We start from the raw sequence: 213,038 nt of genomic DNA, 5'->3' as shown, positions 1-213,038 counted from the left end.
GGATCAAACTCTCCAATAAAGTTAGTTTGTCTAGCATCTAAAAATAAAAATTGACGTTTCACGTTGTTTGTTTCGTTCAGTTTTCAAAGAACTACTTGGTCGCTCATTTGCGACTTCCTTATGTTAACATCTTCGTTTTTCGATGTCAACTAAGTTTTTCAATTTCTTTTTTGTCGTTTTCTGCGTTTCCGCATCAGCGACGGTTATTAATATATCATGCAGTACATACAGGGTCAATACTTTTCACAAAAAAATTTCACATCCCGTTAAAACTTTAAAAACACGTTTCAAAAAATCCGTATAGTCTCTCTTCATTCCTTACCCTAATCCACATTTCATATCTTATCACTTTATCACGTTCCTTAACGAATGAAAATTCTAAATTTTATGTTATTATTATTGTTATAGGAGAGTGGTGAGAATGAGCATTAAGTATTCAAACAAAATTAATAAAATCCGGACCTTTGCATTAAGTTTAGTATTTATCGGCCTCTTCATTGCATACTTAGGAGTCTTTTTCCGTGAAAACATTATTATTATGACAACATTTATGATGGTTGGCTTCTTAGCTGTAATCGCTAGTACTGTCGTTTACTTTTGGATTGGTATGTTATCTACTAAAACTGTACAAATTATTTGTCCAAGCTGCGATAAACCTACAAAAATGCTCGGTCGTGTCGACGCATGTATGCATTGCAACCAACCTTTAACAATGGATCGAAGTTTAGAAGGAAAAGAATTTGATGAGAAATATAATAAGAAAAGCTATAAATCATAGGTATATATGTCTACAATGTAACCTTACAAAACTAAACATGAAAAGATGATTTCTTAACCAAGAAATCATCTTTTCATGTTTACCCTTAATTAAATTAGGTTCTCCACTGAACATTTTTAATTCTCCTAAACCTAACGTAATTCCCATATATAATAAAGAAAGAGGCTGACGTAAAGCCGTCAGCCTCTTTCTTTATTATATATTACGCCTTATGACACTCTGGACAAACGCCATAAATTTCTAAGCGATGACTATTGATAACGAAGCCTGTCGTTTTCGCAGCTTCCTCTTCAAGCTGTTCCAAACCTCCATAAGGAAAATCAACAATCTTACCACATTTTTCGCAAATCACATGGTAATGTTGACTTGTAACATAATCAAATCTACTTGAAGCGTCTCCATAAGTTAATTCCTTTACAAGTCCAACCTCTTTAAATACACGTAAGTTATTATAAACAGTTGCAACACTCATATTTGGAAACTTACCTTCTAATGCTTTATAAATGTCATCCGCTGTTGGGTGCGTCATAGATTCCACAAGGTACTCTAAAATAGCATGACGCTGTGGAGTAATGCGTACACCCGTATTTTTCAGCATTTCTAGCGCTTCTTTTAATTCTTCTTTGACCACCGTCATGCACCCCGATTCTATACGGATTATTATTTTATAATTCTTATAAAGAGTGTACTCCTTTTCTTATAAATCGTCAATATTTCTACTATAAGTATGTGGTTTATTTTTGTATATAGCCTTATTCTTATGTATCTTTCCCTATTTTTTATACATTTACATAGAAAAAAAGTGCGACATAATCGCACTTGGAATACTATCATCTGAGGAGGTATGCCCTACACTTCACTTTATGTGAGACGATAAAATATGTATAGACACTCGCCTTACTTCTATATATTTTATCTCCCCAATGGATTTACTTTATATAAGAAAGAACATCTTCAATATGTCCCTTCACTTTCACTTTACGCCATTCTTTTACAAGCTCACCATCTTTATTAATAAGGAATGTAGAACGCTCGATTCCCATATACTCTTTTCCAAAGTTCTTTTTCAATTTCCAAACATCGTACAATTCCGCTACCTTATGATCTTCATCTACTAAAAGTACAAATGGAAGTTCATGCTTCTCAATAAATTTCAGATGTCTGTTCGCTGAATCAGGACTTACACCAAGAATAACTGTATCTTTCTCTTGAAATAATCCATATGCATCTCGAAAATCACATGCTTCAGTAGTACACCCTGGAGTCATATCTTTCGGATAAAAATATAGAACTACGTTTTTACCACGAAAATCAGCTAAGCGAACTTGTTCCCCGTTACTTCCCTCTAATGTAAATTCTGGAGCCATTTCTCCTACTGTGATCATTGTTATCACTCCTATTCTTTTCTTTTACTATATCAAATGCTATCTTATTTTTCATTGTCTATTACAGACCTCATTACAAAAGCAAACGGTAATGTATATCCAATTAGCGCTTCTGCAATCGCAATCCATCTCCCTATTCCAATCGGAGCTATATCACCGTATCCAACGGACAACAAAGTAACTGCGCTAAAATATAAACAAATTTCTACAAGTTGAAAAGATTGGGCATGCAAGCTTTCTCCATCTTCTTTCAAAACCGCAAAACCCATTTCTTCTAATACAACATAACTTAATCCAAACGCAATTAATACCGTTGTATAAATTAGAAATAAGGAGGCTAAATTATACAGCGAAAAGAAACGTCTAGAATCTGAATATGAGCTCCATAACAATTGGACACTTCTCAAAATAGCTATTGCTGCAATTAATAGAATAAATCCCCATAACATGTCCTCCACCTCATTTTATATGTATGAGGCGGCCATTGGATTTATCCCTTATAAACAAACAGGCTTCTATAATTAATTCCCAGCACCACGGTACCTTTTTACCCCTTGATTCCAAAGAGTGATTGCAATTGTAAAACAGATAACACCAACGAATGGTGTTGCAAATGCATAGCTATTCCACTCTGTTTTTCTTAAAAAGTATGCTGCTGGATACACTCCGACAAACGCAAATGGTAAAACAAACGTTAAAATGAAACGAATCACACGGTTATAAATGTTAACAGGATAGCGACCATAGTTACCTATGTTATACATTAGCGGCATAATTGAACTTTTCGCATCCGACCAAAAACCAAGACTTGCAAGCGTAACAAATATCCCTCCGTATACAAGAGCTCCCCCTCCTACCATCAGTAAGAATAAGAAGAAATCGTACCAGTAAAAAGATAATTGCAACTCCACCGCTGCGTAGCCCATTACAATTATTCCTGTAATCGCTCCAATTAAAGATTCAAGCTCCATTCTTTCTAATATAATTTGAAACAAACTATGAATTGGTCTTGTTAATATACGATCCATTTCTCCTTTAATAATGTAACGATCATTAAAGTCCCATATGTTAAAGAAAGCTGAGAAAATGGCAAACGGCACTAAAAAGAAACCATAAATAAAGATTACTTCTTCTCTACTCCAGCCTTTTAATGCTTGTGTATGTCCAAACACAACGAGAATAAAAATTAAATTAACAGCCTGTAGTGATAAATCAGAAAGTAATCCAACGATAAAATCGCCCCGATACTCCAATTTTGTTTTTATATATTGGCTTGCATATTGCAAAAATAGGTTTATATATATCATCTCATCATCCCCCTTGTACAATTAGACGTTTTCTCGCCGTTCTCCACATGAGTACAATTGGAATAATAAGTACAATTGCCCAAATTACTTGGAATAATAATGCCTCATACAATTTACTTCCTTGTATACCTTCTGAAAAAATCATACTCGGAATATAACTAATGGCCTGAAACGGTAAAAATACCATTGCCTTTTGGGCCCATAACGGATAAAAACTAATTGGTAATAATAGACCTGAAAATAAATCAATAACAACACGTTTTGCATACATAATTCCACTATTATTAAATAGGAAGAACGTGAGCATTCCCGTCATTAAATTAATTTGTGTATTAATAATAAAACTAAATATTAAAGATAAGAAGAAATATAACCACGTTTGAAAATTCGTTGTAATTTGCAATGAAAATAATAAGGTAACGATAACCATACCTGGGATTGAAAAGAAGGCAAAACGAAATATTCCTTCACCAAGACCTTGCATCACTTTCATTCCTAAATAGTTATATGGACGAATCATTTCTACCGCTACACGTCCTTCTTGAATCTCCATCGCAATTTCCCTGTCTATATTATTAAAATAAAAAGCACGTGCCATCCACGCAATTGCGATATACGTAGTCATTTGCGAAATAGATAAACTTTCAATATTCTCTTTTCCACTATAAATTGCTTGCCATAAAAAATAATACGCACCGATATTAATTGTATAAATTAAAATCCCGCTATAATAGTTTGTACGATACGCAAGCATCATTAAAAAGCGAATCCGAATCATTTCAATGTACTTACCCATGTTTAATACCTTCTTCATAAATGTTACGAATGATTTCCTCTGTAGACACTTCGTTAATTTTTAAATCTTTAATTTGAAAGGCTTGTACTACTTTAGAAATAAGCATTGAAATGATAACTTCTTCATTCGGTATTTTTGCAACCCACGCGTTTTCCTCTTTCGCTTTCGACCAAACGACATGACTATCTGGCATAACCATTGATAAAGCCTGATAGGAAACTGGTGCAATAAATTGAAAATGTATTTCCTTCTCTGCTCCCCACTGCGTACGAAGATTATTTAAAGAACCGTCATACATAATATTTCCTTCATCCAGCATGATAACGCGCTCACATAAAGCTTCAATATCCGTAATATCATGGGTTGTTAATAAAATTGTTGTTTTATAACGTTCATTCATTTCTTTTAAAAATTCACGTATTTTCAATTTCACAAGTACATCTAGCCCAATTGTTGGCTCATCTAAAAATAATAACGGCGGATTATGAATTAATGCTGCCGCTAATTCACAACGCATTCTTTGACCAAGAGATAACTTTCGCACTGGCTTATCTAATAAAGGACCAATATCTAACGTTTCAATCACGTGCTCCATATGCTCTTTATACTGAGCGTCTGACACACCGTACACTTTTTTTAATAAACGAAATGATTCTTGTACAGCAATATCCCACCAAAGCTGTGAGCGTTGACCGAAAACAACACCAATTGTTCTTACAAATTCTTCTCTCTGCTTATGTGGGTTCATCCCATTTACTAAAATGTCTCCTGATGTCGGAGTCAAAATCCCCGTAAGCATTTTAATTGTTGTTGATTTACCAGCACCGTTCTCACCAATATACCCAACCATTTCACCTTGTTTTACAGTAAAAGATACATCATTTACTGCTGGTACTATTTTATAATTACGATTTAATAAATCGCGAAATGCACCCTTTAATCCCGGACGACTTGAATAGGCTGTAAATTCTTTACGTAACCCTTGTACCTCAATTACCGATTTCATAATCGGACCCCCTTCCTAAATGTCACAACGAATAGTTTACCCAACTGCCTTCGCTATCACAAACAATACGTCTTTTCGAAAAACATGTTAGAATAATACATAGATTTTTGTAAGGAGATGAATTGTAGTGAAATTCACAAAGTCAGAAGCATTACATAAAGAAGCTTTAGAACATATCGTTGGCGGCGTTAATAGCCCTTCTCGTTCTTTCAAAGCAGTTGGCGGCGGCGCTCCTGTTGCTATGGAACGCGGAAAAGGTGCTTATTTCTGGGATGTAGACGGAAATAAATATATCGATTATTTAGCAGCATACGGTCCTATTATTACTGGACATGCTCACCCGCATATCACAAAAGCAATTACAACAGCTGCTGAAAATGGTGTACTTTACGGCACACCAACAGCACTAGAAGTAAAATTTGCAAAAATGTTAAAAGAAGCAATGCCTGCATTAGATAAAGTCCGCTTCGTAAACTCTGGTACTGAAGCAGTAATGACAACAATTCGTGTCGCTCGTGCTTACACAGGACGCACAAAAATTATGAAATTTGCTGGTTGTTACCACGGTCATTCTGATTTAGTACTTGTTGCAGCTGGATCTGGCCCTTCTACACTAGGAACTCCTGATTCAGCCGGTGTACCACAAAGTATCGCTCAAGAAGTTATTACCGTTCCATTTAATAATGTAGAAACTTTAAAAGAAGCATTAGATAAATGGGGACATGAAGTAGCAGCTATTCTTGTAGAACCAATTGTTGGAAACTTCGGTATTGTAGAACCAAAACCTGGCTTCCTTGAAAAAGTGAATGAACTTGTACACGAAGCTGGTGCACTAGTAATTTATGATGAAGTTATTACTGCTTTCCGCTTCATGTACGGTGGTGCTCAAGACTTACTTGGCGTAACACCAGACTTAACAGCGCTTGGTAAAGTTATTGGCGGTGGACTTCCAATCGGTGCATATGGTGGTAAGAAAGAAATTATGGAACAAGTCGCTCCTCTTGGACCTGCATATCAAGCTGGTACAATGGCAGGAAATCCTGCTTCTATGGCATCAGGTATCGCTTGTCTAGAAGTCCTTCAACAAGAAGGTCTTTACGAGAAATTAGATACACTTGGTGCGATGCTTGAAAAAGGAATTTTGGAGCAAGCTGCAAAACATAATATCGATATTACATTAAACCGACTAAAAGGTGCTTTAACTGTATACTTCACAACAATTACAATTGAAGATTACGATGCAGCACAAGATACAGACGGTGAAATGTTCGGTAAATTCTTCAAGCTTATGCTTCAAGAAGGAGTGAACTTAGCACCTTCTAAATACGAGGCATGGTTCTTAACGACAGAACATACAAAAGAAGATATTGAATATACAATTGAAGCTGTAGGTAGAGCATTTGCTGCTTTAGCAGACAATAAATAATCTTGTCATTAAAAGGAAAAAAGAAAGCACACCTTTCTTTTTTCCTTTTTTCTATTTCATAAATTCCTTATTAATAGTATAATTATTCATAATTATCTGTTTAATTTTCTTTTATATCCTTACTATCTTTGTAAACAAGGCTGCTCACGCCTTAAATAGTAAGATTATTCAAACTTCAATAAGAGGGGGGATTGACGGATGCTCAATAAAACAAATACATGGACACCGTCTTTATTTCGAGATTATAAAAATGCAGAACATGATGCGTGTGGAATCGTTTCCGTTATGGAGAAACGAAAAATTCCTACAAAAGAAAACATTGACCTTTGTATACAATCACTCGTCAAAATGAATCATAGAGCTGGCTTCATTAATGGTGAAGGCGATGGAATCGGTATTCACATTGATGTACCAAAAGCACTTTGGAGTGAAAAACTAAAAAATAGCGGATATAATCCAACGATTGTGGATCATCCCCACTTTATCGTTGGACATTTTTTTCTAAACAAAAACGCAAATATCGTTAATTTAAAAAATCATATTCGTACACAACTAAACAACGAAAACTTTGCAATCCTTTTCGAAAGTGACGACGTAATAAATTCCGATGCACTTGGTCCACTTGGTAAACAAGAAGAACCTTTATTTTGGCAAGTTGCTCTTATCGCGGAAAATGAAGTTAAAAATATTGAGCAAACATTATTTTCAGTAACGATAAAAATAGAGGAAAACGAAGCAATTCATGTTGCTTCATTAAGTCGTGATCATGTTGTATATAAAGTTCTAGGTGCTGGGGATACACTTGTTGCCTATTACAATGATTTACAACATCCACTTATCGCTTCAACTATGACACTAGGACATAACCGCTATTCTACTAATACATTATCTAATTTTTTTCGTGTACAACCATTTAGCATTCTCGGACATAATGGTGAAATTAACACTATTGCAAAATTACGCGATCAAGCTGACATGATCCATGTTCCACTTACTGCTGGGGGCAGTGACTCCCAAGATTTAAACCGCACCTTAGAAACTCTACTTGTTCAATACGAATACAGTTTATTTGAAGCAATGGATATACTATTCCCACCCATTATTAATGAAATTAAACTTTATGAACCGCATTTACAAAATTTATATACGTATATACGTGAGGCATGGGGCCATTTTGCGCAAGGTCCCGCTGGTATTATTTCACGTTATAAAGATGAGGCTGTTTTCAGCGTTGATTCCCTTGGACTACGACCAGTATGGAAAGTAGAGACAGCGAGCTCTTATGTTTTCTCTTCTGAACCTGGAGTTGTATCACCAACTGAATATGTAGCAGAACCGAAACCACTCGCTCCCGGAGAAAAAGTCGGCCTAAAGTGGAATGAACAAGATGAACTTGTTCTTTATGAATATGACAAATACCAAACTCAAGTATACGACCGTTTTAAAAAGCGAGTTGATACTAAAGATTATCATTTAAACTTATCTACCCCTGAAACGAAAGAAATCCAAGGATTATGTGATTCTATGCAAGTTGAAACGAAGCAATACGTTGCTTTCGGATGGGACCGAGAACATATTCAGCTTCTTGAACAGATGGCAACAAAAGGCGTTGAGCCAATTCGCTCACTTGGTCATGACTCACCACTTGCCGCACTCGATACTGATAGACGAAATATTGCTGACTTCATTAAGGAAAGTGTAGCTGTTGTTACAAATCCAGCAATCGATCGCGATCGAGAGGTCGAACACTTCTCCACACGAACGATACTTGGGGAACGCCCAAGTTTATTAAGCGGCGCTAAACAGCCATTTGTAGTTGAGATGCTTTCCCCCATTATTTTAGAAGGAAGTGTAGCACAATCTATTGCAGAGGAATTACACACAATTACGTACGAACAACTTATACAACTATTCAATACTCATAGCTCTATCGCTACAATCTCTGCTACATTCAGTCCGGCAGAAACTCTACAATGCGCCTTAAATCGAATTAGTTCTGAAGCGATAACAGCCGTGAACGAAGGAGCTTCCCTATTATTAATAGACGATGCCAATGCTCATCTAAATGGACGGTTATGGATTGATCCGCATTTAGTTACAGCTAAAGTACATCAAGTATTAAGCGAAAATAAATTACGCCGAAACTGCTCTCTCGTTATACGTTCTGGTGCCCTTCGCTCCTTACACGATATCGTCACACTATATGGATTAGGAGCAGATAGTATTAATCCATATTTATTATTTGCAACCGTAAATGATGGGACGAAAACACCAATTACGAATTTATATCATGCACTTAATAAAGGACTAGAAAAAGTCATTTCAACAATTGGAATTCATGAATTACGTGGTTACGGTCGCCTCTATTCTTCTATCGGATTACATGAGGAAATCGCAAATATATTACAAATTACGAATTTCCTCGGTTCAAATACTTTAGCTTTTTCGCTTGAGTCACTTGCTGAAGATGCACAAATACGCGCGGATGATTATAACAATCCTAAAGTTAGAATGCGAAAATCTTTTCATATATTCCCGCGAATTTGGAAAGCAATCGGCGATGTTGCAAAAGGAAATTCTTATGATGATTACCGTGACAAATTAAGTGAGTTAGAAGAGAATAATCCAATCGCGATTAGACACCTTGTTCAAACGAAAGAAACAAAACATGTCGTTCCAGCTGAAGAAGTATCCATCCGCATTCAAAATCATGATTTACCATTTATTATTAGTTCCATGTCATTCGGTTCTCAAAATGAAATTGCCTTTCGTGCATATGCAGAAGCGGCCGATCAGCTAAATATGATTAGCTTGAACGGTGAAGGCGGCGAAATTAAAGATATGATTGGAAAATATCCACATACACGTGGACAACAAGTTGCATCTGGGCGATTTGGCGTAAACGCCGAACTACTAAATTCATCAAACTTAATTGAAATAAAAATTGGGCAAGGCGCAAAGCCTGGTGAAGGCGGACATTTGCCCGGCTCAAAAGTAACAGCAAAAATCGCTGAGGCACGTAATGCTACAATTGGCTCAGATTTAATTTCACCTTCTAACAACCATGATATTTATTCCATTGAAGATTTAGCTCAAATGATTACAGAAATTAAAACGGCTAATCAACTGGCGAAAGTAGCTGTAAAGGTCCCTGTTGTCCCTAATATTGGAACAATCGCTGTCGGTATCGCAAAAGCTGGTGCTGATTTTATTAACATTAGCGGATTTGATGGTGGTACAGGTGCCGCACGTATTCACGCATTGCAACATGTAGGCCTTCCTGTAGAAATCGGTGTGAAAGCCGCTCACAATGCTTTATTAGAAGCTAATATGAGACATAAGGTAGAAATTTGGGCTGACGGTGGTATTCGAAGTGTTAATGATGCCTTGAAAATCATGCTCCTTGGGGCAAATCGTATTGGATTTGGTACATTATCCATGATTGCAATTGGCTGTACAACTTGCCGCGGATGTCATCTAGATACTTGTCACGTTGGAATTGCAACACAAATTGAGTCTGAAGCTCAAGCGAAAGAACACGGATTACGCCGCTTCGTACCACGCGAATTAGAAAGCGCCGTTGCTGGATTATTACATTTATTCACCACTTTTGGCGTAGAACTAAAACGATTAACAGGAAATCTTGGTTATACAAATTTACAAGAAATTGTCGGGCGGTCCGATTTATTAGAACAAGTTCGAGGCGAAAATTTATTAGACTTATGTAATTTACTACAAACGATAGAACATCCATCTGTTACAAAAACGGAACAGATGCCTGAAAAACAATTTGAAACAGTTCATTCCCCTCATTCAAAAGAATTAGTAGGCGTTGGTGTAGAGCAACGCGTTATGGGTGGTCTAGAATCTTGCTATCGCGTTCGTAGTAAATTATATGAAGACACGAAACTTGAACCACTTACATTAAAGTATACGAATGGCTCTATTCCTGGAAATGGGTTAGGTGCTTACAATAGCGAAAACTTATTTATACACGTAAATGGCGGCGCACAAGATGGTATTGGTAAAACCTCCTTTGGTGGTGGTATTTATATAACGAAAGCAAAAGGAAAGGACGGCATATATTATAACGGTTCTGTCGGAAAAGGTTTTGGATACGGTGCACAAAAAGGAGCGCTATACGTTCAAGGTAACGCCGATGCTCGCGCTGGCATTCGCCTCTCTGGAGCAGACATGATAATTGGAGGGCGCATGACACAGCCACTCCGTGAAAAAGAGCAAGGGAATATAGGAGCATACTCTAATATTAAAGGTTTCGCTTTTGAATATATGACAAATGGGCGAGCGCTTGTTTTAGGGGATCCTGGCCCATGGATCTGTGCTGGCATGACTGGCGGTGTTGTTTATTTACGTCATGATGCAAGCTTAGGTTTAACAGAACAGGCCTTAAAAAGAAGAATCGCAAAAGGGGCAAATGTTACATTACAACCAATTAGTAAAAATGGTGTGCAAGATGTGACTGAGTTATTGCTAGATTATATTCGTGTATTAAATGAGCATGAGCAATACGAGGAAGTTGCTTTATTAACACCGTTACTCGATGATATGCAGCACCAGTTCTTTGAAATTATCCCGAAAAAAGAGCAGGCTGACCCATCTATCTCAACAGAGTGATATAGCTAACTTTCATTTTCAAGAATAAATTGACGAAGTACACTTCTCATAGTAATCTATAGTAACAATTTGAAACCTGCTGAAATTCAGCAGGTTTTTTTACTAAAAATTGATGTTTAAAAAGAATTAGGAAAAAGTATAAATGAATCTTAATTTCTTATTAACGTCACTAAAATATCACTTGCTAACATATTGTAATGAATGTATAGTATCATGTTGTACATTCATTATGACAAGAGAAAGGATCTTATTAAGGGTATGAAACTTGGTGCTCGCATTTTAAAAACGGGTATTGCCATCACATTAGCTTTATTTGCTTGTATTTTACTTCAATTACCGAGTCCGGTATTTGCGGGAATCTCAGCTATCTTCGCTGTTCAACCGTCTGTATACCGCTCGTATTTAACTGCTCTTGAGCAAATTCAAGCAAACGTCATTGGCGCGGTATTCGCTATCGTATTTGCTACTGCTTTTGGACATAATCCTTTTATTATTGGATTAACATGTATATTAGTAATTGCGCTTACACTGCAATTACGATTAGAAAACACAATATCAATTGCTTTAGTAACAGTTATCGCCATTATGGAGTATCAGGGCGAAGATTTCTTTAGTTTTGCCTTACTTCGCTTTGCGACGATTATGATTGGAATTATTGCGGCTTCACTTGTAAATTTAGTGTTTATGCCGCCAAAATACGAAACAAAGCTCTATCATCGTATCGTTGATAATACAGAAGAAATTGTAAAATGGATTCGAATGAATAGTAGGCAAGCTTCTGATTTTACAACGCTAAAAACTGATATTGATCGTATGAAAGAAAAAATGATTAAATTAAACCATTACTATTTGCTGTATAAAGAAGAGAGAAGCTATACGAAAAAAGTAAAGTTCGCAAAAATTCGTAAGCTCGTTTTATTCAGACAAATGTTAGCGACGACAAGCCGTGCTTTAAGTACGTTAAAATCATTACATCGTACTGAAAATGAACTGCGCTATATGCCAGAAGAATTTCAGGAATCTATTCAAAACGAACTTGATTCATTAACGCATTACCATGAACAAGTTTTATTAAAATTTATTGGTAAAGCAAAAAAACAACAATCCGTTGAAATGCTTGATGAAGTTGAAACAGGTAAACAAGAATTAATTGATATCTTTATGGATTATCAAAACAAAGAAGATGAGGAAGCGTATAAAACATGGCTACACCTCTTCCCTCTTATTTCTGCCATTATTAACTATAGTGAAGAAGTAGAGCATTTAGATTTACTTGTGGATAGCTTCTACACATACCATAAACCAGAAGCAGAACTCCAAATCGAAGATAAAAAAGAAGACGAATAAAGAAAACAGCTCCTTTTACGCTAAAGGAGCTGTTTCTGTTATATGTTGAAGTTGATATAAATTATAATAAAACCCTCTTTTTTTCATTAACTCTTCATGAGAACCTGTTTCTTTAATTTCACCATCTTCAATGTAAATAATCGTATCCACATGCGTAATCGTCGCCAATCGATGTGCGATTATGATTGTCGTTCGATCAGCAGCTAACGTCTGAAGCGCCTGCTGAATATACCGTTCATTTTCTAAATCTAAAGCGGAAGTCGCTTCATCTAATATAAGTAACGATGGATTCTTTAGAAACACTCTTGCAATCGCTACACGTTGCCTTTGCCCACCAGATAACTTCACACCGCGTTCCCCAACGACAGTATCATAACCATCAGGTAACTCTATAATAAAATCATGAATTTGCGCAGCTTTGGCAGCTGCAATCACTTCTTCCTCTGTAGCTTTCGGATTTCCGTATAAAATATTTGCCCCAATTGTATCGCTAAATAACAAATTATCTTGCAGTACAATTCCAATATGACTACGTAAATTTCTCATATCATACTTTCTGACATCTATCCCATCTACATAAACTGCACCTGAAGAAACATCATAGAAACGAGGGATTAAACTAGCAAGAGATGACTTCCCTCCTCCACTCGCTCCTACAAGTGCTACCTTCTCTCCTGGTAACATAGTTAACGAAAGGTTATGTAATATCTCTTTTTCATCTGAATTGTAACGAAAAGATACATTATCAAATATCACTTCACCATTTAATTTTTTCGTTTGTACCGCACTTGGCACATTCACAATATCGTATTTCTCATCTAACAATTCAAACACTCGATCCATCGATGCGAAAGACTGTGTTAATGTTGTAGAGGAATTAACAAGACGGCGAAGCGGACTATACAAACTATCCATATATCCAACAAAGGCAACCATAGTACCTAATGTCAACTGCCCCTGAATTACTTCGTACGCTGCAAAACCGATCACAAGTAACGGGCCTAAATCTGTTAACGTATTTACTGCCGAAAATGTTCTCGCCGTCCAACTCGTATGTGTTAATGCTTTTGTCAAAAATTCATTATTTCTTTTTTCAAACTGCTTAGCCTCATACTCTTCTAATGCAAAGCTACGTGTCACTTGCATCCCTTGAATACGTTCATGTAAATATCCTTGCATCGTTGCTAACGCTTGTGAACGCTCTTTCGTCAATTTTCGAAGGCGTCCGAAAAAATATTTTACTGCCACTACATAAATAGGTAAAATTAATAGCGCAACAAATGTTAATTTTACATTCATAGAAAACATAACAATAATAGCAATAGCAATTGTTGCCGTATCTAACCAAACATTCATCAAACCAGTAATTACAAAGTCCTTCGTTTGTTCTACATCATGAATGACCCGTGAAATAATTTCCCCTGTTTTTGTATTCGAATAATAGCGTAAACTCAACTTTTGCAAATGACCAAAAATATGTTTTCGTAAATCATATAATATTGTATTTGCGATACGTTGTGCAAAATATTGACGATAATATTCAATTGGTGGTCTTACTACTGCAAAAATAAAAAAAGCAATCCCAACAGCTGTTACTAATTGGGACGTTTTATCTTGAAGTGACCCTCCGCCTTGAATTACATCATCGATAATATATTTTAATAACCACGGCATAATAAGCGGAATGCCGAATTTAACTAGACCAATCATAATCGTAATAGCAATAAGCCAACGATATGGTTTAACAAATTGTAAATATCTTTTTATACCTTGCATATAATCCCCCCTCTAATAGGACAAACCTGCCGGGAAATCCCCTGCAGGTTTGTTTTAATTTCTGTACATTAAATATCTCTCATACCACATATCTACAAAATCTGGCGCGAATGGCCCTTTTCGTTGATGAATCCATTGTGTTAATTGTGCTACATTCCGTTTTAGAATGGTATCAATAACAGGTGGATACTGCATAATTTGACTATGTTTTTCATACTCATCTTCATCTAAAAGCGTATATGTCATATCTGGATACACTTTAATATCTAAATCATAATCGATGTACTTCAATGCTTCAGAATCATATGCAAAAGGTGAGCTTAAATTACAATAATAATATACTCCCTCTTCCCTTAACATTCCAATCACATTAAACCAATAGTTTGCATGAAAATAACAAATTGCTGGTTCACGAGTAATCCATGTTCGGCCATCTGATTCTGTCACTACTGTACGATCATTTGCTCCGATCACAAGACTCTGTGTCCCTTTTAAAATTGTTGTCTCTTCCCACATTCTATGAATGGAGCCATTATGTTTATAACTATGTATTTGTACTTTTTCTCCTTCTTTGGGAAATCCCATAAATGCTCCCTTCTTTCAACTGCAAATGCCCTTTGAGCTGCATCCACTTTTTTTCTATTATAACTTTTTTGTCGAAATTTTAAAACTAAAGCGACAAGACTCTATTTTTCACACTGAATACCATATCCCTAATCTCCTTAGGAGACAGGGTCTTTGCTGAATGATTTACAAACAAGAAGATGTGAATAGAAAAAGCCCTTCCTTATTTCTATCTAAAGAAGGACCTTTCACCGGAAGGTAACAATTTGTCTTATCCTAAATTCGAAATCATTTTTTCAGTTTCAAAAGATTGAATCACACTATTCGTTTGCTCTTCAAATTTCTCATGTAACAGTTTTAACGCTAATTCTGTTCTATATATTTCTTGGCGGATAAAATGTAATTCCTTCTTATCGCACGTATCCTTTTCGCTCATTTCAATTTGCTGATACTTCTCTAGATGAGCTTGTAACTTTAACAACTCATCCATCGTTTCCAATTGTTCTCCTACCAACTTATCAAAATCGTTCATTACTTACCCCCTTTTGGACTTATTTATCAGTTATGATTCCTCATTACATATTTCTAATCTTTAACTTCCTTCTCCTTTGACTACATTTGTTGACTTATTAGAAGTTATGTCGTTCACTTTATTTTCATTACCATGATCCAGGCACAAAGAAAACACTTCTCCCGAGTTAGAGAAGTGTTTTTCTTTCATTACTGATTTGAACTAGAAGATTGTGATTGTTTTGCAGCTGATTGTGCATTTTGTTTTTTCACAGCATGCACGTCTGTTTCAGTTGCAAATTCAGTACCATAACTAGCGTTTGCACTTTGTGCACCAGAAGCTTGTGCTTTCTTTGCTTCTGATTGTGCGTTTGCTTGTTTTACTGCTTGTACATTTGTTTCAGTCGCAAACTCTGTACCATAACTAGCATTTGTACTTTGAATGCTAGCGCCAGAAGTTGCCTTGTTATAACCTTGTTGTTTTTTACTCATCTTTCTCACCTCCACAATCAATAATGTAACCAATTTACCTAAGAGCTATCCGTAATTTTCTTTAAAAAAAATTCTGCATATATCTCTCATCACTCATTCAAACTATAGAAAATGGAGGTGGAAATATGTATATAGGACGCGATATGACTGAACTAACGATGGTTTCAAAAAGTGAATGGAAAGAAGATGAATTAGCTTATTTTCATCATTCATTACAACAGATATTGCCCTATTTAAATGCGGAAGGGCAAAGTATTTATAAAGAAATTGTAGTAGAAATTGAATCAAGAGGTGGCTTACAAGAAGGTGATGCCAGTTGGACTCATGGGACAAAAATTTCTTACGATTAAAAAAAGTGTTCCCAATCTAGGGAACACTTTTTTGTTTATTGCATTGTAATTTTCTCAACACAACTCTCATAAATCGTACGATGCGATTTAGAGAAAGGTAACTGCTCAAATACTTCTTTCGATACAAACTTTAATGTATCTGTTTCAACAATATCACCAGTTACTTTTCCGTAAAATACGAATATATCCCAGGTGCGATGCGTAAACGTATGTTGCACATTCATTGCGTACTCATCAATAGAAATCGAAAGCTCAAACTTTTCCTTCATATAATCTATAAGCTGTTCTTTCTGACTTCGAATCCCTTCGCCAAGTTCAATATTCGGAAACTCCCACATATTAGCTAATAATCCGCTACTTGGACGTTTATTAATAACGTAACGACCATCTTCAGTTTGAAGTACTCCTGCAACAAGCGGTACCATTGTAGGAGCTTTCGCTTTACTTTTTACTGGTAGTTCTTTTTGAACACCTTCAGCGTATCCTCGGCAATGCTCACGTACAGGACAAAGTAAGCAAGATGGATTTTTCGGTATACAAATTAATGCCCCTAATTCCATCAAACCTTGATTAAAATAAGACGGATTTTCAGCCGAAATAATTTCACGTACAATCTCTTCAAACACTTTTCTTGTTTTCGGTTTTGCAATGTCATCCCATACTGATAAAATGCGAGATAATACACGCATAACATTTCCGTCCACTGCTGGCTCTGGTATACCATATGCGATACTTAAAATAGCACCTTTTGTATATGGCCCGACTCCTTTTAATTTTTCGATTTTCTTTACATCACTCGGTACGATCCCGCCGTATACTTCTCTTACTTCTTTTACGGCCGCATGTAAATTTCGTGCTCTAGAATAATACCCTAAACCTTCCCATGCTTTTAACACTTCTTCATCATCCGCATTTGCCAAAGCTTCTAGAGTAGGAAACTTCCCCATAAAATTCGCGTAATATGGTTTTACAGCTTCTACCCTTGTTTGCTGCAACATAATTTCCGAAACCCAGACTCGGTATGGATCTTTATTTTTACGCCACGGTAAGTCGCGTTGCTCTTTTTCAAACCAACCAATTAAATCATTTTGAAACTGCTCTATGTTAAAACTATTTAATATTTCAAGTGTCAAACTTGATCCCCCTCATTTTTTTGCATATAAGTACTATTATAAAGATTTTAGGAAAAAATTTAAGTAAGATGACATAGGAAATAGAAGGCAAAGGACTTGAGGTATCGAATAAAAAGAGTTACATTAATAAAAAACGGAGGTGGATTTCTATGGACACAGCCACTCACCTTGTTATGGGCGTTACTCTAGGCAGTTTGGCCACGTTAGATCCAGCCATAGCACAAAGTGATATTGGGCCACAAGCAGTTATGCTTGCTACAATTGCCGGTTCCAATATTCCTGACATCGATACAGTTTTAAAATTGCGTAATAACGCTAAATATATAAGAAATCATCGCGGGATTACTCATTCCATTCCTGCAGTAATTCTTTGGTCATTCCTTATAAGTGGCATCTCTTTCGCCTTCTTTTCAGACGCTCCATATTTGCATCTACTACTTTGGTCATTTATTGCCGTCTTTCTTCATGTCTTTGTGGATATTTTCAATGCCTACGGTACACAGGCATTACGGCCCTTCACAAAAAAATGGGTAGCGCTCGGTATCATTAATACATTCGATACCGTCATTTTCTTTATTCATCTACTCGCAATTGCTTGTATGCTCGTAGGTTCCCATAAAGGGTATACTGCCTTAGCAGCGTATATATTGATGATTGTTTACTATATCGGACGGATTATGATGCATAGAAACATACGTAGCGTCGTATATAAACGTTTCAACAACGTTGAGAAGATAATTATTTCCCCTTCTTATCGATTTTATCATTATCATTTAGCAATCGTTACAACTGATTATTACTACGTTGCTAGATGGCATCGTGGTAACATCATGGTATACGATAAGTTCGACCGGGTACCGTTCCCAGACAATGCTATTATGCGCGCTGCGAAACAAGATGAAAATATCTCAGCATTTTTATCATTCTCCCCTGTGTATCGCTGGGACGTTTTCGATTATGATCATTATTACGAAGTTCGATTCATTGATTTGCGATATCGCAGTAAAGATTATTATCCATTCGTTGCAATCGTTCAACTCGATCATAATTTAAATATTATTAGTTCCTATACAGGATGGATTTTTAGTGAAGAAAAACTTCGAAAAAAGCTGGAGTTACTTCCACATTAAAAAAAGCGACTTAAGTCGCTTTTTTTAATGTTTCAAATGATCTTCTTGATTGATTAAATGGCTATATTTCGGATTATTTGTACGCATTTCATGAAGACGCGCTCCATGATTATTAATCCATGTTCTTACCACTTGTTCAGTCATTTCATCACCTTGGTAACGACCTGACTTCGCATAAGTTGTTTGAAAATCTTCCCATAGTAATTCAACCCACGCACGAGCCTGCGCGTAAGAAAGTTTGTCATTTTTGTCTAATAGTTCTTTCGTTAGTTCTTCATAAATATCATTCATTTTCTAATCTCCTTTTACCTATTTATCCCTTCATTTCTAAAGGATAGTTTCTTCTATTTTGCACATTCTATAATTGATACTTCTTAAAGAGGTATCAACTGATGATGAGGAGGGCGTTCGCAATGGGTAAACAAGCCGAATTTTGGTCTGAGTCAAAAAACAACAGCAAAATCGACGGTCAACCGAAAGCGAAATCACGCTTCGCTTCGAAACGACCTAACGGCACAATTAACACGCACCCACAAGAACGTATGCGTGCTGCAAATCAGCAGGAAGAGTAGTACAAATTAAATTAACTTCCTACACGAGGTGATAAAGATGAGCTACCGTGATCGCTTAGATAGTCGTTCTGAATTATTTAACCATACGTGGACTCGTCCGAAACATGCTAAAGCGCAAGTTAACGGACAGACGCAACAAACCCAGTCTCTCATTATATTGGCGAATGAATGTAAAAAACGCCAATTTTAGAATCTCCTATCTCCTGTAACGCCTACCAAAGATGAAAACCAGAGAGATATTCGCTCTCTGGTTTTTATTTTTCTTGCAATAAGGAAATCGGTATTCCAATCTCTTCATTATCATTTTGCTTATGTCCCCAAGCAAATACCCCATTGAAATACGTAATTTCAAATAATATACCAGGTTCTTCTACCAATTCATATGTCTCACCAATATGGAATTTGTTTATATCAGTCATATAAGCGCGAGCCATTGCCATCTTTCTCATTAATACATCGAACTCATTTACAATTCCAAGCTGCTCAGCCTTTATCGCTTGCTCTTTCAAAACCCCAATTTCTTCCCTTAGCTCATGTGGTGTCATTTCACTGTAGCGCTTTGGCATATTCATCTTATTTCCCCTCATCCCTCTTCGCGTTTCATCTGCAAAAATATCTCTATCTCATCAATAGAAAATCCTTTGCGATATAACGCTTGTTTCATCTTATTTTCGAATGTCCATCCATCATACTTTTTATATTTCTCATAATATTTATTCCCATGATAGTGTAACGCTTCTTGTTGCTGTTCGTCATCTTTTTCGTCTTTTAATTCTTCTAAACAAATTTGAATCACATCTCTAGAATATCCTTTACGAACAAGCATTTCGTCTAACTTTAGCTTCATTTGTAAAAAGGAATGCTTTTGATAGGACCTTTTCTTCTTTTCTATAAGAATGAAAGCATTCTCAATTTGCTTTTCCTTCGGATATTCTTGTAAACTATGCGTAATAATTAGATCCTGAACACCTTTATTTAACAACTCTCTTTTAATAACAGTGGGACCCTTTCGATTCACATTACTTTGCGTTCTCGTATATAAAACAGCGTACTCTTTATCATTAATATATCGGTCATGTAATAATTTCGAAACGACTTCAGAGATGATGGCCTGTCCCACTTCTTTTTTTCGTAAAAAATCTTCTATTTCTTGTTTCGTTCTCATTTGATAGGATAAATAGGAGACTGCTTGTAAATATGCTTTTTGTACCTCTTCATTGTACAAAATATTTCCTAACGCTATTTCATCAATTTCTAAGCCCTTTTGTAATCCGTGTTTTATTAAGATTACTTCATTCACACTAAATCCGTACTCTTCACCTTGACCTTTATCAATATAAATATTAAACCGTTCTTTCGATCGTTTTTGCACTTCTATTTTTGTAATGACAGCCATACTCTCACCTCTCTATTATTTTAACATAGTCAAGGAACGTTTTTGCTTTTCAAGAATATATATAATGAGGAGGAAATAATTGTGAAAATCGCAATTTCTGGTGGTACCGGCTTTATCGGTAAATACCTTTCTACTTTTTTTATTCAAAAAGGATATACGGTTTACATTCTGACTCGAAACAAAACTACTGAAACTTCCGACCCTAACCTTCAATACGTACAATGGACACCAGATTTACAAACCTTTCCCCTCTCCTCTATTGATATAGTTATTAATCTAGCTGGAGAGTCCATTAATAGTAGATGGACAAAGAAACAAAAGAAAGCCATTTTAAACAGTAGAATTCAAACGACAAAAGGACTCATTAAACAATTACAAACACTCAACATAAAACCGCACACATTTATTAATGCAAGTGCTATTGGATACTATGGAACGTCTGAAACCGAGTCTTTTACAGAACAGCACGAGACTCCTGGAGATGACTTTTTAGCACATACAGTATATTCATGGGAACAAGAAGCATCTAAAGCTCGTTCTCTCGGAATGCGAACAGTATACGCAAGATTTGGAGTCGTATTAAGTGCAGATGGAGGAGCTCTTCCAAAAATGCTAATCCCCTATCAATTCTATATCGGCGGTACAATTGGATCTGGAAACCAATGGTTATCCTGGATCCATATAGACGATGTCGTTCGCCTGATTGATTTCATCATACACAAAAAAGAAATTGATGGACCGCTTAACATTACAGCTCCCCTCCCTATAAGAATGAAGGAATTTGGAGAAACCATTGCAACTATAATGAAAAAACCTCATTGGCTACCTGTCCCTTCATTTATGCTTCATACTTTACTTGGTGAGATGAGCATACTTGTACTAGAAGGACAACATGTATTACCTAGTAAAGCAATTGAACATGGGTATGAATACACATTTCCGACAATAGACCATGCATTACAAAATATACTTTCGCATACAATGTAGTACTTCTAAAACACAGTTTTACAGGGGCCCTTTTCAAAACTTTCATTTTCTAGAATCCGGAGCATTATTACACAAATAATCTTTCAGTTACTTTCCCTTAAATTCCATTAACATTGTAAAGTAACAGAAATGAGGTACCTATGAAAATATTGCTCAAGCAAGCCATTGTCTATCCTATTACATCCCAAAAATTTCAAGGGGATGTACTCGTTATAGGAGAAAGAATTGCCGAGGTCAAGCCTTCCATTCAACCTACTCAAGATATGACTGTTATAGACGCTCGTGCTCTTCATCTTTTACCTGGATTTATCGATGTCCATACTCATCTTGGTCTCTATGATGAAGGTACTGGTTGGGCTGGCAATGATGCAAATGAAACATCTGAAGTTTCAACACCACATATCCGTTCTTTGGACGGAATCCACCCTCTTGATATTGCATTTCAAGATGCTGTACAAAATGGAATCACAACTGTTCACGTTATGCCAGGAAGTCAAAACATTATCGGTGGTACGACTTGTGTAATAAAAACAGCTGGAACTTGTATTGATCATATGATTATTCAAGAGCCTGCCGGCTTAAAGATTGCCTTTGGAGAAAATCCTAAAAAGGTCCATAGTAATGGAACAAAAGAATCCATAACACGTATGGGAATTATGGGGTTACTTCGAGAATCATTCTATGAAGCACAGCACTACGGGCATGAAGCTGATTTTCGAATGCTTCCAATCTTAAAAGCATTACGCCGCGAAATACCCGTACGTATACACGCTCATCGAGCAGATGATATTAGTTCTGCTCTACGCTTTGCAACAGAATTCAATCTCGATTTACGCATTGAACATTGTACAGAAGGACACTTTATTGTTGATGAGCTTTCGAAACACAATTTGAAGGTTTCAGTTGGCCCCACTCTTACACGCCGTTCTAAAATCGAACTTAAAAACAAAACATGGGATACTTACCATATATTATCGAAAAATGGAGTGGAAGTTTCTATAACAACAGATCACCCTTATACACCAATTCAATATTTAAATCTTTGTGCTGCTGTCGCAGTAAGAGAAGGATTAGACGAAAAAACTGCACTAGAAGGAATCACTATATTTCCAGCACGAAATTTACGTTTAGAGGATAGAATTGGGAGTATTGAAGTTGGAAAAGACGCTGATCTCGTGTTATGGACGCATCATCCTTTCCATTATTTAGCCAAGCCTGTACTAACCATGATTGATGGAAAAATAATTTACAAAAAAAATAAAAAAAACTAGTTTATTTTTTTGACTAGATAAAGTATTATACGATTATAAACTGAATGAAACCATAATCAATTTGTGTCGTGATTATCATTTTCAAATTGATGAATGGGGAAGGCAAATGGTGCGCCACCAGCGTTAGAAACTGGTTCTAGTGGGTTCGATTCCCACCCCGAAATTTTTTAAAGATTGATATAAAAATTTCGAGGGTGGGGTGTTTTTTCGTCATGCTACCCTCGTGTGAGGAGGAGTTAGTATGTTGAAAAAACGCGACTTACACGACAGCCACGTTCTATACGAGTTAATGGTGGATCCAGCTGTCTTCCCTTTTGTGCGTCAAAAGGCTTATTCTTATGAGGAATATTTATTTTTAACGAAACAAACGATTGAAGCTGAAGAGCGCGGAGAATTAATTTCACGCACAATTTTAGATGAATGGGGTAACCCTATCGGAACAATTACTTTATTTGATGTGCAAGAAAAAGCCGGATTTCTCGGCACATGGCTTGGCAAACCTTATCATGGAAAAGGCTATAATAAATTGGCAAAAGATTCATTTTTTAGCGAACTTTTCTATGAATTAGATATCGAAACAATCTTTATGCGTATTCGTAAAATAAATATTCGTTCTATTAAAGCTGCCGAAAAACTACAATATGTTAATCTAGCAAACGAAACAAGAAAAGCCGTTTATAATGAAATTAACGCAAATGAAGAAGTATATAACTTATATGAAATTCCAAAAGATCAATATACACTTGCTACAATGCGAGATACAACCTTCCAAGATACTCAACAATTAAAAGAAGCGTAATCTAAATTTTTAGAAAAAATAATTAATCATTAACATTTTGCCATATGCGTATATCACCCCATGTCTTTGGAAACGATAGATAGTGACTTTAGGACACGAGGTGATTTGTAATGGATAAAAAGAAACGTGACAAAGTAAAAAACACATTATCTGGTACACAAGAAGTTCTCTACCAACGAGAATTTCGCAAAGCAGATCGCGCAGCGGGTTATCGCTCGAAAAGTATTTAAAGTGAGAATGAATAATTAGAAGTTTTCCCCCCTAATTATTCATTCTCATTACATATTTTTTCTACGTGATAGAATAGACAAAAAGGTTCCTTATAAATAAGGAACCTTTTTTGTGTGGATAACGTTATCCACAAATTTTATAGAATTGTGAATAAATTCAACAAATCCTTCACACGTTTATATGTTGTAACGCATAGTAAATGTTAGAATTGTGGATATTTTTCTAAAAATTGTGGACAATGTGGATATAGTTGTTAATATTTCGACTTTACTGTTTAATGAAAGCGTAATCTTCATGTGGATAAGTTACTACTTTATTTTATAAAAACAATAAAAAACCCTCTTTAAACATATAAAAGAGGGTTTTTTATTAAGTAAATAGTTGTGCAAGAGCAGGTGATTTAATAGGTATATGATTCGGTTCTACATGATTTTCTGCCAAAATTGTATCCACAATATGACCAGCTGGCTCCGGACGATAAATACTTCTCATCGCTTCTTTCATTTGAAGAAGCTTCATATCATCTTGTAATAACGCCTCTGTCTGTGCAAAAACCTCACTATCATCACGAATGACAACTGCAGCTCCTTTTCTTTCAAAGTACATTGCATTTTCATTTTCTTGTCCTGGAACAGGCTTATATAAAATGACAGGTACTTGCAATGCTGCCGCTTCACTTAACGTAATACCGCCTGGCTTCGTAATCATACAAGAAGTAACACGGAATAATTCATCAATATTTTCAACATAACCAAATACTTTTAATGCATCAGGATTTTTTTCCTGTAATCCTAATAAATCCTGTTTTAACGCTTCATTTTTCCCACAAACGACAACTACTTGTAAATCAGGTACCGACATAAATGATTGGCATAGTTCTTTTACACTTCCTAATACCCCATGAGCACCTGCTACAATTAGTAAAATCTTTTTATTCTTACATAACTGATATTTATTATATATAATGTCTGGATTGATCTTTAGCTCAAAACTACTACGAATCGGAATTCCAGTTTCAACAATTTGCTCCGCAGGCACACCGATATCAACCATAACTTTTTTCACGTGATCAGTTGCTACAAAATAACGATCTACTTCCCGATGAATCCATATTTTGTGCACACAAAAATCCGTTAATACGTTATACACAGGAATTGAAATACCTGTTTGCTTTTTTAACTCTGGTACAGCTATGATCGGAAATGTATTAATAACAATATCCGGTTTCTCTGCTTGTAAAAGTAATTTCAAACGTTTTCTTCCAAAGTTCGCATACCAAGATGCTATTTTTTTATCATAAATTTTTTCTACGCCGTAATAAAACAAGCGGTATAATTCTTTTCCTATTGTATAACTTTTTAAATATAAATATTTTGTAATATCGGTTATAACTGGATGTGATTCTCCGAACAAATCGCATACAATTACATCTTCAATTCCTTTTTGGCGAAATGTTTGTTCTAATGTTTTCGCTACTTGCACATGCCCATTACCGTAATGTGCAGTTAATATTAAAACCTTGGGGTTTTTTATCAAACAAATCCACTCCTAGCTTATTGTTTCTCCATATTGCATATACGACAATAGGAAAAACATTTTCCTTAAAAATTACATAAACAGATTCTAATACTTCTCTTTCAGCTATGTACCTGTCGTGGATATGCAAAGCATATAAGATTGACCCCTTAATCCTATCTGTGCTCATATCTTTACATTATACTTTCCTATAAGAGCTTTCGCAATAACTTACAAATGTTCTCTATTCCATGATACTCACTCTTTTACTTCTTAATTCTTTTTACTATTTTGATTTCCCTTTACAATTATGTAAATTTCTCCACTTATTCCTTACAAAAATATGGATATTCTATTTTCAGTATACTCTTTTCTATATATATACTCTAGGTTTTATTGTAAAGAAAGCAAAAAGCCTAACCCAATATTTGGATTAGACTGCATGTAAAATATGTCTTGCTTGTTCTACATTTTTTTCAGTAGGTGGTTCTACATTCGCAAGTGGATACTTATGTCCAAGTGCCTCCCATTTATATACACCAAGTTTATGGTATGGTAGCACTTCAACTTTCTGAACATTAGACAGACTTTGAATAAAGCTAGATAATTTTTGTAGATCCTCTTCATTATCCGTAATACCAGGAACTAATACGTGTCGTACCCAAATTGGTTTATTTTTATCCGATAAATAACGAGCAAATTGTAAAATATGTTCATTTGGTTTTCCTGTTAATTTACGATGTTTCTTTGAATCAATATGTTTCAAATCCAATAAAACTAAATCTGTGTAATCCATTAAAATGTCTAGCTTGTTTTGGAATTCTGGTTCCTCTGAATAACAACCACCCGAAGAGTCAATTGTTGTATGAATTCCAGCTTCCTTACATTTCTTAAATAATTCAATTAAGAAATCTAGCTGTAATAATGGTTCCCCACCACTAACTGTTATACCGCCTCCGGAAGCTTCAATAAAAGGAAGGTAACATGTCACATCCTGCATTACTTCTTCGACTGTTATTTCTTTTCCTTTACCGATCTCCCACGTATCAGCATTATGACAATATTGACAACGTAATAAACACCCTTGTGTAAATATGACATAACGAATTCCTGGGCCATCAACAGTACCACAAGACTCTACAGAATGAATTCTTCCTTTTACCATGTTACTTCCTCCTTTATTGAAACAGCCTCCCTCTGCTATTTATAAAATGCAGAGGGACACTTTTTTCACTTACATGCTTTCATGCATTGTACGGTTAATTACATCAATTTGTTGTTCACGAGTTAATTTAATAAAGTTTACAGCGTAACCAGATACGCGAATTGTTAATTGTGGATATTTCTCAGGATGTTCCATTGCATCCATTAATGTTTCACGGTTAAATACGTTAATATTTAAGTGATGTCCTTCTTTTACTGCATAACCATCAAGCATTGATACTAAGTTACGTACTTGTACATCATCTTCTTTACCAAGTGCTTTTGGAATAATAGAGAATGTATTAGAAATACCATCTTGTGCATCTTCATATGGTAATTTAGCTACAGATAATAATGAAGCTAATGCACCTTTTGTATCACGTCCATGCATTGGGTTCGCACCAGGTGCGAATGGCTCTCCAGTACGGCGACCATCTGGAGTGTTACCAGTTTTCTTACCGTATACAACGTTAGATGTGATTGTTAAGATTGACATTGTATGAACAGAATTTCTATATGTTTTATGTTTACGAAGTTTATTCATAAATGTTTTCACAAGATTTACAGCAATTTCATCTACACGGTCATCGTTGTTACCGTATTTAGGGAAATCTCCTTCGATTTCAAAGTCAACTGCAATTCCGTTTTCATCGCGAATTGGTTTTACTTTTGCGTGTTTAATTGCACTTAAAGAGTCTGCTACTACAGATAGACCCGCGATACCTGTTGCCATTGTACGAAGAACATTTGTATCATGAAGTGCCATTTCAATACGTTCGTAGCTATATTTATCGTGCATGTAGTGAATAACATTTAATGTGTTTAAATATAGACCCGCTAACCATTCCATTGTCATATCAAACTTATGCATAACTTCTTCATAATCTAATACTTCAGAAGTAATTGGTGCGTACTCAGGACCAACTTGTGCTTTAGATTTTTCATCTTTACCACCGTTAATCGCATATAGTAATGCTTTTGCTAAGTTTGCACGTGCGCCGAAGAACTGCATTTGTTTACCAATTCTCATTGCAGATACACAACAAGCAATTCCGTAGTCATCACCGTAGTCAGCACGCATAATGTCATCATTTTCATATTGAATTGCTGATGTTTTAATAGACATTTTTGCACAGTAGTTTTTAAAGTTCTCTGGTAATTGTTTAGACCAAAGAACTGTTAAGTTTGGTTCTGGAGCTGGTCCTAAATTATCTAATGTATGCAAGAAACGGAATGAGTTCTTTGTTACTAATGGACGGCCATCTAATGCCATACCACCGATAGACTCAGTTACCCAAGTTGGGTCACCAGAGAATAATTCATTATAATCAGGTGTTCTTGCAAATTTCACAAGACGTAATTTCATAATGAAGTGATCCACAATTTCTTGTACTTCTTCTTCTGTTAAAGTACCATTTGCCAAATCTCTTTCAATATAAATGTCTAAGAATGTAGAAGTACGTCCAAGACTCATTGCAGCTCCATTTTGCTCTTTAATTGCCGCAAGATATGCGAAGTATAACCATTGGAATGCTTCTTGCGTGTTTGTTGCTGGCTTAGAAATATCAAAGCCATGAGAAGCGGCCATTTGTTTTAACTCTTGAAGTGCACGCATTTGCTCAGATAACTCTTCGCGTAAACGCATTGTATCTTCGCTCATTACACCGCCAGTTAAATTTAAATCTGCTTTTTTCGCTTCAATTAAATGATCAATACCATATAATGCTACGCGTCGGTAGTCACCGATAATACGTCCACGTCCGTATGCATCTGGAAGACCAGTAATTACACCTGATTTACGTGCATTTCTCATTTCTGGTGTATAAGCATCGAATACACCTTGGTTATGAGTTTTTCTCCAATCTCTAAAAATACGACTAAGTTCTTTGTCCATTTCGTATCCATAAGATTCACAAGCTTGTTCCGCCATACGAATACCACCATATGGTTGTAAAGAACGTTTAAATGGTTTTTCAGTTTGGAAACCGACTACTTTTTCAATATCTTTATTTAAATATCCTGGTCCATGTGATGTAATAGAAGAAACAATTTTTGTATCCATATCAAGAACGCCACCGTTTTCACGTTCTTTCGTTGTTAAATCCATTACTTGATCCCAAAGTTGTTTCGTTGCTTCAGTTGCTCCCGCTAAGAAAGATTCATCTCCTTCGAAAACGTTTACATTATTTAAAATGAAATCGCGAACATCAATCTCTGCTTTCCATTTTTCACCTTTAAAGTTTTCCCATGCGTTTTTAACATTTTCTAATACTTGAGTCATCCTAATCTCCTCCATTTTTGATTAGTACAGGACTAAGATTTTTTATATAACAGCTTACACACTTAGAATACTACTTTTTGGCGAAAGTGAACGAAATAGTTGTGACATGTTTGTGAAATGTTGAGCAAACTACTATATACATAGTGTTAACTTCACTTAAAAGTCTTTATAATTAACCCTTCCCTTAATTGTATTTTTTTGGTATCCTTATATACGAGTCCTATTTTGTAATATAAGAACAATACCCATTGTAGAGCTGTAATACTCTTATCTCCTAATCTGTTATAGTTTTTATAACAGAACAAAAAGTGTACATATGTTGTACACTTTTTTTGTTACTACTCTAAAACATCTCTTTTTCTATCCCCATCATAGAATCCACCACGATTGCCTTCTAATGCAATTAATTGCTCTAATCCTTCTATATGATCACCTATAATTCGCAAAACAGCTGGAGGATGACCTATTTTTGCAAAATGTTCACTGGGACGAATACGGTTCATCTTATCGACCTCTACACGACTTACACATGCAATCTCGAATCCCGACAGAATCGCTTTCACTTGTGCTACACAAGGTGAGAGTAAAGATCTATAACCAATTTCTTTCAAGCACTTACGACTGAACGCATTCGGTACAGCAATAAGAGAGCCTACTCCTAGATCTTTTCTATCACAAGCTAAATTTAATGCATATTTAAATGCAGTTACAAGATGAAGTGGTACTCTTAAATCTAAATAATGATTTAGATCATTTAAGGCGACATCCATTCCATCTGCAATAGCTTTTGCGAAAGGATATAACTCCCTTGCCGGAATAACAAAGTCGCCGTCTATAAACAGCACAATATCCCCTTTAGCAAAGTAAGTTCCAAGTGAACGCCCTACATCGTTTCCAAGTGCTTCTTTATATACAATTGTTATTGCTCCCTTTTCTTTTGCAATCGTTGCTGTTTGATCAGAAGAACCATTTACAACAACGATAATTTCAAAAGGTTCAATTTTTCGAAGTTCATCTATAACATTTCCAATTGTTTTTTCTTCATCTTGTACAGGAATAATGACCGATAATTGCTTTCCTTTATACAATTTAGATGTGACGCCCCATCCTTGATAAAGATCTTCGAAATCTAAAGTATGATACACACTATCTCTTTTCCTATTGCCATCATAATACCCTCCGCGCTCATCGCTACCTACTATTCGCTCCGCTACAGCTTCTATATGATCACCTATCATCCGTTTTTCAGATTGCGAAAGACCCGTGCCATACGCAGCATGCTCGGTCGGCCGAAATTTATTTGGCGTAATAACGTCAATTGCACAATGACGACTAATTCTCCATTTACTTTGAACTAAACGTAAATGAGCGACAATAGGATTAACAAAGCCTTCATATCCAATACTTTGAGCAACTTCTTTCGTCAACGCATGAGGTACAGATAATAAAGAATCAACTTTTAACTCTTCACGCTCTAACATTGCATTTAATATTTGGCGCCATACTGCCACAGAATGCGGTTTTTGTTTCTTTAAAAATAACGCATCCAAATTATTTAAAACGATGTCGGCCTGATCATGTAAAATGGGATTCAGGAATAATTGTAATTTTGAAGTTTGAATAGCAAAATCTCCATCTATAAATAGTAATACATCACCTATCGCATGTTTTGCGCCAACCGCACGGCCAACATCGTTCCCTAGTAACTCTGTATACTTAATTACTTTACACCCTAAACGATCAGCAACCTCTTCTGTACCATCATTACAACCGTTCGCTACTACAATAATCTCTACTGGATTTAATCCTTTTGCCGATTGAATAACGTCTGAAATCGTATCGATTTCATTACATACAGGAATAATAACTGATAACGACTTAGCCATTGTTTTCTTCACGAAACCAATTAATTGTTTCTTTTAATCCGTTTTCCCACGTTACTTTCGCCTGAAATTGAACAAGTTCTTTTAATTTCGTTACATCTGGTCTTCTATTTGGAATTTCTTCAAAGCCATGTGGATATACCTCTTCGAAAGAAACTTGAACAATCTTTGAAGAAGATTTCGTTAGTTTTTTAATTACTTCTGCTACTTCTTTTATACTCTTTTCATTCTCAGAACCTATATTAATAATCTCACCATTTGCCTTCTCATCCATTGCTCGAATCGTTGCCTCTACCGCATCACTTACATACGTAAAGCAACGTGTCTGCTTTCCATCTCCATATACGAGAATGTCTTCTCCTTGCAGGGCCGCACTGATAAAACGCGGGATTACCCCTGCATATGGGCCATCTTTCGCTCTTGGACCATAAATATTAAAATAACGCACAATCGTTACAGGTAAACCTTCTAAAGCGTATCCTAAACATAATGTCTCTTCTAATGTTTTACACACTGCATAACTCCAACGTATTTTAGAAGTTGCCCCGTATAATCGATCCCCCTCTTCAGAAAAGGGTGGTTTTGCCTTACCATATACTTCTGAAGTAGACGCAAAGACTACTTTCTTCTTTCCATTTAGCGCTGCTTGTAAAATGTTTCTCGTTCCATCAAAATTCGTTTCAATGAGCTCTATACTCTTTTCCATTGTCGTTTTCACACCTAAAATTGCTGCTAAATGAAACACTACATCATGTTGATTTACTAATTCATAAATAGAATTTTTATCTAAAACGCTTATTGGAATAACCCGAATTTCTTTCATTAACTCATCATGATATTTATTTTTCCCTTTATAGAAGTTATCAACGATCGTAACCCCATACCCTCTTTTCACCAGCTCTTCAGCTAAATGTGAACCAATAAATCCTGCTCCACCTGTAATTAAACATTTCTTACTCATACACTCACCTTCTTTATAATTCCACGTGTATCTATTACTCGCTTCATACCTTTAAAAAGCTTCCAATCGATATTAGAGTGATCAGTTAAAATTAAAATACAACCCGCTTGTTTAACGACTTGTTCATCTAAAGAAACAGATTGGTACACCTTATCTTCAAATTTTGCAGAAGAAATATATGGATCATGATATTCAATTTCATATCCTTCTTTTATTAACAATTCAATAATTGGTAAAGCCGGTGATTCTCTTAAGTCATTTACGTCTTTCTTATATGCAATCCCTACAATTAAAACCGTTGCAGGTGATTGCACCACACCTTTTACTTTCCGGACTATTTTCTCTGGCATTTCTTCATTAATCACATGTGCAGCTTCAATTAATTGACTAATTTCCCCATTCCTTTTTATTCTCCATTGGAAATATAAAGGATCTACTGGAATGCAGTGTCCCCCTATCCCTGGCCCTGGCCAATATGGGGTAAATCCAAACGGTTTTGTAGATGCTGCTTCAAGCGCCTCATAAAAATCAATTCCTAAACTTTCACATAGTGTGTTTAACTCATTTACTAATGAAATATTGACTAGACGCTGAATATTTTCAAATAACTTACACATTTCCGCTACTTTCGGAGAACTAACTGGAACAACTACATCAAATGTAGTGCTATACAACTCCTGTACTTTTTGTTTACACTTTTCTGTTTGTCCACTAATAACTTTTGGAATTGTTTGAACGGAATAGTGACTATTAGCCGGATCAATTCTCTCAGGGGAATATCCGATATAGAAATCTTCTCCTACCTTTTTACCTGTTTGAGAAATAATAGGAATGATAACTTCCTCGAGTGTACCTGGATATGTGGAGCTTTCGAAAATGAAGGTTTGTCCTTTTTGAAGGTGTTGTTGTATATAATGCGAAGCTGAAATGAGGGCACTTAAGTCTGGTTCTCTTTTTTCATTAATTGGAGTTGGAACAGTGACAATAACATAATCACTATTTTGAAAATCAGCAATACCTTGATCCGGTGTATTTACTATTAATTTTTTTTTAGTCAATAAACTTTGTAACAATTTAGAAGAAACATCTGGAATATAACTTTCTCCTTTTATAATTGATTCTATTTTTCTAGTATCTTTATCTAACCCAAGTACTGTATGCCCTCTCTCTGCAAAATGGACTGCTAAAGGAAGGCCAACATACCCTAACCCAATAATAGCTACTTTACTACTATTCATTTGTATTCTCTTCTTCCCTTCTCAATTGTTGAATGATATCCCTATCTCTATCTCCATCTGTAAAACCACCGCGTTCGTCCGTACTTTGTAATAAATACGCAATCGCCTCAATTTGATCACCGAAAATACGATCAAATGCTGAAATACGCCCATTTATAAATTCGTGTTGCTCAGGACGTACTCGATTTGTTTTTATAACATCTACTAAGTCTACTGCTATAATAGAGAATCCTTCTAAAATAGCTTTCATCTGAGCTAATGGAGGAATCACAAGAGAATCATAACCAATTTTCTCTATTACTTTTTTATGCATAGCGTATGGTACTGCTGTTAATGAGTTATTCCATAAATCTGGTCGCTTCGCTATCACATTCACAAAATATTTTCCCATGCTAATTGGATCTGCTGGATGAAACATATCTAATAAACACTGTAAATCATTTAATGCCACATCACTTCCATCTTCAATAGCGCGCAAAAATGGAATTAAATTTTTTGCTGGAATAGCAAAATCACCATCCACAAATAAGCAAATATCTGCCGTAGCATGCATGGCGCCTATCACCCGTGCTACATTATGTCCAAGCAATTCTCCAAATTCAACAACAATAACATTCTCTAGCTTTGCTTGTTTAACAGTTTCAATATGTGCTCCATGTGCAACAGCAATAATTTCATCTACACCTGCTGCTTTCACTTCTTGTATAACAGACCTTATAGTTGTTTTCTCTCCTGATATCGGGATAATGGCACTATATTTCGCTTTTTTCCTTTGTAATAAAACTGGTTTATACTTTCCTACAAATTCCCTATCCTTATTACCCTCTAAAAAACCACCGCGTTTACCGTATGTTTCGATTACGTATTGTAAAGCTCGCAAATGATCACCCATAATACGACTAGTCGCTTTCGGATAAGGAGAGCCAGGTGATGTACCCGTATGCACAGGACGAACTTTATTTGTGTAAATGACATCAACTGAAGCCATATCAGAAATATCTACTCCTCTAGACATCGCCATCGCTTGAAATAGTGCTGGATCCGCTAAATTCCACCACCCTAGTTTTTCAATTACTTCACGACTTATCGCATGTGGTATCGCAATTAAAGATCCTACAACAAACTCTTTCTTGTTCAAATAACGGTTTAACATATATTTTCCAACCGTCGTATAATGCGGTCTCATCTTCAAATAAACGGACCATGTTAAATTATTTAAAACAATCTCATGTCCTTGCTGTATTCCTTTAATAAAATTGTATAATTCTTCACTTTTCATGACGATATCGCCATCTAAAAATAAAACAATTTCTCCTTTTGCTTCTCTAGCACCAATTGCCCGTCCCACATCATTACCAAGAGAAGATCTATAATAAATCACACGGCAATTATGCTGTAATGCTATTTCTTTCGTACCATCTGTCGATCCATTATCTACTATGATAATTTCATATGGTTCCAACTTCCTTACTTCTACTAAAACTTTTGATAAAGTACTTGCTTCATTATGCACTGGAATCACAACTGACACTCTCATACTTGTATCACTCTTACCCTTCCAAGCGAACATAAGCAATAATAGGAATACGTACAACTACATCTTCTGGTGGTCCATAAGAAGGAGAAGTACGAACAATTACTGCCCCATCCGTCACAGATAAAAGAACACCTGCAATGATTTCTACAGCTGTCACAACTTGCACTAGTTCACCAACATGGTTACGTAGTTCATCAGTAAATAACATATATAACTCTCCTTTCTTACGCTTCTTTAATTGATATAATACTTGTAAATGGTAATAACACTTCTGTTCCTATTCCTTCTTGCAGTGTTAAAAAATCATCCCCAACTGCTACAATCACACCCGTTAACTGTCCAACTGTCACAGTAATTTCTACGTTTTTACCCAAATACTGCTCTGCAATTTCTTTAAAAGGTGATGTATTACATTCTTTTAAAATGTTACAAATAATAGATTGAAATCTACTTGATTCAATAACTTCTTCCGTAGCTTGCTTAGAATTTCTTTGAATAAATCTCGCGAAGTTTTGTGAAAATAAAAGTCTTTCCACAGCGGGCAATAACTTATTGTCTAAAAAATAATCTAATTGCCTATTAAACAATCTCGATAACTTTTTCCAATACTTACCGAACAGACACATATATTTCTCCTCCTATTATTTTTAAATTCTAAAAATACATCCATACATCTTAATGTATACAAAGCAGGCTTTTTTTGTGATAGGTAAGGCATACATTTTTCAAAGAAACAATCTTTTCTAAGCACATAAAAAAAGATAGATGGTATTCCATCTATCTTTATATATTTTAATTTTTAATTGTAACAATGGCAGCTACGCTATAATAAACCGCTGGTGGTAATTCTGCCTGTTCACTTATAGAAACTGTAACAAGAGAACCACCGCTTGCTGAGAAATACTTAACAGCTTCTAACGGAATACCATCTTCTTTCACATCTATATTTGTTCCATCTCGCCAATCTATTTTCTGCATTGTTGCTGAAAGGTCCCCAGTCACTTTACCAAATTCTTTACCATCCACTCCTAAAAAGATCCATTCCCACTTTGTTAAACTTAGTACTTGTTTCAATTCTCCAATTTTCTTTCCCTCTACATCGGAAAAAATATAGAAGTTGCGTACTCCCATCTTCTTTTGAACACGCAACAATCTTTCTCCCGAGTGATTACATAAATAAAATTGTTGCTTATGTAGTCCCTTAACAAAAAAAGAAAGTACAGCTTGCCATACACGTTGCATAACAAAATCATACTCTTCTTTTAAAAACCCTACTGCACTACCATCTAATCCAAAGTACGTTATTACTTGAAACACTCCTACCTCTTTGCGAACAACAAATTTTTGTTGCTCAAATAATTCAGAAGTCTCTATATTATAATTTTCTTGTTTAAGCATTTTTGATCTTCGTTTTTCCATAAAGCTATATATTAATAATCCAAATGCCAGTAGTACAACACCTATTAATTTCAGATTTTCTTTCCCCGAAGTGAATAGTGTTCCTTTTTTATATTCCATCAATAATGCAATTGCAACGATAACCCATACAATGATAGATACCAAAAAAATTCGTTTCGCATTACGTGCGTGATGCTTATGTATACTCATATCCCTCCCCCTTTTTCCATTTTTTTCATTATCTCATTGCACATCCACTTCCTCAATAAAAAAAGACTATCCAAAAGGATAGTCTCTTACACTTCAACATTTCGCAACATCGTATAAATGTCGTTATTCACTTTACCAAACGATTTAATATTGTTTTGGATATTAGATAATAAAACGACATACACACTTCCGTTTTTACTAAATCCATTTAAGCAATTCCATCCTGGCATTACACCGTGATTCGAATAACTTCCCGGGTCTACGTACCATCCAAATCCGTAATCTTTTTTTCCGCCTGTAAACATTTGATCATAGCTCTCTTTTGAAATTAACTTTCCAGAGAAGAGTGCTTCATTAAATAAATATAAATCATGCGCACTTGTATATATATCACCACAACCATATAGTTGTGACATGCTCGGAATATTAGGTGTTGTCATATTGTTATTTACTATTTTATAACCTGTCGATGGGAATCTTGTTTGCTCTAACGCTTTACCGAAACCAGAATGTTTCATACCCGCAGTAGCAAAAATATGTTGTTTAATATATTCTTCTAACGGTTGTCCACTTACCTTCTCAGCGATGTAGGCAAGTATCGAATAGTTCGAATCGGAATATTTCCATTTCTCTCCCGGACTCCCAACACGCTTTTGTTTTCCTATTCGTTTTATTAATTCCTCATGAGAAATATCCTCTGTTCCCTGTTCATACTCTGGAATCCCTGATGTATGTGTTAGTAAATGTTTTAACTGAATACCATTACCTTGAGGGAAATCTGGAATATACTTTGCAATGGTATCCTCTACGTTTAATTTATTTTGATCTTTTAATTGCATAATAGTAGTCGCTACAAACGCCTTTGAAATAGAGCCAATATAAAAAGTTGTCTCTGAATTATTCGGTACTTGTTTCTCTTTGTTCGCCATACCGTATCCTTTATTCAAAAGAACTTTTCCGTTCTTCACAATAACAGCTGTCCCGCTAAATCCTGCGTTTTGTAAATATTGATCTAATTGAGCGTTTTCATTAATTTCTTGAGGTGGTCCCTCAGCAGGCTTCTCCACAGCTTGTACTTGCTCCACTTGTTCTTCCTGCTCTTTTTGTTTTTGTGCTTCTTGCTTCTGTTTTTCTTCTTTCTTTTTTAGCTCTTCTTGTTTCTTCATTTCTGCTGCTGCTTTTAAAGTTTCTTCTTTCTTATTATGCGCAACAATTTTTGTATACATGAAATATACAACTGAAAATAGTAAGACGAGAATAATTGTTCTTTTTATGTATACAATCGGCCGATGTGCTTTCCCATTCGCATTATTTTTTTCCTGATCCATGATTGCTTTTTTCCCCTTATTTACCGATAATTTAATTCCACTACACAAGATTCATTCCGGATCTTTTTCATAGATTTTTGACATTCCGTTCGACGTCATCCCTACTTTATCACGCACTGCACATATTACCAACCTATATGCATAAAAAAGAAAAAGAAAATTTACAAAAGTAAGATTCCCGTTAAATTGTTAACAAAAAAAGAGGATATCCTCTAAAAAATTGATGTCATCAATCTTTTCGGATATCCTCTTATCTCATTATTTATACGTGTTTTTTCATATCATCGGCAACAGATTCAACATTTGTACCTACGATAACTTGGACACTCGTATTACTTAATTTCATAACACCTTTTGCACCCGCACGTTTTAATGCTGCTTCGTTTACTTGACCAGCATCTTTTACTTGTAAGCGTAAACGTGTTGCACAGTTATCAATAACTGTTAAGTTTTCTTTTCCACCTAAAGCTGCTACGTAAGTTTCACCAATTGAACCTGCAACTGGAGCTTCTTCACCTTCAGCTAGTTCCTCCTCGTCTTCACGACCAGGAGTTTTTAGGTCGAACTTCTTAATTAAGAAGTAGAATACTACAAAGTAAATTGCTGCGTAAATTAAACCGATTCCTGCTAGTAACAATGGTTTTGTTGCAATACCGAAGTTTAAGAAGTAATCGATTGCCCCGGCACTAAATGAGAAACCATCGTGAATGCCAAGTGTTGTTGTAATAAATAGAGACAGACCTGTTAATACAGCATGAATTCCATATAATACTGGTGATAAGAACATGAATGAGAATTCAATTGGTTCTGTAATACCAGTTAAGAATGAAGTTAATGCTAGACCACCTAACATACCTGTAACCATTTTACGTTTTTCTGGTTTAGCAGCTGCAATCATTGCGAAACATGCTGCTGGTAAACCGAACATCATGATTGGGAAGAAACCAGTCATAAACATACCTGCTGATGGATCTTTTGCAAAGAAGCGTGCAATATCACCATGAACGATATCGCCAGCTGCATTTGTAAAGTCACCAAGTACGAACCAGAAGTATGTGTTCATTACATGGTGTAAACCGATTGGAATTAATAAACGGTTTAATAATCCGAATAAACCAGCACCAATTGAATCTAAGTTCACGATACCATGTGCTACTGCATCAATACCACTTTGAATTGTTGGCCAAATTTGACCGAATACTAATCCTAAAAGAAGCATTACGATTGAAGTAATGATTGGTACGAAACGTTTTCCTGCAAAGAATCCTAACCATTCTGGTAGTTTAATCTTATGGAATTTGTTGTATAGTAATCCCGCAACAACCCCTGCAATAATACCACCGAGTATGGCCATATTAATTTTCGGCGTTAATGCCGCTGCTTTTGAAACTTTTGTCATTGTATCTGCTAATTTAGTTGGATCTACTGAACCAACTAAATCTTGAACACTTTTTAATTTATCATTTAACTCTGCTGCTGAATATGTCTTACTTAGAGCATTTGTTGTATTTTGTAAAACAAGATATCCGATCGCTCCGGCAAGTCCAGCTGCTCCACTGCCGTCAATAGACAAACCGATTGCAACACCAATTGCAAAAATAAGTGCTAAATTATCAAAAATTGCTGCACCGGCCTGTGCCATAACAGGAATGTTAAATACATCTTCTTGTCCTAAACGAAGCAATAATCCTGCTGCTGGTAGTACGGCGATTGGAAGCATTAACGCTTTACCAATACGTTGTAGAAACTGCAACATTTTAATTCCCCCTATCAAATTTATGAAATCGTTATCATTATAAGTACGCCTTAGAAAACGCTTTCTATTTACATAACCATAATAACATATAGTTGTATAGATGTGTAGTTTTTATTTTCGAATTTTTTATGGATAAATCTCCTATTTCCAAACTGTTATATAAAAGGAAAATTCTCCTTTTTTGATATAGGATACGGAAACGAAATACCTACTATAGACATGTAACTTTCGTTTTATCATTCCACTTTTTCATGTTATTATTTATTTCCGAGCATATCGGGAAAAGTAAACTTAGTTAATTCGAAATAGGAGCGTTGGTACTATGCAGTGCATTGAAACAAACAACTTACAACAGTTGTTAGAACAAGTAAAACCATATACGAAAAAAGGAAATCTTGCTACTTATATCCCCGAACTAGGAAATGCAAATCCAGATGATTTAGGGATTGCCATTTTCCATAAAGAAACAGAATACATCCATGCTGGCAACTCACAAACACTATTTACTCTTCAAAGTATTTCAAAAGTAATTACACTTGCACTTGCCCTTTTAGATCGTGGTGAAGAATATGTATTTTCTAAAGTTGGAATGGAGCCAACTGGTGATCCATTTAATTCTATTATTAAGTTAGAAACGACAAGTCCTTCTAAACCACTTAATCCAATGATTAATGCAGGAGCACTAGCTATTACAAGCATGTTAGCAGGAAACGATAATGAAGAAAAAATGGAGCGCATCCTTCATTTTGTACGTGAAATAACAGATAATCCTACTATTAACTATTCTTCTAAAGTTGCCAATTCAGAATTAGAGACAGCTTACTTAAACCGTTCACTTTGTTACTATATGAAACAAAACGGAATTATCGATTGTGATATTGAAGAACTTATGGATTTATACACTCGTCAATGTGCAGTTGAAGTAAACTGTATCGATTTAGCACGTATCGGCTTAATTTTTGCGATGGATGGCTATGATCCATATAAGAAAAAACAAATTATCCCTAAACATATTACAAAAATCTGTAAAACATTTATGGTTACATGCGGTATGTATAACGAGTCTGGTGAATTTGCGATTCGCGTTGGTATCCCAGCAAAAAGTGGTGTAGCTGGTGGCATTTTCGGCTGCGTAAAAGGAGAAATGGGAATTGGTATTTTCGGACCGGCCTTAGATGCAAACGGAAATAGTATCGCTGGTTTTAAAATTCTTGAACTTCTTTCTGCTCAAGAAGGTTGGAGCATTTTTTAATTCAGAGTTATCCTGCTATACTAGCAGGATTTTTTTATTCCATAAAAACCTCAACTTTATCAGCTTCAAATCCCCTTACAAAAACCGTACTGAAAGTTTCTCTATATCATGCATATTTGCTCCCCCCTCCTGAATAGTATAGTACAACCTAGCGCTATATGTGGAGGTGTGAAAGATGAAACTAATATTTCAAATGGAAAAACAGCCTGTTCTTGAAAAAACAATTCTTCTATTTATATTGAGTATTGTAGAAAGCCTGAAGTTAAAAGTAGTTTCACTCGATGAAGCTCACCGATACATATTCAATTTAGAAGTACTTGAACTATTAATGGACCGGAACATCGATGATCAAGTACTTGAACTTATTCATTTCGGAATGGGACTTGAAGACATTCATCATGTACTTCCTGAAGAACTTGAACATACTATCGAAGAATTAAAGTGGCTTTGCATTCAAGTTTTGAGTGAGTACAGTATGCATGAAGAATCAGAACAATTAATTGAAGATATACGTTAAAAAAGCACCTATGTAGGTGCTTTTAATGTTTTTTTAAACTATTTTTATACGTCTCAATATTTACTGGTAGCTCTTCCTCTTCTAAAGTATGTTCATTTACATCTTTATGAACGAATGCACCTTTAGGCGGTTGATGGTCATGCCCTTTTTTCTTATGATCAAATGCTTTTCCTCGTCCCATACGGATCCCCCTTTCTTTAAAAGAAATCCGTATTAGTATGGAGAAAAGTACGTCGATATATGCAATCCTTTGCCGTATTTCCAAGGAAATACTCGAACATTGTTTTCTGTTCTCCTTACAACAGCTGATCAATTCCAATAAGAATTAATAGCACGCCCGCAATAACAGTAGCCCATTTCCCTAAGTATTCTGCTAAAAATCGTTTTCCTACATACGCAAAACCACTAATACAAATAAAACTAAACACCCCAGAAATAGTTGCTGTAAGCCACAGATTCAAGTTCGTTACCCCAGCATCAAATCCACCCGCAATATTATTAATAGACAACGCAATCCCTAAAACAATTGCTTCTGAAAAACTAATTGTTTTAGAACCATCAAAATCTGCTTTTTCTGGATCACGTAAAATGCCTATAAGTACATTACCATCTTTAGAACCTACAGTATTTCTTTGCCCCAAGAAAGGCTGGCACAAAATAAACACACCGATTATACCTAAAACGATTGCTCCAATTAGGTTTGCAGTAAACTCTGAAATAAATAACGCTATCCAGTTCCCAAAAAAGCCAGCTAATAAAGTAAATAAAAATCCAAAAAATGCGATGATAAAATTGTTAACCCACGAAATTCGAATTTTACGAATGCCATATGCAATCCCAACACCTGCATTATCTAAATTAGAAGCAATCCCGATTAAAAAAATTGAAAATAGACCTGCCGTACTCATAAACAGCCACCCCTTTTCTCACTTTTCAATGCATATTATGAAAATGTTGAGCAACTGTGCCTGTCTGTTTCATATACATGTAATAAATGCTCAACATTTTTTCAACAATAAAAAAGGAGTGCCTTCACTATGCCTAAAGAAAATCCAAATGAGCGGCTTAGTACATTAATAAAAAAACTTTTAAAAGAGCGTGCCTTATCCATGCGCCAATTAGGAATGCATACAAATATTGATCCCGCAACAATCTCAAGAATTATGAATGGTAAACAACCGCCAAAACAAAAACATCTACAAAAATTTGCAGAATGTTTGCAAGTTCCACCCCAATTGTTATTTGATGAAATGTATCCTGATTCTCCTCACATTAATAAAGAAAAGACTGATATGTACACATCTCTTGATACAATTCAGCAAACGCTGCAATCCTCTAACTTATTCGATTTCGACTACACAACAACGCGCGTAAAACAAGAACTTGAAAACTATGAACGCTATGCTCAGACAACAGAAGGTGAAAAACGTATTCATGAAAGTTTCGCGAGTAAATTAGAACAAATTGATAGCGCTGGCCCTTTTATTGAACAATTAACAGATATGTATCAACAATTTTGCAATGAGACTATTTCAAACGAGGAACGTGCGGTTCTCGGAGGCGCATTATTGTATTTCATTTTATCAACAGACATTATCCCCGATTATCTCTTTCCAATTGGCTATTTAGATGATGCAATTGCTGTTGAATTAGCGAAAGAGAAATTAATCGAACTAAAACGAAAGACATAGAAAAACAAAGAACTATTTCAGTTGTTTCTGTTCAACTCTGAAATAGTTCACTAAAAAATCGTACAAGTATACATACCTGTATGATTTCAACATACTAATCTATTTTTTCTTATGACACCATTCATATATAAATGCTGTTATTACTTTTGTAAATTCAATTAACTGTTCTACTTCAACTTTCTCATTTATTGAATGAGCTTCTTCTAATGTACCAGGTCCGTAAATAACAGCTGGGATATGAAATTCACTAAACCAACCACCATCCGTTACCGTTGCAGACATATCTAAAATTGCATTTTTGAATAGAATTGATTCGTGTACTGAGCTAAGAGTTTTTACTGCTGCATGTTCACTATCCACTTCCAAAGAAGGGAAAATTTCGCCACGATCCACAATCATTGATTCTCCGCCCCATTTAAATTGTGGTGGATTTTCACTTAACCATGGATCAGCAGCCGCTACTTTCCCAATATATTCTTCAATTTCTTTTATTATTTGTTCATGTGTTTCATTCGGATAGAAGTGCACTGTTATCCATAACCGGCACTCATCCGCAATAAACGCTGCATGCCGTCCGCCTTCAATAACAGCTGGGTTAATTGTTGTTGTTCCAGATGGATAGCCTTCATATGTTTTCATAACTGCCCAATGACGCTCTAATTCTTGTAAACTTTGCACAATTTTCATCATTTTTTCAATCGCACTCGCTCCGAACAAACGTCCTCCAGCATGAATCATTTGCCTGCGTGTTGCATCATGAAACGTCTGGGGGCTTTTTACAGTAATCCAGCCAGTAATTACGCCGCCCTGTCCTTGCATATGTAAATCACTCGTATCCACTACGACTGCAAAATCAGCATCATAACCTCTTTTGCAACATTGAAGTGTACCTGCTTCTCCAACTTCTTCCCCAATTACAGATTGAAAGATTAAATCTCCAGGTAATTCAATGCCAGCTTCTTGTAAAAGCTGAATAGCAAATAGCGCTCCAGCCAGTCCACCTTTCATATCTGCCGCACCACGCCCAACTAACCAACCTTCTTTTATAAACGGCTCAAACGGATTAGTCTCCCACGCCTCATCTGCTGACACTTCAGCTACATCCATATGTCCATTAATAATAAGACTTTTATGTGTGTCACTTTCTATCCCTTTTCTCACCCCAATAACGTTCGGGTCATTCGGATATACGTCCCATTTATCAACACTAAAATTTCGTTTTCTTAGAAAATCTGCAACAAATTCTTGCGCCTCATTTGTGTTTCTCGCCGGTGGTGCTGGTGTTTCAAAACGAATTAAAGTCTTTGTAAGCTCTAGTAACTCATTTTTTCGTAAATCAATCTGTTCTAATAGCTGTGAAACTTCTTGATTCATCACTAATTCCCCTTTACATACGTAGTATGTTTCCAGCTTTATTGTCACAAAAAAAGAGACTGTTTACAATTTTACAGTCTCTTTTTTAGCATAAGTTTCTAATATATTTATAAACTTTCTGCTTCTGTTTTATTTGCTTTTTCAACATGTTCTATCTTACGCGCCTTATTTCTTGTCGCACGGTAAAACAGCAAACAAACAATCATAAATGGAATACCACAATACAATGCCATTCTTTGCTCTGGAATAAAGGCCATACCAACAATTACTGTCAAATTTAATACTAATGCAAGCAGTGGTACGAATGGATACAGCGGTGTTTTAAATTTCAAGTCCTTCACATCCCCGCCCTGCTTAATGTATGACCTTCTAGCTAATAAGTTAGATAGAGCAATAGATGCCCAAACTAAGATCGCCCCGAACCCGGCAATAGAAAGTAGCCATAAATAAACTGTATCTTCCGCATAAATACCTGATAGTAATGAAAGGCAACCTACAATCGTACTTACAATCAATGCATAAATAGGAACACCATTTTTAGATAACTTACCGAAAATTGGACTAATCATTCCTTGATTAGACATAGACCATAGCATACGAGAAGTTGCATATAATCCTGAATTCGCAACGGATAGAACCGCTGTAATAATAACGAAATTTATAATATCGGCTGCATAAGGAATACCAATTTTATCAAATACAACTACGAATGGACTTTCTATTACTCCCGCTTGCTGCCACGGGAATAGTCCCGCAAGAATAAAAATAGATAATACAAAGAACACAAGTATACGCCAAACTGTATTATTAATTGCCTTTGGGATCGTTTTCTCTGGATTTTCACTCTCTCCAGCTGCAATACCAACTAGTTCCGTTCCTTGGAAGGAAAAATTAACTGCAATCATCGTAATTAAAATAGCTGATAATCCATTTGGAAACAATCCACCATAATCAGTAAAGCTAGAGAACATCGGTGCTGGTTCATTTCCTTTCATATCTAGAAAACCAAACATTGCTGCCCCGCCCAAAATAATAAATGCAATGATTGTAATTACCTTAATACTTGCAAACCAAAATTCAACTTCTGCAAAACTTCTTGAAGATAACGCATTGATAGCAAAGAGAAGCACCGCAAACACTACACACCAAATCCATGACGGTACATCAGGAAACCATCGTTTCATTAAAATACTAACTGCAATCAGTTCAATACCTATCGTAGCAGACCAGTTTAGCCACGACATCCATCCGACTACATAACCCGCTGCAGGGGAAATGTGCTTTGTAGCATACGTTTGATAAGATCCTGCGTCAGGCATCGCAACAGCTAACTCCCCGAGACAGAGCATCGTTAAATACATAACAAATCCTCCAACAAGATACGCTACAATTGCTCCTCCAGGCCCAGCTTCATGAATTGTATACCCAGATCCTAAAAAAAGACCGGTACCAATAACTCCTCCAAGTGCAATCATAAATATGTGCCTACTTTTCAATTCTCTTTTTAACCCTTGGTTTTGATCCATCATATAAATCCCCCCATTTCATGTAAGCGTTTTTAAAAATGTTCATAATAAGAATAATTATTAAAAAGAGCAAAATACATAGTATTAATCACTACCTGTTATTAAAAGATCATCCCTCACTGTTATTAATAACTTTTTATCAGCGATAGCTTGTCCTTCTACTACTTCTAATGATTCGATATACCCACTGATTCCTACCTTAATTTCTACTTTCTGTTTATCTATTGTTTCAATTAGCGCTAATTTCTCCCACTCGTATACGTAAGAACTTTCCGCAACAAATAACTTCTCTACTTTCCCGTAACAAGGACTATACACGCCTTCTATGACCGTCTTCACTTTATAAACTCCTCCTTCTTATTAATTGCTACTGAAACGTTGCATATCCCTCCTTTAGAGATTTCAACTATTATTTATGCAAAATGCGTACCAATCTCCAATTCCTATTTAAAATGAAGGTTTCTCCCAAAAAAATCTTCACAACCGCAAAATTTTTCTAACATTTAAGAAGTTTTAAAAGAAAAATAGCAAAAAAATTTTGCGGTTTTATAAGAATTTTAATAAAATTATAAAAAGTCAGTCTTCATAGGGTAAAATGAGGAGAAGATAATCTATGCGTACAGAAGAAATTAATTTTAAACAGATCATTGAAATGAATATGCTATATGAAACTTTACTCAATGAGCTCGATATCGGGATTCATATTATTAATGAGGAAAGTAAAACGATTATCTACAACCGCAAAATGATGGAAATTGAATCAATGGAACGCTCAGATGTGCTATATAAAAGTCCTTTAGAAGTATTCGCATTTGAAGAAAATAAAAATAGTACTCTTATAGAGGCATTAAAATTAGGAAAAACAAACAAAAATATAAAACAAACGTATTTTAACAATAAAGGGCAAGAAATTACGACGATTAACAACACTTTCCCTATAATAGAAAACGGAAAAATTAAAGGCGCTATTGAAATTTCAACAGAGATTAGCCATTCCAAACAAACAATGAAAACAAACCTTTCTCGAAAACCAAATAATAAGTTTACCTTTGATCACATAATCGGTGATTCTAGTGCTATTCAATCCGTCATTACAGAAGCGAAGAGAGTCATTCGTACATCCTCATCCATACTTCTCGTAGGAGAAACAGGGACCGGTAAAGAACTATTTGCACAAAGCATCCATAATGAAAGTCAGCGTTCAACAAAACCATTTATTTCACAAAACTGTGCCGCTATACCTGATACACTCATGGAAAGCCTATTATTTGGTACGAACCGAGGTGCATTTACAGGAGCCATCGATAAAGCTGGTTTATTTGAAGAAGCAAACGGAGGTACTTTATTATTAGATGAGATCAATTCATTAAGTCCAGCACTTCAAGCGAAGTTACTACGAGCTATACAAGAAAAAACAATACGAAGAATCGGGGGCACACAAGAAAAAGAAATTGATGTTCGTATTATAGCAACTATTAATGAGGATCCTCTTGAAGCTATTACACACAATCGGTTACGGGAAGACTTATATTACCGATTAAGCGTCGTTACTTTATGTCTCCCTCCTTTACGCGAACGAAAAGAAGATATTCCATCTCTTGTTCAGCACTTTATCGAAAAGTACAACATTCAATTTGGACTTGGCGTAACGGATCTAGATGTACATGTAAAAGAATTCTTGTATGCATATGATTGGCCTGGAAACGTACGAGAATTGGAACATATCATTGAAGGTTCAATGAATTTAGTTGAAGACGAAAATATCATTACAGCGTTTCATCTTCCCACCCGCTTTCGCGAACGAATAAAAAAAGAATTCAATCTGCAACCTTCCCTAACTAATAACGATACTGATGCACCTAAAACGTTAAAGCACACAATAGAGGCAATGGAAAAGAACTACATCGATCAAATTCTGAAAGAGTATCACGGTAATATCTCACAAGCTGCAAAGTTTTTGGGACTAAGTAGGCAAAACTTACAATATCGAATTAAAAAATTGCATTTACACATATGAAATGAAGTGAAACTTTAATCTGCAGGGCTTTGTCCATCCTCACCAACTGGACTTTTATTTCCTGTTAATGCAGGATAAATCTGCTTCCAAGTGCAAATACGAATTGGTAAAATATGTTATAATGAACATATAACATACTAGAAAGGAACGATATATATGAGTAATGATAACAAATTAAAGTTATTACAATACTTAGCCTTCTTCCCTACCCTTGTATGTATGATGTTACTCATGGATATGAGCAGCTTCCCTTATGCAAAGCTACTAGCAACAATTAGCGGCTCCTTTGCAGCTATTATGCTTGCTACTTTTTGGAATTTGAAGATACGTATGAAGAAAGAAAAATCTACTTAACGCCTAAACATAAAAAAATCGAGCCTACACAGCTCGATTTTTTACTGATTATTAAAACTCAACATTCTCCAAATACAAACCACTCGCCTCAGCAAGGCAATTAATTTGATTGCGTTGTTTTGCCTCTAAAATGTGCGGAATTGCTTCTGCATCTAATTGTCCTAATCCAACTTCAATTAATGCTCCAACAATTTTTCGTACCATGTTATGAAGGAATCCGTTACCACTTACTCTAATTTGTACGAATCCTGCCTCTTCCATCACTTCAAGTGTATATACTTCTCGAACCATAGACTTTTTCTTTGATTTCGCATTTGAAAAAGCAGTAAAGTCATGCGAACCAACTAAATGTTTCGCAGCTTCTTTCATGCTTTTCACATTTAGTTTTTTATTCACATGCATGCTGTATTTACGCATAAATGGATTTGTATGCTCTTCATTCCAAATCTTATAAAGATATGTTTTTGCTTTAGAGTTGTAACGAGCATGGAAGCGATCTTGAACTTCTTCTACATTCGTAATGCTAATATCATTTGGTAAATATTGATTTAAATATTTTTTCACTTTATGTTCCACTAACTTCTCATCAATTTGAAAGTTAGCAACTTGATTCAAAGCATGTACACCAGCGTCTGTTCTACTACAACCGATAATTTCAATTTCTTTTCCAACCATTTCAGAGATAACACTTTCGATTTTCCCTTGGATCGTATTATCGTTATTACCGAGACGTTGCCACCCTTTAAAACGTGCACCATCGTACTGAATCGTTAATTTATAATTATTCATTTTACTCTCCTTCATAGAAAATATTCCCTCATACCGTGAGGGAATATGAATAAACTTTACTTTCTAACAAGCTTCACTACATTTTCTACATGAGCTGTATGTGGGAACATATCAACTGGTTGTACATATTCCACTTCATAGCTCTTCATTAATGCTTGTACATCACGTGCTAATGAAGAAGGGTTACAAGATACGTAAACAACTTGTTTCGGTTTCACTTTTAAAATTGTTTCCAGTAATTTATCATCGCAACCTGTACGAGGTGGATCGACCACAATTACATCTGGACGCCATCCTTCTTTTACCCATTTCGGTAACCATTGTTCAGCTTTACCTGCTTCATATTTCGTATTAGTAAATCCGTGACGCTTCGCATTTTTTCTTGCGTCTGCAATTGCTTCTGGAATTACATCCATACCACGTACTTCCGCTGCATCATTTGCAAGCCAAAGACCGATTGTACCAACGCCACAATACGCATCTACAATCTTCTCATCGCCTGTTAAAGCCGCTGCTTTTTTCGCTTCATTATATAAAACAACAGTTTGTTCTGGATTCAACTGGAAGAATGCACGTGCTGATAATTCAAATGATAAATCACCAAGTGTTTCTTGAATTACTTCTTTTCCAGCTAATTTAAATGTTTTATCACCGAAAATAACAGATGTTTTACGCCAATTCACGTTTTGCATAATTGATTTAACAGCTGGCATCTGTTTTTGTACTTCTGCGATAAACTGCTCCTTATTTGGCAACTCTTCTTTTGTCGTAATAAGTGTAACTTGTACTTCCCCTGTTTGAACTGCAGTACGTGTCACAATTGTGCGTACTAAACCTTTTTGTTTTTTCTCATTATAAATAGAAACATTTAATTTTTCTAAAATACGTCTTACAACTTTTGTCGCTTCATTCGTTGCTTTATGTTGAATCATACAATGAGCAATATCAATTAACTGATGTGAGTTTTGCTTATACAACCCTGTAATAACCTTTTCGTCTTTACGTCCCACTTGTAATTGACTCTTATTACGATAATGCCATGGATTTTCCATACCAAGCGTTGGACGGATTTTCTCTTCCAAGCTGTTGTTCATATACTTCTCAAATGCTTGTACAACGATATCACGCTTTTGATTTAATTGTTCTTTATAATCTAAATGTTGCAGCTGACAACCGCCACACTCTTCATATACCGGACATGGTGCTTTCACACGATGTGGTGAAGCCTTACGAACTTTTTTCACTTTCGCTTCAGCGAAGCCACGCTGAATTTTCGTTGTTTCTGCAACAACTTCTTCTCCTGGTAATGCCCCTGGAATGAAAACAACTTGTCTCTTAAAATAACCAACGCCTTCTCCGTTAATCCCAAGACGTTTAATTGTCACAGGAAACGTTTGACCAACTTCCAACTTACTCTCATGTTGCTTTTGTATCATTATTACACCTCTACTCTATACTTTTCCATAAATATAACGCTGCATAACTGCAGTATGGTTCACACTCTTGTTTCACTTTTTCTAAAAATACATCATCAGGTTTATCCTCTAATCGAAATATCCCTTGCACCGCACGCTGAATCCCAATGTCAGTTTTCGGAAACATATTTTTCCGTCCAAGCCCAAACATTAAAAAGTTTTGCACTGTCCATGCACCAATCCCCCTAATTGGTAACAATTGTGCCGAAACCTCTTCTTCCGCTCTGGTTTCTATACTCGCTAAGTCTAATGTACCGCTGACAATACTTTGACCTAATCCTACTATATATTCAGCCTTTCGTTGACTAAACTTCTGCCCTCTCAATTCCTCTATTGAAATATTTGCCACTATTTCCGGAGTGGGGAAAAAGAATACACCATTCTTCTCTGTTCCATATCGTTTTACAAATTGTTCTGTTAACACAGTAGCAAATTTCAAATTTATTTGTTGATGAATGATACAGCGAAGAAGACAAGCGAAATAATCAAATTCTAAAATAATTGGAGTATACGCATATGTTTCAAATAGTGGACGTAATGATGTGTTTAAAAAATGATTTTGTATATCTTGAAACGGTTCATTCCAATGAAAAATGGCTCTCATTCGTTTCATGACTTTCTCCGGATCTCCTGTTTGACTAGAAATCCAAAACTGTGGATTTTGAACAGTGCCAATCCCTTGTAAGCGAACAACAATCTGTTCCTCGTCTATACAAAGCGGGACATAAATAACTTTCTCATCTAATTGAATAACGTTAAGAGGATCAAAAGATAACCGTTTTAATACCTCTTCAAAATGATACGGATACTCTAACGTAACATGTTCGCTCCACATACGTTTCCCCATCCTTTTTAAACATCATTATAGCATGAGAAAACCGCAAGCATACATGCTTACGGTTGATTGCTTTTTACTAAGTCATCTAGACTTTTAAAATGATACCCTTTCTCGCGCAAATCATCAATGATTTTCGCAAGTGCTTCTGCATTATCTTTCGAGATTGCATGAAGTAATAAAATAGATCCTGGATGAATCATCGTCATAACATTATTATGTGCATATTGCCATCCTCTTTGTTCATCCACTTTCCAATCCAAAAATGCAAGTGACCAAAATACATTATAATAGCCCATTTCTTTCGTAAGAGCTAATGTTCTTTCACTAAACACGCCTCGCGGCGGACGTACATATTTTACTTCTTTTTGCCCAGTTACTTTTTTAATTTCTTCCGTCACACTCGTTAATTCTTCACGAAGTTTCTCATCATTTACCGTTGTAAAATCAGGATGACTCCACGAATGGTTTCCAATAATATGTCCTTCATCCTTCATTCTTAATAACAAATCTTTTTGTGTTTTAATATAATGACCCGTTACAAAGAAAGTTGCCGGTACTTTTTTCTCTTTTAATACATCTAAGATTTTCCCTGTGTATCCATTCTCGTACCCATTATCGAATGTTAAATAAATATCTTTTTTCTTTGTATCCCCTAAATAAAACCCACCATTTTTTTGTAGTAAATCTGTATATAACTTTCCTGCATCTGGTACTGTTTCATTTTTAGGGCGCGGGATTCCCCAGTTATGTGGAGTATTTGTATAAGCTAATGTTGAAACTGGAACAAGTGCCATCATAATTGAAAAAATGAGACCGATATATAACCATTTATATTTCATAAATAGTCTCCTTTCCATATATAATCGTACTTGTAGTTTCTGTTGCTACACATTCTTTCATGCTGAACATGTTTTTCTATATATGCCAAAAAATGCATCCCGAATGATTCGAGATGCATTTTTGTTTACTTAAATACTGGCTCTTTAAAGCTAGCTAATTTTTCGAGTGATGTTTTATCAACATCTGCATGTAAGCTATTACCATGAGAATCCATCGTTACAACTGCTTTAAATCCTTCGATACGTAAATGCCACATTGCCTCTGGAATACCAAATTGTAAGAAATCAACATCTTTTACTTCTTTAATACATTCAGCATAATATTGTGCTGCGCCACCAATTGCATTTAAATATACACCACCGTGTTCTTCTAAAGCCGCTAATGTTTTCGCACCCATACCGCCTTTTCCAATGACAGCACGAATACCAAATTTCTTCATAATATCGCCTTGGTACGGTTCTTCACGAATACTTGTCGTTGGACCTGCCGCTTTAATTTGCCAATTATCATTTTCATCTTTCACGACAACTGGACCACAGTGATAAATAACTTGTCCATTTAAATCTACCGGACAATCATTGTCCATTAAATGCTTATGGATTGCGTCACGACCTGTATACATCATGCCATTAATTGTTACAACATCACCAACGCGAAGTTCACGGATTTGCTCTTCTGTAATTGGAGCTTGTAATACAATCTCACGTTGCTCTGTTTTTTCTTGTGCTTCTTGCTGAAGTGTATCGTCACCTTCTTGATATAGCCAATCCATAATTTCACCTGTTTCAGGATGGATTGTTACGCCAAGGCGGCGATATGCCCAGCAATTATATGCAACAGATACGTAGAAGCTAGCTGGCAGACGGTTATAGACGCCAATTTTACACCCAAGTAAAGTTGTTTCTCCGCCAAATCCCATCGTACCAATGCCAAGCTTATTCGCATTTTCTAATACGTACTCTTCAAGTTTTTGTAACTCTGGGATTGGATTGACATCATCTAATGTACGGAATAATTGATTTTTTGCTAATTCGTAACCTGATGTGCGGTCTCCCCCGATACCAACACCAATTACACCTGCACTACATCCTTGACCTTGTGCTTGATATACTGCATGAAGAAGGCATTTACGAATCCCTTCTAAATCACGACCAGCTCGTCCAAGTCCTTCTAATTCACACGGTAAGCTATACTGAATATTTTTATTCTCACAGCCGCCGCCCTTTAGAATTAAACGTGCATCAATATAATCTTTTTCCCATTGTTCAAACTTAATAACCGGCGTACCTGGTCCTAAATTATTTCCACTATTGTCTCCAAAAAGAGAATCAACAGAATTGGGACGAAGTTTACCATCTTTTGTCGCCCGCTCAAGCGCATGATAGATAGCTTCCTTCAACTTTAATTGATTCACACCAACTGGTGTATAAATTTTAAACGTTGGCATCCCTGTATCTTGGCAAATTGGTGAAATGTTATCATCAGCCATTTTAATATTATTCGTAATTGTGCCAAGTGCCATCGCAGAACGAGTCCCTGCATTTTCTCGTTCTTTCGCTTGTTGAATCGCACGACGAACATCTTTCGGTAAGTTCGTTGACGTTTCAACAATTAGTTGATACATGCTTTCTTGAAGCTTTTCCATTGTTACTTCCCCCTCAATTGTGAACGCTACCAAAACGTTATGAGCTGAAAATTCCATTGTTATGCTCTTTAACTTTTTATTTGTTTCACGCTATTCAAGCATAAATGAAATTTTTCACAACTTGATTATACCTTTTTTTCTACCGTCCTTCTATTATCCATACAGAAAAAGGCTGCCAATTTTGCATTGGCAGCCTTTTTAATATATTATTCGTCTTTTTTAAATTGCTCACATTTTAATTCTAATTCATCTAACATTGCAAGTAGACGATCTACATCTTCTAATTCTACTTCTTCAGGTTCAATTGTATCAATTACTTCAATGAACATATTTAAACGTTCTTTTAAATATACTAATTGTGTATCTTTATCTTGAATTGCTTTTCCCATGAAGGCACTCTCCTTTTAATTCGAGTTGCTTTTATTATACCGCAAAAATGATTACTATGGATATGTAATTTCATCAATTTTGTCACAGTAATTCATTCAAATGTAAGCCTTCTCTCTTTTTTCACAAAAAAGTTTCACTTTATAAAAAGCACATATTCTTCTATTATAGAGAATGGACAAATTGTTATTTCAATAGTCAAAGGAGTATTTCATATGACGATATCACAAAAAATGAAGCCGATTACTCCTTCTTACGATCCATGGGAAGCGTATATGGACCTTGAAGAGTACGGCAAACTACTATTAACAAATGTTGAGTTTACAACGACGACGTTATGCAATATGCGCTGTGAACATTGCGCTGTTGGTTACACGTTACAGCCGAAAGACCCGAATCCGCTTCCGATGGATCTTTTATTAAAACGATTAGATGAGATTCCTCATTTACGTTCTTTAAGTATTACTGGCGGAGAACCTATGCTTTCAAAAAAATCCGTAGACAACTATGTAACACCACTCTTAAAATACGCCCATGAACGAGGCGTTCGCACTCAAATCAACTCAAACTTAACTATAGATTTAGCACGTTACGAACAAATTATTCCTTATTTAGACGTATTGCATATATCTCATAACTGGGGAACAATTGACGACTTCGTTGAAGGCGGATTTGCAATGATGGAGCGTAAACCTACGTATGAACAGCGTGCAAAATTATTTGAACGAATGATTACAAATAGTAAAGCTCTATCAGATGCCGGTGTACTCGTATCAGCCGAAACGATGCTGAATAAACGAACTCTACCACACATTGAACATATTCATCGTCAAATTGTCGAAGAGATGGGCTGTAAGCGTCATGAAGTTCACCCAATGTATCCAAGTGACTTCGCGAGCAATTTAGAAATTTTAACAAAAGCTGAAATTCGTGATGCAATTGAGCATTTACTAGAAATTCGCGATGAAAATGTATGGATGTTATTTGGAACTTTACCTTTCTATGCTTGTAGCGATGATGAGCGAGACATCGCCACATTTAAGAAATTACAAGAAAGCAAAAATGTAACAGTTCGTAACGATCCAGATGGCCGTTCTCGTTTAAACGTCAACATTTTTGACGGGAATATTATTGTAACTGATTTCGGTGACGTCCCCCTTTTAGGTAACGTACAAACAAACACACTACAAGAAGCGTATGACAAATGGAGTGCCTCAAAAACAGCAAAATCATTAAGCTGTCATTGTCCTGCAGTAAAATGTCTAGGACCAAATGTTCTTGTAAAAAATAGCTACTATCCAACAGAAGATTTCTTATCAAAAACAGCAAATATTACACTATAAAAAAACGTCAGCTTATAAGCTGACGTTTTTTTCATATTATTGCGAGTGAGAAGAAGAAATGAATTTAAAATATAAATGATCATGAATCGGAATAGCCGCTCCAATTCCTTGTGAGGTAATATTTTTTACAACAAGCCTTTTTTGATTTCCTTTTAATACAAGGTACACTTCTCCAAACGTTACTTTTCCTTTTTCATTGACTGCTGGTGTATAAGCATATAAATATCCAAGTTGACTCGGACTAATATTATACACACGCTCATGTCCTGTACCATACCCAATGGTCGTTTTAAATGAAAGTGGCAATTGTACTTTTTCAAGCGCTTTGAGAAGCATCATTTTTTTCACATCTGCAGCATCTTTCATATCTGCTGTTAAATCGCCTTCAACCGTCTTTTGTGTTTCTTGCTTATAACGTAACGGATATAAACGATCTCCTCCGCGATTATCGTACACATTGCGATTTACTTGTTTATATTCCCAATTAATCGATGTATCAACCGATTCATAATTTAAAGCCCATTGACCTAAATAAATCTTCGCTCGGTACCCTACCGCAAGCGGCGCATTCGAAATTGTCGTTTCATTAAACATTCGAATTAAGTCCGGATTTTCAATTTTAATGTTTGCTGTTTTCAATAGTTCTTGAGCAAACTTACTCGGCTGTAAACGCGGCAAATCTTGCGCATCATTTGGAAACGTATTGTCTTTAGAAATATTTAAAACAGATGAAGGCATTTTTGTTTCTACCGTTGTCTTTGCAAAACTCATGTTAGGAAATAATAGAATAAACGAGACCATAGTTGAAAGACATATGCTGTATACTCGTTTCACCTGTCTGGCTCCTTCCTACGTAAAGGTATATATACTACTTTGTTTATTGTTTTCTCTCAATACAATTGTTATGCCTATTTTTCATAATAAATAAAAACCAATTCCCATAATGACATACGCCGCTAATAACGTACCTCCTTCAAACCAGTTTGTATCTCCATCATTTGAAATCGCAATCGTTAAGAAAACGGCTGTAATCATAGAAACAAGTTCTGGTATTGTAAATACTAAAGGCATCCTTTGCGTGAAGAACATAGAGAGCAGTACTAAGACAGGAGCAACAAACATGGCAATTTGTAACGTAGAACCGACTGCAATTTCAACTGCAATATTTACTTTATTTTTATACGCCATAATAATTGCAGACGCATGTTCCGCTGCATTCCCAACAATTGCAACGATAATAACCCCTATAAATAATTCTGACCAACCAAATGATTTTGCAACTGTTTCAAACGTATGCACAAGCGCCTCTGACACATAAGCTACCGCAATTGTCGCTATCGCTAAGATGAGTAGTGCTTTACCTTTCGACCACTCTGGTTCTTCCTCATGAGCAACTTCATCACTTTTATGCTGATATACACCGCGGTGTGTAACTAACTTAAATAGCAATGCAGCAAGGTACATAATAATCATAATAATTGAAACACCAATACTTAATTGATACGTCTTTCCAGCGTCCATGTTCATTGAAAAAATCTCTGGAATAACAAAAGCTACTACTACAGCGAAGATTAATAAAGCTGAATTATGCCTTGCATCATACACATTAAAACTTTGTCTTTTGTATTTAAGCCCTCCTACAAAGAAGGATAGCCCTCCTACTAATAATAAATTTCCAAGTACAGAACCCGTTAATGAGGCTAACACCACTTCAATTAATCCCGCCTGAAGTGCAAAAATCGAAATAATCAGTTCAACAGCATTACCGAAAGTAGCATTTAATAATCCGCCTATTCTAGGACCAGATACAATTGCCAAACTTTCTGTTGCTCTCCCCATAAAACCCGCTAGTGCGATAATCGTAATGCAATACACAGCAAACATAATTGTTTGAGGCCAATGAAGTGTTTTTCCAAGTACAGAAAGTGGTACCCCAATCAGCACTACTATAAGAAATATTTTATTAAACATGCTTTTCATCCTTCCATCGTATGTATTTCTCCTCGATATTATTATTATTCTTCTCCTAACTTGTCCAATTTCATCACAATTACGTTTAAAAAATCATGTTGATGAAAAGAGTATGAAAGATACTTCATTTTTATTTAGACGAAGAAAATTACAAAGTATGAAAAGAGGCTAAAAACATGCATTTAAAAGAAAAAATTGAAACTATTATTTGTGGTCAACGAACCGGTGTATTATCTACTGTACGTGAAAATAAACCTCATAGTGCCTTTATGATGTTTTTCCACGAAGATTTTGTGTTATATATTGCAACAGATCGGAAATCAAAAAAGATAACAGATATTGAAAACAATCCAAATGTCCATGTACTACTTGGACGAGAAGGAAAAAAATTAGATGAAGATTATATTGAAGTTGAAGGCTTAGCTTCAATCGAGGAAGACTCCACATTAAAAAATAAGTTTTGGAATAATAGCTTAAAGCGCTGGTTACTTGGTCCTGAAGACCCTAATTATGTATTAATAAAAATCAATCCCGACACAATTTATTACATCGATGGTGCTGGTACGACGGAGCCCGAGTTTTTACGACTATAAAATAAAACAAGCCCCCTTTAGGTGGGCTTGTTTTGTCGAAAAGTTCTTCTGAAAAAAACAATAAAATAGGTGGAACTTTCTAAAGATTCTGTTATATAATAGCAGTAACTTAAATAAACTGTATTAAAACAGATTGAGAGGAGAAATAAAATTGATGAAAAGAGAAGAACGTAAAAACATGATTGAGTTTATTGAAAAGAAAAAAGGGATTGAGCGTGACGAATTATTATTTATGACAGACGATGAAGTAGAACATATTTATAATGTAACGTACTTTTTGTATGAGGAAATTGCAGAGTAGTATAATAATCCCCACCTTATTAACAATATAAGGTGGGGATTATTTCGTTATTTATTCCGCTATTTACGAGGCAGTAAAATCCCACTGATTAAAGTTTCGCTTTATACGTGAGAATGATTTTCATGTATAATAATGTAAGATTGGAGGAATTTTACTATGAGTTCATGGCTCTTATTCGCACTATTATCAGCAATTGCTGCTGCCCTTGTATCTATTTTCGGAAAGATTGGTTTAGATGGAATCGATGCCAATGTTGCAACAACGGTTCGTTCTATTATTATGGCATTATTTATGGTGGGCGTTATTATTATACAAGGTAAATTTCAAAATATCGGCGACGTACTACTAAATAAAAAAGCACTGCTCTTTATCACATTAAGTGGGGTTGCAGGTGCTTCGTCATGGCTATTTTATTTTCTTGCCCTCAAAACAGGGAAAGTTTCACAAGTGGCTCCTGTCGATAAATTAAGCGTCGTATTTTCTATCATTCTCGCGATGATTATACTCGGTGAAAAATTAAACTTTATGACTGGCGTTGGTGTAGTCTTTATTACAGCTGGTGTATTATTTATTGCTTTCAGCTAAAAAAACCGCTATTAGCGGTTTTTCTTTATGTAAAACCATACAATACATGTAACAACTACTGAAATGAATAAAATCCATATTCCATAATGATGTAGACTATACTCAACGAAACGCCACTTCTCTCCTAACTTCCAGCCAAGTCCAATAAAAACACTTATCCAAATAAGCGCACCACCGTAAGCATACAAACAAAAACGCCAAAGTGTTAAATTCGACATCCCAGCAAAATATGCTGTTAAATGACGTACTCCCGGGATAAAGTAACCAATCATTAAAAGAAATGGGCCATATTTTTCAAATAAAATATGTGTTTTTTCAATGTGGTGTTCTTTAATTCTAATTTTCGGCCCATATTTTTTTAAAACAGGGAGTCCCAGTTTTAACCCTAATATGTAGCTTAATGTAATGCCTAACATCGCACCAGCCATCCCGCTTAAAAAAGCAGCAGTTCCTGACATAACTCCTTTTGAAACGTTATAACCAACGAAGGTCAATAAAAACTCGTCTGGTATCGGTAATCCAACAATCCCACCGGCCAACGCTATAATAATTCCAAAATACCCATAATGCGCGATTAACTCGCCAATATGTTGTTCCATTCGGAAGACACATCCTATGCACGATCGTTATTCCACATTGTGCCCTTTCTATCTTTCAGACAAACATGGTATACATATTCACTATACATTGTTTTTATAATGAACTCTACTTCTATCCATTCCTTTAGCAGGAAGAAAGTGAACCATTAATCGTGCGCCCGAATCCCACCTACTTCCCTTGTATTCACCGCTTTTTGAAGTACTAGTCTTATTATCCGTAAATAGCTGGATTAAAAAATAAAAATTCATATGCTTGTTTTTTTGTTACAATAAAGGAAAGTTACTTTTCGCAACGGTTTAACTCTCAGGAAAAATGATATACCTAGCAAAAACATAGTTTGGTCGATATAATGCAACTTCTACCTATTAAAAGAACATGCACCCTTTACATACAACATCATTTTTCTAAATTATACAGGGGGAACGAACATGACCATTGAAAATCAATTTATCCAAAAGGTTTACTATAAAACATTTTTAACAGAAGAAACTTCTACTCCAGTATCGGAAGTACTCGGTGAAGCATATATAAATGAATCTACAAACGAATTCTCCAACATTTCTAATATACGCTTTGCTCAAGGTGAATTTTATTACCAAAATAAAGACTTTGAAGCAGCAATATTTAAATGGGAGAAAGTAAATAACGAACTTGCACTTTGGGCAACCAAAAATATTGCAGATTCTTATTTTGAACTAGGATTCTTGCCAAAAGCAGAAGAAATTTATCAATCTATCCAAACGGAAGATACAACTCTTACAATGGAAGTTTCCTTACAACTTCTTTCTCTCTACATCGAACAAGATCGTTTAGGTCTAGCATTTAAGACGATTAGTGAGGCTGTTGCATTTCAACCTGACTATCCAAATATTACTGCAATTGCTCGCTCATTCTATGAAAAACAAGAAGATTGGAATAACGCCATCGAGCTTGCCGTTCAAGAAGGAATTCGAACAAAATCATTACACTGGTTCGATACTTTAATCAATTATGTGAATCAAGGATTCACGAAACAAATCAAACCAGAATATTTCTATGAATCTTTAAAAGCTTTATATGCAATTGATCAAGTCCAATTTAAAGAACTTGTTATTGCGCTTTGGAACAGTTATCAAAATGAAAACTTGCATCTACCTTGGATTCAAACAATAAATCATTTATTCTTACACATTGAAACAGACAACAATGACGATTGGCATGAAATTGTTGAACGCTACCAAAATACGTACTTTGAATTAATTACTGGTGAGCATTTCATGCATGAAATGCAAGGACTTGTACCAGATTTATTAACAAATTGGTTTAGTTTAACGAAGGCAAAAGATGCCCTATTTGTCTCTGCTGCAGTGTTAGCATGGAATGAAGTTTCACCTACAACTTTAGAGTCATTACTCGTAAAAAGTGCGGGAGCCCTACTCTCTAATTCAACAGCTGAAACAAATGTAAATATGGAAACAGTTTCTCATTTATTCGAAACAATTGCTGTATGGGCTGAAAAAAATGACGTAGATTTAAGTCATCAATTTACGTTACTCATTCATGAACTGTGTGATTTAAATGTTACACAATTACTAATAGCGGGAACTAGTGACCATGATAAATCATCATTCATCAATTCAATATTAGGGGAGAACATCTTAACTGAGACTGTAACAACTCCTATTCTATTTAAAGATGATAGCCAAACTGAAATAACAGAATTCACTGCGTTAGATGTACACAATATACCGAACTTTGATGAATTCCATCAAATAATGGCTACACCTTCCGAGTCAGAACTTGAGAAAAAATGTATAGAAATTAAGTTACCAAGTAGATTTTTAAGAAAAAATAAATTTGCATTCCTTGTTACGCCATCTGTTCAAGGACAAGTGGATAAAAACAGCTCATACTTTGAATACTTACAAGCAGCAGATAGCCTTATTTACGTATTGAATTCTGCTTCATCATTACACGGTGAAGAGCTTGATACATTACTGTATTTACGTGAACAAGTACCAAACTTACAAATTCATTTCGTATTACACACAAATAATACGGCCAATAATGAAAAACTAATGAGTAAGATTAAAGTCCATTTCCCAAATGCAAAGTTCTTCCCATACTCTCCTTCACAAGAGAGTAGCCAGCAACTTGGAGACGTGACGGAGTCTATTCTTTCTAATCTAGCAGAACGCGACATAGAACAAGAACGTATAGAAAAACTAATATGGTTTACTCAAAAGACAATCGCATACCTTGTAAATGAACGTGTGGAATTAGAAAATACATTAGTGAAATCAGTACGCTGGAATAAACATATCTCTGTAAAACTAAACGGATTTATTAACAACCTTACTGCTCTTGAAAAAGATAAAATTCGTTCTATTACAGAATCTTATCTTTTAACGAAAGAAGAAATCACACGAGATATCCACTCTCAAATCCCTGAATTATTACAGAGCTGTTCTGACCTTGTTCAAGAAGATAGTGATTTCAAATTAGTTCATGAAGAATTAAATACTGCGATGAACGAACGAATTCAAAAACATGTACAGCAAGTGCTTCTTCCTAAATTTACTGGGTTTATTCAAGAATGGATTGAAACAGCGCATAATGAATTTATTCAAGCTCAATCTTATTTAGATGAAATGAGTGAAACGTTTAATAAATTATATAAAGAAGAACGTATGAAACTTCCTTGTGATTTCAAATTACTAGATGATTGGCATCGAGATGTTGTACGTATGACAAATCGAATTACAGTATCGAACATCAATATTTTATTACGCTTTACACCGACACAATTTTTCTTAAAGAGTGCGGGAAAACTATTTGGTAATATGCAAAAAAATCAATCTATGCTCGCAAACAAATATAAACAATACATTGAAACGGAAGATTATACGGAAATTGCTCAAATAATCTCAAAACAATTCTTCCTTCAATTTGAAGTATTTGAAGGCGCATTAGAACGGGATATCATGATGTTCTTTAAAGATCCACTTAGCATATTGAAACAAAATGTAGAAGCAGCTCAACTTGAAATACAGGAAGACGAGCAAACATTAGCAACGTTAAGAAGCAACCCAGAAACTTATCACGATCCGTTAGCATTCTTTAAACTGCAACTATTGCAGCACAAATTCGTTTTAAGTACAAACAAAAACAATGAAGACGCCTATGAATTTAATGAGTCTCCTACGATTTAACATAAAAAACCAAGCAAATTTCAGTTTGCTTGGTTTTTTACTTTAATTCATTATTTTCATATGTTCAAATGGATAATAAATTGCTGCTAATTCTCCTAATACATCTTCTCTATCAATAAGTCCTAAACCATTTCTACTATCTCTACTTATTAAACGGTTATCTCCCATAACAAAAATCTTATTTTTAGGAACTGTAATCGGTCCAAAGTCCTCTGTTAAATTCATAAGTTTTTTTTCAGCTTGCTTTCTATTACTATACAAATACGCTTCCTCTATCACTTCATGATTCACATATAATTGATCATTTCTCACCTCAATGACATCGCCAGGCAAACCAATAACCCTTTTCACATAAAAATTATCCGTCTTCACAACAATAATATCTTCTCTCCCATAACTTTCAAATTGCTTTGCCAACTTATTTACAATCACCTTATCCCCATCTTGTAACGTTGGCTTCATGGACGCTCCTTTTACAGTCGTAGGAAAAAACACGAAAATTTTCGCCAAAAACACCAACAAACATGCAATTGCAATTGTTCCAAAGAATTCACGCAAACGTTTTTTCTTTTGCATCATTCCACCATCTCATCATCTTTTTACTTTTATTATAAAGACTTCAACTGTAAAATTTCCATAAAATTCTGAATTGTATAATTGTAATATTACAAACTTTTAAATAATAATATTCAAAAATGTATTATTTTGATATACTATATCTTGCATTTGTTATTTATATTTTTATTTACTTAGGAGGACTTTTTCTATGAAAGTTATGCTTAAAAATGAAAATACCGGCCAAATTAAACAAGCAAAAATTGGTTTTAGTTGGACTGTATTTTTCTTTGGTTTCTTCCCTGCTATATTCCGTGGAGATTGGAAATGGTTTTTAATTATTTTAATTGCTAGCATGTTTACGTTCGGATTCTCTAACCTAGTCTTCTGCTTTATTTACAACAAGCTTTACATTAATGATTTATTAGCTCAAGGTTATAAAGCAGCTGATGAATATAGCCTTTCTGCTCTACAACAAAAAAACATCGTAGCATAGTAACAAAAAAAGATACTCTCAAAATAGTCTATCCACTATTTTTGAGAGTATCTTTTTATATTCCCACATATACAATACACATTTGAGCCGCTACATATGTAAGCCAAATCCAAAGTGGTTCATACTTTAATTTGCGCCCTCCAATATCTGTCACGCCTATAATAAAATCAGAAATCACAAATAGTAAACCACCAAAAGCCGGTATCCACCATATTCCTGTATTCTCATAGTATAAGGCGAATGCAAAGCAAGCCATTCCTCCAACCCACAGTCCGTAAATTAGAGCTCCTATCGTAAATAATTTATCTTGTTTATCATTTCGTATAAAAAAGAACCATCCTATAATGAGAAAGAGTCCGTATACGAGTAAACCAATCCAAAAACCATTCCATGAGATGCCTGTTTGCAAAAATGCTTTTACATAAAAACAATGTGCAAGAGCGAAAGTAATCATCCCTCCAATTAACCTGTGACCAATTGGAATCAAACCTGCCATAAATAAATCTCCTACAGTTGATAACGTCATACCTAGTGCAACCCACGTACTATACTCCACTGATGGATCTTGTAACCATATCCAAATTGCACTTGCTGTTAACGAAAAACTAAGAATAAGACGCACCGCTAACGGTAACGGCATATCCTTTCTTGTCTTTTTTGTCTGTCCTATTGCGTACATTGCACCAATTAAAAAAAGAATGATTTGTCCAATTAACACCATGTAAAGTAGATTCATAACATGTTCTCCTCAATAAATGCTTTTTGTATCCTTTTTCGTTACACCTAGTCTATTATCCTTTTTCTACATAAAAAAAGAAGAACAGTACTGTTCTTCCATTGTAATCGTTTTCTCGTTGTCTATGCTACTTGTTTTTCTTGCTCTATTTTTTGCTTAGCTGGTGTCCGATTCACCACGATAATTCCCGCAGCTACACATGCTAAACCGAATAGTACGAATGAATGAATTGCTTCTCCTAAAATCATGCTCGATAATAACACACCAAATACAGGTATAAAGAACATATACATTGATACTTTTCCAACTTTGTTGTACTTCATAATTGTATTCCAAATGCAAAATCCTGCTGCGGATAAGAAAGATAAGTACATAAGCATAAATATTGCATGTACACTAAATGTAAATGGCATAACTCCAACTTGCAAAGTCCCTATACATAATAACCCGATAGAACCAAAAATCATTTGGTATGCTGTCATATAGCCAACATCTAATGTTTTACTACCTTCTTTCGCCAATATGTTTCCATATGAATACAACATTGCTGCACTAAGAAGTAATAAACTACCGATCCCGAAATGGAATGACAAACTACCATCACTCGGTACATTTACTAAAATGACACCACAAAAACCGATAGAGACCCCAATCATTTTTCTCATGTTGAGAGCATCATCTTTATATAAAAAGTGTGCGAGTAAAATTTGAAAGAATGATGATGTTCCTGAAATGATAGCTCCTTCAATACCAGAACTATAACTCATTCCAATATAAAAACATATATATTGAAGAAATGTTTGAAATAAACCAATTTGTACTAACTGCTTCCCCGTTCCTTTTTTGAAGCTCATATCTTTTCCTAACACTTTAAAGAATAATAAGAGCATGACTCCAGATAAAAAGAAACGATAACCAGCAAATAATATTTGCTCTCCAACTTCTTGTGGCTGAATTCCAAGTTCAGCATAACTTAATTTAATAAATGGGAATGCGCTCCCCCATAAAAAAGTCGCTACTATTGCAGCAATTAGTACGCCAATCGGATGGGTAAAAAATTTCTCTGTCTTCACTTGTTGTCTTCCTTTCCGATCTTTTTATGAACAATATTCATATATACCAAAGGAATTGTGAAAACACAAGTTTTCAGTTTATACGCAAACAAAAACATATCATCTAACGAAAACATATGCTATACTATAGAATAATTACAACATAATAACTATTAAAATCAGATTCAACAGAAATGCTGCTATCCAATATGGATGGCAGCTTTCGTCGTTTTATAGGGGTTTCGATTTTGATTCTTTTTCTCAATAAGAATTCGGAAGGAGCGAGTAGTAATGAACTCAGAAGTAAAAACATTACAAGTACAAAAGTCTATTTCTCATCCCTCTTTATGGGACACATTAAAGAAACATTATGAACTTATATTTGCAATTGCATCTGGTATTTTCATTTTAGCTGGTTGGTTATTCACAAAGAACGACGCAATGAATGTAGGCATTACTAGCTATATCCTTGCTTATATAGTTGGTGGATATGCAAAAGCGAAAGAAGGTATTGAAGATACAATTGAAGAGAAAGAGCTAAATGTCGAAATGCTTATGCTCTTTGCTGCTATCGGTGCTGCACTCATTGGCTACTGGGCAGAAGGTGCAATTTTAATCTTTATCTTCGCACTAAGCGGTGCGATGGAATCTTATACATTAAGTAAAAGTCAAAAAGAAATTTCAGCGCTTCTTGATCTACAACCTGAAGAAGCATTACGTATTTCAAATGGAACTGAAGAACGTGTTCCTGTTGGACGATTACAAATTAACGACATTATTTTAATTAAGCCAGGTGAGCGTGTTCCTGCTGACGGTACGATTCATAACGGTGAAACAAATATCGATGAAGCTGCTATTACAGGGGAACCTATTCCGAATGAGAAAAAATTCGGTGATGAAGTATTTGCTGGTACTGTAAATTTACGCGGTGCTATCGAAGTTAACATTACGAAGCCGAGCGATCAAACATTATTCAAAAAAATTATCCGTCTCGTCCAAAGTGCACAAAGTGAAAAATCACCATCACAACTATTCATCGAAAAGTTTGAAGGAACATACGTAAAAGGTGTACTACTCGTTGTTGCGCTTATGATGTTCGTCCCTCATTTCTTACTTGACTGGAGCTGGAATGAAACGTTTTATCGCGCTATGATCTTACTTGTAGTCGCATCTCCTTGCGCACTCGTTGCTGCCATTACACCAGCAACATTATCTGCTATTTCTAACGGCGCAAGAAACGGAATTCTTTTTAAAGGTGGCATACATTTAGAACGCCTCGCTTCTGTAAAAGCAATTGCCTTTGATAAAACAGGAACATTAACACAGGGAAAACCTACCGTAACAGATGTATATGTTCGAGAAAATATGACAGAAAAAGAAGTACTTTCTATTACAGCAGCAATTGAAAGTCACTCTACACACCCTTTAGCTGAATCTATCGTTAAATATGCACAACATGCGTATGACATTACATTACAAAAACCAGAAAAGGTTGAAGATGTAACTGGTTTTGGGCTAAAAGGAATATTCGAAAGCAAAGCTTATAAAATAGGTAAAGCTGATTTTATCGGTGAAGAAACAAAGACATTCCATAATGGTATTTCTGCCTCACTTGAAAAAGAAGGTAAAACTGTCGTTTATATTAGTGATGAAGAAGGTATTCTTGGACTTATCGCTTTAAAAGACACACTTCGCCAAGAAACAATAGCTGCTATTCGCGAATTACAAAGCATCGGTGTCGAGGCAATTATGATTACTGGAGATAATGAAGAAACAGCAAAAGCTATTGCCTCTGAAAGTAATATAAAAGAATATTACGCATCATGCTTACCCGAAACAAAGGTTGAAACGATTAAAAAGCTAAAAGAAAAATACGGGACAGTAGCAATGGTCGGAGATGGTATAAATGATGCCCCTGCACTCGCTACTGCTAGCATTGGTGTAGCAATGGGGGAAGGAACAGACGTAGCTTTAGAAACTGCAGACGTTGTACTTATGAAGAACGAATTATCTCGACTTTCCCAAGCAATCCGTTTATCAAAACGAATGAACCGCATTGTAAAGCAAAACGTAATCTTTTCACTAGCTGTAATTGCAATGCTGATTTGTTCAAACTTCTTGCAATTTTTAGCTCTTCCATTCGGTGTTATTGGGCATGAAGGAAGTACGATTCTTGTCATTTTGAATGGCTTACGATTATTAAAAGGAAACAAATAAAGTGAAACTTTAATGAGTGGGGGGGGGTTCTTCATCCCCCACTCATTATCAGCCCTCACCAATCGGACTTTTATGGGCAGTTGATCCCCCACCTAACTTCTTTGCTTTCGCTGAATTTTGAGGTGGGGGGCTTACTGCCCATTAAAGCGGGATAAAAACGGGTCCCTCATAGAGGACCCGTTTTTATTTTAGTGATAGCTATTATGCCCGTTCGCACTACTACTCGTTTTATGCTTTGGATGCGAACTGCTCTTTTGTTTATTGTTATTTTTATTGTTGTGATTCTTTTTATTATTACTCATGAAATATCCCCCCTGTTCCCTATTATTATGGAACAAGAGGTCATTTTTCATTACGGGAATTATTGTCACCCGTTCTATAATGATGGAGTAAACCATTAATTTCACCGCCAAGTAAAATTACCCATCCAGTTAAGTAGAACCATAACATTAAAATAATGATACCACCGAGACCACCATATGTATTGGCGTAATTCGCAAACTTATCTACATAATAAGCGAATGAGTACGATACCACAATCCATCCTACAGTAGCAAATAACGCCCCTGAAATGACTTCTCTTCTTTTTAACTTTCGGTCTGGTGCAAATGTATATAAGAAACTAAACAAGGCAAATAGTACGAAAAAACTCGCTACTAATCGTGTAATGCTCCATACGAAAGAGAAACTATCTGATAAACCGAGTGCTTTAAACACCGCTGCTCCAATAACTTGTCCGAATACCGGGACAATTAAAGCAAAGACAATCATAAAAATGATAGCTAATGTAAACACAATTGATAACGCTCTTGTTGTAATAAAAGAACGTGTTTCTTTCACGTCATAGGCGCGGTTAAAAGCATTCATAACCGCATTAACACCATTTGAGGCAAACCATAACATGGATAATAAACCAAATGATAATAAACCACCATTTTGCTGATTTACAACTTTATCTACATTTACCTCAATTAAGTTCATTGCATCATCTGGTACATAAACCTCTAATAAACTAAGCACATCCTCTGTTTGAATGGGAATAAATCCAAGAAGCGTAATTAAGAAAACGAGCCCAGGAAAAATTGCAAGCAAGAAGAAATAAGCGAGCTGTGCTGCCAAGCCCGCTACATCATCGCGCATCGTTCGGTCATATAAGTCTTTACCAAACGAATAAGTACGATGTCTCCTCACCTTTTCTAAAATTTTTCTCATATATGTTTAAACGCTTTTCTTCTCTTCTTTATCTTGCTTCAACTCAATGTACGCTTCAGTTTTTTTTTCCTCTACATTGGAGTCTTTCATAAATAGTTCACGCGCTTCTTTCATACCGCCATCTTCAGCAACTACTGGCTCTTCCTCTGCTTTCAGCTCATCTACCTTTGTAGATACAGCTTGAATTTCAATCGTTTCTGGCTTCTCTGTTGGCTCAACCTTTTTCTTACTAAAAATTTCTTTCGTTTCTTTTAACGTCTCTACAACAGACGGCGTCAATTTTTTAATTTCTGCTACCTTCGCTTTTACTACATTAAAGTCAGCGAGTTCGCGTCCTTTATCTGTAACAGTTTGCACTTTTTCTTTGATTTTTGCATTCTCACCGATTTCAATCATCTTTGTTTTTGCTTTTTCCGCAGTATTTTTTACTTTTTCACGGTTTTCCTTCTTTAACATAGATACAGCTACACCTGCAGCTACGCCAATCGCAATGTTTCGAGCAATATTATTTTTCTTTGCCATATTCCTTCACCCTTTCATTTCTTATGTTAGAAAGTATTTCTTTCTAAGCTTCCTCATATTCCTTGTTCATTTCGAATGAAAGCTAATAGCTTTGCACACCCTTCTGTTACAAGGTCATATACTTCTTGGAAATTCCCTGTATAGTAAGGGTCGGGAACGTCTGTCCAGCCACCGTCTGGAACAAAATCGGACAGTCTACCAATATAGCCTCCAGCTTTACCTAAACTTTTTAAATCTGCTATATTCTTGTTGTCCATGGCAATAATATAATCAAACTTTGTTAAGTCTTCTTTTTCTACTTGCCTTGCTTTAATTCCTTCAAAAGTGACTGCATTTTCTTTTAAAATTTTTTGTGTTCCTTTATGTGGCGGATGGCCAATATGCCAATCTCCAGTTCCTGCAGAATCAATGACAATTTTCTCTTCGAGTCCCTCTTTTACGACAAGATCTCGAAAAATCGCTTCTGCCATCGGAGAACGGCAAATGTTCCCAAGACAAACAAACAATACTTGAACCATATTTTTGTTTCTTCCCTTCTTGGTGCATTTCTTTATATATACTTATAGTATAAACAACCAATTATTAAATATAAAGGAAATCCCTACTAATTTAATAGGATTGAAAAGATTCATTAACGAAAATGATAAAAAATGTTAAGATAGCCTTATGTTATTTTAAAGGGGGACACTTCGGTGGATTTATCCGTAAAGTCAGAAGAAAACGTTGAATATATGGTCGAAGCTATTAAAGAAAAATTACGTATGGTTAATGCTGGAGCGATGAGAGCTGCTAGCTTTAATGAAGAAATGTACGAAGACTTACGTGACATTTATGATCATGTTATGAAACGTGAAACATTCAGCATCAGTGAAATGCAAGCTATTACAGAAGAATTAGGTACATTAATTAAAAAGTAAAAAAAGCCTCGCTTATGGGGCTCTTTTTTATTTCCAACAAATTCATGACAACTCTTCCCTTTTCCTCACCCAACTGTAAAATACTGTACAATAGAAGTAGAACCTCACCTTAGATTTTTTCTCCATACATACTACTCACAAATAATAGCAACACTACCATTGCTAATTGTTTTTACTGGAGGTGCTTACTTATGAGCAATTGGTACAGTAAGACGAAAGATCAAACATTAATCGACCTAGAAACAAACGAACAACACGGTTTAACAGATGAAATTGTAAGTGAACGTTTAAAGCAATACGGCTCCAATGAATTAGCTACAAAACAAAAACGCACCTTATGGCAGCGTATTTTCGCCCAAATTAATGACGTCCTCGTATATGTCCTTATTATTGCTGCCCTTATTTCTGCCTTTGTAGGTGAATGGGCTGATGCAAGTATTATCGCGCTCGTTGTAGTTTTAAACGCTGTTATTGGCGTCGTCCAAGAATCAAAAGCAGAACAAGCTTTAGAAGCATTGAAAAAGATGGCGACACCTAAAGCTATCGTCAAGCGAAATGGTGAACTAAAAGAAATTCCATCTGAGCACGTCGTTCCCGGTGATATCGTTATGCTCGACGCCGGACGGTATATCCCATGCGATTTACGCCTGATCGAAACCGCAAATTTAAAAGTTGAAGAATCTGCTCTAACTGGTGAATCTGTCCCTGTTGATAAAGACGCAATCTACCATCCTTCCATGCAAAGTGATGAACAAGTACCACTAGGCGATCAAAAGAATATGGCCTTTATGTCTACTCTTGTTACATACGGACGAGGCGTCGGTGTTGCTGTTGAAACTGGAATGAGCTCACAAATTGGTAAGATTGCTACTCTTTTACATGAAGCAGACGATGATATGACACCACTTCAAAAAAGCTTAGCACAAGTCGGAAAGTATTTAGGCTTTGTCGCTGTTGCTATTTGTATCGTTATGTTTCTCATCGGTTTTTTACAAGGCCGAGATACGTTAGAAATGTTTATGACTGCTATTAGTTTAGCCGTTGCAGCTATTCCAGAAGGCTTGCCAGCTATCGTTTCCATCGTTCTTGCAATTGGTGTGCAACGTATGATTAAACAAAATGTTATCATTCGTAAACTACCAGCTGTCGAAGCTCTCGGTTCTGTCACAATTATTTGTTCCGATAAAACAGGTACGTTAACGCAAAATAAAATGACCGTTACTCACTTTTATAGTGATAACACATACGATCAATTAGAAAATTTAAATGTAAATAATGATGCCCAACGTCTATTGCTAGAAAATATGGTGCTATGTAACGATGCGTCTTACAATAACGAATCACAAACCGGAGACCCGACTGAAATTGCTCTTCTCGTTGCTGGAAGCACTTTTAACATGCAAAAAGACCATTTAGAAAAGATACATGAGCGCGTTAACGAGATGCCTTTCGATTCAGATCGTAAAATGATGTCAACCGTGCATACATACGATGAAAGCTACTATAGCATGACGAAAGGTGCTATCGATAAACTCTTACCTCGATGTACCCACATATTTAAAAACGGTAAAATCGAGGGTCTAACAGAGGCTGATAAAAATCAAATATTAGAAGCTACCGGATCAATGTCTCGAGAAGCTTTAAGGGTACTTTCATTCGCATTTAAACAATACAATTCAAGCGATGTGGATGTAAATCATCTTGAAGAAAACCTCATCTTTATTGGTCTTGTCGGTATGATTGATCCACCGCGAACTGAAGTAAAAGATTCCATTACAGAATGTAAAAAAGCCGGTATTCGCACAGTTATGATTACTGGTGACCATAAAGATACCGCTTTTGCAATCGCCAAAGAACTTGGCATTGCTACAGAAATATCTGAAATTATGATTGGAACTGAATTAGATAGCATTTCAGCTACAGAGCTAGCAAGCAAAATTAATCACTTAAATGTATTCGCCAGGGTCTCTCCAGAACATAAAGTGAAAATTGTAAAGGCATTACGAGCAAAAGGAAATATTGTTTCTATGACTGGTGATGGCGTCAATGACGCTCCATCTTTAAAACAAGCAGATGTTGGCGTAGCGATGGGCATTACAGGAACAGACGTTGCAAAAGGAGCAGCAGATGTAGTGTTAACAGATGATAATTTCTCATCTATCGTGAAAGCTGTTGAGGAAGGTAGAAATATTTATCGTAACATAAAAAAATCAATTCTATTCCTACTCTCTTGTAATTTCGGAGAAATTATCGCTTTATTTTTAGCCATTTTACTCGGATGGGCAACACCACTACGACCTATTCATATTTTGTGGGTGAATTTAATTACAGATACACTGCCTGCATTATCACTTGGGGTTGATCCTGAAGATCCAGATGTGATGAAGGAAAAACCACGACATGCGAAAGAAAGTTTATTTAGTGGTAGCGTTCCTTTTCTTATTTTCAATGGAGCTGTCATTGGACTTTTAACGCTAATAGCCTTTATCGCCGGAGCAAAATTCTATACTGGAGATACAAATTTATTCCCTCTTTTCCCAGAGCGAATTGATGAGGATGCTCTATTACATGCTCAAACGATGGCATTTGTCGTTCTTAGTTTTTCACAGCTCGTTCATTCATTTAACTTGCGTTCAAGAACGAAATCCATTTTTTCAGTTGGGATTTTTACAAATAAATATTTAGTTTTCTCCCTTCTTATCGGTGTTCTTATGCAAGTTTGTATCATCTCCATCCCACCTCTTGCAAATATATTCGGTGTGCATGCATTAACGATGCGGGATTGGGGATTTGTTCTCTTATTAAGTATCATTCCGCTTGTTGTGAATGAGATCATTAAATTAGTGAAGAGAAGCTAAAAGGCAATGAGGATTATTCCTCATTGCCTTTTCATTTATTTCACTATTTGCGTGAGATGTCCCCACTGATTAAAGTTTCACTTTATCCTTGTAATTCTTTTTTAATGTTCTCTGTTAATGTAGCCATACGTTTGCGGCCTTCTTCACGCTCACGTTTATTTTGTTCTTCAATTTGTTGTGTTTCTTGCATACCTCTTGAAATAATATTCCAAGTTTCCTCAAGTGTTTCCATCTTAATACTAGAAGAACCTGATAATCTCGCCACTTCCACACTTTGCGTTGCGATATTTTGTGCATTTTTCTTAAGTAATTCATTGGTACGGCGATCCAGTTCAGCCATAGAATCTGCAACAAGTTTTTGACGTTTCGCATTTACCGCTTGAATGATACCATTTTTAAAGATAGGAATCGTTGTAATAAATGCTGTATTGATTTTACCAATTAATTTATTATTACCACGTTGAACCATACGAATTTGTGGTGCTGTTAGTAGCGCAACCATACGTGCTTTTTCTAAATCATCAATACGCTGCTCTAAAATTTCAACAGAGTTTTTCAGTGATTCTAATTCAATACCTGCTAATTGGTCATTGTTACGCACACGCTCTTCGTACATTGGAACTAACTCTGTATTTAAACGCTCTAATAACATTTCACCTGCTACTACATACTTTTCTAAGTCTAAATAATATTTTAAATTTTGCTCATATAAACCATCTAACGTACCGATTGATTTTTTCATTTCATCTTGATACTTTGTAATTTCTACATATACTTTATCCATTTCGCGACCCATTGTTTGGTACTTACTAAAGATCTGTTCAATCATTTTATCAGCTTTTTTGAACATACGTGAGAAGAAACCACTTTTCTCTTCCGCAAAGTCTTTACTATCAAATCTATCCATAATCTTACCAAGCTGTTTTAATAATTCTCCAGAGTCTTCTATTTTTGATAAAGACATTGTATGTAAAATTTGATCAGCGAAACGTGAAATTTCCATAGATGGTTCTTTTCCAAGCTCGATTAATTCTAACTGATCTTTAATATCTACTGCATTATAAATACGTTGTACTTCTGCATCTTGTCTAAGTTGTAAACGAACATCCTGTGCCGTTTGCTCATTTAATTCTGTTTTCGAATCTAGCATGACTGGGTTATTCATATGGTATTCTCCCTTTCCTTATAAAAATGGACGAAATAGTCCTTTTATTGTTTGTGATAAATTTTTATAGGCTGATGAACCATGAAACTCAAGGTCGAAATTAACTTCTTCAAGCCAATGGGAATCAAATGCTCCTGCTTCAATATACGGTTCAATATCATTTCTCCCCGTTGGATTAAAGTGGAATACATCTACTCCAATTTGATTTAAAAATAATAATAAAACAGCATCCGAACGGCTTAATTCTCCGCTCTTCTCATTATTAAATATAACAATTTTCGGTACTTCTTGCGAGTAATCAAATTTCTCAAGTTGCTCTAAAATATTCGGCGGTATTTGAGAAAGTTGTGCGAAAACATACAGCGCTACATCTTGTTTCGTCTCTTTCCCAATGGGTTTACACATTTCACTTTCGCACGCATGAATGATCGCCTCTGCAATACCATGTTGTAATCCTTCTGGCAATCGTTTATGTGGCCACCAATGACTGTTCATAATTAAATCTGGATGTAATTTCCCCCCGCGGTCTAAAGCATCTCGGTAATGATATTGAAAATTTGCTTTTTGTTCTTTCGTAAACGGGAATGTATTAATTAATAAACTGTTATCAAATGATGTAACAGCCTTTAATCGCTGAAAATATTCTTTATCATTTTTTGAAACACCTGATATTTTCGCAAATAAAGAAGGGATATAAATGTGTTTATTCTCAACAAAGAACGTCGGACGTACAAATGCCTTTTCTTTCGTAATTAAAAAGAGTTCATCATATGTTGTTTTGAGCGTACGAGCTACAGGTGTATACGAACGAAATTGCCACGGCTTGTACAGCAGTGAATTATCGTGGTGAAGTACTTGCTCAATTTCTTTTGAAGCTTGATACGCTACTGTTGCAACACGTTCGCGGCGGCGATCTGGAAATGGCTCAAGAGAAATGCGACCTGGATGAGACACAACAAAACTTCTTCCTTCCTCATCAACATTCTCAAATCCATCTTTTCCTTCTGGATGATAATAAAGTACATCGCAGCCGAGCATAATAAGGAAGTATAAGAAATATATACGGCTTTCCTGTGCATCACCGTACCAAATAATGCGCGGCATTTGTTTCTTATAGTTAAGCGTAGAGAACCATTTCGCTACGTAATTTTCACTTAATTTAATCATGTCGATTAAGAAACGACGGAATCCTTCTGTCTTTAAAGATTGATTATGTTGTTTCTCATATAATTTCAATACAGAAATAAACGTCGTATGTATATAATGCTGTAAATCAGGATTGTCTACTTTCGGCAAAAGTTGTTTCCCAGATAAGTGCGCCACTAACCTATTTACTGTTAGACCATTTGGTGCTTCTTGATGTAATCCGAACACTTCTTGAATGTGACGAAGCTTTTCCGAATCAATCACTTTGTTTAAATTTTGTTCGTGTAAAACTTCGATCCCTTTCACTTCACTATAATCAAACAACTCATTAAAATATTCATCTACATCATTAGGAACACCCAGGATTCGACATGCTATATAACTAAATTTCATCTCATTCTCTGTCAGTTCGTATTGTGGACGTTTTTCTAAAAGTGTTTCAAATTGCTTTAAATCTGATTCATCTTTTAATGCATATGGTTGAAGTGTAAAACGTGAAAACACAACAGTTCACCTCCAAAAACATTTACTTTTTCTAAGTCTTCCTTCTATTATAAACTATTTTTGGTTATAAAAAATGGGCGCTCGTAAAACGAGCAAACCCATTTCAATTATTTATTGTCTTCTTTAGTAGCTGCAACTTCTTCTTTAGCTTGTCCAGAATTCTTCATGTAGTGAATTATAAATGTTGCTCCAAATGCTACAACTAAAATAATGAAGAACAGTGTATGACTAATATGAATATCAATTACAGATAATAACATTTTTGCTGCGATAATTAAGATTAAAATATATGCTGTCGTTTCAAGTTCTGGAATACGCTCTAGCAACTTTAAGAATACACCAGCGATACCGCGCATCATTAAAATACCGAGCATTCCACCTAATAATAGAATCCAAACTTCATTTGATACACCAAATGCAGCAAGTACGCTATCTACAGAGAACGCGATATCCATTAATTCAACCATCGCAACTGTTCCCCAGAAGACACCAAACATTCTGAAGAGAATACTATTTTGGTTCATACCATGAGCTTCCTCTTCTTCTGCATTACCTTTTCTTTTATCAATGAAGTATTTAACTGAAAGCCAAGCTAAGTAAAGGGCACCTAACACTTTTACCCACGCTAATTTAATTAAGAACATTCCAATTCCAATCGCAATAAAACGGAATACATAAGCTCCAATAAGTCCATAGAATAATGCTTTTTTACGCTTTTCTTCCGGAAGGTGTTTTACCATTACCGCTAATACAAGTGCGTTATCAGCAGATAACAACCCTTCAAGTACAACAAGTGTACCTATTAATCCCCAAGATACTGGATCTTGCAACACTTTAATCCACATGTCCAAGTCAAAAAACTGAGCATACGTATCAAGGATTCCCTGCAAAATACTCATCTTACCTTTATCCCCTATTCTTTGCTAGATTTATAGAAAGGTCAAAAAAAGGAAACGAATATCGTTTCCTTTCTATGCATCCAAGCCATACGCTCTTACAAGCGCACCTAATCCACCTTGGAAACCACTTCCTACTGCATTAAACTTCCACTGTCCATTATGACGGTATAATTCACAAAAGACAACTGCTGTTTCGATGGAGAAATCTTCCCCTAAATCAAAACGAAGAACTTCTTCATTCGTTTCTTCATTTGCTAAACGAACAAATGCGTTTCCAACCTGTCCAAAGTTTTGATTACGGCCTTCTCCATCATAAATTGTAACTGTAATAGCAATTCTGTGTACATCTGCCGGAACTTTCTTCAAGTCTACAACAAGTTGTTCATCATCGCCTTCACCTTCACCTGTGCGGTTATCTCCTGTATGCAGAACAGATCCACAAGGAGACTGTAAATTATTATAGAAAATAAAATCAGTTTCCTTCGTACATTTTCCGTTCGCATCTAATAGGAATGCTGATGCATCTAAATCGAAATCTGATCCACCATCATAAGATTTAATATCCCACCCAAGACCAATTACCGCTTTCGTTAAACCTGGGCTTGTCTTACCTAAATCAATCTTCTGTCCTTTTTGCAATTGAATAACCATTTATATTCACCTCTATAATTTAATTATTAAAAATAAATCCATCAGTAAACATACGTTTCACTGATGGATTTATTAATCTATTACTCTACATCTAAACCAAAGTTATTACATAGAGAACCTAATCCACCTTGGAAACCACTTCCGATTGCATTGAACTTCCAGTCACCTGCATGACGGTATAGTTCACCTACTACAACAGCTGTTTCAATAGAGAAATCTTCTCCTAAATCGTAACGAATTAACTCTGCATTCTTTTCTTCATCTAAAATACGTACGAAAGAGTTAGAAACTTGTCCAAAGTTTTGGCTACGACCTTCTCCATCGTAAATTGTGATTGTGAAACAAATACGTTCGATATGTGCAGGTACATTTTTCAAATCTACTTTGATCGATTCGTCATCGCCTTCACCTGCTCCAGTTCGGTTATCTCCTAAATGCTCGACAGCACCATTCGCACCTTTTGGGTTATTATAAAAGACGAAATCCTCTGCACCTGAAACTTTACCATTCGCACCTACTAAGAAAATACTAACATCTAAATCGAAATCGTTTTGTCCGTCATAACGATTCGTATCCCAACCAAGTCCTACAAGAACTTTTGAAAGACCCGGATTTGTTTTTGTTAAGTCTACCTTTTGTCCTTTTTTCAATGAAATTGATGCCATATTCAATTCCTCCTCGGTTTATTTTATTGATAACGTGATACAATCTCACTTAAGTTTTTATCTTGTGTGCCTTCTCCAACAGCTGAAAACTTCCATTCACTTCCGTGGCGATACATTTCACCTGCAATTAGAGTCGTTTTGCCAGCATAATTATCCGATAAATTATAGCGTGCTAATTCTTCACCAGTTTGCGGGTTTTGAATACGAATATACGCATTACGAATCATCCCGAAATCTTGACGACGATTTACACAGTCATAAATATTTACAACGAATACTAAACGATTAATACGGCTCGGAACTTTATGTAATTCTACGAAAATTATTTCGTCGTCACCAGCGCCTTCACCTGTTAAATTATCTCCTGAATGAATAATACTACCACAAGTAGAAAGTTTGTTTCCGAAGTAAACTAAATCGTTTTTGTTTAAAAAACGATCCCCTTCTAACATAACAACAGATGCATCACAATCTACAGTTGGTTTACTTCCAAATAATGAAGACAGAAACCCACCTGATTGCCCAATTGGATCCCAGCCTAAGCCAACCTGTAGTTTTGCTACTTTTGGTTGTCCTTTCGTTAAATCGATCTTTTGACCTTTTTCTAAAATAATAGGCATGCAGTTTCTTCCTTTCTACAAAGCATTTTCCAAGGCGGAAAATATTGTATTCTTCCCTTATATTGTAGCATTATTTACCTAGTGATAAAAAGGATAAATTCTCAGTTATATGAAAACATTCATATAATTTACTTATGATGATGTAAGAAGTGGTAAATAGCACCAATCATTCCTGCGCAATTACCGTTTTGTGCAAGTTCAATCTCACAATTACTATAAATCTCTTTATTTAAATATTTTTCTACCTCTTCTTTTACTTCTTTTAAGAACTGATTTCCTCTATCAGTAATTCCTCCACCTATAACAATAATTTCTGGATTAAAAATATAAGCAAGATTACTAATTCCAATCGCTAAATGTTTAAAGAAAACCTCAACCGCTTGCGTAACTTCTCTATCCCCTTTATCATACAGTTCGAAAATCGTTTTTCCATTCCAATCACTTTCACCTTTATATTTTCGCACAAGACGAATTAACCCTGAAATGGAAGCGATCTCTTCAAACGGCTTTCCTTCTATTAACATATTTCCCCATTCACCAGCACTAAAAGAATGCCCTCTGTATAACTCTCCATCTATAAAAATCGCCCCTCCAATACCAGTTCCAAGAGTAAGCATAATAAAATTTCTTTTTCCGTTTCCAATATCTTTCCACTTCTCACCCAAAGCTGCGCAATTCACATCGTTTTCAACGGACACAGGAACTTGTAATACCCCTTGCAATCTATCAATAATAGGAATAGTCGCGTAGTTCGGAATATGCTCCGCCCCTCCCGTTACAACTCCTTCATGAATATTAACAATTCCCGCAGTACTAATGCCAATTCCTGAAATCATATGTTCATTCATTAATTTTCGGGATAGAAGAATAAGTTTTTGAATGATTTGTTCCCCACCCAAATGAATTTCTGTTGAAACTGTTTTATGCTTTAGTACTGTTCCTGTTTCTGAAACAATTCCATATTTAATTTGTGTACCACCAATATCAAATGCAATATATTCTTTCATCTGCTGTCACTTCCTCTACTGTAATGAGTGTAAAATTCCCACCACTCTACTATTATAAAGAATTTACACTAACTCTTTTCTCTCTTCAGAAATACACCACCTTTTTCTATATATAGTTTTTTTTGCATAAAACTCTTTTTCCTAAGAAATATTACAAAGGGATGTATTTTAGATGGAATATTAATTTCTTAGGAGGAAAACAATGACGAAAATCTTCATTTTAGCATCAACACTCTCTTTATCTTTTTTTAGCGGTTTAAATATCGGTAATGCAGCAACAGAAAACTTCTCTCCAGCAACAAACGCAATTGTACAAAATAACAATCATTTAGCAGAGGGTAACTCAAAAGATAATAATAAACCACCAGGAAACGGTGGCTCTCAGGACGATAGTGGTTCTGGTGGCAATGGCTCCGGCGGCAACGGTTCTGATGGCAGTGGTTCGGGTGGCAATGGCTCCGGCGGCAACGGTTCTGATGGCAACGGTTCGGGTGGCAACGGCTCTGGTGGCAACGGTTCGGGCGGCAACGGCTCTGGTGGCAATGGCTCTGGCGGCAGTGGCTCCGGCGGCAACGGTTCTGATGGCAGTGGTTCTGGTGACAACGGTTCGGGTGGCAACGGCTCTGGTGGCAACGGCTCTGGTGGCAACGGTTCTGGCGGCAACGGCTCTGGTGGCAACGGTTCTGGTGGCAACGGTTCGGGCGGCAACGGTTCGGGTGGCAATGGCTCTGGTGGCAACGGTTCTGGTGGCAACGGTTCGGGCGGCAACGGTTCGGGTGGCAGTGGTTCTGGTGGCAGTGGCTCTGGTGACAACGGCTCTGGTGGTAGTGGCTCTGATGGCAATGGTTCTGGTGGCAATGGCTCTGGCGGTAATGGTTCTGGTGGCAATGGCTCTGGCGGTAATGGTTCTGGTGGCAATGGCTCTGGTGGCAACGGTTCGGGCGGTAACGGTTCTGGTGGCAATGGTTCTGGTGGCAATGGCTCTGGCAGTAATGGCCCTGGCGGTAATGGCTCTCAGGGCGGTAACCGTATTAAAGGCGATAGCAGTTCTCAGGGGGGCAACGGTTCTCAAGGTGGCAATGTAAAAGATAATGAGAAAAAACAAGGCGATAAGTTACCTAATACGGCAACACATTATCCTGCATCTATTTTAATGGGACTTTCAACATTCCTAATCGGTATGTTACTATTTATTCGCCGTAAAAATGCAAAATAAAACACATCCTTCCATCTAAAACATACATGAAACAAATTGTAAAACTAAAAAGGACTTTGGATTGCATTTTATTATGCAGCCCAAAGTCCTTTTCATCCTCTATCCAAAAGAGCATTAATACGCTTTTCCCCAATACACCATTTGCTTAGCTTCTTTCCCACAACAAATACATTCATCAGCTACATGCTCTTGCTCAAAAGGCATACAACGTGAAGATACTCCAACCTCTTCTTTTAGCTTCTCTTCACAAGCTAATTCTCCGCACCACATTGCCTTAATAAATCCTTGCTTTTCATCCGCTACTTTTTTCATCTCTTCGAAATTCGTCGCACTATACGTATTCTCATCGCGAAATACTTTTGCCTTATTAAATAAAGAATTATGAATTTCCTCAAGTAATGCTGGAATACGTTCTTCTAATTGATGCATTGATATAAATTCTTTTTCTTTCGTATCTCTTCTTACAAGTACGACTTGATTCTTTTCAATATCTTTAGGGCCAACTTCTAATCGAATTGGAATGCCCTTCATTTCATACTCATTAAATTTCCAGCCTGGTGTTTTATTACTAGCATCTATTTTTACTCGTGCAACCTTTTGAATATGTCCTTGTAACTCTGTTGCTTTCGCTAAAACGCCCTCTTTATGCTGCGCAATTGGTACAATAACGACTTGTACTGGTGCAACTTTAGGAGGCATTACAAGCCCATTATTATCACTATGAACCATAATAAGTCCACCTATCATTCTTGTTGATACACCCCAAGATGTTTGGTGTACATATTGCCACTTACCGTTACGATCTAAAAACTTAATATCAAATGCTTCAGAGAAATTCGTTCCAAAGTTATGAGATGTTCCTGTTTGAAGTGCTTTCCCATCATGCATTAAGCTTTCAATTGTATAAGTTGCCTTTGCGCCTGCAAATTTTTCTTTCTCTGTTTTTTGTCCTTTAATTACTGGTATCGCTAAGTAATCTTCACAGAAAGAAGCATATAGATTTAAAATATGTAGCGTTTCAGCTTGAGATTCTTCTGCTGTTTCATGAATTGTATGACCCTCTTGCCATAAGAATTCCGTTGTACGAAGGAATGGTCGCGTTGTTTTCTCCCAACGAACTACTGAACACCACTGATTATATAGCTTTGGCAAATCATTATAGGATTGCACAATTTTTGAAAAATGCTCACAGAATAAAGTTTCAGATGTAGGACGTACACAAAGTCTCTCCGCTAACTTTTCATCCCCGCCATGTGTCACCCATGCTACTTCAGGAGCAAATCCTTCTACATGATCTTTCTCTTTTTGCAATAAACTCTCTGAGATAAACATTGGCATATACACATTTTCATGACCAGTTGCTTTTAACTTCTCATCCATCACTTTCTGCATATTTTCCCATAAGGCATAACCGTATGGGCGTAGAATCATACATCCTTTTACACTTGAATAATCAACAAGTTCTGCTTTTTTCACAATATCTGTGTACCACTGTGCAAAGTCCTCTTCCATCTTCGTAATCGCTTGTACTTGTTCTTTTGCCATAGTCAGTCTTCCTCCTTTTGAAAATACAAAAAAGCCCGCGTCCCTAAATAGGGACCGAGCTTTGCCGGCGTTACCACCCTGATTCATGCACAAAAATTGCGCATGCTCTCTTTTTGATAACGGGAAATTCCCGCTGCATATGCAGAACTCAAAGGTAGGTTCCATATCATCTTTTTAAGAATCTTTCAGCCAGGCGGATTCTCTCTCTGCTAAAAAGGTTAAACATGTACTAGTCCTTTTTCATCGTTATAACGAAATAAATTTGTTGATTATCATAATACAAATTCTTTTTTAAAACAATAGCTAATTTTCTCATTTTTATATATTCTTTTCGTTTTTTGCAGTTTTATACGTAGCTTTTTCTCGTGATTTTTAAAAGTTGATGTGCAATCATACCGATAAGTGTACCAAGTAGAACGAAGAAACCAATAAATCCATATCCCATTCCTTCCCATCCACCAATCATCATCATTGTAACTGGAAAGGATGCTAAGCAAAGAAGTATTAAACTAAGTGCAAATATAATATCGAACTGTTTGTTTGGAAACCGTTTCTTTAGTAAATACGAAATAGCAAATACAAGGATAATCGTAATTCCGCCAATGATATAAAAGATACTAAATCCATCTAGCCAATCCACAGTATTCCCTCCTTCCATTCATTCCCTTATACTTAATTATATGTTTAACTTTTCTGAAAATAAATAATAAATTTTCACCTAGAAATATATTTTTATTACTAGGTATTAATAGTAATATATAAGAATAGGTTTTATATAATCAGGAGGGAACTTTATGGATAAAGCATTAACAAATCACGTCATTATTTTATCTTTCGATTGCTTATCAGCTTTAGATTTTCCTATATTACAAAAGCTTCCTAATTTCCAAACATTAATAAACAAGGGCGCGATGGCGAAAAAAGTGGAACCTATTTATCCTTCTGTAACATACCCAAGTCACTCAACAATCGTTACTGGAAACTACCCTAATAAACATGGCGTAGTTAGCAATACATTACTTCAACCTGGACGCGAGTCACCCGATTGGCATTGGTACCGAAAATCCATTAAGGGAACAACGTTATACGATGAAGCACGTAAAGCAAATTTAACGACAGCTGCCCTACTATGGCCTGTTACTGGAAGAGCAAATATTGATTACAATTTACCAGAAATCTTTCCAAATAGACCGTGGCAAAATCAAGTTTTAGTTTCATTACTTAGCGGTAGTCCGCTATATCAATTAGATTTAAATCGTCGTTTCGGCCATATACGAAATGGTTTGTCACAACCTGAGCTCGATGATTTCGTACTTGCTTCTGCTGTGCATACAATCCAAACGAAGAAGCCTAATGTAATGTTTGTACATTTCACCGATTTAGACACTCAAAGACACTATCACGGCTTTGAATCAAAAGAAACACTAGCTGCAATTCATAGACACGATGAACGGCTAGGGAAAATTATTCAAGCTTTAAAAGACAGTGACCTATACAAAGAGAGTACAATTATCGCTCTTGGTGATCATAGCGCTTTAAGCGAAAGCAAAGCCATTCAATTAAATGTACTATTTCATCAAAAAGGACTTATATCTATAAATTCCAAAGGAAAGTTCGTAGGCTGGAAGGCCTATTGTCAAAGTTGTGACGGATCTGCCTATGTATATGTGAAAGATAAGAACGATACTGATACCATTCGAGATGTACAACTACTACTTGAAGAACTACTTCAAAATAAACAAAATGGAATTGAATTTATACTTCATGATGAAGCTGCAAAAGACTGCGGTGCCGATGGTAATTGTTTATTTATGTTAGAAGCGCGAGAAGGGTATTATTTCACTGAAAACTATACAGGAGATTTTATAAAAGAGATTACTGAAAAAGACGTTACGCCTAGTAAAAAATATACATTTGGTACACATGGATACTCTCCGACAAAACCTAACTATGAAACAATTTTTATCGCCGCTGGGAAAGGGATAAAAAGCGGCGTTACCATCCCGTATATGAGACTTATTGATGAAGGTCCAACTATCGCTAGGCTACTCGGTTTACACTTAGGTGAAACAGACGGATCAATTGTAGAGGATTTACTTCAATTGTAAAGAACTGTGTATATATGTAAAAGTTATGTAAAAATCATCACTGTTTCTCTTTTTATAATTTTTATTTTTGTACACTGTTAGTAGAACAAATTTAAGGGGGAACACTATATGGGAAAAATGTCCAGACAAGAAAAAAGCTGGATATTATACGATTGGGCGAACTCCGTATATTCGCTCGTCATTACAACTGCATTATTCCCAATTTACTTTAAGGCAGCTGCAAAGGAAGCTGGACTATCTGGTGCAACTTCAACAGCATATTGGGGATATGCAAACTCGTTCGCTACACTTTTAATTTCTATACTTGCCCCTATTCTCGGCACAGTTGCTGATTATAAAGGATTTAAAAAACGATTTTTCACATTCTTCTTTGGACTCGGTATCGTATTTACAAGTATGCTAGCAGTCATCCCAACATCTCAGTGGTACTTATTACTAGGATGCTATATGCTAGCACTAGTCGGTTTTGCGGGAGCAAACATTTTTTATGATGCATTTTTAGTAGATGTTACCTCTAAAGATAGAATGGATCGAATTTCTACACGAGGCTTTGCATTAGGCTATATTGGGAGTACTATTCCTTTCATCGGTTGTATCGCTCTTATTATTCTTGCTCAAAAAGGCACTATCCCTTTATCAGTCGGCATTGCCAGTCAAATTTCATTCGCAATAACAGCTCTTTGGTGGGGATTATTTACAATTCCAATGCTAAAAAACGTAGAGCAAACGCACTATATTGAACGTCACCCTAGACCAATTGCGATGAGCTTCAAACGTCTTGCTGATACTTTTAAAAATATTAAAGAATATAAAACGGTCTTTATGTTCCTAATTGCTTACTTTTTCTATATTGATGGGGTCGATACAATTATTACTATGTCCACCGCTTACGGCACAGATCTTGGCATTAGTGCAACGAATCTATTAATCATCTTATTCGTCACACAAATTGTAGCTTGTCCATTCGCTTTATTATATGGAAAATTATCAGAAACATTTACAGGTAAAAAGATGCTATATGTCGGTATTATTATTTATATCATTATCTGCACATATGCTTATTTCTTAAAAACGACACTCGATTTCTGGATTTTAGCAATGTTAGTTGCCACTTCTCAGGGCGGGATTCAAGCACTTAGTCGTTCCTATTTTGCAAAACTAGTACCTAAAGAATCGGCAAATGAATTCTTCGGATTTTATAATATATTTGGCAAGTTCGCAGCGATTATGGGTCCAGTATTAGTCGGTGTTACAACGCAATTAACGGGAAAAACAAACGCTGGTGTCCTTAGTATTATTGTACTGTTCGTTATCGGGGGATTCTTATTAACTAGAGTTCCAGAAAACCCCACATCCGTTACACCACCTAGTCCAAAAACTAAAACGCTATAAGAAAAAGATCCTCTTCTCATGAGAAGAGGATCTTTTTCTTATAGCGATAACGTCCCACAATGAAAGACGCTACATCTTATACAAAAATAGTTTATCAACAGTTGTTCCTAATACTTCCGCTAAACGAAAGGCCAATGCTAAGCTTGGATCATATTTATTATTCTCAATTGCATTTATCGTCTGTCTTGAAACTTTACACTTATCAGCTAATGCACCTTGTGAAATATTATTTTCAGTGCGTAATTCATAAATTTGATTTTTCACATCTTTTCTCCTAACATGTAAAATCGTTTTTACAACATTAGTATATAGTCGGTACATTTCATTGTCAAAAGACTGCCACAAAAAAGGGAGCAGTTCTGCTCCCTTACAATGGTTATTTCGAGGTTAACGAATTTGTTAGTTCCTCTTTATTAGTGACATCTTCTTTATTTATTTGCATGCGTAGAACTGGCCCTATCGCAAATAAAATAAGTGCCATCGCTATACAAAATACAGCAACTAGTGAGGTAATCTCCTTCAATCCTCCAGCTAGTGAAGTTCCAATTAACATTGCCCCCATAAACAGCGGTAAAATTGTTCCATTTACTCTGCCAATCATATTTTCTGGTACAAGTTGAATCATAAGCGTACCGACAACGATATTAACACAAGCTAAACAAATACCTGTTCCAAACCTCATGAAACTAGTAATCCAAAATGATGTAGATAGCCCTTCTACTAAAAATGATATCGCTAATATGCTCATACCGAATACAAACATCTTTTTCGGATTCACTTTTGAAGCGAAAACTGCAGCAACAATACCACCAATTAACATACCTATTCCATCAGCTGCAGCTAAATATTGAACTGCTTCCTTTTCCATTCCAAGCCGTTCTATTACAAGAAACACCTCTAATGGAGTTGTTAATCCAACAGCTAAGCCTATAATGGTGAAAGTGATCGTAATCATACGTAAATTTTTCGTATGAAGAACAAATTTCCAACCTTCTTTTATATCATTTTTTAATGAATCTCTCGCCACTTGCTCTTTTTCAACCCATTTTGGTAAGAATGAAAGGGCGATAGCAGATAACAAAAATAAAATGATTAAGCTATATAGCGACGTAAATAAACCAAGTTGTGTATACACAAGCGATCCTACTACTGGTCCGAAAATTAGAAATAATGACTGTAATGTTTGGTTAAATGCAATCGCATTTGCTACCTGTTCTTCTTTTACGTAGCGCTTAAATATACGTGAAGATGATGGCTGAGAAAACTGACCTACAATCGCAGAAATGAGTGTTGCAAAAAATATAGCCTGCCAATAATCCAGCTTTAACAACAAGACAATTCCTATAATAGACAGTACGCTTAATACATCTCCAGCGACCATTGTTCTTTTCGGATTCCAGCGATCCGCTAGCGCACCACCGATAAACGAGAAAATAAAAATAGGTGCATATTCCATAACCGATAACAATGAAACGGAAACTGGATCATTATTCGTTCGCTCCATTATGAAATACAAAAGAGCCATATTTCTGATCCAAATAGCAAATTGTTGTAAAATATCAGATGCCATAACGAGCATAAATGCTCGATTTTTAAATAAAGCGTTCATTTTCATTCCCCTTTCATAAACCGACCGTTCGGTCTAATTTATTTTGTAAGAAAAGCAACTGACCTATTATTCAGCTGCCATTCCTTTTAACAATACATCTATTGCCTTTTTATAAATACGTTTCAGCTCTTTATAATCTAACTCGTAATAAAGTACTCCAAGCCCTGATAATAATCCATTCACAATATACATAAGATCGCGCGTATTATCTTCACGAAACTCTCCAGACTGTATGCCAGCTTCAATTAGTTTCTCAAACATAACATATGATTCTCTAGTTAAATCTAATAGTTCATCCAAAATCTCTTTACTTACAACTTGGCTCATAGAGAATTCCTCTATTGCATTTGAAATTGGTTGCTGTATGTCCTCTACATGATATTCCGCGAGACCATATAGTTTTTCAGTATTCGTACTATACAACTTCTCTTTTTCATTCCATTTTTCAAGCCAATCATACGTATGCTGTTTTACTACAAATAAAAATAATTCTTCTTTACTTTTAAAGTGATAATAAATGCTTCCTTTACTTCGCTCTGTAATTTCACAAATCTCTTCCATAGATGTAGCTGCATAGCCCTTCTGTGAAAACAGACTTTCTGCTTTATATGCAATTTCTTTCTTTATCTCTTCTGCGCTTCTTCTCATATTTACACCTCTTAAACCGACCGTTCAGTCTAATAATAACAAATTAAAAACCTCTATTACAAGAGGCTATATTCCTTATTTAAGAAAACGTACTTTCAAACCACGTTCGAATCATATGTATTATTCCAATTTTAAATCCTAATTTAACAAGAAATACGCCCCCCACAGCTAATAAAAATAACACTACTTTCCCCTTATTTTTCACTTTCGGTTCCCTTTTCATTTCTATTCCCCTTAGTACGTTAAAAATATTTAATCAAACGTTTGTTTAACTGTTTTTATGCATATGTAAGCCAACTAATCAAACGTTTGTTTAAAAAGAAATACGCCTATATAAGGCGTATTCTCATCAATCACCGCCGCCTCCACCACCGCAGCTACCTCCACTATCTCCACCAAAAGATCCTCCGCAATCATGTGAGCCTCCATCGTGCGAGCTATCATTATCAGATCCCGCAAAGAAAAATAATGGTGATGAGTTGTTAGATGAATTATGAATGTTATTTTGTTTTGTAAGATTTACCTTCTTTTTATTTGATCGAACTGCTGTTACGATTATTCCAACTACAACAAATAATAGTATGACAATAATAAATTCCATATAAAAACCTCCCTTAATCTTCGAATAATTGAATGGTTCTTTCTAGATTTTCAAGTGAAATAAATCGTGATTCACGAAGAATCTCTTTTCCATTATAAAATAATAAAACTGTTGGCCCTGTAAATACTGCATATCGCCCCGCAATCTCTTGCATGTCTTGTAGTAATATTTCTACTTTCTCTACGTAATCATAATTCTCTAATACGCAATTTACTTTTCTTAGCATAACATCACAAACACCACAATTTTCCGTTTTAATAAACAGCAGTACTAATCGTTGTCCTTCAATATATGTCACTAATTCTTCTATCGTTTCAAATGTATTCATCTTATCCCTCTTAGCGTAATTTATGAAATACTTTATCTTGATACATACGAAATGCCGAATTCTCTTTAATTCTTCTCTTTTCCATTACCTGCTGAAAACGCAGCGTTTTTGCCGTCAACTCTTCTTGTAACTTTATTCTCTCTACTTCATCATAACAGCAAGCAATTAAGTCTTCTATTTTTAATATATCTTTTTGTAGTTCCATTTCTGGTGGAATCATCCCCGCATTTTTTAAAACTTTATAACTCATTCTAAGTTCTGGAGGTACCATTGAAAGGTCTTCTAATTGTAGTGGTTTTCCTTTTCCCGGAATATAATCGAGATCACCATTCCGTATTGCTTGTCGAATTTTTTCTTCAGCAATGTTCAAAAACACATCCACACCATTCGCTCCTTTACATATTTTTACTATTATTTTACATGATATTTTCTCATCTTGCTACGCTATTACAAATTGACCTCATACAATTTTTTCTCAAATTTAATTCCAAGAAGCCCTTTCCTCCCTAATCAATATTTTATTTTCATGTGTAATCTGTATTAGAGCCATTTCATATTGAGAAAGTCTTTTCGAATCAAATAAAGCGTTTACACCAAATCTTACATTTGCTACGATTTAATCACCCCAGCTCCCTTGTATAGACTTCGTGATGTCTGATCATTTTTATCTAGACGTTTCATACGTCTAGATTCATGTTGGTTTATTGGCGCATGCCTTTAAATATATCTTTTATTTTGAAAGGAGAAATGACTATGAGATCCAAAAAATTCACATTGCTATTACTATCCCTACTACTCTTCTTACCTCTTTTTCTCACAAACTTTATTACTCCAAATGTTGCATTAGCAGATTCACCAAAGCAAGGCCAAAAAATTGTTGGGTATTTTCCTTCGTGGGGCATTTACGGACGTAATTATCAAGTTGCAGACATTGATGCATCAAAGCTAACTCATTTAAACTATGCTTTCGCTGATATTTGCTGGAATGGAAAACACGGAAATCCTTCTACTCACCCCGATAATCCAAATAAGCAAACGTGGAACTGTAAAGAATCTGGTGTTCCACTGCAAAATAAAGAGGTTCCTAATGGTACTCTCGTACTCGGCGAACCATGGGCTGATGTCACAAAACCTTATCCGGGATCAGGTACAACTTGGGAAGATTGTGATAAATACGCCCGTTGTGGAAATTTCGGAGAACTGAAACGATTAAAAGCTAAGTATCCTCACTTAAAAACAATTATTTCCGTTGGTGGCTGGACTTGGTCTAACCGCTTCTCTGACATGGCCGCCGATGAAAAAACAAGAAAAGTATTCGCTGAATCTACAGTAGCTTTTCTTCGCGAATATGGATTTGACGGTGTTGATTTAGATTGGGAATACCCGGGCGTTGAAACGATTCCTGGCGGTAGTTATCGTCCTGAAGATAAGCAAAACTTCACCCTACTCCTTCAAGATGTTCGAAATGCATTAACGAAAGCTGGTGCAGAAGATGGGAAACAATATTTACTAACAATCGCGTCAGGTGCAAGCCAACGTTATGCGGATCATACAGAGCTAAAGAAAATCTCTCAAATACTAGATTGGATTAATATTATGACATATGATTTCCACGGCGGATGGGAAGCTACTTCTAACCATAATGCAGCTCTATACAAAGACCCAAATGATCCAGCAGCAGATACGAAATTTTATGTAGATGGTGCGATAGACATTTATACAAATGAAGGGGTTCCAGCTGATAAACTCGTATTAGGTGTACCTTTTTACGGACGTGGATGGAAAAGTTGCGGAAAAGAAAATAACGGCCAATACCAACCTTGTAAGCCAGGTAGTGATGGAAAACTCGCTTCTAAAGGAACTTGGGATGATTATTCTACCGGTGACACAGGTGTGTACGATTATGGTGATTTAGCAGCTAATTATGTTAATAAAAATGGTTTTGTTCGCTATTGGAACGATGTAGCGAAAGTACCTTACTTATATAATGCGACTACGGGCACGTTTATTAGCTATGATGACAGCGAATCTATGAAATATAAAACAGACTATATAAAAACAAAAGGTTTAAGTGGCGCAATGTTTTGGGAACTAAGCGGAGATTGCCGTACAAGTCCAAAATATAGTTGTAGTGGACCTAAATTACTTGATACGCTAGTAAAAGAGTTACTTGGTGGACCTATTACTCAAAAAGATACTGAATCACCAACAAACGTAAAAAACGTTGCTGTTACAAATAAAAACTCAAACTCCGTTCAATTAAACTGGACTACACCTACTGATAACGTAGGAGTTACGGAATATGAAATTACTGCCGGAGAAGAGAAATGGAGTACAACTACAAATAGCATTACAATTAAAAACTTAAAATCTAATACAGAATACACATTTTCAATAATAGCAAAAGATGTTGCTGGAAATAAATCACAGCCTACTTCTATTATTGTAAAAACAGACGATGCAAGCACAACACCTCCTGATGGAAATGGGAATGCTACTTTTTCAGTCACTTCAAACTGGGGAAGTGGTTACAACTTCTCGATTGTAATTAAAAATAGTGGAACGACCCCTATTAAAAACTGGAAATTAGAATTTGATTACAACGGTAATTTAACACAAGTTTGGGATTCTAAAATTAATAGTAAAATAAATAATCATTACGTAATTACAAATGCAGGATGGAATGGTGAAATTCCTCCTGGTGGATCTGTTACAATCGGAGGGGCAGGAACAGGCAATCCTGCTGAACTTTTAAATGCATCCATTAGCGAAAGCTAAACGTAACCTCCATTAATTCACTAAAGTTTGAATTTAGGTTTGAGTGCTCTATCCTAAATTCAAACTTTTAATTTTATGAAAAATCACAAATAAATATTATAATAACTTATTATAATTATATTTAGTTTCTAATATGAAGTTCGTGTGAAGTTCATCTGAATTTTACATGAATTTCCTTTAAGTTCTATTGTCTTCCTATACTAATCACATTATCCTTTACATATAGGAATTATTTTTATTCCATTTCAAACTATCTATATATAAAGAAAGATAGTCGCCTATTAGGGAAAGGCATCTAGTATTATTATAAATATAAACATAACAAAAGAAAAAGCACGCTTATAAGCGCACCATAAGAGTGCTTCTTCATACAATTCTCATGTAAGAGTTCTCGAAAATCATGTTAATCACAAAGAAAAGGCATTAGCTTATACAAGCTAATGCCTTTTCTTTATTCATATTGTTCAGCGTTCCATTCTTCTACATTCCATACTTTTGTGATCCATGCTTCATAAAAAGACGGCTCATGTGAGACAAGTAAAACTGTTCCTGTATATTGTTGTAACGCTTCCTGCAAAGACTCCTTTGTTTCTATATCCAAATGATTAGTCGGTTCATCTAAAATTAAAACATTGCTTTTCGTTACAATAAGTTCACATAAACGCACTTTCGTTTGTTCTCCGCCGCTTAATAAACGAATGGGTCTTAATACATGTTCTTCTTTCAATCCACACTTTGCTAATGCTTGGCGTACTTCTTTCCTTGTCATATCTGGTCTTTCTGCCCAAACTTTCTCTAATGGTGTTGTTTCTGATGCAAACTCTTCCTGTGCAAAATAGGCAGGATTTACTCGTTCTCCAACAGAAATTGAACCACTTAGCGGCTTTATTTGGCCCAATAACGTTTTTAACATAGTCGTTTTTCCAATTCCATTATGACCAACAATCGCTATCTTTTCTCCCTTTTTCACTTGTAAATTCAACTCTGGACATAATGGATCACTATAACCTATCCTTAGTTTCTCAGCTTGCAATATACGACTCACTGGCTCCTCATAAACAGTAAAACCAAAGCGGGATCGATTTACATGAGTAACCTTTTCAATCCTTTGCATTTTCTCTAATACTCTCTCTCGACTTTTAGCCTGTTTCGCTTTTCGAATTTTATTTTTTTGAATAAATGTTTCTAACTGAGAGATTTCTTTTTGTTGTTTCGCATGCGCCGATTGTAATTGTTTCCTTTGCAATTGATAACTTTGCACAAATTTTTCATAATTTCCTACGTACCGCTTCACTTTCCCTCCTTCTAGATGATAAATAACATTTGTAATACTGTTCAAAAATATTTCGTCATGTGAAATGATCACATAAGCTTTTTCACACAGTCTCAAATACGATTGCAACCACTCTATATGGTCTGTATCTAAATAGTTTGTTGGCTCATCTAGCAATAAAACATCAGCTTTTTCTAAAAGGATCTTCCCAAGTAATAACTTTGTTCGCTGTCCTCCACTTAACTTTGAAACGTCCTTTTTCAAACCTATTTCAAATAAACCTAAACCGATTGCTACTTCTTCAATTTCTGTATGAATGTGATAGAAATTAGAGCTTTCCAATATAGTTTGTAATTCTCCATACTTTACTAAAAGTTTTTCTATTTCTTCTGCTCCATTCATTTCTTCAGCAATTTTTAACATTTCGCATTCAATCGCATACAAATCCGAAAATGCACTTTGTAGGTATCCTTCAATTGTGATCCCCTCTTGTAAATCCATATGCTGCTGTAAAAAACCTATCTTCACATGCGGAAACCATTCAATGCTTCCGTCATCATGTATAAGTTCTCCTGTTAAAATCTTTAACAATGTTGATTTTCCAATTCCATTTTCCCCTACTAATCCAACATGCTCACCCTTTAATAGTCGAAAACACGCATTATATAAAATGGTCTTCTCACTATACGAATGACTTAAATTTTCTACTGTTAATATACTCATTTTTTTCTCTCCTTTACTTATCGTTCATAAGCTAAATAGAGAGCGCAACAGTATAAAGCCTTATTTAATTGTGCATATAAAAAATGGGTAAGGTGAATACACCTTACCCATTACATATTATCGTAAAAAAGGATTAAGGTTCTTTACCTGCTGTCTTCAATTTAGCTTAATCGTTAAAAATGGGCAGACTTCTCCCGTATCAAGCTAAAACCATTTGAAGAACAGTTGATAAAGTCATTATATCCTTTCACTCCTTTAACATTTGTTATATTAAGAGTATAAACTACTCTGTTATATTCTATTCTCTATTTTTTCTTTTGTTCCTTCTCCACTTTTTCATTTTCCGCATAAATTTCCTTATACATCTTTTCTAATGCATATGGACTTGTAAAGATAAGCATTAACGATTTCCACATATAAATTCTTCTTTGTAATTCTATCCCATACTCTTTACTCACCATATTTTTCACTTCTGGGATATGGTCTTCCGTTTGAAATTGTTGCACCGATTTCAATTCATTCGTTTTAAAATCTGTTAAAAAGCCTATTACAGACCGTCCATGTTCCTGTGAACTTTCTTCTAAATCAAACTGAATCGAATGAACGAAACCTAAAACGTGAAAGATTTGAGCATGTAAACCGACAGCAGCACGCTGTTCCATTAAGTTGTAGCACTCTCGTTTTAACTCTTCTACCATTTCTAAAGAATTTCTATTAACTTTTCTTTTGCCAACAAACATAATTTTTACAATATGAGCGACTGCTCCCATACTTTTTAATACACTCTCTAAAATTTCTACCGCGTCTTCTACATAACCATTTGAAATTATAGAATGAATAAATTCATCTAATAGCGACTGAAACTTTTTAATTAAATGTAAATCACGTAATTCCGGAACTTCTTCTCTCAATTGATTTCGGCCTTGAACCCACTTTGAAATTTCTGTCATTTCTTCTTCTTTTAATTCGTGATGTTCCATACCATACTTCATTAATAAAATTTGATTTTTTAATAAGGACTTTCCTTCCTCAAGATTATCAGCTGTTAACGAATCAACTATTTGCTCTATAGATTTCATCTTTTTCCCCCTATACAAAAAAGCCTCTTAACAGCAATTATACCAAAAACTGTTAAAAGACTTTTTCTATTTTTTCATATACGGGACTAATACTCTCAGAATTTCTTCCTTATCCTTCTTTAACTCAAGTGATGTTAACATATCCATCGTTCTCGGCCTAGGTAATTTCACTTGTACCTCGCCAACTATTGATGCTGGCCTTTGAGATAAAATAAATACGCGATCCGAAAGTAAGATAGCTTCATCCAAGTCATGTGTAACCATAACGATTGTTTGCTTCTCTTGGTGCCAAGAGTTTAAAAGCCAGCTATGTACTTCCATTTTTGTAAAAGCGTCTAATTTTCCAAAAGGTTCATCAAGTAGCATAATTGGCTTTTCACATAAATATGTGCGCAGAAAACTAATCCTTTGGCGCATACCACCTGACAATTCATCTGGATAATGGTCTGCATACTCATCTAGTTCAAACTGCTTTAATGCTTCCATTCCTTCTGTCAGCCTTTGTTTTTTCGGCTTCCCTTCAATTTCTAACGGAAGAACGATATTTTGTAAAGCTGATCTCCACGGTAGTAATAAATCCTGTTGCGGCATATAACTTACGACATCTTGCTCTTGCATTTGCTTATCGTTATACGTTACACTTCCACTTGTTGGATTTTCAACATTTGCGATCATATTTAATAGTGTGCTTTTCCCACAACCACTCGGTCCTACAAAGGAAACGAACTCTCCCTCTCGTATAGAAGCACTAATATTTGCTAATACATTCTTTCCATCAAAAGCTTTTACAACCTCTTTTATTTGTAATCCACTCATTTTTCACTTGGAAGGAACTCATTTGTAAAGGCATCTTTCACATCAATTTTCTTCTTAATAACTTTGTTATCATATAAGAAATTCATGTAATTCGTCCAAACTTCTTCCTTCTGTACTCCCCATGCTTTTGCATCATCTTGATACTTCGTACTTAACCACTTTTGACTTTCTTGTACTAAGTCTTTATTCACATCTGGAACTGCTTTAATTAAAATATCCGCAGCTTCTTTCGGTTCTTTAATTGCAAAATTATACCCTTCTGTCGTTGCACTCATAAACTTTTTCACAAAGTCTTTATCTTGCTTCGTATGTTTTTCACTCGTAATAATAACAGGACTATAGAAATCAAGCGCGGGGTCTAAGTCTTTCACCATAATCGTATTTAACTCTTTTCCTTGGCGCTTCGCTTCAATTCCATCCCATCCGTAATAAATCCATTCAAAGTCTGCATCACGGCCGATTGATTTAAAGAAATCTGTTTGTCCTAAGATGATTTTTTCAACTTTATTAAAATCAGCTTGATGTTTCTCCATAATTGTCTTTAACGTTGCTTCTTCTGCTGGTCCTCCCCAGCCTCCGTAACGTTTACCTTCAAAATCTTTCGGTGAAGTCATGTTATCTTTCTTAAGCGATGCAAAAGCTGAAGTGTTATGCTGAATAATCGCTCCTACAGATACAACAGGAATCCCTTCCACACGAGCCAACGTTACATTTTCTTGTGCGCTTATTGCGAAGTCAGCTTTTCCTGAAGCTATCATTTGCTCCGCTGTCACATTATCACCAGGCTGAATAATTTCTACATCTAAGCCTTGCTTTTTATAATACTCTTTTGCTTGCGCTACATATAAGCCAGTATGATTCGTATTCGGAAACCAATCTAATACTACTTTTACGTTTTGATCTTTACTTGCACTTTCTTCTTTCTTCGCCGGATTACATCCAGCCACACCTACTGCTAATAAGGCAGCCAACATAACTTTTAAACCTTTTTTCATTTTCTGCCGTCCTTTCTATATATCCATGGTGCTGTTATTCTTGCCATAAACTCCACGATAAAATACAGACATAATGTCACCATAACAATAATTGCTGCCACACCAAATACCCGGGCTGTTAAAAAGGATTTTGTAGCTCTCGTAAGCATAACTCCTAATCCTTCACTGGCACCGAGCCATTCCCCAATAATCGCTCCCATTACGCTATATGTAACTGCAATTTTTAAACCTGAGAAAAAGTATGGAAGCACTGCTGGAAACTTTACTTTCTGGTAAACTTGCCATTTCGTTGCCTTCATCGTTTGCAACAACTTCAACATATTTTTATCTACCGTTTGAAAACCTTCTAAAATGCTAAGCGCAATCGGGAAGAAACAAACGAGTATGACTACCATTACTTTCGGTAACATTCCATATCCAAACCAAATAATAAATAACGGTGCAAGTACAACGATTGGAATCGTTTGCGAAATAACAAGCAACGGATTTATTAAAATACGAAATAAAGGAATAACGTCCATAATAATTGCAATACTTGTCCCAATTAAAATCGCAAAGAACAGTCCAATTATAACCTCTTGCAGCGTTTGCATCGTATTCGGTAATAGTAAATCTTTCATTCCAATTAATTCTTGAACAATGGCAGAAGGCTTTGGTAAAATCCACGGTTCAATTTTAAATAATGAAACAGATCCTTCCCATATCGCAATGAGAAGGATAAGCCAAATTGTTGTAATTATTTTAGATTGCTTCTGGTTTTGCATATTCATCACGGTACTTCCAAACTTTTTCATCTATCGTTACACCAGTGCTTGGACGATAGTGGATTTTAATAGAAGTAATTACTTCTTCTGCTCCAGCATCCACACACGCTTGTTGTGCACGTTTAATGACATCAAGAAGTACATCTAATTCTCCTTCCAGCGTTGTTTCCATTGCCCCTACTTCATAACGAACTCCCGATTGTTGTACAACTTCAATTGCTTTATCGACAACAGAATACACATCTTTGTTCTTCGCTTGTGGTACTACTGAAAATGAAATTGTAACTTGTTGTGACATAGTAAAATCCCCCTTATAAAATGAAATATTAAAACAAGAAAAGGCTTTCCTACTGCGTAGGAAAGCCTTGTATGCAAGTTATTATAGAATAACATATGCTACATCACTTTAAGTAACTCCCTACGCTGGCATTATCCAGATCAGGTTGAGGGTCGATGTTTGTTTACATCCTCTCAGCCAATTGGCTCCCCGGTCCTTAATTCGTTTTCATTGTAGCATGATTTATTTTATTGAACAAACAAAAGCACGTATAATCATTTCATTTAACTTTTGAATTCACCAATTAACTCTTGTAACTCCTGTGAAAGCCAGCTTAAAGAACTTGCTAATTCAGCAATATCTTGTACAGACATTTCCTGTTCTTTCATACTTTCTTCAATATTATTACTACTATTTGCATACGTATTTGCGATAAGTGATAGTTCATTTACAACACGAACAATATTTTGGCTATTTTGCAATATATCACTTGAATTGCTAGAAACAACTCTAACTTGATTTGTAACAGATTGTGCTGATTTTGAAATTTCACCAAAGAAAGCACCACTACTTTCAACAAGTTTCATTCCAGATTCTACTTCTTTTAAAGCATTTTGAATTGAAACAACAGCTTCTTCCGTACCAACTCGTGTTTCCCCTATTAATTTTGCTATATCTTTTGCTGATGCTTCCGTCTGCTCTGCTAATTTACGCACTTCATCCGCAACAACGACAAATCCCTTACCAGTTTCCTCAGCATATGAAGCTTCAATAGTAGTAGCATTTAGAGCTAGCGAATTCGTTTGATTTGAAATATCGGTAATTACTGTTACAATGTCACTAATTTCTTTTGATCTTTTTTCGAAAGAATAAATAATAGAAGATAAATCTTGTACTGCACTTTGTATTATGTTCATTTGATTAATCGTCTGCTCAATAATACCATTTCCTTTTACTGAATGATGGTTTGTACCTTCAGACTCTTTCGCCATTTGTTTTGCAGTATTCGTTATCTCTTCCATCCTATCTTCCATTTCATATATAATATCTAAATACTTTGGTACTGCAGTTTCTTGTAATTGAACGCCAGCCCTTAACTCAACTATAGAACTTACGATTCCTTGGACTGCCATGCTATTCTCTTTCGTACTCACTGACAATTCTTGTGAAGATGAGGAAACCTGTTCTGCTGTCTGCTTTACTTTATCTATAATCCCTTTAAACTTCTCGATAGTATTATTAAAATACGCATTAATAATACCAATATCATCTGGTCTTTCCTCTAATTTAATACTTAAGTCACCTTCACCGACTTTGCGCAATCCTTCACGTAAATCCCGCAATGGAGCAAGTGCGTTACGTACGATTAGGAATTGAATAACCGTTGCAATTAAAACAGAAATACAAATAAACATTAAACCTTGTATAATGAACTTTTCTTTTGTTATAGGTACAATAGAGGCATCTACATCGGCTGCAACAATTGCCACAATATTATTTTCCTCATCTTTAATTGGCTCTAATATCGTTACCCATGATCCTAATGCGTCTTCATATACTACTGTCATGTTTGCTTTTTTTGTGCTCATTACTTTATCATATGCTTCCATCCAAAGATCTGGTTGTTTATAATATTCTCCCGGCCTTACTTCAACAACATTTGCTAAACCTGTAGACAAATCAATGATTTGTAGCTCACCTTTTTCATTTTTTTTCGCTCCAACAATATACGTTTGTCCAACACTGTTCAATTCTTCCGTTGATTCATCTAATTTTTCTGTCAACTTCTCTCTTTTCTCTCTTTCTGCCGTTGGATCTTTTGCAACATCCCTTAATATTTCTGCGTCTAATTTATGTAATACCGTATCTCCTGTTTCAAAAGAATGCCTTTCAAATATAGACATCATGCTATTTTGAAACATGTTAAAACTTAACGCTCCCATAGTACCAACAAGCGTCAAAATAACTAGCACAGTTAACAATACATTTTTTTGAAGAAATGATATCTTATGCCAATATTTTTTCATTAACATCACCTTTCTTAATTAACTTAATATAAATTAAAACTATTAAAATATAAACCTCATTAACAATTGATAAAGGTTCTCATTTGTTTACAAATAAAAAAAAGACCAATGAAAGAGCATTGGTCAAGACCAACCCTATCCGTCCGGTAACTGGCTAGCATAGCCTTTCGGCCTTAGCTCCTGTAGTTTTGCGTCCTAATGTTTCCATCAGTTTGCCTTTCTCGCTGAACGAGTTGAACGATATGGGAGTTCTATGAGAATTAAATTATTCTCTATCAAAGATTACAACATAAAAATTAAAATGTCTACCTATTTATAGATGCAAATGTAAAGTTTTAATGCATTATTTTTTCGAAATAATTTAACAAAGTACGTGAATGTTACATTTCTTGTGTTATATAATAAAAAACGTATATAACACAAGGATTATTTTGAGTATTTATTTTAATCTTCGTTTAAATTAAATTATTCAAATATATCTTAACTAATGAATTTCGGAGGTAGTTTATCATGTTTTGGCTACAATTTCTTACGTTACTACTCTGCATCTTTATTGGCGCACGCTTAGGTGGAGTTGGTTTAGGAGTAATGGGTGGCGTTGGTATGGCAATACTTGTTTTCGTCTTCCATTTACAACCTACAGCTCCTCCTATTGATGTAATGCTTATGATTTTAGCAGTAATTACAGCTGCCGGTGCACTGCAAGCCGCTGGAGGAATGGACTACCTTGTTCATCTAGCTGAGAAAGCATTACGAAAAAATCCAAAACGCATTACATTCTTTGCTCCAATTGTTACTTATTTATTTACACTCTGCGCAGGAACTGGTCACGTTGCTTATTCTGTACTTCCTGTTATCGCAGAAGTCTCTCGCGAATCTGGGATTAGACCGGAACGACCAATGTCAATTGCCGTAATCGCTTCCCAACAAGCAATTACAGCTAGTCCTATATCAGCTGCAACAGTTGCACTTTTAGCAATGCTAGCTGACTATAAAATCACTTTATTAGATATTTTAAAAGTAAGTATCCCTTCTACTTTCATCGCTTGTATGGTAGCTGCATTTGTTGCTAGCAAAATGGGGAAAGAATTAAATGAAGACCCTGAATACTTAAAACGATTAAAAGAAGGAATGATTCCTAAGATTGAAGAGAAAAAAGAATTTGTTGGTGTAAAAGGCGCTAAATTATCCGTTATCCTTTTCTTAGTAGGAACTTTCCTTGTCGTACTTCTCGGTTCATTTGAAGCGCTTCGTCCAGGATGGATGATCGACGGGAAGCTAGTTCACCTTTCCATGCCAAACACAATTGAAATGGTTATGTTAACCATCGCAGCTCTTATTATTATTTTCTGTAAACCAAATGTAGAAAGCATCGTGTCTGGTAACGTCTTTAAAGCGGGGGCAACAGCAGTTGTTGCTATTTTCGGTATCGCTTGGATGGGAGATACTTTCTTTAACGGAAACTTAAATATGATTCAAGGTTCAATTCAGCACCTAGTAACAAGTGCACCATGGCTATTTGCCATCGCATTATTCATTCTATCTATTTTACTATATAGCCAAGCAGCAACAGTACGTGCTTTAATGCCTCTTGGATTATCACTCGGTATTCCACCAGCACTACTAATCGCGATGTTCCCTGCAGTAAATGGATACTTCTTCATTCCAAACTATGGAACAATCGTTGCTGCCATCAACTTTGATCGCACTGGTACAACTGGCATTGGTAAATATGTTTTAAATCATAGCTTTATGATTCCAGGCCTTATCGCAACATTCACTTCTATCGGAATTGGAATGCTCTTAATATCAATTATGTTTTAAAGAAAAAGCACAAACCTACATTTTTAAAGGGTTTGTGCTTTTTTAATCAAACGTTTGTTTAAATATTTTTAACTGTCCATTCTTCCATTATGTTCTTTACTGAAGTTTCTTTTTCTACAAACTCTTACTTACTTCCTCTACTAGCTTCTTCGTACTTTCATAAGCAGATTCCGCTAAACTAATCGCAGAAATAACAGAAACACCGTCCGCACCCGCTTCTATAACTGAAGTTGTATTTTCAATTGTAATGCCACCAATCCCGACGATCGGTATTGTAATTCCTTGCTCTCTAAAATGAGCTAAACCTTTCGTTCCTTGCACTGCTTTCGTATCTTTTTTCGTACTCGTAGGGAAAATAGGGCCAACACCTAAATAATCAGCTCCGTTTTGAATTGCCCAGCGTGCTTCTTCAATTGTATGGGTAGATACACCAACAATTTTATCCCCCATTTTTTCACGAACAGAAGTAATCCCTTCATCATCTTGTCCAACATGCACGCCATCTGCATCTAACTCGATAGCTAGTTCCACATCATCATTTACAATGAAAGGTACACCGTACTCCTTACAAATTACTTGTAATTCTTTTGCGAAACAAATACGTTCCTCTCCCGTTAAAGCCCCTTCTCCCTTTTCACGGAATTGAAAAATTGTTATACCGCCATTAAGTGCATCTCTCAACACTTGTAGTGGCTCCTTCGTACAATTGTTACTTCCCATAATAAAATATACTGATAATAATCTAGACATTTCTGCCTTTGTAATACGCGGCATCTAGTTCCCCTCCTTACTATATAATCTCAATCTTCCCATACTTCTCAATATCATCTGAAGTTGTATTTGCTAACTGATTTAAAAATTCAATTTGGAAACTACCAGGTCCCTTTTCTACTGTCTTAGCAGCTGCCAGTTCCGCGGCTACACTATAAAACGTTAATGCCGCTACTGCTGCCTTTACATAATCTTTTTCTACTGCTACAAATGCTCCTATTACAGAAGTTAGTAAACAACCAGTTCCCGTAACTTTCGTTAAAATAGGGTGACCATTTCGAATCAGAATCGTCCGCTCTCCATCTGTAACAACATCTTCTTTTCCAGTAATTACAGCAACCGTATTTAATTCATCAGCTGCCTGCCTTGCAATACTTACGACATTTCCATTTCCAGCACCGGCGTCTACCCCTTTAATTTCCCATCTCTCATTAATAACGTTCGCTATTTCAGCTGCATTTCCGCGGATAATCGCTAAATCAATTTCAGCCGGAATATGTCTCGCAACTTCTGTTCGATACGATGTTGCTCCTGCACCAACTGGATCAAACAGTACTGGTACATTGTTCACATTCGCTGATTTACCCGCAAGTAACATCGCTTCTACTTCTTCAGGACGAAGTGTTCCCATATTTAATACTAACGCTCCAGCAATGCTAGCCATTTCTGCCACTTCTTCTTTTGCATACGCCATTACAGGCGATGCCCCTAACGCTAACAAACCGTTAGCTGTAAAATTTGTTACAACAACATTTGTAATATTATGAACGAGCGGATTAGATTCTCTCACCAAATCCACTACTTTACTAATTTCTTTCATATTCATCCTTCTCATCCCCTAACTATAGTGATGGGAGATACACAAAAAGGCACTTTGCGCGTACGCAAAGTGCCTGAACATGTGCTTTTACACTCTCCCTACGCTGGCATTATCCAACAGGTTCAAATGGTCAATGACGGATTAGTCATACTCTCAGTTTGCATCCACAAACTCCCATGTGCTTATTATTCTTCTACTTCAAAGTCTACTCTTATTCTAGTAAAATAACAAGTTCTTTACTTTTCTATTTAATATAGAAGCAACTAATAAAACAATACGCATAATAAAGTGAAACTTTAATCAGTGGGGCTTTTGTTCATCCCCACTGATTATTAGTTGAACCAATCGGGCTTTTATGGGCAGTTGCTCCCCTACCTAACTTCTTTGCTTCCGCTGAATTTTGAGATAGGCGTCTTCCTGCCAGTTAATGCGGGATAAATAAGTATCTATTTTTCCTAGTCTCATCATCTTGCAGATTATGTTCTATCGCCATCATTTTATTTCAAACCATTTTTGTTCATAACACTAAAAAACGTTCAAACCTGGAGCGAAACTGAATCTCAAGAAGATGTATGCTATAGTTAACGTATGGAAATTTGAAAGGATGTTTTTAATATGGCAAAAAGCGTTGTAATCGCTGAAAAACCTTCCGTTGCACGAGATATTGCGCGTGTACTTAAGTGCGATAAAAAAGGAAACGGCTACCTTGAAGGTAGTAAATATATTGTAACTTGGGCTTTAGGTCACCTTGTTACATTAGCAGACCCAGAAAGCTATGATGTTAAATATAAAAAGTGGAATTTAGAAGATTTACCTATGCTACCTGAGCGTTTGAAATTAACGGTTATTAAACAAACAGGGAAACAATTTAACGCTGTGAAGAGTCAGCTACTTAGAAAAGATGTAAATGACATTATTGTAGCGACAGATGCTGGACGTGAAGGAGAATTAGTCGCTCGCTGGATTATTGATAAGGTTCGAGTTAACAAACCGATCAAACGTCTATGGATTTCATCTGTTACTGATAAAGCGATTAAAGATGGTTTCGCTAATTTAAAACCAGGTAAAGCATATGACAATTTATACGCTTCAGCAGTTGCACGTTCAGAAGCTGACTGGTATATCGGTCTTAACGCAACTCGCGCTTTAACGACTCGCTTTAATGCCCAGCTGAATTGCGGTCGTGTACAAACACCTACTGTCGCTATGATCGCTAATCGTGAAGATGAAATAAAGAACTTCAAAGCTCAAACTTACTACGGCATCGAAGCACAAACGACGAATCAGTTAAAGCTAACTTGGCAAGATGCGAACGGTAATAGCCGCAGTTTTAATAAAGAAAAAATTGATGGCATTGTAAAAGGTTTAGATAAGCATAATGCTACTGTTGTGGAAGTTGATAAAAAACAGAAGAAGTCATTCTCTCCTGGTCTTTACGATTTAACTGAATTACAACGTGATGCAAATAAAAAGTTCGGTTACTCTGCAAAAGAAACATTAAACATTATGCAGAAATTGTATGAGCAACATAAAGTGCTAACGTACCCTCGTACAGATTCGCGTTACATTTCATCTGACATCGTTGGAACACTTCCAGAACGTCTAAAGGCGTGCGGAGTCGGAGAGTATCGTCCTTTAGCACATAAAGTATTACAAAAGCCTATTAAAGCTAATAAATCATTTGTTGATGATAGTAAAGTAAGCGATCATCACGCAATTATTCCGACTGAAGGATACGTTAACTTCTCCGCCTTCACAGATAAAGAACGTAAAATTTATGATTTAGTTGTAAAACGTTTCTTAGCCGTTTTATTCCCTGCATTCGAATACGAACAACTAACGTTACGCACAAAAGTTGGCAATGAAACATTCATTGCACGAGGGAAAACTGTTCTGCATGGCGGCTGGAAAGAAGTATATGAAAATCGCTTTGAAGATGATGATGTAACGGATGACGTAAAAGAACAACTTTTACCTCGCATCGAAAAAGGCGATACATTAACTGTAAAGCTAATTATGCAAACATCAAGTCAAACGAAAGCACCTGCACGTTTTAACGAAGCGACTTTACTTTCAGCAATGGAGAATCCTACAAAATATATGGATACGCAAAATAAACAACTTGCTGATACGTTAAAATCAACTGGTGGATTAGGTACTGTAGCGACACGCGCTGATATTATCGACAAGCTATTTAATTCATTCTTAATTGAAAAACGTGGTAAAGATATTCACATTACTTCAAAAGGACGTCAATTACTTGATTTAGTGCCAGAAGAGTTAAAATCACCTACACTAACTGGTGAGTGGGAACAAAAGCTCGAAGCAATTGCAAAAGGTAAACTGAAAAAAGAAGTATTCATTTCAGAAATGAAGAACTATACGAAAGAAATTGTTTCTGAAATTAAATCGAGTGATAAAAAATATAAACATGACAACATTTCAACTAAGTCTTGTCCAGACTGCGGTAAACCGATGCTAGAAGTAAACGGCAAAAAAGGAAAGATGCTCGTTTGCCAAGATCGTGAATGTGGTCATCGTAAAAATGTATCTCGTACAACAAACGCTCGCTGTCCGCAATGTAAGAAGAAGTTAGAATTACGTGGTGAAGGTGCAGGACAAATCTTTGCATGTAAATGTGGCTATCGCGAGAAATTATCCACATTCCAAGAAAGACGTAAAAAAGAATCCGGAAACAAAGCTGATAAGCGCGATGTTCAAAAATATATGAAACAACAGAACAAAGAAGAAGAACCATTAAATAATCCGTTCGCAGAAGCTTTAAAGAAATTAAAATTTGATTAAAACAAAAAGGTTCCTACCTCTATCGGTAGGAACCTTTTATGTTAGTGAATGATTTTACTTCCTTTTGCGTTCTCAACAAACTTTTCACTCGATTTGTTAATTGGTGTTTTCAGTAATAACGCAGCAACAATCATAACTACTACGAAAGCACTTAACACAAGTAAATCTCGCGTTACGATATCCCAAAGCATTCCACCTACTGTTTCACGAATTGCACTAATTGCATATGTGAACGGTAAGAACGGATAAATCGCTTGGAAGAACGCTGGTGTCATTTGAATTGGGAATGTTCCGCCCGATCCTGCTACTTGCAGTACAAGTAAAATAATCGCCATCGATTTCCCAACGTTTCCGAAAATAGAAACAAGTGAGTATACGATACAAACGAAGACCCCACCAATAAATAAACTAAATAATACAAACCAGAACTTATCGACTACGTACGTACCGAGTAAGAATATATCTCCCATTGATACGATAAACGCTTGTGAAAGACCTATCGTTAAGAATGTTAATAAACGTCCGAAGTAAATTTCATGGCTCTTATAATTTGCGCCCTCTTCATGTACTTCTACTGTTAATAATGAAACCATTAATAATGCGCCTACCCATAATGCAAGCACTGTATAGAATGGTGACATTGCTGAACCGTAGTTCGGCATCGCAAATAATTTATTCTCTTTTAAATTTACTGGATTCGCAAAGTAGTCACTTTGCTTTTCAACATCATTTTTCAATAAGCGTATGATGTCTTTTAAATCCTCTTCAGATTCAAAATCACGAATTTTATTTGCTAATTCTTTAATCTTTTTCTCAGTTTCCGGCATTTCAGCTTTAATGTCTGCTAATTTCTTTTTACCATCTACTAAGCCTTTTGATGAATCTTCTAGTAGTTTTTTTACATCTGGAAGCTTTTTGTCTGCTTCTTTTAAAATTTGAGATGTGTTTTTAGACATACGTTTCGTACGTTCAATTGCTGTGTTAAAGTTTGGAACGATTTCTGAATCATACGTTGCTAAGAAATCGCCTAATTGAGCTGAAGCATTTTTAGTCGCTTCATTAATACTTTCTACAACCTCTTTTGTAGGCTTCTGTCCATTGTTAATTAGTGTAGTTGCTTTATTCGTTGCATCTATACCTTTTTGAACAGAATTTTGTATTTTGTTCAATTTTGCAATTCCGCCATTAAGGTTTTTTCCGCTATTTACATCTGCTAATACCTTATTTGTACTTTCTAGAACCGGAATCGCATCACCAATTAGATTGTTAGTAGCTTGTAGTTGACCATTTAAATCGTTTAAAGCTACTTTTGTACTATCTAATCCATTAACACCCCTATTATTTACGTCTGCTATAACACCTTCTAAATTACTTTTTGCCTTTTCATATTCATTTTTCACACTATCGTATGCTTCATTTGCATCAGCTTTAGCTTGATCGACTGTGCTAACTGCTTTTTTGTAATCTGCTACAAACGTTTCATTATAATCTTTTTCCGCTTGATCAATTAATCCATTTGCTGCATCTAATTTTTGATTCGCTACATCTGTTACATCTTTCTTTACTTCTTGTCCTGTACCGATAACATTTACAATATCTTTAATACCGTTATTTGCATTTTCCATACCGCTTTTCAGCTTAGTTAAGCGATCCACTCGCCCTTGGAAAAAGCTTTGACCAAAATCAGTCGTCGCCGATTTTTGAAGTTCAGTAAATACATTAATAAGGTATGCAATACTATCTGTACGACCCTGAAGATTTTCAGAAACCGCATTAAGGTCTTGTTTTGCCTTTTCTGGATCAAACTGACCATTTTGCAATCCATTCACAACACTTTTTCCATATGCTGTTCCTGCACGTGCTGAGTTTAAAACGTTATTCACTGTTTGATTAATGTTTCTTGCAATATTTTTATAACCTTCATCGTTCATCTTTGAAAGATCCGGGCGTGCTGGAAACTCCGGCAATCCCTTCATACCAGAAAGGTCTATCCCTGGATTCATTAAAAAGTTCGTAAAAGCATTAGCTTTATCCATTACATCTTTTGCTACAGTTAAATTATTTCTCATTGTTCCAGGTGCATTCTTTAATGTTTCATCATTGTTTGCAAAGAACTTATCTAAGTTCCCTAACGCTTCTTGCCCATCATTAATAACACTTTCTACAACCGGCAACTCTTTTTGCGCTACTTTTACCAGATCCTCTGCTCGAGTTGCATCATCTAACGCCTTATCCATCAATGTATTCATTTCTGGGAACTGCGCTTCTAACTTAAAGACAAGATCTTTTACTTTCTCAATACTCGGTAAGTTTGTTTCTAAATCGATTCCAAGGTCATTAAAAACTTTAAAAATCTCACCGTTTGCTGTTTTAACAAAGTTTTTACTAATTTCTTCTGTAATACCTGATGCACCTTTTGCTGTAATTTTCGGTGCAATCGCATTTACCTTTTCATTTACATAGTAATCAAGTTCTGGTTTCTGCGGATTTTCATCCAGAACAGTTGCAATCTTTTCAGAGAAATCTTTTGGAATTGTAATACTTGCATAGTAATCTCCGCGCTCAACTCCGTGAATTGCCTGTTTTTCATCTACAAATTTCCAACCAAGATTTTTGTTTTTCTTAAGAGAATCTACAATCTCTTCACCGATATTAATATCTTTCCCTCTTAAATTAGATCCTGCATCTTGGTTAGAAACTGCAATGGGAACCTCTTTTGTATTTCCGTACGGATCCCAGGAAGCTTTAATGTTAAACCATGCATATAACGATGGTAAAATCATTAATCCTAAAACAATAACAATTGCAGCCCAATGTTTAGCTACATTCCGTAAATCTGTCTTATAAATACGCCAAATTTGTTTCATAGAAGTTATCACCTAATTATATATTTTTCCTTCTTTAGAAAATGATACATACATTTTGCAATTATATCACTTTCTACATCGTGGATTAAACGAAAATACACTATTTTTCCCATTAAATATTTCACTTACTTCATTATATAACGAAGTAAAAAAAGTATGCATACAAAATGACCAAATTAGTTTTACATTCAATAATAACAAATATATAGGAAATGTCATAAAAAATACAAGTATTTTCTCTTGGAAATACTTGTATTCCTCAAAAAAATCCTCACAGCTTTTCATCATCTGTGAGGATTTCTTCTATTATATATCTACTTGTACTTCTACACCGAAATGATCTGAAATTACCTCTCGGTTTGTACCATTAAAAATGACTTTTGAAGAACGAACTTTTTCACTTTGGTTACACAATATTAGATCGATTCGTAATTTATGTTTATTTTCATCCCAACCAGCAATCTCCCCTTGGACAGTTGTTCCTTCATCCTTCTCTATTGCTAGTTCATATGTGTCATACAAACCTTTTTGCATCATATATTCATAACCCTCACCTTGCAAACGGGCATTATTATTAAAATCACCCATTAAGAAGGATAGTTCATTACTATCTACACGCTCCATTAAACGATTAACTTGACCTTTAAATGATTCTTCTTCATCATTCCACCAACCGAGGTGGCAAGAATAAAACGTGATGTTCTTACTATTATAGGCAATTGTTGCACTTACAATTTTGCGTGTTTTCCAATACGTTGTGTCCTTATTTTCTGAAATAAAGAACGTATCTTCTTTTATAACATTATGTTTCGTTACAATCGCTAATCCTTCTTCATACACATCATAACCAATATGAGAGAAATCCCAAGTAATATTGTAATCTTTTACATGTAACGCTTTTAACTCTTTTAATAGTAAAACTCCAAAATTATCTTCTTTCTTGTTACCGCATACATTTTCAGCTTGTATCGACTGACTTACTTCTTGCAATGCGATGACATCGTACTCTTCTTCTTGAATGACTTTAGCAAGATATTTTATCTTTTCCATTTGATTTTCTTCTTGCCAAGAGTGACAGTTTAAAGTTAGCAATTTCATATTATTACGCACCTAACATATCTTGAATGTCTGACTTTAATACGTCAGCTTTCGGACCATACACTGCTTGTACACCTTTATCTTTTACGATCAGTCCTAAAGCACCATTTTGTTTCCACTGTGCTTCTGGTGCAACAACATTTAAATCTTTTACTGTTACACGTAAACGTGTCATACAAGCATCTACGTCAGCAATATTTTCTTTTCCACCTAATAAATCAATAACTTTTGTTGCTAATGAACCATCTTGTACATTTCCTGTTCCTTCTGATGACTCATCTTCGTTATCAATATAGTTACCTGCACGTCCTGGTGTTGGTAAGTTGAACTTTTTAATTAAGAAGTTGAATAATGTAAAGTTCAGACCGAAGAATACTAATGAAACGATAACGAAATTGATTAAATCTCTAGTTAGTCCTGCATTAACCATCATCGGTGTACGAGTAATTAACTCAATAAATCCAAATGCGTGAACACGTAAGTTGATTAAATCTGCTAATGCGAATGCAAGTCCTGTTGTGATTGCATATACAACATATAATACAGGAGCAATAAACATGAACATAAATTCAATTGGTTCTGTTACACCTGTTAAGAATACCGCTAATGCTGCTGATAAGAACATTGGTTTATATTTTGCACGCTTTTCTTTATCAACATTACGGAACATCGCGAAAGCAATACCCATTAACGCTGCTGTCGAACCGATAACTTGTCCAGCTTTGAAACGAGCTGGTACAACATTATTTAATAGATCGTTATATGCTTTTGTATCTCCATTTGCTAATAAGTTATTTAAATCTGTAATCCATGCAAGCCATAAAGGATCTTGCCCTGCTACAACTTGTCCAATTTTTGAGCCAGTTAACATTGTATATGTTCCGCCTAGCTCTGTGTAGTTCATCGGAATTGTTAACATATGGTGTAAACCAAATGGTAATAGTAAACGCTCTAGCGTTCCATATACAAATGGTGCAACAACCGGTGCACTATCTTTTGAAGCTGCAATCCAACGACCAAATTCATTTAATCCACTTTGGATGAATGGCCATAAAAGTGATAATACAATTGCAGTGACTGTAGACCAAACAATTACAACGAATGGTACGAATCGTTTTCCGTTAAAGAATGCTAGTGCCTGTGGCAGTTTGTTATAGTTATAATATTTGTTATATAAAGTAGCTCCTAAGAAACCTGTGATAATCCCTACGAAAACTCCCATGTTTAATGCTGGTGCACCAAGTACAGAAGTAAAGTAATCTTTTACAATTAAATCTCCTGCTAATACTGAAGAAACTTTTGCTTTTGAATCCACTAACATTTCAGCGTTTACGCCAAATATAGCTCCTGTAATTCTGTTCGTTAAGACAAATGCTAATAGTGCTGCAAATGCACCACCTGCGCGATCTTTCGCCCAAGATCCCCCAATTGCTACTGCGAATAAGATGTGTAGATTTGTAATAATTGCCCAACCGATGTCTTCCATTACGCGAGCGATTGTATGAACTGCGTTAATATCCCCAGCAGACATCCCAATTAACTTACCGATAGAAATCATTAAACCAGCTGCTGGCATTACAGCTACAACAACTAATAATGCTTTCCCGAACTTTTGCCAAAAATCAAAAGACGTAATTTTCATCTGTTCTTCCTCCCCTTTATTTATAAAAACATAATGATTTAAATTATAATTTCTGTTTCCATTATGAAAACGATTCCTTATGTTACTTTTTTTATCTTTACGCAACCGTTTTCATAAATCTATTTTAATAAAAGCGTTTTCACTTTGCAATAGAAATTTATTATTTTTCATAAAAAAAGATGCTCTTAGAGCATCTTTTTTTATTATGAAATGCGATAAACCCTTGTTTCATAAGGCTTTAACGTGATTGTAGTTACTTGTTCATGTTCCGCAACTTTATAGTTATTTATAAGCAAACGTTTGCGTTCTAGTGCAAATGAACCCTCATTATATACAGCTTCCTCTTTTGAGATATTACTAATTACAATGATTTTTTCATCATTTAATGTACGAGTATATGCATAAATTTGCGGATCATCTTCTAAAAGTAAATCGTACGTACCGTAATTCAGTACATCATGCTCTTTTTTCAAGGCAATCATTTTCTTATAAAAATTGAAAATAGAGTTCTCTTCATTCTTTTGCTTTTCAACATTAATTTCTTTATAGCTTGGATTCATACCAAACCAAGGTGCACCCGTTGTGAAGCCAGCATTCATCTCATCGTTCCACTGCATAGGTGTACGTGAATTATCGCGGCAAGAAGCCCATATAATTTCCATCATATCTTGATGTGATACGCCCTCTGCAATTTTCTCGCGATATAAATTTTTAATTGCTACATCATCGTAATCTTCAATATTTGGGAATTGAACATTTGTCATCCCAATTTCTTGTCCTTGATAAATAAATGGTGTACCGTGCATAAAGAAATACATTGCTCCTAGAGCTGTTGCACTTTCACGCCAATATTGTTTATCATCTCCCCAAGTTGAAACGATACGTGGCTTATCGTGATTCTCAATATATAAAGCATTCCATCCTTTATTTTCTAATCCTTTTTGCCATTTCGTTAATACTTTTTTCAGTCCTACAACATCAAGATCTTTCTTCTTTTCTGCATCCCATAAACTTAAATGTTCGAATTGGAATACCATATTGAACTTCCCTTGCTCTTCTCCAACCCAAAGCTCAGCATCTTCAATCTTAACGCCGTTCGCTTCACCAACAGTCATAATATCGTACTTAGAAAATGTATTTTCTTTTAACTCTTCTAATAAAGGTTGAATACCATCCACATTCATATGTTTATCAAAAGATGGTACGTACTTTAATTCTTTTGGATTTGGCATGTCTTTGAAGCCATCTTCTTTTTTAATATGGCTGATTGCATCTACTCGGAAACCATCAATTCCTTTATCAAGCCACCAATTAACTGTATCGTATAACACTTCGCGAACTTCTTTATTCTCCCAGTTTAAATCTGGTTGTTTACGCGAGAATAAATGTAAATAATATTGTCCTGTTACTTCATCATATTCCCATGCCGAACCATTAAAAATACTTTCCCAGTTGTTTGGTTCCGCACCATCTTTACCATCATGCCAAATATACCAATCACGCTTCGGACTGTCTTTAGACGAACGAGACTCGATAAACCATGGATGTTCATCACTTGTATGATTAATAACTAAATCAATAATAAGCTTCATATCACGCTTATGAACTTCATCTAGTAAAGCATCAAAGTCTTCCATTGTACCAAACTCATCCATGATATCTTGATAATCACTAATGTCATAACCATTATCATCATTAGGTGACTTATACATTGGACAAATCCAAATTACATCTATACCTAAATCTTTTAAATAATCCAGTTTTGCAATAATACCTTGTAAATCTCCAATACCATCACCATTTGAATCCATAAAGCTACGTGGATAAATTTGATAAGCAACCGCTTCTTTCCACCATGTCTTATTCATAATCATTCTCTCCTTTTGCATCCCATCGGAATTTTTATGCAAACGTTTTCGTAACACTATCATAACAAAATATGAATAGTTTGCAACTGTTTTCATTGAACTCTATGTAGATTCCTTATTCTTATGCTTTATTTATTTCTCACAAAAGTAAATCTCATTCCTCACCTTCTCTTGTCCACGCACGTTACATACGCTGGGTTAAAGATTTACGAGAAAGCTTAGACCCTTATACACTAGGTGACTATGTCAATTGGCCCGATATCGACATTAAAAATTGGTAACCTAGTTATTATGGTCCTAACTTTCAAAGATTGCGTAAAGTGAAAACCATATATGACCCTTGCAATGTTTTTCGTTTTCAACAAAGTATCCCACCCTTTCATACGTAAAAAAGGAAGAACAGAATGCTGTTCTTCCTTTTTACATTGAAAATCGTTCAATTGTTTGTTTCAAATCCGCTGCTTGCTGCTCTAAATCCTTTAGTAGTTCATCGATTACTACCATATTTTTAGATTGTTGCAACGTCACACGTGCTACTTCTTGTGAACCAGCTGATGTTTCCTCAGCAATTGCTGCTACAGCCTTCGTCTGTGCTCCCGTTTGATGAATGTGACTCACTTGTTCGTTCATATAACCACTAATTTGCTTCGTTGCATCGGCAACTTCCATAATACTTGATGACATTTCTTTTAAAATTAATTCGGTAGCTGCCCCTCGTTTCGCCTCTTCTTTAGCTGTTTTCACTTGCTCTGTCATTTTCAATGCGACTTGTTGCACTTCGTCTTGCATATTCCGTAATAACTGCGATATATTTCTCGCAGAATGATCGCTTTCATCAGCAAGTTTACGTACTTCTTCAGCTACAACTGCAAAGCCCCTTCCATGCTCTCCAGCACGAGCTGCCTCAATAGAAGCATTCAGTGCTAATAAATTCGTTTGACTAGCAATCTCACTCACAACAGAAACAATATGTTCTACTTGTTTCATTCGTTCTTCTAATTTTTGTACATTTTGCATCGAATTTTCATTTTCTTTTGCCAATGTTTGAATGCCTTGAATTAAAGAAGTAAAGACTCGTGTACTTTGCCCTAAAGCTTGAACCATTTCTAAAGACAATTCGTCAGACTGTTTTGCTTTTTCTTCTACTTCACTCGCAATAGACGTTGTTGTATCAACAGCAGAAACAATTGCCTGAATGGAAGCTGCTGATTGCTCAGCACCAGAAGAAATCTCTGCAAGAGTTTCAGACACACCTCGTGCTTGCTTTGTTGCTTCCCCTGTTTGCCTTCTAATTTGCTGAACTTGATTATTTGTATACGAAAATGTAGTATCGATATTTTTTACCATACCTCTTAAGTTCCCTAGCATCATATTAAATGCAACACTTAAAGATTTAATCTCGTCATCTGTTTTTGGTAACGGGACATCTTCACGAATATCGCCATCAGCCGCCTTCCTTGCAGCCTCCTCCAATTTTCGAAGTGGTTTAATTAAAAAGATTGCTGCTCCATATGCTAAAATCCCAGACCATACTACACCTAATAACATAACGATAATATTATAAACAGTTTGACTTACATAACTTTGAAAATAATCGTATATCACGTAAATAAAAAATATACTTGTTGAATATGTAATAAAAGCTAAAACTGTAGTAAATAGCATAAGTTGTGTACGTAAACCAAAGGAAAAAGTTTTCTTCTCCTTTTCCATTTCTCATTCCTCCTCTTAAATAATATACATACTATCTATATATTATTATCCATATTTTCCTTATAGAAAGATATATTGATTTTTATTTTTTTGTTTACATATTCATTACATTACTTTTTCTGTATATAAAGTTAAAATAATTTATAATTTTATTTAGATGCCAATCATATATTCAACTAAATAATTTAAGGTTAGGTGATTCTATGTTAAAAATTTTATATCGTTTAAATGTTATAAACAGATTAATATTATTAGTAGCCGTACCGATTCTTTCCATATTAATTATTAGCGTTGTAAATTATATAAATTTACAACAAATGCACAAACAGCTTCAAACAGTATATGTTGATCGTCTACAACCTATTAAATGGCTAGGATCTATTGAGAGCAGCATGTATCAAGAGTTTAGTTATGTAAAAGAACTCCTTATTACGGAAGATGAGAATCGACGTACTACAATTTTAAATAAATTAAATGATACAAATAAAGAAACCGAAAAATTACAAGCTCAATACGAAAATACATATATAACAGGTGAAGAAAAAAAACTCCTCAATCAATATAAAGAAAAGCTAGAAAACTATAAAAAACATCGAGCTCAAATGCTTGATCTCATTAAAGAGAATAAACTTAATCAAGCATATTCATTTTACCTAACTACAGTTGACCCTAATTTATCAGCTACAGTAGATGCTTTAAAAAATCTTAGTGATTATAACGAAAAATTAGCTGAAAGTGTGTATAATGACAGCCAACACTCTTATAAGCAAGTGATAAGCGTAACAATTATTTTATTCATTGCATGTTTAGTTCTTTGCATTCTTATCTCCTTATTTACTGCTAAATCTATTATTAATCCAATTAATTCGTTACGAAGCATAATGAATACAGCCGGCAAAGGAGATTTAACTATTACAGTGCCAAAACAATATCATCATGAATTTGGTCATATGTTTAATAGTTTCGATCAAATGATATTAAATTTACAGCAAATTATTAACAATGTGATTCAAACAAGCGCAAAAGTCAAAAGCTCTACAAACCACATTGTTGAAACAGCAACTGTTTCCTCTTCTACTATGGATAACATTGCAAATACAATGAAACAGTTGTCTCATCATATTAATGATCAGTCTGCAAATATTAAAGATAGTTCTACAGCAATGGATGAAATAGCAAATGGAGTGCAAAGCATAGCTGAATCTTCTACAACAATTTCAAACTTAGCTATTTCTACTTCTGATAAGGCAAATGTAGGAACCGAAATCATTGAAAAGTCCATTTCTCAAATGACAACTATCCATACTGTCATGGATGAAATATATAAAGTAGTAGATCAATTAGTTGTTCGTACACAAGATATCGATAAAGCATTACAAACTATTACTTACATTTCTGAACAAACAAATCTATTATCTTTAAACGCGGCAATTGAATCTGCTCGCGCCGGTGAACATGGAAAAGGATTTGCAGTTGTGTCTGAAGAAGTCCGTAAACTTGCTGAACAATCAAAACAAGCAGCTACAGATATTACAAAACTAAACTTACTCGTTCAAAATGATACAAAAGATGTAGTCAATGTTATGAGGAAAGGGCAACAAGAAATTCAAGAAGGCATTCATGCTGTCCAAAATGCAAAATTAGCATTCCATACTATTGTGAATCATATTAAGGAGGTTACAGATCAAATACAAGATATAACAGCAAGTGCAGAAGAAATGTCAGCAAGCTCTGAAGAAATAAATAGTGCACTTATTAATATCTCTTCAATTTCACAAAATATAGTTTGAGAGACTAATTATACATCCCAATCTTCACAATCCCAGTCGGTATCAATACAGGATATTACAAATATGTCTCTTCAAATGCAAAAACTTGTTGAAGAATTAGAAGCATTCGCAACTCAATTTAAAATTAAAAACTTGTAAACACTGGAGAGACCACCTAATTTAGGTGGTTTTTCTATTTGAATTATACATTCAGATTTACTTATATAAGAACTGTCCCTCGAAAAAAATGAAGGATTCTGACAATTTGTGGCTAATAACAGAAATAAGGGGCAACATTTGTAAAATATATTTTTGACTGGGGGTTTTGTATGATTCAGGTTCGAAATCTAGTAAAATCATTCGGCTCACTTGATGTTTTAAAAGGAATTGATTTAGAAGTACAAGAAAAAGAAGTTGTTGTTTTAATTGGTGCCAGTGGTTCTGGTAAAAGTACATTACTTCGCTGTCTTAATTTTTTGGAAATGTACGATGAAGGTGAAATTCACTTACAAGGTGAACGAATTGATCCAAAACATTCAAATTTAAACAAAGTCCGTGAAAATGTCGGTATGGTTTTTCAGCACTTTAACCTCTTTCCCCATATGACCTCACTAGAAAACATCATAGAGGCACCTATCCATGTAAAAAAATTAGAAGCAGCAAATGCAAAGGATATCGGAAATCAGCTTTTGCAAAAAGTCGGCCTACAAGATAAAGCAGATGTAACGCCCCACCTCCTGTCAGGTGGTCAAAAACAGCGTATTGCCATTGCGCGGGCTCTTGCTATGAATCCTAAAATTATGCTATTTGATGAACCTACCTCAGCCTTAGACCCTGAACTTGTTGGAGAAGTATTGCAAGTTATGAAAGAACTTGCTGAAGAAGGAATGACCATGGTTATTGTTACTCATGAAATGAATTTCGCAAGAGATGTAGCTGATCGCGTCATTTTTATGGATGATGGAAAAATTGTAGAGGACGCTCCGCCGGCGCAATTCTTTTCAGCTCCATCACATGAACGAGCAAAACAATTTTTACGCAACGTTTTATAATGTAACTTCTGTTTCAAACGAAAAGAAATACATTCATACGGTGCACAACTAATTGTCCAAATAAAATATCTCAGTAACATACTTAAAACCATCCGTATGATCAATATATAGGAGGGGTTTTATGAAAAGAAAACTATTAACCATTGTTGCGAGTATTACATTATGTACATCCTTCATACTAGGAGCCTGTAGCAAGGAAAGCTCTACTACTTCTTCAAATGGTGAAAAAGAATTTCGTTATGCGATGAGTGGCTTATATAAACCTTTTAACTATAAAGAAAATGATGGAAAGCTTGCCGGTTTTGATGTGGAAATTGGTGAGGCACTTGCGAAAAAAATGAATATGAAACCAACTCCTATTACAAATCCGTGGGAAACGCTAATTCAAGGTCTACAATCGAAAAAATATGATGCAATATTGGGCAGTATGGCAATTACAGAAGAACGATTAAAAGCTGTTAATTTCTCCAATCCTTATTATCGTTCTGGTGCCCAAATTTTTGTAGCTAAAAAGAATACATCTATCTCTTCTCCAGAAGATTTGAAAGGTAAGAAAATTGGTGTTGTAAAAGCTAGTACCTTTAAAGACCTTGTTGCAAAACATACAGATCAAATTACAGAATATGATAGCGATATTACTGCACTTATGGACTTAGAGCCTGGACGTATTGATGCAGTAATCACTGATCAAATGGTTGGTTTACGCATGATCAAAGAAGGTAAATCAAATATAAAAGAAGCTGGAAAACCATTAAATCTTGATGAAATGGGAATTGCTATTCGGAAAGATGATAAAGAAATGGTTGAGAAAGTAAATAAAGCTTTAGATGAAATTATTAAAGATGGTACGTATGAAAAAATCAGTAAAAAATGGTTTGGGCGTAATATTCTCGGTGAAGAGGAAAAAACAAAGTAAATTTGCTAGTCAAATGTTTCATACATTATGCCCCACTTTTTATGTGGGGTATTTCATTCCCTACCAAAATCCATACAATATGAGGTGACACATATGTTTGAAATTTTCATGTCTACTTATCCCACACTCTTAAAGGCTACTATTGTCACATTACAATTAACATTAACTTCCCTAGTACTCGGTTCACTAATTGGATTACTATTCGCTTTTTTTCGAATCTCTAGCAATAAGATTTTAAATAGTATTGCTCATGTATATATCGCCATTATTCGCGGTACACCTTTAATTGTTCAAATTGCCATTCTCTATTTTGGGATTACATCCGTTGTTGTTTTCACTCCTTTTTGGGCAGGAGCAATTGCTTTAGCAATCCATAACGGTGCATATATTACTGAAATTTTCCGCGGATCCATTCAATCTGTCGACCGTGGACAATTAGAAGCCGCTCGCTCTCTAGGTATGCCTTACCCTTTAGCAATGCGCCGTATTATATTGCCGCAAGCATTTCGTCAATCTCTTCCTCCTTTAGGAAATCAGTTTATTATTGGATTAAAGGATTCTTCGCTCGTTGCATATGTAGGATTGTCCGAATTATGGGGATCAGGTTTATCAATTGCTGCAGGTAACTTCCAACAATTAGATACATACATAATCGTTGGTTTATATTACCTCGTACTTGTTCTTCTATTTACTTATTTTGTTAATCTTTTAGAGAAACGATTACAAAGAAAAGAAACAAATTCAGTTCAATTTAGCAAAAAGAATAAAAAAGAAGTCTCTTTATAAAAAAAAGCAAGCCTGAATGGCTTGCTTTTTCACTGCAAAATATATCAATTTTTACTGATTTATTTTTTTAATACTCTCTTCTTCCTCTATATGTTCCTCACGATATGAAATATTATGAGGATCTAGTCCATTTCCTAAAGAACCATAGAAATGCTCTCTATGCGGATCCACTAATTCACTTCCTTGATAATACACACGTGGTGTATTCCATAGCGCTGCCAAAGCTTTTGTCATTGGCATCTCATGATAGCGTTCCGGCCACATTTCTTTAATTTTATCTTTTACTAACGGATAGTATTTAGAGCTCATAGCAGGGAACAAATGGTGTTCCGTATGATATGAGAAATTGAAATGTAAAACGTCTACCCAACGCGGCACTGTTACTGATAAACAGTTTGCTAACGGATCATTTACTGGAACAATTGGATTTAAGCGGTGATTTGTTGCGATATATGCCATTACAATAAAGTTAGCAATTAACAACGGAATCACATATGCAAATAACCATTTTCCTGGTCCCATAATAAACAATAAACTAATCCAAACTGTCCAAGGCAAAAGAAGTTGAAGCCATACAGATTTTTGATTGGATGACTTAAATTCTTTTATAAAATGAAAGAACATTCGAGTCGAATGCAATGTAAATTGAATGGTTAATGACAGAAAACTAAAGAATGAACGTACATGAAGAGGCATACGATATACCCAGCTCAAAAACTTACTTTTCTTAAGCTTCTCAAGTGTCGGCCATGCATCTGGATCATTCTCTTCATGTTGTGTATGAACGTGATGCGTTGCATTATGCCACTTTCTCCAAAGTTTAGGACCTGTTGATAATGGCATAAATGCAATCGCGCCTAAAAAATCACGGAGCCATGCTTTTCTTACAACAGTTCCATGTAAAATTTCATGCCCTAAAAACCCAAGTGAAGCAAAACATAATCCAAGAACAATCGCAATTCCTAGATTAGCCCACACATTCAATTCAAATACACCAATCGATATTAACCCCGCCAATGCCACAAGCAAATAAGCCAGTCCACCAAATAAACGAGTAGGAACTGGTTTAAATGCTTTTTTCGGCAAATGTGGTGATACACGTGCTGCATACCACCCAAACGTATGAAGCTCCTTCATCCTTTTGCCCCTTTCTTCTGCCGCGCCTTGCGCAACTTACATCTATCAATTCTTGTTTCCAGATTGATTTTACTAGGTGATCAAAAAAGCATCTATTATAAGGAAAATATACTCACTCTATCGTCACTTATTTTTCGCTTTTATTATCAATGAAAAACATTTCTCTTTTTACTCTCTATCAACCTTTCCACATGATGAATCATATCAATAGAATTTCTATATTGTCAACAACTTTTATGACCTAGTAATAAAAGTTGGTTATATTTTTATAATTATACTTTATTTCACTAAAGAAAAAACATAGATTTTATAAGGTTTTACCCATTACACCTATACATACACTGACATACTATAGACTCTATTTTATTCAAGAACCTTCGGTATAAACAACAAATAAACTCGCCTGAATCTAGCTTTACACAACTACTCCCTCTTCATACCGACAACATTAAATAATTATATTAAAATAATTTCATCTTTCTTTTAATAAAAATAGGCTCTCTCTAAAACAGCACACATGAATTTTATATATTATGGAAATATTAAAAGGAAAATTGTTCTAAAATCGGGAGGTTTCTATAATGACAAGCGATACATTTCCACAATTCCCATTATCTTATTGGATTGAATCTACTCAAATCCCTACTTTTCCCCCTTTATCCGAAAATGTAAAAACGAAAGTTGCTGTTATCGGTGCTGGTATTACAGGTATTACTACTGCCTATTTACTTGCGAAAGAAGGCATCGATGTTGTTTTAATTGATTCTGGTCTTATTTTAAACGGAACAACTGGGCATACAACAGCAAAGGTAACAGCTCAACATGATCTAATTTATGATGAATTAATAAATCATTTCGGTTTGGAAAAAGCCGGGCTTTACTATGAAGCAAATAATCATGCTCTACAATTTATTAATAAAACTGTGCAAACATATAAAATCGACTGTAATTTCTCAAATGAAGATTCATATTTATATACAACTACTGATAATGGATTAAGAAATTTATCGAAAGAATATGAAGCCTATCAAAAATTAAATATACCTTGTGACTATGTTCAATCTCTATCGATTCCAATTCCAGTACAATCTGCACTTGTCATGAAAAATCAAGCACAATTCCATCCCCTTCTTTATTTGAAAACACTTTTAGAAAAGTTTGTGGAGATGGGCGGAAAAGTTTATGAACAAACTACAGCTATTGATGTGGAAAAGGGTGATTATCCACAAGTCATTACAAAGGGCGGACATCGCATCACTTGTGAATATGTTGTCTCTTGTTCACATTTTCCTTTTTATGATGCGAATAGCTTTTTCTTTACGCGAATGTATGCTCAACGATCTTATGCTCTAGCAATCAAAGCAAAAACGGATTATCCAGGTGGCATGTATTTAAGTATTGATGATCCAAAACGTTCCTTACGCTATACAACAAACAATGGTGAAAAATTAATTTTAATCGGCGGAGAAAGTCATAAAACAGGACAAGGAATAAACACGATGCTTCATTACGAAGCACTTTATTCTTTTGCGGAAGCAACGTTTGGAGTAGATGAAGTTCCCTATAGATGGTCAGCACAAGATTTAATCACGCTAGATAAGCTCCCTTATATTGGACATATTAACGAGAGTAATCCAAATATATTTGTTGCAACTGGATATCGTAAATGGGGAATGACAACTGGAACCGCTGCTGCTCATTTACTGAAAGACTCCATTCTAAAAGTCCACAGTCCTTATAAAGAACTGTATGCACCATCACGCTTCCATGCAAATCCAGATATAAAAACGTTCCTCTCCCAAAACATCGATGTTGCGAAACATTTAATTGAAGGAAAGATTGAAACTGCATTACGTAAACCAGAAGATCTCGAAGTTGGTGAAGGATCTGTCGTACATGTTAACGGGAAACGAGCAGGTGCTTATAAAGACAAAGATGGAAAATTACATATTGTCGATACAACTTGTACACATCTCGGCTGCGAAGTTGAATGGAATAATGGTGATTGTACTTGGGACTGTCCTTGCCACGGTTCCCGCTTTTCAATTGAGGGCAATGTTATGGAAGGTCCAGCAGATCAACCGTTAAAACGAGTTGATCTCGAGTAGACAATACAATATGACTTAGCGTAGGATTTTTACTTATCCTCCTTTGCGGGTCTTATCTCAGCTATATCTGTTTTTTATTCCGACAAAATAAAAAAGAGCACAAACTCACTTGTGCTCTTTTTCATATACTGCAAACAACATATCTCGAAACAATGTATTTAAACTCTCAATATCAATCCCTGATCTCTTTTCAATTCCTTTTACATATTGCTCATAGTACCGAATTTGTTCTTCTAAAAATTGATTCAAAACCTCAATTTTTAATCCAATATCTAATTCAGTACCTGCCTTTTTCTTTATTAATAACTGTTCAATTTCATCTAATACGCTACGTTCTAATGATAATTCTGTAATCAATCGATTGAATTCTACAGGTGGTAAAGTCTCTTTCTCCTCTAGCCACTTACAAGCTAAAATAGGACGCAATACATAAAAGTACTTTTTCAATTTTACATTCTCACCTTGCAAAAATTCACGATAATTTTTTGAAGCCATATGTAAGTAATGATATATCGTTGCTTTTGGATCAAAGTGCTTATCACTCATTTGCTGAAGCTGTTCTGGAAAATGAGTGTTTTTCGAATAAAAAATCGGTGATCGAATCCATTCAAGTAAAGCTGGGTTTGATTTTGAAAATAGTTGTAACGCCTTTTTAATATCCCATCCGCTTATATCTAAATCATCACTAATCGGATACTCAATTACATCTCGCTTATCACGAATTGATAAATACCACTCTACCGGATGCATATAAACAAATCTAACATCATAATCACTATCTTTCGATGGAAATCCCCAAGCACGGCTCCCTGATTCCACTGCAAATAAAATTTTCACTTCATTCTCTTTTTCAATTCTTGCTAACTCCGCTCTAATTTTCTCTCTCATTTTATACCCTCTCCATTTTTTGATTATTTCCTTGGAAATTCGACAAATATACAACTAAGTTTACTACATACTAAAATAGCTGTCAGAAAATTCCCGACAGCCTACCAAAATCCCTTATTTTTTACTTGTTCTTTTCTGTTACACTAACCGCAATTTGTTCAAACTCTTTTTGAATCTCCTCTTTATATGCATCTACTTTTGAAAAATCCATAGCAGCAATATAAATTCGTTCTAATTTATCACGAACTGATTTCGCTTTCGCTAAGAAAGACATCGCCTCATTCATTTTTGCTTTATATTGAATCGACACGTCGCGAATTTCTTTCGCATACTTCTCATCTGTCCCTGGTGTCACAATCAGTGCATACATATCTATAATTTCATCACCTTCGCGGCTCGGAAAATATTCATGTGGTGCGGTACTATCAAAAATTGCAAATCCTAATTCTCTGACGATAACCATATCAAGACTATTCGGATCAAATCCACAATGATATACTTCAACTTCAAAGCCTTTTTCTTCTGCTGCCTTAGCTAATTTTTTGAGCATTGTTGATTTCCCAGAGCCTGGGCGTCCTTTTATAAAATAACGATGTGCTAATCCTTCTGTTAAATTAGGAACAAAATCCACTGCTCCTTTCGGTGTAGCTGCCCCTAAAAAACGATGTTTTACAAGCGATTGTTTCCCGCCTTTATCTGTAAATAGCTTCTGAATCAGCTGATTGGTTAATTCATTGGCTTTATTAAAATCAATGTTACTGATATATATTTTCTCCCACTCATCATGTATAATTAGCGCCTCGTGAAAACAAGCGTAAGCAGTTTGAAAAGCTTTGCTTGCTTCTGAAACAAATCGTTCAATCTCTACCTTCTGTTTTCTTAATTTATCTGAGTCCCAAGCAACCCCTAAGTTGATATACTCCTCAACAACTCCTGGCATTTTCGGCTCAATAACATGCGGTGATGTTCCATCAACAATTCCTACTTTTAACTTCGTGATAATTACACCATCAACTGATTTATTATCAGAAGAACAGTGTAAAAATTCAATATCATATCCTTTTTCAACCCACTCACGACCTATTGCCTTGATTAAAGAAGATTTCCCGGTTCCAGGACCACCCTTTAAAATAAACAACCTGTTTAGCCCTTTTAAATTCTCTTCGTATAAATTATGAAATCCTCTAGCTGTATTTCCACCAGCGTAATAATTCAATACATTCCCTGTCACTGCACTCACTCCTTCGCAGCATTCTATTTACATAAGCTACAATATGCGAGTAGCTTTATTTGGGTGAATACCTATTTTGTATTGCACAAAAAAAGGAAATGAATTACAATTTAAATATAATAAATATTCAGAATTTAAAAACTTAATATATCTTTATCAAGAGAGGCAGAGGGACCGGCCCTTTGAAGCCCAGCAACCTCAGTTTATACAAACTGAATAGGTGCTAATTCCTGCAAAATGCATTGCATTTTGAAAGATAACACGTAACTATTGTGTGCAAAACTCATCTTTCTTGATTACGAAAGGTGGGTTTTTCTATTTTAAAACATATATTGGAGGTATTTAAAGTGAAAGTAATTGACCTATCGCAAACATTTGAAAACAATATGTCTCAATTCCCAGGAACACCAAAAATCAATTTAGGAGCCATTACAAGCGTTGAAGAGACAGGCTATCAAGTTACAGATTTTCATTCTGTCGTTCATGTTGGCACGCATTGTGATGCTCCTGCTCATTTCATTTCAGGCGCAACGACTATTGATCAATTACCCCTTGATCAATTTGTAGGCGAAGCCGTTCTTATCGATGTAACCCATGTTCAAGAGAGAAAGTTACGTAAGGAAGTATTAAATAATATTGATATACAAGAAGGGGATATTGTTATTTTCCATTCCAATCTATCTACTAAATGGAATACAGAAGCGTATGAGCAAGAAGCTTTTTATCTTTCTGAAGAATTAGCCGAGGAATTAGTTCAATTAAAAGTAAAATCGGTTGGTTTAGATTTCATCTCTCCTGATGAGGTAACGACAGAAACATCACCGATTCATCACATACTACTTGGGAATAATATTTATTTAATTGAAAACTTAACAAACTTAGATGCGATTAACACGAAACGTTTCTTTTTCTCAGCGGCACCTTTAAAAATTAAAGATAGCGACGGTGCTTTTGCAAGGGCATTCGCTGTAATTTTTTAAACAAACTATACAAAAAAAGCAAAGATCATCATTGACCTTTGCTTCTATTTTTTTTATTTAAACTAAGAAAGAATTGCTCAACACGAGGACGTAACCAAGCTAAATAATCTTTCTCTTTTTTCTTTGTACAAGCTATTTCTTCCCCATCTACCATTCCGACAAGCTCTAGCTCTAACAGTTGCCTCGTAAATGCTAACATATTTATTTCTTCGTCTGGATACTCTTCTTTTAATTTCTCCTCAATTTCCCCCAATAAAAAACCGTCACGCATCATTGCCAATGCATCAATCCAAAGTGGCGGCATTTCATATTTTTCTCCTGTAATTGTATCTTTTACAATATAATTCTTTTGCTCTTTTCGAAATTGAATCGTGTGTAAACATACAGTCGAATTTAATGTTAATTCCATCATACCACCTCTTTCATAATATCTGCATAGAAAAAAGGATGCGCGTGCACCCCTTCTTTTCCTAACACTACCGAACCGTTACATGAATAACAAATCTCATGTCGATATTTTCCTCCATTATAAACGAAGTATTTTATAAAAAAAACCCTTCTTGAAACATTTTATAAAATGTTTATATTTACACAACAAGAACACTTTTCTGAAAAATATTTTCTTCTAGCACATTATACTGTCGGTAAAGACATTTCCACTTTCGTTCCTATTCCCACGCTACTTTGAATTGCGATACTTCCTTGATGTTCCTTAATAATTTTATATGTAATCATTAATCCAAGTCCCGTTCCATTCTCCTTTGTTGTATAAAAAGCCTGCCCAACCTTCTCTAGCTTCTCCTTCTCTATACCAAAGCCTTGGTCTTCAGCAGACATACACAAATGCCCTTCCGTTTTTAATAATATTTAATAACACTTGTTTACTTGTTAATCATCACCATTTATAACAGGTAGTTTCCCATCTACTTGCAAATGAAATCTCACTCTATATTGCGCTGCATAACTTTCCATTAGCTGTACAACATATAAAAGGATTGCTCGTATATTACACCATTCATAATTTATTGGCTTTAGTTTCCCTAACACATCCGTTAATTTTTTTAAATACTTTTAAAGCTTCTCTTTCCTCATAAAGTAAGCTTATAACTTTGTTCATATAAATACTCTTCATGATCAATACAAAAACTCTACATATTATCTTACTTTCAGAGCAATATGTAACCTTATAATGCGAAAAGGAAGGAGATTTCTCCTTCCTTTTCGTCACAACTTATATCCATCTTACCCGATCATGTAACAATCCATCCGTGAAATCATTTTCCCCCACTACAAAATCCTTCATATATAAATTCAAATATTCTCCGTACTTGCTTTCTGTATTTAATAATAATTCCTCTACATAATAGGCACCTTGTTTAAAGTTATCGAACAGTAAACTACACAAGCCAGCATAAATTCCACATCCTACTTGGAAGTAAGTCGCATTCGTTTTATATTTATGAAAAACTTGACTGCTATTCATCACGTTATACATATATGTCTCGCTATTTTCATAAACGAGTAATACACCGACTAGATCCTCGCCCGCAATCTTTTCTTCGGCTGGATTAAATACTTTACGATTCCAGTTCCATAGATCTTCTACCTTATCTAAATTCTGTCTAATTATATTTGTTGTATACTCGTTAATTCGGTAAAGGAACCCAACTTCCATGTTAAAGTTTTTCCCTAAAATTAAAACTTCCTCATGTGGCATTAAACAACCATAAAACTCTTTCTTTCCCAACTTTACTTTATACTCTGAAGCATATACATCTTCATAAAAATAAAGAGGACGATGATGACTCATATACATCGGGTAACTCCATATCGCTTCATCTAGAAATCGCTCTACTGCCCATGAAGCATAAAGCGTATGAGGCTTTATAAGTGCTGTATCATTTAAAAATGACGTATCATGTTCTACTATATAGCATGCTTTTGGCTTTTCATTTGGACGTTCCTTCATAAGTTCAACAACCATCCATTGAACAACACCTGGGTTCATACCTGAGCCTATAATTGCTTTTGTATTTGTAAATTTCTCTTTTTCCTTCTCAAAACGCGTATATCTTTCCGTAAGCTGAAAGCCAATTAAACTATCGTCCTGATCTACTGCCTCATTTTCCAAAGCTGAATTAATGTAACAAATTCCAAGTTCATTACAACAGCTTAATACTCTGATTGTATCTGCCCCTGAAACATCAATAACAACGCTCGTACCACTTTCTTTTAAATGCTGTTTAAATGTCACTACATCTTGGAGGTCTATTTCAGATAAAAACAATTGCTCTTTTAAATTTGGAAACAACTCATCATAATAAGTCCTATCTTTTTGTTTTATATCAACCAAATGAAATGTAACATTCTTTATCGATTCATAAATCGGGTCTTTTTCATTTACTATCGCTTGATTTAAAATTGCTAAAACTGCTTTTGCTGCTCCACCAGCACTACCAAGTAATGTAATCGATAACGAATTTGGAAACTGCTCCACAAACAAAACCCCTTTAATATATTAGTTGAACAGTTCTCCCTCCAAAAAATAAATCGAATATATGAAAAATGGCTCGTACATATTTTTATAATGTTGCACAAGATTAGCCATTCATAGATAAAGCTAACATATTTATACTCAATTCATTTTTCCCCCTCATATTCAAATCGAGCTAAACAAATAGGCTCGACCTTTTCTTCTGCATATAAAAGAAAAAGCCAGCCCTTTCAACTAGTCTACGGACAATGGACAGATTTCACATGTTGAATATTCATATACATTTTTGCATCACGTGCTTTTAATATTTCAATATGCCCCTCATCAATCTTTGCCATCTTTCCGATTTTATTAGATTCCTCACCTAAATCAAATACCATGATTTTGCCAGCCATTTTAATAAGCTGTTCTTCAAATGTTCTAGCTAACGTAATATTTAGTGGATTCACGGGGAGTTCATTTTTATTGAGGGCATAAGGGACTTGATTTTCTTTATATGGAATTAACCATTTCAAATGCTTTAAAGATATATATACTGTTTTATAAACTGGACTATAAAAAACGATATAATCGTTCATTACACTTGTAACATAACCGTGTATTGGAGCATTTCCTGCTACATAAACTTCTGTAAAAATTCCTTTAGAAGTACTTAATACTTTCCTCAAAGAAATGGAAGGGGATTCCCTCTTAATTACAGAATCAACATCAGGTTTTGATATTTCTTCATCATGCGGTCTTAAAAATTTATAATATTGGACATGGTATAAAGATATATATACGTAATCTTGTCCATTGTAAAGAACAACAATATCATTTCCTACGTCTATTAATACACCTTTAAATCTTTGTTCGCCGATTAATTTAACATATATATTTTCTCCAATACTTTTGTTTAACTCATTCATCTATATCCTCCTTCCTATGAAATTACAATTTCCCTTTCTTTTATTCTAAAAATAATCAGGGGCAATGTTCTGTCTTCTAATAGTAAGAAATCCTTTTTCATATATCTAAAAATAATTACAGAGAAATATGAAATTATTCTTCACTTTCAATCATAATGCCCCTTTTATTTATTAAACATTATTCTTCTTCATTCTTTTTGTTTTTAACTATTTGACTCACACTCTTAATATGGGAATTAATCACATAAATGACCTCATCACCGTTAACTAGTGTAATATTTCCATCATGTATATCACTTAATAAACCTTCCACACACTCTGGTCCACCACGATTAATCTTTATCCATTTATACTTCAAGTCATTTAATACATCTAAAAAAGTATCTTCTTCCGCATAAAAACATGAACCATATTCTCCTTGTGCCTCTTTCACTTTTCTGACTAGACTTTTCACATGTTTCAGCTGATAATACACTAATTCTCCATGAGGTAATTGTAGTGTAAGGTAATCTTTTCCTAACAATGACAGTACACCCACTCGACTTTCCGGTCCACGAAGATTTACCTTTACATTCTCACCAACTAAACCTTTGATTTGATCACAGCATAATACATCCTTCAAATTCATACCCTCCTTTCTGTTTTATCTTCCTCTACTTGATTGTCTTAGTGCGCGAGCTCGATTTGAATTATTGCTATTTTCATTACTTTTCTCATTGCTACTCTCATCACTACTCTCATCACTCTCTCCACTTACCGTTGCATTATAATTAACACTCTTAATATGAGATAGTGCAATTAATACAACTTCTTCTTTAATAATCAATGTTACATAACCGCCAGAAACATCTTGTAAAATACCTTCAATTTTCTCTGGTCCACCACGGTTAATTTTCACCCAGCGGTATTTGAAGCTTTGAAGTAGCGTTTCAAAGTCTTCTGCAATGTCTTCTGCCACCCATTCTAAATCACCTACTCCACCATCTTTCGTATTTTGGGTAATGCTTTTTAGATGGCGAAGCTGGTAGTAATGGCTCTCTCCTTTTTCATTCTCTAATCCGAAGTAGTCCACACCTAATGATACTATTGTTCCTTTTTGAGATTCTGGACCACCTCTGTTTACTCTCACAAAAGATCCAATTAAGTCTTTCAAAAAATCCCAATGAAATAAACTCACGAGAAAACCCCTTCCATTAATTTATAAGCTTTTGCACTGATAGTATATGTATCTGTACAGGTTACGTTCTCTATGTTTGTCCTAGCTAGAAAAAAATATGCTTTTAACATGGTAGACTACTACCTATCAAAATTCGAAGAAATGCTAAGAGCTCCTTAGGCTTTTGATATCTTTAAACAAAAAAATCCCGTATGAAGATACATTTCTGCATATCTTCATACGGGATTTCCCATCGTTCAATCTTCGTCTTTAACATCCATATCTTCTGGAATTGGTTCGTTCAATATTTCTTCCACTAATTGCTTATATTTCTCCATTTGTTCTAAATGTGTATTGAATTGTTCTTTATTTAATAAATACTGCTCTCCATCAAATAGTGCACGAATTTTCTTTTGCTGGATTAGCTCTTCAATATACGACTTTGGTAAATTCAAATACTCCGCAGCTTCCTCTACTGTTATATACAACGCGTTCATTCCTTTATTATTTTTTCATATATACTGTATCTTACTTTATTTTTGTAAACAAATAAAAAAGATTTTGTAAATGCAATTTAAAAAGAAGGTGGATGCATTCCATATATTGTATAATAATATAGTAAGGATTTTTTAAATATAGAATGGTATTACCCATTTACACAAAGGAGAGTTAACATATGGCTACTCGTCACATCATTACAATGTTAGAAAAAACATTACAAGTTGAAACAGAAAACACGATTTCTCATTTAACTACATCTTTATCTGATCGTATTCTTTCTCAAAGCGCATCAATACATGAAAACAATTGTTACCATACAATTGCAGAATGGTATAAAAATCATTTTTTATTCCAACAAGATGATTTCCTTTGGGCTAAATACGCTTTCTATGACGCATATTGTGAAGCTATAAAGGAACAAGGACATCTTACAAAACGCGTCCGTCAAATATTAGAATCATTAGCTCGAATGCATGGAAAACAGTACATTGCCTCTATATTAAATATGCCGTTTCCTAACGAACGAGCTAAAGGGACAGCATAATGTAATACTGTTCTGCGTCAGCAAAACATAGATTCATTGTTTTCTAGGCAGATTTACAAATAAAACGTTCATATCACATGAACTGATGAAACCGGTGTCATTATAATGATTGAAAATATAGTAAACAGGAAAACCCCCATTTACCTCTCTCGTCACTCGAATAGAGAAGTAAATGGGGGTATACTTGTTTCTTTATTATTTCATCATCTGCTTGATCAATTCACGATTTCTCTTCTTAAATACTTCATTATGCGAAGAAACCATTCCGTACTCACTTGCATCTGGTTGAATAAATTGTTTTGCTTTATTTACAGCATTTCCAGCATCTTGGAATGCTCCCGCAATTAAGTGTAATTTCCCTTCATGCTTTAAAATATCTCCCGCAGCATATAATCCATCTACGGAAGACTCACTATTCGCATTACCTGCAATATAATAATTGTCTATAATTGCAACGTCTAACTCACTATTTTCTAATAATGTAATGTCACGTTCATATCCGTGGTTAATAATAACTTCATCAATAGACAAATGAGATACTTCACCCGTCTCATGATTCGTTAATTCTACATATTCAATCGCTTCATGGTTATCACCAGCAATGAGTTTTGTAATCGATGTATTAAAGAAACACTCCGCTGAGCTGTTCAGCAGTTGTTTTACTTGTGCTTCATGACCTGATAATTCTTCTTTTCTATATGTTACATACACTTTTTTCGCAATTGGTTCTAATTCATTTGCCCAATCAACAGCTGAATTTCCTCCACCGGAAATAATGACCATCTTACCTTTGAAACGCTTTAAAGATTTCACTGTATAATTTAAATTAGATACTTCAAATCGCTCAGCACCTTCAATTGATAACTTTTGTGGTTTCAATATACCACTTCCAGTTGCGACGATAACTGTTTTTGAAAAATGTTCTTCTCCATCGCTTGCTTTTAACGTAAAAGTGCCATCTTCGTTACGAATAATCGATTCTACTTTTGTATTTAATACCACTTCTGGCTTAAATGTTAGCCCTTGCTGTACAAGTTGTTCAATTAATTTATCACCTGTAACTGGCAATAGCCCTCCTACATCCCAAATCATCTTCTCTGGATAAACATGTATTTTTCCACCTAACTGTGGCTGAAATTCTATTATTTTCGTTTTCATCTCTCTGAGTCCGCTATAAAAAGCTGAATAAAGCCCTGCAGGCCCTCCGCCTATCACAGTTACATCAAACAATTCTTCTTGATTCATTCGTGTCACTCCTCAGCTACTAGTTATTGATTATCATTCTCAATAAAATATAACCTGTTTCCGCAAAATTTACAATCAAAATTACTATTGACAATACACCTATATAAAATTATATTATTTAAAGAATCAATAGTGATAATCATTATCAATTTGTTAATAATTAGCAAATTTGAGATTACATCTTCTTTTATTAATATGGTTAATACTATATTATAAAATCTCATATTCAAGATTTTCAATGAATATTTTGCATTACCACTACTCATTCAAAAAGATCGCAGTTAAACAAATTATTATATACACATATCATCTATGTTAAAGGAGAAAGACGATGAAAAAGTTATTTATTTCACTAACAGTTCTTTTCGTTCTTGTTATGAGTGCTTGTAGCAATGGCTCTACAGACAAAAAGAACGATGCAAAAGGTAGTAAATCAGAAACAATTACATACCAATCTGAAAATGGTAAAGTAGAAGTTCCTGCAAATCCAAAACGCGTTGTTGTTTTATCATCATTCGCTGGTAACGTAATGTCATTAGGAGTAAATCTTGTTGGGGTAGATTCATGGTCTAAACAAAACCCACGTTTTGATAGCAAACTTAAAGATGTTGCTGAAGTATCAGATGAAAATGTTGAAAAAATCGCTGAACTAAATCCAGATTTAATCATTGGATTATCAAATATTAAAAATGTTGATAAGTTAAAGAAAATCGCTCCTACTGTAACATACACTTACGGAAAAGTTGATTACTTAACACAGCATTTAGAAATCGGTAAGTTATTAAACAAAGAAAAAGAAGCAAAAACTTGGGTTGATGACTTCAAGAAACGTGCACAAGACGCTGGTAAAGAAATTAAAGCAAAAATAGGTGAAGATGCAACAGTTTCTGTTGTAGAAAACTTCAACAAACAGCTTTATGTATACGGCGAGAACTGGGGCCGTGGAACAGAAATTCTGTACCAAGAAATGAAATTAAAAATGCCTGAAAAAGTAAAAGAAAAAGCATTAAAAGAAGGTTACTACGCATTATCTACTGAGGTATTACCTGAGTTTGCTGGTGATTACTTAATCGTAAGTAAGAACAAAGATACTGATAACTCATTCCAAGAGACAGAATCATATAAAAACATCCCAGCAGTAAAAAATAATCGCGTATACGAAGCAAACATGATGGAATTCTATTTCAATGATCCACTTACATTAGATTTCCAACTAGACTTCTTCAAGAAGAGCTTTCTTGGTAAATAATACAAACATGAGGAATTCTTAATTTAAGAATTCCTCTTCCTTTATTCTATGAACAGAAAAGATGTGAAACGAATGACAAAAGATCAAGACAATCCACGTTCTATAGCTTTTACATACAAACTCATGTTGAGCATAATTGCATTCTTTCTTATTTTTATGGTGGCAATGGTATTAGGTGCTGCAGATACTTCAATAAAAGACGTATGGTTAGCACTCACATCCTCCGCTAAAGGGGACAAAATATCTATTATTCGTGAGATTCGTTTACCACGTGAAGTAGCTGCTATTTTTGTAGGAGCTGGACTTGCTGTTTCTGGAGCAATTATGCAAGGATTAACACGAAATCCACTTGCAGATCCTGGATTATTAGGATTATCTGGTGGAGCAAATGCTGCACTTGCGTTAACGCTAGCCTTCAATCCTTCCATCAGCTATCTTTACTTAACATTTGCTTGCTTTATCGGGGCTGCAATTGGCGCAATTATGGTATTTGGCATTGGCATGGTGAAAAAAGGTGGACTCTCTCCTCTTCGAATTGTATTAGCTGGTGCTGCTGTTTCAGCATTTTTGCTTGCAATTTCAGAAGGTGTCGGCATTTATTTTAAAATTTCACAAGAGGTATCACTTTGGACTGCTGGGGGCGTAATTGGAACAACTTGGGGCCAATTAAAAATTATTATTCCAGTCATTTCAATTAGTATCTTTATCGCTATCTTACTAGCAAAAAAATTGACAGTTCTTAGTTTCAGTGAAGAAGTTGCTATTGGACTAGGTCAAAAAATTATTGTTATTAAAACCATTCTATTTATCATTATTATCTTACTTGCTGGTGCGTCTGTAGCACTTGTCGGAAATATGGCATTTATCGGCTTAATGGTACCTCACATGGTACGCCCAATTGTCGGTCCAGATTACCGATTTGTTATACCGATGTCAGCAATTGCTGGGGCTTCCTTTATGCTACTTGCAGATACAATTGGACGTACGATTAACGCTCCGTACGAAACGCCAGTTGCCGCTATTGTCGCAATTGTAGGGCTACCATTCTTCCTATTCGTTGTACGTAAAGGAGGAAAAACATTCTCATGATGCAATCTATTCTAAGAAAACAACGTCTTATTATACTCGCTTTACTAATACTGACCCTCACCACCATTGTAGTTGGAATGGGACTTGGTGCAGCATCTTTATCTTATGATCGACTACTCCCAACATTAATGGGACAAGGGACTTTTAAAGAGGAGTTTGTTTTATACTCTTTAAGACTACCTAGAATTGTTATTACATTATTAGCTGGTATGGCTCTCGCTTTATCAGGGGCTATCTTTCAAGGAATTACTCGAAATGATTTAGCTGAACCTGGTATTCTCGGTATCAACTCTGGGGCCGGTGTTGCTGTCGCTATTTTCTTTTTATACTTTCCAATAGATGTAGGTTCATTTCTTTACTTACTACCTGTCGTTGGATTTATCGGGGCATTTCTGACAGCTGTTCTAATTTACGTATTTTCATATAGTAAATCAACTGGACTTCAGCCGGTGCGATTAACATTAACCGGTATCGGTTTTTCATTTGCACTATCTGGAATGATGATTGTCCTGATTTCATCCGCTGATCGTATGAAAGTAGACTTTATCGCCAAATGGATTGCCGGAAATATTTGGGGTGATGACTGGGTCTTCGTTTTAGCAATGCTCCCATGGTTAATCGTATTAATTCCGTTCGTTTTCTATAAAGCAAATCGATTAAACATTCTAGCATTAAACGAACCAGTCGCAATCGGCGTTGGAATTGAAATCGAAAAAGAACGCCGATACTTATTAGTTGCAGCCGTTGCACTTGCAGCTGCCGCTGTTTCCGTAACAGGAGGAATTAGCTTTATTGGCCTAATGGCTCCTCATATCGCGAAATCTTTAGTAGGTCCAAGACATCAAATCTTCATGCCTATCGCCGTTTTAATCGGCGGATGGCTATTGCTATTAGCAGATACAATTGGACGAAATATCGTTGAACCTAATGGCATTCCAGCAGGTATTGTCGTTGCTTTAATTGGTGCTCCTTACTTTATGTATTTGTTGCTTAAGAAAGCGTAAGAAACACCCTCAAGATTTTTTCTTGAGGGTGTTTTTATTTCATTCTACTGCTGCCCATACCCTTCAAACTTCTTCGCCAAATTCTCCATCTCATCTTCTGGCAATAGCTTCGGCTCTCCGACGCTTTTCGTTTGATAATAAATTTGCGCACAAAACTCAATTTCTTCCGCAACAGTAAATGCCATTTTTATGTTATTTGCACCTGCAATTAAACCGTGGTTCGCAAGTAAAACAGCACGACGATCAATCATTCCTTCGAAAGCAGCCTCTGCTAATTGCTTCGTACCAAATGTTTCATACGGTGCACAGCGCACATTCGGGCCTGCGAAAGCAATTAAGTACGATACAGCAGGAAGTTCCCATCCTAATGATGCAATCGTCTTCGCATAAGGAGAATGTGTATGCACAAGCGCATTTATATCTTCACGATTTCTATAATAAATAAGGTGCATATCGAGCTCGCTTGATGGTTTTCTCTCTCCTTCTACCACTTCACCATCTAAGTTTAATATAACTACATCTTCAGGTTTTGTTTCATAATACTCTAAACCACTTGGACTCATGGCAACAAGACCTTGCCCGCGATTGAAAATACTAATATTACCGCCTGTCCCCTTTGTTAAACCGCTAGAAATCATTTTCTTTCCATACGCTACAATTTCTTCTCTTTCTTTTTGTAATAACATATACATCCCCCTAAGTATGAAGCTTGTGATGACTGACTTTTTATATTTATCTACTTATTGAAATAGCTTTTTTAAGTTCTCCGTAAACGGTTCTTTTACAATCCCTTTTTCCGTAATAATTGCTGTTACATTTTCGTGTGGCGTGACATCAAATGCTGGATTATATACTTTACTTTCTTTCGGAGCAGAATATTGTCCGAAACGATTAATCACTTCAGAAGCATCTCTTTCCTCGATTGGAATTTCTTTTCCTGTCGGTGTTTTTAAGTCAATTGTCGGCGTTGGTGCCGCTACATAAAACGGAATGTTGTAGTATTTCGCTAAAATAGATACGCCTAATGTTCCAATCTTATTTGCTACATCACCGTTTGCTGCCACACGGTCACACCCAACAATTACCGCATCAATCTTCCCTTGTGACATGACCATAGCGGCCATATTATCCGTAATGACAGTAACATCAATTCCCGCTCGCTGTAGTTCTAATGCTGTTAACGTTGAACCTTGTAATCTTGGACGTGTTTCATCCGAAAAGATTTTTAAGTCCCATCCTTTTTCTTTCGCTAAGTACATTGGAGCTGTCGCAGTACCATACTTAGTCGTCGCTAAAGCACCTGCATTACAATGTGTTAATACTCCCATCCCATCATGGAATAACGTTAATGCATGTTCTCCGATTTGACGGTTAATTTCTTCATCTTCTCTATGAATCTCTTTTGCCTCTTCTAGTAATCTATCTCTCAACTGGACGATTGATAAATGCGCGTTCTCTGTCGCTATCGCTTCCATTCTTTCAAGTGCCCAGAATAAGTTTACTGCTGTCGGTCTTGATGTTGCCAAATATGCACACACCTTTTTGACTTCCTCTATAAATTCTTCCACCGTACTTTGGTTAATTTCCTTAGCGCCTAAATACACACCATAAGCTGCTGAAACACCAATCGCTGGTGCTCCTCGTACTTTCATTACTTGAATGGCATCCCACACACTTTCAGCTGTCTTAAAAGATTCATAGACAACTTCATTCGGTAATAATGTTTGATCTAATAAAACTAAAGCATCTTCTTTCCACTGAATTGGTATTAATTGCTCTTCCATCATTTTCTCCCCTTACTTCGCGTAGTGCATTGATTGTTCTTTTAATGTTTCTACAAAGCTTGTGCCTGTTTTATATTGATTCGCTCGTAAAATAAACTTCTTCGCTACTTGAAGACAAATGCGTTCCGCTCTAGCACGTGCTTCCTCATTCTCGATACAAGTCATATCTTTCACTTTCGCTAGCCCAACAATACGACGAATTAACTCAAGACCCGTCACTGCAGCTGTATCCTCTAATACAGATTGTAAATATACTTCGTTAAAGCCTTCTTCCTTCGCCATAATCTCGGTCACATGAATATTCCAAGCATCTAAAAACTTCTTCTTAAATAGATCAATTACCTCTACCATTGTCGATTGTAGCCAACCCATATACGTATCTTTCTCAGCACCAGGCGGCATCGTTGCATCTGCATTTACCCAAGCAAACATTAAATTCGCCATTACATTCCCAACGTCATATCCCATCGGTCCATAAAAGGCAAACTCAGGGTCAATAACCTTTGTTGAATCATCTTTCACAAAAACAGAACCAGTATGCAAATCACCGTGAATAAGCGCCTGTGCATTCGTCATAAAAGAAAACTTAAGTTTTGCTACTTCCATACGAAGCTCTTTATCACTATAAATATGCTCTCTAATCCATCCTTCATTTAACGGAAACAGCTCATTACGCTTATTATGATTTGTAAATGGCTCAGCGTATACGAGGTCTTCTGTAATCTCACATAATTCAGGATTTATATAATTCTTCACAAGTTCCTTCTTCTCTTTATGGTTCATTACAACATCCGATGTTAATAAGAGTGTATTTACCAAAAAGGTCGTTAAATCATCCGCAAGCTTTGGAAACATTTGATGATTTATAAGTGCTGTCCGTAATATTGTGTGATCCGATAAATCTTCCATTACACAACAATTCATCACACTATCAAACAAATACACCTTCGGAACAAGCCCAGGTGCTAACTCCTCCTCTAATCGTAAAACATCTGATTCTATACGAATACGATTCGTCGACAACTTAAACTCATCTGAAATACGAGCTGTATCCCCAGCTTGCTTTACAATAATAGAAATATTCTTCTGTTCATCCCAAACGCGGAATACATAATTTAAATTACCATCGCCTATTTCTTTACACTGTAACCCCTTTGCATCCTCAAACTTAGATAATTTCTCTTTCACATATACAATCACATCTTTAGCTTCCATTAAAAAATACTTTGTGAACTTAGACATGGTTTCCCCTCCATACTAATTGTAAGCGTTTTCTAAAGGCTATAAAAAATAATAAGGTGAAATTTTTTCATCCTATATTATATGTTCTTCTTTCTTAAAATGTATATCTAGGTTTTATTATATCTTGTTAGCCCCTCGAGTCAATGCTTCTATATCATCTCAAATATACTTCCTAATTATATTTGAGATGACAATAATTGTTCACAAAGATTCCGATACATTTTGTTTTATTTATCACACAATTCTTTGTAAAATAGAAATAAGCAATCCCTTTTCAAATCCACAACTTCTAAGAATTGTTCCCTTCCTAACAATTTATACTTACACCACGTCTCTAACATACGCACTACTCTATTACATACTCATTGAAAATCTATTACATGAAAACCACCTTTTAATTCCCTAACAATCTTAATTGAGAATAAATATTAATTAAATTGATATAAAGTTGTTTTATTCTCTTGACAAAATAACCACTTCTATATGATAATTAATATCGAATTAGAATTATTATAGTTAATTAAAAAATATATTTTATGAGCACACTATTTTTTGATGCTCAAAACCAACATTTAGGAGGAATTTTAATATGTTATTAATCGGCACAGAAGTAAAACCGTTTAAAGCTAATGCTTACCATAATGGAGAATTTATCCAAGTTACTGACGAAAGTTTAAAAGGAAAATGGAGTGTAGTTTGTTTCTACCCAGCTGATTTCACATTCGTTTGCCCAACTGAACTTGAAGACTTACAAAACCAATACGCAGCTCTTAAAGACTTAGGCGTTGAAGTATACTCTGTATCTACAGACACTCACTTCACTCACAAAGCATGGCATGATAGCTCAGAAACTATCGGCAAAATCGAATACATTATGATTGGTGACCCAACTCGCACAATCACTACAAACTTCAACGTTTTAATGGAAGAAGAAGGTCTTGCTGCTCGTGGTACATTCATCATCGATCCAGACGGCGTTATCCAATCTATGGAAATCAATGCTGACGGTATCGGCCGTGACGCAAGCATTCTTGTTAACAAAATTAAAGCAGCTCAATACGTACGTAACAACCCAGGTGAAGTTTGCCCAGCTAAATGGCAAGAGGGTTCTGCAACACTTAAACCAAGCCTTGACCTTGTAGGCAAAATCTAAGGAGTTCGATCAAAATGATACTAGATGCAGATATAAAAACACAACTATCCCAATACCTTCAGTTAATGGAGAACGATATTTTACTTAAAGTAAGCGCTGGAGACGACGACGTATCTAAAGATATGTTAGCTCTAGTAGACGAATTAGCTACTATGTCATCTAAGATTACAGTAGAAAAAGTTGAATTAGAGAGAACACCAAGCTTTAGCGTAAATCGCCCTGGTGAAGACACTGGTGTTGTATTCGCTGGTATTCCATTAGGACACGAATTTACTTCATTAGTGTTAGCTTTACTACAAGTAAGTGGACGCGCTCCAAAAGTTGAACAAAAATTAATCGATCAAATTAAAAACATCCAAGGCGAATATCATTTTGAATCTTATATCAGCCTAAGTTGTCATAACTGTCCTGATGTTGTACAAGCTCTTAACGTAATGAGCGTTCTAAACTCTGGTATTACACATACTATGATTGATGGCGCTGCATTCAAAGAGGAAGTAGAAAGCAAAGACATCATGGCAGTACCAACAGTTTTCCTAAACGGCGAATCTTTCGGAAGCGGTCGTATGACACTTGAAGAAATTTTAGCTAAAATGGGTAACGGTCCAGATGCATCAGAGCTTTCTGATAAAGATCCATACGATGTTCTTGTTGTTGGTGGCGGCCCTGCTGGTGCAAGTGCAGCGATTTATGCAGCACGTAAAGGCATCCGCACTGGTATCGTTGCTGAGCGCTTCGGTGGTCAAGTAATGGATACTATGGGTATTGAGAACTTCATCAGCGTAAAACGCACTGAAGGTCCTAAGCTAGTAGCAAGTCTTGAAGAGCACGTAAAAGAATACGACATCGATGTAATGAATCTACAACGTGCAAAACGTTTAGAGAAAAAAGAACTTATTGAAGTGGAACTTGAAAACGGCGCTATTCTGAAAAGTAAGAGCGTAATCGTTTCTACAGGTGCTCGCTGGCGTAACGTTGGCGTACCAGGTGAAGCTGAGTTCAAAAATAAAGGTGTAGCATACTGCCCACACTGTGACGGTCCATTATTCATTGGAAAAGACGTAGCAGTTATCGGTGGAGGTAACTCTGGTATTGAAGCAGCTATCGACTTAGCGGGTATTGTTAAGCACGTAACTGTTCTTGAATTCATGCCAGAATTAAAAGCTGATGCTGTATTACAAGAGCGTCTTAACAGCTTACCAAACGTAACTGTTCTGAAAAACGTTCAAACGAAAGAAATCACTGGTACTGATAAAGTAAACGGTATTTCTTACATCGATCGTGAAACTGAAGAAGTTCATCACGTTGAATTACAAGGTGTATTCGTACAAATCGGTCTTGTTCCAAATACAGACTGGTTAGGCGAAACAGTTGAACGCGCTCGCGGTGAAATCGTAACAGACAAGCACGGCGCTACAAACGTACCAGGAGTGTTTGCTGCAGGTGACTGTACAAATAATCCGTACAAACAAATCATCATCTCTATGGGTTCAGGTGCAAACGCAGCTTTAGGTGCATTTGATTACTTAATCCGTAACTAATAAAAAAGACGCGCTACCAATAGGTAGCGCGTCTTTTTTATTACATTGTATCCAAATGGTCGTCAAATTCCTTCCAGCATATTAAATCATATGGTGGTTCTATATCTAATACTACATTTACATCTTCTGCTACTACTTGTATTCTTTTTTCTGGGTTATCTCTTTTTCCTGAAGGATAAATAGCAAGCTTAATTATTTCCTGCTCTCCATCTTCATAAATCCTTTTCTTTAAGTCTAATTGGTCAATTTGTTCTTTTGAAGGAATCTCTTTCCCTTCCCAATCACATATTTCAAATAGAGGATATCGATCCCCATACCATTCTTCAATAATCTCGATGACTTTCAGAATAATATACTTCCCCGATACTAATTGGTAACTAACAGCATCACCTGCTTTTAAAGAAGTATTTGCTATAAATCTCTTCGGTACTTTTTTAGCTTGTGGCTGCGGAGAGTGTAACTGTTCCCTAAGTTTATTTAAGACTACTGCACGTTTTCTCTGCAATTTAGGTTCATACTTCCACCGGGCTAAATCTTTACCACCCTCTATTATTTGCAATGCCTCCTGTTTAACATTCTCTTGAAGCCTCCCTAACTTCCATTGTATGTAAGCAAATGCTAACCAAAAAACCAGTATTTCTTCATCATCTAGTTCAGTCTGATATTTCTCAATTACAATCCTACTTGCTTCTTCATTTGAATATTCATTTCCTAACAAATCCTTATAAATTAACTGAATATCTTTAGCAATATCATCTGACAATATCGCTACTCCCCAAGCCCCCATACATTAACACTCCAATCTATACACTAAAAACCTCTCATTCCCATTCTTCTCATAAGCCCCTGGCAACCTTACTTCTCTCTTCAATTCAAACGCAGTCTGGTTCTCTAAGAAGAAAATATAATCCTCAGAAGGATAGTATAAAATAATGTCCACTTCTCTCTCCACTTCTTCTACCGAAAGTAAAATGTTATTTACTACATTCATAAACACTTGTACAGAAAATGGATTAAAGAAATAAAACCGATTATCACGTGGATCAATTTCATATTCCTGCGCTAAACAACATTCAAAACCAATTTTATCTTTACCGTTTCTTACCTTTCTTGCATAGCGCTCTAGATTATCCATTGCTTCTTTATAAAACTCTTCATTCATTTCAATCCCAACCGCTGATGCACCACACTTATGGTGCATGTAAAAGTTTAATCGTCCTTTTCCGCATCCAAAGTCTACAACCTGGTCGCTACTTCTTATTTCATATTGATTCAATAACTCATCTAATCCGCTATATGGCGTCGGTTCATAACGGTGATAATGCATAGATTTATTAAAGCCTTTTTGCTCACCGACAGTTTTTATATGTAATACAGCATCGTAATATTGTTCGTTCATTTTTATTCTCCTATTAGAAAATGGTACTTATTATTATACACTATGTACTGGAGACTCATTTTGCATCAAGTTTATTGGTACGTGAAATTATATAAACGATTTTTTCAATATATCAACTTACCGACAAATTCCTACAAAAAAACAGGAGCTCTCTAGCCCCTGTCCTCTAATACTTTCAATACAGTGTGTTTCAATATTTCTACTCCATCCATAATACAACTATGATCGAACTTCATATATGGATGGTGTAATCCAGGTTGTAGGTTGGCACCTAGTCCAAGCATGACAGCTTTTAAATGTGGTCTCTTCACTGTGTAGTAATGGAAATCATCGCTTCCTGTCGTATACAGTGGTCCAGTGCATCCCTCTTCTCCGTAAACTTCAAGAATGCCTTTTCGCATAAAACGCTCAGCTTCTTCCGACACTTCAGCTCCTGGTGCGAGATCAATCCACTCATAAGATACTTTAGATCCCATTGATTCCGCTGATAGAATTACTCGCTCTATTTTTTGCTTCAATTCATTTAGTAATATGTTATTTTCTGCTCTTACATCTAAACTAAAATGCCCGTTACCTGGAATGATATTTAAATTATCTCCACCAGCTTGGCACCTTGTCATCTTTACTGAATATGAACTTTGCGGTGGTAGCCATATATTTTTCAAACCGATATTGATCATAGAAATGACATCAATTGCATTTATCCCTTGATGCGGGCGTGCCCCGTGTGCATCATCTCCATGAATTGTTCCTTCTAAAAATCTTGCTGCTCCGTGACGAATAGATGGGGCAGCTTGTTTCAAAGGCAATTCTTCAATTGGTCTTAAATGAACACCAAATAAGAAGTCAGCATCATCCACAGCACCTTTCTCTACCATCTTTAAAGAACCATTTCCTTTTTCCTCTGCCGGCTGAAAAATAAATCTAACCGTTCCACTGTCCCATCTCATATTTTTCAATTGTAAAATAAGCCCCATCACAATTGTCATATGAGCATCGTGACCACATGAATGATTCGCTTTAAACTCTCCGTCCACTTCTTGCCATAGTGCATCCATATCGGCACGAATTGCAACAACTGGATTTCCGCTTCCGATTTCCGCAATCACGCCTGGACAATCATCAAATATTTTATATGAAATTCCTTCTTCTTTTAAAAAGTTAGTAATATACGCTGTCGTTTCATACTCTTTCCAACTCACTTCAGGGTTTTCATGTAAATGCTGAAAAATTTCAGTTAAACGCTCTTGTAGTTCTAATGTTTTCAAAGCCACATTCTCCTTCCCAAATTCTAAAACCATTCAGGTTAATAATACTTATGAAAAACAGATGTTTTTATGAACATATTGAATTTTAAGAAAAAAGTCAATTGTTTATTTTTAAATGCGATCGACAACTTATTTTCACTCACTTTATAACGATAGAACATTCCTTATTTTCTGTTTTTTTTTATTGACGCTTATATCATTTTTTAGTTATTATAACTTAATAACGTCTATTTTGCGACAATTCTAAAAATACAAACATACATAATGAGGAGGCAGTTTATGAAAAAAGAAATACCTTTTGGCGTAGCAATGATCCCTATTATCATTACAGTTGCAGTTATGATGGTTACAATTGTTGTATTAAAACAAAGCCCTCACGTCCCACTTATTATCGGTACAACCGTTGCTTCTATCGTCGCTTGGCGTTACGGTTACAAATGGCACGACATTGAAGAAGCAATGTATAAAGGAATTCGCCTCGCATTACCCGCTATCGTTATCATTATTCTAGTAGGTTTAACGATTGGTGCTTGGATTGGCGGCGGAATCGTCGCAACAATGATTTATTACGGTTTAAATCTTTTAACTCCATCACTATTTTTAGTTTCAATTACAATTATTTGTTCTATTGTTGCATTAGCTATCGGTAGCTCTTGGTCTACAATGGGAACAATTGGTGTTGCAGGAATGGGAATTGGCCTAAGTATGGGAATCCCAGCTCCAATGGTTGCCGGTGCTATCATTTCTGGTTCTTATTTCGGCGACAAAATGTCACCGCTTTCAGACACAACAAACTTAGCCGCAGGGTTAACAAATACAGATTTATTCACACATATTCGTCATATGTTATTTACTACAATTCCAGGTTTAATTATTACTCTTATCATTTATGCATTCTTAGGAAGAAACTTTGGCGCTAACAATATTGATGCAAAAGGTATCGATCAAACGTTACAAGTATTGCAACAAAACTTTGTTATCTCCCCTTTCCTACTAATCATACCTGTAGTTGTTATGGTATTAGTCGCTAAAAAAGTTCCTGCTATACCAGCCATTCTCGTAGGTATTATTTTAGGATTTTTATCACAAGTCTTTATTCAAGGTGGTTCTGTCTCGGCATCTGTCGGTGCACTCCAAAATGGATTTGTTATAGACACTGGCAACAAACTAGTAGACGAACTCTTTAACCGCGGTGGCTTAGATTCGATGATGAATACCGTTTCTATGACAATTGTCGCTATGACTTTCGGAGGAGTACTAGAACATACTGGTATTCTTCGCTCAATTGTAAATCAAATTTTAAAATTAGCGACATCAGCAAAAGGGCTTATCGCTTCTACTATCGCATCTTGCTTTGCAACCAATCTTACTTGCTCTGAACAATATATTTCGATTGTTGTTCCTTCAAGAATGTACGCAAATGCATACACAGAAAAAGGACTACATTCTAAAAATTTATCCAGAGCATTAGAAGATGGCGGAACATTAACTTCTGTGTTCGTACCTTGGAATACATGTGGTGTATTTATACTCGCAACACTTGGGGTTGGCGCATTCGAATACGCTCCTTATGCTATATTGAATTTCATCGTACCTATTATTTCGATTATTTACGGCATAACTGGTCTCACAATTACGAAACTATCAGACATTGAAAAAGCGGAACTACTAAAAAAACAAAAGACTCAACTAGAAGCTTAAAGATACCGGTAATTTCATTTCATATATTGCGCGAGGGCGCCCTTGTTGATAGGGCATTTCCTCGCCGCAAATATGAGCATATCCATAATCGACTAGTTTCTTTAATAACCTTTCTGTTGATCGGCGAGTCACTTGTAAGTATTCAGAAAGATCTGCTGCGGTAAACTTCAATGACGGATGTGATTGACTAAATTGAATAATTTTTGATAAGTTTGCTGGACTAAGTTTCGTTTCTTTCGCTATTTTCATTAGTTCTGGGTTTTCATTCTTCAAACTTTGGACTCTCTCTTCTTTCGGGAACGGACCAAATAGTTCTTTATCACTTGTTAGTATATAAAAACAGTGGTCTATTGGATTGTTCTTCGCAAAATCTTGAGCGATTTTAGCATTTTGCTCTGCTTCTTTTACAGTTTTTCCGTAACCAAACCCAATAGCTACCGTTCCTTCTATACTCGCAAATAAATTATTTATCATATTCGTTTTTATAATCGATTCAATATCACCACGAGTCGTATACAAAATGAATGTCATTTCATCAACTTTTTTAAATGAACCATGTAGTGCTTTTGAAATAGCATCTAATTGCTCAAGCAAACCTTCTCGTAATTCTAAAGAAGAAATCATACAAGCACCAACAGTAGCTGAATGGCTTTTTGCTAACTCAGCTTTTATTTTCGCATCTTTTAACCCATTTATAATGGATTGCTTCGGATCTATCATACGCTCTGAAGGAATACCTATTTTTTGAAGTTCATCATAGACAGCGTGAATACTAGTTAAAGCTAAATGAGCTTCTCCAGATTGATATTTAGCTACATGAAAATCAATAACTCTATTTATTTCATCTTTACTCCACAGCATATTTTCATAATCAAACACTTGTGGACTTTCTTTTATGCCTATATCATGGAACACATTTGTAATAAATGAGCGATCTACTAAATCAATTGAAATTTTATGTGGTCGAATTCCTTGGTGATACATGACAGAAAGAATGGAAGATGCGACAGTTGTCTCGTCTTGCTGTAAGTACGTACTTGGAATTCGTAATTGTTCTCTTATTTCTTTTGCCATATAATAAGGTAAAGCACCTGAGAAAAAGATGAAATCACAAGGCTTTAAACGCTTTAAAAGTTCAGAAGATTCCGCCGGATGAAGATAAATATATGGATCAATCTCTATTTCTTCTAGTTTATGAGCGACAGGTAAAAGTGTCTCCATAAACTCTTTTGAACCGACAACTGCAATTTTTATCATCATTTCTCTAACTCCTTATCATTAATTAACGACTATTTAACGTCAACTATATCAAATGTACAAAACTATTGTAAACAGGAAGGGGTCTCTACCCAATGAAAATTACAGCTATTCACCTTTACGCAATTCGTTTACCGCTTCGCGATCCGTTTGTTATTAGTTATGGTTCTTACTCTGATATGCCTTCTATTATCGTCAAAATGGAAACAGATGAAGGCATTATCGGCTACGGTGAGGGCGTTGCTGATGATCACGTTACAGGCGAATCATGGGAAAGTACTTTCCATACTTTAAAACATACACTTGCTCCTACGCTCATTGGGAAAAATCCAATGAATATCGAGAAAATACACGATATGATGGATAATACAATTTACGGTGTTCCTACTGCAAAAGCCGCAATAGATATTGCTTGTTTTGATATAATGGGCAAAAAACTAAATCAACCTGTATATCAATTAATTGGTGGACGCTACCATGAAGAATTTCCTGTCACTCACGTCTTAAGTATCGCCGAACCTGAAGCCATGGCTGAAGAAGCTGCCTCTATGATTCAGAAAGGTTACGAATCATTCAAAATGAAAGTCGGTACAAATGTAAAAGAGGATGTAAAAAGAATTGAAGCGGTACGTGAACGTGTAGGAAATGATATTGCGATTCGTGTTGATGTAAACCAAGGGTGGAAAAATAGCGCCAACACATTAACAGCACTTCGTTCATTAGGTCATGTAAACATCGACTGGATTGAACAGCCTGTTATCGCAGACGATATTGACGCAATGGCTCACATTCGTTCTAAAACAGACCTTCCGCTTATGATTGATGAAGGATTAAAAGGTTCTCGTGAAATGCGCCAAATCATTAAATTAGACGCGGCTGATAAAGTAAATATAAAACTAATGAAATGCGGTGGCATATATCCCGCTGTAAAACTCGCTCACCAAGCAGAAATGGCCGGCATTGAATGCCAAGTTGGATCCATGGTCGAATCATCCGTTGCCTCTTCTGCAGGATTCCATGTCGCTTTCTCAAAAAAAATCATTACGAGCGTTGAACTTACAGGTCCATTAAAGTTCACGAAAGACATCGGAAACTTACACTATGACGTACCATTTATTCGCTTAAACGAAAAGCCAGGACTCGGCATTGAAATGAACGAAGATACATTACAAGAACTAACCGTCTTTCAAGACGTTGTACGCTAAAGGAGGACTAACGCATGACAGTTCTATACAAAGGATCATTAAAACAAAATAACGATTCATTTCACGTTACATTACTATCACTAGAGCACATCAATCAAATCTTATCACTACAAAACGTTGTAGTTGAAGCGCTAGAGGATAAAAGTCGCTTACAACCACTCTCGTTAGAAGAATTTCAATACATTCTAGAAGGAAACGGCATGATGATCGGTGCTTTTATCGAAAACGAACTTATCGCATTTCGTGCCCTACTCGTCCCTCCTATCGACGATGAACATTTAGGATTTGATATTGGCATACCAGAAAGCGAACTACATCGCGTCATCTATCAAGAAATCTCAAATGTTCATCCGAACTGCCGAGGAAATGGGATGCAAAAAATATTAGCGACAGTTATTATGAACGAATTACAAAAAGAAGATAGCAAATACGACTATGTTTGCTGCACCGTTGCCCCTTTTAACATTCCGAGTTTGAAGGATAAGTTCGCGCAAGGAATGGAGATTGCTGCATTGAAAGAGAAATATGGCGGGAGTATGCGATATGTTTTTGTGAAGGAATTGCGTGGGGATAAGGAGAACGATTGGGTTGATATTAAAACGGTTCCGATGAGTGATTTTGATGGACAAAAAAAGTTGCTTGCTGAAGGCTATCAAGGCCATAAGATGGAAAAATACAATGAAACATATTCTGTTCAATTTGCAAAATAATAATATACATTTTATTTTGTAGAAACCAAGAGGGATGAAACCTTAACAATAGTTAGGTTTCATCCCTCTTAAAAAGATATATTTTAACTTACATTTAAATTAGTTAAAAAAGTACTTAGTTCATTTTCTGATTGAAATTTAAACGTATATCCATAATGTATAAGGCTTTTCCCTTTGTTCTTTCTCTTAGGGAATTGTCTTAACGCTGTATTATGGTATTTACCACTACTTCTATTCATTAAACTATCATTATTTTCTACAGTTTTAGGATTTAACACAATGCTAATTTCGACATTATGTAACAAGTATACCACTTCTTTATTTTTGCTATTCTCAAATTCTATAGCCTTGCTAGTTTCTCTTATGAACGTATAATTATTTTCAGCAAAAGTTACTTTTAGCCCCTTCATTTCATACTCTCCCCTACTTCATTTTATATACTTGTGGTATCAATAGAAGTATCTGTCTAGCCCTTCTCTGTCACCTCTTTAAAATAATAATTACTTCACTACTAAACCGTCATCTTCCAACTAGATAACGCTAACCAATTCTCCATTTCCTTATAATCAGGCATTATTTTCCCGACAAGACGCCAAAAAGAGCGATCATGATTTAAATGAACCATATGACACATTTCATGAACAACTACGTAATCAATTACTCGCTGTGGTGCCATCGCTAGTTTCCAATTGAATGTTAGCTGTAAATTTGAATCACAAGTGCCCCATGTGCGGCTACTATCTGTAATACGAATAGAACGCGGTTTTGTTTTGAAGTTACTTTGATGCTCTTTAATACTCTTCTCTACTAATGACTTACACTGCTTATAGTAAAATCGTTTTAAAGCCTGCTGGATTTTCTCATCCTTAAGCTCTTCCACATAAATATGTAGCTTATCTCCTTCAAATACTGCACTGTCTTGCGTAATACTTGCATCTTGAGAAATCTGTATCGGATACGTATTTCCTAAATATAGAAAGCCCTCTCCTTGATCATAATCCTTTTCCTGCGGTCCAAGCGCTCGCTCTTGCATTTCCTTACGTGTTTTCTGAATCCAATCCCATTTCTCCTCTAGCAACTGGACTAGGTATTCAACAGGTGTTCCCTTTGGAGCCTGCACTTCCACATTTCCGTACGAATCTACAAAAAGACGCACCGACTTTTTCTTTTTATAAGTTATATGAAAATTAATTGTCTCACCTAAATATGTATGTACCATTTCATCACCTAACGTATTATTTTACATATAAAAAAGAGTAGGATACGAACGTCCTACTCTACCTATTATATCATTTGCTGCTTTAACATTTTATTGGAAGCATAAAAAAAAGAAAAGAGACTCTTTATACACTCCTAAATAAGAAACATGGCGTAAAAAAAGTGATTTATCCCTATTTGAATTCGCATTCAATGAAAATCCAAGTAGGGCAATATCGACAGGTAAATTGTATTTCAGAATATCGCACGGCAAGCTATCCATCTCCTACTGTTTTTGTTCATCAAAATGCGGCATATTGTCCCAGTATCGCCATCGTTGATTTTCACTTTTCCTGTCTATATATCATCAAATTATTATTATATAATACTGTTACAATGATTTTAGGAGGATCTATTTTAATGAATGTACTTAGCCAAGATATCGATAGAATAAAGGACCACCTGTTACAACAAGGTTATAATCAAAAGGAATTAAATCGAGAAGTTCAATCATTAAATTCAGTTACAAATGACGGATTGTCTACACTATCACAAAACGTCCAAAATATGGACCAAATTTTTTTTTACATCTCTTCTGATTTACAGTCTATTGAGTCTGCTACAAAGGAATTGATTGATGAAATCTATAGTTTTAATTTAGATTTACAAGAAGAATTAGGTTCAATGAACGCATCTTTAAAGGAAATACAGTACGCTCTTCAAAATCCTAACCAAACAGGGGCGGAGGAACATATTTTTATAGCTAACAGATTGATAGAATTAGATGAAAAATCCTCTGCTTTAGAGGAATACGAAAAGGCTATACAGTTAAATCCTATAAGTTTTCCTGCTTACTATGGTGCTACGTTATTATATTTTGACAGGTCACTATATAAAGAGACCTTAGTATACGCTGAAAAATCGTTAAAAAGAGCACCAGATGAAGTAATTAATGATACTGATTATAAACTGAATTTGTATAGACTAATGGCAACAACTTATCACCAATTGGGGAATAACAGCCAATCTTACTTATGTATTAACAGTGCCTTTAACAGATTTTCAAAATTAAAAGAGCAAGATTCATTAGAATCCTTTGAATTATGGATCTTAGAAGGAGAAATTTGCTACGAGCAAGCTCGTTACGCTTCCCTATCAGGAGAGAATAGCTTTGCTGCTTCTAAATTAAAAGCAGCTATGAGTTTTAGTCGCCAATATTATGAAAAGGCTTTAGTAGACTATGCTTTTATTCCTATGAAAGAAGAAGTTAATGAAATCTTAAAAGAATTTCGCATTAAAGAACAAGAACGAATTGCTGCTGATGAAGCTAATAGAGAAAGAATGAAAAAAGAAGCTATTGAGGATAATAAATTAGTAATCGAACAATATCAGATAGCACTTACAAAAATCGCCAATACCATTCAGACATTTCCGAAATCTATAGAACACGAATTCATTGCGTTTGCTAATGAATTGTGGACTTATGAAAAAAAGGAGGAAATTCTTAACGAGTATATTTACATTTTTTTAAATTATATCAAGGGGTACTCAGAGGGAAAAAGTTCCTATATCCTTAAGCAATTAGAGGAACTAAGTAAAGAAAAAGATTCTAACGAAGTCTCTTTTTATCAAGAAAAAATTAAAGCCTTGGAGTCCCTTTACAAAGATTTCATCGCCATGAGTACCAACTATAACAATTGGGTATATGAGGATTGTACTTACTCTACATCAGGATATCTTCTTTTCCAAAAACTAAAACCTTCCATTTATAGGGGTTTTTATAAAAAGGTTCCTAATTATATGGACATGCTACATTTTTATACAGTAAAGGATTATGATCAAAGTGATCATCGTCTCTTATCGGAAATATTCAAAGCTGAAATTAAGATGTTAAAAAATCAACTTAAGGTTACCTTTGGATTTGCTAAATCTTTTGAGTTGAAGAACAAAATAAGAAAACTGGAAAAAGTTTTAAAGATTATAATAGAAGCAGAAAAGGATTATGTTTCTTTTACATCTAACGTAAGGGAAACAGAAAAGGATTATGTTTCTTTTACATCTAAAGCAGACGAGTTAAGAAAGGGTCTTTCATCCTTCTTAAGTGTAAGGATTGCGAGGGCAATCCATACATGTATAGAATCAAACTCTATAAAATAGGTAACACTACAGCATTTTGTAAGGAAGTCTATATCTAATACTGGATTGTTAACACTAAACTATAAAATTTTTAAAATTATTCTAGTTTAGTGTTACACTTCACGTATGACTTATAGATTTTAACCCCTTTAAATTCCTTAGTTTCTTCCTTACCTGCTTCTTATATTCCACTGCTATTATACAGCAAAATCCGACCCACTAATCTAATATTCAAAGCTTAACCTTTACAAGATACCTTCTCCTACATTTCCTTACGTGTTTTCTGAGCCCAATCCCATTTCTCCTCTAACCTATTCGTTTATGATTATTTTTACATATAAAAAAGAATAGGACACGAACGCCCTACTCTACCTATTATATCATTTACCGCTTTAGCACACTCATTACCCTCTATACTTTACACCTAATCCCTTAATGAAATTCCTTGCGTATCTATCGCCGCACTCTTTGTAATTTTTATGGCCTTTTTTTCTTAATAGGGCTCCTAGTTCTCCCTTTGTTACCGTAACGCCTACGCTATCTAATATATCAAGTACATCTTCACTCGTTAAAGATAGTGCAATTTTCATTTTCTTTAGAAGAAGGTTATTCGCACTCTCTTTGCTTTGTACAGGTGCCGGTTGTCCTGGTTTCGGATCTTGCTTCCCTCTTTTTAAAGTAATAAATCCATTGAAAAATGCCTCTAACATCATCATATCGCATGTTAATACGTACTCATCTTCAGCTACCTCATCATTTTCAGCTTCATGCTGAGGCGCTCTCTTTATCTTTGTAAGCATATCAACTACGTCTTCTTTCGTTACTTCCATACCACCAAGTTTAAAGATTTCTACCATATCTATATCTCTTATATCTAAAGCGTACCTTACTCTTTTTAATATATCGTTGTTGCTCATTGCCATTGTTTTTCCTCCTGAAGTGTTGATTATAGTAATGCTTTTAGCATGTGTAAATGAATGTCGTCAAGTTACTACTTTAACATTTTAAAGGTAGGTTTTGTAGTCTTAGCTGGATTAATGCTTTTCGAGTCACCCTTACCTATATTATTTTTTTATAACAATACACAGATATTAATTAGTATAATAGAGTAACAGCATTTTAAGGGCTTTCAGTTGAGTGGAGAATTTCCAGCTTATATTTTCGGCGGAAGGGCAAGTAATTTGTAAACTCTTTCTATGTTACGGATAAAAAAGCATACTTTATTTTTAAGATTGGAGTTTGTTACTCATGTTAGAAAAAGGTTTAGACCGAGTAAAAAAAGTAGAATTAATGGACAAACACCTTGATTCTTATCAAGGAAAAATAACCAGTACCGAGATTTGCAACATTGTAATGTCTATTTTCAAATTTGATTTAACAACTAAACCTGTCCTATCAAAAGAGTGGATAATAGCAGGTGCGATTTCCTCAACTGAGAACATTGCTAAAATGGCCATAGATTCTACTCTTGCTCATTACGGGGAAAAAGTGACAGGAATAGAGATTCGCCAACTTATCAATCAAATTTTTGGTATTAACTTAGATGCGATATCCTCTTTAGAGGGAGCAAGAATTTCTTTATTCTCTAAAGACCAGTGGGTTGTTCAGGATAAGCAAGACTTATTTGTTGTTCATACCGGATCAGGAGATGTCGATGTGAAAATTTTTCCTACCGACTATTTCACTGAACAAACTGGATTAGAGGAATTGCCAAAGGCACTACAGCAATCTTTAACAAACTTTGGATTCTCTTGCGATGAAGGATCCAGTTATTACTATTACTCAAATCCATCTGGAGAAGCAATTCCAGATGCCCATAAAGGGCAGATCATCGGAATGATCCTTAAGGAAATTCACAATTCATATCCATCTTTATAAAAAAAAACATATAGGGATTCCCTATATGTTTTTTTTATGGTGAATAAAATACACTTATTTTCCAAAAGACGATAAAAATTTAACTCTATCTCCCATAGGAGGAGTATTATTATCGACTAAAGCTACCTCTAGTACTGCTGGCCCATTTGAATTCATTAAGCCGTCTATAACATCTTGATTGATATCTTCTAGTTCAGTGATTCTGTAACTTGGTATATTCATAGCCGCGGCCATTGCACTAATATGAATTGATTCCTGTTCAAAGGATGGATGAGTTCTACGGAACTGTAACGAATGACCGTGATATACCATCCCTAAACGGGCATTATTCATCACAACAAATAAAATTGGTAAATTATATTCCTTTGCCGTCAATATTTCCATTCCATGCATGAAGAAGCAGCCATCACCTGTAACACATACAACAGGGCGTCCCGGTTCAGCTAGTTTTGAACCAATCGCTGAACCAATCCCGCTTCCCATTGCGCCGAAATGCACATTAATATTATAAGTATCAATATCTACTACCTTCATGTGGTGGATGACATACGCCATAAATTCACCAATATCAATAGAATATCTAGTAGTTGACGGTAAACATTTTTGAAGCGTCAGGAGAACATTTTTCGTATTATATTCCTCCGTATTCTCTTCCACTTTCTTCTTTTCAGCGGTAAGCTCAGTGCTTTCCTTTTGCAAACCTAAAGCTTTTAATTCTTCTATTAACAATAATAAACTTAAATTTATATCGCCTAGTACTGGAATATCCACTGTGTACTTCCGATTAAAGACAGATTGGTCAAAATCCATTTGAACAGAGAAGCGATCTTTTATCAAGTTTCCATTATAGTTATTTGTCGCAGTTTCTCCCAAGCTGGAGCCTACAATCAATAATGCTTCTCCATCCCCCTCATTAATCAACGTGGAAGCAGCCTCATGACCAGCAAATCCAAACACTCCGACTAAAAGCGGATGTTCTTCAGGGATATATCCCTTTGCTTGTGGAGTTGTTATAATCGGCCAATTCAGCAGTTCTGCCAACTCTATTAATGATTCAACAGAATTTCTTATTCCCTGTCCTGCAAAAATATAACCCTTATCCCTTTTTACTAGTTCTCTAGCTGTTTCTTTTATTGTGCCTAGATCAGGAACAATAGGAAGTCTTTTAGGAAGTGGCGGCATTTCAACACTTCCTATATTTTCGTGTTGAATATCAATCGGGATCGCAACATGGACGGGTCCTGGTACTCCGGATAGAGCAATTTCGATAGCTAGTGCAACTTCTTTAAGTACATCCTTTACATCATTAACCGTAACGCTATATTTTGTAACAGACCTGAAGACTGGTTCTACATCTAATTCTTGTGATGCATTCAAGCCTACGGTATTCATGGGTACAGCACCTGTAATGAATAAAACGGGTAAATGCTCTCGCATAGCATTGGCAGCGCCTGTTACAAGATTTGTAGCACCTGGTCCGCTACAACCAATACATACACTTAGCCGATTTGTATATTTAGCATAAGCGGCAGCCATATAGGATGCGGCACCTTCATGCTTTGCTACAATTGGTGTTAATTCAGGAATATCATACAACTCATCGAAAAACGCATTTACAGAACCGGCTGGAATACCAAATATATGTTGAACTTCATTAGCTATTAAATATTCTAATACATTTCGAGCTGCTCTCATGTTTATTCCCCATTCATTTAAAATTGATTTCTCTATTAAAAAGTTTTTCTATGTCTTCAGCCGTTATAGGACGACTGAAAAAATACCCTTGCATCAAATAACAATTTCGTGCATATAAAAATTCGACCTGCTCTTTTGTCTCAACACCTTCAGCAATAACGTCAAGATTCAAATTTTTAGCCAGCGTAATAATAGTATTCGTAATGGCTGCATCATCTTTTGTCATATCACGCACAAAAGACTTATCAATTTTCAATGTTGAAATAGGTAAGCTTTTTAAATACCCTAAAGATGAATAACCAGTGCCAAAATCATCAATAGCGAGGTTTATCCCTAGACCTTTTAATTTCTTCATTGTTTTTAAAGTCGATTCTGTATTTTTAACAATTAAATTTTCCGTGAGTTCTAGTTGTATATACTTCGGTGATAGCTCTACTTTCTCTAAAACGTTTTTTATGACAGCAAATAAATCACTTTGTTCAAATTGACGTGCAGATAAATTCACCGACATACTAATTAATGGAAATCCTTGATCGTGCCATTTCTTTAATTGCTTGCAGGCCTCTTCCAGAACCCATTCACCTATCGGAACTATTAATCCGGTTTCTTCAGCTATTGGGATAAATTGATCAGGCGATATCATCCCATGTTCTCGATGGTTCCACCTAATTAAAGCCTCTACTCCCTCAATCTTATTCGTTTTACCATTTATTTGAGGTTGGTAATAGATTTCCAGTTCATCTTGTTCCAAAGCCTTATACAAATCATTTTCTAGCTTGACGCTTTCAAAAGTTCTGGTATCCATCCCTTCACTGAAGAAATGATAGCTACTTCCTGATATTTCTTTAGATTTGTACATAGCTGTGTCTGCATTTTTAATTAAGATTTCAGTCGTATCACCGTTATCAGGAAATATACTAATACCAATACTTGTTTTCATATAGATTTCATTGTCTACTAACTGAAAAGGCCTTGAAAAAGAATCAATGACACGATTTACTACCTTTAACACTTCTTTTTCACTTTTGATATTAGGTAAATAAATGGTAAATTCATCCCCGCCCTGCCTCGATACCGTAGCACTTTTGGAGACGCAAGCACTTAATCGGTTTGCAACTTCTCGTAGCAATAGATCACCGAAGCTATGTCCAAGTGTGTCATTCACAAATTTAAACCTGTCTAAATCCAAATACAGAACTGCTAATTTTTCAGCATTTAATTGAGCATATGTCAGCCCTTGGGTTAGCCTGTCCTTTAATAGAACTCTGTTAGGTAAATCTGTTAAACTATCAAAATAAGCATGATATTTTATTTCTTCCTCCATTTGTTTCCTTTGGGTTACATCTTTAAAGGTAATAACTTCTCCGACAATCTCGGTCCCTTCTTTTATAGAGGAAATAACATACTCCACTGGAAATCTGGATTGATCTTTTCTAAAAAATTGCTCGGTTTTATCGTACAGACTCCAATTCTCATCACAACCTGAGGCCACCTGCTTTTTCTTTCCTGTTTCAATTCCGTTGAAAACCATACTAGATGGTTTTCCTATTAATTCATTTTTCATATCATAGCCTAACATGGAGGCACCGGCTGGATTACAAAAGGTTATATTCCCTTCAAGGTCTAAACCAAAAATCCCTTCCCCGGCAGAATTGAGAATCAATTCTTTCTCACGGCTAAGCTGCTGCAATTCCGTTATTACTCGTTCCAGTTCCTTATTTTTCACGGTAATTTCTGAGGTTCTCTCTTCGATAATGACTTCCTGTTTTTCCATATATAAAAGGTTTGATAGCGTGGAGGTAGTTGCATCGACAATAGATTGTGACAGCTGTATTTGTGCTTCAGAATAATTGAAATTACTATCACCTAGATTGACTACAGATATTTGCCCTAATACCTCTCCCATTGAAACCAGTGGCAGCATCAAAAGTCCCTTCATGTCAAAATTACGACAAACATCATGGTTTGGCCGTGAATCTGTATAAACATCTGGAATCCAGATTGGTTTTTTTGTCTTAATAACCTCTTGCGTGACTCTATCATTGCTTTGATCAAATTGTATCTTATCGTGTGTCTTCATCCAGTCTTCTTCTGTCCACTCGGAATCCTTACTTAATTTCACTGGTCTAATTCTTTTCTCCGCTAAAGGCTCTAGTAAATGAACTCCGATATTATAATTACCTAAAACCTTTCCCAAATAAGAAAAACAAGTGTCAAGACTCTCCTGCATGGAGGAACACATAGATAGATCCCGTGTCACATCAAGCAAGAGCTGCTTTTCAGCAATAAGGTTTACCTTATGAGTTAAATTGTTCGCATTTTGAATGGCAACAGCCGCCATATTCACATATGCCTCAACTGTTTGAATTTCTGACTCTGTTAAATTCATAGGAATTCCGTAATCAAATAAAAAAACTAGACCAAATAACTCTTCTTCAAAAGAGATAGGAAGTACGAATAAAGATTTAATTCGAAACCCTTCCACTGCTCTCGGATCCGGCCTACTATCCTTTGATGTATCAGGTATATAGATGGCTTTTTTTGTTTCAATTACTTCTTTCGCCAGCAGATCAATATCTGTATCAATGACATGCATATCCAGTGTCCATCCATTAATAACTTCCGGTTTTCCTACATACCCCCTAAACGTCCCATCTTCCTGCGGTAAATATATACCAACAGAATCGCATTGAACAATTTCTTCAGAAATTGCTATTGTGACTTGCTCTAAAACTTCACGTAAATCCAGCTTTGTATTAATCATTTTAGTTATATTCGCAAGTCGAGAATACCTCGTTTGTTCCTTCAACATAAAAACGAACTCCATTTCATTGAAAATATCTATTTATATTCAAACTTAAATTCTTATTTAAAACCAATCAATACTATCAGTTTACTATTCAATCATTACTAATTCGACAAAATATTTCATATTTCTCACTATTATAATGTTTTTTATAGATTTAATATAGGAATTGTTTGCATAATCATTTAATATTTTTATTACTTAGTTGCGAGATACATACGTTGTCATTACTAAAGTTCATACAGCCACAAACATTCATTTACTTATGGTACAAATCAGCTTACCTAAAATAAAACAAATACCACTCCATTCAGGTAACAATGTACACATTTTAATACATTAAAACAAAAAAACAGATGGGAACCCCTACTCATCTGAGTCAAGATTCCCATCTGCCTATTCAAAATATCTCTACACGCCAGTCACAAGTTCCACATACACAGAGTATACGCAGAAATACAAAAGTGCTGGTTGGTTCAATACTTTTATAAAACTGTTTTCTTTCCATTGCAATCGACAACAGAAGTCAAAACTAAATAAATAGAATCCATTTCCCTCTACTTCAGGGAGTTACACCGTTTCACTATCTTCTACCACATTCACACTCGCCTCAAACTTATCAAGTAATGCGCGTACTTCATCAGTTGATTTTGTGCTCATCAATTGATTTCTTAGTTCAGCAGCTCCTGGGAAGCCTTTTACATAAATTTTGAAGAAGCGATGTAGTCCTGTGATAGAACGTGGTAATACTTCTGCATATTGATCTTGAAGATCAAGTTGTAGTCTTAAAAGATCTAGATGTTCTTTACTGCTATGCTCTCTTGGTTCTTTTTCGAAAGCAAATGGATTTTTAAAGATACCTCGTCCGATCATAACACCATCAATACCGTATTTTTCAGCAAGTTCCAGTCCGATTTTACGGTCAGGAATGTCTCCGTTAATACCTATATTTTGAAGAAAATTATGATTGGTTTCTAATCCATTTTTAACATTTTCACTGCCACTTCAGCACTAGAAATTTAAATATCCCCTCATAAATCCTATCTTAGCATTAATTGGATACTCTAGAATATTACTTCCTCAATCCGACTCATCTTATTTATATATTACTGACATGAATCAAAATTTTCATTTTGATACTTTCAAATTCCCCACCTAATTTTTCACTAAAATTGCCATGTAAGCCATTGTTGTTAAGTCATTTTCCTTCAGTAAAGTGAATATTTTTTTTAAATACACCGTGTTATGTTCAACAGTTTTAGCAAAAGATTGCATAAGCTTAATTACTAAATCATTCGTTAATCCTTTATGGAAACCTGCCATACCGATTAAATGGAGTTTTATCATTGAATAGTGAATGATTAACATAACATAATCATTGAAAAGCGTTTTCTGTCCGAGCGGGAACAAATTTTTAAATACATAATTGACTAAGTAGTTTTCTAAAATGTACTCATGTTCTGTCATAAATGGTTCATAAAATTGTTCATACGCCTTTTTATAGTGCTCTGTAACTTCTTCAATAGATGCTTCTTCTCTATATTGAATACCTTCTAACATCTCTTTTAAACAATCAATGTATCGTTGGCTTGTAATTGATTGGCTAACACGATACTCCACTAATTCTTTACATAGTTTCATTTGCAACGCTAGCTGGGTAGGTATTTTGTCAATTTGTTCTTTCATTCCTTGATTAGACATCCCTTTAGTAAACTGAGAAATGGTATCCGGAATTCCATGAACATCACCTTGATCAATTTGGTTTTGTATCTTTTGATAGAACATTCCTAACATAATTAGACGCTCCGCTAAAGTATAAGATCGATCTTGTATAACTTGAATAGAAAAAATACGTAATTCCCAAAAATATTTTTGTTGCATATTTTTTCCTTTCAAGTCATGTGTTCTTAAATTTTTCCCAATCAATTCACGATTACTGATTGGCTCCTCTATCTCATCAAATTCAATTCCATTGGGATTCAACAACGCTAAACGTGCGACTTCAGGACATGAAATAGTCGCTGATTTCTCAATCACACCGTTAATACTATTAATAGAACGCGGGTAGAACGTACAAGTATTACATAAGTAATCTTCTCCTAAATTTAATTGTACCTTACAAAGATTCTCTTCGGATAAGAAAGAACATCTTCCTTCTTTATCCATTTTAATTTTAGCGTAAGAACTAGTAGTAGGGTTTGAGCGTTCTCTTGTTACTTTCTTTTTAAAAAGTGGTTTTAATTCCAAATCACGTGATTTTTGGTATTTTTTATAAGTATCTTCATCAACATTGACTCTCCATCCAATACAACAAGAATCTTCACACTTTGATCCTATACAAGAAAACTGTTTCATGTATTGTGGAACGAGTAGCGTTCGAGTTTTTGTACTATTTTCCATGGTAATGATCTCCTTAATTAATATTACATAGTTAACATAGACGTCTTTATTAAAGCCACCTATGTTAACTATGTAACAGACAAAGTTTTTTATATCTGCGAAATCAAACGCAATCCAACTCAATTGTATATTAAGAAATAATGATTTTCAATAAAGTAATTTTTCTGTATCAGCTACAGACAATGATACAAAGAATATTATAATTACTTTACGGCCAGTATCCACCAAGATATCAACTAGTACCTATTCTTCAACTCATAACAAATCTAAGCTCAAGAATTGAGAACACCATTCTGTCTTTTTATACGCCTTCAGAAGATCAAATAAAAAATTTCAATTCAGTTCATTAGCTATATTCAAATACAGACAGATAAAAAATCCAAACTCCTCCTTCAGGATTTGGATTTTTTATGTGTCCGCTTATTCAAACCACCTCTACACATCAGCCACTCACTCAACATATACAGAGTATACGTGGAAGCATAAAAGTGTTGATTAGTTCAATACTTCTATAAAACTGTTTTCTTTCCATTGCAATCGACAACAGAAGTCAAAACTAAATAAATAGAATCCATTTCCCTCTACTTCAGGGAGTTACACCGTTTCACTATCTTCTACCACATTCACACTCGCCTCAAACTTATCAAGTAATGCGCGTACTTCATCAGTTGATTTTGTGCTCATCAATTGATTTCTTAGTTCAGCAGCTCCTGGGAAGCCTTTTACATAAATTTTGAAGAAGCGATGTAGTCCTGTGATAGAACGTGGTAATACTTCTGCATATTGATCTTGAAGATCAAGTTGTAGTCTTAAAAGATCTAGATGTTCTTTACTGCTATGCTCTCTTGGTTCTTTTTCGAAAGCAAATGGATTTTTAAAGATACCTCGTCCGATCATAACACCATCAATGCCGTATTTTTCAGCAAGTTCCAGTCCGATTTTACGGTCAGGAATGTCTCCGTTGATTGTTATTAGCGTATTTGGTGCGATACGGTCACGTAATTTTTTAATTTCCGGAATTAGTTCCCAGTGCGCATCCACTTGGCTCATTTCTTCTCTTGTACGTAAGTGAATAGACAGGTTTGCGATATCTTGTTTGAAAATATGCGTTAACCAATCTTCCCATTCGCTTAACTCTTTAAAGCCCAGTCGCGTTTTTACGCTGACAGGTAGTCCGCCCGCTTTTGCTGCTTGAATAAGTTCTGCCGCAACGTCTGGACGTAGAATAAGGCCACTACCTTTTCCTCTTGATGCTACGTTCGGTACAGGGCAACCCATGTTAATATCGATGCCTTTAAATCCTAACTCTGCCATACCAATACTCATTTGACGGAAATATTCAGGATTATCTCCCCAAATATGCGCCACGATCGGTTGTTCATCTTCTGTGAAAATTAAACGGCCACGTACACTTTTCATACCTTCTGGATGACAATAGCTATCCGAGTTTGTGAACTCTGTGAAGAATACGTCTGGGCGACCAGCTTCACTTACTACGTGACGAAAAACAACGTCTGTCACATCTTCCATTGGTGCAAGTACGAAAAATGGTCGTGGTAAATCACGCCAAAAATTATCTATCATTTCAAATTCAAATCCTCTCACTATGAATGCAATTTCAAACTCTCAATAAACCAAAAAGCAGATGGTATAGATTTTCCTATATCAACTGCTTTCCTATTATACCAACTTAAGCCAAGCTACACACTCCACATGAGTTGTATGCGGGAACATGTCAACAGGCTGTACTTCCTGCGTTTTATATCCGCCTTCTTCTAGTACTTTTAAGTCACGTGCTAATGTTGCTGGGTTACATGATACGTATACGACGCGTTTTGGTTTCATGTCGATGATTGTGTTAAGTAGTGCCTCATCACAACCTTTACGCGGTGGATCTACGACCATTGTGTCAGCGTTTACGCCTTCTTTGTACCATTTTGGAATGACTACTTCTGCTTCTCCTACGCCAAATTCAGCGTTTGTCATGTTGTTTAATGCTGCGTTTCGGTTTGCGTCTTCAATTGCTTCCGGGACGATTTCAACGCCGTACACTTTTTTCGCTTTTTGCGCTAGGAATAAGGAGATTGATCCAATTCCGCAATAGGCATCAATTACTGTTTCGTTGCCATCTAGTTTCGCATATTCTAACGTTTTATCGTATAACACTTTCGTTTGTTCTGGGTTTACTTGATAGAATGAACGTGCTGAAATTGCAAATTTAATGTCACCGATAAAGTCATAAATGTATTCTGATCCGTACAGTACTGTCGTTGTGTCTCCGAAAATAACGTTTGTACGTTTTGTGTTTACGTTTTGAACAATCGATTTTACTTCTGGGAATTTCGCTGCAATTTCTTCAATGATTGCTTTTTTGTTTGGTAGTTCTGCTGTACGAGTAATGAAGACAAGCATAATTTCCCCTGTTACTTGTCCGTAACGAGCCATTACGTGGCGAAGTGTTCCTTTATTACGCTCTTCGTTGTATGCCGAAATACCATGTTTTTCACAAATACGTTTTACTTCCTGGATTAATGTATCGTTTTCTTCAGCCTGAATTAAACATGATTCCATATTAATGATGTCATGTGTTCCTTGGCGATAGAAACCAGCTACAAGTCCACCTTCACGTTCTCCAATTGGTACTTGTGCTTTGTTACGGTATACCCATGGGTTCTTCATACCAAGTACAGGGTGCACAGGAACATCGCTTAATCCGCCAATACGCTGCATAACGTCACGTACTTGTTTTTCTTTCGCTTGTAATTGTCCTTCATATGTTAAGTGCTGAAGCTGACAACCGCCGCACTGATTGTACACTGGGCATTCTGCATCTTTACGATACGGACTCTCTGTATGAAGATTCATTAAACGACCGAATGCGAAGTTTTTCTTCACTTTAATAATTTTAATTTGTGCTTCTTCACCTGGTAATCCGTTTTTCACGAAAATAGGATAGCCTTTTACTTTCGCAACACCGGCACCATCATGTGTTAAATCTTCAAATACTACATCTATAAACTCGTTTTTCTCAACTGGTGGCGTCATTTTTGTACTCATTTTCCGACCTCTCTTTTTCATAACACTGCGTTACATTTTATCATACTTATATGGTCTATTTCTATCGGAAGAAAAAAAGCTATTGACGATAGTTCTCTGTTAATGTTACGCTACTACTAATTTAATACGGACGATGTTACCTCATATATACTCGATAATATGGATCGAGAGTTTCTACCCGGCAACCTTAAATTGCTGGACTATGGGGAAAACTAATGAATATTAGCCTATGTGCAAAAAAGGACTCATATTGATTAGCTTTCTCTCATAGATGAAAGTGAATCCATATGGGTCTTTTTTTATTTTTATTTTTCTAAAAGGTCAGACATCTTACGTATGACATAAAACCTCTTTGTTTTATTTTTAGTAATATAACGAGCGTTTTATGTACAAACTTTATACGAACTTCTGAAAGGGGCAACTACATGCAATATGTAATGAGCATTATCGGTATTCTTGTCGTTTTAGGTTTATGCTTTGCTTTGTCAAACAATAGAAGTAAAATCAACTTCCGTGCAATTGCTATTATGATTGGTTTTCAAATTTTAATCGGTTGGTTTATGTTTGGCACAAAGATTGGTCAACAAATCATTATTTTCATTGGTAAAGTTTTCAACAAACTAATTAAACTTGGTACGACAGGCGTCGATTTTCTCTTTAATGGAATTCAAAGAGATTTTGTCTTTTTCTTAAACGTATTATTAATTATCGTATTTTTCTCAGCACTACTTTCTATCTTTAGTTATTTAGGTGTTTTACCATTCATCGTTCGTGTTGTCGGCGGTGCAATTTCAAAAATTACTGGTTTACCACGCGTCGAGTCATTCCACGCAGTAAACTCTGTATTCTTCGGTTCAAGTGAAGCGTTAATCGTTATTAAAAATGATTTACAGCATTTTAACAAAAACCGTATGTTTATCATTTGTTGTTCTGCGATGAGCTCAGTTTCTGCTTCTGTTACAGCATCATACGTAATGATGTTAGATGCGAAATATGTACTAGCAGCTCTTCCGCTAAACTTATTCTCAAGCTTGATCGTTTGTTCGTTATTAACACCCGTTGATACGAAGAAAGAAGATGAAGTGATTCAAAAATTTGATAGAACTTTATTCGGTGACAGCTTTATCGGTGCAATGATTAACGGTGCGCTTGATGGTTTAAAAGTAGCTGGTATCGTTGCCGCATTAATGATTGCCTTCATCGGTGTAATGGAAGTTGTAAACTACGTAATTAGCGCAGCTTCAGGTGCAATAGGATATGCTGTTACGTTACAACAAATCTTCGGTTATATACTTGCTCCATTCGCATTCTTAATGGGTATTCCAACTCAAGATATTATCCCAGCTGGTGGTATCATGGGTACGAAGATTGTATTAAACGAGTTTGTAGCAATCCTTGATTTAAAAGATGTTGCAACAACATTATCTCCACGTACAGTTGGAATCGTTACAGTATTCTTAATTAGCTTCGCAAGTATTAGCCAAATTGGTGCGATTGTTGGTACAATTCGTGCCCTTTCTGAAAAACAAGGAAGCATCGTTTCTAAATTTGGTTGGAAAATGTTATTTGCATCAACACTTGCTTCTATTTTATCTGCGACAATCGCTGGATTGTTTATTTAATAAAAAACTCCACCTAATTTAAGGTGGAGTTTTTTGCTACCTTCTATATGTATTTTCATGTAAATATCACCCCAAAAAAATAAAGTATTTTTTCCGAAATATCCCAAAAATGTATTCCCCTATATATTCTATAGTGATATGATGGACAAGGGTATAAATCAAATTTTTAGAACCAAAAATTTGATTTAATGTCACTTATACGAACGATGGTTTCATGACATAAGTGATGATAATCAAATCACAATAGAAGGATGATAGAATGAAAAAATATACATATATCGCTTTACTTTCTTCTGCTATTCTCGTAGGTTGCAACACTAGTAGTACTAGTGATAAACAAATAAAAGAAGCAACGGCGAAACAAACAGTTGAACAAAAAAAAGCGAAAGCAGTTGAACTTCCTTTAACACAAGGGATTATTACATGGGATCCGTATGAATATAACGCACAAAACACCACGATTTATACAAAGGATTTAAGAGATTCATTCAAACAAGTACGTTACAATATTTGGCGTACTGCTGATGGTCCTGAAAGCAAACAAACTTTTACTTCACAAGAAAAAGAACGTGACTTTGCCCTCCCACTACATTTAAAATCATTTCATTTAAAACGTGGCGAATTCCAAATTGAAACAGTAGGAATCAAAGAAGATAATACTGAAACAAATCTAGTAACATCTAAAATTATATTCCAGCAACATGTACCCGTTTTAATGTACCATGCGATTGAAAAATACCCTGGGCCAAGTGATGGGGATTACGGCTTATATGTACCACCTGAGCAATTCGAAAAACATATGCAATATTTGAAAGATAACGGTTATACGATGCTTACGTTTGAACGTTGGAATGATATAAATCGTGTAAATAAACCTGTTTTTGTAACGATGGATGATGGTCGAAAAAATAATATGAATGCTCTTCATATTTTACAAAAATTAAAGGATGATAGATTCCAACCTACGGCTACTGAATTTCTTACTGCAAACGAGATAGACAAACCAAATCGCCTATCAACAGATGATATAAAACAAATGATGGATTCAGGCATTTTTTCTATTCAATCGCATACTGCTAATCATACGATGATGGCTTATTCCAGTAATTATGATGAGGAATTACGTGGTTCAAAAGAAAAAATTGAAGCTCTTACTGGTAAAAAGGTCATCGCTCTCGCTTATCCAGTAGGTTCTTATAATGATCCAGCTGTTGAAGAAACGAAAAAATATTATGAGTTTGCAGTAACTACTGATCACGGTAATCACATTACAAAAGGGATGCCAAACGAACAGTATTTAATTAAACGCCATTTTGTAGGGCCTAATACATCGATGGAAAAATTCATATCTCTTATAAAGTGAAACTTTAATCACCCCTCACCAATTGGTGATTTCACTAAAATATGGTAGAAATAACTCTATTAAAAGTCACTAACCTATCTCATTACTAAAATGATATGATGAACAAGGGTATGTCCCCACCTCTCTTACAGCGGTGGGGATTTTAACATATAAGTATGCAACATAATACACAATAGAAGGTGATTTTATGAGGAAATACGCAGCAATCGCTTTATGTACGTCTGCTATTCTAGCAGGTTGTAATACTAACAATGTAAGCCAAGAGCCTAAAAAAGAGAAAAAGGTTCAAGAAACTAAGAAACAAGAAGTGACCGTAGAAGAACAAGGGAAAATTTCTTATACTCCAATTACACATGAATCTACAAACACTACTATTCACATGACAGATATAAAAGATACTTTAACTGAGGTACAATATAAAATTTGGCGAACTGCTGATGGAAAAGAAACTGCTAAATCCTTGTCTTCAAAAGAAAGGGAAAAGCAATTTTCACTTCCCTTTGACATAAAAGAATTTGAAGCAAAACGCGGTGAATTCCAAATTGAAGCAATAGGAATGAAAGCAGATGGGAAAACCATTCCACTCACAAAATCTGCTATTACCTTCGAGCAAAAGGTTCCCATTCTTATGTACCATGCAATCGATGATTATTACGGACAAGGTATTAAAGATTTATTCGTATCACCCGCTAACTTTGAAGCCCAAATGCAATATTTAAAGGACAACGGCTATACATTACTAACTTTTGAACACTGGGGCGATACGAATAAAGTAAATAAGCCTATCTTTGTTACATTTGATGACGGTATGAAAAATAATATGAATGCATTTCATATTTTACAAAAACTAAAAGACAATACGTTTAAACCAACAGCAACAGAATATATGATTGTTAATAATGTTGATACCGAAGGCTCTCTTTCTACATCTGACATAAAAGAAATGGTTGAGTCCGGTATTTTCTCTATGCAATCTCATACTGCAACACATGCAGACTTGCCAAAGATTACAAACTATGAAGAAGAATTAAAGGGATCGAAAGAAAGGCTAGAAAAAATAACTGGTAAGCCCGTTATCGCAGTTGCTTATCCATTTGGTCATGTAGATGATAAAGTCGTTGCAGAAACGAAGAAATATTATCAATTTGCGACGACAACAAAATCTGGAAAGTTTATTACAAAAGGTGAACCCGATGAGTTGTTAAAAATGAAGCGTGTTCGTATACACCACACGACGACCGTAGAACAATTTGCTTCTTCAATTAAATAACGATGAGAGCTCAATATATTTTGAGCCCTCTTTTTACGCCATATTTATATATATTTTTTGAATTTTCTTGTATTATATATAGTAAGAAATCTTTCAAATTAAAGGAGATTATACATATGTCATTTGAACAAACGTTAGAGAAATATGCTGCCCTTGCAGTCAATGTTGGTGTTAACATTCAACCAGGACAAACATTATCAATTAGTGCACCTCTTGAAGCTGTACAATTTGTACGCCTCGTTACAGAAAAAGCATATAAATCTGGTGCAAAACACGTATATGTGGATTGGAATGATGAGACGTTAACACGCTTAAAATTCGATCTAGCTCCTGAAGAAGCATTTGCTGAGTTCCCATCTTGGAAAGCACACGCTCGTGAAGAATTAGCAAAAGAAGGCGCTGCATTTATGTCTATTTATGCAGAAAACCCAGATTTATTAAAAGGTGTAGAAGCAACGCGTATCGCAACAGCTCATAAAGTAGCTGGTGAAGCAATGAAAGTATACCGTGATTACGTACAAGCTGATAAAGTAAGCTGGTGTGTCATTTCTGTCCCTACGAAAGAATGGGCTGCGAAAGTATTCCCTGACGTCGTACCAGAAGAACAAGAAGCAAAACTATGGGATGCTATTTTCAAAGCTACTCGTGCTGATTTAGAAAATCCTGTAGAAGCATGGAAAGAACACGATGCAACGTTACATACAAAAGTTGATTACTTAAACGAAAAGCATTATAAAGCTCTTCACTATACAGCTCCTGGAACAGATTTAACAATCGAACTTCCAGAAAAGCATGTATGGGCTGGTGCTGGTAGCTTAAATGAAAAGAACGTACCATTTATGGCGAACATTCCAACTGAAGAAGTATTTACAATGCCACTTAAAACAGGTGTAAACGGCCAAGTATCTAGCACAAAACCGTTAGCATTTGCAGGTAACATTATCGATAACTTCACATTAACATTTGAAAACGGACGTATCGTAGACTATAAAGCAGAAACTGGTGAAGAGGCTTTAAAACATTTAGTAGAAACAGATGAAGGTTCTCACTTCTTAGGAGAAGTGGCTTTAGTACCTCATGACTCACCAATTTCAAACACAAATGTTTTATTCTACAATACGCTATTTGATGAAAACGCATCTTGCCACCTTGCAATCGGAAGTGCTTATGCATTCAACTTAGTTGGTGGAAAAACAATGTCTAAAGAAGAACTTGCTGAAAACGGAGCAAACACTAGTATTACACATAACGATTTCATGATCGGATCAGCTGATCTTGATATTGACGGTATTACAGCTGACGGAAGACATGAACCTATCTTCCGTAAAGGTAACTGGGCATTTTAATACAAATAAAAAGCTATCTTCCACACTGGAAGATAGCCTTTTATGATGCCGATGAAACCTTAAGTCCAATTACCCCTAAAACGATAAAGAGAATACAAAACGCTTGGAATAAGCTAATGTGCTCTTTAAAGAAATACACGCTAATGATTGTAATAAGTAATGTTCCTACCCCAGACCAAATCGCATAAGCGATACTTAAATGAATTTTTTTGACAACGATAGCAAATACGCTGAAACAAATTCCATAAAATACGAAAATAAGTACACTTGGAACGAGCTTTGTTAAGCCGTTTGATAATTTCATCGCAATTGTTCCAGCTACTTCAAAAATAATTGTTACGAGTAATAATAGCCAATATACCATACTAGAATCTCCTTCTCTGTTACCTTATAGAGATTCTAGTATACTACTTATAGTCCTAATGAAATATATTTAATTTCTAAATATTCCTCGATACCGAAATGGCCTCCTTCACGGCCAATACCACTCTCTTTAAAGCCACCGAACGGAGCTTGTGCAACTGATGGAAGTCCATCATTTAATCCGATAATACCGTACTCTAATGCTTCGCTAATTTGGAATGCTTGACTAATATCTTTTGTGAAAATATAAGCAGCCAAGCCATATGGTGTATGATTTGCACGTTCGATTACTTCTTCAACCGTTTTAAATTTCGCAACTGGTGCAACCGGTCCAAATGTTTCTTCATTCATACAAAGCATCGTATCGGTCGCCAATCCAATTACAGTTGGTTGAATAAAGTGACCATCTAGCTCTGCAACCTTTTGGCCACCAAATAAAACTGTTCCACCCTTCTGGATAGCATCTTCAATATGTTCCTGTACTTTTGAAACTGCATTCTCATCAATAAGTGGTCCTACAGTAGTTCCGTCACCGAAACCGTCTCCTACTTTCAACTGCCCTACTGCCATTTGGAACTTCTCTACAAATACTTCATACACTTCTTCCTGAACAAATACTCGGTTTGTACATATACACGTTTGTCCTGCGTTACGGAATTTCGAACTGATTACCGCCTCTACCGCTTTATCTAAGTCCGCATCATTCATAACAATAAACGGCGCGTGACCACCTAACTCAAGTGAAACCTTTTTCATCGTTTGTGCAGCACTGGCCATTAATTCCTTCCCAATTTCCGTGGATCCTGTGAAGGAAACCTTTCGAACACGTCCATCTTCCATCCACGTATCAGCAATTGCTTTCGCACTGCCTGTTACAATATTTATTACGCCTTTTGGAATGTCCGCTTCATGAGCTAATTCAGCTAATTTCAACGCAGTTAACGGCGTTTGACTTGCAGGTTTTACAACTGCCGTACATCCTGCTGCAAGCGCCGGGGCTACCTTTCTCGTAATCATAGCAGCCGGGAAGTTCCAAGGTGTAATAGCTGCCATAACCCCAACTGGTTGCTTCATAACTAAAATACGTTTATTTGGATGAGAAGCAGGAATCATTTCACCATATACGCGTTTTCCTTCTTCTGCGTACCATTCAACAAAGCTATTTGCATAATTCACTTCACCAAGTGCTTCTGCAAATGGCTTTCCTTGTTCTCTCGTCATAATCGCTGCAATCTCTTCTTTATTTTCATCAATAAGTGTGAACCATTTTTTTAACTTCACTGCACGGTCTGCTGCTGTTAACTTAGACCATGATTTAAAAGCTTCATGAGCAGCATCAACAGCTTGCTTTGCCTCCGTTACCCCACCCCTTGGTACTGTCGCAAATATTTCCTTCGTTGCTGGATTATTTACTTCGATTTGTTCTTGCAATGTAATCCACTCACCATTTATATACATCGCCTTTTTCTCTACATTTACAAACGTCGCTTTTTTATCCAATGTTTTCTTCCTCCTCTATAATTTTCTTTATCTTCCTAGTGGCAGCAGATTGACTTATTTTTAAAAACTCCGCTACTTTATAACTCGATCCATATGTTTTATACGCTTTCAAAATAATATTACGTTCTACTTCTTCTAGCATTTTATAGAGACTTTGACCGGACTGTTCAACCGTTGATTCTTGCATCGCTATTGGCAAATCTTCGATCGTAACGATGTCATCAGCAGTTATAACAATTCGCTCAATCACATTTTCAATTTCTCTATTATTTCCTTCCCACGGGTAACCGACAAACATTTGTAATGTGCTAGGTGCTAATTTTACATTCCGGCCATATTTCTCGTTAAAGTGCTGTAAATAATGATAAATGAGTGGCAAAATGTCTTCCGTCCTTTCCCGAAGTGGCGGAATTAAAATTGGAATGACATTCAGACGATAATATAAATCTTTCCGGAATGTTCCTTGTTTCACCATCATACTTAAATCTCTATTTGTTGCCGCTACAATTCTAACATCCACTTTTTTTAATTCTCTTCCGCCAATAGGACGAAACGTTTTTTCTTGCAACACTTGCAAAAGCTTCGCTTGAATTTCAAGCGGCATTTCGCCAATTTCATCTAAGAAAAGAGTTCCCCTATGCGCAGACTCTAATAATCCCTTTTTCCCTTCACGATTCGCACCTGTAAAAGATCCACCTGAGTATCCAAAAAGCTCTGATTCAATTAAATTCGTTGGCAATGCCGCACAGTTAATTTCATAGAAACTTTCATTCTTCCGATTACTCACTTCATGTAAATGACGTACTAATCGACTCTTCCCTACTCCTGTCTCACCTAATACGAGAACTGTACTATCTACCACGGATACTTTCTTGATTGTCTCCACTATTTTTTGCATAGCGATACTTTTAAAAATAAGCCCTTCATGTTCATATGTTTCTCTTAATTCTTTTTTATATGTTTTTAACTGATTATCCATTTCCTCTACCTTTTGACGTAATTGGTAGAGTTCTGTAAGATCACGAGAATAACTAATTACTCTTCTTAAATTTCCCTCATTATCAAAAACAGGCCTTGTACGAACGTGTAAATACTCTCCTGATTTTGTCGTTTGAACGAGTTCAATTGGTCTCTTTTTTTCAATTACTTCTAACGTTGCCGATGGATAAAAGATACCATCCTTCTGCAATTCTTTCACATGCTTACCTACTAACTCTTTAGCAGCTAGTTGATAGTGCCTTTCACATGTACTATTTACACGCACAACGATTCCCTTTTCGTCAGTCACAAAAATTTCGTCAAACGCATATTCAAATACATCTTGTAAATCCATTAACACTCGTTCCTTTTCTCCAACCATCCTAGCCACCCCTAACTTCCAATCCATCGATTCACTTCACTACTTTTATTATAAAGTGAATTTTCTGCATTTTATATAGAGTCAGCTAGAATGTTTGCAATTTATTATTTAGCTTTTAAACACGAGCAGTATTTGCTTTCTCATAACAGACTTGCAGTGATTCTTCAATTATTGTTAACCCTTCTTCAAGTTGCTCATCTGTAATAACTAACGGCATTAACACACGAATAACATTACCGTATGTTCCCGCTGATAGTAGAAGTAATCCGCGTTTGTTTGCCTCTGTGCACAAGTTAGCTGTTAACGTTTTATCAGGTGCCTTCGTCTTACGATCTTGAACGAGCTCGAATGCACACATTGCTCCTAAACCGCGCACATCACCAATGCAATTATATTTATTTTTCATCTCTTCGAATCGCTTCATTACGACTTTTCCTAATTCTATCGCTCTATCATTTAAATTCTCTTTTTCTATTACATCGAGTACCGCTAATGCTGCTGCACATCCTAGCGGGCTTCCTGCATACGTTCCACCAAGCTCTCCCGGCGCAGACTCATTCATAATTTCTTTACGTCCAATAACACCACTAATCGGTACACCAGCGCCTAATGATTTAGATACCGTAATTAAATCTGGAACGACATCATAATGATCAATGGCAAAATATTTTCCTGTCCGGCTAAATCCTGTTTGAATTTCATCTGCTACAAATAAGATGCCGTGTTCTGAACAAATATTACGTACTTCTTGAACAAACTTCTTACTTGGAACGATAAATCCGCCTTCCCCTTGAACAGGTTCCATTACAACGGCTGCAATTGTTTCTGGTGCTACTTCTGATATAAAGAAGTTCTTGAATTCTTCAATCATAAAGTCATCGTACTGCTCTTCCGTTAGTCCTTCTGGGCGACGATATTCATAGGGGAATGGTGCTTTATATACTTCAGGAGCAAATGGGCCAAATCCAAATTTATATGGTTTTACTTTACTTGTCATCGTCATTGTCATTAATGTACGACCATGGAATCCTTTAGAAAATGCGATAATACCAGGTCTTTTTGTATATTTACGAGCGATTTTTACCGCGTTCTCAACTGCTTCTGCACCACTATTTAAAAATAGTACTTGCTTATCAAAACTTCCTGGCGCTAATGCCGCAAGTTTTTCTGCTAATTCAATATATGGTTCATACATCATGACATTAAATCCAGTATGAATATATTGATCTACTTGTTTATGAAGCGCTTCTTTAACAGCTGGATGACAATGTCCTACGTTAATTGTTCCGATTGCCCCCGCGAAATCAATATACTGATTGCCATCAACATCTGTTACAAGAGCACCATTTGCAGATTGTACAAACGTTGGGATGCCGTTACTTACTCCTTTTGGTACTATATTTTGGCGGCGTTCTAGTAAAGACGCTGCTTTCGGTCCAGGAATTTGTTCATTTACTTTAGCAAATTTTTTTGTGTTCATTACGTACCCCATCCTTTTCTTTACATTGTTTTCTCTTTTCATTGCAAAATGTATGCCAACATTCTTTTCCAGCATTCATCCTACATACCTTCTATGTCGACATAAAAAATAAGTCTATAAAGACTCATCAAGAGTCCTTATAGACTTATTTTTCTTACACATTAGACTTTCCTTGTTCCCAAATGAACTCACCCGAATGAGAAATAAATTCCCCAACAGATTGTACTACTAAATCAGCAAGTGGTTCTAACGTTTGACGATCTCCTGTACCAGATAGTACTCCAATCGCATAGCAATCGCCGCCATTTCTCGCTAAATATAAATCAGTTGGTGTATCTCCAACGACGGCTACTTCACATGCTTTTAAATGAAACTTCTCACAAAAAGATTCTATAATTCTTTTATCTGGTTTTTGTGCCGGAAACGTATCTGAAGCTACAACATAATCAAAAAAAGACTCTAATTGATACTGTTTTAAAAACAATTCTGTCGGTGCGAAATCATCAGCTGTAACAACACCTAAAATAAATCCTCTATCCTTTAAACTTTGTAAAACTCTCGGTAAATCCGCCGTCATTTTCATATAAGAACGGTGCTCATACATAAGGGAAAATAATTTTTCACTTACCCACTCATGCATCTCCTCTTCCTTAGATGACGTAATATACTTGCAAAGTCCCTTTGCAACATCAAGGCTTGTTCCTGCTGCTATTGCGCTACGAGGGTTTACAAACACCCCCTCCACGCCGATCTCTTTTAATAAAGTAGGCTGCATTGACTTTGGCAGTTGATATAAATTGATACATTCCGCCACAAGTTCTTCAGCTACTTTTATCCAAATTGAATGAAAATCCATTAATGTCCCATCTTTATCAAATAGTATTGCTTTTATCTTCTCCATAGCACACCCTACCTCTCGCCTCTTATCTCCTCCAGTGTATCAATAAAGTATGGATATAAAATAAACGAATTGTAAAAATACCATAAAAATCAAACTAACTTCCAATTTACAATTACTCTATATAATAAAAAGGATGCCTTTACAGGACATCCTCTTGATGTTCAGGAACAAATAGTTCGAGACAATGATATATATTTTCGAATTCCATCGGTGCATCTCCACCGTATTCACCATCTAAATTAATCATTAGTTTATCTGGTGAATGTACTTTAATTCGATTTGCTTGTGTGTATAGTACTTTTGGATTGTTAATATGTTCACCACGCTGCGCTTGTGTTGCTGCTTTAATTAAGTCAGCAATAGAGCCTTTTTTCAGCACTAATAAATCAAATAAGCCATCGTTAATTGATGCATATGGTGCTACCTTTTCAAAGCCGCCCACTGAACGAGTATTCGTAATTAAAAACATCGTAATTTCTTCTTGTAGCAACTTTCCATCATACTCAATTTCAACATATGTTGGATGTAATGATGGTAACATTTCAATACCTTTTAAATAATAAGCAAGTTGTCCTAATACTGTCTTTAGCTTACTCGGTACTTCATATGTTAATTCTGTAATACGACCGCCACCAGCGATATTAATGAAATATGTATCATTCGCTCTGCCAAGATCTAACGGAACTGTTTTTCCTTCACAAATAATATCCGCAGCCTCTTCAATAGCACGAGGTACACCGATCGCACGCGCAAAATCATTTGTCGTTCCTACTGGAATAATTCCAAATTTCGGACGATGTTCATGTCCTACTAAACCATTCACCACTTCATTTAATGTACCGTCACCACCAGCTGCGATAACAACATCAAACTTACGATCCGCAGCTTGCCTCGCTGCCACAGTCGCATCTCCAGGACCAGTTGTCGCATGACAAGACGCTTCATATCCAGCTTGTTCTAATTTTTGTAATACTTCCGGTAAGCTCTTCTTAAATAGCTCGCGCCCAGAAGTAGGATTATAAATAATTCTTGCTCGCTTCATCATTTATTAGCATAGGAAATTTCTTTATATATTGAAAAAGAACATACCGAACTTCTATTCAGTATTCCCATGCCTACCTCCTCTCATCTTCCTATCCTTCTTTTATCCCTCTCAAACAGGCAGTAAGAACCCGATTCGTGTAGTCCATCAAAAGTAAATATTCATTTCAATGGTTTTGTTTTATTTGACAAAAAATTTATGTCCATCTATTTCCTAACAACAATTTACATATAACGAATAATAATTATCTATTATTTCATGAGATGAAAAAAAACCTCTATGTCTAGATTTATCATTATTCCCACCTTTTTGCAACTATCATACCATAGTTGCTATACAAACATTTTTCCACTTTTGACAGTTAATCAAACGTTTGTTTAAACGATCTTCTCTCATTTAAACAAACGTTTGATTAACCTAGAAAAACACCCGTACATGGGTGTTTTTCTACTTAACCTTTAAAAGTTACTACTATTTTATCGCTTATTAATCTCTTCAAGTAAGATTTTGTTAACAAGCGGTGGATTTGCTTGTCCTTTTGTAGCTTTCATAATTTGCCCAACTAAGAAGCCAATTGCACGGTCTTTACCGTTTTTAAAGTCTTCGATAGATTGCTCATTATTATCAAGAATTTCTGTTACAACTTTACGAAGTGTACCCTCGTCAGAAATTTGAACAAGACCTTTTGCTTTAACGATTTCCTCTGGGTCTCCACCTTTTTCAATTAATTCGTTAAATACTTTCTTCGCAATTTTAGAAGAAATTGTACCTTTTTCAATTAATTGAACCATTTTAGATAAGCCAGCAGGTGTTAATGCAACGTCTTTTAATTCTTTTTGTTGCTTGTTTAAGTATGCAAGCACTTCACCCATTAACCAGTTTGATGTTAATTTCGCATCAGCACCGTCTGCAACAGTTGCTTCAAAGAAATCAGACATTTCTTTCGTTAATGTTAATACGTGTGCATCATAAGCTGGTAAGCCAATTTCTGAAACATAGCGAGCTTTACGCGCATCTGGAAGTTCTGGAATAGAGGCACGAACTGCTTCTTTCCACTCATCGTCGATGTAAAGTTCAACTAAGTCTGGCTCTGGGAAGTAACGGTAATCATCAGATCCTTCTTTCACACGCATTAAGATTGTTTTCTTCGTTGCTTCATCATAACGACGTGTTTCTTGTTGGATGATACCACCAGATAATAATTCTTTCTCTTGGCGCACTTGCTCGTGCTCAAGACCTTTTTGTACGTAAGTGAATGAGTTTAAGTTTTTCAGTTCCGCTTTTGTACCGAACTTTTCTTGTCCAACTGGACGAAGGGAAATGTTCGCATCACAACGCAAGGAACCTTCTTCCATCTTACAATCAGATACGCCAGTGTATTGAATGATTGATTTTAACTTCTCTAAGTATGCATATGCTTCTTCTGGCGTACGCATATCTGGCTCAGATACGATCTCGATTAAAGGCATACCTTGACGGTTGTAGTCTACTAATGAACCATCAGCTGTATGCGTTGATTTACCAGCATCTTCTTCTAAATGAAGACGTGTAATACCGATACGTTTCTTTTTACCGTCTACTTCGATTTCAATCCAACCATTTTCACCGATTGGCTTATCGAATTGAGAAATTTGGTAAGCTTTCGGATTATCTGGGTAGAAATAGTTTTTACGGTCGAACTTCGTTTCCGTTGCGATTTCACAGTTTAATGCCATTGCAGCTTTCATTGCAAAGTTAACTGCTTCTTTATTTAAAGTAGGAAGTACCCCTGGGTATCCTAAGTCAATTACACTTGTTTGTGTATTTGGCTCCGCTCCGAATTCTGTTGGACTCGCAGAGAAAATTTTTGAATTTGTTTTTAACTCAACGTGAACCTCTAAACCAATAATTGTTTCTAAATTCATCTATGCTCGCCTCCTTACAGACTTGCTTTTTTTGTATGATAGTCTGTTGCTTGCTCAAACGCATGTGCAACGCGGTAAATTGTCGCTTCATCGAAGTGTTTACCAATGATTTGTAAACCAAGTGGCATGTTGTTAGCACCAAATCCACATGGAACAGAAATCGCTGGAACACCCGCTAAGTTTACTGGGATTGTTAAAATGTCGTTTGCATACATTGTCATTGGATCATCAACTTTTTCGCCCACTTTAAATGCCGGAGTTGGCGTTGTTGGTCCAATAATAACATCGTAGTTAGCAAATACATTTTCAAAGTCGTTTTTAATTAATGTACGTACTTGTTGTGCCTTTTTGTAATATGCATCATAGTAACCAGAGCTAAGTGCAAATGTACCAAGCATAATACGACGTTTTACTTCATCACCGAAACCTTCGCTACGTGTGTTTTTGTATAGGTCTAATAAGTTATTTACATTATCAGAACGAACACCGTAACGTACGCCATCAAAGCGTGAAAGGTTAGCAGATGCTTCAGAAGAAGATAATAAGTAATACGTTGCTAGAGCGTATTTAGAGTGTGGAAGAGATACTTCCTCCCAAGTTGCGCCCATACCTTCTAATACTTTTAAAGCAGCTAGTACTGACTCACGAGCTTCTTCGCCAACACCTTCTCCTAAGTATTCTTTTGGTACAGCAATACGTAAACCTTTAACGTCGCCTGTTAAACCAGCTAAGTAGTTTCCTACTTCAACGTTTGCAGAAGTTGCATCCATACGGTCAATACCTGAAATAGCTTGTAATAAGTACGCGTTATCTTCTACTGTACGTGTAATTGGCCCGATTTGGTCAAGTGAAGATGCGAATGCAACTAATCCGTAACGAGATACACGTCCGTAAGTTGGTTTTAAACCTACAACGCCGCAATATGCAGCTGGCTGACGGATAGAACCACCCGTATCAGAACCTAGAGAGAATAACACTTCTCCTGCTGCTACAGCTGCTGCAGAACCACCACTAGATCCGCCTGGAACGTAATCTAAGTTCCATGGATTTTTCGTAGCGTAGAAACCTGAGTTTTCATTTGAAGAACCCATTGCGAACTCGTCCATATTTAACTTACCGATTGTAACTGTGTCAGCAGCTTTTAGCTTTTGCACAACTGTCGCATCATAAATTGGATCAAAGTTTGCTAACATTTTGCTCGCACAAGTAGTACGAAGACCGTTAGTTACAATATTATCTTTTACACCAATTGGCATACCGAATAATAAACCATTATCTTCAGCACCAATTTTCGCGTCTAATTCTTTCGCTTTTGCGCGTGCGTTTTCTTCATCTAATGTAAGAAAAGCTTTTACGTTATCTTCAACATCCGCAATACGTTTGTAAGATTCTTCTACTAAATCCGTAACGGAAATTTCTTTGTTGTTTAATTTCTTATGTAACTCTGATACTGAATGATCAAATAATGACATCGAAATTCCCCTCCTCTATTCTAATACTGCTGGAACACGGATTTGATTATCTTTGTGATCCGGTGCATTTTTTAATACTTCTTCAACTGGTAAACCTTTTTCTGGTACATCTTCACGCATAACATTTTTCATAGTTAATACATGAGTTGTTGGTTTTACATCTGTTGTATCTAATTCATTTAACTGTTCTGCAAATGTAACAATTGCATCTAGTTGTTTTTGAAATTTTTCTGCTTCTTGATCAGTAATTGCAAGACGTGCTAAATGTGCTACGTGCTTTACATTCTCAACGGAAATTCTTGACACGGCTAGGCCACCTCCATAATATATCGTTCAATCTACAATACTATTGATGATACCAAATTTTCAGTACTTCAAGCAAGTCAACACATGGCACTTACGGCATTTTTACATAAAAAAAGAAAGGCAAACGCCTTTCTTTACGATTTACTCTTTATCTAACGGTTTATTTTTCGGAAATCTCTCGTTATCTTCTTCATTATCACGAATTGTTTTTTGTAATACAAAACAAGACATCGTTAAAAATAATGTTCCAATTAAATAATATCCTTTTACACTAAGCGTTTCATCTAACGTATAAATTCCAATTAGCATACCTGAAAGCGCGCAAACAAATGAAGTCCATGCTAAAAACGTGAACGCTTGCGTATTACGTCTTCTCATCGTTATCCCCCTCATTAGCTGTACATCCATTATAGATAAGTATATTTACCATGATGGATTTTTATGTAAATTCTAGTTTTATATTTATAAATCTATCATAAAATAATACTATTTTAAAGATAGTTTTCTTTCTAATCTGAAAAAATAGTTAAAGTAATTGACATTTATTTCAATTCTACATAAAATAAAAACAAATATTACGAACCTCGAAATATACGGGAGTGGAATTAATTGTTGCAATATGAACATTTTTTAGACTTACTGCTAGATAACGCCAAGAAACTTTTCTATCCTGAGGAATGGGTAAGCCTAGATTTAACACTTTCTAAAACAGAAGTATTTTGTTTACTTTGGATGGAGCGAAATACAGATATTACAATGACAAAAATCGCTGACCTTCTTGATATACCGATGAGTACAACGACAGGTGTTGTAAATCGCCTTGTAAAAAAGGGATATATCGAAAGGTACCGTGATGAAAACGACCGACGCATTGTATTAATTCGTTTAACAGAAAACGGTGTAATGCTCGTTCAAGAAGTAAAACAAAATGCAGCCCATTACTTTAACCTAGTGACAGAAGCATTATCAGAAGAAGAAAAAGCATTCTTACTACAGATCTTCCAAAAGATCATGAATCACATTGCTACGTCACAGCAAAAAACTGAAGAAAAGGTTTCTACACCTAAAATGAAAAACATTCCGATTGAATAAAAACCCTAATAGGGTTTTTATTCAAAAAAATATTTCGGTACTCGTAATATTCGATATTCGAAACAAAGGGGGATATGATGATGAGAATTATTTTGTATACAGGTAAAGGCGGCGTAGGAAAAACTAGTATTTCAGCAGCAACTGCACTTCAAAGCGCAAAACAAGGCTTAAAAACTTTAGTAATGAGCACAGACCCTGCTCATAGTTTAGGAGATTCATTTGGTATAAAACTTTCTTCTGAGCCATTAGAAATTCTTGAAAATTTATGGGCACAAGAAATTAATACGATTTATGAGATGGAAAAAGGCTGGGGAAAGTTACAGAAATATATTACACTACTCTTCACTTCCAAAGCAGCAGATGATATTACAACCGAAGAGTTAACGATGTTTCCTGGTATGGAAGATTTAATTAGTTTACTTCGCGTACTCGATTATTATAAACAAAACACATATGACGTTATTATCATTGATTGTGCTCCAACAGGAGAAACATTAGCAATGCTCAGCTTTCCAGACATGCTCGGCTGGTGGATGGAAAAACTCTTTCCTATTAAAAGAAAAGTTTTAAAAGTTGTTCGCCCTGTAGCTCAACCACTTCTTGGTGTCCCCCTTCCAACCGATGATATTATGGACGAATTAACGAATACACTTGAACAGCTCGGAGAAATGAGAGATATTTTATCAAACCGAGGCGTAACAAGTATCCGCATCGTTGTAAATCCTGAAAAAATGGTCATTAAAGAAGCACAGCGCAGCTTTACGTATTTAAATTTATACGATTATAACGTAGATGCCATTATGATCAACCGTGTCATTCCTAAAACTGTCACCGATCCTTATTTTCAAGCATGGAAAGATACCCAAAAGAAATATAAAACATTAATTCAAGATAGTTTTGATCCACTTCCTATTTACGAAGCTCCAATGTTTGAACAAGAAGTTGTTGGTTTACCTATGTTAGAACGCGTAGGAGATGCTTTATTTAAAACTGATCATTTTCCTACTGAAGTAAAATTTAACGGCCGCACTCAATATGTAAAAAAAGATGGCGATGAATATATTTTCGTTCTGTCCATTCCCTTCTCTAACAAAAGTGAACTTGCATTAAATCAAAAAGGTGATGAGCTTATCATTCGCGCTGGTTCTGTTAAACGAAACATCACATTACCAAAAACGTTAACACACCTTTCTATTCAAGGAGCAAAATTCGAAGATGATGTACTAAACATTCGGTTTGGAGGTGTAGTACATGCGTGAGGAACTACTAAGAAAGGTAATTCATGCAAAAATAAAAGTCGGTATGAATATATTAGAAGAGTTGCCTACACCAATCCAGCAATCAGCTAAGCAAATGCTAAATATTTTACAAGAGGAGCTAGCTGCTTATCCGAAAAAACGAGAGCATCATGAAGATAATTTAAAAAGTATCATAATTGAATGAACATCTCTGGATAGAGGGCCTTTGTAGGCTTTCTATCCCCAGATTGGAGTGATCTAAGTTGTTGAAAAAACATTCCACTATTATGTTTTGGATTATTCCCTTGTTATTTTTCATTCATAACCTAGAAGAATCTTTCCAAATGCCACAATATCTTGCTAATCAATTTTCAATTCATTTTATAACAAGCCAACAATTTTTCATTGCCATTTCCGCATTAACAATCTTTGTCTTACTTATCGTCTTTCTATATCAACTAAACTTCTTGTCTTCTATATACTGGGTTATTTTTATACAAGGGGCTATATTCTTCAACTCCGTTCAACATATTATTTTGTTTTTCATTTACCGTTCCTATAACCCTGGCGTAATATCGGCAGCTTTCATTTTCATCTTTTCGATTTTCTTTTTTTCATCCCAAAAACACTTAATTTATCAAAAGAAATTCGTAATTACACTCATTTTCAGCTTATTTTCTTATCCTATTATAATTTGGATTACCTTACTATTCGCTAGCTACTTTCATTCATAAAAAAAGACCAGGAAAACTCCTGGTCCATTACTCTACTTAACAAACATTGGATTCTACGTTATACAGAATTGGAAGGTACAGAATTAGGGTTTGTTTGTTAAGTAGATTATATGTTGAACGAACTAACAGCGGAGGGGTTCCTACTGTTAATCGTTAAACCCGATAATTATTTTACGATTTTTTCAAGCTCCTCAAGTGAAAGATCTACTGAAATGGAACCATCATTTGTTTCTTTCTTAATTGCATCTGTTACTTCTTTTGAATGATATAGTTCAATTACTTTTTTCAGTGTTGGATCATCTTTATCTTTTGTACGAGCTGCGAAAATATTAATATATGGCTTCGCATTTTCATTCTTTGGATCTTCTAAGAAAATTGGATCCTTCGCTGGATCTAATCCAGCTTGACCAGCAACACCGTTATTAATAACTGAAGCTGCAACATCTTTTAATACACGAGGTGTTTGCTGTGCGATAACCGGGGTAACTTTTAACTTCTTTGGATTTTCAGCAATGCCGCTTGGATCCCCAAATAAGCCAAAGTCTTTCTTAAGCTTTAATAAACCTGCTGCATCAAGAAGTTTTAATGCACGAGCTTGGTTCGTTGGATCATTCGGAATCGCAATTTCTGAACCATCTGGAATTTCATTTGCCTTCTTATATTTTTCAGAGTATAAGCCCATTGGTGCAATTTGCGTTGTACCGACAGCTGTAATATCTAACTTATGCTCTTTTTTAAATTGCTCTAAGAAAGCAACGTGCTGGAATGAGTTTAGTTCAATATCTCCATCAGCTAACGCTTTATTTGGCGTCGTATAATCAGAGAACTCAATCAGTTTAATTTTAATTCCTTCTTTTTCAGCTTTTTTCTTTAAAATTTCCCAAGCGTCTCCATCTGTTCCAGTTACACCGACGCGAACTACTTTCTCTTTTGCTCCTGCCCCCGCGTCTCTACTTGAGCATCCACTTAACGCTGAAACCCCTAGAATTGCTGATAATGCAAATGCTAAAATTTTCTTCATTTTCTTTTCCCCTCTTCCTTTTTATGATCTGCGTAAAAAGACTTTCGCAAAGTAGTTTCCTAAATTTTGAGCTACCTGTACGAGAATAATAAGTAAAACGACCGTTACGAACATAACTGATGTATCAAAACGTTGATAACCATATGTCATCGCTAAATCACCAAGACCGCCACCACCGACAAGCCCAGCAACTGCAGAAAATTCAATTAGACCAACCGTCATAAATGTAACTCCTAAAATCAATGGTGCTAACGCTTCTGGCACAAGGATTTCAAAAACAATTCTAATTGGTGAAGCGCCCATCGCTTGCGCTGCTTCAATGACTCCCTTTGGAACTGACACAAGATTTGTTTCAACCATTCTAGCAATACCGATTGATGCAACTAATGTCATTGGGAAAATTGCTGCTGCTGTTCCAATCGTCGTTCCAATAACACTTCTTGTTAGTGGGCTTAAAGCTACTAAGAAGATAATGAACGGAACCGGACGAATGGTATTAATAATGATATTAAGAATAGAAAAGACCCATTTATTTTCTAAAAAGTTTCCTTTTCTCGTTACATATAAAAGTAAACCTAGAGGTATACCAAGAATTGTAGCAAATATAAGGGTTACGATTACCATTAAGAGGGTATCCCCCGTCGCCTCTAATATGCGGGGCCAAAATATACTCCAATCAACTCGCATGAGCTTCTACCTCCTTCAGCTGCACTTGTAGTCTTAGATGTTGTAATGCTTTTTGAATTTCTTTTTGCTCACCTTGCAGTTCTACAAGTAGATTTCCAAATAGCACATTTTGAAGTTCAATAATATTTCCGTAAAGCACGTTTACATCGACGTTATAGTTTTTTGCGATATATGATAGTACTGGTTGCCCTGTCTCCTCACCAGTAAATGTTAAACGATAAATCTGTCCTCCGTTTTGAATTTTCCCTAGAACACTTTCTGGTAAATGATCATTAATAATAGAACGTACAAAGTTTTGAGTCGTCTTTGTTTTTGGTTGTGTGAAAACGTCAAACAGTTTTCCTTCTTCAATAACCTTTCCCTTCTCCATTACAGCTACACGGTGACAAATTTCTTTCACAACATGCATTTCATGTGTAATCAGAAGAATTGTTACATTGTATTCTCGATTTACTTTCTTTAATAAGTTCAAAATTTCTGTCGTTGTTTCTGGATCTAAAGCTGATGTTGCCTCATCACATATAAGAATGTCTGGCGATGTTGCAAGTGCTCTTGCAATACCAACACGCTGCTTTTGTCCGCCTGATAGTTGCTCTGGATAATAGTTTGCTTTATCTTCTAAACCTACAAACTTCAGCAGTTCGTTTACTCTTTCTTTTATCTCATTCTTTGGTACTTTCGCTAACCTTAATGGATAAGCAATATTCCCAAACACTGTTCTTGAATTAAATAAATTAAAACTTTGAAAGATCATCCCGATTCTTTGTCTTAGCTTCCGTAATTCTTTCGTCGATAGTGATGTAATATCTTTATCATCTATTGAAATCGTTCCTGCCGTCGGTCTCTCTAACATATTTACTAGGCGTAACAACGTACTCTTTCCAGCGCCACTAAAACCGATGATACCGAAAATTTCGCCCTTCTCAACTGATAAAGTTACATCTTCCACCGCATGAACAGATTGCCCACCTGATTCATATACTTTACTTACATTGTTAAAAGAAATCATTTTCTTCCCTCCTATATGCTGTAAAAACTTGAAGTAGAGCTTTCGAGGTAAAATAAAAAGTGCTCTCCTTCTTATCAACCATAAAGATAAGAAGGAGAGCACTTATATGTACTCGTTCACATCTTCTCATCTTCCAAGCCTTTTATAAGGCTTGCTGGAGTTAGCACGGTATTAAAAAACCCGTTGCTGAGGTATCGTAGGGCCAGTCCCTCCACCTCTCTGGATAAGAATGTATCGATTTAATTGTCGTTTAATTAATTCTCATTATAGAACTCAGAATAATAAGAGTCAATACATTTTTTAGAAAAATATTAATTATTTCTCTATTAAAATTTTCAAATAAAAAACCACAATATAATATTGGTTTTTAAAGTTATGTAAAGTTCTTCTCCTTCATATTTTTTTAAAAGGAGAATCCTCTCTATAAATTGAATACCATTATTTGAATATGAAATTGGAGGAAGATAAATATATGAAAACAGCTCTTTTACTCGTTGATATTCAAAATGATTATTTTCCACATGGAAAGATGGAATTGCGTAATCCAGTAGAAGCAAGTGACTATGCTAGTCAGCTACTACAACTCTTTAGAACGAAAAACGAACCTATTTTTCATATCCAACATGTAGCAATAAAAGATGACGCTACTTTTTTCCTACCCAATACAGAAGGTGTACATATTCATGAAAGCGTACGTCCACTTAGAGAAGAAACCGTTATACTCAAACATTATCCAAATAGTTTTCGCGAAACCGATCTTCTAGAACAATTACAACGTTTAGACATTGAGCACGTCGTCATATGCGGGATGATGACCCATATGTGTATCGATGCTACCGTAAGAGCTGCTTTTGATTTCGGCCTTCAATGTACCGTTATACATGATGCTTGTGCTACAAAAGATCTTTCTTTTAAGAATGCTACTATATCAGCCGTTTACATTCATAACACAATTTTGGCTAGTTTAAATGGCGTATATGCAAATGTAATGAGTACAGCAGAGTTTGTATCTACAAAAAAACACTCCCTTCAGTGAGCAAAACCGAAAGGAGTGTTTCTTGTCAAACCATAGATTTTCTTTCAAATTGTATTATACAGGAAATCCTTAAAATGAATACTAAAAAATGTGACTAATAAGTCAACTTTTCTCGTTGCTTTGTTTCTATTTACATGTTTATCCCGATATTAATAGGGTTTAGCTAGTTCTGATTACCAAATAGTAATATATGGTAATCAGAACTGGTCTCTCCTATCAAAAACGTAACATATTATTTATCTGTTTGTTTTTGCTTCTTTTTCAAATACTCCGCACGCAAATTTTCAATTTGCTGCTTTTTATCAAATTTGGCAGGCGTCTGTTTTTCATGAAACTTTGCCACAGCTACCTGACTCTTGTAATCCAATTGATATTTTCCCACTTTGTTCACCTACTTTTCTTGTCCTTAAAGAGAATCTATTCAACAAATATAATATATCTTATTTACTGAAGTAAACCTTATTAGTTTTTCTACGTATCTCTATCTTAATCCACATATAGAAAGTTTTTCAAAAAAAAAAGAGATCTTCGCATACTGCGAAGATCTCTTCTACTATTTCTTATAAAGTTTCAGAAGTAGTTTTTGCTTGCATGTGAAGTGCTAAGTAGTCAGGGCCACCAGCTTTAGAGTCTGTACCAGACATGTTAAAGCCACCGAATGGTTGGTAACCTACGATTGCACCAGTACATCCACGGTTGAAGTATAAGTTACCCACATGGAATTCTTCACGTGCCTTTTCAATATGTTCACGGTTATTAGTAACAACAGCACCTGTTAAACCGTATTCTGTATTGTTTGCAATTGCAAGTGCATGATCAAAGTCTTTTGCTTTACAGAATGCTACTACTGGTCCGAAGATTTCTTCTTTCATTAAGCGAGCATCTTCTGCAACGTCAGCAACGATTGTTGGTTGGATGAACCAGCCTTTAGAATCGTCTCCTTCGCCACCTGCTAAGATTCTACCTTCTTCTTTACCAATTGCAACATAGCTCATTACTTTATCGAATGCAGCTTGGTCATTAACAGGACCCATATTTGTACCTAATACAGCTGGGTTAGCAACTGTTAATTCTTTCGTTAATTCAACAGCACGATTTAATACGTGATCGTATACATCTTCATGGATTACTGCACGAGAACATGCAGAACATTTTTGTCCTGAGAATCCGAATGCTGATGCAACGATAGATTTAGCTGCTAATTCAAGATCTGCTTCTTTATCAACAACGATTGTATCTTTACCGCCCATTTCAGCGATAACGCGTTTTAACCAAATTTGGCCTGGGTTTACTTTCGCTGCACGCTCATAAATACGGATACCTACATCACGAGATCCAGTGAAGCTCACGAAACGTGTACGAGGGTGATCTACTAAGTAGTCACCAACTTCAGAACCATTACCTGGAACGAAGTTTACTACGCCAGCTGGTAAGCCAGCTTCTTCTAATACTTCCATGAATTTCGCTGCTACTACAGGAGTTGTACTAGCTGGTTTTAGTAATACTGTGTTACCAGAAACTAAAGCAGCTGTTGTCATACCTGCCATAATCGCGAATGGGAAGTTCCAAGGAGAAATGATAACACCTACTCCTAATGGAATGTAAGAGAAACGATTATATTCAATTGGACGGCTTTCTACTGGAATTCCGTCTTTTAATTTTAACATTTGACGACCATAATATTCCATAAAGTCGATTGCTTCTGCTGTATCAGCATCTGCCTCATTCCATGGTTTACCCGCTTCTTTTACAAGAATAGCAGAGAATTCATGTTTTCTGCGACGAACGATTGCTGCAGCACGGAATAAAATGTCTGCACGCATTTCTGGCTTTGATTTTCTCCAAGTTTGGAATGTTTCATCCGCTACTTGCATTGCTTTTTCAGCTAACTCACGGCTTGCTTTTGAAACACGACCAACAAGTTCCTCTTTATTTGCAGGGTTTACAGAAACAATTTTGTCTTCTGTAGTGATTTTTTCTCCCCCAATAATTAATGGATAGTCTTGTCCAAGATAAGATTCTACTTTCTTTAAACCTTCTTCAAACGCTAATTTGTTAGCCTCCACTGAAAAATCTGTAAATGGCTCATGTTTGTATGCTACTACCATTCTTTTTAGCCTCCCCTTAGAAAAACGTTTACATTTTACAACATTATTCTACACGATAATTTAGATTTATTCAAATATTCCTAGACTTATATTTTAAAAATTAATTAATTTTTAAAATATAATAAAAAAATAGAGTTATACATACGTATAACTCTACAAAATATGAGTATATTCCAAAATGTTTTTTCCGATTAATAAGATAGTTACTAATAAAAATAAAGTCCTTACATATCCAACACCTTTTTGAACTGCAAACTTCGATCCAAAATAAGCGCCCAAAATCATCGATAATCCCATAATAATACCGTATTCAAAATGAATTACGTCTAAAAATAAAAAAGTAATTAAAGATACGATATTACTAACAAAGTTCAAAAGTTTTCCAGATGCTGCCGCTTGAATAAAATCCAAACCAATTAATAAAAATGCAAAAATTAAAAAGGATCCTGTCCCTGGGCCAAAAAAACCATCGTAGAACCCTATCATTAAGATAACAAAGAAAAATATTAATGTTTTTCTTTTCGTCATCTTCTTATAGGTAGATACACTGCCCCAATCCTTTTTCGCAATAATATAAATAGCAATAAACACCAACATCACAAGTACTAACGGACGTAAAATGTCCGGTGGAATAAATTTTACTACTAAAGCACCTGCGATTGCTCCTATAACAGTTAACGGGATTAACTTTCCTACAATTTTAAAATCGACCTTTCCCGATCGAATAAAATAAATTGCACTCGTAAACGTCCCCATCGTTGCAGCTAATTTATTCGTTGCAATTGCCGAAGCTGGTGGTAAACCAACAAACATAAGTGCCGGAAGCGAAATTAATCCCCCACCGCCAACAACTGAATCAATAAAAGCTGCTAAAAAGCCGAATGCAATTAATAAAATAATGACTTGAAAACTTAATTCGTCCATGTGCTTTACCCCTTACCCCCATTATTTATAACATTTTAAATTATAACAAAATTCCTCGAGAAAAAAAGCCGTTCCACAAAGGAACGGCCCTTCTATTTAATCTAAAATTTTCACAAACGGTTCATCTTGCTTCGCTTCACGTATAATAATCGCTTCTGGGCGTTCTACAGATTTAATCGTTACTTGTACTTTCATATAATTCGGGAAGTATTCCATAACAAGCCCGGCTACATATTGTGTAAAACCAATTATTTCCGCTTTCCCATTAAACTGGACAGGAATATCAAGCTTTATTTCTCTTAATTCATCGTCTCTATACATACCAGTACCGATAACAGCTGTATAGTCGCCTTGGAAATAATCGCTTAGTTTTGCTTTAAAGTTTGATACTCTCGCCAGGTCTTCACGTTTATTATCTGTTTTCGCTTGTTCAGATGGGAATAAATAATATTTCTCATTAATTTGTTTCCAATCCTCAACCGTTTCACTGCCTTTTTCAACATTCGCATAAGAAACAAAGTTACCTGGCACGAGTGAAGCCTTTGGAGCCTGACGATAAATCGCAAATGTTATCGGAACATTTTTTGTGTCAGGTTTTTTTTCATACATAAATTTCAAGACTTCTTGCGCCATTTTTTTCCCTTCAGCTAACATTTTTTCTTGCTCAATTTTAGCCTCACGCGGATAACCATGCTCTTCCTCGTAATAATGAACCGAATTCATTGCTAAACCAACTACAATGCCTTGGAGTTCATCTGTTTCGCCTTTTTTCACATAATAATCATGCTCTAAAATATTTGAAATATATATTGGATTTTTTTTATTTTTTGCCTCTAATGATTCAGGTCCTCCACCTAACGCCGGGTTTAACCCGATATTTGGAAATTTAACTGCATCTTTTTTTAATTTGTCCTCTAGTTCCTTTTGTTCAGCATCTGTACGCTTTCTTTTAACAAGCATCTGCAAATTTTGAGTATCTAGAGCACTTCCACCTTTAAAGAAATGATCTTTCGTACTAAAGGATTCTTTCGCAATACGCATTAATCCTGTTTCAAATTCATCTATATCAAGACGATTACTTACTCCTTGTACAACTAAACCACGTGCAGCTCCTGCTTCAAACGGAATAGTCGCCTTATAATATTCATCCGAAATAGAGTATTTCGGAACGATTGCTTGTTCTTTTGCTTTCCCCGATTTCTCAACCACTTTTTCATCTTTATCGGCACCTGCACTACACCCACTTACGAGTAGGCCAAGGCTTAATACCGCTAATGCTATTTTTTTCATGGTAAGTTTGCACCTCTTACTTATTTAGCTCTTGTAAGAACCTCTCTTCATTCCAAACCTCAACATTATGCTTCTCCGCTTGTGCTAATTTCGAACCTGCCGCTTCACCTGCAACAACTAAATCCGTACTTTTACTAACACTTCCTGTTACTTTTCCACCTAATGCCTCAATCTTCTTCTTCGCTTCACTACGTCCCATCACTTCTAATTTCCCTGTTAAAACGACAGTTTTTCCTGCGAAGTAAGACTCAACATTTTGTAAATCAGCAATTTTTATACCTTTGTATGCCATATTCACGCCATACTCTTTAAATTGTTGTAATAACTCTAATACGTCTTCATTATCAAAATACGTCACGACAGATTGAGCCATTTTTTCCCCAATCTCATTAATTGCTTTTAGTTCTTCTTCCGTTGCTTTCACAAGCGCATCCATCGTTTCAAAATGCTCTGCAAATGTACGTGCTGCTTTCGCTCCGACATGGCGAATACCAAGACCGAATAATAATCGCTCTAATGAGTTTTCTTTAGAATTCTCAATTGCTTGTACTAAATTTGTCGCTGATTTTTCACCGAATCGTTCTAACTGCAATAATTGCTCTTTCGTCAACGAATATAAATCAGCAAATGTACGAATATAATCAGCATCAAAGAGTTGTGTAATGACACGCTCTCCAAGTCCATCAATATTCATTGCATTTCTTGAAACGAAATGGATTAACCCTTCTCGAATTTGAGCTGGACAAGTTGGATTTATACAACGAAGTGCTACCTCTTCTTCTAAACGAACTAGTTCACTCTCACATGCTGGGCAATGCGTTGGCATATGATATTCTTCTTCCTCACCAGTACGCTTATCGAAAATAACATTCACAACTTCAGGAATAATATCTCCTGCCTTCTTTACAACTACGTAGTCACCAATTCGAATGTCTTTTTCACGAATTAAATCTTCGTTATGTAAAGAAGCACGACGAACGATAGTACCAGCTACTCGTACTGGCTCTAACTCTGCAGTCGGTGTTACAACCCCTGTGCGGCCAACACTTAATTCAATGCCTGTTAATCTTGTTACAACTTCTTCAGCCGGGAATTTATAAGCAATTGCCCATCTTGGACTCTTTGCTGTAGTTCCTAGACTTTCTTGGAGAGCAACATCATCTACTTTTATAACGATTCCATCAATCTCATAATCAAGATGCGGACGTTTTTCTTGCCATTCTTCTACATAAGCGATAACTTCTTCGATTGTTTCACATGTACGACGATTTGGATTTGTTTTGAATCCAAGTTCACCTAAGAAATCAAGCGATTCACTATGTGATGGAATTGTTTTTTCTTCTACATTCGCAAGACCGTACACAAACATAGATAAGTTACGCTTCGCTGCAATTTTGGGATCCAGTTGGCGTATTGAACCTGCTGCCGCATTACGCGGATTCGCAAATACATCTTCACCATTTTGTTCTTTCTCTTCATTTAACTTAACGAATGAACGCTTCGGCATATAAGCTTCGCCTCGTGCTTCTAACGTTACTTCTTCATTTAAACGGAGCGGGATCGCTTTAATCGTTTTTAAATTTTGGGTAATATCTTCACCTGTTACACCATCACCACGCGTTGCCCCCTGAATGAAGCGTCCTTTTTCATAATGAAGTGAAACAGCAAGCCCGTCAATTTTTAATTCACATATATATCTTACATTCGCATCATCAATTCCTTGACGTACTCGTCGGTCGAAATCACGTAAATCTCCTTCGTTAAATGCATTTCCTAAACTTAACATGGGTGATTTATGTGTTACTTTTTCAAATATATCAAGAACAGTTCCCCCAACGCGAATGGAGGGAGAGTCTTCACTCATAAACTCTGGATTCTCTGCTTCTAATTTTATAAGCTCCTGCATATTACGGTCATACTCCGCATCAGAAACAGAAGGATTGTCTAATACGTGATACTGATAGTTAAATGTATTTAACAAATCACGCAGTTCTTCTATACGTTGTTTTGCTATCTCTTTTGACATATCCTCATTCCTTTCCTATTGTTTCGTCACAGGTGCAAATTTTGCTAACAAACGTTTAACACCAATTGGGCTTGGGAACGCAATATCTAATTCTTTTGCATCACCTTCACCTTTTACACTGACAACTGTACCGACTCCCCATTTTTGGTGGGAAGCTTTATCGCCTACTGCCCAGCCGATTTGCTCGCCGCCTGTCGTCTTAGCTGCAGGACGCGCGAAAGCTGAACGAGAGCGTGTTGTGGTTGTAGTTGTCATTTTACTTGTACTTGTTGTTCTGCCTTTTGCACCAAACGAAGTTTCACGCTTTGGCGCTGTTTCATTTAACGACTCTACTAGATCTGCCGGGATTTCTGTAATAAATCGAGAGGCAGCGTTCATACTTGTTCTACCAAATAAAGTACGCATTTGCGCATTGGATAAATATAACTCTTCTTCTGCACGAGTAATACCTACATAAGCAAGGCGACGCTCTTCTTGCATTTCATCTTCTTCCATTAGAGAACGAGTATGCGGGAATATTCCTTCCTCTAACCCAACAATAAAGACCACTGGGAATTCTAATCCTTTCGCTGAGTGCATCGTCATTAAAATAACTTCCTCACCAGCAGTTGGATCTTCATCTACACGATCAATATCAGCAACAAGCGCTAAGTCTGTTAAGAAGGCAACAAGGCTCTTATCTTCGCTTTGAGATTCAAATGTTTGCGTAACAGATAAAAACTCATCTAAGTTCTCTAAACGACCTTCTGCTTCTAAAGTACGCTCATTTTTCAACATAGCGCGATAGCCTGTTTTTTCAATAACTTCTTCTACCAATTCTGTAACAGATAAATACTCTTGCATATTTACCCAGTTGTGTAATAAACCTGCGAATTCTTTTACTGCCTTTGTAACCTTGGCACTTACTCCAACATGCTCAATCTCATCGAATACAGCAGTTAATGAAATTCCATTTTGTACACCGTAATTAATAATTTTATCGATAGAAGTCGCACCAATTCCGCGCTTTGGCATGTTTATAATACGTGCGAAACTAATCTCATCATCTGGATTCCCAATTAAACGTAAATACGCCAAAATATCTTTAATCTCTTTACGATCGTAGAACTTCGTACCGCCGACAATTTTGTAAGGAATATTAGATTTTAGGAAAATCTCCTCGACCATACGAGACTGTGCATTTGTACGATATAACACTGCAAAATCAGTATATTTTCGTTTCCCCATTTGAATATCATCACGAATTTTTTTCGCAACAAAGTATGCTTCGTCTTTTTCCGTTGCAGCACGATAATACGAGATTTTGCTTCCAACTTGATTGTCTGTCCATAATTTTTTCGGTTTACGATTCGTATTTCTTTCGATTACAGCATTCGCTGCATTTAAAATATTTTGTGATGAACGATAGTTTTGTTCTAACAAAATAACTTGCGCATTCTCATAGTCTTTTTCGAATGACAAAATGTTAGAAATGTCAGCCCCGCGCCAGCGGTAAATGGATTGATCTGAGTCACCTACAACACATAAATTTTTAAAACGTGCTGCTAAATGTTTTACAAGAAGGTACTGCGCTTTGTTCGTATCTTGATACTCATCCACGTGAATGTATTGGAACTTGCGCTGATAAAACTCTAGTACTTCTGGAACACGTTCAAATAGCTGAATCGTTGTCATAATTAAATCATCAAAGTCTAATGAGTTATTTTTCAGAAGACGTTTTTGATATTCTGTATATACATCACTCGTTAATTTTTCATATGGATCAGCGATTGTAATTTTTTTCGCATATTTATCTGCAGATAACAATTCATTTTTCGCATTACTAATACCAGCTAAAATAGAGCGCGGCTCAAATTTCTTCGGATCAATATTGCGCTCTTTCATAATTTTTTTGACTACAGTTAACTGATCGCCTGAATCTAAGATTGTAAAGTTACGATTAATACCAATACGATCGATATCACGTCGCAAAATACGTACACACATAGAGTGGAACGTAGAAATCCAAATATCTTCTGCTTCTGGTCCGACAAGTGTATCAATACGCTCGCGCATTTCACGAGCTGCTTTATTTGTAAAGGTAATAGCTAGTACATTCCATGGCGCTACACCTTTTTCACCAAGTAAATACGCAATACGATGTGTTAACACACGTGTTTTACCACTACCTGCACCTGCCATTAATAGAAGTGGCCCGTTCGTTGTTTGTACTGCTTTTTGCTGCTGCGGATTTAAACCATTTAATAACCTATCTGTCTTACTCATATACGCCTGCACCTACTCTCCTTTTACTGCTTTAACTGTTTTTAACGCGGATTTTATATCATCATAAATAATATTTCCAACAACTACTGTATCAGCGTATTGCGCCATTTCCTTCGCTTGTTCTGCATTAGAAATACCGCCGCCATAATACAACTTCGCTTGTTTTAATTCTGCTTTTACATTTTTAACAAGTTCACTGTCTCCATACGTACCGCTATATTCTAAATAAAATATCGGTAAACGTAATAGCTTGTCTGCTAAACGCGCGTATGCAATCACATCATCTTCTGTTACATCACATTTCGCATCTGTAAGCTGGGCTACTTTCGCTTCAGGGTTTAAAACACAATACCCCTCCATGAAAATTTCATCCCAGTCCATAATATCCCCAAATTCTTTCAAAGCCTCATGATGAATGCCTGTTACCCATTCTACTTTTCGGCTATTTAAAACGCTTGGGATATAATAAAAATCAAATCCTGGTGTAATTGCTTCCACATCAGAAACCTCTAACACACAAGGAACTGCATATCTACGAATACTAACTAGCATGTGTAGTACATTATCAATTGTCACTCCATCACTTCCGCCTACAATAACAGCATCGGTTCCAGACTCACAAATCATTTCTAAATGTTCATCACTTAACTCCTTATTTGGATCAAGCTTAAATACATGTTTCCACCCGGAAATATCGTACATGAAAACACCCTTTCTTTTCTCTATTTATATATATTTCTGTTCAAAATAACAGTTTATTTTCATTAGGATTTTTTAACTTCATCTTAAATATTTGTTTAAAACGGAGAATTAAGTTTGGAATTCCCTCTTCCACATTTTTTCAAACTAGAGGATTTAATTTTGAACTTCCTTTTATGCATTCTTTCATTATAACAAAAAAAGCGACTTACACACACGCACAATCCAACATCTTTTTCAACGTCAAAAGTTGGATTACATATCCCTAAAATCACACGGGATACTAATAAAAGAAATAGTATTATCTATTTCAACTTTCATAAAAAGGAGTGTTTTTCTAATGAAGCAAAACATCGGTACAATAAATGCCCTAATTCGAATTACACTCGGACTTATCCTCTTCGGCTGTAGTAGCGCTAAACTTGTACGCAAGCCGTGGTGCACTTGGTCTAACGTCTTGTTATGGATTGGCGCAATGAAAATTGCAGAGGGAATTGTTCGTTTCTGTCCTGTTGTTGAAATGTGGAAATTCGGAAAATACATGAATATGGGGGCATTTAAAATGCCTAGCATGAATTTTACTGAAAAGGGACATGCTAAAGAAGAAGTGAATCAAACTTCCAATCACGACAAACCACGGTCAAATGGAAGTTTTGACGCTTCTGACAAAGAGATTGAGTCAGCGATTGAAGATATAATCCTGGCAAAACCGCTTTGAATCATTTGTCACGATGCAAGATGCTCTCAAAGGGACTTAGCTGCTGCAGTGGGCGGTTAAGTCTTCTTTATTTTACCACAAAACAGAACGTACATTCTTATTTTAAACCTTAAAATATACATAAGAGATGCCCAATCAATAAAATTCAGAAAATTAGGTGTAAACCCCTTGCTAAAAATGATATAAAAGTGATATCATTTTTATATCAGGAGGCGATCATATGAAAGAAAAACAAGTATTTTATGTTAATGGTTTTCTTGGGATTATTGGAATTTTGATTTTAGCCGCTATCGGTGTATTTTTCCTCGTGCAAGAAATTTTCATAGGAGCAGCATTAACTATTATTTTAGCCGCAGTTCTTGCTACAGGTATTGGTATTGTTCAACCAAACCAAGCGAAAGTCATTACGTTTTTCGGTAATTACTTAGGAACAATTCGTCAAAATGGTTTATTTTTAACGATTCCGTTCGCATTCCGTCAAACTGTATCATTACGTGTTGAAAACTTTAATAGTAAGAAATTAAAAGTAAATGATGTCGAGGGAAATCCGATTGAAATTGCAGCCGTTATCGTATATAAAGTTGTTGATTCTGCAAAAGCAATGTTCGGTGTTGAACATTACGATCGATTTGTAGAAATTCAAAGTGAAACAGCAATCCGCCACGTTGCAACAAAATATCCTTATGATAATTTCCAAGATGAAACTTGCATCACGTTACGCGGAAATACGGAAGAAATCTCTGAAGAATTAAAACGTGAGTTAGAAGCACGCCTTGAAATCGCTGGCGTAGAAGTATTAGAAACTCGTTTAACACATTTAGCTTACGCAACAGAAATTGCCCATGCAATGCTCCAACGTCAACAAGCAAAAGCAGTATTAGCTGCTAGAAAAGAGATTGTTGAAGGTGCTGTGAAGATGGCAAAAGATTCAATCCATATGCTAGATGAAGAAGGCGTACTGGAATTAGATGACGAGCGTAAAGCAAATATGGTAAACAACTTATTAGTTGCCATCGTTTCAGATAAAGGTGCGCAACCGGTTATTAATACAGGAAGCCTATACTAAAAGGTTGTAAATCATTATGGCTAAAAAGAAAAGCTTTCCATTACGTATTGATCCTGAATTACACGCAGTCATCGAAAAATGGGCGAATGATGAGTTTCGTAGCGTCAATGCACACATCGAGTATTTACTTCGAGAAATGGCAAAGCAAAAAGGTAAATTGAAAAAAGATAAAGATGCATAAAAAATCCCGCTGATTTCTCAGCGGGATTTTTTATTACTAGCTTCTCGTCATCTCATGCCCAATTGCACGATATCCTATATCACTTCGGTAAAATAGACCATCACTCTCAATTTTGCCGATTTCTTTATATACCTTATCTTTCGCTTCTTGTAAACTATTTGCCTTACAAGCGACAAATAGTACACGGCCACCGTTTGTTACAAAATCACCATGTTTCATTGCTGTACCTGAATGAAACACAATTACATCTTGCAATGCATCTAATCCTTTAATAATGTCACCTTTTTTATATGCTTCTGGATATCCTTTCGAAGCAAGTACAACACCAATTACGGCTTCCTCTGACCATTGTAATGTTAACTCACTTTCATCTAATACAGCGTTACATACATCAACTAAATCATTCTCTAAGCGAGGTAATACTACTTCTGTTTCAGGATCTCCAAAGCGGGCATTAAATTCAATTACCTTTGGGCCATCATTTGTTAAAATGAGTCCCGCATATAAAATTCCTGTAAACGAACGGTTTTCTGCAATCATCGCTTTAGCAGTTGGATGTAATACCGTTTTTATCGCCTCTTGAACTGCTGATTCTGGAATTTGTGGTACTGGAGAATACGCACCCATCCCGCCTGTATTTGGACCTTTATCACCATCGAAAGCTCGTTTATGATCTTGCGCAATTACCATCGGATGCACATTTGTTCCATTTACAAATGCCATTAATGAAAATTCTTGTCCATCTAAAAACTCTTCAATAACGACCTTCTTACTTGCTTCGCCAAACTTTACATCTTGTAGCATCTCTTTCACAGCTTGTAATGCCTCTTCAAGCGTCATTGCTACCGTTACACCTTTACCAGCAGCTAATCCATCCGCCTTAATAACAATCGGTGCACCAACTTTTTGAATGTACTGTACTGCTTCTTCATAATCTGTAAAAGTTTCATATGCCGCAGTTGGAATATCATACTTTTTCATCAATTCTTTCGTAAAAGCCTTACTACCTTCAATAACAGCAGCCGCTTTATTTGGGCCAAACACACGAAGCCCCTCTTCCTTAAAGCGATCAACAATTCCATTCATAAGCGGAATTTCTGGTCCAACGAAAGTTAATTCAACCTTATTCTCTTTGGCAAATAGAACTAATGCATCAAAATCATTTTCATCAATATCTACTGGTGTTGCAACATCGCGCATACCTTCATTACCCGGTGCTACATATACCTTTTTCACTTTTGCAGATTGTGCAAACTTCCAAGCTAAAGCATGCTCACGCCCACCGCGGCCGATTACTAAAACATTCATATTTCATCCCCCAATACTTAAATAAGTACAAACTAGAAGCTATGCTCCTAGTTTGTTTTCATATCAATACAAGTTTAAAAAGGAGACTCAAGAGCACCAAGCAGGTCGAGGCGCATTTGACAGGAAGACACGGAGTGTAGTTTTCCTACATGAGTACCGCACTGGCAATGCAACGACGACATGCGAAGGTTTTCTTGACCGGACTTTTTAAACATCCATATTAATAAAGGTTGAAAAAGGAGGATCAAGAGAACCGAGCAGGTCTAGGCGCATTTGACAGGAGGACACGGAGTGTAGCTTTCCTACATGAGTACCGCACTGGCAATGCAACGAAGACTTGCGAAGGTTATCTTGACCGGACTTTTTAAACATCCTCTATTAGTGTTTGAAATGACGTACGCCAGTGAACACCATAGCAATCCCATACGCATCCGCCATCTTAATAGAATCTTCGTCACGGATTGATCCGCCTGGTTGAATGATTGCTGTAATCCCTGCTTTTGCTGCTTCCTCTACTGTATCTGGCATTGGGAAGAAAGCATCAGATGCAAGTGCGCTACCTTGTGCTTTTTCGCCAGCTTGTGTAATTGCGATTTTTGCAGAACCTACACGGTTCATCTGTCCCGCGCCTACACCAACTGTCATGTTATCATTCGCTAAAACAATTGCATTTGATTTCACATGTTTTACAACTTTCCAAGCTAGTTTTAAATCTTTCCACTCTTGCTCTGACGGTTCACGCTTTGTCGGAATTGAAATTGTACTTTCATCTAATGATAACGTATCTTCCTCTTGAACGAGAAGACCACCTTGTACAGAAGTTAACTTTTTACTTGCACTTGTCGCTTTTTCAATATCTACAGTTAGTAAGCGTAAGTTTTTCTTGCTTTGCAATACGTCTAAAGCTTCTTGTGAGAACGAAGGAGCGATAACGATTTCTAAGAAAACTTCATGTAACTTTTCAGCTGTAGCTTTGTCAATTTCACGATTTGCTGCGATAATACCACCAAAAATGGATACTGGATCTGCTTCATAAGCGCGTGTATACGCTTCATGAATATCAGTTCCTACTCCAACACCACATGGATTCATATGTTTTACCGCTACTACTGCTGGTTCTGTAAATTCTTTCACGATACTAAGCGCTGCATCTGCATCGTTAATATTGTTATAAGATAATTCTTTACCGTGTAATTGTTCTGCGTATGCAACAGAAGAAGTTACAGCGAATGGTGCTTTATAGAATGTTGCTTTTTGATGTGGATTTTCTCCATAACGTAAATCTTGTTTTTTCTCAAATGTCACTGTTAATGTTTCTGGGCTTTCTTCACCCATTTGCTCCGTTAAGTAGTTAGAGATTAACGCATCATATGCCGCTGTATGACGGAATACTTTCGCTGCTAATTTACGTTTCGTTTCTTCTTTTACTTCACCGTTCTCTTTCAGTTCCGCTAATACAACATCATAATCTACTGGATCTACAATTACCGATACAAATTTATGATTTTTCGCAGCAGAGCGAATCATTGTTGGACCACCGATATCAATATTTTCAATTGCATCAGCAAATGTTACATCAGGCTTAGCGATTGTTTCTTTGAATGGGTATAAGTTAACAACAACAAAATCAATTGGTTGCATACCTAACTCATTCATTTGCGCTACATGCGTTTCATTATCGCGAACTGCTAATAGACCACCATGAATGTTTGGATGTAATGTTTTTACGCGGCCATCCATAATTTCTGGGAACCCAGTTACTTCAGAAATACCAATTACTTGTAAGCCGTTTTCTTCTAGTAATTTTTTCGTACCACCTGTTGATATAACTTCGATCCCTTGTTCTAGTAAACCTTTAACAAATTCTACTACTCCTGTTTTATCTGAAACACTCACTAATGCACGCTTTTTCATTTATCCTTCACCCCTGGTTGTATGTTAGTTAACAGTTGGTTCTTTCACAGATTGAACAATTTGATTCACTGTATTTACGTATAATTTATGTTCAACTTGTTGAATTTTCTTTTGTAAGCTTTCTCTCGTATCCCCTTCAGAAACAACTACTGCTTCTTGCGCAATAATTGGCCCTGTATCCATACCTGCATCTACATAATGAATCGTTACTCCAGTTACTTTCACACCTGCTTCTAACGCTTGACCAACAGCATCTTTCCCTGGAAAACTCGGTAATAGTGATGGATGAATATTGATAATCTTTCCGCCGTAAGCTTCTAGTAAAGTTGGTCCAATTAAACGCATATATCCAGCTAAAATAACATAATCAATTTCATACTCTTCTAGCTTCTTTAATATTTCTTTTTCAAATGCTTCTTTTGACTCATATACTTTCGCTGAAAAAGCGAAACATGGAATATGATGATAATGTGCCCGTCCAACAGCGCGTGCTTCTGGTTTATCACATACTAATAAACTAATATCAGCGTCTAATCTTTTTTCTTCTACTGCATTGATAAGAGATTGAAAATTAGAGCCGCTCCCAGAAGCAAAAACTGCTAATCTACTCATAGTGCCGCTCCCCCATTAAAGGTAACGCCGTTCCCTTGTACAGTACGTCCAATAATACGAGCTGTTTCTCCTTGCTCTTCAAGAAGACGAACAATATCTTTTGCCTCTTCTTCCTTCACCGCTACTACCATACCAATACCCATGTTAAAAATATTGAACATTTCTTTCTCTTCTAGTTTTCCAACTTCTTGAAGTAAACTGAAGATCGGTTGGATTTTCCAAGATCCTAACTCAATTTCTGCACCGATTCCTTCTGGTAACATACGTGGAATATTTTCAATGAACCCGCCACCTGTAATATGCGCCATACCGTATACTTCATATTTCTTCAATAGTTCTAAAATAGGTTTGACATAAATTTTCGTTGGTTTTAATAATTCTTCACCAAGAGGTAGTTCTAAGCGTCCGTAAATGCGATCTAAAGATAGTTCTCCATCTTCTAGTAATACTTTTCGTACTAAAGAATAACCATTACTATGAATACCGCTAGATGCTAAGCCAATTAATACGTGACCCGCTTCAATTTTTTCACCTGTTACAATTTTCTTTTTATCAACAATCCCAACTGTAAAACCAGCTAAATCATACTCTTCCGTAGAATACATTCCTGGCATTTCAGCTGTTTCTCCACCAATTAATGCACAACCAGCTTGGCGACAGCCCTCTGATATACCTTTGACGATGTTTTCAATTTTACTAGGTTCAGCTTTACCGCAAGCAATATAATCAAGGAAGAAAAGCGGCTCTGCTCCTTGGACAACAATATCATTTACACACATTGCTACTGCATCAATACCAATTGTGTCATGTTTATCTGCCATAAAAGCGAGCATCAATTTCGTTCCCACGCCATCTGTTCCAGATACTAATACAGGTTCTTCTAATGCAAATTTTGATAGATCAAACATACCTCCAAAACCGCCTAAACCGCCTAGTACTTCTTTTCTCATTGTTGTTTGTACGTGTTTTTTCATGCGAGATACCGCTTCATATCCAGCTTCAATATCTACTCCTGCTTGCTTATATGCATTCGCCATCGTTATCTACACCTCGTCTTTTAATTTCTCCCTATCCAGGGCCGGCCGTTTTAAGAAAGAAGCTAGCTTCTACATCAAAAGAAGTAGAAGCTTTTTCTTCTTATTTCATACTTTCTAAAAGCTCTTGCTCATAATCATAAAGAGCTGTTGGATAGTCTCCATTGAAGTACGCCATACATAGACCGCCGTATTTCCCTTCATATGGACGTCCAATTGCATCTACTAATCCATCTTCACTTAAAAATGTTAATGAGTCTGCACCGATCATTTCACGAATTTCTTCTACTGTATGATTTGCTGCAATTAATTCTTTTCTCGTTTGAATATCAATGCCATAGAAGCATGGATATTTCAGAGGTGGTGACGCAATTCTTACGTGAACTTCTGTCGCTCCAGCCTCACGAAGCATGCGAACAATTCGTTTACTCGTTGTTCCTCTTACGATAGAATCGTCAATCATAACAACTCGTTTTCCCTCAACTACACCTCTTACTGCTGAAAGCTTCATCTTAACCCCTTGCTCTCGCAGTTCTTGAGAAGGTTGAATAAACGTACGTCCAACGTAACGATTTTTAATTAATCCTAACTCATATGGAATGCCTGTTGCCTCAGCATAACCAATTGCTGCCGAAATACTAGAGTCTGGCACGCCAGTAACAACATCAGCTTCAATAGGAGCTTCTGCCGCCAAACGTTTTCCCATGTTTTTACGTGCTGCATGGACGTTAATACCTGCAATATTAGAATCCGGACGTGCGAAGTAAATGTACTCCATACTACAAATTGCATGATCTACTTCATTTGTAAAACGATCTACGTGAATTCCTTCATCATTGATGATAAGTAATTCACCTGGTTCTACATCACGAATGTATGTTGCACCTACTACATCGAAAGCACATGTTTCTGATGCTACAACGTAAGCATCTCCCATCTTTCCAATTGAAAGAGGACGGAATCCATTCGGGTCTAGTGCAACGATCATTTCATTTCCAGTTAGTAAAAGATATGCAAACGCACCTTTCACTTTATTTAGAGCCTCTTTTACACTCTCAATTAACGAATCTTTCGTACTACGTTTAATAAGATGTAAAAGTACTTCTGTATCTGAACTTGTTTGAAAAATACTTCCCTCTGCTTCTAATTCGCGGCGAAGCATTTTTGCATTAATTAAATTTCCGTTATGAGCTAATGCCATACTATGATCAGAAAAACGGAATAATAATGGTTGAACGTTAGCAACTTCACTTCCGCCAGCTGTCGCATATCGTACATGTCCAATTGCTGATTTTCCGTTTAAGCCTTCTAGCTCACCTCTTGAAAATACTTCCGATATTAAACCTAACCCCTTGTGACCGACAATTTTCTCACCATTATTTACGACGATGCCTGCGCCTTCTTGTCCACGGTGCTGTAAACTATGCAATCCGTAGTATGAAACTTGTGCTGCATTTTCATGCCCCCAAATTCCGAAAACGCCACATTCTTCATTTAACCCCTTTATTTCAGCAAGCATGGGATTGCCCCTTTCCAAGCCTTTCTCATTTCATCTACATTTGCTGTAAGTAATACTTCATTTTCTTCATTATGAATTGTTACTTCATTTGTATTTGTCACTTCTCCAATTTGAATTGCTTCTACCGCTTTCTCGAACGCTTCTTTATTTTCACGTTTTACAGTTATAACGAAGCGAGATTGTGATTCAGCGAATAATGCTGCTGTTGCTTCTCCATCTAATTTCACAGTAGCACCTAAACCTTTTGCACCAATTGCACTTTCAGTAATTGCAACTGCTAAACCACCTTCTGCAACATCATGAGCAGATTGAACAAGGCCAGCTTGAATCGCTGCTAATACTTGTTTTTGATGCTTTAATTCTACATCTAGATCGATGCTTGGTGATTGACCGAAAATTTTGCCGTGAATCATTTTCTGTAATTCACTTCCACCAAACTCAGCTTTCGTCTCTCCAATTACATAAACTAAATCGCCAGCTTGCTTAAACTCTTGTGTTGTTACATGTTTTAAATCGTGTACAAGTCCAACCATCCCAACTGTCGGTGTTGGATATACAGCTTCACCACTACGTTCGTTATACATTGATACGTTTCCGCCGATAACTGGCGTTTGTAATGTGCGACAAGCTTCACTCATACCATCTACTGATTTCTCAATTTGCCAGAAGATTTCTGGTTTTTCTGGATTACCGAAGTTTAAGCAATCTGTAATTGCAAGTGGCTCTCCCCCAGAACATACGATATTACGTGCTGCCTCTGCTACTGCAATTTTACCGCCCACTTCTGGATCTAAATAAATGTAGCGGGAGTTACAATCTGTCGTCATTGCTAATCCTTTTTCTGTACCGCGTACACGTACAACTGCTGCATCTGAACCTGGTGTAACAACTGTGCTTGTGCGAACTTGATAATCATATTGATCATAAACCCACTCTTTACTTGCAATCGTCGGTTGTTGTAATAGAGCGAATAACGTTTCTTTATAATTTTCTACTTTTGGTGTTTCCATTTTCATTGCCTGGAATTCAGCAAAGTATGCTGCTTCTTTTGATGGTTTATGATAAATTGGTGCTTCTTCTGCAAGGGCATCTGCTGGTACTTCAGCTACCTTTTCACCTTTATGGAATAAGCGAAGCATTTTATCTTCCGTTACTTTCCCCATCGTAACGGCTGCAAGACCATACTTCTCGAATAAATCTACTATTTCTTGCTCTCTACCTTTTTTCACAACAATTAACATACGCTCTTGTGATTCAGATAGCATCATTTCATATGGTGTCATTCCTGTTTCACGCTGTGGTACATCATCTAAGTACATTTCAATACCCATTCCCGCTTTACTTGCCATTTCCGCAGAAGATGATGTTAAACCAGCTGCACCCATATCTTGAATTCCAACAAGTGCATCTGACTGAATAAGTTCTAAGCAAGCTTCAATAAGAAGTTTCTCCATAAATGGATCTCCTACTTGAACTGCTGGACGCTTCGCTTCTGAGCTTTCAGATAACTCTTCAGATGCGAATGTTGCACCGTGAATACCGTCACGACCAGTTGATGCTCCTACGTACATTACTGTATTTCCAGCACCGTGCGCTTGCCCTTTTTTAATGTCTTCGTGGTTAATTAAGCCTACGCACATTGCATTTACAAGTGGATTTCCTTCATAACACGGATCAAACTGTACTTCGCCACCAACAGTCGGAATGCCAATACAGTTACCGTATCCAGCAATCCCTGCTACTACTTCTTCGAATAAATATTTCACACGTGGTGACTGTAATTCACCGAAGCGAAGTGAGTTTAATAGAGCTACTGGGCGTGCTCCCATAGAGAATACGTCACGGATAATACCACCAACGCCTGTTGCTGCTCCTTGATATGGTTCAATTGCAGATGGGTGGTTGTGACTTTCCATTTTAAATACAACCGCTTGATTATCACCGATATCTACAATTCCAGCACCTTCCCCAGGTCCTTGCAAGACGCGTTCACCTGTTGTTGGGAATTTTCGAAGTACTGGTTTTGAATTTTTATAACTGCAATGTTCAGACCACATAACAGAGAATAATCCTGTTTCTGTATAATTTGGCAGACGGCCTAGAATCTTTTCAACCATGGCAAACTCTTCGTCTGTTAGCCCCATTTCCGCATATATGCGCTCTTCTTTAATTTGTGTTGGATTTGGTTCAAGCATTAACGACATATGTTTCCCTCCACTGTTTTAAGATAGATTGAAAGACTTTTAACCCTTCAGCACCGCCAAGTAATTCATCTACAGCACGCTCTGGGTGTGGCATCATACCAAGTACATTTCCTTTTTCGTTTACAATACCAGCAATATCTGAAACGCTTCCATTCGGATTTTCTACGTAACGGAATGCGATTTGATTATTCTCTTCTAATCGTTTTAGCGTTTCTTCATCACAATAGTAATTACCCTCACCATGCGCGATTGGAATATTGATTACTTCATCTTTTTCATATTGTGATGTAAACATCGTTTCATTATTTTCAACACGCAACTGAACAGTGCGACACATAAATTTTAAATTTTCGTTTCTCATTAACGCTCCTGGTAGTAATCCTGATTCAACAAGAATCTGGAATCCATTACATACACCTAAAATCGGCTTTCCTTGCTCAGCAGCTTTTTGCACTGCTTTCATTGCATTCGCGAAGCGAGAAATAGCACCACAGCGTAAGTAGTCACCGTAAGAGAATCCACCTGGTAGTAGAATTGCATCATATTCATCTAAATTCTCTGTATCGTGCCAAACGTAATCTACTTCTTCGCCGAGCTCATCTTTAATTGCATGGAACATATCGACATCACAGTTCGAACCTGGAAATACTATTACGGCAAATTTCACTGTGCGACAACCTCCTCAACTTCATAACGGAAGTCTTCCATTACAACGTTTGCTAATAGTTTTTCACACATTTCCTTAACCTTTGCGTCAAGGTCAGATACTGATTTATCAATTGTTAGTTCCATGTACTTTCCGATTCGAACATCTTGTACTTCTGTAAATGAAAGACTATGAAGTGCTCCTTTTACCGCTGTTCCTTGTGGATCTAATACGCTTTCTCTTAATGTTACATATACCTTAACTTTATACATGTGAAATTCCCCCTAAACGTTTTAAAATCTCTTCATAAGCATCTGTTAAATTTCCAAGATCGCGACGGAATACGTCTTTATCAAACTTTTCATTGCTCGTTTCATCCCATAAACGGCAAGTATCTGGTGAAATTTCATCCGCTAAAATAATTTCTCCTTCTTCCGTTACACCAAACTCTAATTTGAAATCTATTAGTCTTACACGACAGCTTGCGAAATGATCAATCAACACTTGATTGATTTGTAGAGCCATTTCTCTTAATACGCTTACTTGCTCTGGCGATGCAACGTTTAATACACGAATATGATCTTCCGTTACAAGCGGATCTCCTAAATCATCATCTTTGAAGTAAAATTCTACGATTGGTTCTGCAAGTACAGTTCCCTCTTCCATTCCTAATCGTTTTGAAAGACTTCCTGCAATTACATTTCTTGTGACAACTTCTAAAGGAATAATACTCACTTTTTTAACAAGTTGCTCTATATCAGATAACTTCTCAATAAAATGTGTTTTAATTCCTACTTCTTGTAACTTTCTGAACAATAAAGTTGTAATCTCATTGTTCAAACGACCTTTTCCTGTAATTGTCTCTTTTTTCTCCCCATTGAAAGCAGTCGCACTATCTTTGTACTCTACCCAAACCATATCTGCTGATTCTGTACGATAAATTCTTTTTGCCTTACCTTCATACAGCAATTCTAGCTTTTGCATTTCGCAAGCCCCCTGTAGTTTGAAAAATGTGAATAATATTTTTATAAAGAATGGCACAGAATGACTCTATTCTGTGCCATATGAAATTTTACGCCTCGTTTAATCCTAAGCGTTCAAAGATTGTATCAACGTGTTGCATATGATGCTCATAGTTGAAGCATTCATTAATTTCTTCTTGTGTTAACTTGCTCGTAATACGCTCATCAGCTTCTACAAGTTCTTTAAATTGTACTTGTGTTTCCCAAGCTTCCATCGCTTTAGGCTGTACGATATCGTAAGCTTCTTCACGTACCATACCTTTATCGATTAATGTAAGCATTACGCGCTGAGAATAAATTAAGCCGTATGTTCTTGTCATATTGCGTTTCATATTCTCTGGGTATACAGTTAAGTTTTTAACGATATTACCAAAGCGATTTAACATGTAATTTAACGCGATTGTAGCATCTGGTAAAATTACGCGTTCTGCCGACGAGTGAGAAATATCACGCTCATGCCATAATGGCACATTCTCATAAGCTGTCATCATATAACCGCGGATAACACGAGCTAAACCAGTCATATTTTCTGATCCAATTGGATTACGTTTATGTGGCATTGCAGAAGACCCTTTTTGGCCTTTTGCGAAAGCTTCTTCAACTTCACGTGTTTCACTCTTTTGTAAACCACGAATCTCAACTGCCATCTTTTCGATAGATGTTGCGATTAGTGCAAGTGTTGACATGTAATGAGCATGGCGATCACGTTGCAATGTTTGTGTTGAAATTGGTGCTGCTTCTAATCCTAAGTTTTCACAAACATACTTTTCTACGAATGGATCGATATTTGCGTATGTACCAACCGCACCAGATAATTTACCAACGCGCACTGTATCAGCAGCTTGCTTGAAACGCTCTACGTTACGTTTCATTTCTTCATACCAAAGACCAAGTTTTAAACCAAATGTTGTTGGTTCTGCATGAACACCATGTGTTCTTCCCATCATGATCGTGTATTTATGCTCTTTCGCTTTGTTAGCTAAAATGCTTACAAAGTTTTCTAAGTCTTTTAATATGATTTCATTCGCTTGTTTTAAGATGTAAGATAACGCTGTATCGACTACGTCTGTAGATGTTAAACCGTAATGAACCCATTTACGTTCCTCACCTAATGCTGGTGTTTCTGATACAGCACGAGTGAATGCAACTACGTCATGACGTGTCTCTTTTTCAATTTCATAAATACGATCAATATCAAATGATGCATGCTCACGAATTTTTTTAACATCTTCTTTTGGAATATCGCCAAGCTCAGCCCATGCTTCGCAAGCTAAAATCTCAACTTCTAACCACGCTTTAAATTTGTTCTCTTCCGTCCAAATTGCACCCATTTCTGGGCGTGTATAACGACTAATCATCTTTTTCCCTCCAACAGTTGTTCTTGATGGTCCCAAATATGCAAACTCTTCGCTTTTTCTAGAGCGACTTCAATATTATCATTTAAAATATTAACATGCCCCATTTTTCGCTGCGCTTTTGCTTCTTCTTTTCCATACAAGTGTAAATAGCACCCGGTTAATCTATTCACTTGTCTTAGGACCCCTTCTATATGTTCGCCTAAAATGTTTACCATGACAACTGGTTTTAACAAATTTGTTTCTCCAAGAGGTAAATTGCAGATTGCTCGAATATGTTGACCAAATTGACTCGTTTCACATGCATCCTGTGTATAGTGACCTGAATTGTGAGGTCTTGGTGCTAATTCATTAATATAAATCTCACCATCAGCTGTAACAAACATCTCTACCGCTAGTGTTCCCACAAGTTCTAGTTCATCCGCGAGCACTTTTGCATAAGCAATTGCTTTTTGAGAAAGTTCTTCTGTAATGCGAGCTGGAACGATAGACTCATGCAAAATGTTATTTACATGAATATTTTCCGCTACTGGAAATACTTTCGTTTCACCACTTACATTACGAATTACAATAACTGATACTTCTCTTTCAAAAGGCACCCATTTCTCTAAAATACACTCTGCTGCATTCGCAAGCTCTCGCGCTTTATCAACGTCAGCTTCACTTCTTAAAACAACTTGCCCTTTCCCGTCATATCCACCTGTCGTTGTTTTTAAGACGGAAGGATATGATAACTCGGCGATTGCTTCAGTAAGCTGCTCTTCAGTTTGAACCAATCTATACGTTGCTACTGGTAATCCCGCTTTTTCAATTGCATTCTTTTCTGTAAAACGATTTTGCGTTTTACTTAACAATTGACTGCCTTGCGGTAAGTAAGCATGTTTTTCCAACCATTGTAAACATCTATAATCAATATTCTCAAATTCATATGTGACAACATCACTGATCTCTGCTAAATGCTGAATTGCTTTTAAATCGTCATATGGTGCAACAATTTCAATATCAGCAACTTGTGCACATGGTGAATTTTTTGTAGGATCTAAAACAGCAATTTTATATCCCATCTCCTTAGCTGCCAATGCCATCATTCTTCCTAGCTGGCCACCACCAATAATGCCGATTGTTTTTCCTGGTAAAATGATTCTCGTCATACTAGCTCACTACCTTCGCGCACATCTTTTTCAATTGCTTCTCTTCTCAATTCTAATGCATCATGTATATCATCATGGAATGATCCAAGTATTTGTGCAGCAAGTAAACCAGCATTTGTTGAACCAGCCTTACCAATCGCAACAGTTGCAACTGGAACCCCTCCTGGCATTTGGACGATGGATAGTAATGAATCTAAGCCGTTTAACGCTTTTGATTGAACTGGAACTCCGATTACAGGAAGATTCGTCTTCGCTGCAACCATTCCCGGTAAATGCGCTGCTCCACCAGCTCCAGCAATAATAACTTTCAATCCACGTTCACGAGCCGTCTCTGCATATTCAAACATATAATCCGGAGTCCGATGAGCGGATACAACTTTTTTCTCATACGGTATATTTAATTCATCTAAAATGTCACAAGCATATTTCATTGTTTCCCAGTCTGACGTGCTTCCCATTATGACTCCAACTAGTGATTTCATATTAGAATCCCCCCGATTCAAATAAAAAAAGCCTGAAATAGAACAGTTTCTCTTTTACTATGAGAGAAAGTGCTCTACTCAGGCATACGTATCCCTTGTGAATAGAAAAATACCGAGTGACTTTCCCTCATAGTCTAACGAATAACGGTCGTTAGGTAGAGACTTGCAGGCCATATCCCCGCGATTATATGAGGTCTTATATATTATTCTTTCTATGGCTATATTAACAATATTTCATAAACAATGTCAACAAATAATCGAATGTTTTTTTATTACTCACCAATAACGTTCGTGTTTTAGTTATATTCAAAAGGATAATTGTAACTATATGCAAGAAGGATAAGAAATTAGAATATATATTTCTAGAGATCTATCCTATACATAACGGTTTGTATGCTCACTCCGAATGCTTTATATTCATTTTATTTATAAGGAGGACAATAATGAAAAAAGAACTACACTCTTTTCATATTTATTCCTTTGTATCGCAGTCATTGCTGTAATGATTAAATACTTATTTTATATCCTCTCACTTCTTTTACTCTCATCATTTAAAATATATACTTGTGGTAGAAATAAAGTTTCCTATCATAGGGATTATTTTAGGAGCAATCGGAAAACCTGGAAAACAAAAAATCATTGCTATTACTTTAAATAGCCTCATTTTCATTCTTTTGCCTTTGTAAGATGACTAAAGGTACATAGAATTATACACAAAAAAACCTAAGTCGAATCGACTTAGGTTTTTGCCTGGCAACGTCCTACTCTCACAGGGACAAGGTCCCAACTACCATCGGCGCTAGAGAGCTTAACTTCCGTGTTCGGTATGGGAACGGGTGTGACCTCTCTGCCATCATTACCAGACTATTGAAGGTATATTCCTTCAAAACTAGATAACATTTGCTTCATATTATATGGTTAAGTCCTCGATCTATTAGTATTCGTCAGCTCCACATGTCACCATGCTTCCACCTCGAACCTAT

The 213,038-nt window shown here is 35.9% G+C and carries 194 protein-coding genes, 1 rRNA gene, 5 pseudogenes, 7 riboswitches and 1 other annotated feature; of the genes and pseudogenes, 63 read left to right on the top strand and 137 right to left on the bottom strand.

The genetic code is table 11. From position 1 onward, the window contains the following. Positions 1-421 precede the first annotated feature (421 nt). Positions 422-778 carry a YgzB family protein gene (locus FS742_RS24360; RefSeq protein ID WP_144615653.1) on the top strand — a complete coding sequence of 119 codons (357 nt, stop codon included), beginning with the start codon at positions 422-424 and terminating at the stop codon, positions 776-778. A gap of 202 nt (positions 779-980) precedes the next feature. Here the strand turns inward: FS742_RS24360 and perR are convergent, their stop codons facing one another. From perR to FS742_RS24330, 6 genes are all read right to left on the bottom strand, one after another. After that, positions 981-1,409 (bottom strand): peroxide-responsive transcriptional repressor PerR, encoded by a 429-nt coding sequence (gene perR / locus FS742_RS24355; RefSeq protein ID WP_000237831.1) that lies wholly within the window; start codon positions 1,407-1,409, stop codon positions 981-983. A gap of 298 nt (positions 1,410-1,707) precedes the next feature. Next, complete coding sequence (bcp, locus tag FS742_RS24350) at positions 1,708-2,163, bottom strand: thioredoxin-dependent thiol peroxidase (protein ID WP_000633720.1); 456 nt, start codon at positions 2,161-2,163, stop codon at positions 1,708-1,710. A gap of 44 nt (positions 2,164-2,207) precedes the next feature. Further along, positions 2,208-2,612, bottom strand: coding sequence for a potassium channel family protein (locus tag FS742_RS24345; protein ID WP_000964347.1), 405 nt, complete (start codon positions 2,610-2,612; stop codon positions 2,208-2,210). 72 nt (positions 2,613-2,684) lie between these two features. Next, positions 2,685-3,470, bottom strand: coding sequence for an ABC transporter permease (locus tag FS742_RS24340; protein ID WP_061676757.1), 786 nt, complete (start codon positions 3,468-3,470; stop codon positions 2,685-2,687). A gap of 4 nt (positions 3,471-3,474) precedes the next feature. Continuing rightward, on the bottom strand, positions 3,475-4,266 hold the full coding sequence (locus FS742_RS24335; protein WP_144615651.1) for an ABC transporter permease: 792 nt from the start codon (positions 4,264-4,266) through the stop codon (positions 3,475-3,477). Beyond that, complete coding sequence (locus FS742_RS24330) at positions 4,259-5,272, bottom strand: ABC transporter ATP-binding protein (RefSeq protein WP_144615649.1); 1,014 nt, start codon at positions 5,270-5,272, stop codon at positions 4,259-4,261. Before FS742_RS24330 ends, FS742_RS24335 begins: the two co-directional genes overlap by 8 nt. Positions 5,273-5,399: 127 nt before the next feature. Between FS742_RS24330 and hemL the strand changes: the two genes are divergently transcribed. From hemL to FS742_RS24315, 3 genes are all read left to right on the top strand, one after another. Further along, complete coding sequence (gene hemL, locus FS742_RS24325; RefSeq protein WP_144615647.1) at positions 5,400-6,698, top strand: glutamate-1-semialdehyde-2,1-aminomutase; 1,299 nt, start codon at positions 5,400-5,402, stop codon at positions 6,696-6,698. Between the two features lie 198 nt (positions 6,699-6,896). Next, a complete protein-coding gene (locus FS742_RS24320; protein WP_144615645.1) occupies positions 6,897-11,333 on the top strand; it encodes a glutamate synthase-related protein in 4,437 nt (1,478 codons plus the stop codon). 258 nt (positions 11,334-11,591) lie between these two features. Further along, positions 11,592-12,680 (top strand): aromatic acid exporter family protein, encoded by a 1,089-nt coding sequence (locus FS742_RS24315; protein ID WP_144615643.1) that lies wholly within the window; start codon positions 11,592-11,594, stop codon positions 12,678-12,680. Between the two features lie 15 nt (positions 12,681-12,695). Here the strand turns inward: FS742_RS24315 and FS742_RS24310 are convergent, their stop codons facing one another. The 4 genes from FS742_RS24310 to FS742_RS24295 all read right to left on the bottom strand — a co-directional run bounded on the left by FS742_RS24310 (position 12,696) and on the right by FS742_RS24295 (position 16,022). Next, a complete protein-coding gene (locus FS742_RS24310) occupies positions 12,696-14,456 on the bottom strand; it encodes an ABC transporter ATP-binding protein (protein ID WP_144615641.1) in 1,761 nt (586 codons plus the stop codon). A 54-nt stretch (positions 14,457-14,510) separates the two neighbouring features. Continuing rightward, the gene (gene ntdP, locus FS742_RS24305) at positions 14,511-15,041 is read right to left on the bottom strand and encodes a nucleoside tri-diphosphate phosphatase (protein ID WP_000506628.1); all 531 of its coding nucleotides are present in this window, start codon (positions 15,039-15,041) and stop codon (positions 14,511-14,513) included. A gap of 250 nt (positions 15,042-15,291) precedes the next feature. Then, a complete protein-coding gene (locus FS742_RS24300; protein WP_000997582.1) occupies positions 15,292-15,552 on the bottom strand; it encodes a YgaB family protein in 261 nt (86 codons plus the stop codon). A gap of 188 nt (positions 15,553-15,740) precedes the next feature. Then, positions 15,741-16,022 carry a gamma-type small acid-soluble spore protein gene (locus FS742_RS24295; protein ID WP_000039039.1) on the bottom strand — a complete coding sequence of 94 codons (282 nt, stop codon included), beginning with the start codon at positions 16,020-16,022 and terminating at the stop codon, positions 15,741-15,743. A gap of 125 nt (positions 16,023-16,147) precedes the next feature. Here FS742_RS24295 and FS742_RS24290 point away from each other — a divergent pair, with 125 nt between their 5' ends. Next, positions 16,148-16,372, top strand: coding sequence for a hypothetical protein (locus FS742_RS24290; RefSeq protein ID WP_141555419.1), 225 nt, complete (start codon positions 16,148-16,150; stop codon positions 16,370-16,372). 35 nt (positions 16,373-16,407) lie between these two features. On the opposite strand, the gene mutY is transcribed toward FS742_RS24290, so the two are convergent. Continuing rightward, positions 16,408-17,505 (bottom strand): A/G-specific adenine glycosylase, encoded by a 1,098-nt coding sequence (gene mutY / locus FS742_RS24285; RefSeq protein WP_144615639.1) that lies wholly within the window; start codon positions 17,503-17,505, stop codon positions 16,408-16,410. 149 nt (positions 17,506-17,654) lie between these two features. On the opposite strand from mutY, the gene FS742_RS24280 reads away from it, so the two are divergent. Then, positions 17,655-18,635 carry a metal-dependent hydrolase gene (locus tag FS742_RS24280; RefSeq protein ID WP_144615637.1) on the top strand — a complete coding sequence of 327 codons (981 nt, stop codon included), beginning with the start codon at positions 17,655-17,657 and terminating at the stop codon, positions 18,633-18,635. 24 nt (positions 18,636-18,659) lie between these two features. Here the strand turns inward: FS742_RS24280 and FS742_RS24275 are convergent, their stop codons facing one another. Further along, a complete protein-coding gene (locus FS742_RS24275; RefSeq protein WP_144615635.1) occupies positions 18,660-18,926 on the bottom strand; it encodes a YfhJ family protein in 267 nt (88 codons plus the stop codon). A gap of 122 nt (positions 18,927-19,048) precedes the next feature. Between FS742_RS24275 and FS742_RS24270 the strand changes: the two genes are divergently transcribed. Beyond that, positions 19,049-19,207, top strand: coding sequence for a small, acid-soluble spore protein K (locus FS742_RS24270; RefSeq protein WP_000517891.1), 159 nt, complete (start codon positions 19,049-19,051; stop codon positions 19,205-19,207). 37 nt (positions 19,208-19,244) lie between these two features. Then, a complete protein-coding gene (locus tag FS742_RS24265) occupies positions 19,245-19,397 on the top strand; it encodes a YpzG family protein (RefSeq protein ID WP_000122093.1) in 153 nt (50 codons plus the stop codon). Between the two features lie 64 nt (positions 19,398-19,461). Here the strand turns inward: FS742_RS24265 and FS742_RS24260 are convergent, their stop codons facing one another. After that, complete coding sequence (locus tag FS742_RS24260) at positions 19,462-19,779, bottom strand: YfhH family protein (protein WP_001057030.1); 318 nt, start codon at positions 19,777-19,779, stop codon at positions 19,462-19,464. Positions 19,780-19,790: 11 nt separating this feature from the next. Then, positions 19,791-20,603 carry a recombination regulator RecX gene (recX, locus tag FS742_RS24255; protein ID WP_144615633.1) on the bottom strand — a complete coding sequence of 271 codons (813 nt, stop codon included), beginning with the start codon at positions 20,601-20,603 and terminating at the stop codon, positions 19,791-19,793. An 81-nt stretch (positions 20,604-20,684) separates the two neighbouring features. Between recX and FS742_RS24250 the strand changes: the two genes are divergently transcribed. The 4 genes from FS742_RS24250 to FS742_RS24235 all read left to right on the top strand — a co-directional run bounded on the left by FS742_RS24250 (position 20,685) and on the right by FS742_RS24235 (position 23,890). Then, positions 20,685-21,590: a TIGR01777 family oxidoreductase gene (locus FS742_RS24250; RefSeq protein WP_144615632.1), complete on the top strand. Its 906-nt coding sequence runs from the start codon at positions 20,685-20,687 to the stop codon at positions 21,588-21,590. 140 nt (positions 21,591-21,730) lie between these two features. Then, complete coding sequence (locus tag FS742_RS24245; protein WP_144615630.1) at positions 21,731-22,861, top strand: amidohydrolase; 1,131 nt, start codon at positions 21,731-21,733, stop codon at positions 22,859-22,861. 241 nt (positions 22,862-23,102) lie between these two features. Then, positions 23,103-23,660 carry a GNAT family N-acetyltransferase gene (locus tag FS742_RS24240; RefSeq protein WP_144615628.1) on the top strand — a complete coding sequence of 186 codons (558 nt, stop codon included), beginning with the start codon at positions 23,103-23,105 and terminating at the stop codon, positions 23,658-23,660. A gap of 110 nt (positions 23,661-23,770) precedes the next feature. Then, positions 23,771-23,890, top strand: coding sequence for a YfhE family protein (locus tag FS742_RS24235; protein ID WP_144615626.1), 120 nt, complete (start codon positions 23,771-23,773; stop codon positions 23,888-23,890). A 370-nt stretch (positions 23,891-24,260) separates the two neighbouring features. On the opposite strand, the gene FS742_RS24230 is transcribed toward FS742_RS24235, so the two are convergent. From FS742_RS24230 to nagE, 12 genes are all read right to left on the bottom strand, one after another. After that, positions 24,261-25,427, bottom strand: a complete 1,167-nt coding sequence (locus FS742_RS24230; RefSeq protein WP_144615624.1) for a diglucosyl diacylglycerol synthase — start codon at positions 25,425-25,427, stop codon at positions 24,261-24,263. 412 nt (positions 25,428-25,839) lie between these two features. Then, positions 25,840-26,571 (bottom strand): pyruvate formate-lyase-activating protein, encoded by a 732-nt coding sequence (gene pflA / locus FS742_RS24225; RefSeq protein ID WP_144615622.1) that lies wholly within the window; start codon positions 26,569-26,571, stop codon positions 25,840-25,842. A gap of 69 nt (positions 26,572-26,640) precedes the next feature. Next, the gene (gene pflB / locus FS742_RS24220; protein WP_144615620.1) at positions 26,641-28,890 is read right to left on the bottom strand and encodes a formate C-acetyltransferase; all 2,250 of its coding nucleotides are present in this window, start codon (positions 28,888-28,890) and stop codon (positions 26,641-26,643) included. A gap of 338 nt (positions 28,891-29,228) precedes the next feature. After that, the gene (locus FS742_RS24215; protein ID WP_144615618.1) at positions 29,229-30,776 is read right to left on the bottom strand and encodes a glycosyltransferase family 2 protein; all 1,548 of its coding nucleotides are present in this window, start codon (positions 30,774-30,776) and stop codon (positions 29,229-29,231) included. After that, positions 30,769-31,734 (bottom strand): NAD-dependent epimerase/dehydratase family protein, encoded by a 966-nt coding sequence (locus FS742_RS24210; RefSeq protein ID WP_144615616.1) that lies wholly within the window; start codon positions 31,732-31,734, stop codon positions 30,769-30,771. Before FS742_RS24210 ends, FS742_RS24215 begins: the two co-directional genes overlap by 8 nt. Next, complete coding sequence (locus FS742_RS24205; protein WP_144615614.1) at positions 31,731-32,972, bottom strand: nucleotide sugar dehydrogenase; 1,242 nt, start codon at positions 32,970-32,972, stop codon at positions 31,731-31,733. The genes FS742_RS24210 and FS742_RS24205 overlap by 4 nt, the downstream gene beginning before the upstream one ends. Beyond that, the gene (locus FS742_RS24200; RefSeq protein WP_144615612.1) at positions 32,965-34,509 is read right to left on the bottom strand and encodes a glycosyltransferase family 2 protein; all 1,545 of its coding nucleotides are present in this window, start codon (positions 34,507-34,509) and stop codon (positions 32,965-32,967) included. The genes FS742_RS24205 and FS742_RS24200 overlap by 8 nt, the downstream gene beginning before the upstream one ends. Before the next feature lie 13 nt (positions 34,510-34,522). Further along, positions 34,523-34,717, bottom strand: coding sequence for an LSm family protein (locus tag FS742_RS24195; protein ID WP_000899469.1), 195 nt, complete (start codon positions 34,715-34,717; stop codon positions 34,523-34,525). Between the two features lie 16 nt (positions 34,718-34,733). Next, the gene (locus FS742_RS24190) at positions 34,734-35,135 is read right to left on the bottom strand and encodes an LSm family protein (RefSeq protein WP_046953685.1); all 402 of its coding nucleotides are present in this window, start codon (positions 35,133-35,135) and stop codon (positions 34,734-34,736) included. Between the two features lie 166 nt (positions 35,136-35,301). Continuing rightward, positions 35,302-36,117: a sugar ABC transporter ATP-binding protein gene (locus FS742_RS24185; RefSeq protein ID WP_144615611.1), complete on the bottom strand. Its 816-nt coding sequence runs from the start codon at positions 36,115-36,117 to the stop codon at positions 35,302-35,304. Positions 36,118-36,203: 86 nt separating this feature from the next. Then, positions 36,204-37,445, bottom strand: coding sequence for a serine hydrolase domain-containing protein (locus tag FS742_RS24180; RefSeq protein ID WP_144615609.1), 1,242 nt, complete (start codon positions 37,443-37,445; stop codon positions 36,204-36,206). A 262-nt stretch (positions 37,446-37,707) separates the two neighbouring features. Next, the gene (nagE, locus tag FS742_RS24175; RefSeq protein ID WP_144615608.1) at positions 37,708-39,201 is read right to left on the bottom strand and encodes an N-acetylglucosamine-specific PTS transporter subunit IIBC; all 1,494 of its coding nucleotides are present in this window, start codon (positions 39,199-39,201) and stop codon (positions 37,708-37,710) included. 322 nt (positions 39,202-39,523) lie between these two features. Between nagE and glsA the strand changes: the two genes are divergently transcribed. Together glsA and FS742_RS24160 are read left to right on the top strand one after the other, a co-directional pair. After that, a complete protein-coding gene (gene glsA, locus FS742_RS24165; protein WP_144615606.1) occupies positions 39,524-40,453 on the top strand; it encodes a glutaminase A in 930 nt (309 codons plus the stop codon). Positions 40,454-40,628: 175 nt separating this feature from the next. After that, on the top strand, positions 40,629-40,970 hold the full coding sequence (locus FS742_RS24160; RefSeq protein WP_000766602.1) for a DUF3969 family protein: 342 nt from the start codon (positions 40,629-40,631) through the stop codon (positions 40,968-40,970). A gap of 22 nt (positions 40,971-40,992) precedes the next feature. Here the strand turns inward: FS742_RS24160 and FS742_RS27730 are convergent, their stop codons facing one another. Next, positions 40,993-41,151 (bottom strand): hypothetical protein, encoded by a 159-nt coding sequence (locus tag FS742_RS27730; protein WP_166703518.1) that lies wholly within the window; start codon positions 41,149-41,151, stop codon positions 40,993-40,995. A 115-nt stretch (positions 41,152-41,266) separates the two neighbouring features. Next, complete coding sequence (locus FS742_RS24155; RefSeq protein ID WP_144615605.1) at positions 41,267-41,878, bottom strand: manganese efflux pump; 612 nt, start codon at positions 41,876-41,878, stop codon at positions 41,267-41,269. A gap of 129 nt (positions 41,879-42,007) precedes the next feature. Here FS742_RS24155 and FS742_RS24150 point away from each other — a divergent pair, with 129 nt between their 5' ends. Further along, positions 42,008-42,661 (top strand): DUF1232 domain-containing protein, encoded by a 654-nt coding sequence (locus tag FS742_RS24150; RefSeq protein WP_088022750.1) that lies wholly within the window; start codon positions 42,008-42,010, stop codon positions 42,659-42,661. 99 nt (positions 42,662-42,760) lie between these two features. On the opposite strand, the gene FS742_RS24145 is transcribed toward FS742_RS24150, so the two are convergent. From FS742_RS24145 to FS742_RS24135, 3 genes are all read right to left on the bottom strand, one after another. Then, positions 42,761-44,035 carry an acetylornithine deacetylase gene (locus tag FS742_RS24145; protein WP_144615603.1) on the bottom strand — a complete coding sequence of 425 codons (1,275 nt, stop codon included), beginning with the start codon at positions 44,033-44,035 and terminating at the stop codon, positions 42,761-42,763. A 107-nt stretch (positions 44,036-44,142) separates the two neighbouring features. Next, complete coding sequence (locus tag FS742_RS24140; RefSeq protein ID WP_144615601.1) at positions 44,143-45,564, bottom strand: amino acid permease; 1,422 nt, start codon at positions 45,562-45,564, stop codon at positions 44,143-44,145. A gap of 81 nt (positions 45,565-45,645) precedes the next feature. After that, on the bottom strand, positions 45,646-45,900 hold the full coding sequence (locus FS742_RS24135) for a biotin/lipoyl-containing protein (protein ID WP_000859483.1): 255 nt from the start codon (positions 45,898-45,900) through the stop codon (positions 45,646-45,648). A 274-nt stretch (positions 45,901-46,174) separates the two neighbouring features. Between FS742_RS24135 and FS742_RS24130 the strand changes: the two genes are divergently transcribed. Both FS742_RS24130 and FS742_RS24125 read left to right on the top strand, forming a co-directional pair. Further along, positions 46,175-47,578: a sigma-54 interaction domain-containing protein gene (locus FS742_RS24130; protein WP_144615599.1), complete on the top strand. Its 1,404-nt coding sequence runs from the start codon at positions 46,175-46,177 to the stop codon at positions 47,576-47,578. 156 nt (positions 47,579-47,734) lie between these two features. Further along, complete coding sequence (locus FS742_RS24125; RefSeq protein ID WP_144615598.1) at positions 47,735-47,932, top strand: hypothetical protein; 198 nt, start codon at positions 47,735-47,737, stop codon at positions 47,930-47,932. A gap of 51 nt (positions 47,933-47,983) precedes the next feature. Here FS742_RS24125 and truA read toward each other — a convergent pair whose 3' ends face one another. The 6 genes from truA to FS742_RS24095 all read right to left on the bottom strand — a co-directional run bounded on the left by truA (position 47,984) and on the right by FS742_RS24095 (position 53,908). Next, on the bottom strand, positions 47,984-48,721 hold the full coding sequence (gene truA / locus FS742_RS24120) for a tRNA pseudouridine(38-40) synthase TruA (protein WP_086402986.1): 738 nt from the start codon (positions 48,719-48,721) through the stop codon (positions 47,984-47,986). A 56-nt stretch (positions 48,722-48,777) separates the two neighbouring features. Beyond that, positions 48,778-50,157, bottom strand: a complete 1,380-nt coding sequence (rlmD, locus tag FS742_RS24115; RefSeq protein ID WP_063221666.1) for a 23S rRNA (uracil(1939)-C(5))-methyltransferase RlmD — start codon at positions 50,155-50,157, stop codon at positions 48,778-48,780. Positions 50,158-50,167: 10 nt separating this feature from the next. After that, positions 50,168-51,031, bottom strand: a complete 864-nt coding sequence (locus FS742_RS24110) for a DNA-3-methyladenine glycosylase family protein (protein ID WP_144615596.1) — start codon at positions 51,029-51,031, stop codon at positions 50,168-50,170. A 59-nt stretch (positions 51,032-51,090) separates the two neighbouring features. Then, on the bottom strand, positions 51,091-51,873 hold the full coding sequence (gene pdaA / locus FS742_RS24105; RefSeq protein ID WP_144615595.1) for a delta-lactam-biosynthetic de-N-acetylase: 783 nt from the start codon (positions 51,871-51,873) through the stop codon (positions 51,091-51,093). A gap of 125 nt (positions 51,874-51,998) precedes the next feature. After that, positions 51,999-53,519: a class I fumarate hydratase gene (gene fumA, locus FS742_RS24100; RefSeq protein WP_186327213.1), complete on the bottom strand. Its 1,521-nt coding sequence runs from the start codon at positions 53,517-53,519 to the stop codon at positions 51,999-52,001. Between the two features lie 206 nt (positions 53,520-53,725). Next, on the bottom strand, positions 53,726-53,908 hold the full coding sequence (locus FS742_RS24095; RefSeq protein ID WP_000513558.1) for an SE1561 family protein: 183 nt from the start codon (positions 53,906-53,908) through the stop codon (positions 53,726-53,728). A 213-nt stretch (positions 53,909-54,121) separates the two neighbouring features. On the opposite strand from FS742_RS24095, the gene yfkAB reads away from it, so the two are divergent. Then, the gene (gene yfkAB / locus FS742_RS24090; RefSeq protein WP_144615592.1) at positions 54,122-55,249 is read left to right on the top strand and encodes a radical SAM/CxCxxxxC motif protein YfkAB; all 1,128 of its coding nucleotides are present in this window, start codon (positions 54,122-54,124) and stop codon (positions 55,247-55,249) included. A 36-nt stretch (positions 55,250-55,285) separates the two neighbouring features. On the opposite strand, the gene FS742_RS24085 is transcribed toward yfkAB, so the two are convergent. Both FS742_RS24085 and cax read right to left on the bottom strand, forming a co-directional pair. Beyond that, positions 55,286-56,083 carry a YfkD famly protein gene (locus tag FS742_RS24085; RefSeq protein ID WP_144615590.1) on the bottom strand — a complete coding sequence of 266 codons (798 nt, stop codon included), beginning with the start codon at positions 56,081-56,083 and terminating at the stop codon, positions 55,286-55,288. A gap of 81 nt (positions 56,084-56,164) precedes the next feature. Then, positions 56,165-57,220 (bottom strand): calcium/proton exchanger, encoded by a 1,056-nt coding sequence (gene cax, locus FS742_RS24080; RefSeq protein WP_144615588.1) that lies wholly within the window; start codon positions 57,218-57,220, stop codon positions 56,165-56,167. 176 nt (positions 57,221-57,396) lie between these two features. Here cax and FS742_RS24075 point away from each other — a divergent pair, with 176 nt between their 5' ends. The 3 genes from FS742_RS24075 to FS742_RS24065 all read left to right on the top strand — a co-directional run bounded on the left by FS742_RS24075 (position 57,397) and on the right by FS742_RS24065 (position 58,699). After that, complete coding sequence (locus tag FS742_RS24075; RefSeq protein WP_016083647.1) at positions 57,397-57,813, top strand: pyridoxamine 5'-phosphate oxidase family protein; 417 nt, start codon at positions 57,397-57,399, stop codon at positions 57,811-57,813. A gap of 154 nt (positions 57,814-57,967) precedes the next feature. Further along, positions 57,968-58,114, top strand: a complete 147-nt coding sequence (locus FS742_RS24070) for a BH0509 family protein (protein WP_000817786.1) — start codon at positions 57,968-57,970, stop codon at positions 58,112-58,114. A gap of 156 nt (positions 58,115-58,270) precedes the next feature. Further along, positions 58,271-58,699 carry an EamA family transporter gene (locus FS742_RS24065; RefSeq protein ID WP_000100307.1) on the top strand — a complete coding sequence of 143 codons (429 nt, stop codon included), beginning with the start codon at positions 58,271-58,273 and terminating at the stop codon, positions 58,697-58,699. 11 nt (positions 58,700-58,710) lie between these two features. Here FS742_RS24065 and FS742_RS24060 read toward each other — a convergent pair whose 3' ends face one another. Then, positions 58,711-59,298: a DedA family protein gene (locus FS742_RS24060; RefSeq protein ID WP_144615586.1), complete on the bottom strand. Its 588-nt coding sequence runs from the start codon at positions 59,296-59,298 to the stop codon at positions 58,711-58,713. A gap of 429 nt (positions 59,299-59,727) precedes the next feature. Between FS742_RS24060 and FS742_RS24055 the strand changes: the two genes are divergently transcribed. Continuing rightward, positions 59,728-62,490: a tetratricopeptide repeat protein gene (locus FS742_RS24055; RefSeq protein ID WP_144615584.1), complete on the top strand. Its 2,763-nt coding sequence runs from the start codon at positions 59,728-59,730 to the stop codon at positions 62,488-62,490. Positions 62,491-62,532: 42 nt separating this feature from the next. On the opposite strand, the gene lepB is transcribed toward FS742_RS24055, so the two are convergent. Further along, positions 62,533-63,069, bottom strand: coding sequence for a signal peptidase I (gene lepB / locus FS742_RS24050; protein ID WP_144615581.1), 537 nt, complete (start codon positions 63,067-63,069; stop codon positions 62,533-62,535). A gap of 187 nt (positions 63,070-63,256) precedes the next feature. Between lepB and FS742_RS24045 the strand changes: the two genes are divergently transcribed. Further along, on the top strand, positions 63,257-63,541 hold the full coding sequence (locus tag FS742_RS24045) for a hypothetical protein (protein WP_000867040.1): 285 nt from the start codon (positions 63,257-63,259) through the stop codon (positions 63,539-63,541). Between the two features lie 55 nt (positions 63,542-63,596). Here FS742_RS24045 and FS742_RS24040 read toward each other — a convergent pair whose 3' ends face one another. Both FS742_RS24040 and FS742_RS24035 read right to left on the bottom strand, forming a co-directional pair. Next, entirely contained in the window at positions 63,597-64,277 is a 681-nt protein-coding gene (locus tag FS742_RS24040; protein ID WP_144615579.1) for a lysoplasmalogenase, read from the bottom strand. A gap of 122 nt (positions 64,278-64,399) precedes the next feature. Next, positions 64,400-65,350: a DMT family transporter gene (locus FS742_RS24035; RefSeq protein ID WP_144615577.1), complete on the bottom strand. Its 951-nt coding sequence runs from the start codon at positions 65,348-65,350 to the stop codon at positions 64,400-64,402. A 270-nt stretch (positions 65,351-65,620) separates the two neighbouring features. Between FS742_RS24035 and FS742_RS24030 the strand changes: the two genes are divergently transcribed. Then, entirely contained in the window at positions 65,621-67,546 is a 1,926-nt protein-coding gene (locus tag FS742_RS24030; RefSeq protein ID WP_144615575.1) for a heavy metal translocating P-type ATPase, read from the top strand. Positions 67,547-67,888: 342 nt separating this feature from the next. On the opposite strand, the gene FS742_RS24025 is transcribed toward FS742_RS24030, so the two are convergent. Genes FS742_RS24025 through FS742_RS24015 form a run of 3 tightly spaced genes read right to left on the bottom strand, consistent with a single transcriptional unit; the run spans position 67,889 to position 69,798 of the window. Further along, positions 67,889-68,758 carry a YihY/virulence factor BrkB family protein gene (locus FS742_RS24025; RefSeq protein ID WP_144615573.1) on the bottom strand — a complete coding sequence of 290 codons (870 nt, stop codon included), beginning with the start codon at positions 68,756-68,758 and terminating at the stop codon, positions 67,889-67,891. Positions 68,759-68,764: 6 nt separating this feature from the next. Continuing rightward, the gene (locus tag FS742_RS24020) at positions 68,765-69,280 is read right to left on the bottom strand and encodes a DUF4075 domain-containing protein (RefSeq protein ID WP_144615571.1); all 516 of its coding nucleotides are present in this window, start codon (positions 69,278-69,280) and stop codon (positions 68,765-68,767) included. A 53-nt stretch (positions 69,281-69,333) separates the two neighbouring features. Beyond that, positions 69,334-69,798 (bottom strand): low molecular weight protein-tyrosine-phosphatase, encoded by a 465-nt coding sequence (locus tag FS742_RS24015; RefSeq protein ID WP_144615569.1) that lies wholly within the window; start codon positions 69,796-69,798, stop codon positions 69,334-69,336. 174 nt (positions 69,799-69,972) lie between these two features. Here FS742_RS24015 and FS742_RS24010 point away from each other — a divergent pair, with 174 nt between their 5' ends. Both FS742_RS24010 and FS742_RS24005 read left to right on the top strand, forming a co-directional pair. Next, positions 69,973-70,197 carry a DUF1128 domain-containing protein gene (locus tag FS742_RS24010; RefSeq protein WP_000366196.1) on the top strand — a complete coding sequence of 75 codons (225 nt, stop codon included), beginning with the start codon at positions 69,973-69,975 and terminating at the stop codon, positions 70,195-70,197. A gap of 191 nt (positions 70,198-70,388) precedes the next feature. Further along, positions 70,389-73,055 carry a cation-translocating P-type ATPase gene (locus tag FS742_RS24005; RefSeq protein ID WP_144615567.1) on the top strand — a complete coding sequence of 889 codons (2,667 nt, stop codon included), beginning with the start codon at positions 70,389-70,391 and terminating at the stop codon, positions 73,053-73,055. Between the two features lie 82 nt (positions 73,056-73,137). Here the strand turns inward: FS742_RS24005 and FS742_RS24000 are convergent, their stop codons facing one another. The 7 genes from FS742_RS24000 to FS742_RS23970 form a co-directional block, all read right to left on the bottom strand. Continuing rightward, positions 73,138-74,220 (bottom strand): toxic anion resistance protein, encoded by a 1,083-nt coding sequence (locus FS742_RS24000; RefSeq protein ID WP_144615565.1) that lies wholly within the window; start codon positions 74,218-74,220, stop codon positions 73,138-73,140. Positions 74,221-74,238: 18 nt separating this feature from the next. After that, positions 74,239-75,870, bottom strand: a complete 1,632-nt coding sequence (locus FS742_RS23995; protein WP_144615563.1) for a YceG family protein — start codon at positions 75,868-75,870, stop codon at positions 74,239-74,241. 107 nt (positions 75,871-75,977) lie between these two features. After that, complete coding sequence (locus FS742_RS23990) at positions 75,978-76,769, bottom strand: TerC family protein (RefSeq protein ID WP_144615561.1); 792 nt, start codon at positions 76,767-76,769, stop codon at positions 75,978-75,980. A 72-nt stretch (positions 76,770-76,841) separates the two neighbouring features. Continuing rightward, a complete protein-coding gene (locus FS742_RS23985; protein WP_063221649.1) occupies positions 76,842-77,420 on the bottom strand; it encodes a TerD family protein in 579 nt (192 codons plus the stop codon). Positions 77,421-77,500: 80 nt separating this feature from the next. Next, positions 77,501-78,085 carry a TerD family protein gene (locus FS742_RS23980; RefSeq protein WP_144615559.1) on the bottom strand — a complete coding sequence of 195 codons (585 nt, stop codon included), beginning with the start codon at positions 78,083-78,085 and terminating at the stop codon, positions 77,501-77,503. Between the two features lie 23 nt (positions 78,086-78,108). Further along, entirely contained in the window at positions 78,109-78,705 is a 597-nt protein-coding gene (locus tag FS742_RS23975) for a TerD family protein (RefSeq protein ID WP_144615557.1), read from the bottom strand. 128 nt (positions 78,706-78,833) lie between these two features. Further along, entirely contained in the window at positions 78,834-79,712 is an 879-nt protein-coding gene (locus tag FS742_RS23970) for an ROK family protein (RefSeq protein WP_144615555.1), read from the bottom strand. A 202-nt stretch (positions 79,713-79,914) separates the two neighbouring features. Here FS742_RS23970 and FS742_RS27725 point away from each other — a divergent pair, with 202 nt between their 5' ends. Next, on the top strand, positions 79,915-80,928 hold the full coding sequence (locus FS742_RS27725) for a cell wall anchor protein (RefSeq protein WP_186327212.1): 1,014 nt from the start codon (positions 79,915-79,917) through the stop codon (positions 80,926-80,928). A gap of 114 nt (positions 80,929-81,042) precedes the next feature. Here the strand turns inward: FS742_RS27725 and proS are convergent, their stop codons facing one another. Next, entirely contained in the window at positions 81,043-82,473 is a 1,431-nt protein-coding gene (gene proS, locus FS742_RS23960) for a proline--tRNA ligase (RefSeq protein WP_144615553.1), read from the bottom strand. A 46-nt stretch (positions 82,474-82,519) separates the two neighbouring features. Then, positions 82,520-82,726: a binding site (T-box leader), on the bottom strand. Between the two features lie 93 nt (positions 82,727-82,819). Then, positions 82,820-83,113 (bottom strand): YesK-like family protein, encoded by a 294-nt coding sequence (locus FS742_RS23955; protein ID WP_000383867.1) that lies wholly within the window; start codon positions 83,111-83,113, stop codon positions 82,820-82,822. 154 nt (positions 83,114-83,267) lie between these two features. Between FS742_RS23955 and FS742_RS23950 the strand changes: the two genes are divergently transcribed. Both FS742_RS23950 and FS742_RS23945 read left to right on the top strand, forming a co-directional pair. Further along, entirely contained in the window at positions 83,268-84,581 is a 1,314-nt protein-coding gene (locus FS742_RS23950; protein ID WP_144615551.1) for an alkaline phosphatase family protein, read from the top strand. Positions 84,582-84,689: 108 nt separating this feature from the next. Beyond that, entirely contained in the window at positions 84,690-85,973 is a 1,284-nt protein-coding gene (locus FS742_RS23945) for an MFS transporter (protein ID WP_144615549.1), read from the top strand. A 69-nt stretch (positions 85,974-86,042) separates the two neighbouring features. Here the strand turns inward: FS742_RS23945 and FS742_RS23940 are convergent, their stop codons facing one another. The 7 genes from FS742_RS23940 to FS742_RS23910 all read right to left on the bottom strand — a co-directional run bounded on the left by FS742_RS23940 (position 86,043) and on the right by FS742_RS23910 (position 89,541). Continuing rightward, positions 86,043-86,294: a helix-turn-helix transcriptional regulator gene (locus FS742_RS23940; protein ID WP_002078892.1), complete on the bottom strand. Its 252-nt coding sequence runs from the start codon at positions 86,292-86,294 to the stop codon at positions 86,043-86,045. Positions 86,295-86,349: 55 nt separating this feature from the next. After that, the gene (locus FS742_RS23935; protein ID WP_144615547.1) at positions 86,350-87,582 is read right to left on the bottom strand and encodes an MFS transporter; all 1,233 of its coding nucleotides are present in this window, start codon (positions 87,580-87,582) and stop codon (positions 86,350-86,352) included. Positions 87,583-87,648: 66 nt separating this feature from the next. Then, positions 87,649-88,230 carry a TetR/AcrR family transcriptional regulator gene (locus FS742_RS23930; protein WP_144615545.1) on the bottom strand — a complete coding sequence of 194 codons (582 nt, stop codon included), beginning with the start codon at positions 88,228-88,230 and terminating at the stop codon, positions 87,649-87,651. Positions 88,231-88,309: 79 nt separating this feature from the next. Further along, positions 88,310-88,453, bottom strand: coding sequence for a hypothetical protein (locus tag FS742_RS23925; RefSeq protein WP_000817986.1), 144 nt, complete (start codon positions 88,451-88,453; stop codon positions 88,310-88,312). A 126-nt stretch (positions 88,454-88,579) separates the two neighbouring features. Continuing rightward, positions 88,580-88,831, bottom strand: coding sequence for a hypothetical protein (locus FS742_RS23920; protein ID WP_144615543.1), 252 nt, complete (start codon positions 88,829-88,831; stop codon positions 88,580-88,582). Positions 88,832-88,844: 13 nt separating this feature from the next. Next, the gene (locus tag FS742_RS23915) at positions 88,845-89,159 is read right to left on the bottom strand and encodes a thioredoxin family protein (protein ID WP_144615542.1); all 315 of its coding nucleotides are present in this window, start codon (positions 89,157-89,159) and stop codon (positions 88,845-88,847) included. Positions 89,160-89,169: 10 nt separating this feature from the next. After that, positions 89,170-89,541 (bottom strand): DnaJ family domain-containing protein, encoded by a 372-nt coding sequence (locus FS742_RS23910; RefSeq protein WP_144615540.1) that lies wholly within the window; start codon positions 89,539-89,541, stop codon positions 89,170-89,172. Between the two features lie 371 nt (positions 89,542-89,912). Here FS742_RS23910 and FS742_RS23905 point away from each other — a divergent pair, with 371 nt between their 5' ends. Continuing rightward, a complete protein-coding gene (locus FS742_RS23905) occupies positions 89,913-91,937 on the top strand; it encodes a glycosyl hydrolase family 18 protein (RefSeq protein WP_144615537.1) in 2,025 nt (674 codons plus the stop codon). A 451-nt stretch (positions 91,938-92,388) separates the two neighbouring features. Here FS742_RS23905 and FS742_RS23900 read toward each other — a convergent pair whose 3' ends face one another. The 7 genes from FS742_RS23900 to FS742_RS23870 form a co-directional block, all read right to left on the bottom strand. After that, a complete protein-coding gene (locus tag FS742_RS23900; protein WP_144615536.1) occupies positions 92,389-93,933 on the bottom strand; it encodes an ABC-F family ATP-binding cassette domain-containing protein in 1,545 nt (514 codons plus the stop codon). A gap of 305 nt (positions 93,934-94,238) precedes the next feature. Continuing rightward, a complete protein-coding gene (locus FS742_RS23895) occupies positions 94,239-95,012 on the bottom strand; it encodes a hypothetical protein (protein WP_144615534.1) in 774 nt (257 codons plus the stop codon). 66 nt (positions 95,013-95,078) lie between these two features. Continuing rightward, entirely contained in the window at positions 95,079-95,828 is a 750-nt protein-coding gene (locus tag FS742_RS23890) for an ABC transporter ATP-binding protein (RefSeq protein WP_144615532.1), read from the bottom strand. After that, positions 95,825-96,823, bottom strand: coding sequence for an ABC transporter substrate-binding protein (locus tag FS742_RS23885; protein ID WP_087957326.1), 999 nt, complete (start codon positions 96,821-96,823; stop codon positions 95,825-95,827). Before FS742_RS23885 ends, FS742_RS23890 begins: the two co-directional genes overlap by 4 nt. After that, positions 96,820-97,593: an ABC transporter permease gene (locus FS742_RS23880; protein WP_001057155.1), complete on the bottom strand. Its 774-nt coding sequence runs from the start codon at positions 97,591-97,593 to the stop codon at positions 96,820-96,822. The genes FS742_RS23885 and FS742_RS23880 overlap by 4 nt, the downstream gene beginning before the upstream one ends. Next, positions 97,565-97,885 carry an MTH1187 family thiamine-binding protein gene (locus FS742_RS23875; RefSeq protein WP_000082898.1) on the bottom strand — a complete coding sequence of 107 codons (321 nt, stop codon included), beginning with the start codon at positions 97,883-97,885 and terminating at the stop codon, positions 97,565-97,567. Before FS742_RS23875 ends, FS742_RS23880 begins: the two co-directional genes overlap by 29 nt. A 100-nt stretch (positions 97,886-97,985) precedes the next feature. Beyond that, a riboswitch (TPP riboswitch) is annotated at positions 97,986-98,087 on the bottom strand. A 61-nt stretch (positions 98,088-98,148) separates the two neighbouring features. Next, the gene (locus FS742_RS23870) at positions 98,149-99,891 is read right to left on the bottom strand and encodes a methyl-accepting chemotaxis protein (protein ID WP_144615530.1); all 1,743 of its coding nucleotides are present in this window, start codon (positions 99,889-99,891) and stop codon (positions 98,149-98,151) included. Positions 99,892-100,033: 142 nt separating this feature from the next. Next, positions 100,034-100,118, bottom strand: a riboswitch (cyclic di-GMP riboswitch). 283 nt (positions 100,119-100,401) lie between these two features. Between FS742_RS23870 and FS742_RS23865 the strand changes: the two genes are divergently transcribed. After that, positions 100,402-101,715, top strand: a complete 1,314-nt coding sequence (locus tag FS742_RS23865) for an anaerobic C4-dicarboxylate transporter family protein (RefSeq protein WP_144615528.1) — start codon at positions 100,402-100,404, stop codon at positions 101,713-101,715. A gap of 114 nt (positions 101,716-101,829) precedes the next feature. Here the strand turns inward: FS742_RS23865 and thiE are convergent, their stop codons facing one another. Together thiE and thiM are read right to left on the bottom strand one after the other, a co-directional pair. After that, positions 101,830-102,489, bottom strand: coding sequence for a thiamine phosphate synthase (gene thiE / locus FS742_RS23860; protein WP_144615526.1), 660 nt, complete (start codon positions 102,487-102,489; stop codon positions 101,830-101,832). 16 nt (positions 102,490-102,505) lie between these two features. Beyond that, entirely contained in the window at positions 102,506-103,312 is an 807-nt protein-coding gene (gene thiM, locus FS742_RS23855; RefSeq protein WP_144615524.1) for a hydroxyethylthiazole kinase, read from the bottom strand. 72 nt (positions 103,313-103,384) lie between these two features. Continuing rightward, a riboswitch (TPP riboswitch) is annotated at positions 103,385-103,494 on the bottom strand. 427 nt (positions 103,495-103,921) lie between these two features. On the opposite strand from thiM, the gene topB reads away from it, so the two are divergent. Further along, on the top strand, positions 103,922-106,111 hold the full coding sequence (topB, locus tag FS742_RS23850) for a DNA topoisomerase III (RefSeq protein WP_144615523.1): 2,190 nt from the start codon (positions 103,922-103,924) through the stop codon (positions 106,109-106,111). 41 nt (positions 106,112-106,152) lie between these two features. Here the strand turns inward: topB and FS742_RS23845 are convergent, their stop codons facing one another. The 4 genes from FS742_RS23845 to FS742_RS23825 all read right to left on the bottom strand — a co-directional run bounded on the left by FS742_RS23845 (position 106,153) and on the right by FS742_RS23825 (position 113,586). Next, positions 106,153-108,978 (bottom strand): YhgE/Pip domain-containing protein, encoded by a 2,826-nt coding sequence (locus FS742_RS23845; RefSeq protein ID WP_144615521.1) that lies wholly within the window; start codon positions 108,976-108,978, stop codon positions 106,153-106,155. A gap of 306 nt (positions 108,979-109,284) precedes the next feature. Beyond that, on the bottom strand, positions 109,285-110,076 hold the full coding sequence (locus FS742_RS23835) for an endonuclease/exonuclease/phosphatase family protein (protein WP_144615519.1): 792 nt from the start codon (positions 110,074-110,076) through the stop codon (positions 109,285-109,287). A gap of 4 nt (positions 110,077-110,080) precedes the next feature. After that, positions 110,081-111,718, bottom strand: a complete 1,638-nt coding sequence (locus tag FS742_RS23830; RefSeq protein WP_144615517.1) for a PTS transporter subunit IIBC — start codon at positions 111,716-111,718, stop codon at positions 110,081-110,083. Positions 111,719-111,921: 203 nt separating this feature from the next. Beyond that, the gene (locus FS742_RS23825) at positions 111,922-113,586 is read right to left on the bottom strand and encodes a glycoside hydrolase family 13 protein (RefSeq protein WP_144615515.1); all 1,665 of its coding nucleotides are present in this window, start codon (positions 113,584-113,586) and stop codon (positions 111,922-111,924) included. Between the two features lie 182 nt (positions 113,587-113,768). Between FS742_RS23825 and FS742_RS23820 the strand changes: the two are divergent. Beyond that, positions 113,769-113,975, top strand: a pseudogene (locus FS742_RS23820) (BBE domain-containing protein); the annotation flags it as partial. A gap of 31 nt (positions 113,976-114,006) precedes the next feature. On the opposite strand, the gene FS742_RS23815 reads toward FS742_RS23820, so the two are convergent. Continuing rightward, positions 114,007-114,933 (bottom strand): methyl-accepting chemotaxis protein, encoded by a 927-nt coding sequence (locus FS742_RS23815; protein ID WP_472924384.1) that lies wholly within the window; start codon positions 114,931-114,933, stop codon positions 114,007-114,009. Positions 114,934-114,948: 15 nt separating this feature from the next. Next, positions 114,949-115,134: pseudogene (locus FS742_RS28360) on the bottom strand (HAMP domain-containing protein); the annotation flags it as partial. Positions 115,135-115,502: 368 nt separating this feature from the next. On the opposite strand from FS742_RS28360, the gene FS742_RS23810 reads away from it, so the two are divergent. The 4 genes from FS742_RS23810 to FS742_RS23795 all read left to right on the top strand — a co-directional run bounded on the left by FS742_RS23810 (position 115,503) and on the right by FS742_RS23795 (position 119,822). After that, on the top strand, positions 115,503-117,089 hold the full coding sequence (locus FS742_RS23810; RefSeq protein ID WP_395940400.1) for a methyl-accepting chemotaxis protein: 1,587 nt from the start codon (positions 115,503-115,505) through the stop codon (positions 117,087-117,089). A gap of 308 nt (positions 117,090-117,397) precedes the next feature. Beyond that, positions 117,398-118,120, top strand: a complete 723-nt coding sequence (locus FS742_RS23805; protein WP_144615511.1) for an amino acid ABC transporter ATP-binding protein — start codon at positions 117,398-117,400, stop codon at positions 118,118-118,120. 121 nt (positions 118,121-118,241) lie between these two features. Further along, on the top strand, positions 118,242-119,036 hold the full coding sequence (locus FS742_RS23800) for an ABC transporter substrate-binding protein (RefSeq protein ID WP_144615509.1): 795 nt from the start codon (positions 118,242-118,244) through the stop codon (positions 119,034-119,036). Between the two features lie 93 nt (positions 119,037-119,129). Further along, a complete protein-coding gene (locus FS742_RS23795) occupies positions 119,130-119,822 on the top strand; it encodes an amino acid ABC transporter permease (protein ID WP_000461617.1) in 693 nt (230 codons plus the stop codon). Positions 119,823-119,873: 51 nt separating this feature from the next. Here the strand turns inward: FS742_RS23795 and desB are convergent, their stop codons facing one another. Further along, a complete protein-coding gene (gene desB, locus FS742_RS23790; RefSeq protein WP_098258448.1) occupies positions 119,874-120,959 on the bottom strand; it encodes a Delta(10) desaturase DesB in 1,086 nt (361 codons plus the stop codon). Between the two features lie 581 nt (positions 120,960-121,540). Between desB and FS742_RS23785 the strand changes: the two genes are divergently transcribed. Then, positions 121,541-123,067, top strand: coding sequence for an FAD-dependent oxidoreductase (locus FS742_RS23785; RefSeq protein ID WP_144615507.1), 1,527 nt, complete (start codon positions 121,541-121,543; stop codon positions 123,065-123,067). A 105-nt stretch (positions 123,068-123,172) separates the two neighbouring features. Here FS742_RS23785 and FS742_RS23780 read toward each other — a convergent pair whose 3' ends face one another. Both FS742_RS23780 and FS742_RS23775 read right to left on the bottom strand, forming a co-directional pair. Next, entirely contained in the window at positions 123,173-123,955 is a 783-nt protein-coding gene (locus FS742_RS23780; protein ID WP_144615505.1) for a nucleotidyltransferase domain-containing protein, read from the bottom strand. Between the two features lie 121 nt (positions 123,956-124,076). Next, positions 124,077-125,186: a PRK06851 family protein gene (locus tag FS742_RS23775; protein WP_144615503.1), complete on the bottom strand. Its 1,110-nt coding sequence runs from the start codon at positions 125,184-125,186 to the stop codon at positions 124,077-124,079. 150 nt (positions 125,187-125,336) lie between these two features. Next, a riboswitch (SAM riboswitch) is annotated at positions 125,337-125,449 on the top strand. Positions 125,450-125,533: 84 nt separating this feature from the next. Between FS742_RS23775 and FS742_RS23770 the strand changes: the two genes are divergently transcribed. Beyond that, positions 125,534-126,166: a cyclase family protein gene (locus tag FS742_RS23770; protein WP_144615501.1), complete on the top strand. Its 633-nt coding sequence runs from the start codon at positions 125,534-125,536 to the stop codon at positions 126,164-126,166. Between the two features lie 28 nt (positions 126,167-126,194). Here FS742_RS23770 and FS742_RS23765 read toward each other — a convergent pair whose 3' ends face one another. The 7 genes and pseudogenes from FS742_RS23765 to FS742_RS23730 all read right to left on the bottom strand — a co-directional run bounded on the left by FS742_RS23765 (position 126,195) and on the right by FS742_RS23730 (position 131,221). Then, positions 126,195-126,575 carry a hypothetical protein gene (locus tag FS742_RS23765; protein ID WP_000424111.1) on the bottom strand — a complete coding sequence of 127 codons (381 nt, stop codon included), beginning with the start codon at positions 126,573-126,575 and terminating at the stop codon, positions 126,195-126,197. 224 nt (positions 126,576-126,799) lie between these two features. Continuing rightward, positions 126,800-127,213 (bottom strand): annotated as a pseudogene (locus tag FS742_RS23760) (ATP-binding protein); the annotation flags it as partial. A gap of 184 nt (positions 127,214-127,397) precedes the next feature. Next, complete coding sequence (locus tag FS742_RS23750) at positions 127,398-128,663, bottom strand: S-adenosylmethionine decarboxylase related protein (protein WP_144615497.1); 1,266 nt, start codon at positions 128,661-128,663, stop codon at positions 127,398-127,400. 236 nt (positions 128,664-128,899) lie between these two features. Beyond that, positions 128,900-129,568: a DUF2642 domain-containing protein gene (locus FS742_RS23745; RefSeq protein ID WP_144615495.1), complete on the bottom strand. Its 669-nt coding sequence runs from the start codon at positions 129,566-129,568 to the stop codon at positions 128,900-128,902. A 178-nt stretch (positions 129,569-129,746) separates the two neighbouring features. Beyond that, positions 129,747-130,190, bottom strand: coding sequence for a hypothetical protein (locus FS742_RS23740; RefSeq protein WP_048529342.1), 444 nt, complete (start codon positions 130,188-130,190; stop codon positions 129,747-129,749). A gap of 21 nt (positions 130,191-130,211) precedes the next feature. After that, on the bottom strand, positions 130,212-130,745 hold the full coding sequence (locus FS742_RS23735; RefSeq protein WP_144615493.1) for an LSm family protein: 534 nt from the start codon (positions 130,743-130,745) through the stop codon (positions 130,212-130,214). 236 nt (positions 130,746-130,981) lie between these two features. After that, entirely contained in the window at positions 130,982-131,221 is a 240-nt protein-coding gene (locus tag FS742_RS23730) for a helix-turn-helix domain-containing protein (protein WP_000993176.1), read from the bottom strand. A gap of 179 nt (positions 131,222-131,400) precedes the next feature. On the opposite strand from FS742_RS23730, the gene FS742_RS23725 reads away from it, so the two are divergent. Beyond that, the gene (locus FS742_RS23725) at positions 131,401-131,769 is read left to right on the top strand and encodes a hypothetical protein (RefSeq protein WP_144615491.1); all 369 of its coding nucleotides are present in this window, start codon (positions 131,401-131,403) and stop codon (positions 131,767-131,769) included. Positions 131,770-131,964: 195 nt separating this feature from the next. On the opposite strand, the gene FS742_RS23715 is transcribed toward FS742_RS23725, so the two are convergent. After that, complete coding sequence (locus tag FS742_RS23715; protein WP_144615489.1) at positions 131,965-133,014, bottom strand: NAD(P)/FAD-dependent oxidoreductase; 1,050 nt, start codon at positions 133,012-133,014, stop codon at positions 131,965-131,967. Positions 133,015-133,345: 331 nt separating this feature from the next. Between FS742_RS23715 and FS742_RS23705 the strand changes: the two genes are divergently transcribed. The 3 genes from FS742_RS23705 to FS742_RS23695 are packed head-to-tail and all read left to right on the top strand — an operon-like array spanning position 133,346 to position 136,356. After that, positions 133,346-134,263 carry an iron-hydroxamate ABC transporter substrate-binding protein gene (locus tag FS742_RS23705; protein ID WP_000732577.1) on the top strand — a complete coding sequence of 306 codons (918 nt, stop codon included), beginning with the start codon at positions 133,346-133,348 and terminating at the stop codon, positions 134,261-134,263. A 48-nt stretch (positions 134,264-134,311) separates the two neighbouring features. Beyond that, on the top strand, positions 134,312-135,352 hold the full coding sequence (locus tag FS742_RS23700) for a FecCD family ABC transporter permease (RefSeq protein WP_144615487.1): 1,041 nt from the start codon (positions 134,312-134,314) through the stop codon (positions 135,350-135,352). Next, positions 135,349-136,356: a FecCD family ABC transporter permease gene (locus FS742_RS23695; protein ID WP_144615485.1), complete on the top strand. Its 1,008-nt coding sequence runs from the start codon at positions 135,349-135,351 to the stop codon at positions 136,354-136,356. Before FS742_RS23700 ends, FS742_RS23695 begins: the two co-directional genes overlap by 4 nt. A 44-nt stretch (positions 136,357-136,400) precedes the next feature. On the opposite strand, the gene FS742_RS23690 is transcribed toward FS742_RS23695, so the two are convergent. Genes FS742_RS23690 through mtnK form a run of 3 tightly spaced genes read right to left on the bottom strand, consistent with a single transcriptional unit; the run spans position 136,401 to position 139,382 of the window. Beyond that, positions 136,401-137,042, bottom strand: coding sequence for an L-fuculose-phosphate aldolase (locus tag FS742_RS23690; protein ID WP_144615483.1), 642 nt, complete (start codon positions 137,040-137,042; stop codon positions 136,401-136,403). 54 nt (positions 137,043-137,096) lie between these two features. Then, on the bottom strand, positions 137,097-138,140 hold the full coding sequence (mtnA, locus tag FS742_RS23685) for an S-methyl-5-thioribose-1-phosphate isomerase (RefSeq protein WP_144615481.1): 1,044 nt from the start codon (positions 138,138-138,140) through the stop codon (positions 137,097-137,099). Positions 138,141-138,152: 12 nt separating this feature from the next. Next, positions 138,153-139,382 carry an S-methyl-5-thioribose kinase gene (gene mtnK / locus FS742_RS23680; protein WP_144615479.1) on the bottom strand — a complete coding sequence of 410 codons (1,230 nt, stop codon included), beginning with the start codon at positions 139,380-139,382 and terminating at the stop codon, positions 138,153-138,155. 589 nt (positions 139,383-139,971) lie between these two features. On the opposite strand from mtnK, the gene ahpC reads away from it, so the two are divergent. Then, positions 139,972-140,535, top strand: a complete 564-nt coding sequence (gene ahpC, locus FS742_RS23675) for an alkyl hydroperoxide reductase subunit C (RefSeq protein ID WP_000924417.1) — start codon at positions 139,972-139,974, stop codon at positions 140,533-140,535. A 14-nt stretch (positions 140,536-140,549) separates the two neighbouring features. Then, entirely contained in the window at positions 140,550-142,076 is a 1,527-nt protein-coding gene (gene ahpF / locus FS742_RS23670) for an alkyl hydroperoxide reductase subunit F (RefSeq protein ID WP_000599491.1), read from the top strand. 40 nt (positions 142,077-142,116) lie between these two features. Here the strand turns inward: ahpF and FS742_RS23665 are convergent, their stop codons facing one another. The 3 genes from FS742_RS23665 to FS742_RS23655 all read right to left on the bottom strand — a co-directional run bounded on the left by FS742_RS23665 (position 142,117) and on the right by FS742_RS23655 (position 144,743). Further along, positions 142,117-142,863, bottom strand: a complete 747-nt coding sequence (locus tag FS742_RS23665; RefSeq protein ID WP_144615477.1) for a hypothetical protein — start codon at positions 142,861-142,863, stop codon at positions 142,117-142,119. Between the two features lie 3 nt (positions 142,864-142,866). Next, positions 142,867-143,475 carry an SAM-dependent methyltransferase gene (locus FS742_RS23660; protein ID WP_144615475.1) on the bottom strand — a complete coding sequence of 203 codons (609 nt, stop codon included), beginning with the start codon at positions 143,473-143,475 and terminating at the stop codon, positions 142,867-142,869. Positions 143,476-143,627: 152 nt separating this feature from the next. After that, positions 143,628-144,743, bottom strand: a complete 1,116-nt coding sequence (locus tag FS742_RS23655) for a M20 peptidase aminoacylase family protein (RefSeq protein ID WP_144615473.1) — start codon at positions 144,741-144,743, stop codon at positions 143,628-143,630. 279 nt (positions 144,744-145,022) lie between these two features. On the opposite strand from FS742_RS23655, the gene nhaC reads away from it, so the two are divergent. After that, complete coding sequence (gene nhaC, locus FS742_RS23650; protein WP_144615471.1) at positions 145,023-146,444, top strand: Na+/H+ antiporter NhaC; 1,422 nt, start codon at positions 145,023-145,025, stop codon at positions 146,442-146,444. On the opposite strand, the gene FS742_RS23645 is transcribed toward nhaC, so the two are convergent. Further along, complete coding sequence (locus FS742_RS23645) at positions 146,433-147,704, bottom strand: transcriptional regulator (RefSeq protein ID WP_144615469.1); 1,272 nt, start codon at positions 147,702-147,704, stop codon at positions 146,433-146,435. The genes nhaC and FS742_RS23645 overlap by 12 nt on opposite strands. A 92-nt stretch (positions 147,705-147,796) precedes the next feature. Here FS742_RS23645 and FS742_RS23640 point away from each other — a divergent pair, with 92 nt between their 5' ends. Both FS742_RS23640 and FS742_RS23635 read left to right on the top strand, forming a co-directional pair. Then, a complete protein-coding gene (locus tag FS742_RS23640; protein WP_144615467.1) occupies positions 147,797-148,906 on the top strand; it encodes a mandelate racemase/muconate lactonizing enzyme family protein in 1,110 nt (369 codons plus the stop codon). A 14-nt stretch (positions 148,907-148,920) separates the two neighbouring features. Next, positions 148,921-149,616, top strand: coding sequence for a GNAT family N-acetyltransferase (locus FS742_RS23635; RefSeq protein WP_144615465.1), 696 nt, complete (start codon positions 148,921-148,923; stop codon positions 149,614-149,616). Positions 149,617-149,699: 83 nt separating this feature from the next. Here FS742_RS23635 and FS742_RS23630 read toward each other — a convergent pair whose 3' ends face one another. Further along, positions 149,700-150,026 carry a hypothetical protein gene (locus FS742_RS23630; RefSeq protein ID WP_144615464.1) on the bottom strand — a complete coding sequence of 109 codons (327 nt, stop codon included), beginning with the start codon at positions 150,024-150,026 and terminating at the stop codon, positions 149,700-149,702. 101 nt (positions 150,027-150,127) lie between these two features. Beyond that, entirely contained in the window at positions 150,128-150,835 is a 708-nt protein-coding gene (locus FS742_RS23625) for a M48 family metallopeptidase (protein WP_144615462.1), read from the bottom strand. 398 nt (positions 150,836-151,233) lie between these two features. Between FS742_RS23625 and FS742_RS23620 the strand changes: the two genes are divergently transcribed. After that, complete coding sequence (locus tag FS742_RS23620) at positions 151,234-152,970, top strand: tetratricopeptide repeat protein (protein ID WP_144615460.1); 1,737 nt, start codon at positions 151,234-151,236, stop codon at positions 152,968-152,970. Between the two features lie 383 nt (positions 152,971-153,353). Here FS742_RS23620 and FS742_RS23615 read toward each other — a convergent pair whose 3' ends face one another. Continuing rightward, on the bottom strand, positions 153,354-153,872 hold the full coding sequence (locus tag FS742_RS23615) for a YehS family protein (RefSeq protein WP_144615458.1): 519 nt from the start codon (positions 153,870-153,872) through the stop codon (positions 153,354-153,356). Between the two features lie 325 nt (positions 153,873-154,197). Between FS742_RS23615 and FS742_RS23610 the strand changes: the two genes are divergently transcribed. Next, the gene (locus tag FS742_RS23610; protein ID WP_144615659.1) at positions 154,198-154,827 is read left to right on the top strand and encodes a hypothetical protein; all 630 of its coding nucleotides are present in this window, start codon (positions 154,198-154,200) and stop codon (positions 154,825-154,827) included. Positions 154,828-154,881: 54 nt separating this feature from the next. Here FS742_RS23610 and FS742_RS23605 read toward each other — a convergent pair whose 3' ends face one another. The 6 genes and pseudogenes from FS742_RS23605 to rlmD (FS742_RS23580) all read right to left on the bottom strand — a co-directional run bounded on the left by FS742_RS23605 (position 154,882) and on the right by rlmD (FS742_RS23580) (position 164,785). After that, the gene (locus tag FS742_RS23605) at positions 154,882-156,522 is read right to left on the bottom strand and encodes a thiamine pyrophosphate-binding protein (protein ID WP_144615456.1); all 1,641 of its coding nucleotides are present in this window, start codon (positions 156,520-156,522) and stop codon (positions 154,882-154,884) included. Positions 156,523-156,535: 13 nt separating this feature from the next. After that, entirely contained in the window at positions 156,536-159,334 is a 2,799-nt protein-coding gene (locus tag FS742_RS23600; protein ID WP_144615454.1) for an EAL domain-containing protein, read from the bottom strand. Between the two features lie 564 nt (positions 159,335-159,898). Beyond that, a pseudogene (locus FS742_RS23595) lies at positions 159,899-160,270 on the bottom strand (tRNA-dihydrouridine synthase); the annotation flags it as partial. A gap of 213 nt (positions 160,271-160,483) precedes the next feature. Beyond that, on the bottom strand, positions 160,484-161,728 hold the full coding sequence (gene fliB / locus FS742_RS23590; protein WP_144615452.1) for a flagellin lysine-N-methylase: 1,245 nt from the start codon (positions 161,726-161,728) through the stop codon (positions 160,484-160,486). 594 nt (positions 161,729-162,322) lie between these two features. Next, the gene (locus tag FS742_RS23585) at positions 162,323-163,312 is read right to left on the bottom strand and encodes a tRNA dihydrouridine synthase (RefSeq protein WP_144615450.1); all 990 of its coding nucleotides are present in this window, start codon (positions 163,310-163,312) and stop codon (positions 162,323-162,325) included. Between the two features lie 96 nt (positions 163,313-163,408). Then, the gene (rlmD, locus tag FS742_RS23580) at positions 163,409-164,785 is read right to left on the bottom strand and encodes a 23S rRNA (uracil(1939)-C(5))-methyltransferase RlmD (RefSeq protein WP_144615448.1); all 1,377 of its coding nucleotides are present in this window, start codon (positions 164,783-164,785) and stop codon (positions 163,409-163,411) included. A 121-nt stretch (positions 164,786-164,906) separates the two neighbouring features. Continuing rightward, positions 164,907-165,008, top strand: a riboswitch (purine riboswitch). Between the two features lie 202 nt (positions 165,009-165,210). On the opposite strand from rlmD (FS742_RS23580), the gene FS742_RS23575 reads away from it, so the two are divergent. The 4 genes from FS742_RS23575 (at position 165,211) to FS742_RS23555 (ending at position 170,386) form a co-directional block, all read left to right on the top strand. Continuing rightward, positions 165,211-166,407: a NupC/NupG family nucleoside CNT transporter gene (locus tag FS742_RS23575; RefSeq protein ID WP_144615446.1), complete on the top strand. Its 1,197-nt coding sequence runs from the start codon at positions 165,211-165,213 to the stop codon at positions 166,405-166,407. 259 nt (positions 166,408-166,666) lie between these two features. Further along, a complete protein-coding gene (locus tag FS742_RS23570) occupies positions 166,667-167,770 on the top strand; it encodes a polysaccharide deacetylase family protein (protein ID WP_144615444.1) in 1,104 nt (367 codons plus the stop codon). A 187-nt stretch (positions 167,771-167,957) separates the two neighbouring features. Then, a complete protein-coding gene (locus tag FS742_RS23560) occupies positions 167,958-169,040 on the top strand; it encodes a polysaccharide deacetylase family protein (protein WP_144615440.1) in 1,083 nt (360 codons plus the stop codon). A gap of 116 nt (positions 169,041-169,156) precedes the next feature. Then, positions 169,157-170,386, top strand: a complete 1,230-nt coding sequence (locus FS742_RS23555; protein WP_144615438.1) for an aminopeptidase — start codon at positions 169,157-169,159, stop codon at positions 170,384-170,386. Positions 170,387-170,426: 40 nt separating this feature from the next. Here FS742_RS23555 and FS742_RS23550 read toward each other — a convergent pair whose 3' ends face one another. The 10 genes from FS742_RS23550 to FS742_RS23505 form a co-directional block, all read right to left on the bottom strand. Then, positions 170,427-170,750, bottom strand: a complete 324-nt coding sequence (locus FS742_RS23550) for a DMT family transporter (protein WP_000263262.1) — start codon at positions 170,748-170,750, stop codon at positions 170,427-170,429. 47 nt (positions 170,751-170,797) lie between these two features. Then, complete coding sequence (gene gabD, locus FS742_RS23545; protein WP_144615436.1) at positions 170,798-172,249, bottom strand: NADP-dependent succinate-semialdehyde dehydrogenase; 1,452 nt, start codon at positions 172,247-172,249, stop codon at positions 170,798-170,800. Further along, on the bottom strand, positions 172,242-173,609 hold the full coding sequence (locus FS742_RS23540; protein WP_144615434.1) for a sigma-54 interaction domain-containing protein: 1,368 nt from the start codon (positions 173,607-173,609) through the stop codon (positions 172,242-172,244). The genes gabD and FS742_RS23540 overlap by 8 nt, the downstream gene beginning before the upstream one ends. A 115-nt stretch (positions 173,610-173,724) precedes the next feature. Then, a complete protein-coding gene (gabT, locus tag FS742_RS23535) occupies positions 173,725-175,089 on the bottom strand; it encodes a 4-aminobutyrate--2-oxoglutarate transaminase (RefSeq protein WP_186327210.1) in 1,365 nt (454 codons plus the stop codon). Between the two features lie 154 nt (positions 175,090-175,243). Continuing rightward, positions 175,244-175,990 carry an HAD family hydrolase gene (locus FS742_RS23530; protein ID WP_144615430.1) on the bottom strand — a complete coding sequence of 249 codons (747 nt, stop codon included), beginning with the start codon at positions 175,988-175,990 and terminating at the stop codon, positions 175,244-175,246. A gap of 139 nt (positions 175,991-176,129) precedes the next feature. After that, complete coding sequence (locus FS742_RS23525; protein WP_144615428.1) at positions 176,130-177,035, bottom strand: diacylglycerol kinase; 906 nt, start codon at positions 177,033-177,035, stop codon at positions 176,130-176,132. A 473-nt stretch (positions 177,036-177,508) separates the two neighbouring features. Further along, positions 177,509-178,936, bottom strand: a complete 1,428-nt coding sequence (gene gatB / locus FS742_RS23520) for an Asp-tRNA(Asn)/Glu-tRNA(Gln) amidotransferase subunit GatB (protein ID WP_060629333.1) — start codon at positions 178,934-178,936, stop codon at positions 177,509-177,511. A gap of 14 nt (positions 178,937-178,950) precedes the next feature. Further along, the gene (gene gatA / locus FS742_RS23515; protein ID WP_000051449.1) at positions 178,951-180,408 is read right to left on the bottom strand and encodes an Asp-tRNA(Asn)/Glu-tRNA(Gln) amidotransferase subunit GatA; all 1,458 of its coding nucleotides are present in this window, start codon (positions 180,406-180,408) and stop codon (positions 178,951-178,953) included. 15 nt (positions 180,409-180,423) lie between these two features. Continuing rightward, the gene (gene gatC, locus FS742_RS23510; protein WP_000086999.1) at positions 180,424-180,714 is read right to left on the bottom strand and encodes an Asp-tRNA(Asn)/Glu-tRNA(Gln) amidotransferase subunit GatC; all 291 of its coding nucleotides are present in this window, start codon (positions 180,712-180,714) and stop codon (positions 180,424-180,426) included. A gap of 141 nt (positions 180,715-180,855) precedes the next feature. Further along, positions 180,856-181,092: a YiaA/YiaB family inner membrane protein gene (locus tag FS742_RS23505; RefSeq protein ID WP_001254393.1), complete on the bottom strand. Its 237-nt coding sequence runs from the start codon at positions 181,090-181,092 to the stop codon at positions 180,856-180,858. 231 nt (positions 181,093-181,323) lie between these two features. Between FS742_RS23505 and FS742_RS23500 the strand changes: the two genes are divergently transcribed. From FS742_RS23500 to FS742_RS23485, 4 genes are all read left to right on the top strand, one after another. Further along, entirely contained in the window at positions 181,324-181,806 is a 483-nt protein-coding gene (locus tag FS742_RS23500; RefSeq protein ID WP_000942477.1) for a MarR family winged helix-turn-helix transcriptional regulator, read from the top strand. Between the two features lie 77 nt (positions 181,807-181,883). After that, positions 181,884-183,065 (top strand): ArsA family ATPase, encoded by a 1,182-nt coding sequence (locus tag FS742_RS23495; RefSeq protein WP_186327209.1) that lies wholly within the window; start codon positions 181,884-181,886, stop codon positions 183,063-183,065. After that, complete coding sequence (locus tag FS742_RS23490; protein ID WP_144615427.1) at positions 183,058-183,249, top strand: DUF3926 domain-containing protein; 192 nt, start codon at positions 183,058-183,060, stop codon at positions 183,247-183,249. The genes FS742_RS23495 and FS742_RS23490 overlap by 8 nt, the downstream gene beginning before the upstream one ends. A 61-nt stretch (positions 183,250-183,310) precedes the next feature. After that, positions 183,311-183,778, top strand: a complete 468-nt coding sequence (locus FS742_RS23485) for an HXXEE domain-containing protein (RefSeq protein ID WP_144615655.1) — start codon at positions 183,311-183,313, stop codon at positions 183,776-183,778. Between the two features lie 166 nt (positions 183,779-183,944). Here the strand turns inward: FS742_RS23485 and FS742_RS23480 are convergent, their stop codons facing one another. Genes FS742_RS23480 through FS742_RS23470 form a run of 3 tightly spaced genes read right to left on the bottom strand, consistent with a single transcriptional unit; the run spans position 183,945 to position 186,495 of the window. Further along, positions 183,945-184,799 (bottom strand): MetQ/NlpA family ABC transporter substrate-binding protein, encoded by an 855-nt coding sequence (locus tag FS742_RS23480; RefSeq protein ID WP_144615425.1) that lies wholly within the window; start codon positions 184,797-184,799, stop codon positions 183,945-183,947. A gap of 21 nt (positions 184,800-184,820) precedes the next feature. Continuing rightward, positions 184,821-185,486, bottom strand: coding sequence for a methionine ABC transporter permease (locus FS742_RS23475; protein ID WP_144615423.1), 666 nt, complete (start codon positions 185,484-185,486; stop codon positions 184,821-184,823). Continuing rightward, on the bottom strand, positions 185,476-186,495 hold the full coding sequence (locus FS742_RS23470; RefSeq protein WP_046953719.1) for a methionine ABC transporter ATP-binding protein: 1,020 nt from the start codon (positions 186,493-186,495) through the stop codon (positions 185,476-185,478). Before FS742_RS23470 ends, FS742_RS23475 begins: the two co-directional genes overlap by 11 nt. Positions 186,496-186,618: 123 nt before the next feature. Then, positions 186,619-186,725, bottom strand: a riboswitch (SAM riboswitch). A 242-nt stretch (positions 186,726-186,967) separates the two neighbouring features. On the opposite strand from FS742_RS23470, the gene FS742_RS23465 reads away from it, so the two are divergent. Further along, positions 186,968-187,531, top strand: a complete 564-nt coding sequence (locus tag FS742_RS23465) for a cysteine hydrolase family protein (protein WP_144615421.1) — start codon at positions 186,968-186,970, stop codon at positions 187,529-187,531. A gap of 232 nt (positions 187,532-187,763) precedes the next feature. Here FS742_RS23465 and FS742_RS27720 read toward each other — a convergent pair whose 3' ends face one another. The 7 genes from FS742_RS27720 to pcrB form a co-directional block, all read right to left on the bottom strand. Further along, positions 187,764-187,913 carry a hypothetical protein gene (locus tag FS742_RS27720; RefSeq protein WP_000521652.1) on the bottom strand — a complete coding sequence of 50 codons (150 nt, stop codon included), beginning with the start codon at positions 187,911-187,913 and terminating at the stop codon, positions 187,764-187,766. 178 nt (positions 187,914-188,091) lie between these two features. After that, positions 188,092-189,639, bottom strand: a complete 1,548-nt coding sequence (pruA, locus tag FS742_RS23460; protein ID WP_144615419.1) for an L-glutamate gamma-semialdehyde dehydrogenase — start codon at positions 189,637-189,639, stop codon at positions 188,092-188,094. 153 nt (positions 189,640-189,792) lie between these two features. After that, a complete protein-coding gene (locus FS742_RS23455; protein ID WP_144615418.1) occupies positions 189,793-190,563 on the bottom strand; it encodes a TSUP family transporter in 771 nt (256 codons plus the stop codon). Between the two features lie 96 nt (positions 190,564-190,659). Continuing rightward, complete coding sequence (locus tag FS742_RS23450; RefSeq protein WP_144615416.1) at positions 190,660-191,853, bottom strand: CamS family sex pheromone protein; 1,194 nt, start codon at positions 191,851-191,853, stop codon at positions 190,660-190,662. A 16-nt stretch (positions 191,854-191,869) separates the two neighbouring features. Then, on the bottom strand, positions 191,870-193,879 hold the full coding sequence (gene ligA, locus FS742_RS23445) for an NAD-dependent DNA ligase LigA (protein ID WP_000031462.1): 2,010 nt from the start codon (positions 193,877-193,879) through the stop codon (positions 191,870-191,872). A gap of 15 nt (positions 193,880-193,894) precedes the next feature. Then, positions 193,895-196,144: a DNA helicase PcrA gene (pcrA, locus tag FS742_RS23440; protein ID WP_144615414.1), complete on the bottom strand. Its 2,250-nt coding sequence runs from the start codon at positions 196,142-196,144 to the stop codon at positions 193,895-193,897. Positions 196,145-196,156: 12 nt separating this feature from the next. Further along, positions 196,157-196,846: a heptaprenylglyceryl phosphate synthase gene (gene pcrB / locus FS742_RS23435; RefSeq protein WP_144615412.1), complete on the bottom strand. Its 690-nt coding sequence runs from the start codon at positions 196,844-196,846 to the stop codon at positions 196,157-196,159. A gap of 337 nt (positions 196,847-197,183) precedes the next feature. On the opposite strand from pcrB, the gene FS742_RS23430 reads away from it, so the two are divergent. The 3 genes from FS742_RS23430 to FS742_RS23420 all read left to right on the top strand — a co-directional run bounded on the left by FS742_RS23430 (position 197,184) and on the right by FS742_RS23420 (position 198,808). Next, positions 197,184-197,561, top strand: a complete 378-nt coding sequence (locus FS742_RS23430) for a YgaP family membrane protein (protein ID WP_000812333.1) — start codon at positions 197,184-197,186, stop codon at positions 197,559-197,561. A 220-nt stretch (positions 197,562-197,781) separates the two neighbouring features. Then, positions 197,782-198,627 carry an SPFH domain-containing protein gene (locus FS742_RS23425; RefSeq protein ID WP_000660687.1) on the top strand — a complete coding sequence of 282 codons (846 nt, stop codon included), beginning with the start codon at positions 197,782-197,784 and terminating at the stop codon, positions 198,625-198,627. A gap of 16 nt (positions 198,628-198,643) precedes the next feature. Beyond that, positions 198,644-198,808 carry a type II toxin-antitoxin system antitoxin gene (locus FS742_RS23420; RefSeq protein ID WP_001085171.1) on the top strand — a complete coding sequence of 55 codons (165 nt, stop codon included), beginning with the start codon at positions 198,644-198,646 and terminating at the stop codon, positions 198,806-198,808. A gap of 36 nt (positions 198,809-198,844) precedes the next feature. On the opposite strand, the gene purD is transcribed toward FS742_RS23420, so the two are convergent. The 12 genes from purD to purE all read right to left on the bottom strand — a co-directional run bounded on the left by purD (position 198,845) and on the right by purE (position 212,055). Continuing rightward, positions 198,845-200,116: a phosphoribosylamine--glycine ligase gene (gene purD / locus FS742_RS23415; protein WP_144615410.1), complete on the bottom strand. Its 1,272-nt coding sequence runs from the start codon at positions 200,114-200,116 to the stop codon at positions 198,845-198,847. 378 nt (positions 200,117-200,494) lie between these two features. Beyond that, entirely contained in the window at positions 200,495-202,030 is a 1,536-nt protein-coding gene (gene purH, locus FS742_RS23410) for a bifunctional phosphoribosylaminoimidazolecarboxamide formyltransferase/IMP cyclohydrolase (protein ID WP_144615408.1), read from the bottom strand. A gap of 24 nt (positions 202,031-202,054) precedes the next feature. Next, positions 202,055-202,642, bottom strand: a complete 588-nt coding sequence (gene purN / locus FS742_RS23405) for a phosphoribosylglycinamide formyltransferase (RefSeq protein ID WP_144615406.1) — start codon at positions 202,640-202,642, stop codon at positions 202,055-202,057. Beyond that, positions 202,639-203,679, bottom strand: coding sequence for a phosphoribosylformylglycinamidine cyclo-ligase (purM, locus tag FS742_RS23400; protein WP_144615404.1), 1,041 nt, complete (start codon positions 203,677-203,679; stop codon positions 202,639-202,641). The genes purN and purM overlap by 4 nt, the downstream gene beginning before the upstream one ends. 100 nt (positions 203,680-203,779) lie before the next feature. After that, positions 203,780-205,195, bottom strand: a complete 1,416-nt coding sequence (gene purF, locus FS742_RS23395) for an amidophosphoribosyltransferase (RefSeq protein WP_000879029.1) — start codon at positions 205,193-205,195, stop codon at positions 203,780-203,782. Next, positions 205,180-207,399 carry a phosphoribosylformylglycinamidine synthase II gene (purL, locus tag FS742_RS23390; protein ID WP_144615402.1) on the bottom strand — a complete coding sequence of 740 codons (2,220 nt, stop codon included), beginning with the start codon at positions 207,397-207,399 and terminating at the stop codon, positions 205,180-205,182. The genes purF and purL overlap by 16 nt, the downstream gene beginning before the upstream one ends. Further along, positions 207,383-208,066: a phosphoribosylformylglycinamidine synthase subunit PurQ gene (gene purQ / locus FS742_RS23385; protein ID WP_048375606.1), complete on the bottom strand. Its 684-nt coding sequence runs from the start codon at positions 208,064-208,066 to the stop codon at positions 207,383-207,385. The genes purL and purQ overlap by 17 nt, the downstream gene beginning before the upstream one ends. Beyond that, entirely contained in the window at positions 208,063-208,317 is a 255-nt protein-coding gene (gene purS / locus FS742_RS23380; RefSeq protein WP_000278820.1) for a phosphoribosylformylglycinamidine synthase subunit PurS, read from the bottom strand. Before purS ends, purQ begins: the two co-directional genes overlap by 4 nt. Continuing rightward, positions 208,310-209,029: a phosphoribosylaminoimidazolesuccinocarboxamide synthase gene (gene purC, locus FS742_RS23375; RefSeq protein WP_144615400.1), complete on the bottom strand. Its 720-nt coding sequence runs from the start codon at positions 209,027-209,029 to the stop codon at positions 208,310-208,312. The genes purS and purC overlap by 8 nt, the downstream gene beginning before the upstream one ends. 88 nt (positions 209,030-209,117) lie before the next feature. Further along, positions 209,118-210,425 carry an adenylosuccinate lyase gene (purB, locus tag FS742_RS23370; protein WP_000625682.1) on the bottom strand — a complete coding sequence of 436 codons (1,308 nt, stop codon included), beginning with the start codon at positions 210,423-210,425 and terminating at the stop codon, positions 209,118-209,120. Next, on the bottom strand, positions 210,422-211,573 hold the full coding sequence (gene purK / locus FS742_RS23365) for a 5-(carboxyamino)imidazole ribonucleotide synthase (protein WP_144615398.1): 1,152 nt from the start codon (positions 211,571-211,573) through the stop codon (positions 210,422-210,424). Before purK ends, purB begins: the two co-directional genes overlap by 4 nt. Next, positions 211,570-212,055, bottom strand: coding sequence for a 5-(carboxyamino)imidazole ribonucleotide mutase (purE, locus tag FS742_RS23360; protein WP_000839367.1), 486 nt, complete (start codon positions 212,053-212,055; stop codon positions 211,570-211,572). The genes purK and purE overlap by 4 nt, the downstream gene beginning before the upstream one ends. Positions 212,056-212,165: 110 nt before the next feature. Next, positions 212,166-212,267: riboswitch (purine riboswitch) on the bottom strand. Positions 212,268-212,461: 194 nt separating this feature from the next. Between purE and FS742_RS28100 the strand changes: the two are divergent. Further along, positions 212,462-212,741, top strand: a pseudogene (locus FS742_RS28100) (hypothetical protein). A gap of 62 nt (positions 212,742-212,803) precedes the next feature. Here FS742_RS28100 and rrf read toward each other — a convergent pair. Continuing rightward, a 5S ribosomal RNA gene (gene rrf / locus FS742_RS23355) occupies positions 212,804-212,919 on the bottom strand. Between the last annotated feature and the right edge of the window lie 119 nt (positions 212,920-213,038).

Origin of the sequence: Bacillus cereus (assembly GCF_007678085.1) — a bacterium.
Taxonomy (GTDB): Bacteria; Bacillota; Bacilli; order Bacillales; family Bacillaceae_G; genus Bacillus_A; species Bacillus_A cereus_BE.
This window is presented reverse-complemented; position numbering and strand designations above follow the sequence as displayed.

Bases quoted from the DNA above. Each gene is read 5' to 3' on its own strand.
- FS742_RS24360 (WP_144615653.1), top strand. From the start codon at position 422: ATGAGCATTAAGTATTCAAACAAAATTAATAAAATCCGGACCTTTGCA.
- bcp (WP_000633720.1), bottom strand. From the start codon at position 2,163: ATGATCACAGTAGGAGAAATGGCTCCAGAATTTACATTAGAGGGAAGT.
- FS742_RS24345 (WP_000964347.1), bottom strand. From the start codon at position 2,612: ATGTTATGGGGATTTATTCTATTAATTGCAGCAATAGCTATTTTGAGA.
- FS742_RS24340 (WP_061676757.1), bottom strand. From the start codon at position 3,470: ATGATATATATAAACCTATTTTTGCAATATGCAAGCCAATATATAAAA.
- FS742_RS24335 (WP_144615651.1), bottom strand. From the start codon at position 4,266: ATGGGTAAGTACATTGAAATGATTCGGATTCGCTTTTTAATGATGCTT.
- FS742_RS24330 (WP_144615649.1), bottom strand. From the start codon at position 5,272: ATGAAATCGGTAATTGAGGTACAAGGGTTACGTAAAGAATTTACAGCC.
- FS742_RS24320 (WP_144615645.1), top strand. From the start codon at position 6,897: ATGCTCAATAAAACAAATACATGGACACCGTCTTTATTTCGAGATTAT.
- FS742_RS24315 (WP_144615643.1), top strand. From the start codon at position 11,592: ATGAAACTTGGTGCTCGCATTTTAAAAACGGGTATTGCCATCACATTA.
- FS742_RS24310 (WP_144615641.1), bottom strand. From the start codon at position 14,456: ATGCAAGGTATAAAAAGATATTTACAATTTGTTAAACCATATCGTTGG.
- ntdP (WP_000506628.1), bottom strand. From the start codon at position 15,041: ATGGGATTTCCCAAAGAAGGAGAAAAAGTACAAATACATAGTTATAAA.
- FS742_RS24300 (WP_000997582.1), bottom strand. From the start codon at position 15,552: ATGAACGATTTTGATAAGTTGGTAGGAGAACAATTGGAAACGATGGAT.
- FS742_RS24295 (WP_000039039.1), bottom strand. From the start codon at position 16,022: ATGAGTAAAAAACAACAAGGTTATAACAAGGCAACTTCTGGCGCTAGC.
- FS742_RS24290 (WP_141555419.1), top strand. From the start codon at position 16,148: ATGTATATAGGACGCGATATGACTGAACTAACGATGGTTTCAAAAAGT.
- FS742_RS24280 (WP_144615637.1), top strand. From the start codon at position 17,655: ATGGACACAGCCACTCACCTTGTTATGGGCGTTACTCTAGGCAGTTTG.
- FS742_RS24275 (WP_144615635.1), bottom strand. From the start codon at position 18,926: ATGAATGATATTTATGAAGAACTAACGAAAGAACTATTAGACAAAAAT.
- FS742_RS24270 (WP_000517891.1), top strand. From the start codon at position 19,049: ATGGGTAAACAAGCCGAATTTTGGTCTGAGTCAAAAAACAACAGCAAA.
- FS742_RS24265 (WP_000122093.1), top strand. From the start codon at position 19,245: ATGAGCTACCGTGATCGCTTAGATAGTCGTTCTGAATTATTTAACCAT.
- FS742_RS24260 (WP_001057030.1), bottom strand. From the start codon at position 19,779: ATGAATATGCCAAAGCGCTACAGTGAAATGACACCACATGAGCTAAGG.
- recX (WP_144615633.1), bottom strand. From the start codon at position 20,603: ATGGCTGTCATTACAAAAATAGAAGTGCAAAAACGATCGAAAGAACGG.
- FS742_RS24245 (WP_144615630.1), top strand. From the start codon at position 21,731: ATGAAAATATTGCTCAAGCAAGCCATTGTCTATCCTATTACATCCCAA.
- FS742_RS24240 (WP_144615628.1), top strand. From the start codon at position 23,103: ATGTTGAAAAAACGCGACTTACACGACAGCCACGTTCTATACGAGTTA.
- FS742_RS24235 (WP_144615626.1), top strand. From the start codon at position 23,771: ATGGATAAAAAGAAACGTGACAAAGTAAAAAACACATTATCTGGTACA.
- pflA (WP_144615622.1), bottom strand. From the start codon at position 26,571: ATGGTAAAAGGAAGAATTCATTCTGTAGAGTCTTGTGGTACTGTTGAT.
- pflB (WP_144615620.1), bottom strand. From the start codon at position 28,890: ATGACTCAAGTATTAGAAAATGTTAAAAACGCATGGGAAAACTTTAAA.
- FS742_RS24215 (WP_144615618.1), bottom strand. From the start codon at position 30,776: ATGGCTAAGTCGTTATCAGTTATTATTCCTGTATGTAATGAAATCGAT.
- FS742_RS24210 (WP_144615616.1), bottom strand. From the start codon at position 31,734: ATGAGTAAGAAATGTTTAATTACAGGTGGAGCAGGATTTATTGGTTCA.
- FS742_RS24205 (WP_144615614.1), bottom strand. From the start codon at position 32,972: ATGAATAGTAGTAAAGTAGCTATTATTGGGTTAGGGTATGTTGGCCTT.
- FS742_RS24200 (WP_144615612.1), bottom strand. From the start codon at position 34,509: ATGAGAGTGTCAGTTGTGATTCCAGTGCATAATGAAGCAAGTACTTTA.
- FS742_RS24195 (WP_000899469.1), bottom strand. From the start codon at position 34,717: ATGTTATTTACTGATGAACTACGTAACCATGTTGGTGAACTAGTGCAA.
- FS742_RS24190 (WP_046953685.1), bottom strand. From the start codon at position 35,135: ATGTGTCTGTTCGGTAAGTATTGGAAAAAGTTATCGAGATTGTTTAAT.
- FS742_RS24185 (WP_144615611.1), bottom strand. From the start codon at position 36,117: ATGAGTATACATAAGCATCACGCACGTAATGCGAAACGAATTTTTTTG.
- FS742_RS24180 (WP_144615609.1), bottom strand. From the start codon at position 37,445: ATGGATCAGGAAAAAAATAATGCGAATGGGAAAGCACATCGGCCGATT.
- nagE (WP_144615608.1), bottom strand. From the start codon at position 39,201: ATGTTGCAGTTTCTACAACGTATTGGTAAAGCGTTAATGCTTCCAATC.
- glsA (WP_144615606.1), top strand. From the start codon at position 39,524: ATGCAGTGCATTGAAACAAACAACTTACAACAGTTGTTAGAACAAGTA.
- FS742_RS24160 (WP_000766602.1), top strand. From the start codon at position 40,629: ATGAAACTAATATTTCAAATGGAAAAACAGCCTGTTCTTGAAAAAACA.
- FS742_RS27730 (WP_166703518.1), bottom strand. From the start codon at position 41,151: ATGGGACGAGGAAAAGCATTTGATCATAAGAAAAAAGGGCATGACCAT.
- FS742_RS24155 (WP_144615605.1), bottom strand. From the start codon at position 41,878: ATGAGTACGGCAGGTCTATTTTCAATTTTTTTAATCGGGATTGCTTCT.
- FS742_RS24150 (WP_088022750.1), top strand. From the start codon at position 42,008: ATGCCTAAAGAAAATCCAAATGAGCGGCTTAGTACATTAATAAAAAAA.
- FS742_RS24145 (WP_144615603.1), bottom strand. From the start codon at position 44,035: ATGAATCAAGAAGTTTCACAGCTATTAGAACAGATTGATTTACGAAAA.
- FS742_RS24140 (WP_144615601.1), bottom strand. From the start codon at position 45,564: ATGATGGATCAAAACCAAGGGTTAAAAAGAGAATTGAAAAGTAGGCAC.
- FS742_RS24130 (WP_144615599.1), top strand. From the start codon at position 46,175: ATGCGTACAGAAGAAATTAATTTTAAACAGATCATTGAAATGAATATG.
- FS742_RS24125 (WP_144615598.1), top strand. From the start codon at position 47,735: ATGAGTAATGATAACAAATTAAAGTTATTACAATACTTAGCCTTCTTC.
- truA (WP_086402986.1), bottom strand. From the start codon at position 48,721: ATGAATAATTATAAATTAACGATTCAGTACGATGGTGCACGTTTTAAA.
- rlmD (WP_063221666.1), bottom strand. From the start codon at position 50,157: ATGATACAAAAGCAACATGAGAGTAAGTTGGAAGTTGGTCAAACGTTT.
- FS742_RS24110 (WP_144615596.1), bottom strand. From the start codon at position 51,031: ATGTGGAGCGAACATGTTACGTTAGAGTATCCGTATCATTTTGAAGAG.
- pdaA (WP_144615595.1), bottom strand. From the start codon at position 51,873: ATGAAATATAAATGGTTATATATCGGTCTCATTTTTTCAATTATGATG.
- fumA (WP_186327213.1), bottom strand. From the start codon at position 53,519: ATGGAAAAGCTTCAAGAAAGCATGTATCAACTAATTGTTGAAACGTCA.
- FS742_RS24095 (WP_000513558.1), bottom strand. From the start codon at position 53,908: ATGGGAAAAGCAATTCAAGATAAAGATACACAATTAGTATATTTAAAA.
- yfkAB (WP_144615592.1), top strand. From the start codon at position 54,122: ATGACGATATCACAAAAAATGAAGCCGATTACTCCTTCTTACGATCCA.
- cax (WP_144615588.1), bottom strand. From the start codon at position 57,220: ATGTTTAATAAAATATTTCTTATAGTAGTGCTGATTGGGGTACCACTT.
- FS742_RS24075 (WP_016083647.1), top strand. From the start codon at position 57,397: ATGCATTTAAAAGAAAAAATTGAAACTATTATTTGTGGTCAACGAACC.
- FS742_RS24070 (WP_000817786.1), top strand. From the start codon at position 57,968: ATGAAAAGAGAAGAACGTAAAAACATGATTGAGTTTATTGAAAAGAAA.
- FS742_RS24065 (WP_000100307.1), top strand. From the start codon at position 58,271: ATGAGTTCATGGCTCTTATTCGCACTATTATCAGCAATTGCTGCTGCC.
- FS742_RS24060 (WP_144615586.1), bottom strand. From the start codon at position 59,298: ATGGAACAACATATTGGCGAGTTAATCGCGCATTATGGGTATTTTGGA.
- FS742_RS24055 (WP_144615584.1), top strand. From the start codon at position 59,728: ATGACCATTGAAAATCAATTTATCCAAAAGGTTTACTATAAAACATTT.
- lepB (WP_144615581.1), bottom strand. From the start codon at position 63,069: ATGATGCAAAAGAAAAAACGTTTGCGTGAATTCTTTGGAACAATTGCA.
- FS742_RS24045 (WP_000867040.1), top strand. From the start codon at position 63,257: ATGAAAGTTATGCTTAAAAATGAAAATACCGGCCAAATTAAACAAGCA.
- FS742_RS24040 (WP_144615579.1), bottom strand. From the start codon at position 64,277: ATGAATCTACTTTACATGGTGTTAATTGGACAAATCATTCTTTTTTTA.
- FS742_RS24030 (WP_144615575.1), top strand. From the start codon at position 65,621: ATGAACTCAGAAGTAAAAACATTACAAGTACAAAAGTCTATTTCTCAT.
- FS742_RS24025 (WP_144615573.1), bottom strand. From the start codon at position 68,758: ATGAGAAAAATTTTAGAAAAGGTGAGGAGACATCGTACTTATTCGTTT.
- FS742_RS24020 (WP_144615571.1), bottom strand. From the start codon at position 69,280: ATGGCAAAGAAAAATAATATTGCTCGAAACATTGCGATTGGCGTAGCT.
- FS742_RS24015 (WP_144615569.1), bottom strand. From the start codon at position 69,798: ATGGTTCAAGTATTGTTTGTTTGTCTTGGGAACATTTGCCGTTCTCCG.
- FS742_RS24005 (WP_144615567.1), top strand. From the start codon at position 70,389: ATGAGCAATTGGTACAGTAAGACGAAAGATCAAACATTAATCGACCTA.
- FS742_RS24000 (WP_144615565.1), bottom strand. From the start codon at position 74,220: ATGAATAACCCAGTCATGCTAGATTCGAAAACAGAATTAAATGAGCAA.
- FS742_RS23990 (WP_144615561.1), bottom strand. From the start codon at position 76,769: ATGAGTATTTTGCAGGGAATCCTTGATACGTATGCTCAGTTTTTTGAC.
- FS742_RS23985 (WP_063221649.1), bottom strand. From the start codon at position 77,420: ATGGTTATTCAATTGCAAAAAGGACAGAAGATTGATTTAGGTAAGACA.
- FS742_RS23980 (WP_144615559.1), bottom strand. From the start codon at position 78,085: ATGGCATCAATTTCATTGAAAAAAGGACAAAAGGTAGACTTAACAAAA.
- FS742_RS23975 (WP_144615557.1), bottom strand. From the start codon at position 78,705: ATGCCTATTATTTTAGAAAAAGGTCAAAAGATCGATTTAACGAAAGGA.
- FS742_RS23970 (WP_144615555.1), bottom strand. From the start codon at position 79,712: ATGAAAGAATATATTGCATTTGATATTGGTGGTACACAAATTAAATAT.
- FS742_RS27725 (WP_186327212.1), top strand. From the start codon at position 79,915: ATGACGAAAATCTTCATTTTAGCATCAACACTCTCTTTATCTTTTTTT.
- proS (WP_144615553.1), bottom strand. From the start codon at position 82,473: ATGGCAAAAGAACAAGTACAAGCGATTACGAAGATGGAAGAGGACTTT.
- FS742_RS23950 (WP_144615551.1), top strand. From the start codon at position 83,268: ATGGATAAAGCATTAACAAATCACGTCATTATTTTATCTTTCGATTGC.
- FS742_RS23945 (WP_144615549.1), top strand. From the start codon at position 84,690: ATGGGAAAAATGTCCAGACAAGAAAAAAGCTGGATATTATACGATTGG.
- FS742_RS23940 (WP_002078892.1), bottom strand. From the start codon at position 86,294: ATGTACCGACTATATACTAATGTTGTAAAAACGATTTTACATGTTAGG.
- FS742_RS23935 (WP_144615547.1), bottom strand. From the start codon at position 87,582: ATGAACGCTTTATTTAAAAATCGAGCATTTATGCTCGTTATGGCATCT.
- FS742_RS23930 (WP_144615545.1), bottom strand. From the start codon at position 88,230: ATGAGAAGAAGCGCAGAAGAGATAAAGAAAGAAATTGCATATAAAGCA.
- FS742_RS23925 (WP_000817986.1), bottom strand. From the start codon at position 88,453: ATGAAAAGGGAACCGAAAGTGAAAAATAAGGGGAAAGTAGTGTTATTT.
- FS742_RS23920 (WP_144615543.1), bottom strand. From the start codon at position 88,831: ATGGAATTTATTATTGTCATACTATTATTTGTTGTAGTTGGAATAATC.
- FS742_RS23915 (WP_144615542.1), bottom strand. From the start codon at position 89,159: ATGAATACATTTGAAACGATAGAAGAATTAGTGACATATATTGAAGGA.
- FS742_RS23905 (WP_144615537.1), top strand. From the start codon at position 89,913: ATGAGATCCAAAAAATTCACATTGCTATTACTATCCCTACTACTCTTC.
- FS742_RS23900 (WP_144615536.1), bottom strand. From the start codon at position 93,933: ATGAGTATATTAACAGTAGAAAATTTAAGTCATTCGTATAGTGAGAAG.
- FS742_RS23895 (WP_144615534.1), bottom strand. From the start codon at position 95,012: ATGAAATCTATAGAGCAAATAGTTGATTCGTTAACAGCTGATAATCTT.
- FS742_RS23890 (WP_144615532.1), bottom strand. From the start codon at position 95,828: ATGAGTGGATTACAAATAAAAGAGGTTGTAAAAGCTTTTGATGGAAAG.
- FS742_RS23885 (WP_087957326.1), bottom strand. From the start codon at position 96,823: ATGAAAAAAGGTTTAAAAGTTATGTTGGCTGCCTTATTAGCAGTAGGT.
- FS742_RS23880 (WP_001057155.1), bottom strand. From the start codon at position 97,593: ATGAATATGCAAAACCAGAAGCAATCTAAAATAATTACAACAATTTGG.
- FS742_RS23875 (WP_000082898.1), bottom strand. From the start codon at position 97,885: ATGTCACAACAAGTTACAATTTCATTTTCAGTAGTACCACAAGCGAAG.
- FS742_RS23870 (WP_144615530.1), bottom strand. From the start codon at position 99,891: ATGAAAAAATATTGGCATAAGATATCATTTCTTCAAAAAAATGTATTG.
- FS742_RS23865 (WP_144615528.1), top strand. From the start codon at position 100,402: ATGTTTTGGCTACAATTTCTTACGTTACTACTCTGCATCTTTATTGGC.
- thiE (WP_144615526.1), bottom strand. From the start codon at position 102,489: ATGCCGCGTATTACAAAGGCAGAAATGTCTAGATTATTATCAGTATAT.
- thiM (WP_144615524.1), bottom strand. From the start codon at position 103,312: ATGAATATGAAAGAAATTAGTAAAGTAGTGGATTTGGTGAGAGAATCT.
- topB (WP_144615523.1), top strand. From the start codon at position 103,922: ATGGCAAAAAGCGTTGTAATCGCTGAAAAACCTTCCGTTGCACGAGAT.
- FS742_RS23845 (WP_144615521.1), bottom strand. From the start codon at position 108,978: ATGAAACAAATTTGGCGTATTTATAAGACAGATTTACGGAATGTAGCT.
- FS742_RS23835 (WP_144615519.1), bottom strand. From the start codon at position 110,076: ATGAAATTGCTAACTTTAAACTGTCACTCTTGGCAAGAAGAAAATCAA.
- FS742_RS23830 (WP_144615517.1), bottom strand. From the start codon at position 111,718: ATGAAAATTACGTCTTTTGATTTTTGGCAAAAGTTCGGGAAAGCATTA.
- FS742_RS23825 (WP_144615515.1), bottom strand. From the start codon at position 113,586: ATGAATAAGACATGGTGGAAAGAAGCGGTTGCTTATCAAATTTATCCA.
- FS742_RS23815 (WP_472924384.1), bottom strand. From the start codon at position 114,933: ATGGTAAAAAATATCGATACTACATTTTCGTATACAAATAATCAAGTT.
- FS742_RS23810 (WP_395940400.1), top strand. From the start codon at position 115,503: ATGTTAAAAATTTTATATCGTTTAAATGTTATAAACAGATTAATATTA.
- FS742_RS23805 (WP_144615511.1), top strand. From the start codon at position 117,398: ATGATTCAGGTTCGAAATCTAGTAAAATCATTCGGCTCACTTGATGTT.
- FS742_RS23800 (WP_144615509.1), top strand. From the start codon at position 118,242: ATGAAAAGAAAACTATTAACCATTGTTGCGAGTATTACATTATGTACA.
- FS742_RS23795 (WP_000461617.1), top strand. From the start codon at position 119,130: ATGTTTGAAATTTTCATGTCTACTTATCCCACACTCTTAAAGGCTACT.
- desB (WP_098258448.1), bottom strand. From the start codon at position 120,959: ATGAAGGAGCTTCATACGTTTGGGTGGTATGCAGCACGTGTATCACCA.
- FS742_RS23785 (WP_144615507.1), top strand. From the start codon at position 121,541: ATGACAAGCGATACATTTCCACAATTCCCATTATCTTATTGGATTGAA.
- FS742_RS23780 (WP_144615505.1), bottom strand. From the start codon at position 123,955: ATGAGAGAGAAAATTAGAGCGGAGTTAGCAAGAATTGAAAAAGAGAAT.
- FS742_RS23765 (WP_000424111.1), bottom strand. From the start codon at position 126,575: ATGGAATTAACATTAAATTCGACTGTATGTTTACACACGATTCAATTT.
- FS742_RS23745 (WP_144615495.1), bottom strand. From the start codon at position 129,568: ATGAATGAGTTAAACAAAAGTATTGGAGAAAATATATATGTTAAATTA.
- FS742_RS23730 (WP_000993176.1), bottom strand. From the start codon at position 131,221: ATGAACGCGTTGTATATAACAGTAGAGGAAGCTGCGGAGTATTTGAAT.
- FS742_RS23725 (WP_144615491.1), top strand. From the start codon at position 131,401: ATGGCTACTCGTCACATCATTACAATGTTAGAAAAAACATTACAAGTT.
- FS742_RS23715 (WP_144615489.1), bottom strand. From the start codon at position 133,014: ATGAATCAAGAAGAATTGTTTGATGTAACTGTGATAGGCGGAGGGCCT.
- FS742_RS23705 (WP_000732577.1), top strand. From the start codon at position 133,346: ATGAAAAAGTTATTTATTTCACTAACAGTTCTTTTCGTTCTTGTTATG.
- FS742_RS23700 (WP_144615487.1), top strand. From the start codon at position 134,312: ATGAACAGAAAAGATGTGAAACGAATGACAAAAGATCAAGACAATCCA.
- FS742_RS23695 (WP_144615485.1), top strand. From the start codon at position 135,349: ATGATGCAATCTATTCTAAGAAAACAACGTCTTATTATACTCGCTTTA.
- FS742_RS23690 (WP_144615483.1), bottom strand. From the start codon at position 137,042: ATGTTATTACAAAAAGAAAGAGAAGAAATTGTAGCGTATGGAAAGAAA.
- mtnA (WP_144615481.1), bottom strand. From the start codon at position 138,140: ATGGAAGAGCAATTAATACCAATTCAGTGGAAAGAAGATGCTTTAGTT.
- mtnK (WP_144615479.1), bottom strand. From the start codon at position 139,382: ATGTCTAAGTTCACAAAGTATTTTTTAATGGAAGCTAAAGATGTGATT.
- ahpC (WP_000924417.1), top strand. From the start codon at position 139,972: ATGTTATTAATCGGCACAGAAGTAAAACCGTTTAAAGCTAATGCTTAC.
- ahpF (WP_000599491.1), top strand. From the start codon at position 140,550: ATGATACTAGATGCAGATATAAAAACACAACTATCCCAATACCTTCAG.
- FS742_RS23665 (WP_144615477.1), bottom strand. From the start codon at position 142,863: ATGGGGGCTTGGGGAGTAGCGATATTGTCAGATGATATTGCTAAAGAT.
- FS742_RS23660 (WP_144615475.1), bottom strand. From the start codon at position 143,475: ATGAACGAACAATATTACGATGCTGTATTACATATAAAAACTGTCGGT.
- nhaC (WP_144615471.1), top strand. From the start codon at position 145,023: ATGAAAAAAGAAATACCTTTTGGCGTAGCAATGATCCCTATTATCATT.
- FS742_RS23645 (WP_144615469.1), bottom strand. From the start codon at position 147,704: ATGATGATAAAAATTGCAGTTGTCGGTTCAAAAGAGTTTATGGAGACA.
- FS742_RS23640 (WP_144615467.1), top strand. From the start codon at position 147,797: ATGAAAATTACAGCTATTCACCTTTACGCAATTCGTTTACCGCTTCGC.
- FS742_RS23635 (WP_144615465.1), top strand. From the start codon at position 148,921: ATGACAGTTCTATACAAAGGATCATTAAAACAAAATAACGATTCATTT.
- FS742_RS23630 (WP_144615464.1), bottom strand. From the start codon at position 150,026: ATGAAGGGGCTAAAAGTAACTTTTGCTGAAAATAATTATACGTTCATA.
- FS742_RS23625 (WP_144615462.1), bottom strand. From the start codon at position 150,835: ATGGTACATACATATTTAGGTGAGACAATTAATTTTCATATAACTTAT.
- FS742_RS23620 (WP_144615460.1), top strand. From the start codon at position 151,234: ATGAATGTACTTAGCCAAGATATCGATAGAATAAAGGACCACCTGTTA.
- FS742_RS23615 (WP_144615458.1), bottom strand. From the start codon at position 153,872: ATGGCAATGAGCAACAACGATATATTAAAAAGAGTAAGGTACGCTTTA.
- FS742_RS23610 (WP_144615659.1), top strand. From the start codon at position 154,198: ATGTTAGAAAAAGGTTTAGACCGAGTAAAAAAAGTAGAATTAATGGAC.
- FS742_RS23605 (WP_144615456.1), bottom strand. From the start codon at position 156,522: ATGAGAGCAGCTCGAAATGTATTAGAATATTTAATAGCTAATGAAGTT.
- FS742_RS23600 (WP_144615454.1), bottom strand. From the start codon at position 159,334: ATGTTGAAGGAACAAACGAGGTATTCTCGACTTGCGAATATAACTAAA.
- fliB (WP_144615452.1), bottom strand. From the start codon at position 161,728: ATGGAAAATAGTACAAAAACTCGAACGCTACTCGTTCCACAATACATG.
- FS742_RS23585 (WP_144615450.1), bottom strand. From the start codon at position 163,312: ATGATAGATAATTTTTGGCGTGATTTACCACGACCATTTTTCGTACTT.
- rlmD (WP_144615448.1), bottom strand. From the start codon at position 164,785: ATGAGTACAAAAATGACGCCACCAGTTGAGAAAAACGAGTTTATAGAT.
- FS742_RS23575 (WP_144615446.1), top strand. From the start codon at position 165,211: ATGCAATATGTAATGAGCATTATCGGTATTCTTGTCGTTTTAGGTTTA.
- FS742_RS23570 (WP_144615444.1), top strand. From the start codon at position 166,667: ATGAAAAAATATACATATATCGCTTTACTTTCTTCTGCTATTCTCGTA.
- FS742_RS23560 (WP_144615440.1), top strand. From the start codon at position 167,958: ATGAGGAAATACGCAGCAATCGCTTTATGTACGTCTGCTATTCTAGCA.
- FS742_RS23555 (WP_144615438.1), top strand. From the start codon at position 169,157: ATGTCATTTGAACAAACGTTAGAGAAATATGCTGCCCTTGCAGTCAAT.
- FS742_RS23550 (WP_000263262.1), bottom strand. From the start codon at position 170,750: ATGGTATATTGGCTATTATTACTCGTAACAATTATTTTTGAAGTAGCT.
- FS742_RS23540 (WP_144615434.1), bottom strand. From the start codon at position 173,609: ATGGTTGGAGAAAAGGAACGAGTGTTAATGGATTTACAAGATGTATTT.
- gabT (WP_186327210.1), bottom strand. From the start codon at position 175,089: ATGAACACAAAAAAATTTGCTAAAGTAAATGAACAAATTCCTGGACCG.
- FS742_RS23530 (WP_144615430.1), bottom strand. From the start codon at position 175,990: ATGGAGAAGATAAAAGCAATACTATTTGATAAAGATGGGACATTAATG.
- FS742_RS23525 (WP_144615428.1), bottom strand. From the start codon at position 177,035: ATGATGAAGCGAGCAAGAATTATTTATAATCCTACTTCTGGGCGCGAG.
- gatB (WP_060629333.1), bottom strand. From the start codon at position 178,936: ATGAATTTAGAAACAATTATTGGTTTAGAGGTTCACGTTGAGTTAAAA.
- gatA (WP_000051449.1), bottom strand. From the start codon at position 180,408: ATGTCATTATTTGATCATTCAGTATCAGAGTTACATAAGAAATTAAAC.
- FS742_RS23505 (WP_001254393.1), bottom strand. From the start codon at position 181,092: ATGAGAAGACGTAATACGCAAGCGTTCACGTTTTTAGCATGGACTTCA.
- FS742_RS23495 (WP_186327209.1), top strand. From the start codon at position 181,884: ATGATGAGAATTATTTTGTATACAGGTAAAGGCGGCGTAGGAAAAACT.
- FS742_RS23490 (WP_144615427.1), top strand. From the start codon at position 183,058: ATGCGTGAGGAACTACTAAGAAAGGTAATTCATGCAAAAATAAAAGTC.
- FS742_RS23480 (WP_144615425.1), bottom strand. From the start codon at position 184,799: ATGAAGAAAATTTTAGCATTTGCATTATCAGCAATTCTAGGGGTTTCA.
- FS742_RS23475 (WP_144615423.1), bottom strand. From the start codon at position 185,486: ATGCGAGTTGATTGGAGTATATTTTGGCCCCGCATATTAGAGGCGACG.
- FS742_RS23470 (WP_046953719.1), bottom strand. From the start codon at position 186,495: ATGATTTCTTTTAACAATGTAAGTAAAGTATATGAATCAGGTGGGCAA.
- FS742_RS23465 (WP_144615421.1), top strand. From the start codon at position 186,968: ATGAAAACAGCTCTTTTACTCGTTGATATTCAAAATGATTATTTTCCA.
- pruA (WP_144615419.1), bottom strand. From the start codon at position 189,639: ATGGTAGTAGCATACAAACATGAGCCATTTACAGATTTTTCAGTGGAG.
- FS742_RS23455 (WP_144615418.1), bottom strand. From the start codon at position 190,563: ATGGACGAATTAAGTTTTCAAGTCATTATTTTATTAATTGCATTCGGC.
- FS742_RS23450 (WP_144615416.1), bottom strand. From the start codon at position 191,853: ATGAAAAAAATAGCATTAGCGGTATTAAGCCTTGGCCTACTCGTAAGT.
- ligA (WP_000031462.1), bottom strand. From the start codon at position 193,879: ATGTCAAAAGAGATAGCAAAACAACGTATAGAAGAACTGCGTGATTTG.
- pcrA (WP_144615414.1), bottom strand. From the start codon at position 196,144: ATGAGTAAGACAGATAGGTTATTAAATGGTTTAAATCCGCAGCAGCAA.
- pcrB (WP_144615412.1), bottom strand. From the start codon at position 196,846: ATGTACGATATTTCCGGGTGGAAACATGTATTTAAGCTTGATCCAAAT.
- FS742_RS23430 (WP_000812333.1), top strand. From the start codon at position 197,184: ATGAAGCAAAACATCGGTACAATAAATGCCCTAATTCGAATTACACTC.
- FS742_RS23425 (WP_000660687.1), top strand. From the start codon at position 197,782: ATGAAAGAAAAACAAGTATTTTATGTTAATGGTTTTCTTGGGATTATT.
- FS742_RS23420 (WP_001085171.1), top strand. From the start codon at position 198,644: ATGGCTAAAAAGAAAAGCTTTCCATTACGTATTGATCCTGAATTACAC.
- purD (WP_144615410.1), bottom strand. From the start codon at position 200,116: ATGAATGTTTTAGTAATCGGCCGCGGTGGGCGTGAGCATGCTTTAGCT.
- purH (WP_144615408.1), bottom strand. From the start codon at position 202,030: ATGAAAAAGCGTGCATTAGTGAGTGTTTCAGATAAAACAGGAGTAGTA.
- purN (WP_144615406.1), bottom strand. From the start codon at position 202,642: ATGAGTAGATTAGCAGTTTTTGCTTCTGGGAGCGGCTCTAATTTTCAA.
- purM (WP_144615404.1), bottom strand. From the start codon at position 203,679: ATGGCGAATGCATATAAGCAAGCAGGAGTAGATATTGAAGCTGGATAT.
- purF (WP_000879029.1), bottom strand. From the start codon at position 205,195: ATGCTTGCTGAAATAAAGGGGTTAAATGAAGAATGTGGCGTTTTCGGA.
- purL (WP_144615402.1), bottom strand. From the start codon at position 207,399: ATGTCGTTAATGCTTGAACCAAATCCAACACAAATTAAAGAAGAGCGC.
- purS (WP_000278820.1), bottom strand. From the start codon at position 208,317: ATGTATAAAGTTAAGGTATATGTAACATTAAGAGAAAGCGTATTAGAT.
- purC (WP_144615400.1), bottom strand. From the start codon at position 209,029: ATGCAAAAGCTAGAATTGCTGTATGAAGGTAAGGCAAAAAGAATTTAT.
- purB (WP_000625682.1), bottom strand. From the start codon at position 210,425: ATGATTAGTCGTTATACACGCCCAGAAATGGGTGCAATTTGGACGGAA.
- purK (WP_144615398.1), bottom strand. From the start codon at position 211,573: ATGACGAGAATCATTTTACCAGGAAAAACAATCGGCATTATTGGTGGT.
- purE (WP_000839367.1), bottom strand. From the start codon at position 212,055: ATGAAATCACTAGTTGGAGTCATAATGGGAAGCACGTCAGACTGGGAA.